Annotated in this window: 237 protein-coding genes, 7 tRNA genes, 3 rRNA genes, 1 pseudogene, 5 riboswitches and 1 other annotated feature (1 of these 254 only partly in view); of the genes and pseudogenes, 190 read left to right on the forward strand and 58 right to left on the reverse strand. The window is 51.6% G+C overall.

Features of this window, described 5'->3' with window-relative positions:
- The first annotated feature begins 77 nt into the window (after positions 1-77).
- From infA to BBI15_RS00885, 25 genes are all read left to right on the forward strand, one after another.
- Positions 78-296, forward strand: a complete 219-nt coding sequence (gene infA, locus BBI15_RS00770) for a translation initiation factor IF-1 (protein ID WP_006828950.1) — start codon at positions 78-80, stop codon at positions 294-296.
- Between the two features lie 37 nt (positions 297-333).
- Positions 334-447, forward strand: coding sequence for a 50S ribosomal protein L36 (gene rpmJ / locus BBI15_RS16220; RefSeq protein WP_006828951.1), 114 nt, complete (start codon positions 334-336; stop codon positions 445-447).
- A gap of 24 nt (positions 448-471) precedes the next feature.
- Positions 472-837, forward strand: a complete 366-nt coding sequence (gene rpsM / locus BBI15_RS00775) for a 30S ribosomal protein S13 (RefSeq protein WP_068871377.1) — start codon at positions 472-474, stop codon at positions 835-837.
- Between the two features lie 25 nt (positions 838-862).
- Positions 863-1,252, forward strand: coding sequence for a 30S ribosomal protein S11 (gene rpsK / locus BBI15_RS00780; protein WP_068871379.1), 390 nt, complete (start codon positions 863-865; stop codon positions 1,250-1,252).
- 127 nt (positions 1,253-1,379) lie between these two features.
- A complete protein-coding gene (locus tag BBI15_RS00785) occupies positions 1,380-2,324 on the forward strand; it encodes a DNA-directed RNA polymerase subunit alpha (protein ID WP_068871381.1) in 945 nt (314 codons plus the stop codon).
- A gap of 45 nt (positions 2,325-2,369) precedes the next feature.
- Complete coding sequence (gene rplQ, locus BBI15_RS00790; protein WP_058382141.1) at positions 2,370-2,744, forward strand: 50S ribosomal protein L17; 375 nt, start codon at positions 2,370-2,372, stop codon at positions 2,742-2,744.
- A gap of 339 nt (positions 2,745-3,083) precedes the next feature.
- A complete protein-coding gene (locus BBI15_RS00795; RefSeq protein WP_068871382.1) occupies positions 3,084-3,932 on the forward strand; it encodes an energy-coupling factor ABC transporter ATP-binding protein in 849 nt (282 codons plus the stop codon).
- Positions 3,908-4,780: an energy-coupling factor ABC transporter ATP-binding protein gene (locus tag BBI15_RS00800; RefSeq protein WP_068871384.1), complete on the forward strand. Its 873-nt coding sequence runs from the start codon at positions 3,908-3,910 to the stop codon at positions 4,778-4,780. Before BBI15_RS00795 ends, BBI15_RS00800 begins: the two co-directional genes overlap by 25 nt.
- Positions 4,777-5,574, forward strand: a complete 798-nt coding sequence (locus BBI15_RS00805) for an energy-coupling factor transporter transmembrane component T family protein (RefSeq protein WP_068871386.1) — start codon at positions 4,777-4,779, stop codon at positions 5,572-5,574. Before BBI15_RS00800 ends, BBI15_RS00805 begins: the two co-directional genes overlap by 4 nt.
- Before the next feature lie 60 nt (positions 5,575-5,634).
- Positions 5,635-6,372 carry a tRNA pseudouridine(38-40) synthase TruA gene (gene truA, locus BBI15_RS00810; protein WP_068871388.1) on the forward strand — a complete coding sequence of 246 codons (738 nt, stop codon included), beginning with the start codon at positions 5,635-5,637 and terminating at the stop codon, positions 6,370-6,372.
- A gap of 216 nt (positions 6,373-6,588) precedes the next feature.
- On the forward strand, positions 6,589-7,026 hold the full coding sequence (rplM, locus tag BBI15_RS00815) for a 50S ribosomal protein L13 (protein WP_068871390.1): 438 nt from the start codon (positions 6,589-6,591) through the stop codon (positions 7,024-7,026).
- A gap of 29 nt (positions 7,027-7,055) precedes the next feature.
- On the forward strand, positions 7,056-7,448 hold the full coding sequence (gene rpsI / locus BBI15_RS00820) for a 30S ribosomal protein S9 (protein WP_058382135.1): 393 nt from the start codon (positions 7,056-7,058) through the stop codon (positions 7,446-7,448).
- A gap of 90 nt (positions 7,449-7,538) precedes the next feature.
- Positions 7,539-7,979, forward strand: coding sequence for a VOC family protein (locus tag BBI15_RS00825; protein WP_068871392.1), 441 nt, complete (start codon positions 7,539-7,541; stop codon positions 7,977-7,979).
- Positions 7,980-8,079: 100 nt separating this feature from the next.
- A complete protein-coding gene (locus BBI15_RS00830; protein WP_068871394.1) occupies positions 8,080-9,153 on the forward strand; it encodes an Mrp/NBP35 family ATP-binding protein in 1,074 nt (357 codons plus the stop codon).
- A gap of 147 nt (positions 9,154-9,300) precedes the next feature.
- Entirely contained in the window at positions 9,301-9,981 is a 681-nt protein-coding gene (locus tag BBI15_RS00835; protein ID WP_068871396.1) for a KinB-signaling pathway activation protein, read from the forward strand.
- A gap of 452 nt (positions 9,982-10,433) precedes the next feature.
- Positions 10,434-11,984, forward strand: a 16S ribosomal RNA gene (locus tag BBI15_RS00840).
- Between the two features lie 186 nt (positions 11,985-12,170).
- Positions 12,171-15,103 (forward strand): 23S ribosomal RNA (locus BBI15_RS00845).
- Positions 15,104-15,169: 66 nt separating this feature from the next.
- Positions 15,170-15,285, forward strand: a 5S ribosomal RNA gene (gene rrf, locus BBI15_RS00850).
- Together the 16S, 23S and 5S rRNA genes with 7 tRNA genes alongside form the textbook arrangement of a ribosomal RNA operon.
- A gap of 43 nt (positions 15,286-15,328) precedes the next feature.
- Positions 15,329-15,401 (forward strand) — tRNA-Thr (locus BBI15_RS00855).
- Positions 15,402-15,458: 57 nt separating this feature from the next.
- Positions 15,459-15,533, forward strand: a tRNA-Glu gene (locus BBI15_RS00860).
- Between the two features lie 5 nt (positions 15,534-15,538).
- Positions 15,539-15,614 (forward strand) — tRNA-Val (locus tag BBI15_RS00865).
- A 30-nt stretch (positions 15,615-15,644) separates the two neighbouring features.
- Positions 15,645-15,728: transfer RNA gene (locus tag BBI15_RS00870), tRNA-Tyr, on the forward strand.
- A 16-nt stretch (positions 15,729-15,744) separates the two neighbouring features.
- Positions 15,745-15,819, forward strand: a tRNA-Gln gene (locus tag BBI15_RS00875).
- Positions 15,820-15,831: 12 nt separating this feature from the next.
- Positions 15,832-15,904 (forward strand) — tRNA-Lys (locus BBI15_RS00880).
- Between the two features lie 24 nt (positions 15,905-15,928).
- Positions 15,929-16,001: transfer RNA gene (locus BBI15_RS00885), tRNA-Ala, on the forward strand.
- Between the two features lie 62 nt (positions 16,002-16,063).
- Here the strand turns inward: BBI15_RS00885 and BBI15_RS00890 are convergent.
- On the reverse strand, positions 16,064-17,143 hold the full coding sequence (locus BBI15_RS00890) for a citrate synthase/methylcitrate synthase (protein WP_068871398.1): 1,080 nt from the start codon (positions 17,141-17,143) through the stop codon (positions 16,064-16,066).
- A gap of 102 nt (positions 17,144-17,245) precedes the next feature.
- Between BBI15_RS00890 and BBI15_RS16595 the strand changes: the two genes are divergently transcribed.
- From BBI15_RS16595 to BBI15_RS00970, 18 genes and pseudogenes are all read left to right on the forward strand, one after another.
- Complete coding sequence (locus BBI15_RS16595) at positions 17,246-17,524, forward strand: LysR family transcriptional regulator (protein WP_237150890.1); 279 nt, start codon at positions 17,246-17,248, stop codon at positions 17,522-17,524.
- Between the two features lie 9 nt (positions 17,525-17,533).
- On the forward strand, positions 17,534-18,127 hold the full coding sequence (locus BBI15_RS00895; RefSeq protein ID WP_257785649.1) for a substrate-binding domain-containing protein: 594 nt from the start codon (positions 17,534-17,536) through the stop codon (positions 18,125-18,127).
- Positions 18,128-18,197: 70 nt separating this feature from the next.
- Positions 18,198-18,764 (forward strand): GNAT family N-acetyltransferase, encoded by a 567-nt coding sequence (locus tag BBI15_RS00900; RefSeq protein ID WP_068871400.1) that lies wholly within the window; start codon positions 18,198-18,200, stop codon positions 18,762-18,764.
- A 67-nt stretch (positions 18,765-18,831) separates the two neighbouring features.
- The gene (gene rocF, locus BBI15_RS00905) at positions 18,832-19,740 is read left to right on the forward strand and encodes an arginase (RefSeq protein WP_068871402.1); all 909 of its coding nucleotides are present in this window, start codon (positions 18,832-18,834) and stop codon (positions 19,738-19,740) included.
- Positions 19,741-20,012: 272 nt separating this feature from the next.
- Positions 20,013-20,576 (forward strand): RNA polymerase sigma factor SigW, encoded by a 564-nt coding sequence (gene sigW / locus BBI15_RS00910; protein WP_068872649.1) that lies wholly within the window; start codon positions 20,013-20,015, stop codon positions 20,574-20,576.
- 12 nt (positions 20,577-20,588) lie between these two features.
- Positions 20,589-21,224, forward strand: coding sequence for an anti-sigma factor family protein (locus BBI15_RS00915; RefSeq protein ID WP_068871403.1), 636 nt, complete (start codon positions 20,589-20,591; stop codon positions 21,222-21,224).
- A gap of 356 nt (positions 21,225-21,580) precedes the next feature.
- Entirely contained in the window at positions 21,581-22,417 is an 837-nt protein-coding gene (gene cdaA, locus BBI15_RS00920; RefSeq protein WP_068872650.1) for a diadenylate cyclase CdaA, read from the forward strand.
- Positions 22,410-23,414, forward strand: coding sequence for a CdaR family protein (locus BBI15_RS00925; RefSeq protein ID WP_068871405.1), 1,005 nt, complete (start codon positions 22,410-22,412; stop codon positions 23,412-23,414). The genes cdaA and BBI15_RS00925 overlap by 8 nt, the downstream gene beginning before the upstream one ends.
- Positions 23,415-23,486: 72 nt before the next feature.
- Positions 23,487-24,836 carry a phosphoglucosamine mutase gene (gene glmM / locus BBI15_RS00930; protein WP_068871407.1) on the forward strand — a complete coding sequence of 450 codons (1,350 nt, stop codon included), beginning with the start codon at positions 23,487-23,489 and terminating at the stop codon, positions 24,834-24,836.
- 958 nt (positions 24,837-25,794) lie between these two features.
- Positions 25,795-25,962, forward strand: a complete 168-nt coding sequence (locus BBI15_RS16350; RefSeq protein ID WP_157101606.1) for a hypothetical protein — start codon at positions 25,795-25,797, stop codon at positions 25,960-25,962.
- A 387-nt stretch (positions 25,963-26,349) separates the two neighbouring features.
- A complete protein-coding gene (gene glmS / locus BBI15_RS00935) occupies positions 26,350-28,152 on the forward strand; it encodes a glutamine--fructose-6-phosphate transaminase (isomerizing) (RefSeq protein WP_068871409.1) in 1,803 nt (600 codons plus the stop codon).
- 141 nt (positions 28,153-28,293) lie between these two features.
- Complete coding sequence (locus BBI15_RS00940) at positions 28,294-29,169, forward strand: AraC family transcriptional regulator (protein WP_068871410.1); 876 nt, start codon at positions 28,294-28,296, stop codon at positions 29,167-29,169.
- A gap of 138 nt (positions 29,170-29,307) precedes the next feature.
- Complete coding sequence (locus BBI15_RS00945; protein ID WP_068871412.1) at positions 29,308-29,880, forward strand: NADPH-dependent FMN reductase; 573 nt, start codon at positions 29,308-29,310, stop codon at positions 29,878-29,880.
- Positions 29,881-30,091: 211 nt separating this feature from the next.
- Complete coding sequence (locus tag BBI15_RS00950) at positions 30,092-30,919, forward strand: YitT family protein (RefSeq protein WP_068872651.1); 828 nt, start codon at positions 30,092-30,094, stop codon at positions 30,917-30,919.
- A gap of 22 nt (positions 30,920-30,941) precedes the next feature.
- A complete protein-coding gene (locus tag BBI15_RS00955) occupies positions 30,942-31,301 on the forward strand; it encodes a VOC family protein (protein WP_068871414.1) in 360 nt (119 codons plus the stop codon).
- Between the two features lie 18 nt (positions 31,302-31,319).
- Positions 31,320-31,742: pseudogene (locus tag BBI15_RS00960) on the forward strand (GNAT family N-acetyltransferase).
- A gap of 149 nt (positions 31,743-31,891) precedes the next feature.
- Positions 31,892-32,221 (forward strand): PadR family transcriptional regulator, encoded by a 330-nt coding sequence (locus BBI15_RS00965; protein ID WP_068872652.1) that lies wholly within the window; start codon positions 31,892-31,894, stop codon positions 32,219-32,221.
- 1 nt (position 32,222) lies between these two features.
- Complete coding sequence (locus BBI15_RS00970) at positions 32,223-32,981, forward strand: DUF1129 family protein (protein ID WP_068871416.1); 759 nt, start codon at positions 32,223-32,225, stop codon at positions 32,979-32,981.
- A gap of 8 nt (positions 32,982-32,989) precedes the next feature.
- Here BBI15_RS00970 and BBI15_RS00975 read toward each other — a convergent pair whose 3' ends face one another.
- The 3 genes from BBI15_RS00975 to BBI15_RS00985 form a co-directional block, all read right to left on the reverse strand.
- Positions 32,990-34,039 carry a hemolysin family protein gene (locus tag BBI15_RS00975; RefSeq protein ID WP_068871418.1) on the reverse strand — a complete coding sequence of 350 codons (1,050 nt, stop codon included), beginning with the start codon at positions 34,037-34,039 and terminating at the stop codon, positions 32,990-32,992.
- A 441-nt stretch (positions 34,040-34,480) separates the two neighbouring features.
- A complete protein-coding gene (locus BBI15_RS00980; protein ID WP_068871419.1) occupies positions 34,481-35,536 on the reverse strand; it encodes a hemolysin family protein in 1,056 nt (351 codons plus the stop codon).
- A 34-nt stretch (positions 35,537-35,570) separates the two neighbouring features.
- Complete coding sequence (locus tag BBI15_RS00985) at positions 35,571-36,893, reverse strand: hemolysin family protein (RefSeq protein WP_068871421.1); 1,323 nt, start codon at positions 36,891-36,893, stop codon at positions 35,571-35,573.
- Between the two features lie 799 nt (positions 36,894-37,692).
- On the opposite strand from BBI15_RS00985, the gene BBI15_RS00990 reads away from it, so the two are divergent.
- The gene (locus tag BBI15_RS00990; RefSeq protein ID WP_068871423.1) at positions 37,693-38,454 is read left to right on the forward strand and encodes a TerC family protein; all 762 of its coding nucleotides are present in this window, start codon (positions 37,693-37,695) and stop codon (positions 38,452-38,454) included.
- Positions 38,455-38,729: 275 nt separating this feature from the next.
- Entirely contained in the window at positions 38,730-40,370 is a 1,641-nt protein-coding gene (abc-f, locus tag BBI15_RS00995) for a ribosomal protection-like ABC-F family protein (RefSeq protein WP_068871425.1), read from the forward strand.
- A gap of 498 nt (positions 40,371-40,868) precedes the next feature.
- On the opposite strand, the gene BBI15_RS01000 is transcribed toward abc-f, so the two are convergent.
- The 4 genes from BBI15_RS01000 to BBI15_RS01020 form a co-directional block, all read right to left on the reverse strand.
- Entirely contained in the window at positions 40,869-41,540 is a 672-nt protein-coding gene (locus tag BBI15_RS01000; RefSeq protein WP_068871427.1) for an ABC transporter ATP-binding protein, read from the reverse strand.
- A gap of 2 nt (positions 41,541-41,542) precedes the next feature.
- Entirely contained in the window at positions 41,543-42,577 is a 1,035-nt protein-coding gene (locus tag BBI15_RS01005) for an ABC transporter permease (protein ID WP_068871429.1), read from the reverse strand.
- A 265-nt stretch (positions 42,578-42,842) separates the two neighbouring features.
- Positions 42,843-44,246, reverse strand: coding sequence for a sensor histidine kinase (locus BBI15_RS01015; protein ID WP_068871435.1), 1,404 nt, complete (start codon positions 44,244-44,246; stop codon positions 42,843-42,845).
- On the reverse strand, positions 44,243-44,917 hold the full coding sequence (locus tag BBI15_RS01020; protein WP_084632685.1) for a response regulator transcription factor: 675 nt from the start codon (positions 44,915-44,917) through the stop codon (positions 44,243-44,245). Before BBI15_RS01020 ends, BBI15_RS01015 begins: the two co-directional genes overlap by 4 nt.
- A gap of 133 nt (positions 44,918-45,050) precedes the next feature.
- On the opposite strand from BBI15_RS01020, the gene BBI15_RS01025 reads away from it, so the two are divergent.
- Genes BBI15_RS01025 through BBI15_RS01035 form a run of 3 tightly spaced genes read left to right on the forward strand, consistent with a single transcriptional unit; the run spans position 45,051 to position 46,396 of the window.
- Positions 45,051-45,521, forward strand: a complete 471-nt coding sequence (locus tag BBI15_RS01025) for an HIT family protein (protein ID WP_068871437.1) — start codon at positions 45,051-45,053, stop codon at positions 45,519-45,521.
- Positions 45,522-45,548: 27 nt separating this feature from the next.
- The gene (locus tag BBI15_RS01030) at positions 45,549-45,995 is read left to right on the forward strand and encodes a PaaI family thioesterase (protein WP_068871439.1); all 447 of its coding nucleotides are present in this window, start codon (positions 45,549-45,551) and stop codon (positions 45,993-45,995) included.
- Between the two features lie 32 nt (positions 45,996-46,027).
- Positions 46,028-46,396, forward strand: coding sequence for an iron chaperone (locus BBI15_RS01035; RefSeq protein ID WP_068871441.1), 369 nt, complete (start codon positions 46,028-46,030; stop codon positions 46,394-46,396).
- 474 nt (positions 46,397-46,870) lie between these two features.
- On the opposite strand, the gene BBI15_RS01040 is transcribed toward BBI15_RS01035, so the two are convergent.
- The gene (locus BBI15_RS01040) at positions 46,871-47,872 is read right to left on the reverse strand and encodes an EAL domain-containing protein (protein ID WP_068871443.1); all 1,002 of its coding nucleotides are present in this window, start codon (positions 47,870-47,872) and stop codon (positions 46,871-46,873) included.
- 216 nt (positions 47,873-48,088) lie between these two features.
- On the opposite strand from BBI15_RS01040, the gene BBI15_RS01045 reads away from it, so the two are divergent.
- The 21 genes from BBI15_RS01045 to flgL all read left to right on the forward strand — a co-directional run bounded on the left by BBI15_RS01045 (position 48,089) and on the right by flgL (position 65,044).
- Positions 48,089-48,550 carry a DinB family protein gene (locus tag BBI15_RS01045; protein WP_068871445.1) on the forward strand — a complete coding sequence of 154 codons (462 nt, stop codon included), beginning with the start codon at positions 48,089-48,091 and terminating at the stop codon, positions 48,548-48,550.
- A gap of 144 nt (positions 48,551-48,694) precedes the next feature.
- Entirely contained in the window at positions 48,695-49,525 is an 831-nt protein-coding gene (locus BBI15_RS01050) for an STAS domain-containing protein (RefSeq protein ID WP_068871447.1), read from the forward strand.
- A 227-nt stretch (positions 49,526-49,752) separates the two neighbouring features.
- The gene (locus BBI15_RS01055) at positions 49,753-50,898 is read left to right on the forward strand and encodes a GAF and HD-GYP domain-containing protein (RefSeq protein ID WP_068871449.1); all 1,146 of its coding nucleotides are present in this window, start codon (positions 49,753-49,755) and stop codon (positions 50,896-50,898) included.
- A complete protein-coding gene (locus tag BBI15_RS01060; RefSeq protein ID WP_068871451.1) occupies positions 50,895-51,239 on the forward strand; it encodes a DUF3307 domain-containing protein in 345 nt (114 codons plus the stop codon). Before BBI15_RS01055 ends, BBI15_RS01060 begins: the two co-directional genes overlap by 4 nt.
- A 9-nt stretch (positions 51,240-51,248) precedes the next feature.
- A complete protein-coding gene (locus BBI15_RS01065) occupies positions 51,249-53,057 on the forward strand; it encodes an adenylate/guanylate cyclase domain-containing protein (protein ID WP_237150891.1) in 1,809 nt (602 codons plus the stop codon).
- A 32-nt stretch (positions 53,058-53,089) separates the two neighbouring features.
- Positions 53,090-53,536, forward strand: a complete 447-nt coding sequence (gene fliW, locus BBI15_RS01070) for a flagellar assembly protein FliW (RefSeq protein WP_068871455.1) — start codon at positions 53,090-53,092, stop codon at positions 53,534-53,536.
- A gap of 3 nt (positions 53,537-53,539) precedes the next feature.
- Entirely contained in the window at positions 53,540-53,761 is a 222-nt protein-coding gene (csrA, locus tag BBI15_RS01075; protein WP_058382099.1) for a carbon storage regulator CsrA, read from the forward strand.
- Positions 53,762-53,973: 212 nt separating this feature from the next.
- Entirely contained in the window at positions 53,974-54,897 is a 924-nt protein-coding gene (locus BBI15_RS01080) for a flagellin N-terminal helical domain-containing protein (RefSeq protein ID WP_068871457.1), read from the forward strand.
- A gap of 443 nt (positions 54,898-55,340) precedes the next feature.
- Positions 55,341-55,517: a YjfB family protein gene (locus tag BBI15_RS01085; protein WP_068871459.1), complete on the forward strand. Its 177-nt coding sequence runs from the start codon at positions 55,341-55,343 to the stop codon at positions 55,515-55,517.
- Positions 55,518-55,715: 198 nt separating this feature from the next.
- Positions 55,716-56,432, forward strand: coding sequence for a glucosaminidase domain-containing protein (locus BBI15_RS01090; protein WP_068871460.1), 717 nt, complete (start codon positions 55,716-55,718; stop codon positions 56,430-56,432).
- A gap of 459 nt (positions 56,433-56,891) precedes the next feature.
- Positions 56,892-58,382 carry a flagellar filament capping protein FliD gene (fliD, locus tag BBI15_RS01095; RefSeq protein WP_068871461.1) on the forward strand — a complete coding sequence of 497 codons (1,491 nt, stop codon included), beginning with the start codon at positions 56,892-56,894 and terminating at the stop codon, positions 58,380-58,382.
- Complete coding sequence (fliT, locus tag BBI15_RS01100; protein ID WP_068871463.1) at positions 58,382-58,762, forward strand: flagellar protein FliT; 381 nt, start codon at positions 58,382-58,384, stop codon at positions 58,760-58,762. The genes fliD and fliT overlap by 1 nt, the downstream gene beginning before the upstream one ends.
- Positions 58,763-58,777: 15 nt before the next feature.
- Positions 58,778-59,152 carry a flagellar export chaperone FliS gene (gene fliS, locus BBI15_RS01105; RefSeq protein WP_068871465.1) on the forward strand — a complete coding sequence of 125 codons (375 nt, stop codon included), beginning with the start codon at positions 58,778-58,780 and terminating at the stop codon, positions 59,150-59,152.
- 265 nt (positions 59,153-59,417) lie between these two features.
- Positions 59,418-60,215, forward strand: a complete 798-nt coding sequence (gene motA / locus BBI15_RS01110) for a flagellar motor stator protein MotA (protein WP_068871467.1) — start codon at positions 59,418-59,420, stop codon at positions 60,213-60,215.
- A complete protein-coding gene (gene motB, locus BBI15_RS01115) occupies positions 60,205-60,975 on the forward strand; it encodes a flagellar motor protein MotB (RefSeq protein ID WP_084633000.1) in 771 nt (256 codons plus the stop codon). The genes motA and motB overlap by 11 nt, the downstream gene beginning before the upstream one ends.
- Positions 60,976-60,985: 10 nt before the next feature.
- Complete coding sequence (locus BBI15_RS01120; protein WP_068871471.1) at positions 60,986-61,402, forward strand: flagellar basal body-associated FliL family protein; 417 nt, start codon at positions 60,986-60,988, stop codon at positions 61,400-61,402.
- Positions 61,403-61,684: 282 nt separating this feature from the next.
- Positions 61,685-62,104, forward strand: coding sequence for a flagellar protein (locus tag BBI15_RS01125; protein ID WP_157101607.1), 420 nt, complete (start codon positions 61,685-61,687; stop codon positions 62,102-62,104).
- A gap of 20 nt (positions 62,105-62,124) precedes the next feature.
- A complete protein-coding gene (flgM, locus tag BBI15_RS01130) occupies positions 62,125-62,397 on the forward strand; it encodes a flagellar biosynthesis anti-sigma factor FlgM (RefSeq protein ID WP_068871473.1) in 273 nt (90 codons plus the stop codon).
- 40 nt (positions 62,398-62,437) lie between these two features.
- A complete protein-coding gene (locus BBI15_RS01135; protein ID WP_237150927.1) occupies positions 62,438-62,914 on the forward strand; it encodes a flagellar protein FlgN in 477 nt (158 codons plus the stop codon).
- Between the two features lie 24 nt (positions 62,915-62,938).
- Positions 62,939-64,138 (forward strand): flagellar hook-associated protein FlgK, encoded by a 1,200-nt coding sequence (gene flgK, locus BBI15_RS01140; RefSeq protein ID WP_068871477.1) that lies wholly within the window; start codon positions 62,939-62,941, stop codon positions 64,136-64,138.
- 24 nt (positions 64,139-64,162) lie between these two features.
- On the forward strand, positions 64,163-65,044 hold the full coding sequence (gene flgL / locus BBI15_RS01145; protein WP_068871479.1) for a flagellar hook-associated protein FlgL: 882 nt from the start codon (positions 64,163-64,165) through the stop codon (positions 65,042-65,044).
- Between the two features lie 188 nt (positions 65,045-65,232).
- On the opposite strand, the gene BBI15_RS01150 is transcribed toward flgL, so the two are convergent.
- Entirely contained in the window at positions 65,233-66,045 is an 813-nt protein-coding gene (locus BBI15_RS01150) for a flagellar hook-basal body protein (RefSeq protein ID WP_068871481.1), read from the reverse strand.
- A 15-nt stretch (positions 66,046-66,060) separates the two neighbouring features.
- On the reverse strand, positions 66,061-66,864 hold the full coding sequence (locus BBI15_RS01155) for a flagellar hook-basal body protein (protein ID WP_068871483.1): 804 nt from the start codon (positions 66,862-66,864) through the stop codon (positions 66,061-66,063).
- Positions 66,865-67,079: 215 nt separating this feature from the next.
- Positions 67,080-67,166, forward strand: a riboswitch (cyclic di-GMP riboswitch).
- Positions 67,167-67,245: 79 nt separating this feature from the next.
- Between BBI15_RS01155 and flgB the strand changes: the two genes are divergently transcribed.
- From flgB to BBI15_RS01285, 26 genes are all read left to right on the forward strand, one after another.
- Complete coding sequence (gene flgB, locus BBI15_RS01160; protein WP_237150892.1) at positions 67,246-67,641, forward strand: flagellar basal body rod protein FlgB; 396 nt, start codon at positions 67,246-67,248, stop codon at positions 67,639-67,641.
- 5 nt (positions 67,642-67,646) lie between these two features.
- A complete protein-coding gene (gene flgC / locus BBI15_RS01165) occupies positions 67,647-68,099 on the forward strand; it encodes a flagellar basal body rod protein FlgC (protein WP_068871486.1) in 453 nt (150 codons plus the stop codon).
- A 25-nt stretch (positions 68,100-68,124) separates the two neighbouring features.
- Positions 68,125-68,421 carry a flagellar hook-basal body complex protein FliE gene (fliE, locus tag BBI15_RS01170; RefSeq protein ID WP_068871488.1) on the forward strand — a complete coding sequence of 99 codons (297 nt, stop codon included), beginning with the start codon at positions 68,125-68,127 and terminating at the stop codon, positions 68,419-68,421.
- A gap of 22 nt (positions 68,422-68,443) precedes the next feature.
- Complete coding sequence (gene fliF / locus BBI15_RS01175) at positions 68,444-70,084, forward strand: flagellar basal-body MS-ring/collar protein FliF (protein ID WP_068871493.1); 1,641 nt, start codon at positions 68,444-68,446, stop codon at positions 70,082-70,084.
- Positions 70,085-70,095: 11 nt separating this feature from the next.
- Positions 70,096-71,112, forward strand: coding sequence for a flagellar motor switch protein FliG (fliG, locus tag BBI15_RS01180; protein ID WP_068871494.1), 1,017 nt, complete (start codon positions 70,096-70,098; stop codon positions 71,110-71,112).
- Complete coding sequence (locus tag BBI15_RS01185) at positions 71,105-71,896, forward strand: FliH/SctL family protein (RefSeq protein ID WP_068871495.1); 792 nt, start codon at positions 71,105-71,107, stop codon at positions 71,894-71,896. Before fliG ends, BBI15_RS01185 begins: the two co-directional genes overlap by 8 nt.
- Positions 71,880-73,202 carry a flagellar protein export ATPase FliI gene (fliI, locus tag BBI15_RS01190; RefSeq protein ID WP_068872655.1) on the forward strand — a complete coding sequence of 441 codons (1,323 nt, stop codon included), beginning with the start codon at positions 71,880-71,882 and terminating at the stop codon, positions 73,200-73,202. Before BBI15_RS01185 ends, fliI begins: the two co-directional genes overlap by 17 nt.
- Positions 73,199-73,660 (forward strand): flagellar export protein FliJ, encoded by a 462-nt coding sequence (gene fliJ / locus BBI15_RS01195; RefSeq protein WP_068871496.1) that lies wholly within the window; start codon positions 73,199-73,201, stop codon positions 73,658-73,660. The genes fliI and fliJ overlap by 4 nt, the downstream gene beginning before the upstream one ends.
- Complete coding sequence (locus tag BBI15_RS01200) at positions 73,657-74,955, forward strand: flagellar hook-length control protein FliK (RefSeq protein WP_068871497.1); 1,299 nt, start codon at positions 73,657-73,659, stop codon at positions 74,953-74,955. Before fliJ ends, BBI15_RS01200 begins: the two co-directional genes overlap by 4 nt.
- A gap of 17 nt (positions 74,956-74,972) precedes the next feature.
- The gene (locus tag BBI15_RS01205; protein WP_068871498.1) at positions 74,973-75,431 is read left to right on the forward strand and encodes a flagellar hook capping FlgD N-terminal domain-containing protein; all 459 of its coding nucleotides are present in this window, start codon (positions 74,973-74,975) and stop codon (positions 75,429-75,431) included.
- A 31-nt stretch (positions 75,432-75,462) separates the two neighbouring features.
- Positions 75,463-76,221, forward strand: a complete 759-nt coding sequence (gene flgF / locus BBI15_RS01210) for a flagellar basal-body rod protein FlgF (RefSeq protein WP_068871499.1) — start codon at positions 75,463-75,465, stop codon at positions 76,219-76,221.
- A gap of 28 nt (positions 76,222-76,249) precedes the next feature.
- Positions 76,250-76,465 (forward strand): flagellar FlbD family protein, encoded by a 216-nt coding sequence (locus BBI15_RS01215; RefSeq protein WP_068871500.1) that lies wholly within the window; start codon positions 76,250-76,252, stop codon positions 76,463-76,465.
- A gap of 11 nt (positions 76,466-76,476) precedes the next feature.
- Positions 76,477-77,421 (forward strand): flagellar motor switch protein FliM, encoded by a 945-nt coding sequence (gene fliM / locus BBI15_RS01220; RefSeq protein WP_068871501.1) that lies wholly within the window; start codon positions 76,477-76,479, stop codon positions 77,419-77,421.
- The gene (gene fliN, locus BBI15_RS01225; RefSeq protein ID WP_068871502.1) at positions 77,411-78,457 is read left to right on the forward strand and encodes a flagellar motor switch protein FliN; all 1,047 of its coding nucleotides are present in this window, start codon (positions 77,411-77,413) and stop codon (positions 78,455-78,457) included. The genes fliM and fliN overlap by 11 nt, the downstream gene beginning before the upstream one ends.
- Before the next feature lie 25 nt (positions 78,458-78,482).
- Positions 78,483-79,088 (forward strand): flagellar biosynthetic protein FliO, encoded by a 606-nt coding sequence (locus BBI15_RS01230; RefSeq protein ID WP_068871504.1) that lies wholly within the window; start codon positions 78,483-78,485, stop codon positions 79,086-79,088.
- Positions 79,085-79,768, forward strand: coding sequence for a flagellar type III secretion system pore protein FliP (gene fliP, locus BBI15_RS01235; RefSeq protein WP_068871505.1), 684 nt, complete (start codon positions 79,085-79,087; stop codon positions 79,766-79,768). The genes BBI15_RS01230 and fliP overlap by 4 nt, the downstream gene beginning before the upstream one ends.
- 17 nt (positions 79,769-79,785) lie before the next feature.
- Positions 79,786-80,055, forward strand: coding sequence for a flagellar biosynthesis protein FliQ (fliQ, locus tag BBI15_RS01240; RefSeq protein ID WP_058382069.1), 270 nt, complete (start codon positions 79,786-79,788; stop codon positions 80,053-80,055).
- A 6-nt stretch (positions 80,056-80,061) separates the two neighbouring features.
- Positions 80,062-80,838, forward strand: coding sequence for a flagellar biosynthetic protein FliR (fliR, locus tag BBI15_RS01245; RefSeq protein ID WP_068871506.1), 777 nt, complete (start codon positions 80,062-80,064; stop codon positions 80,836-80,838).
- A gap of 1 nt (position 80,839) precedes the next feature.
- Positions 80,840-81,925 carry a flagellar biosynthesis protein FlhB gene (gene flhB, locus BBI15_RS01250; RefSeq protein ID WP_068871508.1) on the forward strand — a complete coding sequence of 362 codons (1,086 nt, stop codon included), beginning with the start codon at positions 80,840-80,842 and terminating at the stop codon, positions 81,923-81,925.
- 319 nt (positions 81,926-82,244) lie between these two features.
- Positions 82,245-84,284 carry a flagellar biosynthesis protein FlhA gene (gene flhA / locus BBI15_RS01255; protein WP_068871511.1) on the forward strand — a complete coding sequence of 680 codons (2,040 nt, stop codon included), beginning with the start codon at positions 82,245-82,247 and terminating at the stop codon, positions 84,282-84,284.
- Positions 84,285-84,310: 26 nt separating this feature from the next.
- Positions 84,311-85,381 carry a flagellar biosynthesis GTPase FlhF gene (flhF, locus tag BBI15_RS01260; protein WP_237150893.1) on the forward strand — a complete coding sequence of 357 codons (1,071 nt, stop codon included), beginning with the start codon at positions 84,311-84,313 and terminating at the stop codon, positions 85,379-85,381.
- Positions 85,374-86,231, forward strand: a complete 858-nt coding sequence (locus BBI15_RS01265; RefSeq protein WP_068871515.1) for a MinD/ParA family protein — start codon at positions 85,374-85,376, stop codon at positions 86,229-86,231. The genes flhF and BBI15_RS01265 overlap by 8 nt, the downstream gene beginning before the upstream one ends.
- A gap of 27 nt (positions 86,232-86,258) precedes the next feature.
- Entirely contained in the window at positions 86,259-87,017 is a 759-nt protein-coding gene (locus tag BBI15_RS01270) for a FliA/WhiG family RNA polymerase sigma factor (protein WP_068871517.1), read from the forward strand.
- Positions 87,018-87,038: 21 nt separating this feature from the next.
- The gene (locus BBI15_RS01275; protein WP_068871519.1) at positions 87,039-87,440 is read left to right on the forward strand and encodes a DUF6115 domain-containing protein; all 402 of its coding nucleotides are present in this window, start codon (positions 87,039-87,041) and stop codon (positions 87,438-87,440) included.
- A gap of 13 nt (positions 87,441-87,453) precedes the next feature.
- Complete coding sequence (locus tag BBI15_RS01280; RefSeq protein ID WP_068871521.1) at positions 87,454-87,888, forward strand: YaaR family protein; 435 nt, start codon at positions 87,454-87,456, stop codon at positions 87,886-87,888.
- 27 nt (positions 87,889-87,915) lie between these two features.
- Positions 87,916-88,266, forward strand: a complete 351-nt coding sequence (locus BBI15_RS01285) for a PilZ domain-containing protein (protein WP_068871523.1) — start codon at positions 87,916-87,918, stop codon at positions 88,264-88,266.
- Positions 88,267-88,383: 117 nt separating this feature from the next.
- Here the strand turns inward: BBI15_RS01285 and BBI15_RS01290 are convergent, their stop codons facing one another.
- Genes BBI15_RS01290 through BBI15_RS01305 form a run of 4 tightly spaced genes read right to left on the reverse strand, consistent with a single transcriptional unit; the run spans position 88,384 to position 91,435 of the window.
- Positions 88,384-88,917: a 1,2-dihydroxy-3-keto-5-methylthiopentene dioxygenase gene (locus tag BBI15_RS01290; RefSeq protein ID WP_068871525.1), complete on the reverse strand. Its 534-nt coding sequence runs from the start codon at positions 88,915-88,917 to the stop codon at positions 88,384-88,386.
- Positions 88,918-88,938: 21 nt separating this feature from the next.
- Complete coding sequence (locus BBI15_RS01295; RefSeq protein WP_068871526.1) at positions 88,939-89,553, reverse strand: methylthioribulose 1-phosphate dehydratase; 615 nt, start codon at positions 89,551-89,553, stop codon at positions 88,939-88,941.
- Entirely contained in the window at positions 89,550-90,215 is a 666-nt protein-coding gene (locus tag BBI15_RS01300; RefSeq protein ID WP_068871527.1) for a 2-hydroxy-3-keto-5-methylthiopentenyl-1-phosphate phosphatase, read from the reverse strand. Before BBI15_RS01300 ends, BBI15_RS01295 begins: the two co-directional genes overlap by 4 nt.
- Entirely contained in the window at positions 90,212-91,435 is a 1,224-nt protein-coding gene (locus tag BBI15_RS01305; protein ID WP_068871529.1) for a 2,3-diketo-5-methylthiopentyl-1-phosphate enolase, read from the reverse strand. Before BBI15_RS01305 ends, BBI15_RS01300 begins: the two co-directional genes overlap by 4 nt.
- Before the next feature lie 70 nt (positions 91,436-91,505).
- A riboswitch (SAM riboswitch) is annotated at positions 91,506-91,619 on the reverse strand.
- A gap of 314 nt (positions 91,620-91,933) precedes the next feature.
- Positions 91,934-92,086, forward strand: a riboswitch (SAM riboswitch).
- A gap of 77 nt (positions 92,087-92,163) precedes the next feature.
- Between BBI15_RS01305 and mtnK the strand changes: the two genes are divergently transcribed.
- The 8 genes from mtnK (at position 92,164) to BBI15_RS01345 (ending at position 100,010) form a co-directional block, all read left to right on the forward strand.
- Positions 92,164-93,354, forward strand: a complete 1,191-nt coding sequence (gene mtnK / locus BBI15_RS01310) for an S-methyl-5-thioribose kinase (RefSeq protein ID WP_068871531.1) — start codon at positions 92,164-92,166, stop codon at positions 93,352-93,354.
- Entirely contained in the window at positions 93,351-94,412 is a 1,062-nt protein-coding gene (gene mtnA, locus BBI15_RS01315; protein WP_068871532.1) for an S-methyl-5-thioribose-1-phosphate isomerase, read from the forward strand. The genes mtnK and mtnA overlap by 4 nt, the downstream gene beginning before the upstream one ends.
- Positions 94,409-95,491, forward strand: coding sequence for a sugar ABC transporter substrate-binding protein (locus BBI15_RS01320; RefSeq protein ID WP_068871534.1), 1,083 nt, complete (start codon positions 94,409-94,411; stop codon positions 95,489-95,491). Before mtnA ends, BBI15_RS01320 begins: the two co-directional genes overlap by 4 nt.
- A gap of 39 nt (positions 95,492-95,530) precedes the next feature.
- Positions 95,531-97,039, forward strand: a complete 1,509-nt coding sequence (locus BBI15_RS01325; RefSeq protein ID WP_068871536.1) for a sugar ABC transporter ATP-binding protein — start codon at positions 95,531-95,533, stop codon at positions 97,037-97,039.
- Positions 97,011-98,042 carry an ABC transporter permease gene (locus BBI15_RS01330; RefSeq protein WP_068871538.1) on the forward strand — a complete coding sequence of 344 codons (1,032 nt, stop codon included), beginning with the start codon at positions 97,011-97,013 and terminating at the stop codon, positions 98,040-98,042. The genes BBI15_RS01325 and BBI15_RS01330 overlap by 29 nt, the downstream gene beginning before the upstream one ends.
- Before the next feature lie 92 nt (positions 98,043-98,134).
- The gene (locus BBI15_RS01335; protein ID WP_068871540.1) at positions 98,135-98,893 is read left to right on the forward strand and encodes a hypothetical protein; all 759 of its coding nucleotides are present in this window, start codon (positions 98,135-98,137) and stop codon (positions 98,891-98,893) included.
- A gap of 27 nt (positions 98,894-98,920) precedes the next feature.
- Complete coding sequence (locus BBI15_RS01340) at positions 98,921-99,391, forward strand: GNAT family N-acetyltransferase (RefSeq protein ID WP_068871542.1); 471 nt, start codon at positions 98,921-98,923, stop codon at positions 99,389-99,391.
- Positions 99,381-100,010, forward strand: a complete 630-nt coding sequence (locus tag BBI15_RS01345; RefSeq protein WP_068871544.1) for an NUDIX hydrolase — start codon at positions 99,381-99,383, stop codon at positions 100,008-100,010. The genes BBI15_RS01340 and BBI15_RS01345 overlap by 11 nt, the downstream gene beginning before the upstream one ends.
- Positions 100,011-100,068: 58 nt before the next feature.
- Here the strand turns inward: BBI15_RS01345 and BBI15_RS01350 are convergent, their stop codons facing one another.
- The 6 genes from BBI15_RS01350 to BBI15_RS01375 form a co-directional block, all read right to left on the reverse strand.
- Entirely contained in the window at positions 100,069-100,857 is a 789-nt protein-coding gene (locus BBI15_RS01350; protein WP_068871546.1) for a putative hydro-lyase, read from the reverse strand.
- A 7-nt stretch (positions 100,858-100,864) separates the two neighbouring features.
- Complete coding sequence (locus BBI15_RS01355; protein WP_068871548.1) at positions 100,865-102,070, reverse strand: NRAMP family divalent metal transporter; 1,206 nt, start codon at positions 102,068-102,070, stop codon at positions 100,865-100,867.
- Between the two features lie 22 nt (positions 102,071-102,092).
- The gene (locus BBI15_RS01360; protein ID WP_068871550.1) at positions 102,093-102,863 is read right to left on the reverse strand and encodes a LamB/YcsF family protein; all 771 of its coding nucleotides are present in this window, start codon (positions 102,861-102,863) and stop codon (positions 102,093-102,095) included.
- On the reverse strand, positions 102,860-103,840 hold the full coding sequence (locus tag BBI15_RS01365; RefSeq protein WP_068871556.1) for a 5-oxoprolinase subunit C family protein: 981 nt from the start codon (positions 103,838-103,840) through the stop codon (positions 102,860-102,862). Before BBI15_RS01365 ends, BBI15_RS01360 begins: the two co-directional genes overlap by 4 nt.
- Positions 103,824-104,525, reverse strand: coding sequence for a 5-oxoprolinase subunit PxpB (gene pxpB / locus BBI15_RS01370; protein ID WP_068871558.1), 702 nt, complete (start codon positions 104,523-104,525; stop codon positions 103,824-103,826). The genes BBI15_RS01365 and pxpB overlap by 17 nt, the downstream gene beginning before the upstream one ends.
- Positions 104,526-104,799: 274 nt before the next feature.
- A complete protein-coding gene (locus BBI15_RS01375) occupies positions 104,800-105,645 on the reverse strand; it encodes a transporter substrate-binding domain-containing protein (RefSeq protein WP_068871559.1) in 846 nt (281 codons plus the stop codon).
- A 178-nt stretch (positions 105,646-105,823) separates the two neighbouring features.
- Here BBI15_RS01375 and BBI15_RS01380 point away from each other — a divergent pair, with 178 nt between their 5' ends.
- Genes BBI15_RS01380 through BBI15_RS01395 form a run of 4 tightly spaced genes read left to right on the forward strand, consistent with a single transcriptional unit; the run spans position 105,824 to position 109,368 of the window.
- The gene (locus tag BBI15_RS01380; protein ID WP_237150895.1) at positions 105,824-106,474 is read left to right on the forward strand and encodes a TetR/AcrR family transcriptional regulator; all 651 of its coding nucleotides are present in this window, start codon (positions 105,824-105,826) and stop codon (positions 106,472-106,474) included.
- Positions 106,471-107,376, forward strand: coding sequence for an ABC transporter ATP-binding protein (locus tag BBI15_RS01385; RefSeq protein WP_068871563.1), 906 nt, complete (start codon positions 106,471-106,473; stop codon positions 107,374-107,376). Before BBI15_RS01380 ends, BBI15_RS01385 begins: the two co-directional genes overlap by 4 nt.
- The gene (locus BBI15_RS01390) at positions 107,376-108,977 is read left to right on the forward strand and encodes an ABC transporter permease (RefSeq protein WP_068871565.1); all 1,602 of its coding nucleotides are present in this window, start codon (positions 107,376-107,378) and stop codon (positions 108,975-108,977) included. Before BBI15_RS01385 ends, BBI15_RS01390 begins: the two co-directional genes overlap by 1 nt.
- A gap of 13 nt (positions 108,978-108,990) precedes the next feature.
- Positions 108,991-109,368 (forward strand): VOC family protein, encoded by a 378-nt coding sequence (locus BBI15_RS01395; protein WP_068871567.1) that lies wholly within the window; start codon positions 108,991-108,993, stop codon positions 109,366-109,368.
- Positions 109,369-109,448: 80 nt separating this feature from the next.
- Here BBI15_RS01395 and BBI15_RS01400 read toward each other — a convergent pair whose 3' ends face one another.
- Both BBI15_RS01400 and BBI15_RS01405 read right to left on the reverse strand, forming a co-directional pair.
- Complete coding sequence (locus BBI15_RS01400) at positions 109,449-110,138, reverse strand: LrgB family protein (RefSeq protein ID WP_068871569.1); 690 nt, start codon at positions 110,136-110,138, stop codon at positions 109,449-109,451.
- Positions 110,139-110,140: 2 nt separating this feature from the next.
- Positions 110,141-110,515 (reverse strand): CidA/LrgA family holin-like protein, encoded by a 375-nt coding sequence (locus BBI15_RS01405; protein WP_068871571.1) that lies wholly within the window; start codon positions 110,513-110,515, stop codon positions 110,141-110,143.
- Positions 110,516-110,848: 333 nt separating this feature from the next.
- Between BBI15_RS01405 and brnQ the strand changes: the two genes are divergently transcribed.
- The gene (brnQ, locus tag BBI15_RS01410; protein WP_068871573.1) at positions 110,849-112,222 is read left to right on the forward strand and encodes a branched-chain amino acid transport system II carrier protein; all 1,374 of its coding nucleotides are present in this window, start codon (positions 110,849-110,851) and stop codon (positions 112,220-112,222) included.
- A 46-nt stretch (positions 112,223-112,268) separates the two neighbouring features.
- Here brnQ and BBI15_RS01415 read toward each other — a convergent pair whose 3' ends face one another.
- The gene (locus BBI15_RS01415; RefSeq protein ID WP_068871575.1) at positions 112,269-112,931 is read right to left on the reverse strand and encodes a GntR family transcriptional regulator; all 663 of its coding nucleotides are present in this window, start codon (positions 112,929-112,931) and stop codon (positions 112,269-112,271) included.
- A 163-nt stretch (positions 112,932-113,094) separates the two neighbouring features.
- Between BBI15_RS01415 and BBI15_RS01420 the strand changes: the two genes are divergently transcribed.
- Both BBI15_RS01420 and BBI15_RS01425 read left to right on the forward strand, forming a co-directional pair.
- A complete protein-coding gene (locus tag BBI15_RS01420) occupies positions 113,095-113,454 on the forward strand; it encodes a SpoIIAA family protein (RefSeq protein ID WP_068871577.1) in 360 nt (119 codons plus the stop codon).
- Positions 113,455-113,460: 6 nt separating this feature from the next.
- The gene (locus tag BBI15_RS01425) at positions 113,461-113,817 is read left to right on the forward strand and encodes a SpoIIAA family protein (RefSeq protein WP_068871579.1); all 357 of its coding nucleotides are present in this window, start codon (positions 113,461-113,463) and stop codon (positions 113,815-113,817) included.
- A 1,047-nt stretch (positions 113,818-114,864) separates the two neighbouring features.
- Here the strand turns inward: BBI15_RS01425 and BBI15_RS01430 are convergent.
- On the reverse strand, positions 114,865-115,068 hold the full coding sequence (locus BBI15_RS01430) for a hypothetical protein (RefSeq protein WP_068871580.1): 204 nt from the start codon (positions 115,066-115,068) through the stop codon (positions 114,865-114,867).
- A gap of 121 nt (positions 115,069-115,189) precedes the next feature.
- Between BBI15_RS01430 and BBI15_RS01435 the strand changes: the two genes are divergently transcribed.
- The 6 genes from BBI15_RS01435 to BBI15_RS01460 all read left to right on the forward strand — a co-directional run bounded on the left by BBI15_RS01435 (position 115,190) and on the right by BBI15_RS01460 (position 122,085).
- Positions 115,190-116,380 (forward strand): class I SAM-dependent rRNA methyltransferase, encoded by a 1,191-nt coding sequence (locus tag BBI15_RS01435; protein WP_068871581.1) that lies wholly within the window; start codon positions 115,190-115,192, stop codon positions 116,378-116,380.
- 119 nt (positions 116,381-116,499) lie between these two features.
- The gene (locus BBI15_RS01440) at positions 116,500-117,714 is read left to right on the forward strand and encodes an MFS transporter (protein WP_208599439.1); all 1,215 of its coding nucleotides are present in this window, start codon (positions 116,500-116,502) and stop codon (positions 117,712-117,714) included.
- A 32-nt stretch (positions 117,715-117,746) separates the two neighbouring features.
- Positions 117,747-119,486, forward strand: a complete 1,740-nt coding sequence (locus BBI15_RS01445; protein ID WP_068871582.1) for an ABC transporter ATP-binding protein — start codon at positions 117,747-117,749, stop codon at positions 119,484-119,486.
- A 61-nt stretch (positions 119,487-119,547) separates the two neighbouring features.
- A complete protein-coding gene (locus tag BBI15_RS01450) occupies positions 119,548-120,309 on the forward strand; it encodes a MerR family transcriptional regulator (protein ID WP_237150896.1) in 762 nt (253 codons plus the stop codon).
- Positions 120,310-120,405: 96 nt separating this feature from the next.
- Entirely contained in the window at positions 120,406-121,152 is a 747-nt protein-coding gene (locus tag BBI15_RS01455; protein ID WP_068871586.1) for an endonuclease/exonuclease/phosphatase family protein, read from the forward strand.
- Between the two features lie 96 nt (positions 121,153-121,248).
- Positions 121,249-122,085 carry an endonuclease/exonuclease/phosphatase family protein gene (locus BBI15_RS01460; RefSeq protein ID WP_068871588.1) on the forward strand — a complete coding sequence of 279 codons (837 nt, stop codon included), beginning with the start codon at positions 121,249-121,251 and terminating at the stop codon, positions 122,083-122,085.
- A 62-nt stretch (positions 122,086-122,147) separates the two neighbouring features.
- Here BBI15_RS01460 and BBI15_RS01465 read toward each other — a convergent pair whose 3' ends face one another.
- Positions 122,148-122,777, reverse strand: coding sequence for a queuosine precursor transporter (locus tag BBI15_RS01465; protein WP_068871590.1), 630 nt, complete (start codon positions 122,775-122,777; stop codon positions 122,148-122,150).
- Positions 122,778-122,789: 12 nt separating this feature from the next.
- Positions 122,790-123,284 (reverse strand): preQ(1) synthase, encoded by a 495-nt coding sequence (queF, locus tag BBI15_RS01470; protein ID WP_058382035.1) that lies wholly within the window; start codon positions 123,282-123,284, stop codon positions 122,790-122,792.
- A gap of 95 nt (positions 123,285-123,379) precedes the next feature.
- Positions 123,380-123,427, reverse strand: a riboswitch (PreQ1 riboswitch).
- Between the two features lie 536 nt (positions 123,428-123,963).
- Between queF and BBI15_RS01475 the strand changes: the two genes are divergently transcribed.
- Positions 123,964-124,473 carry an NUDIX domain-containing protein gene (locus BBI15_RS01475; protein ID WP_068871592.1) on the forward strand — a complete coding sequence of 170 codons (510 nt, stop codon included), beginning with the start codon at positions 123,964-123,966 and terminating at the stop codon, positions 124,471-124,473.
- A gap of 97 nt (positions 124,474-124,570) precedes the next feature.
- Here BBI15_RS01475 and BBI15_RS01480 read toward each other — a convergent pair whose 3' ends face one another.
- A complete protein-coding gene (locus BBI15_RS01480) occupies positions 124,571-125,899 on the reverse strand; it encodes a cytochrome P450 (protein WP_068871593.1) in 1,329 nt (442 codons plus the stop codon).
- 198 nt (positions 125,900-126,097) lie between these two features.
- Between BBI15_RS01480 and BBI15_RS01485 the strand changes: the two genes are divergently transcribed.
- The 4 genes from BBI15_RS01485 (at position 126,098) to BBI15_RS01500 (ending at position 128,525) form a co-directional block, all read left to right on the forward strand.
- Positions 126,098-127,027 (forward strand): phosphotransferase family protein, encoded by a 930-nt coding sequence (locus tag BBI15_RS01485; protein ID WP_068871595.1) that lies wholly within the window; start codon positions 126,098-126,100, stop codon positions 127,025-127,027.
- A gap of 76 nt (positions 127,028-127,103) precedes the next feature.
- Positions 127,104-127,655, forward strand: a complete 552-nt coding sequence (locus BBI15_RS01490; protein ID WP_068871597.1) for a TraR/DksA C4-type zinc finger protein — start codon at positions 127,104-127,106, stop codon at positions 127,653-127,655.
- A 61-nt stretch (positions 127,656-127,716) separates the two neighbouring features.
- Positions 127,717-128,082 carry a nuclear transport factor 2 family protein gene (locus tag BBI15_RS01495; protein WP_068871599.1) on the forward strand — a complete coding sequence of 122 codons (366 nt, stop codon included), beginning with the start codon at positions 127,717-127,719 and terminating at the stop codon, positions 128,080-128,082.
- 41 nt (positions 128,083-128,123) lie between these two features.
- Positions 128,124-128,525, forward strand: a complete 402-nt coding sequence (locus BBI15_RS01500; protein WP_068871601.1) for a thiol-disulfide oxidoreductase DCC family protein — start codon at positions 128,124-128,126, stop codon at positions 128,523-128,525.
- A gap of 347 nt (positions 128,526-128,872) precedes the next feature.
- Here BBI15_RS01500 and BBI15_RS01505 read toward each other — a convergent pair whose 3' ends face one another.
- On the reverse strand, positions 128,873-130,066 hold the full coding sequence (locus BBI15_RS01505) for a hypothetical protein (protein ID WP_068871603.1): 1,194 nt from the start codon (positions 130,064-130,066) through the stop codon (positions 128,873-128,875).
- Positions 130,067-130,250: 184 nt separating this feature from the next.
- Here BBI15_RS01505 and BBI15_RS01510 point away from each other — a divergent pair, with 184 nt between their 5' ends.
- Positions 130,251-131,102 carry an STAS domain-containing protein gene (locus BBI15_RS01510; RefSeq protein ID WP_068871605.1) on the forward strand — a complete coding sequence of 284 codons (852 nt, stop codon included), beginning with the start codon at positions 130,251-130,253 and terminating at the stop codon, positions 131,100-131,102.
- 82 nt (positions 131,103-131,184) lie between these two features.
- On the opposite strand, the gene BBI15_RS01515 is transcribed toward BBI15_RS01510, so the two are convergent.
- Complete coding sequence (locus BBI15_RS01515; protein ID WP_068871607.1) at positions 131,185-131,685, reverse strand: metallophosphoesterase family protein; 501 nt, start codon at positions 131,683-131,685, stop codon at positions 131,185-131,187.
- Between the two features lie 125 nt (positions 131,686-131,810).
- On the opposite strand from BBI15_RS01515, the gene BBI15_RS01520 reads away from it, so the two are divergent.
- The 3 genes from BBI15_RS01520 (at position 131,811) to BBI15_RS01530 (ending at position 133,533) form a co-directional block, all read left to right on the forward strand.
- Positions 131,811-132,086 carry a hypothetical protein gene (locus tag BBI15_RS01520; RefSeq protein ID WP_237150897.1) on the forward strand — a complete coding sequence of 92 codons (276 nt, stop codon included), beginning with the start codon at positions 131,811-131,813 and terminating at the stop codon, positions 132,084-132,086.
- A gap of 53 nt (positions 132,087-132,139) precedes the next feature.
- Positions 132,140-132,673, forward strand: a complete 534-nt coding sequence (locus BBI15_RS01525) for a dihydrofolate reductase family protein (protein ID WP_068871609.1) — start codon at positions 132,140-132,142, stop codon at positions 132,671-132,673.
- Positions 132,674-132,909: 236 nt separating this feature from the next.
- The gene (locus BBI15_RS01530) at positions 132,910-133,533 is read left to right on the forward strand and encodes a cell wall hydrolase (protein WP_068871611.1); all 624 of its coding nucleotides are present in this window, start codon (positions 132,910-132,912) and stop codon (positions 133,531-133,533) included.
- Between the two features lie 37 nt (positions 133,534-133,570).
- Here the strand turns inward: BBI15_RS01530 and BBI15_RS01535 are convergent, their stop codons facing one another.
- Genes BBI15_RS01535 through BBI15_RS01545 form a run of 3 tightly spaced genes read right to left on the reverse strand, consistent with a single transcriptional unit; the run spans position 133,571 to position 136,536 of the window.
- Positions 133,571-134,380 carry a carbohydrate ABC transporter permease gene (locus BBI15_RS01535; protein WP_068871613.1) on the reverse strand — a complete coding sequence of 270 codons (810 nt, stop codon included), beginning with the start codon at positions 134,378-134,380 and terminating at the stop codon, positions 133,571-133,573.
- A 16-nt stretch (positions 134,381-134,396) separates the two neighbouring features.
- The gene (locus BBI15_RS01540; protein WP_068871614.1) at positions 134,397-135,272 is read right to left on the reverse strand and encodes a carbohydrate ABC transporter permease; all 876 of its coding nucleotides are present in this window, start codon (positions 135,270-135,272) and stop codon (positions 134,397-134,399) included.
- Between the two features lie 7 nt (positions 135,273-135,279).
- On the reverse strand, positions 135,280-136,536 hold the full coding sequence (locus BBI15_RS01545; RefSeq protein WP_068871617.1) for an ABC transporter substrate-binding protein: 1,257 nt from the start codon (positions 136,534-136,536) through the stop codon (positions 135,280-135,282).
- A gap of 190 nt (positions 136,537-136,726) precedes the next feature.
- Positions 136,727-136,928 (forward strand) — a binding site (T-box leader).
- Between the two features lie 78 nt (positions 136,929-137,006).
- On the opposite strand from BBI15_RS01545, the gene trpE reads away from it, so the two are divergent.
- Complete coding sequence (trpE, locus tag BBI15_RS01550; RefSeq protein ID WP_068871619.1) at positions 137,007-138,359, forward strand: anthranilate synthase component I; 1,353 nt, start codon at positions 137,007-137,009, stop codon at positions 138,357-138,359.
- A complete protein-coding gene (locus BBI15_RS01555) occupies positions 138,356-138,970 on the forward strand; it encodes an anthranilate synthase component II (RefSeq protein ID WP_068871621.1) in 615 nt (204 codons plus the stop codon). The genes trpE and BBI15_RS01555 overlap by 4 nt, the downstream gene beginning before the upstream one ends.
- A gap of 45 nt (positions 138,971-139,015) precedes the next feature.
- Here the strand turns inward: BBI15_RS01555 and BBI15_RS01560 are convergent, their stop codons facing one another.
- The 3 genes from BBI15_RS01560 to BBI15_RS01570 all read right to left on the reverse strand — a co-directional run bounded on the left by BBI15_RS01560 (position 139,016) and on the right by BBI15_RS01570 (position 141,120).
- Positions 139,016-139,870 (reverse strand): dimethylarginine dimethylaminohydrolase family protein, encoded by an 855-nt coding sequence (locus BBI15_RS01560; protein WP_068871623.1) that lies wholly within the window; start codon positions 139,868-139,870, stop codon positions 139,016-139,018.
- A 154-nt stretch (positions 139,871-140,024) separates the two neighbouring features.
- Positions 140,025-140,402, reverse strand: a complete 378-nt coding sequence (locus BBI15_RS01565) for a nucleotide excision repair endonuclease (RefSeq protein WP_068871625.1) — start codon at positions 140,400-140,402, stop codon at positions 140,025-140,027.
- A gap of 70 nt (positions 140,403-140,472) precedes the next feature.
- A complete protein-coding gene (locus BBI15_RS01570; protein WP_068871627.1) occupies positions 140,473-141,120 on the reverse strand; it encodes an SDR family oxidoreductase in 648 nt (215 codons plus the stop codon).
- A gap of 127 nt (positions 141,121-141,247) precedes the next feature.
- Between BBI15_RS01570 and BBI15_RS01575 the strand changes: the two genes are divergently transcribed.
- Positions 141,248-141,535, forward strand: coding sequence for a DUF6509 family protein (locus BBI15_RS01575; RefSeq protein WP_335645696.1), 288 nt, complete (start codon positions 141,248-141,250; stop codon positions 141,533-141,535).
- A 57-nt stretch (positions 141,536-141,592) separates the two neighbouring features.
- Here BBI15_RS01575 and BBI15_RS01580 read toward each other — a convergent pair whose 3' ends face one another.
- A complete protein-coding gene (locus BBI15_RS01580; protein WP_068871631.1) occupies positions 141,593-142,336 on the reverse strand; it encodes a SurA N-terminal domain-containing protein in 744 nt (247 codons plus the stop codon).
- A 229-nt stretch (positions 142,337-142,565) separates the two neighbouring features.
- Between BBI15_RS01580 and hisC the strand changes: the two genes are divergently transcribed.
- The 7 genes from hisC (at position 142,566) to BBI15_RS01615 (ending at position 147,430) form a co-directional block, all read left to right on the forward strand.
- The gene (gene hisC / locus BBI15_RS01585; protein WP_068871633.1) at positions 142,566-143,669 is read left to right on the forward strand and encodes a histidinol-phosphate transaminase; all 1,104 of its coding nucleotides are present in this window, start codon (positions 142,566-142,568) and stop codon (positions 143,667-143,669) included.
- A gap of 141 nt (positions 143,670-143,810) precedes the next feature.
- Positions 143,811-144,719, forward strand: a complete 909-nt coding sequence (locus BBI15_RS01590; protein ID WP_068871635.1) for an NAD(P)/FAD-dependent oxidoreductase — start codon at positions 143,811-143,813, stop codon at positions 144,717-144,719.
- Between the two features lie 70 nt (positions 144,720-144,789).
- Positions 144,790-145,089, forward strand: a complete 300-nt coding sequence (locus tag BBI15_RS01595) for a hypothetical protein (RefSeq protein WP_068871637.1) — start codon at positions 144,790-144,792, stop codon at positions 145,087-145,089.
- Between the two features lie 62 nt (positions 145,090-145,151).
- The gene (locus tag BBI15_RS01600) at positions 145,152-145,334 is read left to right on the forward strand and encodes a hypothetical protein (RefSeq protein WP_068871639.1); all 183 of its coding nucleotides are present in this window, start codon (positions 145,152-145,154) and stop codon (positions 145,332-145,334) included.
- Positions 145,324-145,695: a nuclear transport factor 2 family protein gene (locus tag BBI15_RS01605; protein ID WP_084632697.1), complete on the forward strand. Its 372-nt coding sequence runs from the start codon at positions 145,324-145,326 to the stop codon at positions 145,693-145,695. Before BBI15_RS01600 ends, BBI15_RS01605 begins: the two co-directional genes overlap by 11 nt.
- Positions 145,696-145,952: 257 nt before the next feature.
- Complete coding sequence (locus BBI15_RS01610; protein ID WP_068871641.1) at positions 145,953-146,684, forward strand: ABC transporter ATP-binding protein; 732 nt, start codon at positions 145,953-145,955, stop codon at positions 146,682-146,684.
- Positions 146,681-147,430, forward strand: coding sequence for an ABC transporter permease (locus BBI15_RS01615; protein ID WP_068871643.1), 750 nt, complete (start codon positions 146,681-146,683; stop codon positions 147,428-147,430). Before BBI15_RS01610 ends, BBI15_RS01615 begins: the two co-directional genes overlap by 4 nt.
- Positions 147,431-147,461: 31 nt before the next feature.
- Here BBI15_RS01615 and BBI15_RS01620 read toward each other — a convergent pair whose 3' ends face one another.
- Positions 147,462-148,532: a saccharopine dehydrogenase family protein gene (locus BBI15_RS01620; protein ID WP_084632700.1), complete on the reverse strand. Its 1,071-nt coding sequence runs from the start codon at positions 148,530-148,532 to the stop codon at positions 147,462-147,464.
- A gap of 177 nt (positions 148,533-148,709) precedes the next feature.
- On the opposite strand from BBI15_RS01620, the gene BBI15_RS01625 reads away from it, so the two are divergent.
- Positions 148,710-149,699 carry a S8 family peptidase gene (locus BBI15_RS01625; RefSeq protein WP_068871647.1) on the forward strand — a complete coding sequence of 330 codons (990 nt, stop codon included), beginning with the start codon at positions 148,710-148,712 and terminating at the stop codon, positions 149,697-149,699.
- Between the two features lie 59 nt (positions 149,700-149,758).
- Here BBI15_RS01625 and BBI15_RS01630 read toward each other — a convergent pair whose 3' ends face one another.
- Positions 149,759-149,956, reverse strand: coding sequence for a hypothetical protein (locus tag BBI15_RS01630; RefSeq protein WP_068871649.1), 198 nt, complete (start codon positions 149,954-149,956; stop codon positions 149,759-149,761).
- A 252-nt stretch (positions 149,957-150,208) separates the two neighbouring features.
- On the opposite strand from BBI15_RS01630, the gene coaW reads away from it, so the two are divergent.
- Positions 150,209-151,012 (forward strand): type II pantothenate kinase, encoded by an 804-nt coding sequence (gene coaW, locus BBI15_RS01635; protein WP_068871651.1) that lies wholly within the window; start codon positions 150,209-150,211, stop codon positions 151,010-151,012.
- A 34-nt stretch (positions 151,013-151,046) separates the two neighbouring features.
- On the opposite strand, the gene BBI15_RS01640 is transcribed toward coaW, so the two are convergent.
- The gene (locus BBI15_RS01640) at positions 151,047-151,604 is read right to left on the reverse strand and encodes a nitroreductase family protein (RefSeq protein ID WP_068871653.1); all 558 of its coding nucleotides are present in this window, start codon (positions 151,602-151,604) and stop codon (positions 151,047-151,049) included.
- A gap of 207 nt (positions 151,605-151,811) precedes the next feature.
- Between BBI15_RS01640 and BBI15_RS01645 the strand changes: the two genes are divergently transcribed.
- A complete protein-coding gene (locus BBI15_RS01645; RefSeq protein WP_068871655.1) occupies positions 151,812-153,206 on the forward strand; it encodes a protoporphyrinogen oxidase in 1,395 nt (464 codons plus the stop codon).
- Positions 153,207-153,272: 66 nt separating this feature from the next.
- On the opposite strand, the gene BBI15_RS01650 is transcribed toward BBI15_RS01645, so the two are convergent.
- Positions 153,273-154,304: a C40 family peptidase gene (locus tag BBI15_RS01650; RefSeq protein WP_068871657.1), complete on the reverse strand. Its 1,032-nt coding sequence runs from the start codon at positions 154,302-154,304 to the stop codon at positions 153,273-153,275.
- A 299-nt stretch (positions 154,305-154,603) separates the two neighbouring features.
- Between BBI15_RS01650 and BBI15_RS01655 the strand changes: the two genes are divergently transcribed.
- From BBI15_RS01655 to BBI15_RS01710, 14 genes are all read left to right on the forward strand, one after another.
- Positions 154,604-156,160, forward strand: coding sequence for a fatty acid--CoA ligase (locus tag BBI15_RS01655; protein ID WP_068871659.1), 1,557 nt, complete (start codon positions 154,604-154,606; stop codon positions 156,158-156,160).
- A 27-nt stretch (positions 156,161-156,187) separates the two neighbouring features.
- Positions 156,188-156,589 (forward strand): hotdog fold thioesterase, encoded by a 402-nt coding sequence (locus BBI15_RS01660; RefSeq protein ID WP_208599440.1) that lies wholly within the window; start codon positions 156,188-156,190, stop codon positions 156,587-156,589.
- A gap of 121 nt (positions 156,590-156,710) precedes the next feature.
- Complete coding sequence (locus BBI15_RS01665) at positions 156,711-157,265, forward strand: TetR/AcrR family transcriptional regulator (RefSeq protein WP_084632702.1); 555 nt, start codon at positions 156,711-156,713, stop codon at positions 157,263-157,265.
- 171 nt (positions 157,266-157,436) lie between these two features.
- Entirely contained in the window at positions 157,437-157,580 is a 144-nt protein-coding gene (locus tag BBI15_RS16355) for a hypothetical protein (protein ID WP_157101608.1), read from the forward strand.
- 113 nt (positions 157,581-157,693) lie between these two features.
- Complete coding sequence (locus tag BBI15_RS01670) at positions 157,694-158,635, forward strand: hypothetical protein (protein WP_068871663.1); 942 nt, start codon at positions 157,694-157,696, stop codon at positions 158,633-158,635.
- A gap of 123 nt (positions 158,636-158,758) precedes the next feature.
- Positions 158,759-160,423, forward strand: a complete 1,665-nt coding sequence (locus BBI15_RS01675) for a formate--tetrahydrofolate ligase (RefSeq protein ID WP_068871665.1) — start codon at positions 158,759-158,761, stop codon at positions 160,421-160,423.
- Positions 160,423-160,644, forward strand: a complete 222-nt coding sequence (locus BBI15_RS01680; protein ID WP_068871667.1) for a hypothetical protein — start codon at positions 160,423-160,425, stop codon at positions 160,642-160,644. The genes BBI15_RS01675 and BBI15_RS01680 overlap by 1 nt, the downstream gene beginning before the upstream one ends.
- A gap of 130 nt (positions 160,645-160,774) precedes the next feature.
- Positions 160,775-162,067, forward strand: coding sequence for a DUF4139 domain-containing protein (locus BBI15_RS01685; RefSeq protein WP_068871669.1), 1,293 nt, complete (start codon positions 160,775-160,777; stop codon positions 162,065-162,067).
- An 18-nt stretch (positions 162,068-162,085) separates the two neighbouring features.
- Positions 162,086-162,478, forward strand: a complete 393-nt coding sequence (locus BBI15_RS01690) for a TspO/MBR family protein (protein ID WP_250637410.1) — start codon at positions 162,086-162,088, stop codon at positions 162,476-162,478.
- Positions 162,438-162,584 carry a tryptophan-rich sensory protein gene (locus tag BBI15_RS16730; RefSeq protein ID WP_250637411.1) on the forward strand — a complete coding sequence of 49 codons (147 nt, stop codon included), beginning with the start codon at positions 162,438-162,440 and terminating at the stop codon, positions 162,582-162,584. Before BBI15_RS01690 ends, BBI15_RS16730 begins: the two co-directional genes overlap by 41 nt.
- A 216-nt stretch (positions 162,585-162,800) precedes the next feature.
- Entirely contained in the window at positions 162,801-163,772 is a 972-nt protein-coding gene (locus tag BBI15_RS01695) for a proline dehydrogenase family protein (protein WP_068871671.1), read from the forward strand.
- 61 nt (positions 163,773-163,833) lie between these two features.
- Complete coding sequence (locus BBI15_RS01700; RefSeq protein ID WP_068871673.1) at positions 163,834-164,250, forward strand: acyl-CoA thioesterase; 417 nt, start codon at positions 163,834-163,836, stop codon at positions 164,248-164,250.
- Between the two features lie 56 nt (positions 164,251-164,306).
- Positions 164,307-164,408, forward strand: a riboswitch (purine riboswitch).
- Between the two features lie 141 nt (positions 164,409-164,549).
- The gene (locus BBI15_RS01705; RefSeq protein WP_068872660.1) at positions 164,550-165,137 is read left to right on the forward strand and encodes a xanthine phosphoribosyltransferase; all 588 of its coding nucleotides are present in this window, start codon (positions 164,550-164,552) and stop codon (positions 165,135-165,137) included.
- On the forward strand, positions 165,134-166,453 hold the full coding sequence (locus BBI15_RS01710; protein ID WP_068871678.1) for a nucleobase:cation symporter-2 family protein: 1,320 nt from the start codon (positions 165,134-165,136) through the stop codon (positions 166,451-166,453). The genes BBI15_RS01705 and BBI15_RS01710 overlap by 4 nt, the downstream gene beginning before the upstream one ends.
- 42 nt (positions 166,454-166,495) lie before the next feature.
- Here the strand turns inward: BBI15_RS01710 and BBI15_RS01715 are convergent, their stop codons facing one another.
- Positions 166,496-167,488 (reverse strand): alpha/beta hydrolase, encoded by a 993-nt coding sequence (locus BBI15_RS01715; RefSeq protein ID WP_237150898.1) that lies wholly within the window; start codon positions 167,486-167,488, stop codon positions 166,496-166,498.
- A 203-nt stretch (positions 167,489-167,691) separates the two neighbouring features.
- On the opposite strand from BBI15_RS01715, the gene BBI15_RS01720 reads away from it, so the two are divergent.
- The gene (locus BBI15_RS01720; protein WP_068871679.1) at positions 167,692-168,429 is read left to right on the forward strand and encodes a hypothetical protein; all 738 of its coding nucleotides are present in this window, start codon (positions 167,692-167,694) and stop codon (positions 168,427-168,429) included.
- A gap of 62 nt (positions 168,430-168,491) precedes the next feature.
- Positions 168,492-169,430, forward strand: a complete 939-nt coding sequence (locus tag BBI15_RS01725) for a ring-cleaving dioxygenase (protein WP_068871681.1) — start codon at positions 168,492-168,494, stop codon at positions 169,428-169,430.
- 320 nt (positions 169,431-169,750) lie between these two features.
- On the opposite strand, the gene BBI15_RS01730 is transcribed toward BBI15_RS01725, so the two are convergent.
- The gene (locus BBI15_RS01730) at positions 169,751-170,662 is read right to left on the reverse strand and encodes a proline dehydrogenase family protein (RefSeq protein ID WP_068871682.1); all 912 of its coding nucleotides are present in this window, start codon (positions 170,660-170,662) and stop codon (positions 169,751-169,753) included.
- Between the two features lie 383 nt (positions 170,663-171,045).
- On the opposite strand from BBI15_RS01730, the gene BBI15_RS01735 reads away from it, so the two are divergent.
- Complete coding sequence (locus BBI15_RS01735) at positions 171,046-172,461, forward strand: hypothetical protein (protein WP_068871684.1); 1,416 nt, start codon at positions 171,046-171,048, stop codon at positions 172,459-172,461.
- A 108-nt stretch (positions 172,462-172,569) separates the two neighbouring features.
- Complete coding sequence (locus tag BBI15_RS01740; RefSeq protein ID WP_068871686.1) at positions 172,570-173,871, forward strand: acetamidase/formamidase family protein; 1,302 nt, start codon at positions 172,570-172,572, stop codon at positions 173,869-173,871.
- 48 nt (positions 173,872-173,919) lie between these two features.
- Here the strand turns inward: BBI15_RS01740 and BBI15_RS01745 are convergent, their stop codons facing one another.
- Entirely contained in the window at positions 173,920-174,423 is a 504-nt protein-coding gene (locus tag BBI15_RS01745) for a shikimate kinase (RefSeq protein WP_068872662.1), read from the reverse strand.
- 215 nt (positions 174,424-174,638) lie between these two features.
- Here BBI15_RS01745 and BBI15_RS01750 point away from each other — a divergent pair, with 215 nt between their 5' ends.
- Complete coding sequence (locus tag BBI15_RS01750) at positions 174,639-175,673, forward strand: lactonase family protein (protein ID WP_068871688.1); 1,035 nt, start codon at positions 174,639-174,641, stop codon at positions 175,671-175,673.
- Between the two features lie 28 nt (positions 175,674-175,701).
- On the opposite strand, the gene BBI15_RS01755 is transcribed toward BBI15_RS01750, so the two are convergent.
- Positions 175,702-176,031 (reverse strand): hypothetical protein, encoded by a 330-nt coding sequence (locus BBI15_RS01755; RefSeq protein WP_068871690.1) that lies wholly within the window; start codon positions 176,029-176,031, stop codon positions 175,702-175,704.
- Positions 176,028-176,615, reverse strand: a complete 588-nt coding sequence (locus BBI15_RS01760; protein WP_068871691.1) for an SCO family protein — start codon at positions 176,613-176,615, stop codon at positions 176,028-176,030. Before BBI15_RS01760 ends, BBI15_RS01755 begins: the two co-directional genes overlap by 4 nt.
- 216 nt (positions 176,616-176,831) lie before the next feature.
- Between BBI15_RS01760 and glgB the strand changes: the two genes are divergently transcribed.
- From glgB to BBI15_RS01800, 8 genes are all read left to right on the forward strand, one after another.
- Positions 176,832-178,715 carry a 1,4-alpha-glucan branching protein GlgB gene (glgB, locus tag BBI15_RS01765; RefSeq protein WP_068871692.1) on the forward strand — a complete coding sequence of 628 codons (1,884 nt, stop codon included), beginning with the start codon at positions 176,832-176,834 and terminating at the stop codon, positions 178,713-178,715.
- A complete protein-coding gene (locus tag BBI15_RS01770) occupies positions 178,712-179,860 on the forward strand; it encodes a glucose-1-phosphate adenylyltransferase (RefSeq protein ID WP_084632706.1) in 1,149 nt (382 codons plus the stop codon). Before glgB ends, BBI15_RS01770 begins: the two co-directional genes overlap by 4 nt.
- Entirely contained in the window at positions 179,857-180,879 is a 1,023-nt protein-coding gene (locus BBI15_RS01775) for a GlgC family sugar phosphate nucleotidyltransferase (RefSeq protein WP_068871694.1), read from the forward strand. The genes BBI15_RS01770 and BBI15_RS01775 overlap by 4 nt, the downstream gene beginning before the upstream one ends.
- Positions 180,876-182,300, forward strand: coding sequence for a glycogen synthase GlgA (glgA, locus tag BBI15_RS01780; RefSeq protein ID WP_068871696.1), 1,425 nt, complete (start codon positions 180,876-180,878; stop codon positions 182,298-182,300). The genes BBI15_RS01775 and glgA overlap by 4 nt, the downstream gene beginning before the upstream one ends.
- Positions 182,301-182,314: 14 nt before the next feature.
- Positions 182,315-184,699, forward strand: a complete 2,385-nt coding sequence (glgP, locus tag BBI15_RS01785) for a glycogen/starch/alpha-glucan family phosphorylase (RefSeq protein WP_068871698.1) — start codon at positions 182,315-182,317, stop codon at positions 184,697-184,699.
- 20 nt (positions 184,700-184,719) lie between these two features.
- Positions 184,720-185,529, forward strand: coding sequence for an SDR family oxidoreductase (locus BBI15_RS01790; RefSeq protein ID WP_068871700.1), 810 nt, complete (start codon positions 184,720-184,722; stop codon positions 185,527-185,529).
- 85 nt (positions 185,530-185,614) lie between these two features.
- Complete coding sequence (locus BBI15_RS01795) at positions 185,615-186,709, forward strand: MBL fold metallo-hydrolase (protein ID WP_068871702.1); 1,095 nt, start codon at positions 185,615-185,617, stop codon at positions 186,707-186,709.
- Between the two features lie 4 nt (positions 186,710-186,713).
- Positions 186,714-186,977, forward strand: a complete 264-nt coding sequence (locus tag BBI15_RS01800) for a DUF3006 domain-containing protein (RefSeq protein ID WP_068871704.1) — start codon at positions 186,714-186,716, stop codon at positions 186,975-186,977.
- Between the two features lie 48 nt (positions 186,978-187,025).
- On the opposite strand, the gene BBI15_RS01805 is transcribed toward BBI15_RS01800, so the two are convergent.
- From BBI15_RS01805 to BBI15_RS01815, 3 genes are all read right to left on the reverse strand, one after another.
- The gene (locus tag BBI15_RS01805) at positions 187,026-187,316 is read right to left on the reverse strand and encodes a DUF3219 family protein (protein ID WP_068871706.1); all 291 of its coding nucleotides are present in this window, start codon (positions 187,314-187,316) and stop codon (positions 187,026-187,028) included.
- 338 nt (positions 187,317-187,654) lie between these two features.
- Positions 187,655-188,740, reverse strand: coding sequence for a YkvI family membrane protein (locus BBI15_RS01810; RefSeq protein ID WP_068871707.1), 1,086 nt, complete (start codon positions 188,738-188,740; stop codon positions 187,655-187,657).
- A gap of 232 nt (positions 188,741-188,972) precedes the next feature.
- Positions 188,973-189,302, reverse strand: coding sequence for a YflT domain-containing protein (locus tag BBI15_RS01815; RefSeq protein WP_068871709.1), 330 nt, complete (start codon positions 189,300-189,302; stop codon positions 188,973-188,975).
- Between the two features lie 115 nt (positions 189,303-189,417).
- Here BBI15_RS01815 and BBI15_RS01820 point away from each other — a divergent pair, with 115 nt between their 5' ends.
- From BBI15_RS01820 to BBI15_RS01835, 4 genes are all read left to right on the forward strand, one after another.
- On the forward strand, positions 189,418-190,152 hold the full coding sequence (locus BBI15_RS01820; protein WP_068871711.1) for an MBL fold metallo-hydrolase: 735 nt from the start codon (positions 189,418-189,420) through the stop codon (positions 190,150-190,152).
- A gap of 78 nt (positions 190,153-190,230) precedes the next feature.
- Positions 190,231-191,250, forward strand: a complete 1,020-nt coding sequence (locus BBI15_RS01825) for an LLM class flavin-dependent oxidoreductase (protein ID WP_068871713.1) — start codon at positions 190,231-190,233, stop codon at positions 191,248-191,250.
- 85 nt (positions 191,251-191,335) lie between these two features.
- Positions 191,336-191,614 carry a hypothetical protein gene (locus BBI15_RS01830; protein ID WP_068871715.1) on the forward strand — a complete coding sequence of 93 codons (279 nt, stop codon included), beginning with the start codon at positions 191,336-191,338 and terminating at the stop codon, positions 191,612-191,614.
- 71 nt (positions 191,615-191,685) lie between these two features.
- The gene (locus BBI15_RS01835) at positions 191,686-192,975 is read left to right on the forward strand and encodes a purine/pyrimidine permease (protein ID WP_068871717.1); all 1,290 of its coding nucleotides are present in this window, start codon (positions 191,686-191,688) and stop codon (positions 192,973-192,975) included.
- A 41-nt stretch (positions 192,976-193,016) separates the two neighbouring features.
- Here BBI15_RS01835 and pepF read toward each other — a convergent pair whose 3' ends face one another.
- Positions 193,017-194,831, reverse strand: a complete 1,815-nt coding sequence (gene pepF, locus BBI15_RS01840; protein ID WP_068871719.1) for an oligoendopeptidase F — start codon at positions 194,829-194,831, stop codon at positions 193,017-193,019.
- A gap of 641 nt (positions 194,832-195,472) precedes the next feature.
- Here pepF and BBI15_RS01845 point away from each other — a divergent pair.
- The 3 genes from BBI15_RS01845 to BBI15_RS01855 all read left to right on the forward strand — a co-directional run bounded on the left by BBI15_RS01845 (position 195,473) and on the right by BBI15_RS01855 (position 197,368).
- Positions 195,473-195,952: a PaaI family thioesterase gene (locus BBI15_RS01845; protein WP_068871721.1), complete on the forward strand. Its 480-nt coding sequence runs from the start codon at positions 195,473-195,475 to the stop codon at positions 195,950-195,952.
- Positions 195,953-196,076: 124 nt separating this feature from the next.
- The gene (locus BBI15_RS01850) at positions 196,077-197,030 is read left to right on the forward strand and encodes an ATP-grasp domain-containing protein (protein ID WP_068871723.1); all 954 of its coding nucleotides are present in this window, start codon (positions 196,077-196,079) and stop codon (positions 197,028-197,030) included.
- 137 nt (positions 197,031-197,167) lie between these two features.
- Positions 197,168-197,368: a hypothetical protein gene (locus BBI15_RS01855; protein WP_068871725.1), complete on the forward strand. Its 201-nt coding sequence runs from the start codon at positions 197,168-197,170 to the stop codon at positions 197,366-197,368.
- Between the two features lies 1 nt (position 197,369).
- Here BBI15_RS01855 and BBI15_RS01860 read toward each other — a convergent pair whose 3' ends face one another.
- Positions 197,370-197,669: a hypothetical protein gene (locus BBI15_RS01860; RefSeq protein WP_068871727.1), complete on the reverse strand. Its 300-nt coding sequence runs from the start codon at positions 197,667-197,669 to the stop codon at positions 197,370-197,372.
- 128 nt (positions 197,670-197,797) lie between these two features.
- Between BBI15_RS01860 and BBI15_RS01865 the strand changes: the two genes are divergently transcribed.
- Entirely contained in the window at positions 197,798-198,475 is a 678-nt protein-coding gene (locus BBI15_RS01865) for a hypothetical protein (protein WP_068871729.1), read from the forward strand.
- A 192-nt stretch (positions 198,476-198,667) separates the two neighbouring features.
- On the opposite strand, the gene BBI15_RS01870 is transcribed toward BBI15_RS01865, so the two are convergent.
- On the reverse strand, positions 198,668-198,937 hold the full coding sequence (locus BBI15_RS01870; protein WP_068871731.1) for a GNAT family N-acetyltransferase: 270 nt from the start codon (positions 198,935-198,937) through the stop codon (positions 198,668-198,670).
- A gap of 96 nt (positions 198,938-199,033) precedes the next feature.
- Here BBI15_RS01870 and BBI15_RS01875 point away from each other — a divergent pair, with 96 nt between their 5' ends.
- Positions 199,034-199,948, forward strand: coding sequence for a catalase (locus BBI15_RS01875; protein ID WP_068871733.1), 915 nt, complete (start codon positions 199,034-199,036; stop codon positions 199,946-199,948).
- Positions 199,949-200,029: 81 nt separating this feature from the next.
- On the opposite strand, the gene BBI15_RS01880 is transcribed toward BBI15_RS01875, so the two are convergent.
- The 3 genes from BBI15_RS01880 to BBI15_RS01890 form a co-directional block, all read right to left on the reverse strand.
- Positions 200,030-201,409: a Glu/Leu/Phe/Val family dehydrogenase gene (locus tag BBI15_RS01880; protein ID WP_068871735.1), complete on the reverse strand. Its 1,380-nt coding sequence runs from the start codon at positions 201,407-201,409 to the stop codon at positions 200,030-200,032.
- Between the two features lie 97 nt (positions 201,410-201,506).
- Positions 201,507-202,997, reverse strand: coding sequence for a glycine betaine uptake BCCT transporter (locus tag BBI15_RS01885; RefSeq protein ID WP_068871737.1), 1,491 nt, complete (start codon positions 202,995-202,997; stop codon positions 201,507-201,509).
- A gap of 180 nt (positions 202,998-203,177) precedes the next feature.
- Positions 203,178-203,741 carry an SLOG family protein gene (locus BBI15_RS01890; RefSeq protein WP_068871739.1) on the reverse strand — a complete coding sequence of 188 codons (564 nt, stop codon included), beginning with the start codon at positions 203,739-203,741 and terminating at the stop codon, positions 203,178-203,180.
- A gap of 148 nt (positions 203,742-203,889) precedes the next feature.
- On the opposite strand from BBI15_RS01890, the gene BBI15_RS01895 reads away from it, so the two are divergent.
- From BBI15_RS01895 to BBI15_RS01945, 11 genes are all read left to right on the forward strand, one after another.
- Positions 203,890-204,852 (forward strand): threonine/serine dehydratase family protein, encoded by a 963-nt coding sequence (locus BBI15_RS01895; protein WP_068871741.1) that lies wholly within the window; start codon positions 203,890-203,892, stop codon positions 204,850-204,852.
- A gap of 151 nt (positions 204,853-205,003) precedes the next feature.
- Positions 205,004-205,777: an SDR family oxidoreductase gene (locus BBI15_RS01900; RefSeq protein WP_068871743.1), complete on the forward strand. Its 774-nt coding sequence runs from the start codon at positions 205,004-205,006 to the stop codon at positions 205,775-205,777.
- Positions 205,778-205,822: 45 nt separating this feature from the next.
- Positions 205,823-207,586, forward strand: coding sequence for an acyl-CoA dehydrogenase family protein (locus BBI15_RS01905; protein WP_068871745.1), 1,764 nt, complete (start codon positions 205,823-205,825; stop codon positions 207,584-207,586).
- Between the two features lie 12 nt (positions 207,587-207,598).
- Positions 207,599-208,573, forward strand: a complete 975-nt coding sequence (locus tag BBI15_RS01910) for a quinone oxidoreductase family protein (protein ID WP_068871747.1) — start codon at positions 207,599-207,601, stop codon at positions 208,571-208,573.
- A complete protein-coding gene (locus tag BBI15_RS01915; RefSeq protein WP_084632709.1) occupies positions 208,570-209,544 on the forward strand; it encodes an MBL fold metallo-hydrolase in 975 nt (324 codons plus the stop codon). The genes BBI15_RS01910 and BBI15_RS01915 overlap by 4 nt, the downstream gene beginning before the upstream one ends.
- A 15-nt stretch (positions 209,545-209,559) precedes the next feature.
- Positions 209,560-210,486, forward strand: a complete 927-nt coding sequence (locus tag BBI15_RS01920; RefSeq protein WP_068871749.1) for a ketopantoate reductase family protein — start codon at positions 209,560-209,562, stop codon at positions 210,484-210,486.
- A gap of 91 nt (positions 210,487-210,577) precedes the next feature.
- Entirely contained in the window at positions 210,578-212,320 is a 1,743-nt protein-coding gene (locus BBI15_RS01925; protein WP_068871751.1) for a carbon starvation CstA family protein, read from the forward strand.
- Positions 212,321-212,444: 124 nt separating this feature from the next.
- Complete coding sequence (locus tag BBI15_RS01930) at positions 212,445-212,708, forward strand: cory-CC-star protein (RefSeq protein ID WP_068871753.1); 264 nt, start codon at positions 212,445-212,447, stop codon at positions 212,706-212,708.
- Positions 212,709-212,732: 24 nt separating this feature from the next.
- Entirely contained in the window at positions 212,733-213,674 is a 942-nt protein-coding gene (locus tag BBI15_RS01935) for an ArsA family ATPase (protein WP_068871755.1), read from the forward strand.
- Entirely contained in the window at positions 213,671-214,654 is a 984-nt protein-coding gene (locus BBI15_RS01940) for a zinc-binding dehydrogenase (protein ID WP_068871756.1), read from the forward strand. The genes BBI15_RS01935 and BBI15_RS01940 overlap by 4 nt, the downstream gene beginning before the upstream one ends.
- A gap of 70 nt (positions 214,655-214,724) precedes the next feature.
- Positions 214,725-215,045, forward strand: a complete 321-nt coding sequence (locus BBI15_RS01945; RefSeq protein WP_068871759.1) for a magnetosome magnetite crystal formation protein family — start codon at positions 214,725-214,727, stop codon at positions 215,043-215,045.
- A gap of 1,018 nt (positions 215,046-216,063) precedes the next feature.
- Here the strand turns inward: BBI15_RS01945 and BBI15_RS01955 are convergent.
- Entirely contained in the window at positions 216,064-216,504 is a 441-nt protein-coding gene (locus tag BBI15_RS01955; RefSeq protein ID WP_068488680.1) for a YtoQ family protein, read from the reverse strand.
- Positions 216,505-216,570: 66 nt separating this feature from the next.
- The gene (locus BBI15_RS01960) at positions 216,571-216,792 is read right to left on the reverse strand and encodes a transcriptional regulator (protein ID WP_068871764.1); all 222 of its coding nucleotides are present in this window, start codon (positions 216,790-216,792) and stop codon (positions 216,571-216,573) included.
- Positions 216,793-216,920: 128 nt separating this feature from the next.
- Here BBI15_RS01960 and BBI15_RS01965 point away from each other — a divergent pair, with 128 nt between their 5' ends.
- The 5 genes from BBI15_RS01965 to BBI15_RS01985 all read left to right on the forward strand — a co-directional run bounded on the left by BBI15_RS01965 (position 216,921) and on the right by BBI15_RS01985 (position 223,770).
- Entirely contained in the window at positions 216,921-218,084 is a 1,164-nt protein-coding gene (locus BBI15_RS01965) for an exonuclease SbcCD subunit D (RefSeq protein ID WP_068871766.1), read from the forward strand.
- Positions 218,081-221,170, forward strand: a complete 3,090-nt coding sequence (locus BBI15_RS01970; protein ID WP_068871768.1) for an SbcC/MukB-like Walker B domain-containing protein — start codon at positions 218,081-218,083, stop codon at positions 221,168-221,170. Before BBI15_RS01965 ends, BBI15_RS01970 begins: the two co-directional genes overlap by 4 nt.
- An 80-nt stretch (positions 221,171-221,250) precedes the next feature.
- Entirely contained in the window at positions 221,251-221,928 is a 678-nt protein-coding gene (locus BBI15_RS01975) for a phospholipid phosphatase (RefSeq protein ID WP_068871770.1), read from the forward strand.
- A complete protein-coding gene (locus BBI15_RS01980) occupies positions 221,921-222,136 on the forward strand; it encodes a hypothetical protein (protein WP_068871771.1) in 216 nt (71 codons plus the stop codon). Before BBI15_RS01975 ends, BBI15_RS01980 begins: the two co-directional genes overlap by 8 nt.
- Before the next feature lie 365 nt (positions 222,137-222,501).
- Positions 222,502-223,770, forward strand: a complete 1,269-nt coding sequence (locus BBI15_RS01985; protein WP_068871773.1) for an acetyl-CoA hydrolase/transferase family protein — start codon at positions 222,502-222,504, stop codon at positions 223,768-223,770.
- Between the two features lie 61 nt (positions 223,771-223,831).
- Here BBI15_RS01985 and BBI15_RS01990 read toward each other — a convergent pair whose 3' ends face one another.
- A protein-coding gene (locus BBI15_RS01990; protein WP_068871775.1) for a 2-keto-4-pentenoate hydratase crosses the window boundary here: on the reverse strand, positions 223,832-224,538 show its 3' portion. The gene runs 70 nt beyond the window's last position; only the last 707 of its 777 coding nucleotides appear in the window; its start codon lies off the right edge, out of view — the gene reads right to left on this strand; the stop codon is at positions 223,832-223,834.

Raw genomic sequence — 224,538 nt, forward strand, 5'->3', positions numbered from 1 at the left:
TGGATAAGAATCATTCAATCAGCAAATACTGTTTGAAGATGAGTACCTGATTTGTATACAGAAGGGAGACTGGGTCGATGGCGAAAGACGATGTAATTGAAATCGAAGGAACAGTCGTTGAGACTTTGCCTAACGCGATGTTTAAAGTGGAGCTTGAAAACGGCCATACGATTCTTGCGCACGTATCAGGCAAGATTCGCATGCATTTCATCCGCATTCTGCCAGGAGATAAAGTGACAGTGGAACTTTCTCCTTATGATTTAACACGCGGTCGCATCACATACCGTTTTAAATAATCTTTTGCACTCCGGACTACTAAGGAGGTTGGGTTAGATGAAAGTGAGACCATCTGTTAAACCGATCTGCGAAAAATGTAAAGTTATTCGCAGAAACGGTAAAGTAATGGTAATCTGTGAAAATCCGAAACACAAACAAAGACAAGGTTAATAAAGAAGGAGGTGCATCGCACACATGGCACGTATTTCTGGTGTTGACATTCCGCGCGATAAACGCGTTGTAATTTCATTGACTTATATCTACGGTGTTGGGAAAACGACTGCTCAGAAAGTCCTTTCTGATGCTGGCGTTTCTGAAGAGACTCGCGTCCGCGACCTTACAGAAGACGAATTGAACAATATCCGTGAACAACTAGACCAATACAAAATCGAAGGTGACCTTCGCCGTGAAGTTTCCATGAACATCAAACGTTTGATGGAAATCGCTAGCGTCCGTGGTATCCGCCACCGTCGCGGTCTTCCGGTCCGTGGTCAAAACACGAAGAACAACGCGCGTACGCGTAAAGGTCCTCGTAAAACTGTAGCTAACAAGAAAAAATAATCAGTAAAGGAGGTTGTTTCTTAACATGGCACGCAAACAACAAACTCGTAAGCGTCGTGTGAAAAAGAATATCGAATCCGGTATTGCTCACATCCGCTCAACATTCAATAACACAATTGTTACGATCACTGATACACAAGGTAACGCAGTATCATGGTCTTCGGCTGGTGCTCTAGGATTCCGTGGTTCACGTAAATCCACTCCATTCGCTGCCCAAATGGCTGCTGAAACTGCTGCAAAAGCTTCCATGGAACATGGTTTGAAAACTTTGGAAGTAACTGTTAAAGGTCCTGGTTCAGGTCGCGAAGCCGCTATCCGTGCGCTTCAAGCTGCTGGATTGGAAGTTACTGCAATCAGAGACGTAACTCCAGTTCCTCACAACGGCTGCCGCCCGCCAAAACGCCGTCGCGTATAATCGTTGGTCTGAATAGGATTTTTGAACATCACGACTTACTCAATGTGTTCTGAATCGTAGCGAAAGTCTGTGACTATCGAATTCTTATGCAACGAAAATACCGACGTTTTGAAGGAGGGTAAACTGAATGCTCGAAATAGAAAAACCAAAAATTGAAACGGTTGAGATCGACAGCAACGCCAAATACGGCAAATTCGTTGTCGAACCCCTTGAGCGTGGATATGGTACCACTTTAGGTAACTCCTTACGTCGAATCTTACTTTCATCTTTACCTGGCGCAGCTGTTACTTCGATCCAAATTGATGGCGTCTTGCATGAATTCTCCACTGTCGAAGGTGTAGAAGAAGATGTAGCCTCTATCATTTTGAACATCAAGAAGCTTGCGTTGAAAATTTACTCTGACGAAGAAAAAGTCATTGAAATTGACGTAAAAGGTGACGGAACGGTTACGGCTGCAGATATCACTCACGATAGTGACGTGGAAATTCTGAATCCGGATCTATATATTGCAACAATCGCGAAAAACGGCCACTTGCGCATGCGCATGTATGCTAACCGCGGCCGTGGATATGCCCGTGCAGATCAGAACAAACGTGAAGATCTTCCGATCGGCGTCATCCCGATTGACTCTATTTACACGCCAGTTTCACGCGTCAATTTCCAAGTGGAAAATACCCGTGTGGGCCAACTCGCTCATTTCGATAAATTAACCCTCGATGTCTGGACAGATGGAAGCATCGGTCCTAAAGAGGCAATTGCGCTTGGCGCGAAAATTTTCACTGAACATCTGAACATCTTCGTAGGATTGACGGATGAGGCCCAAACAGCTGAAATCATGGTTGAGAAAGAAGAAGACCAAAAAGAGAAAGTGCTTGAGATGACTATCGAAGAGCTTGATCTTTCGGTCCGTTCTTATAACTGCCTGAAACGTGCCGGCATTAACACCGTCCACGAATTGGCCAACAAGTCGGAAGACGACATGATGAAAGTTCGCAACCTCGGACGCAAATCACTTGAAGAAGTGAAAGTGAAGTTGGAAGATCTAGGCCTTGGCCTTCGTAAAGAAGACTGATTGCCCGACTCTTCCTGAACTATTCAACAAAGGAGGGAAACTTCAATGAGAAAACTTCAACGTACAAGTTCTCAACGTAAAGCGCTTTTGCGTGACCTTACGACTGACCTAATCGTCCACGAACGCATTCAGACAACTGAAGCGCGTGCAAAAGAAGTCCGTTCAACTGTAGAAAAAATGATTACGCTTGGTAAGCGCGGAGATATCCACGCACGCCGTAAAGCTGCAGCATACATTCGCCGTGAACTCGTGACTTCGACTGACGAAGAAGGCAACGAAAACACAATCTTTGCTTTGCAAAAATTGTTTGATGATGTTGCACCACGTTACGCTGACCGTCAAGGCGGCTACACACGCATCATGAAAATGGGGCCTCGTCGCGGAGATGGCGCACCAATCGTAATTATTGAATTGGTTTAATCAGTTGAAGAGGGTTCATAGCCCTCTTCTTTTAGCATCATGATTTATACGACAATATGAAAAGCTGAGTGTTATGATGAGCGAGCCTTCGGGCGGCGTCTCGTCTAGCTCTACGCACCTCATTCAACCGGCGGCTTAAGCACCCGCAGGAGCCATAGAGACAGAAAAGCGCATACTCTGAATGAGGTGCGCGCTTTTTTTATTTATTGATCCATTAATTTTCAGTGTTGATGTTCCACAGAGGGGGATATGAACAGTGCAAATTAAGCGTGGCTAGAGCGTTCCCGTTTTACAGCACATAAGAGCAGAGTAGAGAATGTTTAGAGGAGGCTTCAACATATGAAAGGAAGCATTTTGTCATTTGAACAAGTGACATTCACATACGTACCAGAAGACGAATCGATCAAGCCGGCTGTCTCGGATCTGTCGTTTTCGATCGGGGAAGGGGAATGGGTGGCGCTGGTCGGCCATAACGGTTCGGGCAAATCGACAATCGCCAAGCTGATGAACGGCTTATTATTCCCCCAGCAAGGAACAGTCAAAGCGATGGGATTGACAATGTCTGAAGAAAGCTTATGGGACATCCGTTCGCAGATGGGGATGGTATTCCAGAATCCGGACAATCAATTTGTCGGGGCGACGGTGCAGGATGATGTGGCGTTCGCTTTAGAGAACAACGGCGTTCCCCACGAAGAAATGGTCGTTCGTGTCCGGGAATCCTTACAGCAAGTGAAGATGGCGGATTATCTTGACCACGAACCGCATCACCTGTCCGGCGGGCAAAAGCAGCGTGTGGCGATTGCCGGGGCACTTGCTTTGCGGCCGCGCCTGCTCATTTTGGATGAAGCGACTTCGATGCTCGATCCGCAAGGGCGACGGGAAGTCATCGAGACGATCCGTGAGTTGCGTGAAGCAACAGGCCTCACTGTGCTGTCGATCACCCATGACCTCGAGGAAGCGGCGCTCGCTGACCGTGTATTGGTGATGAGTGCCGGGCAGAAACAAATGGAAGGTACGCCCGATGAGGTGTTTTCCGCTGGTGAAGAGCTGACGGAGATGGGGCTGGACTTGCCGTTTGCAATGCGGATGGCCGGTTTACTGAAACAAGCCGGTGTGCCGATGACCGGTGAATCTATGACAGAACATGAGCTGGTGGAGGAATTATGGACATATTACTCAAGCAAGTAGGATACAGCTACGCCAAAGATACCCCTTTTGAAAAACGGGCATTAACGGACGTGACCCTGCACATACCGTCCGGCTCTTACACAGCGATCATCGGGCATACAGGTTCGGGGAAATCGACCGTACTCCAGCATTTGAATGCCTTATTGCAGCCGACTGAAGGCAGTGTGCTGATCGGCGAACGGAAAATCGAGGCAGGGACGAAAGCGAAAAACTTGCGCGATGTGCGGAAAAAAGTCGGCATCGTCTTCCAGTTTCCGGAACAACAGCTATTTGATGAAACGGTCCTGAAAGATATCATGTTCGGCCCGCTGAACTTCGGCGTGCCGGAAGAAGAAGCACGCAGACGGGCCATTGCTTTGGTCGATCAGCTCGGGCTTCCGGATAACGTGCTCGAGAAATCGCCGTTTGACTTATCCGGCGGACAGATGCGCCGCGTCGCCATTGCAGGAGTCTTGGCGATGGAGCCGGATGTACTCGTGCTGGATGAACCTACGGCCGGGCTCGACCCGCGCGGACGCCGGGAAATCATGGACTTGTTTTATCGGCTCCATCAAGAAAAGGGCTTAACGACTGTACTTGTGACACATAGCATGGAAGATGCGGCGCGGTATGCGGATACAGTGGCGATCATGCACAGCGGAAAATGCGTCGCGACCGGAGAGGTGCGTGAAGTCTTTGCCAATGAAGAACAGCTCGGCGATTACCGGCTGGAGCCGCCGCGCACCGTGCGCATGCAGCGGGAGTTTGAAGAAAAAACCGGCTTAACGCTCGATGAACTTGCGCTGACCGAAGAAGCGCTTGCGCAATCCATTGCGCAAGCACTCCAGGAAGGGCGTGAGCCGAAATGATGGAAAAAATGATTTTCGGGCGTTTTATTCCAGGAGATTCACCCGTCCACAGGCTGGACCCAAGAGCCAAGATCCTGTTTGTCTTCTTGTTTATCGCGATCGTTTTTATCGCGAATAACGCCATTACCTACGCAATTTTGCTTGGATTCACCTTATTATCGGTGTTTTTATCGAAAATCCGGCTGTATTTCCTGATCAATGGCTTAAAACCCGTCTTTATCTTGATGGCGTTTACGTTTTTCCTGCATTTATTCTTTACAGAAGGCGGAGCCTTACTGTTTAGCATCGGTTTTGTAGACGTCTATGAAGAGGGGCTGCGGCAAGGGATCTTCATCTCGATCCGCTTCCTTGTGCTAGTCTTCATGACGAGCATCCTGACCTTGACGACTTCCCCGATTTCGATTACGGATGGCATCGAGGTGCTGCTCGGGCCATTCAAACGCTTCAAACTGCCGGTCCACGAGCTGGCATTGATGATGTCCATTTCACTGCGGTTCATCCCGACTTTGATGGACGAAACCGGGAAGATCCTGAAAGCGCAAATGGCACGTGGATCGGATATCGGCTCAGGCCCCATCAAAGAACGCATCAAAGCGGTCGTGCCGCTACTTATTCCATTATTTGTCAGCGCCTTCAAGCGGGCGGAAGATTTAGCGACCGCCATGGAAGTGAGAGGGTACCGCGGGGGAGAAGGGCGCACGCGTTACCGCCAGCTCAACTGGCGCTTTATGGATACGCTGAGCCTGTTGCTGCTCGCAGGATTTGCCGGGCTGCTTTGGTATTTCCGCAGTTAACCGAACGAGACGCCGAGTGGCTGAAATCTAGATTATGAAAGCTTTAAAAGGAGAGACCCCATGAAACGAATGAAAGCGACGATCGCCTATGACGGCAGCGGATTTGCAGGCTATCAAATCCAGCTGAAGACCCGCACTGTCCAACTGGAGCTGTTGCGCGCATTGAAAGAATTGCATAAAGGCGAACCGGTCGAAGTGGTGGCAAGCGGACGGACGGATTCGGGTGTGCATGCCACCGGCCAGGTGATCCATTTCGATACGCCGTTTTCCATGCCGAAAGAGTCCTGGATGCGTGCGCTCAATGTCCGCTTGCCACAAGACATCCAGGTCTACGATATCGAAGAAGCGGATGCCGATTTTCATGCCCGCTATCATGCCAAGGGCAAGATTTACCGGTATAAATGGAGCCGCAGCAAACTCATCAATCCATTCCACCGTAATCATCTCGTCCACGTGCCGCAGAAAATCGATGTGGGGCGCATGGAAAAAGCGGCTGAAGCCTTTATCGGCACACATGATTTTTCGAGCTTTTGTGCAGCTAATACCAATGTGGTCGATAAAGTAAGGAGCATTTGGCGGATTGATTTCGAAGAGCATGGCGAAGAATTGCATATGGTGATCGAAGGATCGGGTTTTCTCTATAACATGGTCCGCATCATTGCAGGCACCTTGCTGGAAGTCGGGTTGAATAGAAGGGAACCGGAAGAACTGGCTGAAATCATCGCTGCTTGTGATCGCGACGCTGCAGGGAAAACAGCGGCAGCGCACGGGTTGTACTTGGAAAAAGTGCATTATTGAAAATGAAGCAACTTTTCCAGGTGTTTTTCCTGAATTCCCTTGACTTAAAGTGCAATCCGTTATATGATGATGTATGGTATTTTCATTACCCCCACGATATGCCCCGGAAGGTTATTTGTGTTAAGGGATAACGAAAACACGGAACAACGGAACCAACACGGAACACTTGGAACTGAATTCTAAAAAAAGAGACGATTCATTAGGAGGACAATATACATGCGTACAACATTCATGGCTAAAGGTCACGAAGTAGAGCGTAAATGGTTGGTTGTCGATGCAGAAGGGCAAACTCTTGGACGTTTGGCTTCTGAAGTCGCTTCAATCCTACGCGGGAAATACAAACCAACATTCACACCGAACGTCGACACTGGCGATCATGTCATCATCATCAATGCTGACAAAATCCACTTGACAGGTAAGAAACTTACCGACAAAATCTACTACCGCCACACGCAATATTCAGGCGGGCTTAAGCAGCGCACAGCTCTTGAAATGCGCACGAAATACCCAACAAAAATGCTTGAACTAGCAATCAAAGGCATGCTTCCAAAGAACTCTTTGGGCCGTCAAATGTTCAAGAAACTTCACGTATACGCTGGACCAGAGCATAACCACCAAGCACAACAGCCGGAAGCTTACACGCTTCGCGGATAATAATCAGTAAATAAGAGGAGGATACACCTTTGGCACAAGTTCAATATATCGGTACAGGTCGCCGTAAAAACTCAACAGCTCGCGTACGTTTGGTACCAGGAGACGGTACAATCACAATCAACAACCGTGACGTATCTGACTACGTTCCATACGAAACGCTTGAGCAAATCATCAAACAACCACTAGTAACTACTGAAACTCTTGGTAGCTACGATGTATTGGTTAACGTAAAAGGCGGCGGATTCACTGGACAAGCCGGCGCAATCCGTCACGGAATCGCACGCGCTCTACTTACAGTAGACCCAGAATTCCGCGGAGCACTTAAATCTGCCGGATTCCTAACACGTGACCCACGTATGAAAGAACGTAAAAAATACGGTCTTAAAGCGGCACGTCGCGCACCACAATTCTCAAAACGTTAATTTTACCTTTCAAAAGCACTTTCCGGTTTTCCGGAAGGTGCTTTTTGTGTTTTGGCGAATTCCATAGCAAACCGAAAAGGAGTGGATGGAATGAACCGCATTAATTTGATCTGCCTAGGCGTCCAGGATATGGAAAGGTCTGTGAAGTTTTACCGGGATGGACTGGGCTTCCAGACGGATGAAATGAGCGATAAACCGGACATCATTTTCTTCAATACTTCAGGCACGAAATTGGAGTTATATCCTTTAGAGGAATTGGCAAAAGACATCGACGCAGAGCATCCACCGGTGAAAAGCGGTTTCTCAGGCATTACCTTGGCCTATAATGCCAAATCCCGCGATGAAGTGGACCAGGTCATGAACCTGGCGAGAAAAGCGGGGGCGGTGATCGTGAAACAACCGGTCGACGTCTTTTGGGGAGGGTATTCGGGTTATTTCCAAGACCCGGACGGCTACCACTGGGAAGTCGCATATGGCCCCGGTTTTACATTTGACGCACAAGATATGCTCGACTTCAATCGTACCGAATAGCAATTGCAAGATGCCGCGCAGCGAAAAGCCGGAATGGATTTAAAAACGCTTTCACTATGTTATACTGAACTGTAGCAAAAGTGATAAGGAGTGTAGTGGAATGTTGAGTGAAGCACAAGTACGAGAAGCAGTCGGAGCTCTAGAAGATCCGTTTTTACATAGAACGCTTGCCGAAACGAACGGTATCGTGGCGGTAAAAATCAAGGAAGAGAAAAAATACGTCAGTGTGAAATTGGCGATTGCCAAGACGAATACACCGGAACAAATGCAACTTCAGATGAAAGTGGTCGATGCCATCAAAGGAGTCGGCGCTGATTCTGTCGGCATCCGTTTCGAAGAGCTCCCACCGGAAGCGTTGGCACAGTTCCGCGGAACCGCAAATGAATCCGAAGCGCAGGATTTATTGTCTCCATTAAACAAAGTCGAATTCATCTCCATCGCCAGCGGAAAAGGCGGCGTCGGGAAGTCGACGGTCTCCGTGAACTTGGCAATCGCGCTTGCGCGTGCAGGGAAAAAAGTCGGCCTTGTGGATGCAGACATCTACGGCTTCAGCGTGCCGGACATGATGGGCATCGATAAAGCGCCGGTCGTGCGCGGCGATACGATCATCCCGGTGGAGCGCTTCGGCGTCAAAGTGATTTCCATGGGCTTCTTCGTCGAAGACAATATGCCTGTCGTCTGGCGCGGCCCGATGCTCGGGAAAGTCCTGGATCAGTTCTTCCGCGACGTGGAGTGGGGCGATCTTGACTATCTCCTATTGGACTTGCCGCCAGGAACAGGTGATGTCGCACTCGATATCCACCAGATGCTTCCGGCCTCTAAAGAAATCGTCGTCACGACACCGCATCCAACAGCGGCATTCGTGGCTGCACGCGCAGGAGCAATGGCATTGCAGACAGACCACGAAGTGCTCGGTGTGATCGAGAATATGTCTTGGTTTGAAAGCCAAGCATCCGGCAAAAAGGAATACGTCTTCGGTAAAGGCGGCGGCCCAAAACTTGCGGAAGAATTGCAAGTACCGTTGCTCGGCCAGATCCCGCTCGGCCAGCCGGACTGGAACGAAGAAGACTTTGCCCCATCTGTCTATGCAGAAGATCATCCTACCGGAAAGATATATGGAGAGATTGCACAACAAGTCCTCCAGCAATTCAAGGAAAAGCAAAACAAACAGTAAATCATATAATCCGGAGACCGGCTTTCGGTTTCCGGATTTTTTAATAGGCGATAAAAGACTTTCAAGGTTTGTTCACAACTCCTCCTGCAAAGGGGATGGTTTGTTGATACAATCGAAAGGAACTTTAATTTAACGGAGGCAATATACGTGACTATACGAAATTGGGTTAAGTTTGCATTAACTGCATTATTGATAGGCGGAGGAATTACCGGGCTTCTCGGCATTTTCATCCGCTGGAACGATGTTTTCGCCGAAGCTGCGCAAAACGGGCAATGGGGAGAATTCATTGCGGGCTTTGTGTGGATGATCGTCGTCGGTCTCACGATGAGCTTGATTGCGCAGATGGGTTTCTTCGCCTATTTGACGATTCATCAGTTCGGCCATAATATGTTCCGTTCGCTGCGGCTATGGAATTGGGTACAGCTATTGATCATCGGCATCGTCATCTTCGACTTGATTGCGTTCCGTTTCCTGCCGAACGTCGAAACGGGCGGGCAAGGGTTCCTATATGGAACACTGCTATTTATTTTATTGGCAGTTTCGTTTGCAACGGCGTATTTCAAAGCCAAATGGACAACGAAATCGGCCTTCATTTCAGCGCTGTTCTTCATGATTGTCGTGACGACCTTGGAATGGCTGCCGGCGTTGATGGTAAGAGCGGGCAATGTGGATAGCTGGGTAACCTTGTTATTGTTCCCGTTGCTGGCAGTGAACGCTTACCAACTTCTCGTCTTGCCGAAATACAATGAGAAGTCTGAGGAAGACCGTTTGAAACTAGAAGCGCGCCGTGCTGCACGTAAAGCACAAACAGCTGAAGGGAAGAAATGATTTTTCAGAAAAGTTCCGCTTTCTGCCTTCAAGGCAGAAGGCGGATTTTTTTGTTCGGCAATGCGTTTTATTGAATCATCAGAAACGCTGTGCCTATAAGGTTTAAGCCTGCTCGCCAAGTGATTTGAAGGAACCCGAAAGTTCTTTTGAAAAAAGTTCGCTAAATGCGTTGACATATATTTAAACATGCTTTAATATAATAAAAGTCGTCAGGAACGACAGCAAACATGAACCTTGAAAACTGAACAGCAAAACGTCAACGAAAGACGTCACAAGCGCCTTGGCGCGCGAACGGCTTTTGCGATGGTCGCCCTTGGGCGATCGGAGCAAGCAGCCATTCCAAGCTTTGGTGTTTGTGACTTAACTACTGATCAGCGTATGCAGATCAAGCGAATCGCGCGTCTTTCGAGACGGCGATGCGCCAGCAACTATTGAGCAATCAATACTACTCTATAATGGAGAGTTTGATCCTGGCTCAGGACGAACGCTGGCGGCGTGCCTAATACATGCAAGTCGAGCGGAACCATTGGAGCTTGCTCCTTTGGTTTAGCGGCGGACGGGTGAGTAACACGTGGGCAACCTGCCCTGCAGATCGGGATAACTCCGGGAAACCGGTGCTAATACCGAATAGTTTGTGGCCTCTCATGAGGCTGCACGGAAAGACGGTTTCGGCTGTCACTGCAGGATGGGCCCGCGGCGCATTAGCTAGTTGGTGGGGTAACGGCCCACCAAGGCGACGATGCGTAGCCGACCTGAGAGGGTGATCGGCCACACTGGGACTGAGACACGGCCCAGACTCCTACGGGAGGCAGCAGTAGGGAATCTTCCGCAATGGACGAAAGTCTGACGGAGCAACGCCGCGTGAGTGAAGAAGGTTTTCGGATCGTAAAACTCTGTTGTGAGGGAAGAACAAGTACCAACTAACTACTGGTACCTTGACGGTACCTCACCAGAAAGCCACGGCTAACTACGTGCCAGCAGCCGCGGTAATACGTAGGTGGCAAGCGTTGTCCGGAATTATTGGGCGTAAAGCGCGCGCAGGCGGTCCTTTAAGTCTGATGTGAAAGCCCACGGCTCAACCGTGGAGGGTCATTGGAAACTGGGGGACTTGAGTGCAGAAGAGGAAAGTGGAATTCCACGTGTAGCGGTGAAATGCGTAGAGATGTGGAGGAACACCAGTGGCGAAGGCGACTTTCTGGTCTGTAACTGACGCTGAGGCGCGAAAGCGTGGGGAGCAAACAGGATTAGATACCCTGGTAGTCCACGCCGTAAACGATGAGTGCTAAGTGTTAGGGGGTTTCCGCCCCTTAGTGCTGCAGCTAACGCATTAAGCACTCCGCCTGGGGAGTACGGCCGCAAGGCTGAAACTCAAAGGAATTGACGGGGGCCCGCACAAGCGGTGGAGCATGTGGTTTAATTCGAAGCAACGCGAAGAACCTTACCAGGTCTTGACATCCCGCTGACCGCCTTGGAGACAAGGCTTTCCCTTCGGGGACAGCGGTGACAGGTGGTGCATGGTTGTCGTCAGCTCGTGTCGTGAGATGTTGGGTTAAGTCCCGCAACGAGCGCAACCCTTGATCTTAGTTGCCAGCATTCAGTTGGGCACTCTAAGGTGACTGCCGGTGACAAACCGGAGGAAGGTGGGGATGACGTCAAATCATCATGCCCCTTATGACCTGGGCTACACACGTGCTACAATGGACGGTACAAAGGGTCGCAAACCCGCGAGGGGGAGCCAATCCCAGAAAACCGTTCTCAGTTCGGATTGCAGGCTGCAACTCGCCTGCATGAAGCCGGAATCGCTAGTAATCGCGGATCAGCATGCCGCGGTGAATACGTTCCCGGGCCTTGTACACACCGCCCGTCACACCACGAGAGTTTGTAACACCCGAAGTCGGTGGGGTAACCCTTATGGGAGCCAGCCGCCGAAGGTGGGACAGATGATTGGGGTGAAGTCGTAACAAGGTAGCCGTATCGGAAGGTGCGGCTGGATCACCTCCTTTCTAAGGATAATATCGGAACCGAACTTCGTTCGGGTTGACGTTTTGCGTTCAGTTTTGAAGGTTCACTCCGCAAGGATTGGCTTTCAGACTTGTTCTTTGAAAACTGGATAGATCGACATTGATTAAGAAACAAGCATCAAGTAGCGTGATCGCCTCAAGCGATCGACTTATTGTTTGACCTTCAGTGGTTAAGTTAATAAGGGCGCACGGTGGATGCCTTGGCACTAGGAGCCGAAGAAGGACGGCACTAACACCGATATGCCTCGGGGAGCTGTAAGTGAGCTGTGATCCGGGGATTTCCGAATGGGGAAACCCACTGTTCGTAATGGAGCAGTATCCATGTGTGAATTCATAGCACATGAGAAGGCAGACTCAGGGAACTGAAACATCTAAGTACCTGAAGGAAGAGAAAGCAAATGCGATTCCCCAAGTAGCGGCGAGCGAAACGGGAACAGCCCAAACCAGAAGGCTTGCCTTCTGGGGTTGTAGGACACTCTATACGGAGTTACAAAGGAATGGATTAGGCGAAGCGACCTGGAACGGTCCGCGAGACAGGGTAAGAGCCCCGTAGCTGAAAGTGCATTCCCTCCAGAGTGGATCCTGAGTACGGCGGAACACGTGAAATTCCGTCGGAATCCGGGAGGACCATCTCCCAAGGCTAAATACTCCCTAGTGACCGATAGTGAACCAGTACCGTGAGGGAAAGGTGAAAAGCACCCCGGAAGGGGAGTGAAAGAGATCCTGAAACCGTGTGCCTACAAGTAGTTAGAGCCCGTTAATGGGTGATAGCGTGCCTTTTGTAGAATGAACCGGCGAGTTACGATTGCATGCAAGGTTAAGGTGAGAAGCCGGAGCCGCAGCGAAAGCGAGTCTGAACAGGGCGAATGAGTATGCAGTTGTAGACCCGAAACCAGGTGATCTACCCATGTCCAGGGTGAAGGTAAGGTAACACTTACTGGAGGCCCGAACCCACGCACGTTGAAAAGTGCGGGGATGAGGTGTGGGTAGCGGAGAAATTCCAATCGAACCTGGAGATAGCTGGTTCTCTCCGAAATAGCTTTAGGGCTAGCCTCAAGATAGAGAATCCTGGAGGTAGAGCACTGTTTGGACTAGGGGCCCATCCCGGGTTACCGAATTCAGACAAACTCCGAATGCCAGTGATTTATGCTTGGGAGTCAGACTGCGAGTGATAAGATCCGTAGTCAAGAGGGAAACAGCCCAGACCACCAGCTAAGGTCCCCAAATATCCGTTAAGTGGAAAAGGATGTGGCGTTGCTTAGACAACCAGGATGTTGGCTTAGAAGCAGCCATCATTTAAAGAGTGCGTAATAGCTCACTGGTCGAGTGACACTGCGCCGAAAATGTACCGGGGCTAAACGGATTACCGAAGCTGTGGATGGACATCTGAGATGTCCGTGGTAGGAGAGCGTTCTAAGGGCGGTGAAGTCAGACCGGAAGGACTGGTGGAGCGCTTAGAAGTGAGAATGCCGGTATGAGTAACGAAAGACGGGTGAGAATCCCGTCCACCGAATGCCTAAGGTTTCCTGAGGAAGGCTCGTCCGCTCAGGGTTAGTCGGGACCTAAGTCGAGGCCGATAGGCGTAGACGATGGACAACAGGTTGATATTCCTGTACCACCTCCCCGCCGTTTGAGTAATGGGGGGACGCAGAAGGATAGGGTGAGCGTGCCGTTGGTTGTGCACGTCCAAGTTGTGAGATGAGAAACGAGGCAAATCCCGTTTCTGTATACATCAAGCAGTGATGGCAAGAGGTTTGACCTCAGAGTCCCTGATTTCACACTGCCAAGAAAAGCCTCTAGCGAGGCGGGAGGTGCCCGTACCGCAAACCGACACAGGTAGGCGAGAAGAGAATTCTAAGGTGAGCGAGTGAACTCTCGTTAAGGAACTCGGCAAAATGACCCCGTAACTTCGGGAGAAGGGGTGCTCTGGTAGGGTGAATAGCCCGAGAGAGCCGCAGTGAATAGGCCCAGGCGACTGTTTAGCAAAAACACAGGTCTCTGCAAAACCGTAAGGTGACGTATAGGGGCTGACGCCTGCCCGGTGCTGGAAGGTTAAGGGGAGTGCTTAGCGCAAGCGAAGGTGCGAACCGAAGCCCCAGTAAACGGCGGCCGTAACTATAACGGTCCTAAGGTAGCGAAATTCCTTGTCGGGTAAGTTCCGACCCGCACGAAAGGCGTAACGATCTGGGCACTGTCTCAACGAGAGACTCGGTGAAATTATAGTACCTGTGAAGATGCAGGTTACCCGCGACAGGACGGAAAGACCCCGTGGAGCTTTACTGTAGCCTGATATTGAATTTTGGTGCAACTTGTACAGGATAGGTAGGAGCCAGAGAACCCGGAGCGCCAGCTTCGGGGGAGGCGTCGGTGGGATACTACCCTGGTTGTATTGAACTTCTAACCCACAAGCCTAAGCGGCTTGGGAGACAGTGTCAGGCGGGCAGTTTGACTGGGGCGGTCGCCTCCTAAAGAGTAACGGAGGCGCTCAAAGGTTCCCTCAGAATGGTTGGAAATCATTCGCAGAGTGTAAAGGCACAAGGGAGCTTGACTGCGAGACGGACAGGTCGAGCAGGGTCGAAAGACGGACTTAGTGATCCGGTGGTTCCGCATGGAAGGGCCATCGCTCAACGGATAAAAGCTACCCCGGGGATAACAGGCTTATCTCCCCCAAGAGTCCACATCGACGGGGAGGTTTGGCACCTCGATGTCGGCTCATCGCATCCTGGGGCTGTAGTCGGTCCCAAGGGTTGGGCTGTTCGCCCATTAAAGCGGTACGCGAGCTGGGTTCAGAACGTCGTGAGACAGTTCGGTCCCTATCCGTCGCGGGCGCAGGAAATTTGAGAGGAGCTGTCCTTAGTACGAGAGGACCGGGATGGACACACCGCTGGTGTACCAGTTGTTCTGCCAAGAGCATCGCTGGGTAGCTATGTGTGGCCGGGATAAGTGCTGAAAGCATCTAAGCACGAAGCCCCCCTCAAGATGAGATTTCCCATTGCGCAAGCAAGTAAGATCCCTCAAAGACGATGAGGTAGATAGGTTCGGGGTGGAAGCGTGGCGACACGTGCAGCTGACGAATACTAATCGATCGAGGACTTAACCAACCAACTGAAACGCACGTTTCCCCCAATGTCGATTTATCCAGTTTTGAGCGAACAAGCTCAAAAAAGTCCAGTGATGATGGCAAAGAGGCCACACCCGTTCCCATCCCGAACACGGAAGTTAAGCTCTTTTGCGCCGATGGTAGTTGGGGGTCTCCCCCTGTGAGAGTAGGACGTCGCTGGGCAATTTTCTTTTTTTTACTTTGTACCGAGATTTCCTTTTACCTTGCTTCCATAGCTCAGTAGGTAGAGTGCTTCCATGGTAAGGAAGAGGTCACCGGTTCGAGCCCGGTTGGAAGCTTTTGATTCTTTAAAGTTTCTTTACATCGGAAACTATTTTCTTTATAATTTTTTGTACGGCCCCTTGGTCAAGCGGTTAAGACACCGCCCTTTCACGGCGGTAACACGGGTTCGAATCCCGTAGGGGTCACCATTCATGGAGGATTAGCTCAGCTGGGAGAGCATCTGCCTTACAAGCAGAGGGTCGGCGGTTCGATCCCGTCATCCTCCACCATGTGTCCATTTCGGATGTTAATCGAATAAAGGTGGGGTAGCGAAGTGGCTAAACGCGGCGGACTGTAAATCCGCTCCTTCGGGTTCGGCAGTTCGAATCTGCCCCCCACCACCAGTTTTTTATCTTGTTTTGGGGTATAGCCAAGCGGTAAGGCAACGGGTTTTGATCCCGTCATGCCCTGGTTCGAATCCAGGTACCCCAGCCATTTTTTTATTTTGAGCCATTAGCTCAGTTGGTAGAGCATCTGACTTTTAATCAGAGGGTCGAAGGTTCGAATCCTTCATGGCTCATTTATCTTTGCGCATTTTTCGCGCGGGGCCTTAGCTCAGCTGGGAGAGCGCGACGCTGGCAGCGTCGAGGTCAGGGGTTCGAGCCCCCTAGGCTCCATTGTTCCATGTGCAATCCATGTGTAAAAACCCCGTATCCATTCAATTGGATACGGGGTTTTTTTAGTTTCCGATATATTCGGATTGCGGCCGGAAAATTACGTTATCTTGCTGTTGCTCAATGGCATGGGCAGTCCAGCCAACGATACGTGCGATGCTGAAGGTGGGCGTGAATAGTTCGGGCGGCATTTGGATAGAGCGCATGATAGCGGCTGCATAGAATTCTACATTTGTGTGAAGGGCCCGGCCCGGTTTTCGTTCATTCAATAACTGGGTGATTTCATTTTCCGCTATGACTGCAAGATTCAGCCAGGGACCATCTTGTTGCAACTGCCGACACTTCTCACGGAGCAAAATAGAGCGTGGATCTTCTGTCCGGTATACGCGGTGGCCAAACCCCATGATTTTTTCGCCTCGCGCGAGTTTTCGCTCCACCACAGGTTTTATCTTTTCAGGAGATTGTATTTCATCAAGCAATTCAAGCACACCGGATGGGGCGCCACCATGCAAGGGGCCTTTCATGGTGCCAAGAGCGGAAACAATGGCAGCGCTTAAATCGGATTCGGTGGAAATGGTGACGCGGCTGGCGAAAGTGGATGCATTCATGCCATGTTCCATCGTTAAGTTCAAGTAGGTTTCCAGAGCTTCAGTTTGTGCATGTGTCGGTACTTGCCCATTGATCATCCATAGATAGTTTGCGGTATGGCCAAGGTCGCTTCTTGGCGCGACGAATTCCTGTCCGGTGTTCAGCCTGTATAGAAGAGCAGTCATTACCGGAAGGGCAGCAGTCAGTGCAATGGCTTGTTGTTGAATCGCCAATTCTTTGAATTCGGCATGCTGGTATGCCGAGATGAGTGTGCGAATCCCATCCATTAATGAAGTCTCTTTAGGCAGGGTACGGGCGATGGCCATGAGGTAATCCGACAACTGCCGATAGGCGTTTAATCGTTCAGTCAAACTTGCGAGTTCTTCCTTGGAAGCATAGTGGCCATGCCATAGGAAGTAAGCGGCTTGTTCGAAACTTTTGCCTTCGATTACTTCACTGACTAATATCCCGCGGTAACGGAGTTCGCCTTTCTCCCCTTCGACTGATGAAATGGATGTTTGAACGGCGACAATGCCTTTGAGGCCTTTTTGAAACATGTGAATTCCTCCTTTTTCCATAGTATAAATTGCTTCTTTAATTATGAAAATTAAATATTTATAATTAAAATAATTAAAAAAACTAATTGAAGGAAGATGAATATGGAAATGCAATGGCTGCGGACTTTTGCCGATGCGGCGGAAACCTTGAATTTCCGTAAAACCTCCGAGCGCTTAATGTTGTCACAACCAAGCGTGACGGTGCATATTCGGCAATTGGAAGAGTATTTAGGGATTCGCTTGTTTGATCGCGTCAAGAACCGTGTGGTGTTGACCGAGGAAGGGCACCATTTTAAATACCAGGCAGGCACATTGGTAAAGAAGTTCGATTCGACAGTGGATGAGCTCCACTCATTTGCCCAAGGCTACCGGCGACAATGAACCATCGCAATCTCCCCGTTGATGGCGGAGACAGTGCTGCCGTATATCCTGAATTCGTTTACGAAAGCGCATCCGGACCTTGAGCTGGTGATTCGCGTGGAAGAATCGAAAGCGATTGAGGACTTGGTGGAAAGCGGAGAAGTATCTGCGGGCATTTCCGCTTTGCTGCCGGTAAGCCGAGTGATCCACCATGAAGTGGTCTATGAAGATCCTTTGCTGCTCATTGTGCAAAGGGATGCTTATGATGATGAGCGGGGGCCGCTCGTTTCAGCGGAAGACATATTGGAGCGGCATTTTATCTTTACGCATCATCATCCCGTTTTTTGGGAAGAACTGCTGGTGAAATTGCGCGTACAGCTTCCTGGCATGCGCACAATGACGGTAACGCAGGCCCATATTGCGAAACGGTTCATCCAGGAAGGGCTCGGGGTTTCATTTTTGCCGAGGTCGATGGTGCGACGTGAGTTGATCGAAGGGCGCTTGATGGAAGTCCACTTCGATATGTTCCCGTTGCCCAGCGTTGCGACATATTTTTTGTCGCGTAACAGGGGCGAGCTTGAGGAAGATTTCCTAAGGCGTGTCCGATCGGTGTATTTCCAGTAAGGAACGAAGCGGCACTATATAGAGAGAATAGCGGATTTGCTGGTATACTGCAGATAAGGAGGGGATGGATATGTATATTGAACAGCGCAATATTCGGCTTCGTTTATTGAAACGTGAGGATTTTGAAGCGTTATGGGCGCTTTATACACCCGATATCTTCGAATACATGCTGACAAAGGTGGAACGTTTCGAAGATCTGGAGTCGTGGCTATCGGCGGGAATGAACCAATCCAATGTGCTGGTATTTGCCGTGGAACTTCCGGAAAGCGGCGAAATCGTCGGCACGACCCGCATTTATTCGATTGACGATACGAACAAAAGCTGTGAAATCGGGGCGACTTTCTATAGCGAAAAAGCACAGCGCACGCATGTCAATACGGCCGTCAAACATGCGCTGCTAGGCTATTGCTTCGAAGAGCGGGATATGATCCGCGTCCAGTTCAAAACCGATGCTGAAAATATCCGTTCCCAAAAATCGATCGAACGGATCGGGGCAGTGAAAGAAGGGCATTTGCGCAATGAACGGATCCGCTCGACGGGTGAACCGAGGGATGCGATTGTCTATTCCATCATCGACCGCGAATGGCCGGAAGTGAAAAAAACATTGGAAGATAAAATGAATAAATATTCGGAATAATGTAAGGTTGAGCCAAGAGAAGCTCAGGAGGTACAATGAATGTATCTTACTGAGGGGGTATAAAATAATGAATAAATTAAATGTTTCTATTATAGGTGTACCAATGGACCATGGGCAAATGCGCCGCGGTGTCGATATGGGGCCAAGTGCCATCCGTTATGCGGGGGTTGTGGACCGTATTGAAAACCTTGGGCACGAAGTAAAAGATGAAGGCGATATCCAAATCCGCAAAGCGGATGGCAAAGTGGATGAAAACACCAATTTGCGTAATATGGACGTCATTACGGAAGCGACTGAAGCTTTAGGCGAAACGGTTTCCGGAGTTGCGAAATCCGGCAATTTCCCATTGGTGCTGGGCGGCGACCATAGCATCGCAATCGGTACGCTTGCCGGCATTTCAGAGCATTACGAGAATTTGGGCGTCATCTGGTATGATGCGCATGCAGATATGAACACGAGCGAAACTTCGCCTTCAGGCAATATCCACGGCATGCCGCTTGCCGCGAGCTTTGGGCATGGCCATGAGAAATTGACGAACATCCGCGGCTATTCGCCGAAAGTGAAGCCGGAGAACATCGTCATCATCGGCGCGCGTTCTGTCGACCCAGGGGAACGCGAACTGATCAAAGAACGCGGCATCAAAGTGTTCAGCATGCATGAAATCGATAAATTGGGAATGGATCATGTCATGCAGGAATCGATCCGCTATTTGCGCGAAGAACGCAAAACGGATGGGGTGCATTTGTCGCTTGACCTTGATGGCATCGACCCGATGTATACGCCAGGTGTCGGAACGCCAGTCCCAGGCGGCATCAGCTACCGGGAAAGCCATTTGGCGATGGAAATGCTGTTCGACGCAGGGCTCATCACTTCGGCAGAATTTGTCGAAGTCAACCCGATCCTTGATGAAAAGAACCGCACGGCAGATGTGGCGGTCGCATTGATCGGTTCATTGCTTGGCGAAAAATTGGTATAAGAATGAAAGAGCTGTCCGGAATTTCCGGGCAGCTTTTTCTATTGCATGGGATGTATAAGGGATTAGGGATAAGGGTGTAGGACTGTCAGGTTGTACATTGCATGATTTTTAACAGCGAAATAATAAACTGATGAATTCATTCAAAGAACTGGAAATTGGCTGGTTTTTTCTGGACACGGTTTGATAGGATAGAGGAAGAGAGAAAAAAATGAAACTTTTTCAGAACTGGGCCGTATATAAAAGACAGCCGCATGGCGGAGGGAAATGAGATCATGGATGCGTTAGTGAATAAACGAATAAAACGAGTCATGAAGGGCGACCAGGATGCATTTGCCGAAATCGTGGAGCTGTATCAACATCAACTGTTCCAGATTTGCTACCGCATGCTTGGCAACCGGCATGAAGCGGAAGATATTGCACAGGAAGCATTTACGCGGGCCTACGTGAACATACACACTTTTGACCAGAAGCGTAAATTTTCGACGTGGCTTTACCGCATCGCCACCAATCTGTGCATTGACCGGATCCGCAAGAAAAAGCCGGATTACCATTTGGATGCGGAAGTCAAAGGTACGGAAGGCTTGAATATGTATTCGAAGATTGCCAATGATGATGAGCTTCCGGAAGAGGAATTGATGCGGATGGAAGTCCAGGAGCGGGTGCAATACGAAATAAGCCGCTTGCCGGATAAGTACCGGGCAGCGATTGTGTTAAAATATATCGAGGAATTGCCGCTGGCCGAAATCAGCGAAATCCTGGATTTGCCGCTGGGTACGGTGAAAACGCGGATCCACCGCGGGCGCGAAGCACTTCGCAAGCAATTGAGCAATTTGTAGGAGGCGAGCATGATGAATGCGTGTCCGGAAAAAGTCATTCGCATGATGGACGATTACCTGGACGGGGAAATCAGCCCATCAGAGGAAAAAGAGCTGAAAAGTTACTTGCAGAGCTGCAGCGACTGCAGAAAAATATATCAGGAACTGACCAAGACCATCGCCTTTGTCCAAAGTGCATCACATGTCCAGGCACCGCCGGATTTTGTGCAAAAGACGATGGCCGGCTTGCCAAAAGAATCGCAGCGTGTCGGCATTAAACGCTTTATGCGCCATCACCCGTTAATGATTGCGGCGGCACTTTTCGTCTTGTTGATGAGTGCAGCGATGCTGTCGAGCTTCAGCGACGACCAGCAATTTGCCTTTACCAAACAGGAGAACCTGGTGGTCGAAGGGCAGACGGTCGTGGTGCCCGAAGGCCAAACGGTAGTCGGGGATATAACGATCCGCAACGGCGATCTGCGCGTCGATGGCGAACTTGAAGGCGACGTAACGATCGTCAACGGCCAGTACATGGCATCGAGTGGCGTCATCAATGGTGAAATTGAGGAAATCGACCAAGCCTTCGAGTGGCTTTGGTATACGATCAAAGGGACATTCCAGGATGCCGTCAGCTTTTTTGGCGGCAATGACCAATCAATAGACGAGTAAAGCCCATCCATTCATTGGATGGGCTTTTTCAGTACAATCCGCTATGAATTATAAATTGGAATACCTTTTCAACATTTAGAATCAATGACCTATCTCAGTATTTGGAGAAGCGTTCGCTCGACTCCTGCGGGAAAAGCGGGTTTGAGAGACCCCGCAGACCGCGGTAGCGGATGAGGAGACTCGATTCCCGCCCGCGGAAAGTGAGTGATAAGCTTCGGAAAATACGATCTCTTGCCTTTCAGGACAATCTGGTAAAGCCCATCCATTCAATGGATGGGCTTTTTGCATGGGGGCAGATGTCTCGGGATATGGTATACTAAAAACTATATGTACATGGAGAAAAGCGAGGGTTGCAGATGCCTTTTTTGGAAAACTTCAATGACCAGACGCCGCTTCAGATGATCGTCAATGTGATCGACATCTTATTGGTCTGGTTCGTTATCTACAAACTTATCACTGTCATCAAGGGAACGAAGGCTGTCCAATTATTGAAAGGAATCTTCTTTATTATCATAGCGCGTCTTGTGACCCAGGCGCTCAACCTGGAAACGCTCGGCTGGATCATGCAGCAAGTGCTCGAATGGGGTTTTCTTGCGATCATCATCATCTTCCAGCCAGAGCTGAGACGCGCACTCGAGCAGCTTGGGCGCGGGAAATTATTCTCGAGCAGCACGCTCAATGAAGAGTCCGAGCGCAACCGCTTAATCGAAGCGATGAGCAAATCGGTCAGCTATATGGCGAAGCGCCGCATCGGGGCACTCATTTCAATCGAGCGTGAAACGGGGCTCAGCGAATACATAGAGACGGGCATTCCGATGAATTCGGACATCACTTCCGAATTGATGATCAATCTATTCATTCCGAATACGCCGCTGCATGACGGTGCGGTCATCGTCCAGAAGAACCGCATCGCTGCGGCCGCTTGTTATTTGCCGTTGTCCGAGAGCCCATTCATCTCAAAAGAATTGGGGACGCGCCACCGAGCCGCACTCGGCATCAGTGAAGTGACGGATGCGATCACCATCGTCGTATCGGAAGAGACCGGTGCGATCAGTTTGACGGCAAATGGCGACCTGCACCGCAATTTGTCGCTCGAGGACTTCGAAGTGAAGCTCCGCCGCATCTGGTTCGGTGCTGAACAACAGCAGGCGGCGACTTCCTGGTGGAATTGGAGGGGGAAAAAGAATGGATAAGATGATGGACAATCCGTGGTTTCTCCGGATCATGGCATTATTCCTGGCCTTTCTGCTCTTCTTTTCCGTCCAGACGGAAAACAACACGACCACGACCGAAACCGGAAGAGTGTCGGAAATGATTGAAGACGTGGAACTGCAAGTGTATTATGATGAAAGCTTGATGGTGAGCGGCGTGCCGGAAACAGTCGACCTGTATCTAAGCGGCCCCGCAAGCATCATCCAGACGACGCGACAGCTCGATGATTACACCTTGTTCATCGATTTGCGCAGCTTGCCGCTAGGGGAGCATCAAGTGCCGATCCAGACAGAAAACCTGTCGGAGCAACTAAGTGCCCGTGTGGATCCTGCATTCGTTAACGTCGTGCTCGAGGAGCGGGTGTCCCAGGAATTCAGTATTGACGCTGAAATGAACGAGCGCTTGCTGGCGGAAGGTTTTGTCCTGGACGGCTTGACCGTTGAACCGGATAAAGTCACTGTGACCGGCCCGCAAAGCGTCATCAACGCCATCAGCTTTGTCAAGGCGACGGTGACCGGTGAACCGGATATCAAGGAATCCTTCACTGCGGAAGCGCGTGTCCGCGTACTGGCAGAGGATTTGACGAAACTCGACAATGTCACGATCGAGCCGGAATCCGTGGCGGTCGATGTGACGGTAGAGGAATATAGCCGCGAACTGCCGGTGCGCATCGAGTCGACCGGTGATCCGCAGACGGGCATCACCATCAATTCCTGGACGCCTTCAAGCGAACAGGTGCGGGTTTTCGGGCCGCGCAGCGTAGTGGATGCGATGGAGGAATATGTCATCGAAGTGGAAGCGAACAGCGTCACGGCTACCGATACGACGCTGGATGTCGAATTGCCGATTCCCTCAGGTGCTTCGGGAGTATCTCCAGGCGAGATGCAAGTAGAAGCGGATACTTCAGTGGATGAATCTTTGATCGTCCCGGAAGAGTTGGAGAATCCGGAAATAGCCGATGGCAACGACGAGGAATGAAAATAGCTAAAAATGTAAAATTAGGTTAATATAAACAAATCATAATACAGAGTGATTGAAGGAGCGAAAAGCATGGGAAAATATTTTGGGACCGATGGTGTACGAGGGGTAGCCAATAGTGAATTGACGCCGGAACTGGCATTTAAACTTGGGCGTTTTGGCGGCTATGTCTTAACGAAAAGCTCAAAGGAAAAACCGAAAGTGCTCGTCGGGCGCGATACACGGATTTCCGGGGAAATGCTTGAAAATGCATTGGCGGCAGGGCTTCTGTCCGTCGGTGCGGAAGTCATGCGCCTCGGCGTCATCAGCACTCCAGGGGTTTCTTACCTGACACGCGTCATGAGCGCGGAAGCCGGAGTTATGATTTCTGCTTCCCATAACCCGGTCGCAGACAATGGCATCAAATTTTTCGGCTCGGACGGCTTCAAATTGTCGGACGACCAGGAAGCGGAAATCGAAGCTTTGCTCGATGCAGAGACGGACGATCTGCCGCGCCCAACAGGTGGGGACCTCGGAAGCATCACCGAATATTTCGAGGGCGGCCAAAAATACATCCAGTATTTGAAGCAGACAGTGGATGAGGAATTCGACGGCATCCACGTGGCGCTCGATTGCGCGCATGGTGCGACATCGACCTTGGCAACGCATGTATTTGCGGACTTGGATGCGGACATCAGCTCGATGGGCGCTTCACCGAACGGCTTGAACATCAACGAAGGCGTCGGGTCGACGCATCCTGAAGCGCTGGCGAAGCTGGTCGTGGAAAAAGGCGCCGATGTGGGCCTTGCCTTTGACGGCGACGGCGACCGTTTGATCGCGGTGGATGAAAAAGGAACGATCGTCGACGGCGACCAGATCATGTACATTTGCGCGAAGCATTTGAAATCAGAAGGCCGCTTGAAACAGGATACCGTCGTGTCGACGATCATGAGCAATATGGGCTTCTACAAAGCGCTTGAAGAAAACGGCATGAAGAGCGTCAAGACGGCTGTCGGCGACCGTTACGTAGTGGAAGAAATGAAGAAGAATGAATACAATTTGGGCGGCGAACAGTCGGGCCATATCATTTTCCTTGATTACAACACGACAGGCGATGGATTGCTCTCAGGCCTTCAATTGGTCAACATCATGAAGATCACGGGCAAGAAATTGTCTGAGCTGGCGAATGAAATGACGATTTTCCCGCAAAAATTGGTGAACATCCGCGTGACGGACAAACACGGCGTGACGGATAACGCGCTTGTGGCCGAGAAGATTGCGGAAGTGGAACGCGACATGGACGGCGATGGCCGTGTGCTCGTGCGCCCTTCCGGAACTGAGCCATTGGTGCGCGTCATGGTCGAAGCGCCGTCTGCAGAAGCGTGCGAAGAGTACGTGGAGCGGATTGCGGCGGTTGTACGCGAAGAAATGGGCATGAAATAAATAAGCTAGAGGCCGGAGCGGCTGCTCTGGCCTTTTTTTTGTGGGCAAAGTGATATGAAGCTGAGTTTAGAATTAGGAGGGGGATAGAGATAGAGATTACGCTCCAAGGGGACGCTTTAGGCCCGCAGGATGCGGGTCATGCAGCTGATGCGACAGGACGTCACGTTTTCAGCTGCCCGGAGTCGCCATCCTTCGCTCCACCTCTAGGTGTAGAGTGGAAATGAAATCGAGATGAGATATAGTAAATGCTCGTGCTAGAGATTGCGCTGCAAGGGGCACGCTTGCCGAGGGGCGGGTGTTGAGCCAACGTGCAATCGCACGTTTGTCTCGCCAGCCCGCGCGATCCCTCCGGCGTCGGCCCCTTTGCGCTCCATCTCTAGTTTTAGAGAAGAAATCAATTTCATCACGCATAGAATTAAGCATGAATAGTTTCAGACAGTTTTGTAATCGCATAAAAAATAGCTAGTGAACCATCTTTTCTAATATCAACTCTAGCTAGGCGTCTTCACCAGCGGATGCATTCAATTAATAGTGAGGCTTTCTCGCCTGCAACATCCAACGAAATCTAAAAGCCGAACCGCGCAAAAGGGCGAGCCGAAGCCATGAGACAAGTGTTTTTCTTTGCTCACGGCGGGAGGCCAGCCCAAAGCGGGAGGCGGCTACTTCATGAAGAAAAGATCAATGCAGCATGCACCTCACTTAAATGCCTAATTAAGCGTCTTCACCAGCGGATGAAGACAATTAACAGTGATACTTCTTCACAAATAACATCCAATAAAATCTAAAAGCCAAACCTCGCACATGGGTGATCTGGAACAATGAGGCAAGTGTTCTTGTACGCTTATTACGGAAGGCATGCCCAAAGCGGGGGGCGGCTGACGATGAAAGGGTCAATGATAGCTTCTTCTCATTCGCTTGTCCGACTCACTCCACAAGATTTTCATTAGCAGAAACCTTTATGGCTATTTATCGTCATTTCAAGGGGCTGCACCGTCAAAAGTTTACCAAGGAATTCAAAAAGATAGGTTTTGGGATTTTTGGCACAGATACGCAATGGAAAGCTAGCATGCTTGCTCTCACGGCTTTTCGTTCGGCCTGTCAGTTGTTTGGAGCTGAAAATAGTTAGAAAACATGAGGAGCTATGAACCAGCCGCTGGAAGATGACTGTGCGGATTGTCCTAAGTAAAGTTGTGCGTTGATTGACGGAAGGGTGCACAGCGGTTATGATAAGGAGGTCGGTTTAACGCCGATGCAAAAGGGGGATAGAGGTAAGTGCGAAGGAAACCAATTATAGCGCCTGTACTGAAGAACTCGGACGGACCAGTCAGTCTTCAGTAGACGAGGAGGAGGAGTATCGAGATTTCGGCGGATACCTCCCGGCCGCGAAGCCCGGTCGTTATGTGCATGCTTAAAACAGTCGAGTGATCGATTGGACAACCAGCTTGCACGGGCTCACAACGAAGCGTTTCTGAACGCTTATTTTGACATTTAGAAAATTGGAGGAATATAAATTATGTGTGGAATTGTCGGGTATATTGGAGAACAGGATTCAAAAGAGATTTTACTGAAAGGATTGGAGCGCCTGGAGTACCGTGGATATGATTCAGCGGGGATTGCAGTGCGCAACGGCGAAGGCATCAAAGTATTCAAGGAAAAAGGCCGCATTGCGGATCTGCGCGGAGTCGTGGAAGACGATGTGACTGGAAACACAGGCATCGGGCACACACGCTGGGCAACGCACGGCAAGCCGAGCAAAGTCAACGCCCACCCGCACCAGAACGCATCAGACCGCTTTACACTTGTTCACAACGGCGTCATCGAGAACTATCACCATATCCAGCGCGATTATTTGGACGGCGTGGAAATGGAGTCGGATACGGATACGGAAATCATCGTGCAATTGATCGGTAAATTCGTCGAAGAAGGCATGACGACGAAAGAAGCGTTCAGCAAAGCCTTGAAATTGATGAAAGGGTCGTACGCAATTGCCTTGCTTGATGCAGAGGAAGAGCAGACGATCTATGTAGCGAAAAATAAGAGCCCGCTTCTTGTTGGACTTGGCGAAAACTTCAACGTCATCGCATCTGATGCCATGGCGATGCTGCAAGTGACGGACCAGTTCGTTGAATTGATGGACAAAGAAGTCGTCATCGTGAAAAAAGAAAGCGTACAAATCTTGACGCTCGACGGCGAAGAAGTAGCGCGTGACCCGTTCACGGCAGAAATCGACATGAGCGATATCGATAAAGGCACATACCCTCATTACATGCTGAAAGAAATCGATGAGCAGCCTGCGGTTATGCGTAAAATCATCCAAGCTTACCAAGATGAGAACGATCAATTGACGATCGACTCCGGAATTTTGGATGCTTTGGAATCAGCAGACCGCCTGTACATCATTGCTGCAGGCACGAGCTACCATGCAGGTTTGATCGGTAAGGAATACTTGGAGAAAATGGCGGGCATTCCGGTAGAAGTGCACGTTGCGAGCGAATTCGGTTACAACATGCCGCTTCTTTCTGAAAACCCGTTGTTCATCTTCATTTCCCAGTCCGGCGAAACAGCGGACAGCCGCCAAGTATTGGTGCGCATCAAGGAGTTGGGCCATCCATCACTGACGGTGACAAACGTGGCAGGCTCTACGCTTTCGCGTGAAGCGGACCATACTTTATTGTTGCATGCAGGCCCTGAAATTGCGGTAGCGTCGACAAAAGCGTATACAGCGCAGTTAGCTGTACTTTCAATCCTTGCAGCAGTGACGGCAGAGCGCCGCGGCCGTGATATCGGTTTCGATTTGGTCCAGGAAATGGGTATCGTGGCAAACGCTGTGCAAGCACAAGTCGATATGAAAGAAGAGCTTGAACAGATTGCGACAGATTACCTTTCGACGACACGCAATTGCTTCTTCATCGGGCGTTTGATGGATTATTTCGTCGGCCTTGAAGGCGCATTGAAATTGAAAGAAATCTCTTACATTCAAGCAGAAGGCTTTGCTGGTGGGGAACTCAAGCACGGCACGATCGCATTGATCGAAGAAGGCACGCCGGTCATCGCGCTTGCGACGCAGGAGTCCGTGAACTTGAACATCCGCGGTAACGTTAAGGAAGTGGCGGCACGCGGCGCAAACACGTGCATCATCTCCATGGAAGGCTTGAACGAAGAAGGCGACAGCCACGTCTTGCCGAAAGTCCATGAATTGTTGACGCCGCTCGTATCGGTCATCCCGCTTCAGTTGATCAGCTATTATGCTGCGCTTCACCGCGATTGTGACGTCGATAAGCCGCGCAACTTGGCAAAATCCGTAACAGTTGAATAAGCAATGAGTGAACTCCCGCATCCGTGCGGGGGTTTTTTATTTCCTGGGGAATATCGCAGAATCCGCCAAAAGCCGCACCGTTTTTGTCGGGTGTGGGAAACATCGGACATCTATAATGAAAGCAGGAAGGGGGCAGGGGATATGCTGAAACAAATGAACGAAGCGCTTGCCTATATTGAAGCGCATTTGGAAGAGGAAATCGACGAACGTGAGCTGGAGCGCATAGCTGGCACGTCCATTTACCATTTTCGGCGAATGTTCTCTTTCTTGTCAGGCTTCACATTGGGCGAGTATATGAGAAAGCGGCGGCTGTCGAACGCCGCAGCGGACTTGCACGCTGGCATGAGTGTGACGGAAGCAGCGTTCAAATATAGCTATGATTCAGCCGATGGATTCTCGCGTGCTTTCAAGGAATGGGCAGGGATCAATCCTTCAACGGTCCAAAAGAGCGGCATGTTGAAGTCGTTCCCAAAACTGACCTTCCAGTTAACTATAAAAGGAGGAGTAGAAATGGAATACCGCATCGAAGAAAAACAGGCGTTCACTATTATTGGCGTGAAGAAACGAGTAGCGATCCAATTCGAAGGGGAAAATGAAGAAATTATGACGCTTGCCAAAAGCATCTCAGCGGAACAACGTGAGGAAATGCGCAGTTGTGCAGATATGGAACCGCATCAAGTGATCAATGCATCATTCAATTTTGACGAAGGGCGCATGGATGAACAAGGCAGTTTGGATCACATGATCGGCTTTTTGACGGCGAAAAATATCGAGCCTGGTAACGGACTTGATCGAGTCGAAGTGCCTGCACTTACGTGGGCGGTGTTTACAGCAGAAGGGGAATTTCCACGTGTGATGCAAGAGTCTTGGGGAAAAATCGTCTCCGAATGGCTGCCATCGTCCGGTTATGAACTGGCCGAAGCACCGGAAATTTCATTTACGGGTGATTTGTCGGATCCCGCCCATGTAAAAAGTGAGATTTGGATGGCAGTTCGTAAAACGACTCTGACAAAATGATGGCATTAAATTGATATGAATAGAAGAAAGAATATTCACTCTTTTAATTGAAAAAAGTTGTTTTTTCTCCTATGATGAAAGGGCATCGAGATCTGCATACATGCGGCACGAGAGGTTCATCATAAAGGAGGCGGAGTTATGACGAAAATAGGCATCATTACTGGAAGCACACGTCCAGGGCGCAATAGCCTGCAAGTGGCAGAATGGGTGAAAGGCATCGCGGATCAGCGCGGCGATGCTGATTATGAACTCGTGGATTTGGCTGAATACAATCTGCCGATGTATGCAGAGCCGGTTTCTGCGGCGTATAGCCAGGACTATCAGACGCCTGAAGCCATTCCTTGGGCGAAAAAGATTGCAGAGTTGGACGGTTATGTATTCATTTGCCCGGAGTACAACCATGGCGTTACGTCAGCGTTAAAGAATGCCATCGATTATTTGTACATCGAATGGAATAATAAGGCGGCAGGCATTGTCAGCTACGGATCAGCAGGCGGCGTCCGGGCAGCGGAATCCTTGCGCATCATCATGGCGGAACTGCAAGTGGCCACGGTGAGGGCCCATCCTGCCATGTCCTTGTTTACAGATTTCGTGAAAATGAGCGAATTTAAGCCGGCAGCAGTCCACGAAAAATCGGTCAATGCCATGCTTGACCAAGTGAACGCTTGGACAAACGCGCTGGAGCCTTTGCGCAAAGGATCAAGTGAATAACAATTTACATTCTATCCTGGATGAGAGACGCGAATAATGGCGTCTTTCATCCAGGGTTTTATTTTTGTTAAGAATGAAAGCTGCGATATCATTTTAACCGGTATGGAAGAAAGTGTATTATGAAAAGAGACAACAAAGAGTTTGCAGGAAAAGAGGAATTTGAGTGGGAAAAATAACAGACAATAAAGCAAGCAAGCGTGTGAAGAAAATAATGCGGGCACTTGCCGTCATCATCGGCGGATTCATCACCGCGTATGGGCTGGAAGCGGTGTTGATCCCGAATAATGTATCCGATGGGGGCGTGACAGGGCTCAGCATCGTCGGCTCGCAATTGACGGGCGTGCAGCTCGGGATCTTGATTGCCTTGCTGAACATTCCGTTCGTCTATCTCGGGTACAAGCAGATCGGCAAAAGTTTTGCGATCTATTCGGTCATCGGCATTGCCGCATTGGCATATGGGACGACCATTATGCACCATGTCCCGCAGATTGTTGAAGGCGATTCGCTGCTCGTCACTGTAGTCGGGGGCATCATCATCGGTTTCGGCATGGGGCTTGCTTTGCGCAACGGCGGCGCGTTGGATGGCATCGATATGCTCGCGGTATTGCTGTCGCGGAAATTGCCGTTTGGCACGAGTGATTTGATTTTATTCCTGAACTTATTCGTCTTTATCGTCGTGTCGACGGTTTTCGGGTTGCAGGGCGCGTTCTTGTCGGGCATCGCTTATTTCATCGCTTCCAAAGTGATCCATATGGTGGAGGAAGGCTTGAGCGGTTCGAAGACGTACAAGATCATCACTAGCGAACCCGAGAATATGGTCGAGACGATCCGCGACCGCTTGGGGCGCAGTGCGACATACAATTTGGTGAAAGGGGCGTATACCAATGAAGACTATAAGGAAATCACGTGCATCATCAACCGCCTTGAAGACAGCAAGATGAAGGAAATCATTTACGAAATCGACCCGCAGGCCTTTGTGGCGGTGTACGATGTCGCTGAAGTGAAAGGCGGCAATTTCAAGAAACGTGATATCCATTGATGGAAAACGAGGGGGAAATCGTATGATTATCGGATTGCATCATGCACAAATCACCATCCCAAAAGGGGCGGAAGCAGAAGGAAAAGCATTTTATTGTGAGCTATTGGGTTTGCCGGAAATCGACAAGCCGGAAGCTTTGCAAGGGCGCGGCGGCTTTTGGCTTTCAGTCGGCCGACAGGAAGTGCATGTCGGGACGGAAGACGGTTTTGACCGTTTGGCGACAAAAGCGCATCTCGCCTATCAAGTGGAAGACATCCGCTATTGGCGCGAGCGGCTGGAAGCGAGCGGTGTGGAGATTCTGGAAGCGGTGCCCATTCCGGGATATGACCGTTTCGAATTTCGTGACCCGTTCGGCAACCGTGTGGAAATGATTTCAACCTGAAGGGGCGTGAGGAAGCCGATGAAAGTGATAATTGGATCGGATCAACAAGACAGCGAATTCATCAGAAAGAAAGTGATCGAACACAATATGAAAAACTTGCCTGACGAAGTGAAGACGCCGGTCGAGCATTTGAACTTTTTATTGAAAGACAATGACGGGACCATTGTGGCTGGGCTCACTGCAATCATGTTCTGGCATCATTTGCATGTCGATTTCCTGTGAGTGGATGACAGCCTGAGAGGGCAAGGCCAAGGAAGCGCATTGCTTGAGAACATGGAGCAGGCAGCGAAGGAAAAAGGCTGCCGCCTGATTACGCTCGATACCTTCAGCTTCCAGGCGCCTGACTTTTACAAACGAAACGGCTACGAAGTATTTGGCAAACTAGAGGATCACCCGAAAGGCTTCAGCCAGTATTTTCTGCAAAAACGACTAGAGAATTAAAGAACAGGGCCGGCCTGAATGCAGGCTGGTTTTTTTGTGGAAAAAAATCCATTCACTAACTTGTAATGCAAGGGTTTATCGTTTATGATGAATTTATAACACTTGCATTGCAAGGTAATGATAGGTCAAGGGAAGGGCTGATGCGCAAAGTGGCGGATTCTACACAAATGCTCAAAGGAATATTGGATGGCTGCATCTTGTCGATTATCGAAGAAGGCGAGATCTACGGTTACGAACTGGCTGAAAAGCTGCAGAGCTACGGATTTCAATCATTCAGTGAAGGCAGCATCTATCCGCTATTATTGCGGATGCAAAAAGAAGGGCTCGTGTCGAGCGTGCAGCGCAAATCGACAGCGGGGCCGAAGCGGAAATATTATTCATTGACGGAAGCGGGACAAACGGAACTGGAACAATTCATCGGGCGCTGGGCCGAGTTGAAGCAATCGGTTGATGCGGTCATCACTAAAGGGGGGCAATGAGATGTTATCTGCAAAATCCGAACAATTTTTGATCGAACTGCGCATGTATTTGATGCAGCGGGGAAAAAGCGATGAAGACATCAATGAAGTCGTCGAGGAGCTGGAAAGCCATTTAATCGAATCGGAGAAACACGGAAAAAGCGTCGAAAGCATCGTCGGAAAAAATCCGAAACAGTATATGAAGAGCATCGGGGAGCCGTTGCCGGTTGCGGCGAAAGAATTGATGGTCCTCATTCCGGCGACAGTGCTGGTGATTCTCGCGTATTTGGCGTATGTGCCCGCCTTGTCGGGAGATTTTAAATTATCGCAAACGGTGCTTTGGGGCATCATTCCGGTCGTCTTGAGCCTTGCGATCTACAGTTCCTTGATTTTCAAGGTGTTTCCGAAGTTCCACGATCAGCCGGTGAAGCTCGGCGTGATCGCAGTGGCAGTTTCCACTTTGGTCATCGGCTTTTGGGTGGCATTTTATCTGTGGATGGTTCCCGAGGCTCCATCAGCTTATTTCACGGCAACGGCTGAACAGAATTACGTGATCCTCGCCGTCTGCCTTGTCGCGTTTATCGCCTATGCGCTGTATACAAAATCCTGGATTACGATTATCGTGGCGGCGTTGATGAGTGCGGGGCCGCTTGCGGAAAAATGGATCCCTCAGGACGTAAATGAAGATCCGGTATACATCGCCATGACTATTGGGATTTTCGCCTTGATCGGCATTGCCTTCATTTGGTTGTTGATGCGAAAACGGCAAAAGACGGCTTGAGTCATCGGTTAAACAGAAGGCTTGTCTTCACTCTGGATGTCGCCGACCAATTCTTCGAGCAAATCTTCCAAGGTGATCAGGCCAGCGGTGCCGCCGTATTCATCGAGCACGATGGCTAAATGGTTATGGCTTTTCTGCATTTCCAGGAACACTTCATCAATTTCACGCTTTTCAAATACAAAGTGGGGGGCACGCATAAGTTGTCGGACATCAAAGGGTGGCTGGGGCGGATTTTCCCGATAGCGGAATAGATCCTTGAGGTAAACGGTTCCGATCATCCGGTCGGCGTCTCCTTGGTAGACCGGGAACTTGGTGTAAGGATGGAGCGTGACGAGGCGCACGATGTCTTCGAGCGAATCGTCGGCAGAGATGGCGATGATATCTGTCCGGTGAACCATGATGTCTTCCACAGCTTTATCGTTAAATTCAAATGCGCGCGTGATGATGAATTGCTCCATGTCTTCGATGGTGCCTTTTTCCTTGCCGGCTTCGAGCATCAGGCGGATTTCTTCTTCTGTTTCTTCTGCCACAGGTTGATGGGGGTCGATGCCAAACAAACGAATCACCGCATTGGTCGACCAGGAGAGAATGGTGACGAACGGGCTGGTGAGCACGGCGAGCACACGGAGCGGATAGATCAGTGCCATCGCAATGGGCTCTGGTTTTTGCAGGGCGAGGCGTTTAGGCACCAATTCGCCGAAGACGAGCGTGAAATAAGACAGCAGCAAAGTGATGAAGATCAGGGACGTGATTTGCACGACACCGGGGGAGAGGGGAAGGTTGGTGCCTTGGACATAGAGTGACAACTCATCTGCAAAACTGTCCGCGGCGAAAGCGCTCGCCAAAAAGCCCGCGAGCGTAATGCCGATCTGGATCGTTGCGAGAAACTGGCTCGGCTGCGACAGCATGCTGTCGATCAGCCGGGCTTTTTTATTGCCGGATTCGGCCATCTTCTTGATCTTATAGTCGTTCAAGGAAATCAAGGCGATTTCAGACGCTGCAAACAAGGCGTTGGCAAAAATCAACGCAATCAATACCCCAAGTGCCCATCCCATCATGGAAGCCCCCTTGTGAAATCGGTAGTCGAGCCGTCTGAACCTGAAGCAGCCTGGCGAAGCGGAAAGTTATGATGGTGCTGATTAGCTCCAGTTTAGCTGAAAAATTTCAGGAAACCAATATGCAATAAAAAAGAAGAGCTGCCAGTGCAGCTCTTCTTTCTAGAGTGTTGAATAAGTCTATGAACAGCTATAAATTGGAGTGAAAATTGTTTTTCTACATTTTGTCAATCAAAGGTCTATCTAAGTATTTGGAGAAGCGTTTGATCGACTCCTGCGGGAATAACGGGTTTGAGAGACCCCACAGGCCGCTGTAGCAGCCGAGGAGGCTCGATTCCCGCCCGCGGAAAGCGATCAATAAGCTTCGGAAAATACGATTTCATAACTTTCTCGACAAGCTGAAAAGAAGAGCCGCCGCGGCAGCTCTTCTTTCTTATGAATCAATTAAACCGTGCCGGCTTCGAAGGATTCGTCGCTGATTTCGCCGACGATTTCTTCGAGAATGTCTTCCATTGTCACAAGGCCTGCGATGCGTCCGTCTTTTCCGGTAATGACGGCCATATGTGTCCGGCTTTGCTGCATGCTCGAGAGCACTTTTTGGATCGGCGTGTTTTCCGGGAAGCTCGGCATCGGATGCAGGAACGATTCCGGCGCTTGAGTTCTGCCGGCCGCCATGCTCGTCAACAATTCTTTCGTGTTGATGAAGCCGAGCAGGCGGTCGGGATCTCCACCTTCTGCCACGGGGTAGCGTGTATATTCATGGCCATCGAGCACTTTGAAAAGTTGTTCATGTGTCAAAGAACTTTCGACCGAGACGATTTTCTCTTTCGGGATCATGATGTGCTTGACGATGCGCTCATCGAAATCGAAAATATTTTTCAAATACGTCAGCTCAGTCTGGTTGATCTCACCGCTTTGGTAACTTTCAGCCATGATCAATTTTAATTCCTCTTCGGAATGGGCTTCCGTATGGCCGCTCGGTTCGACTTTGAACAAGCGCAAAAACAAGCGAGCAGAGCCGTTCAATAGCCAGATGAAAGGGCTCATCAACTTACCGAACCAGTACAGGGGCGGGGCAAGCAATAAAGTCATGCGCTCTGCGTATTGGATTGCCAAAGTTTTCGGGGCCAGTTCGCCGATGACGACGTGCAAAAAGGTCACGATGCTGAGGGCGATGACATAGGATAAAATGGTCGCGATGGCAGGGGACAAATTGAATTCCTCAAATAGCGGATGCAATAAGCGTTCAACGGTCGGTTCCCCGAGCGCCCCGAGAATCAATGCCGTAATCGTGATGCCCAGCTGGCAGGCAGACAGGTAATAATCGAGTTTGTCTGCCACTTCTTTGGCGCGCACGGCTTTTTTATTGCCTTCCGAAATCAATTGGTCGATCCGCGACATCCGCACTTTCAAAATGGCGAATTCGGCGCCGACAAAAAAGGCAGTTGCCAAAATCATTAAAGCTACGAGCAATAAGTTAATTATTATTTGTCCATCCAAGTTGGATCCCCCTGAATCGGGGGCTCACCTCCAGTTAGTCGATTTGGTCTTGTGATTTTTTCGGTTTTTGCGTAAACAGAACTTGCTTGATCTGCTGGTGGTCCATATCGGTGACGGTCCATTCCGTATTTTTATACGTCAATGGCTCGCCGATTTCGATTTCTCCGGTCGTGCGGTAATGGATCCAGCCGCCGATCGTGTCGATGTCCTGGCTGTTGTCGAAGTCTACACCGAAACGCTCTTCGAGTTCTTTCAGGAGCACGCGGCCATTCAATACGTACTGATGGTCTGCGATCTTCTTGATTTCCGGCTCTTCGTCTTCATCGAATTCGTCGCGGATTTCGCCGACGATCTCTTCGAGGATGTCTTCCAACGTCAGCATGCCGGCGGTCCCGCCGTATTCATCCGCGACAATCGCTAGATGGACGCGGGCATTCTGCATGCGCAGCAAAGCGCCTTGCAAATCCGTCATCTCGAACACAGTCGGCACTTCACGGACGAAATCGTGGAGCTTCCAATCACGTCCCGCAACGATCTGCGGCAGCATTTTCTTAGCGCTGACAAAACCGATGATCCGGTCCTTGTCGCCGTCTTCCGTTACCGGGTAGCGCGTGTAATTATGTTCATCCAGCACATCGATGATTTTTTGAGACGGCATGTCGAGGTCGAGCGTCACGAGCTCAGTCCGCGGCACCATGATGTCTTTTGCCGATCGCTCATCGAATGTGAAGACATTTTCCATATAAGACAATTCGTATTTATTGATGGCGCCGCCTTCATAGCTTTGCGCCATGACGATTCTCAGCTCATCTTCCGAATACGCTTGCTCATGGCCTGGCTGGACTCCGAAAATTCTGAGCAATAGGCGGGCAGCTCCGTTCAGCGCCCAAATGAAAGGTTTCATGATTTGGCCGAACCAATACAGCGGAGGGGCCAATAGCAGCGACATTTTTTCTGCGTACTCGATCGCAAGCGTTTTCGGTGCCATTTCCCCGAGGACGACGTGCAGATACGTCACCAATAGGAAAGCGATAGCATAGGAAGCGGCGGATGCGACCGAATCCGACACTTGGAAAAAGTCGAAGATCGGATACATGAGCCGTTCGACGGTCGGCTTCCCGAGCGCCCCGAGTCCAAGTGCTGTCACAGTGATGCCGAGCTGGCAGGCAGATAGGTAATAATCCAAATTGCTCGCGACTTCTTTGGCGCGCACGGCTTTTTTATTGCCTTCTGCAATGAGCTGGTCCAGGCGCGACATACGGATTTTGACGACGGCAAATTCGGAGCCGACGAAAAAGGCGGTCAAAACGAGCAACAGTACAAGCAAAGCTAGATTCAATAATGTAATTATGTCCACGTAAGATTCCCTAAAAAGGGATTCACCTCCATAAGTAATTCAGCCAGGCGGGGACGTAACAAAATCCCGGTAGCCTGCTGAGTGTTTCGAACTCTGCCAGTCGAGAGCAGAAATCTGCCGTTTGCCGAAGAGAGGAACCAATCAGGCGATGAGTTTGTGAACCTTGATCTCTTGGCACTTGCGGCAGCCTGCCACGCAGCTGGCTAAACAAATGTAAGACTCTACTTCAAGATCAAAATGCGCTAATCCCTTCCCAATGGGTTCCCCTCCTTTTATGATTAAGAAGTATAATACCATATATACTGGTAGATAGTAGAAATTCCATGCGCAATTATTCGAAAATTCAGCAGTGAATTTGGCGAGATTATGTAGTAGCTAAGTTGAACAAAAGAATTATCAGCGAACTGTTAATTTTTCTCTAATTATAAGATATGGAGCAAAACCACGGAGACTCCCGCGGGAAAGCGAGACAGTCGAGACCCCGCAGGAAGCGTAGCTTCCGAGGAGGCTTGGCGCTCGCCCGCAGGAAAGCGCAGGGGTTTTGCGGAATATCAAAAGGTAAAATTTATTAGTTTAACTTATGTAGCTTTTTTCGTTTTCTGTGTTATACTTTTTTTAACAACTCAATAGACCTTGACATCACGTCAAAGGGGAGTAGCTATGGGGAAACCTATTTCACAGTCGTCATTACATGGACCCGTTCCATCGGTTGTGATAGCAAAATCATTTTGCTTAGCAAGACCTTTGCCTTCTATAGGCAGGGGTCTTTTTTGTTGTCAAAATCAAGGAGGTTTTTCAGTTGGAAGCAATTTTATTGGAGTATGCATGGGTGCTGCTCGTGTTAGTGGCACTTGAAGGTTTGCTTGCTGCGGACAATGCCGTCGTCATGGCGGTCATGGTCAAGCACTTGCCGAAAGCACAACAGAAGAAAGCATTGTTCTACGGCTTACTCGGGGCATTCGTGTTCCGTTTCGCGGCATTGTTCATGATCACCTTGCTCGTCGATGTGTGGCAGATCCAGGCACTCGGGGCAGCGTATCTCTTGTTCATCGCGTTCAAGCATATTTACGATCAACGAAAAGGCAAGGAACACACCATCGAGCCGGAAAAAACGAAAGGTTCCGGCTTCTGGATGACGGTATTGAAAGTGGAACTGGCGGACATCGCGTTTGCGGTCGACTCGATGCTCGCAGCGGTAGCGCTCGCGATCACCTTGCCGCATCTCGGCTCAATGGAAATCGGCGGAATCAACGGCGGCCAGTTCGCCGTCATGCTTGCGGGTGGCTTGATCGGGCTTGTCATCATGCGTTTTGCGGCACATAAATTCGTTAAATTGCTGTCGAATTACCCGCAGCTTGAAACGACTGCGTTCGTCATCGTCGGCTGGGTCGGCGTGAAATTGACCGTTTTGACGCTCGGTCACGAAGGCGTCGGCATCTTGCCGTACGATTTCGCCCACTCGACAGAATGGAAATTGATCTTCTGGGGCGTCTTGCTTGCGATCGTGGCAGTCGGCGCACTGATCAGCGTCAAGAAAAACCGCGAACAAAGCGCTGCGTAATGGGCTCATTTGCCAGCGGGCTTGCTGCGTGATAAAATCAACTCAATTCTGAAATGAAACGAGTTGATGGGTGGACGATGGATAACTAACCTATATTTTCAGTCATTTGAAATAGTCATTTTTCGAAGGCGAAAACATAGGATTAGTCTGCCCATTTCATCCAACAGGCGTGGCTGTTTTTCGGCGCACCCAAAATGTACGGGCTAATCCTTCCAAATGTAGATTTGGGAGGATTTTTTTAATTCTCCCTGTCCAAAAAGAAGGGGTGGTTCTGCATGACAGAACTTATGAAATTACTGGATGTATCGGTGGAAATCGAGCAACAACCATTATTTGAGAACGTAACGGCGAACATCATAAGCGGCGACCGCGTCGGCATCATCGGGAAAAACGGCGCCGGCAAGACGACGCTGTTGCGGCTGCTCGCCGGGGACATCGAACCGGCCGGTGGACAGCTCATTCAAGGCGCACCGGGCGTGAGCGTACGGGCAGTCGAACAGGAACTGCCGGAATACGTTTTTGAAGACGTAACGAAAGCGGAACAAGCGCTATTGAATAGATGGAAAGTGCCGCATCGTGACTTCGCCCACTTGAGCGGGGGTGAAAAATTGAAAGCGCGGCTCGCGAAAGGCTTGGCACAACCAGCGGATCTCTTATTATTGGATGAGCCGACCAATCACCTGGACGCACAAGGCACAGCGCATCTGCTGAATGAATTGAACGCTTATCCCGGGGCCATCGCGATCGTCTCGCACGACCGTTACTTCCTCGACCACATCGCGACAAAGATCTGGTCGATCGAAAACGGCAAGGTCCACAGCCATAACGGCAATTACAGCGACTATATGGAGTTTCGCGAACGCAAGCGCAAAAGCCAACAACATGCCTATGACACGCAGCAAAAACGTATCGGGCGAATCGAGGACCAGATGAAGCAGCTTTCCTCGTGGTCCGAATCGGCGCATGCCCAATCCACCAAGCAGGACGGCTTTAAGGAATACTACCGCGTCAAAGCGAAACGTATGGACGCCCAGGTGAAATCGAAGCAAAAGCGGCTGGAGAAGGAATTGGCGAATGCCGCGGTCGATGCGGTCGAGCCGGAATACGAAGTGGACTTCGCTTTCCGTGCCAACCCGAAAGCGGGCAAGCGCTTTTTGGAAGTGAAGCAGCTGGGGAAATCGTTTGGCGACACACAGTTATTCAAAAACGCTTCGTTCACGGTTCAGCACGGCGAGAAAATCGCGGTCGTCGGCGCAAACGGCAGCGGCAAGACGACGTTTTTGAAGGTCCTTGCAGGCGAAGAGGCGATAAGCGAGGGGGAGTTGTGGTTATCGCCTTCCGCGTCCATCGGCTATTTGACGCAAGACGTCTTTGATTTGCCGCTTGACCGGACGCCTGCGGAATTATTCGAGCAGTTCACGTTCAAAGAGCGGGGGCGTGTGCAAAACTTATTGAAGCACTTGGGCTTCCAAAAAGAGCAGTGGCTGGAGCCGATCCGGGAGATGAGCATGGGCGAGCGGGTCAAATGCAAATTGATGAAATTCATTTTGGAGGATAAAGATGCTTTATTGCTCGATGAACCGACCAATCATCTGGATTTGCCGTCGCGCGAACAATTGGAAGCGACCTTGGCGGATTACCGCGGCACGCTTCTCGTCGTGTCGCATGACCGCTATTTGCTCGACAAGGCGACGTCTTCCAAACTGGTGTTTGAAGGCGGGACGATCCGCAAACAGCTCGGGGAGACGCCTCAAAAAGAAATGCTTGGCAGTACCGGTGAACTTCGGCTGAAACTCGAGACGGAGCGCCAAGCCGTACTTGGCAAACTGAGCTTTCTGCAGCCGAAAGACAAGGGCTATGCAGAACTCGACCGGCGTTTCGTGGAATTGACGAAGCAATTGAAAGAACTGGAGTAGAGCGCGATAACGAAAAAGAGACGGCCGCGGCCGTCTCTTTTCTCAGTTTGTCAAGAAAGTTATGAAATCGTATTTTCCAAAGCTTATTGATCGCTTTCCGCGGGCGGGAATCGAGCCTCCTCGGCCGCTACCGAAAACCCTTGTGCTCAACTCTCACTACGTTCGAGCATCGCAGAAAACCCGCTTGCTCCCACATCTGCCAGCAGATGCGTCGCAAATGAATAGGCTCAGCATAGCTTCGCTCATTCATTGCCTGCGGGGTCTCTCAAACCCGCTATTCCCGCAGGAAAGATAAGATCGACCTACGGGAGACCTTATCTTTGCGAAGTACTGCGTAGCATTATTGAGCAGAATGTTTTCCGATCAAACGCTTCTCCAAATACTTAGATAGACCGTTGATTTATAAAATGTAGAAAAGCAATCTTCGCTCTAATTTATAGCTGTTCATAGATTTCTTCAACGCTCTGGAAAAAGAGACGGCTCAGGCCGTCTCTTTTTTTATGCCAAACGACCGTCTTTCATGGTGATGACACGGTCCGCGTAGGCGAGCATGTCTTCTTCGTGGGTGACCATCAAAGTGGCGATGTTCAATGTTTTCGTCAGTTTTTGCAGCAATTCCATCACTTCGTGCGATTTGGTGGAGTCCAAACTGGCGGTCGGCTCATCCGCGAACAACAGCTTCGGCTGATGGACGATGGCGCGTGCGATGGCGATGCGCTGTTTTTCGCCGCCGGACATCGAGGCGGGATAGGCGGTTTTCCGGTGGCCCATGCCGACCCAGCCGAGGATGTTTTCGGCTTCTTCGCGGCGTTGTTTTTTCGTAAGCGGGGAGCCGGCTGTCTCGAGCATGAGCAGCAATTGCTCTTCGGCGGTGAGAAACGGAACGAGGTGAGCCGATTGAAAGACGAAGCCGAACGATTGCGCGCGGATTTTGCGGATCTGTTCCTGGTTCATGGCGGACATTTCCTCGCCGTCAAACTGGATCTCTCCGCCGGAAGCCGGTTGAAGCCCCGCCGCGATCGTCAGCAGCGTGCTTTTACCTGAGCCAGATGACCCGACAAGGGCCGTGATTTCACCTTCGGCAAGCGACAAATCGACGCCTTTTAAAATCTCCTCCGAGACTTCACCGGTCGTGAAGCTCTTTTTGATATTGCTCGTTGAAAAAATCATGCTTATCCTTCTCCTTGTTGAATGGCTTGAAGCGGCTGGGCCTTGCGGATTTGAAAGCCTGAAAGTGTCGCTCCCGCAAACCCGATGGCAAAGAACACCGCTGATAATTGAAGTGTGATGCCGATCGGCAAGTAGAACGGCATGTCGCCGGGTGCCAGTGTCGCGAATAATTGGCTGAAGGCGATCGATAAGAAGAGCGCGACTGCGGTAATGGCGAGCATTTGCGCCCAGATCATGCGGAACAAGGTGCCGGTCTTCACGCCAATTGCTTTTAGGATGCCGTAAAGCCCGAGCTTCTGGATGTTCATCATGTAGAAGAAAATCGCAAACAGCATGCCGCTGATGACCACCAAAAACCAGACGATCATCGACAGCGATAATTGCTCGGCGCTATAGCTCGGCAAAGTGTCCAGGAATTCTTCAATGGAGAAGCTTTGCAGGCCGGGGATTGCTCCGGGCTCTGCCAGATCCGGGGCGAACAGCATTTGCTGCTCTTCCGTGCGGTACATGTCCGCAAAGTCGTCCGGATGGACAAAAGCGACAGCGGCGTGGCTGTATTTCGCGCCGTCGGTAAAGCCCGCGACGGTAAATTCGCCATTCGACTGGCTGTTGGTGAAGCGCTCGCCTTGCTGGATGCCGTCTTCTTCAAGCGAGCGATCGAGGACGATCTCGCCTTTTGAAACATCCGGGAAAGGGGCGGAACCGGTCGACGTAGCAAAGGCGACGCTTTGCTGTTCGTCTTGTTCATTCAATAAAAAGCCCATCTGGATGGAGAAGGCAAACGCGCCGTCGTTTTCCGACAAGGCAGATTGCTGGGTTGCTATGTCGATTGCGGACAAGGCGTGGGTTTCTTCCGCGGCCGTTTCCATATAGATCTCGCCGTCCGGCAAGTTCTTGATCAAGGCGGCGTTGTCTTGTGACAAACCGTTCGCAAGCCCTGAGATGATGAAGGTCAATAAGCTGATCAAAAAGACGATCGATCCGAGAATCACAAACTTCGTTTTGCTTTTCTTCATTTCTTTCCATGCTAAGTTCACGTTGTTCGCCTCCGTTGTGGTGTACTTTCAGTCTATAGAGGCAAGATGAATGGAAGGTGAACGGGCGTTGACAGTTTGGAATAAAAAAAGCCCTCCGGTTATGGAGGGCTTTGCAAGAAATATTGAGGAACGTGTTTTCCGAAGCTTACCGCTCGCTTTCCTCTGGGCGGGAATCGAGCCTCCTCGTCACTTCGTTCCTGCGGGGTCTCTCAAACCCGCTGATCCCGTAGGAGTCGAGCGAACACTTCTCCAAACACTGAGACAGTTAATTTGATTTTTCGACAATAACTGGATCGTTCTGTGCAGCCAGCAAGGTGACCGTTACGGTGGTGCCGGCGCCCGGCGCGCTGTCCAGTTCGATCCGGCCGCCGTGGAGCTCGATGATTTCCTTGGCGATCGATAGGCCAAGCCCGGAGCCTTTTTGGCCGCGGGTGCGGGCCTGGTCAGCGCGGTAGAAGCGCTCGAAAGCCTGCATCATTTCGTCCTCTGTCATGCCGATGCCGTAATCGCGCACCGTGACACGGACGGTACTTTCGCTTTGCGCAAGGGAGACGTCGACCGAGCCGCCCTGTTCGCTGTATTTCACCGCATTGGTCAACAGGTTTTCCCAGACCGTTTGCAAAAGCGCCGCGTTGCCGAGCGTATAGGCCGGGGCGAGCTGTGCAGAAAGCGCCAAGTCCTTCTCGTCAAAGGCATAGCGCAAATGGCTGAGCGTCGTGCGCCATTGTTCATGGAGCGCGACGGTCCCGAGCGCTTCCAGCGTTTCCTTGTCGACCGATGCCAAGGTCAACAGCTGCGTCGTCAACAGCGACAGCCGGGCCGTCTCTTCGCGGATGATCCCGGCGTAGCGCTGCTTGTCGGAATCGGAATTTCCCGGCTTTTCGAGTAAGCCGAGATAGCTTTGGATCGTATGGAGCGGCGATTGGATGTCGTGGGAGACGTTATGGACAAATTCCTTGCGCTTGACGGTCGATTGTTCAATGCGCGAACGCATCAAGCGGAACTGGTCGGCAAGGCGTCCGATTTCGTCTTTCCGGTCGATCGCGAGCGGCACGTCGAACGTTTCCGTCGCCATCTTCTCGGTCGCTTCGGTCAATTTCGTGATCGGCTGGATCAATAAGCGTGCAACGAGCAGCATGCCGAGAAAGCTCAACAACACAATCCCGACAGCCAAACCGCCGAATAGAAGATGCAGTTCCTGGAACAATAATTCGATGTCGGGACGCAGGAACAAGGCAAAGGATTCGCCGCCGAGCGTCACCGGGACGCCGATGGAATTTTGCAGTTCATTGGCGAAAAAGCCGGTGACGAACGTCTGGCGCGGGAAATCGCGGATGCCGTTAAACAGCTCTCCGCCCAGTACGCGCTGAACGTCTTCTTCAGCGATCGTTTCATCGCGGAACTCGCCGCCGAAGCGCGAGACGTCGCGGCCGTCCGTTAAATACAATTGATAGCCGGCGTCCCCGAGCACATTGAGCGTATCTTCCACTTGTCCAGGGGGCAGGCTACTCAAATGCTCGGCAAACGATTCGGCAATCGCCAAGTTTTTGTCGTTATTGTCTTCTTTCAGGAATTGGTGATACAGCGTGTTCATCGCGAAAAACGAGATGGCGCTGCTGATGAGCATCGTCAGGAACGTGAACCAGATGAATTTGACGTACAAGCTCATGAATCGGCCTCGAGTTTATAGCCGACGCCGCGCACCGTGACGATTTTGACGTCCGGCGCAAAATCCTCCAGACGCGTGCGCAGCCGTTTGATGTGGACATTGATGGTCTGTTCGTCGCCTTGGAAATCGATTCCCCAAACGCTTTCGATGATGGCGTCTCGCGTAAATACGTGGCGCGGCTTGGAAGCGAGCAAGGCGAGCAGTTCGAATTCCTTCAACGGGATGAACGACAAGCCGTTCGGCGAGCGCAGTTCGTAGCTTTTCAAGTCAATCGTCAACGACCCTGTCGTAAGGGTATTGTTTTCGGGATGATCGTAGCGGCGCAAAATCGCTTTGACGCGAAACAGCAATTCCCTGGACTCGAACGGTTTGACCAAATAATCATCGGATCCGGCGAGAAAGCCGCGTTCCTTGTCTTCGATGTGGTGGCGCGCCGTTAAGAGGATGACCGGGAGATCGTAGTCTGCGCGCAGGCGCTCGGTCAATTCGAACCCGTCGATACCGGGCATCATGACATCGACAATCGCGAGGTCCACCGCCTGCTGCCCGAGAAGCGCGAGTGCCTGTTCACCGGTTTCGGCAGATAGCACTTCGTAGCCATTTTGGCGGAGCTCCCCGGCGACAAAGCGGAGCATATGTAAATCGTCATCCACTGCGAGTATGCGGATCATGTAATCGCCTCCTTGCCTAACATTATAGGGCACTGTGCGAAAAGGCGTTAGATTTTCCTTTTGTGGATGTATAATGGAAAGAAAACAACTGCAGCATCACCAATTGTGCTGCGTGGGAATAAGGGGTGCAGGGATGAGCGGAATTTCACGTCATACAGAACAAAATTGCTTAGGCTGCAGGCTGGCAAACGGCGAGCTCCCGGTGCACATGGTATACGAAAACGAATGGATTGCGTGTTTTTTGGACCACGATCCGTTTAATGAAGGGCATGTGCTCATCTTGCCGAAAGCCCATTACCGGTTTATCGACGATATGGACAGCGAGACGGCACTCGCCATGTTAAATGCATCACAAGTAATGAGCCGGACCATCCGGGAACTTTACGCACCGTTCGGCATTACGCAGACGCAAAATGGCGGGGGGCCCGATGAATTGACGCATTTTCATTTGCATATCGTGCCAAGAGAGAAAGGCCAGCCGTTCTTGAGTTTTTATACAGGGGACGAGTGGGACAATGAAGCCTTGAAAAGCCGGCTGGCCGACACGCGCATTCGATTGGCAGAGGCTATCGAAAAGCAGCTGTCCGCTTTACGGGGAAACTAAAACGCAGCGAGGATGAAGGAGGTTTCTATGCCAAAGCGAATCGATGAACAAGCGCTCCATCAACGACATTACACGGAAATCCGCGATAAAGTGGCAAACGACCCGTATGCCCGTTCGCTCGGCATCCGTTTGACGAAATTCGAGGAAACGATGGCCGAAGCGGAGCTGGTCGTGCAAGATCACATGGTCAATGCTTACGGAACGGCGCACGGTGCGGTCATTTATGCACTTGCCGACCACGTCATGTCCGTCGCAAGCAATGCACACGGAAAAGCATCGGTCGGCTTGTCGACCAATAACCAGTTTATCCAGGCCGCACAAGTTGGAGACCTGTTGACGGCGCGCGCTGTCGAGACGAAACGCAATTTCCGCGTCGGCTTCTACCGCGTCGATGTGTTGCGGGGAGACGAGATCATCGCGACGGTGGACGGCGTCGCGTACAGGAAAGATCAATATTTCGTGGAAACGGAGTAACAAAAAGTTTTATTCCAAAGGAGGCAGGGAACATGAACGAATTTCTAGAGTACTTGGCAACCATCGATGACCCAGACCACCGCGAGCGGGTGGAAGACGTATTGAGATGGGTGCTGGACACCTACCCGGAGCTCTCCCCGCGAGTCGCGTGGAACCAACCGATGTTCACCGACCACGGGACGTTTATCATCGCGTTCAGCACCGCGAAAAAGCATATGGCAGTGGCACCTGAAAAAGCGGCGATTGACCGTTTCCAGGAGGAGATTGACGCAGCCGGCCACTCGAGCACGAAGCAGTTGATCCGCATGAGCTGGGACCGCCCCGTCGATTACGCGCTGCTTGGCAAGCTGATCGAATTCAATATCGAAGACAAAGCGGGTTATGATAAGTTTTGGCGCTAATCAACTATTACGTAACGAGGTAGTTTGGTTTCCTGTCATAGTGCAGGCAATGTAAAAAGGAAGAGGCCGTTGCCTCTTCCTTTTTCAGGCTGTCGAGAAAGGTGAGAAATTGTATTTTCCGAAGCTTATCGCTCGCTTTCCGTGGGCTCGCGCCCAAGCCTCCTCAGTCGCTTTAAAACCCTTGTGATCAACTCTCACTGCGTTCGAGCATCGCAGAAAAACCGCTTGCTCCCACATCTGCGTGGCAGATGCGTCGCAAATGAATGCGCTCAGCACAGCTTCGCTCATTCATTCCTTGCGGGGTCTCGGTCGTCTCGCTGATCCACAGGAGTCGAGCGAACGCTTCTCCAAATACTTAGAAATATCATTGTAATTTTGAATGTAAAAAAAACGATCCCATTCTCATTGGTAATGGATCAATAGACTTCTTCAACACTCTGTAAAAAAGAAGAGGCCGGGGCCTCTTCCTTTTTATTATGAAGCTGTCTTGGTCGCAAGCGGTGCCGCTGCGGGCTTGCCGAAATAATAGCCTTGGAATAGTTCATAGCCTTGTGCTTTCAGCCAAAGGAAATCCTCCTCGCTTTCGATGCCTTCTGCGAGCGGTGTCGAGCCGACTGCTTGGGCTTTTTCAAGAAAGCTTGTTGCCACTGCCTGTTTCGCAGTGTCGCCCGCCACGCCGTCGACGTATTTCATATCGAGTTTCATGAAATGCGGCTTTAGTTCGCCGAGCACTTCGGCAGTGCTATAGCCTTCACCGACATCATCGAGTGCGTACTGGAAGCCTCTCGATTTGTAATAGCCGAGAATATGTTTCAAATGCTCGAGGTCATCAACTTTTTCGGATTCAACAACTTCGAACACCAATTGGTTCGGGTCGACGCCGGTTTGATGGGCGAGGTCGATTGTCGAGCGCAGGCAAAATTCAGGCGAGTAGATGGAAGTCGGGATGAAATTGATGAACGCTTTCTCACCGGATAATCGGCTGGCCGCACGCACTGCGGTCATCCGGCAGACACGGTCAAGCGCATACAAGCGCCCGCGGCTTTTCGCGGCGGGGAAAATCGCATTCGGGTAGATGACTTGCCCATCCGCGTCATGGAAACGCGCCAGCATCTCATAGGCAAAGATGTTCCGATCTTGATCGACGATCGGCTGGAAATGGGACACGATGCGCTCGTTTTGGATGACTTCGTCGATCCATTCCATATCGAATACATGGCGCATGCCGGCAATCGGCTGGTAGCGCTCCTGGTTGATGCGGAATTCCGCCGCCTCCATTTCAAGCAAGTCTTCGCAAAAACTCAGGAATTCACGTGCGCCGAACTCGCACATACGGATGCGGCTGTCTTTCAGCGTAACCTCCAGGCCTTGGCGCTCTAAATGATCTATGGCAATGGGGATGATGGATTGGTTTAATTCACCGCTGAGGCGGATATCGAATGTCAATGTCTGGACAGAACAATTATTGCAGTTCAAACATGCCCCTCCTTAATTTGTGGTAATTAAAGTATATCGGATGTGACTTAATTCACAAGAAAAATTTACAAATAGAGATTTAAGACTGAAATAAGTAAATTATCTACCAAATAATGGGTAGCTTTTTGAGCTTCCGAAAAGCGCAAGCCGGAAACTTTGCCTAGCCGGATGCAAAAACGCTAAAATGGGCGTATCCATAATTGGGGAGGCGATAGGATGAATGAAGAAATAATGTTTCGGCAATGGAAAACCTGGCGCGGCATGATCATCAAGCTGCTGGATAAAGTGAGTGAAGAGGAAGCGGACCAAATGCCCGCGCCGTTCCGCAACTCGATCCGCTGGAATGCCGGCCACCTCGCGACAGGGATCGATAGCTTCGTAGCGAAATCGCTCGATACAAAACCGTTCCTGCCGGAGCACTATCAGGCACTGTTCGCCAGCGGCACATCGCCTGAGAACTGGGAAGGGCAAGTGCCATCATTGGAAGAGCTCAAGCAAGTATTGCGCGACCAGCCTGACCAGATCGAACACGTAACGGCCGGCAAGCTCGACAGCAAATTGCTCGAACCGTTTCTCGGCATGGAGACACTCGGTGAAGTGCTGGCGTTCATGATTTCACACGATGCCCTTCATCTCGGCACGATGAGCGCCATCCGCAATACGATCAAAGTCCAATAAGCACATGAAAGCCCCGCCAGAAAAAATCAGGCGGGGCTTTATTACAGAAGTATGTCATTGTCATTTCCGTGGTCATATCGGCGTGCCTAGCCTTATACAAAGTGGTATACTGAAAGCAATTCATTGGAAAAGGTGGCAGGCGGAATGTCTTCATTTACGGAGTTTTGCAGATATATCACAGCGAGCCCCCGGACGCTCGCTGAACAAGTCGTGGACCGGGTGCTAGCGAAAATCGACCAGGACATCCCGGCAGATGAGCGCTTGCGTGCGGTGGACATGTACGAGGAATTGCTTGGCTATCTTGGCGAGACCATGGGCAATGAGGCCGACCTGGAAGTGCCGGATGCGCTCATCGAGTGGAGCAAGCAGAATGCGGAGATGCAAGTGTCTTCCGGCGGCAAGATTTCGGAGATCGTCGTGCGTTATCCGCCGACGCGCGTCGTCATGGCGGAATTGTTCACGGAACTGAGCATCAAATCGGGGCTCAGCCTGGAAGAGAATGCGCTGGTCATCAAGCGCATCAACACTTTGCTCGATGTCAGCCTGAACGAAACCTTCTTTGCGTTCGAACGGCTCCAGGAAAAATACGAAGCGGAAATGCAAAGCGAGATGATTGCGCTGTCGGCGCCGGTCGTTCCGGTTGCGGATGATGTCGTCGTATTGCCGTTGATCGGCTATCTCGACAGCTACCGCGTCAACCACATCTTGACGAATGTCATCCCGCGCGTTGCGGAAATGGACGTCAATCACGTCATCACCGATTTCTCCGGTGTCTTGACGATCGATGACCAGACCGCAGAAGCGATCCACCATATCGGCAGCACGCTCAGCTTGATGGGCATCCATGTGGTCGTGGCGGGGCTGCGCCCGGACTTGGTGCAGACCATCGTCCAGTCGGGCATCCAGTTAGCATCCACAGATGCCTATGCAACCGTTAAGCAAGCGCTGGAAAGCTTGGAGAAAATCGAATCGTGATGTTTAAAACCGGGCCGGTTACAGGCCCGGTTTTTGTGTGTTCTTCGGTAAAGATTCCGAGGAACGTGCCGATAATAAAAGGGATGGCGAGTGAAGTAGGGGAGGAACTGTAAATTTTTTCTTCTAAACTTTCAAAGCGTATTGTATGCAAAGGAATAATAAGCTATCGTTTGAAATAAATGCTTCATCTTGATATCAAAGTAAAAACTTATAGCGGAGGCCACTTCATGAACGAAACCCAGCAATTGAAGCAGCGCATCCAAGAGCTGATGGCGTTATGGGATGCATCGAAAGAGCTCAATTCCCATCTTGAGCAGGATAAAGTGTTCGATAATATTTTGCAGCAGATGATGCACGTCATTGGTGCGGAAGCGGGGACGCTATGGATTGCGGATACAGACGGGCAAAATTTGCAGGCCGTGTCGGCATTCGGTGCGGCAGCCGAAGAAATTCTCGATGTGAAAGTGCCGAGAGGGCAAGGCGTCGTATGGAAAGTGCTCGAAACCGGCCAGGCCGAGCGCATTGAAGACGTCACGCGGCATGCCGATTGGAATGAACGGATCGACCAGAAGAGCGGATTCATCACGAGTTCTCTTTTGACGGTGCCGTTGATCGTTAAAAGCCAATTGCTCGGCTCTTTGCAATTGCTCAACAAGCGCGACGGTGAATTTTTTACTGAACAAGACCTGCGCCTAGCAGAAGCGTTGGCGCATCAATCCGCACTCGCGCTGCATAATAGCCAAATGTACGATGAGCTCAACCGCATGCTCATCAGCATGATCCGCACGCTCGCCACGCTGCTCGATGCGCGCGACCCATATACGGCGGGACATTCGGGGCGCGTCGCGAATTACGCCTTATGGATTGCGCAGAAAATCGGCATGGCACCTTCCGAATGCGAAGAGCTGTATAAAGCGGCGCTCTTGCACGACATCGGGAAAATCGGCATCCGCGATGAATTGCTCCAAAAACCGGGCCGCTTAACGAAAGACGAATTCCACGCCATCCAACAGCATACGGTGATTGGTGCGGGAATTCTCGCGAACATGGAGCCGCAACATGCCATGGAGCAAGCGGTGGAAACGGCGAAATTCCATCATGAGCGCCTGAACGGCAGCGGCTATCCGGAAGGGCTGAAAGGCGATGCGATCCCGCTGTTCGCACGCATTGTTGGCGTCGCGGATACCTTCGATGCAATGACCACCGTCCGTCCTTATAGCAAAGGGTTCACTCTGCAAGAAAGCGCAGAAGAATTGCTGCGCTGCCGAGGCGAGTTGTTCGAAACGGAATTGGTCGATGCGATGATTTCGATTTTAAAAGAATGCGATTACGACTTAAGTACGTATAAAACAGAGCGGAGATACCGAATATGAGCATGTTTGATTATTTACTGCTGGGCCACTTGGTCGGCGATTTTTTGTTGCAGACTTCGTGGATGGCGAAACACAAAGCGACCCAGTGGCTGCCGCTGCTGGCGCATGTGTCGGTGTACACGGCGGTCATCGCGTTGTTTGGTTTATTTGCAGGCGGCTTGTCGCTTCCGGCGATTACGCTCGTCTTCATAAGCCACATTGCGCTCGACCGGCGGCGCTTTGTCCAATTTTGGGTCAAGCGCATCCAAATGACCGCAGGATCCGAAAGCAGATGGCTCACGATTGTCGCGGACCAAATTTTCCACCTATTGTTTCTGGCTTTGGCGATTGCATTGACATAGGAGTGAACGATGATGAAATTAAAACCGAAAGTCTACATACTGGAACAGGAATTTCCAATTGACCGTGAAATGGCGTGGCAACTGCTCGCCGACAATAACCGGATGAATGACGCAATCGGCTTGTTCCCTGTATCGTTCGGGCAGGCGAAAACGGAGACAGGCGGCGTGTTTTACCGGGAAGCGGCAGCGAAAGTGATGGGGCTTGTGCCGATGAAATGGCAGGAGTTTCCGTTCGAATGGCAGGAACAGGAGTATTACACGGTTGAGCGGCGATATTTGTCGGGCCCGCTGCTGTACTACAAATTGAAAGTCGAGTTGTCCGAGGCAGTAAATGGTGGCATGCAAACGAAAATCCGCTTAACCGCCGAGTTCGCGCCGCGCAATGCACTCGCCTATCCGGCCATCCAGACGACTGGGCTGCCGGCGGTCAAAAAGATCATGCTGTATTTGGAGAACGCCCAACTGGATGCACAGTCATCCAGACTAGCGAAACCGGCCGCACCGAAAGTGAACCATGCCGAGCTCGAACGGCTTTCAAATGCGTTGCGCGCTTATCCAGTCGCAGAAGAATTTATTACGCAGCTAAAAGCGCATCTCACTGAAAGCAGCGACCAAGACGCGGCGCAATTGGTGCCAAGCCAGCTCGCGAAGCGTTGGGGAATGGACAGTGAGCAAGTGTTGAGGGGCTTGTTGTACGCAACGAAAACCGGACTCTCGGACATGAGCTGGCACGTCATTTGCCCAAATTGCCGCGTGTCCAAAGATGACCACCGCAGCTTGTCCGAACTCGAGCAGCAATTCCATTGCGACCTGTGCGGCGTCTTGTACGATGTGAACTTCGACCAATCCGTCGAGCTGCAATTCGCGGTGCATCCGAACGTCCGCCAAGCCTATGCAGAAGTGTATTGCGTCGGCGGCCCGGTGATCACGCCGCATGTCAAAGCCCAGCGCATTCTGCATCCGGGAGATCATGCGGAATTTTTGCTAGCGGATCAGGCGTCAATGCGCTTGAGGGTGCTGCAAAAAAATGATCAAGTGCCAGTCGGGCAGAAGGGTTCGTTCCGTTATACGAAAGCGGGATGGATAGAGGAAGCTCGGGAAGCATCGAACATTTCCGTCATCAACGACAGCGAAAAAGACATTGTCGTCGCGCTGGAAAATGCCGATTGGAGCAAAGACACGGTGACGGCGGCGAAAGTGACCGCCATGCAGGAATTCCGCGATTTGTTTTCGTCGGAAGTGCTGGCGCCGGGGCAGAAAATCGCCATCGGCCAAGTGACGATCCTCTTCACGGATCTGAAGGGCTCGACTGCATTGTACGAAGAAGCGGGAGACGCCAATGCCTACGGGCGCGTGCGCGGCCATTTCGACTTTTTAACCGAACACATCAAGCAAAATTCCGGCAGCGTCGTCAAGACGATTGGAGACGCGGTCATGGCGGTGTTCTCGAAACCCGCGGACGGCGTGAGGGCGGCGCTCGCGATCCAGGAAAAACTGGGCGCCTTTAACGAACAAACAAATGATACATTGCTGTTAAGGCTCGGCCTGTTCAGCGGTCCGGCGATTGCCGTCAATTCGAACGACCGGCTTGATTATTTCGGCCGCACGGTCAATCTAGCAGCGCGCGTGCAAGGCCAAGGCGATGCGTGCGAAGTGATCATCAGCCAATCACTTGTTGAGCAACCGGACGTGGCAGCTTTGCTCGCCTCTCCATTACTGTCGATTGAACCGTTCAGCGCAGAATTAAAAGGCATCGAGGGCGAACAAGCTTTGGTGCGGTTGCGCTTGCGGGAACTCGCCCAAACAGAAGCAGGCTAATCAGAAGTTTTTATAGAGAAAGGAAGTCAGCTATGAAAATCCAGACAGAACAATTCGGTGAGCTCGAACTTGAAGACAATCGTTTACTGACATTCGAGCGCGGCATCCCGGGATTCGAAGAGGAAACAAAATTCGTCTTGCTTCCGGCAGACCCATCAGGCGACTCGCCGTTCTTTTTCCTTCAGTCAACGGAACACGCGGCAATCAGCTTCTTCATGGCGGACCCGTTCGTCTTTTTGCCGGATTACGAAGTGAAGCTGGATGACGCGTTAACCGGGCAATTGAAACTGGAAGACCCATCCGATGCGATCGTCTTGGTGACCGTCACGCCGAACAAACAAATTGGTGAGGCGACGGCGAACTTGAAAGCGCCGGTCGTCATCAACAACCAGCAGCAACTCGGCAAGCAGATCGTCCTGAACAACCCGAACTACCAAGTGAAACATCCGCTGTTCCAACAAGCGGCAAGGCAGGTGTAAGGGATGCTCGTACTCGGACGCAAAGTCGGCGAATCGATCGTCATCGACGACAACATCGAAATCACGGTCACTTCCATCGAAGGCGACCTCATCAAGCTGGGCATTTCCGCACCGAAGGAAATTCCGATCCACCGGAAAGAGATTTATCTGGAGATTCAGGAAGAGAACAAGAACGCGGTTTCGAATGTTATTGATATTAGTGATTTTTTGAAAATGAAAAAATAAAACCTGAAGCGGGCAACTAGCCTACTTCAGGTTTTTTTAGTTGGTTCATAAAATTTACATAATAAGATAAAAAAATTCAAAAGTTTTTTAGAATTTTTTTCGAAAAAGCTAAACATTTCAAAAAGCAGACCGATAAAAAGAATGTAAGGCAGTCCAAACGGATTTGGGCGCTTGCAAAAAAACAAAAAAACATTACACGGAGGTAATACACAATGATTATCAATCACAACATCGCAGCACTTAACACGCACCGTCAAATGGGCTCAGCTCAAAGCGCGCAAATGAACAGCATGGAGAAACTGTCTTCTGGTCTTCGCATCAACAGTGCAAAAGACGATGCAGCTGGACTTTCAATCTCTGAAAAAATGCGCGGACAGATTCGCGGCTTGGAGCAAGCTGGACGCAACGCACAAGATACTATTTCTCTGATGCAAACTGCAGAAGGTGCTTTGAACGAAACGCATGACATTCTTCAACGTATGCGTGAAGTAGCTGTACAATCTTCGAACGATACAAATACTGCAGATGACAGAGCAGCTCTTCAAAACGAAGTCGATGAATTAGCAAAAGAAATTACAAGAATCGCTAACCAGACAGAATTTAACGGAACAAAATTGCTTGACGGACAAGGTGCGAAAAGTCTTAAATTCCAAATTGGTTCTAATAAAGATCAAATGCTTGATTTCTCAATCGGTGCGATGGACGCTGCAACACTTAAAGTATCAGCGACAACTGCAACAGTTGAAGAGAATGCGGCAGCAACAGTAGCAGGTGGCGACGCGGCAGTAACAGGAGGAATTAATATTTCTGCATCCTCTGGAGTAGTCGCAAATGGAGATTATAAATCAGCAGCTGAAAATGCAAGTGCTGCTATCGAAACTATCGATGCAGCAATCAAAACAGTTTCAGCTGAACGTTCTAAGATCGGTGCTAACCAAAACCGTCTAGACCATACGATTAATAACCTTGGAACATCAGCTGAAAACCTAACAGCTGCGGAATCACGTATCCGCGATGTTGATATGGCGAAAGAAATGATGGAACAAACGAGAAATTCGATTCTTGCACAAGCATCACAAGCAATGTTGGCTCAATCCAATCAAATGCCTCAGCAGGTGTTACAACTGTTGAGATAATTGGTTTTAGGGCGTCTAACCGGGTAACGGGTTAGAGTATGACTGGGTGAATTGCTGGAACTTCCTAAAGCCCCATCAACCACAACGTAACTGGAAACGGTCAACGTGAAGGTTTGAAAATGACGGGGATGCACCAATGGATAATCAGCAGCCAAGCTCCTATGAGGAAACTCTGGAGAAGGTTCAACGACTAGGATAGACCGTCTAAGGCGAAGGCTATGACGATGAAATCCGTAGGGCGGCAAGCGCCGTTCGAAGTGCCCAGCCCCTCTAAATAGAGGGTGAAGATATAGTCTATTCTATGATCGAAAGACATAGCGGCAAAGCAAGCCAACCAAGCACCACAGCAAGTTCTTCAATTGCTGCGTTAATTTTAACAGTATAAAAAGGAGCCTGATTCTAGGCTCCTTTTTTTATAAGCAAGTTCATGAGGAGGAATTCAGGTGGATATCGCAGCGTTATCAATGGCACTCAGCCAAATGAACGTCCGGCAAGAAGCGAGTGTTTTAGTGACTAAGAAAGCGATGGATCAGGCTGAGATAAACAGCGCTAGTGTTGTTAAAATGCTTGAACAAACGGTTCAGCCTCATATTGGTGGAACTTTGGATTTGAAAGGCTAAGCCAGCTGAGAATTTGTTTCCAAAAAAAGAAGTTTCTATCGTGAAGCTTCTTTTTCATTTGGAAAGCGGTAAAAAGTCACAGTCTATATTCCAAACAAAATAATCCTAACTTCTGCTTACCCCCAATCCGCCTATTCTTTTTTCCAAAAGATTCTTGTAAACTAAACGAGCAAATGGAAATGGAAGGTGTGAAGCATTATGATGGGGCCGATTAATTCAAATTGGCTGTTTCAGTCGGCGATGAGTTCGCTTCAGCAGTCGACGCCGATGAATGGAAGTGGAGCTGCGAACAACCAGATGTCGGGCATGTCAGGGCCTGGTTCGTTTTTGATGTTATTGATGGCGGCGATGATGGAGAATGCCCAGCAGACGCAAATGCAGTCACAGCAGCAAGCGCCAGTTGCGAATGCCCTGTCCTTCATGGCACCAGGAAATTCCTATAATCCGGCTGTCGCGAATTTGACGATGGAGCATAAAGACGTGGCAACAAGTGCTGCGGATAAAAGCGATTTGAAATTCCGTCCGGTCCAGTTCTTGAAACTTGATGAGCAGCTCGCCGGGAAACTGAGTGGAGCGGCTGTACATTTCATCGAAGCCGGAAAGAAATACGATATCGACCCGAAACTCTTGTCTGCGATTGCAGTGCATGAAACCGGAAATGGCACGTCGCGTGCGGCGAATGAGAAAAACAATATCGCCGGCATGATGGGCAAGAATGGCCTCCGCAGCTACGAAACAGTGGCAGATAGCATCTATGATATGGCGCGCAATTTGCGGCAGAATTACTTGAACCAAGGCAAAGAAAGCATCGCGCAAATCGGGGCGAAATATGCTCCAGTTGGTGCGGCGAACGATCCGACTGGCCTCAACAACCACTGGACCACAGGCGTTCAACGCTTTTACAATACTTTATAATCTTCAAAAGTCGATTCCCACGTGGGGTCGGCTTTTTTTAATCGCATAACCATAAATAAAGAATTTTTATAATGGCTTTTATTTAAAACAGTTCAGGTACACCGATTCACATATCTAAGAAAAGCTATAATTTCTCTCTGACTTTTAATGGTGATATTTTCTAATTGAAGTGGCTTGCAGATGGTAATGGAAGCGGCGACTCCAGCGGGAACAGCGCGAGCTGAAGACCCTGGACTGAGCACAGCGAGGGAAGCGGCTGAAGCCGTGCCCGCGGAAAGCGTCCGCTGAAATGGACATCTGCTTAATACCACTTGTTATAGAAATAATATCTTTCGCTTAATTCATCATTCCGCCATAAATTTAAATAAAAAAAGCGGCTATCTATTAAAATTCCTAAACTCCTGCCGATATAAAGGGTAACGGCTCAAAACGAACGATTATGGAAATGGAGTGGACAATATGCGCGTAGGCGGCTTGGCTTCTGGGATGGATACCGACTCCATCGTTAAACAAATGATGCAAATACAGAAAATGCCTTTAGATAAATTGATGCAGCAAAAAGTATGGACCGAGTGGCAGCAAGAAGCGATCCGTGAACAGAATTTGGCGTTCTCGAATCTGCGCACAAGCGCGAGCAGTTTGCGGCTTCAGTCGACATTCAATGCCTATAGCGCAGAGACGGCGGGATCCGGCAGCGCGAAAATCACGACAACCGCCCAGGCGATGAGCGGTAATTATGACGTGAAAGTCAATTCGCTGGCAACTCCTGCGAAACTAACCTCCGGGCAGATTTTAAAAGCAGACGGCAGCGCGGCAAAATCGACCGATGCGATCGGCGTCGCCGGGAAAATCACCGTACAAGGCACAACGGACATCACCATCGATGTCACCGCGACGATGACGTATGCGGATGTCGCGAAACAGCTGCAGGAAGCAACTGCTGGAACTGAACCGGCGCTCCGCGTCAATTTCGATAATACGACTTCGCGCTTTTTCATTTCTTCGAAAGAACTCGGCGAAGCGCAGAATTTTTCACTGGCGTTCACGAATGCGGACGGCACGGATAATCCGGATCTCGGCAAGCAGATCACCGGAACGGCTCAAGCGTCGGTCGCTTCGACTGCTGCAACGAACGGTTCGGTGACGATTGACGGCATCACCGTCGACGGTTTGACCAGCAACAAAACAACTATCAACGGCCTCACAATTGAAATGCTCAAAGTTGACGCGCCCGGTAGTTCATCAACCGTCAGCGTGAAAGCCGATCCCGAAAAGCCGATGCAGCAAATCAAGGATTTCGTGGAATCGTACAACAAAACGATTGAAGAGCTGCAAAAACAAATCGTCGAAAAGCGCTATCCGGACTTCCAGCCGCTGTCTGACGAACAGAAAAAAGACATGAGCGAAAATGAAATCGAATTATGGGAAGAAAAAGCGCGCAGCGGGCTTTTGCGCAACGACCCGGTCATGAAATCGGCATTGCAGGACCTGCGCCGAGCATTCATGGATAAAGTCGGCGGCATCGGGGACGGCAGCATCAATTTATTGTCCCAGATCGGCATCAACACAGGCGATTACCGCGAAGGCGGCAAGCTCTTCATCGATGAAGCAAAACTAAGCGCCGCACTCACCGAAAAGCCGGATGAAGTGATGAACTTGTTCACTGTCCGCAGCGCAGATGGCGACGGTGTCGGTGCCCGCGTCTACGACAAGCTCAACGATATCGTAAAGAATTTGAGCACGCAGGCGGGCAGCCCGGCAAGCTCAGTCGATAACAGCACAATGACCAAAAAGCTGCGCCGCATGGAATCGGAAATCACGCGCTGGCAGGACCGGCTGACGAATATCGAAGACCGCTACTGGCGGCAGTTCACGGCCATGGAGAAAGCGCTGAGCCAAATGAATTCGCAAAGCGCCTGGATGCAGCAGAATATATTCGGAGGCATGTAATGGAAAAGAAACGTGACCAGCTCAACGGTTTTTTATCGCAGACACAAGCGATTTACACGCACGCCCAATTGCTTGATTCAGACATGGACAAAAACGAGGAAGGGCAATTGGAACGGCTCCAGGAGCTGTTCGGCCAGCGCCAAGAGACAATCGAAGCACTGGCAGATGATTTCACGGGCGAATGGTCTGAAGAGGAACAAGCGATCATCGCCGAGATCCAGCAGACGGAAATTAAGCTGCAGCCGCTCATGACGAAACTGCACGAACAGTTTTCGCAGCAGATGAACCGGCTGAACCAAACGCGCCAGGCATCCGGCAAATACGCCGGCGCTTACCGCCAGTCGAACGCGGGCGGCTCATTCATCGACCAACGCAAGTAAGAGAGGGGAAACGAAATGGCTACCATCAATCCGTACCAGGCGTACCAGCAAAACTCGGTCATGACCGCATCACCCGAGGAATTGATCTTGATGTTATACAACGGCTGTTTAAAATTCATCAAGCTCGCGAAAAAAGCGATGCAGGACAAGCAATTCGAAGAAAAGAACAAGAACTTGCTGAAAGCGCAGGCCATCATCCAGGAGCTGCGCAGCACATTGAACCCGGACATCGCGTTATCTAAAGAGCTTGAACGATTATATGAATATCAATACAGCCAGTTGGTTGAAGCGAATATGAAAAATGACGAAGCGATACTCGACGCAGTTCTCGCAGATGTCGCCGAACTGCGCAACACATGGAAACAAGCCATGGCGCTTGCAAAACAATAATCAGTATAAGTTGGATTGAATAATTGGAAATATAAAGACGCCGATAAAATCGCTCCAGGCGGACGCTTTCCGCGGGCACGGCCTCAGCCGCTTCGTCGCTGACGCTCCTGCAGGGTCTTCGGCTCGCGCTATTCCCGCAGGAGTCGCCGCCTTCCGCTTTTTCATCTGGGTTTCCAATGCATTTTGCGGAATATCGGTTGCGGTGGAATCTCACATAAACGATTATTTAATTCAAGCTATATCAAAAGTGAAATGAGGTATGGACGTGGATAAGACATCTTGGTTAGGCATCATCATCGGCATGCTTGTGCTCGTCGGGGGCATGGCACTCAAAGGCTCAAGCCCGGTCGCCTTGTTCAACCCGGCGGCGCTGGTCATCATCTTCCTCGGGACGGCGGCGTGTATCTTGATCGCGTTCCCGGCAGAAGAAGTGAAGCGCATCCCCGGGCTTTTTAAAGTATTGTTCGGCGAACAGAAAACGATGCCGATCAAGGAAATGATTCCGATGTTCACCGGCTGGGCAATGGTCGCAAGAAAAGAAGGCTTGCTGGCGCTCGAAGAACGCGCAGAAGAAGTGGAAGATCCGTTTTTGCAGCGCGGCTTGAAGATGGTCGTTGACGGCCAATCGCTTGAACACATCCGCGAGTTGATGGAAGAAGACATCGCTGCGATGGAAGACCGCCACGAACTTGGGGCGAAAATCTTTACGCAGGCAGGCACGTACGCGCCGACGCTTGGTGTTCTCGGTGCGGTCATCGGGCTCGTCGCGGCACTCAGCCATTTGGACGACGTGGCGCTTCTCGGGAAATCGATCTCGGCGGCATTTATCGCGACGCTGTTCGGGATTTTCACAGGCTATGTCCTGTGGCATCCGTTCGCCAATAAACTGAAGCGCAAATCCGAACAGGAAGCGCGCATGAAACAGATTATGCTCGAAGGCTTGCTCGCGGTGCAAGAAGGCTTGCCTGCCCGTACGGTCGAAGAAAAACTCCTGACGTATCTGCCGGCGAAAGACCGTGTATTGGAAGACGAACAAGAGAGTGGTGTTGGCGTTGAAGCGTAAAAAAAAGCACGAAGACCATGTCGATGAATCCTGGCTCATCCCCTATGCGGATATTTTGACGCTGTTATTGGCTTTGTTTATCGTGCTGTTCGCGGCAAGTGAAGTGGACGCGCAGAAATTCAAAGCCATTTCGGAATCGTTCAACATCGAATTGCAGGGCGGCACGGGCATACTCGATGAGTCGGCCCCGGTCGAACTGGATAATTCGGAAATACACGAGGAATTAGCGCAAGAACCCGTGAGCGAAGAGCTGCTCGAAGAAGTACGGGCTGCGCGCGACCGCAAGGAACTGGGCGAATTCCAGGAAAAGCTGGAATCGTATATCGCGGACAAAGGCCTGTCGCCAAGGCTGCAGACGGAGCTGACGGACAAAGGGCTGATGCTGACGATCAATGAAGGCGTCCTGTATCAATCCGGAAGCGCCGATATCGATGACCAGGCGCGCACCATCGCAAGCGAATTATCGGAGCTGTTGTTCAGCGACCCGCCGCGCATGATTTATATCGAAGGCCATACCGATAATGTGCCGGCTGAAGGCGGCGAATTCGAATCCAACTGGGAACTGAGCGCAGCGCGTGCCATCAATTTCATGAAGATCCTGTTGGAAAATGAAGACTTGGATCCGCAGAAATTCAGCGCGACCGGCTATAGCGAATACCAGCCGATTGCACCGAACGATACGGCTGAAGGGCGTGCGCAAAACCGCCGCGTCGAAGTGCTGATCTCTCCTTATCAAAATGAGGAAGAAACCGAAGAGTAAGAGGTGGACCATGAAGAAAGTATTGCTTGTTTTAGTGATCGCTGCGCTGGCGGGTGCCGGCGGGGCATTTTATTTCATCCAGAAAGAAGCGAAAGCAGAGACGGATGCACCGCTTACCGCGGACGAAATCGTGGAACTGAGCATCGACACCGAAGCCATCACGACCAACCTCGCAACACCGTCATCGTACGCAGTCGTACAGTTCAACATCCTGCTCGGCGATAAGAAAATCAAAGAAGAGATGGAAAAGCGCCATCCGGAAATCCGCGCAGCGGCGATCGCCACGGTCGCCGGCATGGAAAAAGATGAATTGATCGGCGCTGAAGGCATCACCTTGCTGCAGGACGAAATGACCGCACAGCTCCAGGAACTCGTCGGCAAAGGCAAAGTCGAACGCGTCCTCGTCACCGAATTTAAAGTGCAATAATCGAAAAAAACGCTAAACAAAACCCAAAAGCAGCCGATAATAGAGGTATAGGAAATAAAAAAATAGCAGAACATGTTTTATTGGCTTAGGGATTGGAATAATCTTAAAGATTGCATAGAGATAGAGGTACGTAGAAAACTGCGGAGACTCCCGCGGGAAAGCGAGACAGCCGAGACCCCGCAAGGCGCAAAGCGACTGAGGAGGCTTGGCGCTCGCCCGCAGGAAAGCGCAGCAGTTTTCGGAGTATCGAGAGCCATATATTGAAAGAAACAGGTGATCAACTTGAACAACCCACAACTGGACAATTGCCCCAGCTGCGGGGCGTTGTATTTACGGGACCAAATCGACTGCTGCCTCAATTGCTACCAGGCAAACGAAGCCGCGTTTAAAAAAGTGGATGTATTTTTGAAAAACCCGGACTATCGCAATGCGTCGATCGAAGACGTCCACGCATTCACCGATGTCTCCATCAATAAAATCGCCGAGTTCCTAAGAGGCGGCCGCATCATCGCCTCGGATTACCCGAACCTCGGCTATCCGTGCGCGCATTGCGGAGAACTCATCAACCGGCAAATGCTTTGTGAAGCATGCCACCGTGCATTCAAACATGAAGTGGGCGTAATCATGAGTGATGCGGAAAGCGCAGAAACAGTGGACAAACAAAGAGCTGTCAGCGCACAATATTGGAAGATGAAGAAATAACCAAAAGAGGCGGTGAAGGAATGAATATCGACAAAACGAATAGTTCTTCCTTTATACAATCCTATCAAAAGCAAATGCAGGTAACGCCGGCCACCAAAGCGCGTCCGTTGCAAAAAGAGGACCACCTGCAGATTTCAAGTGAGGCGAAGGCGATGTTCGAGAAGAATACGGAAGCGGATATCGCCCGTCAGGAAAAAATCCAATTGCTGAAGACGCAGGTGGCTTCCGGCGAATACCAGGTCGACCAGGACAAGGTAGCTGAAAAAATCCACCAGTACTGGTTCGATAAATGATCGTTGAGCGATGGAAAGAGAGGGAAGTCCGGTGCTGAAAATGATGACCGCGACACTTGATGAGCTGATTGCCATCCAGCATCAATTGATCCGCTACGCCGAGCGCAAGCAGACGGTGCTGATCGAGCATAAAGTCGATGAGCTGACAGAACTCGTCAAAGAAGAGACACGGCTCATCCGCAGGCTCGGGCAACTGGAAGACGAGCGAGAGCGTTTAGTAACGGAAGTGCTCGAAGAACATCCAGGGCTCAGCTTCAGCCAGTTTGCCGAGCAATTGACGGACGAATCGGCTAAACAAGCGCTCGAGGAGCAATTGAAGACGTTGCAGCAGCTGCTCACGGAATTGCAGTTGAAAAACCGCCACAACGAAAAGCTGGTGATTGATTCGATGGGCTTTGTAAAAGAAATGATCGAACACGTCACGGCACCGAAAAAACAGCCGTATAATTATCAGCCACAATCCGGCGTAAAAAAACCACAAACAGACAATCGGGGCTTTTTCGATACGAAAGCGTAAGCCCACAGGGAAGCAGGGGATCACGTGTCAACTTTTCACACTTTGGAAACCGGCCGGCGGGGCTTATCTGCAGGCCAGGCAAGCATCTCGACAACCGGCCATAATATCGCGAATGCCAACACGAAAGGCTATTCGCGCCAACAAGTGAATACGAGTTCCTCTCCATCCCTGGAAGTGTGGACGAGCCAAGGCGCTGGCAGCGGACAAGTCGGCACGGGCGTCTCGATCGATTCGGTCATGCGCGTACGGGACCGTTTCCTGGATCAGCAGCACCGCGGGCATTCAGCGGAGCTTGCGGAGTGGCAGGCGAAAAGCGAAGCGCTCGGAAACGTGGAAACGATTCTCGGTGAACCGGGCGATGCCGGTCTTAACGCGTCGATGGACCGATTGTGGAGTGCTTGGCAAGACCTGTCAGGCGATCCATCAAACCAGGCGATGCAGGCAGTCGTGAAAGAACGGGCGCAAGCTTTTGCGGACGTCGCGAAAACGATCGACCGGTCTTTGGGCGAGTTGACGGCCGAATTGAAAGAGCGCACCACAGCAGCTGAAAATGAAGCGCAGACTTTAATCTCGCGCATCGATGAGTTGAACAAAAGCATCGTCCGCACAGGCCCCCAAGCAAACGATTTGCGCGATGAGCGCGACGCAGCAGTCGGGGAATTGTCGAAACTGATGGATATTAAAGTCACTGAAAAAGCAGACGGCAGTTATGCAATCGCTTTGGCAGCGGACAAACAGCCGGTGAAAGCCCGCGAACCGATCGACGCAGAAGCGGCGGGTGGCAAGCTCGGAGGACTCGTGCAAGCGCTGGAAACAGTCGAGAATTACCAACAAAAAATCGCAGCGACTGTGACAGGTTTCGCCGAAGCGAACGGCAAGGTCTTCGGGAAATCGGCGCCAGCGGGCGAATTGACTGTGGCAACAGACGCCCAGCTCGAGCTGCCGAAAGGCCTTGATGAAGACGTGAAAAAAACGCAAGCGGATTTCCGGGCCTTGGTCAGCGCCCTTGGCACGGAAGCGCAAAGCGCCGGATACGCCGTCAAGACCCAGGAGCAGATGCTCATCTCGACGGAAAACCGCCGCCAATCCGTCACGGGTGTTTCGCTCGATGAGGAGATGGCGAGCTTGGTGAAATTCCAGCATGCGTATAATGCGGCTGCCCGACTCGTGTCGACGACCGACCAAATGCTTGATACGATCATTAACCGAATGGCTGCGCGTTAAAGCCTGAAAACGGAGGACAGCGTAATGAGAGTGACACAACAAATGATGCATCAAAATTCTGTACACCATATGCAACAGAATCTGGGACGCTTCGAGAAAACCAATCTCCAGGCGTCGAGCGGTAAAATGCTGCACAAGCCTTCTGACGATCCGCAAGGGATTTCCAAAGCGATGCGCCTGAAAAGCGCTTTGTCGGCGAGCGGACAATTCGAACGCAATGCTGGCGAAGCGAAGTTATGGCTTGATGAAACCGACCGCTCCGTCCAGTCGATGATCAGCGTGACGCAACGCGTGAGGGAACTTGGCGTGCAGGGGGCGAACGGCTCGCTGTCGCCGGAAGACCGCAAGTCGATCGCGAGCGAAGTGGAAGTTCTGGGGGAGCAATTGCGCCAATTCGCCAATTCGAAAGTCGATGGCCATTACCTGTTCAGTGGATCAGAGACAAAAACCAAACCATTCCCGGCAGTTGCTTCTTTTGATGGCCCAACTTTCAACGCTGCAGCGAAGACGGTAAAGCTAGGGGACGGCCTTCAATTGGAAGTAGGCATCTTACCTGAATCCTTAATCGGCGCTGCGGGTGATGAAAATAATTTATTCCGGGTTGTCGGAGAGTTGGCTAACAGCCTGAAAACGGACGGGGAAATCGACCTCGACGGAATCGACCAGGCGATGGAACGGTTGCTGACGGCAGCGGCAGAAAACGGCGCACGCCAGAATCGTGTAGAAGCGACTGAAAACCGCTTGCTGGACGCGAAGCTTTCATTAGGTTCAGCATTATCTTCAATCGAAGATGTAGATTATGCTGAAATATTGATCAAATTGAAAAGTGAAGAAAGCATTTACCAGGCAAGCCTGTCATCATCCGCGAAGATGATGCAGCCGAGCCTGATGGACTTTCTTCGATAAACAGCGGATGCGAAGGTGCATCCGCTGTTTTTAATTGGAAGGAGAGGGGGAACCTTAAAAGGGGAGTAAAGAAGAAATGGCTGCTGGTCGATTTATGAATAGAGATCAGCATACAAATAAAGCCGGGTTTCCAACTGGTAACTGGAAATCCGGCTTTATTTTTTATTATATCAAGAAAGGTATTCCGGTCAGGATTTCATCGTATTGACGAGACCCATCATGTCATCCGCAAAGGAAATCGCGCGGCCTTGTGATTGGAACAGGCGCTGCGTGGCGATCAATTCGGTCATTTCGCTCGCCATGTCGACGTTCGAAGTTTCCAGCACCGCTTGTGAAATGGCGGAAGTGCCGAGTTCCAAGGCGCCGGATGCAATTTGTTCGGCTTCCGTGCCCGGCAAGCGGTAGCGATTGTCGCCTGCTTTTTCCAGCAGGGCGGTCCGGTTGATTTGAGCGGTGCCGAATTGGAACGTTTCAGCCGCTTGGCCGGCATAAGTTGCCGTCACAACACCGTTTGACCCGATGCTCAGTTCATCGTATCCCGCTGCAATCGTAATTGGCGCGCCGTCAGCACCGAGGACCGAATCGCCGGAAGCGGTGACAAGTGCCAATCGGCCGCTGCCCAGAATCGGTTCGGCTTGGAACGATCCGTTTCGTGTGTAATAGATACCATCTTCATTGGAAGCGCGGAAATAGCCATTCGGCGAATCGATCGCGAAATCCAGTTCGCGGCCCGTTTGCTGCATCTGGCCGAGCGAATGGCGGGTGATGGCGTCGGATAACAGCATCCCACCGCCGATGCGCAGCCCGTCCGGCGTGCTTCGGCCGATTTCGTTGGCAGGGCCGGCTTGCTTATTGACGCTATGGAGCAGTGCGTCCGCAAAATTGGCTTCTTGTTTTTTATAGCCGGCCGTATTGACGTTGGCGACATTATTGGCAATCATATCGATTTTTTTCTGCAGTTCGCGCATCGAGCTGCTCGCCGCGTTCATTTGGATGTTCATGTGCTTGGCTCCTTATCAGACCCGGCCGATTTCGTTGACCGCTTTTTCCATGCTGCGGTCATAGGCCTGGATCACTTTTTGGTTGGATTCGAATCCGCGGTAAGCGGTCATCATGTCGGTCATCGTGCGGGTCAAGTCGACATTCGATTGTTCGATGAAGCCTTGCTTGACGAAACGCTCGGCCTCTTCAGCCAGTGCCGGGGCATCTGCATCGTCTCCTGCCCAGGCAAGCAAGTTATGCCCTTGCTTGATCAATTGTTCCGGTTCATCCGTGGCACCGATCCAGATACTTCCGGCACCTGCGCCATCGGAACGCGTAACTTCGCCGTTCGTTTGGACAGAAAACCCGCCATCGCCGACTTGAATCGGCTGGAGGTTGTCACCAAGCACACGCTGGCCGAAGCTGGTCGCAAGAAATCCTTCCGCGTCGACCGTGAATTGCCCGTTGCGCGTATAGCGGATATCGCCTTCTGCTGTTTCAACCGCAAACAATAATGTGCCGCGGTCGCCGGTGTCCGCATCGAGCGGCAAATTGTCATTGACCAAGGCGAAATCGGTCGCATTCCCTGTTTCGCGGATCGGGCCTTGGGAAAATGAAGGAATCGCTTCCTGTACATAAACACCAGTGGAAAGCCGGCCGATTGGCGCAGGCTGATGGGCATTCTGCGCTTTGATTAACTGCTGTGGAAAGGAGCGAATCGCTGCTTCATCTGTCTTGAATCCCGGAGTATTGGAATTTGATAGATTATTTGTCAATATTTGTTGTGTTCTGTTTTGGGACATCATTCCCGAAGTTGCCGTATACAATCCGCGAAACATATTACCTATACACTTCCTTTATTATAGTCTAATGGACTACTGTTAGCTTTCTCTACCATCATTTTAACAGAAAATCGCAGATTAAATGGAAAAAATAGTAGAATTTTTTTATAAAATAAAATAGCCAAATTAAAAAAAGCATGATACTATACCGGAGTAGTAAAGACTCAAAATGATTCTAAAAGACGAGTTTAAAGAAAAATATACCCATATCATGACGAAAATAGCAAACTTCTACGAAAGTGAAGGACGCAAAGCCACGGGTCTAACTGTCTAAGACACAAGATCGCCGGGTTGCCGAAAGATGGTAGATTTGACTCAAATCCGCCTTTTTCAAAGCGGATTTTTTTATTTGGGCAAATTCAGATGTAAGGGGCTGAAATGATGAATATCTTTCCATCAAGCATTCAAAAAATGGAGCAGGCCTTGTCGACTTCGACATTGAAACAGCGTGTCCATGCCGGCAATATCGCCAATGTGGATACAGCGAATTACAAAAGCAAGCAAGTGGATTTCCGACAGGCAATGGAACAGGCGAGCGCTTCGCGGATGAAAAGTTACCGCACCGATGCGCGCCATCTCGAATTCCAGAGCGGCCAGGCGGCAACACCAGTGACAATCAACCGCAATACGAAAATGACGCCGAACGGCAATAACGTCGATATGGATTTTGAAATGGCGGAACTCGCGAAAAACCAATTATGGTATAACGCCGTCACCGAACGGGTCAACGGCAAGTTCTCGAGCTTGCGTTCGGTCATCAACGAAGGGAGATAACGCATATGTCTTTATTTAGTGGTCTGAATATTAGCGCATCCGGATTGACTGCCAACCGTTTGCGGATGGATGTCGTGTCGTCGAATATTGCCAATGCCAATACGAACCGCGCGGAACTCGTCAACGGGGAATGGGTGCCGTACCGCCGCAAAACCGTGGAACTGTCGACCGCCGGCGCATCGCCATTCGCCAAGCATTTGACGGCTGCCATGGAAAACAAAGGAGCCGGCGCGGGCGTAAAAGCTAGCGCCATCCGGGAAGATGCCACCCCGTTTCCGGTGACCTACGATCCGGAGCATCCGGACGCAGACGCCGAAGGGTATGTACGCACCTCGAATGTGGACCCGATTAAGGAAATGGTCGATTTGATGTCGGCGACGCGTTCTTATGAAGCGAACGTCACGGCGATGAATGCCTCGAAAAGCATGTTCATGAAGGCGCTCGAAATCGGGAAATAAGAAAGTTTAGTTGAGGAGGGGCAGCATGGAGAAAATTGCACAGCTGCAGACACCGTTTCTGCAAAATCAATTCCTGGAAAAGATGCAGCCGAAACCGGAAGCGACAGGATTCGGCGATGTCTTCAAGAATGCGCTGAAAGAAGTGAGCGAAGCACAGAACGTATCCGATAAAAAGACCGACCAATTGCTGACGGGCGAAGTGAAAGACGTCCACGAAGTGATGATCGCGTCGCAAAAAGCGAGCCTGTCGCTGCAGATGACGATGCAAGTGCGCAATAAAGTGGTGGAAGCGTACCAAGAAGTGATGAGAATGCAAGTATGAAAACGAATAAGGTGTGCATTCGATGAAAGAGAAGTTCGAAACCTATAAAACCAAAACAAAAGACTCCTGGGGCAGTTTATCGAAAGCGACCAAATGGCTGATGGCCGCGTCCTTTTTCATCACTTTGCTTGCCATAGGGCTTTTTGTTTTCTTCAATAGCCAATCCAATATGTCGCCTTTGTATGCCAATCTGGACCCTGCAGAAGCGGGTGAAATCAAGGCGGCCATCGAAAGCCAAGGCATCCCGGTCGAAGTATCGACCGATGGGACGACGATCTCCGTTCCCGAAGAGCAAGTCGCCGGCTTGAAAGTGAGCCTGGCGGCAGAAGGCTTGCCGAAAAACGGCAATGTCACGTACGGCATATTCAGTGAGAACATGGGGCTGGGGATGACCGACCGCCATTTTGATGTGGTTGAACGCGACGCGATGCAAAACGAACTCGCGTATTTGGTGAAACAAATCGCGGGTGTGACCGATGCCAACGTCATGATCACCTTGCCGAAAGAAAACGTCTGGCTGACCGATGAAGAGCAAGTGTCGACGGCATCGATCGTCATCCAAGGCGATGGCAGCTTGAATTTGGACCAAAAACAAATCAACGGCCTGTACCATTTGGTCAGCAAATCGGTACCTAAATTGCCGATGGAGCAAATCGTCATCATGGACCAGAACGGCCAAGTGTTCGAATTGCAGGATACTGGCGCGCCGGACACCAACTTGACGGTGTATCAGCAAAACCGCGAAATCCAGCAAGGCATCGAAAAAGATATCCAGCGTGAATTGCAGCAGATGCTCGGGCTATTGCTCGGGCAGGACAAAGTCGTCGTTTCCGTTATGGCAAACATCGACTTCACGAAGGAAAAACGCGAAGAGCAATTGGTGGAGCCGGTCGATCCCGAAACGGGCGAAGGCATCGACATCAGCGTCGAGCGGATCGTCGAAACTTACGCAAGTGAAGGTGCCGCCCTGGCAGATGACGCCGGAACTGGGGAATCGGAGATCGCCAATTACCCTGCAGCAGACGGCACCGGAACGAGCGAATCGGAACGGACCGAAGAACGCATCAACCGCGAAGTCAATCGCATCAACCGTCAGATCGAGATGAGCCCGTATGTCATCGACGACATTACGATCAATGTCGGTGTGGAACCGCCAGTGCCCGACAATCCAGCTACCTTAACCCAGCAGCACATGGATGATATCCGCAATTTGTTGGCAAATACAGTCAGTACTTCGCTCAGCATGAACGAATTCCAGCCGACACCGGCCGAACTCGATGACCGCATTTCGATCTTTGCGACAGAATTCCAAGGGCGCCCGGAACTGGCTGAAGAAGAGCCGGTGACGACGTTCTGGACAGGCATTCCGCTTCTTTGGTACGTCATCGCCGGTGTGGCCGTGATTTTATTGACGGGCATCATCTTGTTCGTGGCCAAACGGCGCAAGAAGCAACAGGAAGAATTGGCAGCTGAGCTGGAAATGGATTATTTCGCACGTGCCGCTGCGAAAATGCAGCCCGCCGGAAATGCGGAAGAAGAGGAAGTCGATTTGTCGGAATTCAACAACCGGGCAAATCCGAAGCGCAAGACAATCGAGAAGCTCGCCAAAGGGCGTCCTGATGATTTTACAAATCTGTTGAGGTCGTGGATGGCGGATGATTAGGGGAGAACTGAATGGTGGAACGGATAAGGGAATTAACGGGGATCCAAAAAGTCGCCGTATTATTGGTCGGGATGGGGCCGGATGTTTCGGTGGAAGTGTTCAAGCGCCTGTCTGAAAAGGAAATCGACCAATTGACGATGGAAATCTCCAATGTGCGCCAATTGAAGAACAGCCAGACCGAACAAGTGATCAATGAATTTTACGAAATGGTCCTGGCGCAGGACTATATGAACGAAGGCGGGCTTGGCTACGCACGCGATATTCTTGAAAAAGCGCTCGGCAAAGAAAAAGCGCTCGATACGATCGGCCGCCTGTCGAACCGTCTGCAGGTCAAGCCCTTCAATTTCGCAAGGCGTTTGGATCCTGCGCGCATTGCCACGGTGCTGCAACATGAACAGGCACAGACCATCGCATTGGTGCTGTCATATCTCGATCCGAAGCAATCCTCACAAATCCTGTCGCAACTTCCGGCAGAACAGCAGGCGGAAGTCGCGAAGCGCATCGCGTTGATGGAAAGTACATCACCGGATGTCATCCAGCAAGTCGAACAGATCCTGGAACGTAAATTGTCTTCGGCGAACGGGGTGCAGGATTATACAGCGACCGGTGGAGTGGAAGCGATCGTCCGCGTGCTCAATCAAGTCGATCGCGGCACAGAAAAAGCGATCCTTTCCGAACTCGAAAGCGGAAGCCCGGAGCTGGTCGCAGAAATCAAGAAACGCATGTTTGTCTTTGAAGACATCGTCAAACTGGATGTTCGTTCGATTCAGCGCATTGTCCGCGAAGTGAACGACCAGGACATGAGCTTTGCCTTGAAAGCGGCAAGCGAAGACGTGAAGGAAAGCATTTTCAATAATATGTCCACACGCCGTTCGGAATTGATCCGGGAGGAGATGGATGTCATGGGCCCTGTCAAACTGAAAGAAGTGGAAACTGCCCAGACGGAAATCGTGGCGCTGATCCGCAAGCTCGAAGAGGATGGGGAAATCACGGTTTCACGTGATGAAGGAGATGAAATGATTGTCTAGGATCATCCGCAGCAGCACCGGGGAAAACGGCACGAAAATTATCGGCTTGCGTGAAGTGAAAACCCGCCGGCCGTTCGAAGCGCAAGCGGAGCCAGGGATCGAACAGTACGGGGAACGGTTGAGAGGTGAAATCAGCGGGTTGGAGCAGCAATTGGACACGTTGAGAAAACAACTGGCCGAAGAGCAACAACAAGCACATATGGAACTGGCCGAATGGCGAAAAACCCAACAACAGCAAGCGCTAGCAGAAGCGGAACAACAAGCGCAAGCTGCGGCGGAAGCCGGGTTCCAGGAAGGCTTCAATCAAGGGCTCGCCCAAGCCGAAGCGGATTTTCTCGAAAAGCGCGAGTTGATGGAAAGCTTGATCGCTGCGGCTTATGAAGAGCAGCGCCGCATCATCCGTGAATCGGAACCGTTTTTATTGTCGCTCAGCACCGAAATCGCACGGAAAATCATCCGCAATGAATTGATGCAAGACGACGTGCAGCTGTTGTCGATCGTCCGCCACGCCCTCCGGCAAGTGGACGATTCGGAAGAAGTCGCCATTCACGTGGCGCTTGAAGATTACCCGGCGATGCTGCCGTTTGAAGACGAGCTGAAAAGCTATATCCGGGCAGGCGCCGAACTCAAACTCATGCCAGTCGCGGGGCAAGCGCCTTCCGGCTGCACGATTCATACGAAAAGCGGCTCGTTCGATGCGACACTGGATAGCCAGTTGAACGAAATCAAAAAGCAATTGCTCGTTTATTGTGAGGAGAAATCCAATGATGAAGCTGATAGATAACGAGTATTTGACGCTGCTGGAAGAAATCGAGCCGGTGAGAAAACACGGGAAAGTCGTCCAAGTGATCGGCTTGACGATCGAAGCCCAAGGCCCGAACGCCAAGCTCGGCGAGTTGTGCCTGTTGTATCCGAGCCGCTTTGACCCGCCGATCGAGGCGGAAGTCGTCGGCTTCAAGGAAAACAAAATCATGCTCATGCCCCTGCGGGATCTGGCGCAAGTCGGGCCAGGCTGCCTCGTCGTCGCGACAGGTGTGCCCCTGCAGATCCGCGTCGGCCCGGCCATTCTCGGAAAAATCCTCGACGGCACCGGAAAGCCGTTGGATGACAATAAATTGCCGAAAGGCTTGAAGAAATATTCCACGACGAACACACCGCCGAACCCGCTCAAGCGGCCGCGCATCGACAAGCCTTTGGAAGTCGGCGTGCGTGCGATCGACGGTTTGCTGACGGTCGGGCAAGGCCAGCGCATCGGCGTATTCGCCGGAAGCGGCGTCGGAAAAAGCACGCTCATGGGCATGATCGCCCGCAACACCGAAGCCGACGTCAACGTCATCGCGCTGATCGGCGAGCGTGGACGGGAAGTGCGCGATTTCATCGAGCGCGATCTTGGGCCAGAAGGCTTGAAAAATTCAGTCGTGGTCGCTGCGACGTCTGACCAGACGCCGATGCAACGCATCAAAGGGGCGCTGACGGCAACTGCGATTGCGGAATATTTTCGCGACCAAGGGAAAAACGTCATGTTGATGATGGATTCCGTAACGCGTTTTGCGATGGCGCAGCGCGAAGTGGGTCTGGCGGTCGGCGAACCGCCGACCAGTAAAGGCTACACGCCGAGCGTTTTCGCGTTATTGCCGCGTTTGCTCGAGCGCTCCGGCACGTCGTCGAAGGGATCGATTACCGCCTTCTATACGGTACTGGTCGATGGGGACGATATGAACGAACCGATTGCCGATGCGGTGCGCGGCATCCTGGACGGCCATATCGTCCTGGACCGCAAACTCGCGCAAAAAGGGCAATTCCCGGCGATCAATATCATGGCGAGCGTGAGCCGCATCATGAATGAAGTGACGACGCGAGAGCATAAACAAGCCGCGGCCGAATTGAAACGATTGCTCGCAGCCCACGATTCGGCGGAAGACTTGATCAATATCGGGGCCTATAAAAGCGGCGCCAATAAAGAAATCGATGAAGCGATCCGTGCGTATCCGTTGATTCGCGATTATCTGCAACAAGATATTTACGAGAAGGCCGAATTGGCGGAAAGCGTCGACCGGCTCGCACAACAATTTGGAGGTGCTGAAACGTGACACGATTCAATTTCCGATTCCAGAAAATTCTCGAACTGAAAGAAAACGAAACGCAGCTGGCGCAAGTGGAGATGGCCGAAGCGTTGAAAAAAGAGCAGGCCGTCCGCGAACAAAGCGAAGCGCTGCACAGCAAGATTACGCAGGCGGAAGAAATGAAAAAAGCTAAAGAGCAAAAAGGCCTTCCGATCTCCGAGCTGCGCATGCTCGAAGAATACATCCATCAGCTCTATGAGCAGTCGTCCATGGCGAGCCGTGAAGTCGCGGCCCTTGAACGCAAAGTTTCAAGAAGCCAGGATGCCTTGAAAGAAAAAGCCCGCGAAGAAAAAACCTGGGGCAATCTGAAAGAACAGAACTACGCCGCCCACCAGAAAGAACATCAAGCGGCAGAGCAGAACTTTTTCGATGACCTGGCCGGCAGCCGCTATTACCGCCTCGGCAGGACCGGTGACGTACAGTGAACGCGTTGGTGTCTGCATTAATCGGCCGGCCCGCTGCACCCGCAGCTGCTGTGAAAACGCAAGGGAGCAATGAGCCGGCTGGACAGTTCGGGCAATTGCTGATGGCGCTGTCGGCAGATCCGGCACAGCTGCAAGCAAAGCCTGAAACGGCCTCAGCCGCGTTGCCGATGAAAGAACTCGTTGCTCTCCTCGAGCAATTGTCGGACATGCCTGCAGAGCAATTGACCGAAGAACAGCAAGCCATGCAATACGCGGTGTTCCAATTGCTTGCCGATGCGAACGGGGAGCAATTGGAGCAAGCCGTTGAAGTCTTCAGTTCCGATGAAGAGGTTCAGGGTGAACTGGCTGCACTGGTAAAGCAGATAAAATCCTTATTGCTGACTGCTAAAGAATTCGTACAGCCTACGGGATTTCCGGGGGTCGCGGAAAAAGAAATTACTCCGGATGAAACGGCACCGGAAGAAGCGCTGCGCCCGCTTATCGAATTGGCTGCGCAACTGAAAGAAGAAACGCTTCCTTCAGAAAAACTGCTGTTATTGAAAGAACTCGCGCCTATCAAAGCGGAAGCGCGCCTGCCATTTGCACAGACGCCTGCCGCCTGGCTGCACGCGCTGTCGAAGGACAGCAACAGCACTCAAGCTAATAATGCGGTTGAACAGCAAGCGCCTGACACGCAGGCTGCGAAAGCGGTGCCTGCAGAGGGCGAAACGATTCTAAAAGCGGAAGCGGTTCAAGCTGCAGCTCCTGTAAAAACAGAAGCGCAAGTGCAGGCCGCTGTGCTTCCGGTTGCTCTTGCTGATCAAAAGCAAGTGGACGTGCCGGTTCGGCAAGTTCCGGTTCAGAAGCTGTCGGAAACACTCGCGGAATGGATCAGTTCACCGGCCCGCTTAACTGCAGGCGGAAATGAAACGCGCTTGCGTATCAATATTTTCCCTGAGCATCTCGGCCACCTGGAGATTTTGGTGAGCGCGGCAGGCGGTAAAGTGAGTGCGCAAATCATCGCGAGCCATGGTGCCGCGAAAGAAGCGGTTGAATTCCAGTTGAATCAACTGCGCCTGTCGCTGTCTCAGCAAGGCGTGGAGATCGACAGCTTGGAAGTTCGGGAAGAGCACAGTTCACCGGAATTCCAACAGCACGGACGGCAGCGGGAATCGCCTTTCGCGGATGCCTCTGGAAATAGCGCTGGCCGGGGTGGCGGAAGCGGCGGAGAATCCGTTTCGGATGATGCTGATATACCGCAGAGGCGCCAGCGTGAAACTGTTTCAGACAATGGCCAATTGAATTATACCGTTTAACTAAGGGGACTGATTGGATGAATATCACTACAGCGACGACGGCAGCGAACCAGCCGACGGCAGCCACAGAAAAAACAAAGCCGGATGCGCTCGGGCAGGACGCTTTCCTGAAAATCCTGATCGCCCAGCTGAAATACCAGGATCCGATGGAACCGCAAAAAGATGCGGAATTCATCGGACAGATGGCCCAGTTCAGCAGCCTCGAGCAATTGACGCAATTGAACAAGACGATGACGGGCTACGCCGGAGAAGGCGGAAGCGCATCTCTTGCGGGTTCCGCCCACTTGCTCGGCACCGAAGTCAGCTGGTCAGCCAATGAACAAGCTGGCACCGGCATTGTCAAAGCAGTCACGATGAAGAACGGCGAGATCATGGTCGAGCTGGAAGGCGAAGAAACGAAAATTCCATTGTCGGCCATTGAACGAATCGAACAGCAAGGCGAAACCAAAAACGAACAGGCGGCCGAGCAAGCCTAAACTTGCAGCCAGCTGAAAGGGGAAATGACAAATGTTGCGTTCTATGTACTCCGGGGTGTCCGGCATGAAAAACTTCCAGGTGAAATTGGATGTCATCGGTAATAATATTTCCAACGTCAATACAATCGGATTCAAGAAAAGTTCGATTCAGTTTCAGGATTTGCTGAGCCAAACGGTATCGACAAGCGGGGCGAACCCGATGCAAGTCGGACTTGGTTCCGGCACCGCCTCTTTGAACGTCAACCATAACCCGGGCTCAGCGATCTCAACGGGAGTTGCAACAGACTTGACGATCATGGGCGATGGATTCTTTGTCGTTGAATCAGAAGCGAGTGGCGAACGTTACTTGACGCGCGCCGGCAGCTTCACTTTGGACTCAGAAGGGTTCATGACGACAGCACAAGGATACAACGTGTTGGATACACAAGGAAACCCTGTCCAAATAACTCCTCCAGGCAGCGATTTCAGCATTGACCGACTCGGCAATATCGTCCAGGAGAATGGGCCCGATCCTGCAATCCAAATCGGTATGTTTGCAGTAGACAATCCGACAAGTCTCCGGAAAGTCGGCGGATCGATGTATGAGCTGTCGAATGAAGAAGAAATTGTCATCAGTGATGCCAACGCCATTCGTTCCCAAATCGGCTCAGGCCTTCTTGAAATGTCCAACGTTGACCTAACGGAAGAGTTTACGGAAATGATCATCGCGCAGCGTGGTTTCCAGGCGAACTCGCGCACCATCACCACTTCCGATGAAGTTTTGCAGGAAGTCGTGAACTTGAAACGATGATAATGGCGGCTGAACGGAGTGATGCGCAATGATTCGCTTAACAAGGTTGAACCGGTCTGAAATCATCTTGAATGCGGTGTACATCGAACGTATTGAAGCGATGCCGGATACGGTAATCACGCTCACGACCGGAAAAAAAGTGCATGTGTTGGAGCCGGTGTCCGCAGTGATCGACCAAGTGACGGCTTATTATCGGGACATCAACATCCTGCCACGACTGCACGATGCACCTATGGAAGAATAAGGGGAGTCAGCATGGAAACGAATTTTTCAGACAGAGGCGAAGCGGCCTTGAACCAAAAAAAGATCCATACCTACGATTTCAAGAAGGCTTTGCGGTTTTCGCAAGACCAAATCCGTACATTGTCCCGCATCCATGAGAATTTTGCGCGTCTGTTGACTTCCTATTTTTCGACGCAGCTGCGTACCTATGTGCAGATTAATGCCGAAAAAGTGGAACAGGTGTCGTATACGGATTTTCTTCAGCAGGTCGAGAGGAAATCGATTCTTGGTGTGTTCGAAGCCCGCCCACTCAGCGGCAGCATGGTGATGAAATTTTCACCCGAAGTGGCATACGTCATGTTCGATCGCCTGCTTGGCGGCCAGGGCAATGTGTTGCAAAAAACGAGCGATTTGACGGAAATCGAAATCAGCGTCATCGACCGCATTTTCAGCAACTCCTTGAACTGTTTCGAGGAGGCTTGGTCATCGGTCATCGCCTTATCGCCGGAACTCAAGGAAATCGAAGTAAACCCGCAATTTTTAACGATGGCGGCCCCAAATGAAACCGTCATCGTTGTTAGCTTGCACACAAAGATCGGCGAAGTGGAAGGCGAGATCCAGATCTGCCTCCCGCACCTCGTACTCGAGCAAGTCTTGCCGAAATTATCGGCCCGCCACTGGCTCGCCAACCAAAAGAAAGCAGTTGAAGATCACGAAGTGGAAGCACTTGAAAAACGCCTTCAGACGACAAAGATGGATGTTGCAGCAGTATTAGGTGAAGCGACTGTCGACATCAAGGATTTCCTGGACCTGAAAAAAGGCGATATCCTGCGCTTGGACGATGCGATCGATGCACCGATAAAACTGTATATCGACCAGAAACAGAAATTCCTTGCACAGCCGGGAATTTCAAAAGGCCGCTTGGCGGTACAAATTACAGGCTTGTGTACGGAAGGGGAAGTTTGTGATGAAGGATGAGCGCCTATCGCCTGAAGAGATGAAAGGGCTGCTGAATAAGGTAGACAGCCCAGCCCCAGAGCAAGCTTTGGGCAGCCATGAGCTCGGCGTATTAAAAGAGTTGTTCTGCACAGCGTTCGGTGGCACCGCTGCCCTTCGCGACCCGCTGTTTCCAGAAACCGCAGCCATCAAAGGGCCGGTGTGGACGGTGAAGAGCAAGGACGAACTGTTCGCGGAAACGAAGGCACCAGTCTACGTCGCGCTCGGTGAATACAGCGGCTTGTTAAAAATGCCGCAGATCGTCACGCTCGGCCAAGCACAGGCGGATGCGATGGCTTCGGAGCTGTCGAATGAAACAGACAGCGATAAACTGTTCGCGGCAGTGCAGGATATGCTTGTGCGCCTATTTGGGTCATCAGCGGCTGCGTTGTCGATGGTGAGCGGACAGGAAATTGGCTATTCCTTATCGGGCATGGACATTCTGGAGGCGGGGCAGAAATTTCCGTTCACTCATTTCACCAAAGAACAATGGTTTGCTGAAGCACTGTTTACGCTGACTGTCGGCAACCGACAAAATGTAGCGTTCCGTATGTATTTGCCGGCCGGGCCGTGCCGAGAATTGGCCGAAGAGCTGGCAGGATGCGGGCAAGCGCAAGAAGCGAAGGAGACACAGGATATGTCATCAAACGAACAGCAACAACCCGAAAAAACTTCACAGCCGGCGGATTCCAGCGGGCCAAGCGTCCAGTCCGTTCAATTTTCGAGCTTCGACGAAATCGCCGCTGAACAATCTGCGCCGAACAACCTCGACATGCTCCTGGACATTCCGCTGCAAGTGACGGTGGAACTGGGACGCACGAAGCGGATGGTCAAGGAAATCCTTGAGATGTCGCAAGGGTCGATCGTCGAACTCGATAAACTGGCAGGAGAGCCGGTGGATATCCTCATCAACAACAAACTGATCGCTGTCGGAGAAGTGGTCGTCATCGACGAAAACTTCGGCGTGCGGGTCACCGATATTTTAAGTACGGCAGAGCGCATTTCCAAATTGCGTTGATGCAAGGCGAAGGAGTACGGCAAGTGTGAATTACAGACATTGGATTTTACTACTCATAGCGCTCGCTGCCCTTTGGCTTGCCGCGCCGGCAATGGCGTCTGCGGATACGGGAAATGTGACCGATTGGCTGAAAGAAGCTCCTGGCGACGCCGAACCGGCAGAAGCGGAAGCGGTGCCGGAGATCGAAGAGAAAAGTTTTGCTGCGATCATCGGGCAGTTGATTTTCTATACGCTGCTGATCGCGGGATTGATCTACGGGCTCATCAAATTTTTGGCGATGCGCCAAAAAGGCGTGCAGTCGCAGCGTGCGGTCCAGCTGATGGGCGGCTCGCCGCTCGGCCAGAACAAATCGCTGCAGCTGGTCAAAGTCGGCGGCCAATTCTATTTGATTGGCGTGGGTAACGAAGTAACGCTCATCAAGGAGTTTTCGGGGGAAGCGGAAATCGCGGCTTTGGAACAAGACCTAGAGCAACAGCGTCCAGCAGCATCCGCCTTATTCGGAAACGGTGGCAAATCGAAAGAGTCTTTTACGAACTTCGAGCAATACTTCGCCCGCAGTTTGGACAAGCAAAAAGAACGGCGCTTGTCTTTCGGCAAGAAACGCACAGATGACGGGGAGGACCAGCGATGATCCCAGAATTATTATTGGCCATTCCCGGCATCTCACTCGATAATACCAACCCGGGAGATGTCTCGACGACGTTGCAATTATTATTGATGCTGACAGTATTGTCGCTCGCGCCAGGCATCCTGATCATGATGACGAGCTTCACGCGCATCATCATCGTCCTGAGTTTCGTGCGGACAGGGCTTGGGACGCAATCGATGCCCCCGAACCAGGTGCTGGTCGGATTGGCGTTATTTTTAACCTTTTTCATCATGGCACCGGTCGCGACGGAAATGAATGATACCGCGCTCCAGCCGTATTTGGACGAAGAACTGAACCAGGAAGAAGCGCTCGATGCCGCCATCTTGCCGATCAAGGAATTCATGGCGCAGCATACGCGTGAAAAAGATTTGGCGTTGTTCTTCAAATACGCTGAACTGGAAAAGCCGGACAGCATCGAAGGCATCCCGTTGACTTCGCTGATCCCGGCATTCGCACTGAGCGAATTGAAGACCGCTTTCCAGATCGGCTTCGTCATTTTCATCCCGTTCTTGATCATCGATATGGTCGTCGCGTCGACTTTGATGGCGATGGGGATGATGATGCTGCCGCCGGTCATGATTTCACTACCTTTTAAAATCTTATTGTTCGTCCTGGTGGATGGATGGTATTTAATCATCGAATCGCTGCTTGTCAGCTTTTAGCGAGAGGAAGAATTACTTTGACGCCGGATATGGTCATCAAACTAGCAGAACAATCCATTTACCTCATCATTCTCATATCAGCTCCGTTATTGCTCATCGCACTGGGAGTGGGGCTATTGGTCAGCGTGTTCCAGGCCATGACCCAAATCCAGGAGCAAACTCTGGCATTCATCCCGAAAATACTGGCGGTTTTCCTGTCGCTTGTCATTTTCGGCCCCTGGATGCTGACAATGCTCCTGGATTATACGCGCGATTTGTTCGAGCAGCTTCCGCGGTTTATCGGATAAGCGCCGATGAATGAGGTTCTGAATCTGCTGCCGTTCTTCCTGCTCGTGCTTATCCGCCTTACCGCTTTTTTCCTGATTGCGCCGCTGTTTGCGATGAAGGGCGTGCCCAATCAATTCAAGATCGGCATCGCTGCTTTTCTCGCGCTGACAGCGACGACCGCTTGGGCTCCGGAAACCGCATTGGTGCTCGATGGCAGCTACACTTTACTGATCTTCAAGGAGCTGGCGGTCGGCTTGGCGCTTGGCTTTACGGCCGCGCTTTTGCTTTATGCGGTGCAGATCGCCGGAGCGTTCATCGATTTCCAGATGGGTTTTGCCATCGCCAATGTCTTGGATCCGCAGACGGGCGCCCAAGTGCCGATCATCGGGCAATTCAAATACACGCTCGCGCTGTTGTTCCTATTGACCGTCAACGGCCATCATATGATGCTTGACGGCGTGATGCAGAGTTTGCGCGCCCTCCCGGCGGAAGAGTTTTTATCGGTTGGTGCGGAGTCCATTGCACGTTTTATGACCGATTTGTTTATTGAAATGTTCATCATCGCTTTTCAGATTTCCCTGCCGATCGTCGCGTCCTTGTTTTTGATCGACGTGGCACTGGGCATCCTGACGAAAGCCGTGCCGCAATTGAATATCTTTGCGGTCGGCTTGCCGCTGAAGATTTTTGTCGGCTTTGTGCTGCTGCTGTTGACGATGGGCGTGTTCTTTTATTTGCTGCAGATTCTTTTCGAAAAAATGATGGGCAGTATGGGCAAATTAATCAGCTTATTGGGAGGCGGATAGGATGAAACGCTATCCATTGGACCTGCAGTTTTTTGCCGGCGAAAAGACCGAAAAAGCGACGCCCCAAAAGCGCCAGGAATCGCGCAAGAAAGGCCAAGTCGCCAAAAGCCAGGAAGTCGCGGCCGCACTCATCATGCTCGGCGGCATCCTCGTCCTGAGCTTTCTCGGGGAATGGATGCTTGACCAATTGCTGGCCATTTACCGCATCAATTACATCCAGTACATCAGTTGGGACATCACGCCAGACACGATCCGGCTCATGTTCGAACAATTGGCCATGGATGCATTCTTGGTCATTGTGCCGATTATGCTGGTCGGCGTGGTCTTCGGGTTTCTCGGAAATTACATGCAAGTGGGGCCGCTGTTTACGGCAGAACCGTTGAAAGCGAAGCTCGAGCGGCTCGATCCGATCAAAGGCGCAAAACGGATTTTCTCGGTTCGCGCACTGGTGGAGCTGGCGAAGTCCTTGATGAAGATTGCGATTGTCGGGGGCGCCGCGTTTGGCGTCTTATGGTTCGGACAGGAAGAGATTTTCTCGCTGTCTAGGCAAAGCTTGCGCGATTCCCTGAGTCTTGTTGGCGGCCTTGTCCTCCAGATGGGCATGGTCGCGGCGCTGATTTTGCTGTCTTTATCAACGCTCGACTATATGTACCAGAAATACGAGTTTGAAAAAGGCATCCGGATGTCCAAGCAAGACATTAAAGATGAATATAAAAAGGCGGAAGGCGATCCGTTAATCAAACAAAAGATCAAGGAAAAGCAACGCCAAATGAGCATGAACCGCATGATTCAGGATTTGCCTAATGCTGACGTCGTCATCACCAACCCGACGCATTATGCGATTGCGATTCAATACGACGCCGAAACGATGGAAGCGCCGAAAGTCATTGCAATGGGCAAAGATTTCACGGCGCTCAAGATCAAGGAAAAAGCGAAAGAGCTCGGCATCGTGACAATGGAAAACAAGCCGCTCGCCCGCTCGCTCTACGCACAAGTATCCATCGGCGATTCCGTACCCGAAGAACTGTTCCTAGCCGTCGCCGAAGTCCTGGCTTATATCTACGCTTTGAAGGGTAAGCTTTCGTAATGTATAGATAAACTGAACTGAATGAAGTAAGAGCGAATCAAGAGTATTGAATAAATTTATACGCTATAGAGTTTTAAGAAGAACTTTTCAATCCGCCAACTATCAGTGAAATGTCTGAGTGTTTGGAGAAGCGTCTGCTCGACTCCTGTGGACTAGCGAGACGACCGAGACCCCACAGTGAACGTAGTGAGCGAGGAGGCTTGGGCGCGAGCCCACGGAAAGCGAGCAGTAAGCTTCGGAAAACACGCTTTCCCAGGAATATCCTAAGCCTAACTTCAAGATACATAGCAAACCGCAACACGACAGAGGAGGAAGCAGTTTGAAATTCAGAGATTATGCGATATTGGTATCGGTGATCATGATTGTCATCATGATGGTCATCCCGCTGCCGCCGCTGTTATTGGATATTCTAATCATGATCAATATCAGCTTGGCGCTGACCATCATCCTGGTGGCGATGAACACGCAAGAACCGTTGCAGTTCTCGATCTTTCCGACGCTCCTCCTGCTGACGACCTTGTTCCGCCTCGGCTTGAACGTCTCGACGACACGTTCGATCCTGACCAATCAAACCGGCGGGCAAGTCATCGAAACATTCGGTTCGTTCGTGGTCGGGGGCAGTGCCATCATCGGGATTTTGGTGTTCTTGATTTTGGTCATCATCCAATTCCTCGTCATCACCAAAGGTTCGGAACGCGTGGCGGAAGTCGCTGCCCGATTTACGCTCGATTCAATGCCCGGCAAACAGATGAGCATCGATGCCGATTTAGGTGCAGGAATGATCTCTGACCGCGAAGCGAAAACGCGCCGCGAAAAAGTCGGCCAGGAAGCCGATTTCTACGGCGCGATGGACGGCGCCAGTAAATTCGTTAAAGGCGATGCCATCGCCGGCATTATCATCACCATCATCAATATCATCGGCGGCTTGATGATCGGCGTCGTCGTCCACGGCTTGCCGATCGGCGAAGCGGCGCAATTGTTCACTTTGCTGTCGATCGGCGATGGGCTCGTCAGCCAAATCCCGGCGCTGTTGATTTCGACGGCGATGGGGATTGTCGTCACCCGTGCCGTATCGGACGGCAACCTCGGCTCAGATGTCACGCGCCAATTGTTCGCTTACCCGAAAATGCTCTACGTCGTCGCCGGCACGCTGATGATGCTCGCAGTTTTCACCCCCATCAGTCCGCTTTTGATTATGCCGGTCGCGGCTGTCGTTGCCTTCAGCGCTTTCAGGATGCAAAAGACGCTCAACGCTGAGGAAGCGTCCGAAAAAGACAGCGACCCGGGCGAAAAAGAAGCGGCCGGCCTGAAGAGTCCGGAAAGCGTCAACGACTTGCTGCATGTCGATGCCATCGAATTCGAGTTCGGCTACGGTTTGATCCCGATCGCTGATAAAAACCAAGGCGGGGACCTATTGGACCGGGTCATCATGATCCGCCGGCAATGCGCGATGGAACTGGGCATCGTCGTTCCGGTCATCCGCATCCGCGACAATATCCAATTACAGCCGAATGAATACGTCATCAAGATCAAAGGCAACCGGGTGGCGCGCGGCGACATCATGCTCGACCATTACCTCGCAATGAGCCCTGGCGTCGATGATGAAAACGTCTATGGCATCGAAACTGTCGAGCCTGCGTTTGGCATGCCGGCGCTGTGGGTCGATGAAGACATGAAAGAAGAGGCGGAGATGGCGGGCTACGCCATCGTCGATCCGCCATCCGTCGTCTCGACGCATTTGACGGAAATCATCAAGCGCCATGCGCACGAACTCGTCGGCCGCCAGGAAGTGAAGTCACTGATTGAAAACATCCGTGATTCCTCTCCGGCTGTCGTTGAAGAATTGATCCCGAACTTGATGAGCATCGGCGAAGTCCAAAAAGTGCTCATGAAGTTATTGAAGGAAAAAGTGTCGATCCGCAATTTGCTGGTCGTCTTGGAAACCTTGGCCGATTATGCGCCGCAAACAAAAGACGTCGATTTGCTGACGGAATATGTGCGCCAGGCGCTCGCGAGACAAATCACCCGCCAGTACGCGCCGGACAATGAAGCATTGAAAGTCATTACGGCAGGAGCGAGCCTAGAGAAGAAATTCGCCGATTCGGTCCACCGCACAGAACAAGGAAACTACCTATCGATCGACCCGGAATCGTCCCAGACGATTTTCCAGAAAATCACCGAACAGGCCGGCCAGCTGCAGCAAAACGGCGTCCAGCCGATCCTGCTCACGTCACCTGCCATCCGCATCTATATGCGCCAGTTCGTGGAACGCTTTGCGCCGGATCTGCCGGTATTGTCCTATAACGAATTGGAGCCTGAAATTGAAATCCAAAGTGTTGGAGTCGTGAATATCCCATGAGATTAAAAACTTACCGAGTCACTACAATGCCCGAAGCCATGGCGCTCATCAAAAGGGATCTAGGCGATGATGCCCTTATCCTCAACACGAAAAAAGTGAAGACCGGCGGCTTGTTCGGCTTGTTCCGAAAAGACTGCCTGGAAGTGACCGCAGCGGCCGAAACAGCGGAACAGTCGGCTCTTAAAGCAGTGGCACCAGCCAAAGCGCAAGCGACAGTTGCTGAGGTGCCGGAGGCAAAAGAGCAGGAAAACGATGCGCTGATGGAAGAGCTGCAAAGTTTGAAGCGGCTCATGATGCACGAAGGGCCGGAAGACCGCTTGCCTGAACCGTTGCGCCCACTGCGTAGCTTACTGGAAAAGCAAGGCGTGGAACAAACGGTGCAGACAGAGCTGCTTTCCAAATTGCTGAAGGCATCAGAAAACGAAGCGCCGGTGCAGGAGGCGTTCCATGCGGAGCTCATCCGCTTTATTGAACAGCATCAACAGGCCATCAAAAATGAATCGCCTTCGATCGCCTGCTTTATCGGGCCGACGGGCGTCGGCAAAACGACAACGATCGCGAAAGTGGCGGCTGAGCAATTGCTCGAACATAAACGCACCGTCGGGTTGATCACCGCCGATACGTACCGCATTGCAGCCGTTGCGCAATTGAAAACTTACGGCGAGATTCTGGATGTGCCGGTCGAAGTGGTCGAATCGCGTGAACAACTGGCAGGGGCACTCGATGCTTTGAAAGACTGTGACGTCATCTTGATCGATACGGCGGGGCGCAATTACCAGCAGGCCGAGTACATCCAGGATTTGCAGCGGTTGCTGCCGGAAACGCAGCATATCTATACGACCTTGGTGTTGAGCTTGACGGCGAAATACGAGGACATGGTCCAGATCATCGGAAACTTCGAAGCGCTGTCGATCGATGAATTGCTGCTCACGAAAAAAGATGAAACGGCTTCTGCCGGCGTCATCCTCAATTTATTGCACCGCTACCGGATTCCGCTTCGCCGCATCGCGACCGGCCAAAACGTGCCGGATGATTTGGTTGCGGCAACGCCTGGGCGCATCGCCGATTACATCGCAGGGGAGCTGCGCCATGCGTGACCAGGCCGTTCAATTAAGGGAGAAGATGTCGCGCAAGAATACGAATCCGAGCATACGCAATACGCGCGTCCTGGCCGTGACGAGCGGCAAAGGCGGCGTCGGTAAATCGAATTTCACCTTAAATTTCGCGCTTGCGCTGATCGAACAAGGGAAATCGGTGCTGGTCATCGATGTCGATTTGGGATTCGCCAATATCGATATTTTGTTCGGCCATGCGCCGCGCGAAACGATCATCGGCATGCTGGACAAACAATTGGCGATCGAAGATGTGATCGAGCGCGGCCCGCTCGGCTTGCAATTGATTGCCGGAGGGCAAGGGCTGTCGGGGTTGTTTGAACTGGACGCCGAAAAGATGAAGCGTTTTATGGAACAGCTCGGCAGCCTGCAAGGAAAAGTGGACTTCGTGCTGCTCGATACGGGAGCGGGGTTGTCGGAGAACAATATGCGCTTTCTGCTCGCAGCGGATGAAGTGCTATTGGTCACGACGCCTGAACCGACATCGGTCACCGATGCCTATTCGGTCGTCAAGATGATGCATGCAAAAGACCCGGACTTGGCGATCCGCCTCGTGGTCAATCAATGCACTGACGGCAAAGAAGGCCATCAGACAGCCGAGAACTTTGCGGAAGTCGCAGGGCGCTTTTTGGATAAAGACATCCGGACGCTCGGCATTGTGCCATCGGACCTCCATGTGCCGCAAGCGGTCAAAAAGCAGGAGCCGTTCTTGCTTTCGCATCCGAGCAGTGCGGCGAGCAAAGCGGTGCGCTCGCTCGCAGCGGTGTATCTGGAGTTGCCGTCGCCGTTCAAGATCGGGCTTCGTGGATTCGTCATGAAATTATTCTTCAAATAAAGGCATAGCGGAAGTGGGGTGGACAGCTTGGTAAATCAGAAATTGTCGAATGCAGAACTGGCGCAATGGGGCAACTGGCAGCAGAACAGGGACCAGGATGCCGGCGATTATTTAGTCGCGAAGTATTTGCCCCTGGTGGATTATGTGATTCAACGCTTTCTTATCAGCCTGCCGAAAACTGTCGACAAAGACGAAGTCCGAAGCTACGCCTATGAAGGCTTGCTGGACGCACTCGATAAATTCAAGCCGGAAAAAGACTGGAAATTCGAAACTTATGCCGGGTGGCGGATCAAAGGGGCAATCATCGACGGCCTCCGGAAAAGCGATTGGCTGCCCCGTTCATTGCGGGACAAAGTGAAGAAAATCGAAAAAGCGTACGCCGAATTGGAGCAGCAGAAAGGCGAAAGTGCCAGTGACCAGGAAGTGAGCGAATACTTGGGGATGACCCCGGCAGAATTGAACCGCGCCGTCTCGGAAGCGGCCCTATCGGCAATGCTGTCGATGGATGACGACCAGGCGAACCTGGAAGAACGCATGCCACGCGCCACTATTGGTTCGCCGGAACGCGAGCTGTCCGGGCAGATGACCAAAGAGGCGTTAGCGAAAGCCATTGCCACATTGCCGGAAAAAGAGAAATTGACGGTTTCGTTATGTTATTTTGAAGAGATGAAGCTGACCGAAATCGCGGAGATTCTCGGTCTCAGCGTGTCGAGGGTGTCGCAGCTGCATTCGAAAGCGATGCTGCGGCTGCACGCAGCGATGCTATCGGTCCATGAACATTATTAATTGAAGGAAAGCAGGGAGCAGATGGTAGCACTGTTGGTAGTGGTCAGCACTTTATTGTTATTGCTGAACGTCAAACTGATGATGTCGAGAAAGCTGATGGTCGAACAGGAATCCGAACGGCTCGAAGCGGCCATGGCGGAATTCATCACAGCCGTCGAACAGGAAAACGATGCCTTATACGATAAATTGATGGACCGGTTGGAGCAGACGGAAGCGAAAATGGCGCAGTGGGAAAATGCGGTATCTCCAGCAGAAGAGACGAAAATTGCCAATCAGCCTCCAGTGGAAACAAGCCGCCGTGAGAAAGTGCGGCAGCTCACGAAACAAGGCTTCTCGGCTGCCCATATCGCGAAGCTCCTGGAATTGCCGATCGGCGAAGCGGAAGTCGCCGTTCAACTAGAGAAGAAAAGACAGACTCGATAGGTGGGACATGGAGATGCGCATTGATGCAGCAAGGCCCAGGCCTTCAGAACAACCCAATACGATAATGGCCAAACCGCCAGGCGGCGCATTTGCAGAAGCGATGAAGCAGTCGCGGACTGAGCTGAGACGGGATGCGCTCACGCCGCTACTTACGAATGTCGAACAGCACGGCAAACGGCTTGCGGAACACCGGACTCTGCAGAATTTGGTTGCGTATAAACAATCCATCAAGCAATTTCTTGGGGAATCGCTTCGCCACGGGATCGGGCTGAGCGAACAAGCTGCGTCCGGTTTCGGGGAAGGGGCGCAGCCTCATCAGATCGTGAAGTTCATCGACGAAAAAGTGATTGCGCTGCAGGATCAATTATTGGATAATGAAGTGGAATATATTGGCATACTGGAAACGGTAGGGGAAATAAAAGGCTTGCTGCTCAATTTGTATATGTAACAAGCCCGTGGGAAAGGGAGAAACAATGTGAGCGATAACCGCAGGGAGTTTTTTCGGGTGTCTTTTGTCCGCGCCATCAGTGGAAAAGTGGCCATTCCGGAAAAAGAGGAAGTATTCGTCGATATCGTTAATTTGAGTGCCGGAGGGTTGGTCTTTACAGCGAGTCTCGACTTTGCGCTCCATGAAAAAGTTTTTTGCAATTTCGTGTTATTGGATGAAGAGTTTTTGCTCGAAGGACGCATTGTCCGGAAATTGGAGAAAGACCCGTATTTTGAATACGGTGTGCAATTTGTCATCGACCAATCGACTTCGTCCAAGCTGTTCCAGCAATTGAATACATATCAGATCCGCAAACGCAGAAGCATGTTGAATGATTGAATAGAAAGCTTCTTTTTTACAACAAACCTTACTCTTCGCAAGATCAACCAAATGACAAGAACCAGCAAAAAAAAGACATGCCCCCTTTAACATGGGCATGTCTTTTTCGTTTCTTTTTTAATTGTTGACGGTTTCGTCTTCGTAGACCGGAACCCAACCTTCCGTAGTGACGAAGATGCGCACGGCGACGACTTTGCGGTCTTCAGCGAGCGTGAAATAATGTGTAATGTTTTCAGGCACCGAAATCAAATCGCCCGGAGTCAGGTGGACTTCGAAAAAGCGTTCGTCTTGGCCTTGGATGATGAAGACGCCGTGGCCGCTGACGATGTAGCGCACTTCGTCGTCTGTATGGATATGCTTGCGCTGGAAGTTTTTCAGCAGTTCATCGAGTTTCGGGTTCGAATCGGACAGGGAGATGACGTCTGCTGCCTTGTAGCCGCGACGTGCCGAGATGTCATCGATTTCCGAACGGAACGCTTCGAGGATCTGTTCTTTTTCCTCGTCGCTCAAATCGAATTTCTCACGCAATGGCTCCGGCAATTTATGGATATCCCAATGCTCGTAGACGACTTCCTGGCTTTCGAGAAATGCGGCAACCTCTTGTTGGGATTCGATTGTTTCGTCTGTTCCTTGAATTTTAATGATGGCCATGATGGATCTTCCTCTCTTGTTTTAGGATTGGAATTGGCGGAGCGCCAATCGGTATTGGAATAAAAATTCGCTCGCTTCGAGCAGCTTTTTCGCTTCAAAAGCATCTTTCCCCCACACGGTGATGCCGTGGTTGCGGATGAGTACGGCGCCTTTATCGGCGTTGACGAAGCTTCTGAACTCATCTGCGAGCTTTGGAATGTCGGCATGGTTCGGGATGATCGGAATCGACAGCTTGGCGTCTTGTTCCCATAAGCCGAACGCTTTGATCAGTTCCTGTCCTTGAAATTCAATAACCCCCTCATCTCCATAGAGCTCGGAGATGACATTGTTCGCGACCGTATGGACGTGCAAACTGCAGCCGGCTGAGGTTTCGGAATAAACGGCCTGGTGCAGCAAGGTTTCGGCTGAAGGCTTGAGCGCGCCAGCTTGTACGGGCTGCCCATTTTTGTCGACGAGCAGAAAGTCTTCCGCTGTTTCTTTGTATTTGTCTTTGCCGCTGGCGGTGACGAGAAATTCGAGCGGCTCATCCGATACTTTGATCGCCAAATTGCCGCTTGTTCCCATAAACCAGTCGCGCGCAGCAAGCGCCCGTTTCACTTCGGCGAGTTCTTGCCAGCGGGTTTCGTAAGCGCTCATGAAATCACTCCTAGCTTGGCGTCAAGAATATCCGTCACGTCGTGGAAGCTTTCGAAAGCTTCATAGGCAATGCCGAGCTCCTCGCATTTGTCGACCAGGAAATCCCTGGCGATGACGAGATCCGCTTGTTTGGCGGCTTGCAAGTCGGTGATGGAATCGCCGATGACGATGCTCGTCGATTGCTCCGACATGATGCGGCGCATGACGGACGGTTTGCAGCAGCCGCAGCCTTGGCTGTCGCACTGTTCGTCGCAGCCGTGCGGGAAGCGGATATGGATCTTGTCATTCGAAAAATCCGCTTCGTTGCAATAGATGCCGGCGAATGGACCGTATGGCTCGAGCAATGGGTAGACGAAAAAGTCGATGCCTCCGCTGACGATATAGAGCGGGATGTCATGGCGTTTTGTGTAGGCGACGAAATCGGCGAAGCCTTCGCGGATTTCCGCTTGGTCGAGCGCATAGTTGATGATCTGTTGCTTGGCGGAAGATGGCAGCAAGGCAAACATTTGCTGGACGCCTTCGCATATGGAAATGCGCTGATCGAGAATTTGATCTTTTATCGGCGACCAACCCGGCGGATCGAACTCTTTCATGATGGCGATCAAATTATCGCGGGAAGTCACCGTCCCGTCGAAGTCGCAAAATATGACCGGCTTGCTCATACGGTTTCCCCCCATAATGCTAACGCTTTTTGTAATTCGTCCTGTTGTTTGGCGGCTTCCGTTAAAGCCTGTCCTTGCAGTGCGGCGTCGATCGCTTGGCGGAACGCTTTGCCGCCAGCAGCAGCGCCGTCTGGATGGCCATGGACGCCGCCTCCGGCATTGATGATGCTGTCAACGCCGTAGTCTTCTAACAATAGCGGCACGAGGGCGGGGTGGATGCCAGCGGATGGCACCGGGAAGCTTTGCTTCAAAGGGCCTTCGCTGACCAGTTCCTGACCGAGCTGCAACGCCGTTTCTTTCTCGAGGGCGACGCTGCCGTAAGGGGACGGGAACAAGCTGAAGTCAGCTCCTGCCAGTCGTGTCAGTTTGCCAAGTGCAAGCGCCGTGGACACGCCGTAAAAATCGGATGACGTATACGCGCCGCTGAACGCAGGATGCGCCATAAGCGGGAGTGCCACTTCTTCGTCTTCTGCCAGTTCCTGCAAGACGTCGAATCCGTAGGCATGGACATTGAACAACAAAGCGTCCGCCCCGAGTTCACGTGCCCGCCGCGCCTTGTCGCGCAAGCTTGATGTCCGTCCGGATAAATTGACGGCATACAGCGTGCGATGGCCGGTTTCTTCGTACACTTCGTCTAACACATGACACGCTGCGGTAACGCGCTTGTCAAACGGCGTCAGTGGATTGTCGAATAAAATCTCATCGTCTTTCACCAAGTCGACGCCGCCGAGTGCCTGTTGGCGAAGTTGATCTGATAGATAATCGAGATCGCGGCCGATGACGCCCTTGAAAATACTCATGGCGAGCGGGCGCCCGTTGACACCGAGCGTTTCGCGAATGCCGTCGATCCCAAAACGCGGGCCCGGAAACTGGCGGAGCAGTGATTCTTCAAAATCCAAATCGATCAATTTGATCTCGCCGTCGAGAGACAGCTTGCCAAAGACGGTCGTCAGGATGGCGGGCAAATCCGCTGAGAAGTTGGCCGCCGGGTAATGGATTTTCAGGCGTGCTTGGATGACGCCTTGACGTGCGGGGTGGGTGACATGCGGGAATTCTTCGACCGACACGACGCGCCCTTTATGTTGTTGCAATTGCTGCTGCTCGAGCAATGGCAGATCGGTCCACGAACCGACCGTCAAACCGAGTGCAATGGCTTCTGCTTTTTTTTCGAATGAACCGGCTTTGCCGAATAATTGATATGTCGCGATAACACCGCTCATGAATAACCCTCCTGCTTAGTGGACATAAAAAAACCTCTTCGCAAATAAGAAGAGGTTAATGATTAACGCCTTCTTATTTCCCAGCCAATCGATTGCGTTGGCTGCAAGAATTAGCACCGTGTCCATGATCGGACCGGTTGCCGGGCTTCGTAGGGCTTGTCCCTCCACCTGCTCTGAATAAGAATAGATTATGAAATTATGGCTGTTGCAAAGTAATTCTGATTATTTCATGACAGACAGTATCTGTCAACGGAGAAAATCAAAAATGTCTGAAAAATGTCAGCTGATCACTTCAGGGTGCGTTCTCTAGAAAAAGGCATGCCCAACCGGCTGCGGGTATTTATGAAGAGTGCAGCAAGTAATCGATGAACTAGGAAACCCGAGTATGAAACTCGCCTTTAGCGGAAAGGTTTTCGTTTTTTCAAAATATTTTATTGACAATGAATTCTGAATCGTGCTAGCATTCGTTTCAGAACTTCATAAATGTTGCATAGCAAACTCTTATCAAGAGCAGGCAGAGGGAAATGGCCCGATGACGCCCAGCAACCGACCGTAATACCGTTGTGAGACGGGGCGCTTTGGCGCCGGGATTCGATCCCTTAAGGCACGGTGCTAATTCCATCAGAAATGTACATTTCTGAAAGATAAGAGGCATGGATCTCTTATTCTGCGCCTCTTTCTTTCGGGAAAGAGGCTTTTTATTATTCCACAGAAAAGAGGCAATCAATATGACACTTACAGCACCGTCTACATACAAAGCATTGACTGAACAAGAAGCGATTCGGCTGGCACAGAGTTTGGACGTTTTTGCGTCGTCCGCAACATTGCAATGTGAAGAGATCGGCGACGGCAACTTGAATTACGTATTCCGCATCACCGACTCCGCCACTGGGCATGGGCTCATCATCAAACAAGCCTTGCCGTATGCGAAAGTCGTCGGCGAAAGCTGGCCGCTGACACTGCACCGGGCGACCATTGAAGCAAATGCCTTGAAGCTGCACGGCAGCCTCGCGAAAGGCCGCGTGCCCGAAGTGTATGCGACGGACGCTGCGCTTGCTGTCACCGTCATGGAAGACTTGTCGCAGTTGACGATTTTGCGCAACGGCCTGATCGACGGCAAGCATTACCCGAAGCTTGCGGAACATATCGGCAGTTATTTAGCGCACACCTTGTTCCATACCTCGGATTTCGGTTTGCATCCATTCGAGAAAAAGCGGCTTGCGGCTGAGTTTTCCAATCCGGAACTGTGCAAGATCACCGAAGACCTCATTTTCACCGATCCGTTTTTCGACCATGATACCAATGATTTTGAAGAGCCGCTGCGCGAAGCGGCACAGGCGATTTGGGATAATGAGCCGCTGAAATTCGAAGTGGCCAAACTAAAGCGCAGCTTTTTGACAGAAGCGGAAGCACTTTTACATGGCGATTTGCATACCGGCAGCATTTTCGTCGACGAAGACGATACGAAGGTCATCGATCCGGAGTTCGCCTTCTACGGGCCGATCGGTTTTGATATCGGATTGTTTCTCGCCAACTTGATCGTCCAGGCAATTACGCGCAGCGGCGAAGAGCGCGAGCTGATCGTGCAAGACATCACCCAAACGTGGCAGGTGTTCGAACAGCAATTTTCAGGTTTATGGGAAAGTGACGGAATCGAGACCTATAAAACGACAACCGGCTACCGCGAATACGCCATCGAAAAAATCTTCCACGATGCGATCGGCTTTGCTGGATGTGAATTGATCCGCCGGACGATCGGATTGGCACATGTTCGCGACTTGGATGACATCGCTGACGAGTCGACCCGAATCGACCGCAAGCGGCAAACTTTGAAAGCCGGGGAAACATTGATTCAAACGCGCCGGGAGTATCAGTCCATCAAGCAACTCGAAACGGCGATCAAGGAGCTGAGCAAATGACCATCCCGATATCGGTCATCTGGAAAGATGAACAACTAACCATTTTGGATCAGCGGCTGCTTCCGCAGACCGTCCACTATGAAACGCTTGAGACTTTGGAACAAGTGCATGAAGCGATTTTTCAGTTGAAAGTGCGCGGAGCACCGGCGATCGGCATCGCAGCAGCTTATGGATTGGCACTTGCGGCAAAACGCCACGACACGGCAGATGTCGGGTTGTTCCGCCATCGTGTAAAAAAAGATGCTGATTACCTCGTGGCATCGCGCCCGACAGCGGTCAATCTGGCCTGGGCGATCGCACGGTTAGTCAACCGGATCGAACAGGCAAAAACGGTCACGCAAGCAAAAGCGCAGCTGATCGAAGAAGCCCAACTCATCCGCGACGAGGACGAAGCGGCATGCCGCAATATCGGCGAACTTGCACTTGAGTTGCTCGCAGACAAAGAAAAAGTCATGACGATCTGCAATGCCGGGTCGATCGCGACAGCCAAATACGGCACTGCACTCGCACCGTTTCATCTCGGCCAAGAGCGTGGCCGTGAGTTTGAAGTGTACGCATGCGAAACGCGTCCGCTATTCCAGGGGGCGCGCTTGACCGTTTGGGAGTTGCAGCAGGCAGGAGTCGATGTCACGCTCATCACCGATAGCATGGCAGCGCACACGATCGGCGCAAAAGGAATCGAAGCGATCATTGTCGGGGCGGACCGCATTACGGCCAACGGCGACACGGCCAATAAAATCGGCACGCTCAACTTAGCGATTTTGGCGCATGCATACGGCATCCCTTTTTATGTAGCGGCGCCGGTGTCGACATTCGACTTATCGCTTGAAACAGGGAGCGCCATCCCAATCGAAGAACGGGCAGCGGAAGAAGTGGCTGCGATCGGCACGCAACAAATCGCGCCGGCCGGAACGAAAGTGTTCAATCCGGCTTTTGATGTCACACCGGCCAACTACATTACGGCGATCATCACCGAACGCGGCGTCATCCGCCCGAATGATAGACAAATAATCGAGGCCCAGCTTTATGCGGAGCCGCTAAAAGGAGAAACGATATGAAAAACAAATCAGCATGGTTCATTTTATTCGGATTCGTATTCGCCATCTTGCTCTCAGGATGCCAACCAAAAGGAGAAGCGACAGCGGAAGAAAGCACTCCGGACGATCAGCAAGCGGCAGTGGACCATCCGCTTTCAGACAAGAAAATCGCACTCATCATGCAGCAAAATCTTGGGACTTTTTCTGCACAGTACATTGCAGGCGTAGAAGAGCAAGTGGAAAAATTCGGAGGCAGCGTGACAGTGTTTACTTCAGATGGCGACCTCGCGAAAATGGCGTCCAATCTGGATGCCTCGATCAACCAAGGATTTGACGCGATATTGATCGACCACGGAACAAAAGAAGCATTGAATCAAGGCGTTGAACGCGCAGTGGAACAAGATATTCCGGTCGTCGCTTTTGATGCAGGCGTTGATGTCGATGGCGTGGTATCGCTCGAGCAGGGCGATCAGTTGATGGCAGAGTTGACGCTTGAAAAGTTAGCTGCAGATCACGGCGGGGAAGCCAATATCGTCAAAATCTGGACAGCCGGTTTCGCGCCGATGGAACGGCGCCAAGTGGCATACGAACAGTTTCTCGCTGACAATCCAGGCATCCAGGAAGTGACGGCATTCGGTGCCGCGACACAAAACACGGCGCTCGATACGCAAGCGCAGATGGAAGCAGTGTTGAAGCAATACCCTGAAGAAGGCGAAATTACAGCAGTTTGGGCGGCATGGGACGAATTTGCCAAAGGTGCAGTCCGGGCCATTGAACAAGCAGGGCGCGACGATATCAAGGTATACAGCATCGATATGAGCGATGAAGACTTGCAGATGATCCAAAAAGACGGCAGCCCGTGGGTCGCATCGGCTGCGGTTGATCCACAGGATATCGGGCGCATCCAAGTGCGTTATGCGTACCAATTGATCGGCGGGGAGACACCGGAAGAACAAGTGACGCTTGAACCGATCTTCATCGATGCGGACAAATTGCCGGAGACGGCCGTGACCACAGAAGAATTGGGCGAATACATCGAAGGCTGGGGTGCGAGTGAACAAGGTTACAGCGCAGCATTGGAAGACCTAGAAGGGCGCTAAAGAAAAGCGCTGCTGATTTTCGGGAGGGGAGGCAAGCGAATGGGCGGCCAGTTATTGGAGATGCAAGCGATCACAAAGGGTTTCGGGCCTGTCAAAGCCCTGGACGGCGCGGCGTTTACGCTGGAGCGCGGTGAAATTCATGCCTTGCTTGGCGTCAACGGCGCCGGCAAAAGCACATTGATCAAAGTATTATCGGGCGTTTATCCACAAGACGCCGGAAGCATCCGGCTAGATGGGACAGAACTCGCACTCAATTCACCAAAAGCGGCGAAGAAGAACGGCATTTATTGTGTGTACCAAGAAGTCGATACGGCGCTCATTGCGGATTTGAGCGTCGCTGAGAATATCTTGCTCGACAGCTTTGCAGCAGCGGGACCCTTGTTCGTCTCCAAGCGAAAAATAAGAAGTCGAGCGCGGGAAGTGCTGTCGCGCCTCCAATCCGAACACATCGATGTGGAGCAGAAAGTGTCGCAATTGAGCTTAGCGGACAAGCAATTGGTGCTCATCGCCCGTGCGCTGGTCCATTCAGCGAAAGTCATTATATTTGATGAACCGACGGCTCCGCTGTCGGTCCATGAAGCGGACAAGCTGTTCTCGGTCATCCGTTCGCTCAGTGCACAAGGCGTCGGCTGCATTTTCATCTCGCACCGCTTGCCGGAAGTGTTCGAGCTGTGCAGCCGGATTACCGTCATGCGCGACGGCCGTCATGTCGCTGGGTTCCTTACAGCGCAAGCCGAACAGCAGGAAGTCGTCGAAGCGATGCTCGGGCGCGCGCTGAGCCGTGAGTTGCAGCACGTAGAACATGCCGTACGAGATACGTTGCTGACAGTGAAAAACTTGTCTGACACAAGGAAATTAAAAGAAATCTCATTCACGGCAGCATCCGGTGAAGTGGTCGGGATCGTCGGGCTGGTAGGAGCGGGAAAAAGCGAACTTGCTAAAGCGCTGTTCGGCGCTGCAGAACAGGTGAGCGGCAAAATTTCGCTCGGCGGCCAACCGCTGCGCTTGAAGCATCCAGCTGACGCGATCAAATCCGGCATCGCGCTCATCCCCGAAGAACGGCGCAAAGAAGGGTTATTCGTGCATGAATCGCTTGAAGCGAATGCCAGTTTCCCGAATTTGCGCAAGTTCTCCGGGCGTTTGTTTATGAACAAAGTAGAGGAACAGCGATTTGCCCATTCAATTATTGACAAACTGAACGTCAAAACTTCCGATACGACAACACCACTCACCCATTTGAGCGGAGGCAACCAACAAAAAGTGGCAATCGGCAAATGGATGTCTTTGGATTCGCGTTTGTATCTGTTTGACGAACCGACAAAAGGCGTCGACATCGGAGCGAAGGTGGACATTTTCCATTTGATCCGCGAGTTGGCGGAAAGCGGAAAATCCTGCTTGTACTTTACGAGCGAAATACAAGAAGCGCTTGGCATCTCCGACCGCATTCTCGTTATGTGCGACGGCCGCATCGTCAAGGAATTAACAAGGGAACAAGCGACCCAGGAAAGGATTTTGTTATATGCAAGCGGTGGAGAAGAAGCTGTCTAAACAGCATACGACACAAGAGAAAGTCATCGGGTTTCTGTATAAATACGGGGCGATCGGTTTACTCGCCATCATCATTTTATATTTCAGCTCCATCAGCAGCGCCTTTTTCAGCTATGGCAACTTCACGGATATCCTGCGGTCGATTTCCATCGTCACTTTGTTGGCGCTCGGGGTCACGTTCACATTGGTGGTGGATGGCTTCGATCTCTCTGTCGGTTCAACGATGTCTCTGTCGACGGTATTCACGGCATCATTGATGGTGTGGTACGATCTGCCGCTGTGGCTTGTTCTTTTGTTGCCGCTAGTGATCGGTGTGCTCGTCGGTTTGTTCAATAGTTTCCTGATCGTTATCATCGGCATTCCGGATTTGCTGGCGACGCTCAGCATGATGTACATTGTCGCCGGGCTGCACCGGACCTATACGGAAGGCTACTCGATTTACAATTATATGCCGCTGACATCTGGAGGCACGGCACCGGGGGAGATGTCTTCTGCATTTTTATGGATCGGACAAGGGCATCTACTCAGCTTGCCGGTACCGGTGTGGATCATGCTCGCTGTCGTTTCGGTCGCCTATGTCGTGCTCCAGCATACAAGGTGGGGGCGCGTCTTTTATATGACTGGAGGCAACCCGGAAGCGGCGACTTTATCGGGAGTCAATGTCAAAAAGGTGAAAACGATCGCCTATATCGTCTCCGGTGCGCTGGCCTCGATGGCGGGTATTTTGTTTACAGCGCGTGTCGGCTCGGGTCAGATTGATGCGGGCGCGCCGCTGCTGATGGAAGCAGTGGCCGCGGTCTTCGTCGGATACGCGGTGCTCGGAGCCGGCAGGCCGAATGTGCTGGGCACGTTTTTCGGTGCAGCGGTCATCGGGATCTTGCTCAACGGGCTGACGATTCAAAACTTGCCTTATTATGCATTCGACATCATTAAAGGCGGCGTACTCGTCGCTGCATTGGCGGTGACGTACGTATACGCAAAAAGGCGATTCGCCAAGACTTGAAAAGAAGGCCTGGGCCTTCTTTTTTTCATGCAGGAAAATGGATGTCTCGAATCGAAAGTAAGGGAAGATGGATGAGGAGAGGGGATCGGGCAATGCGGGCGGGTGAACATCTTCTGGAGGTATGGCGGCGCTTTGACGGGCTGCCGATGGATAATGTGGTGAAAGCCTGGAATTACGAACGGGCTGGATTGAAAAAGCAGCGCAGCGTGGAGCAAATGCGGGAGCATCGTGAGGCTTACGGGCTTGGGGGGAATTGCTTCGATTTGGCGCTTTGGCTGATAGCGGAATTTCGGGAAGCGGGAATCGAGGCCTATGCAGTCGGTTCGGAACTCAGCACGGAAGAGGCACACGCAGCGGTATTGGCGCTCGATGAACAAGGCAGGCGTTTTCTATGTGATCTTGGGGACCAGTGGATACAGCCGATTTTAGTGGACACGAAAGATCCGGCGTTCTCGGATGCTCCGCAAGCAGGGTTCTTCCCGGGAGCGGACGTGCAGTTATCGGCAGAGCCTGATGGCATGACAATTATTTACCGACGGCCAGGCGGGAAATTGTCGGTGCAGAAATATTCATTGGATCCGGTCGGCGAAGAGGCATTTTGGCAGGCGGCGGAATATTCACAGCACCAGCTCGGCAAAACGCCGCTCATCGAAGTCCGTATCCCGTTCGAAGGCGAAGTGGCCCATTGGGAGTTCAACGATTGGCAAAGCGAGCTCAGCACGAGCAAGGGCTTGTTCCTGGAAGAGCCGGCCGTATCCTTTGACGCATGGGTGGAGCGCATCCATGAACGGTCAGGATATGACCGCGATATAATAGAAGCAGCACTCGCATTCTACAAAAGCATGAACTGAGCAAAGCGGGGCAAGGAGGCAAAACGCATGAACACCAATTCATTACCGAAAGAAATCCAGACGGAGCGGCTCAAGTTGGTGCCGATTACCGAAGAGCTGTACCGTAATTTATACGGGAGTTATGAAATGGGCGCGCATATCAGTTTGCATTTGGATGATTTGAAACACGACCAGCGACTTTACGGCTGGGGCGCATGGATCGCTTTCGATCAATCGGGCGCGCCGGTTGGCGATATGGGGTTTAAAGGCCGCCCGGATAAAGCCGGCAAAGTGGAGATCGGCTATGGTGTCCAAGAGCCTTATCAAGGCAATGGTTATGCGACTGAAGGGGTGCAAGGCTTGATTGATTGGGCGTTTTCCTTTCCGGAAGTGCGTGAAGTGACGGCGGAATGCTACGAAGACAACGTGGCTTCAATCCGTGTGCTTGAAAAACTCGGATTTGAACGCACCGCCCAGACGAAGGAATTGGTGTTTTGGAGATTGCGCGATGGCTATTGAAAAACTCGCCTGCGTCACCGAAGGGGGTGCATTGACAGGCGTCGCGAATCGTGATGAAGTCCATCGGCGAGGTTTGTGGCACGAGACCTTTCATTGCTGGATTGTGTCGCGTGAATTGGGCCGCACCATGGTTCATCTGCAGCTGAGGAGCGAGGGTAAAGCGGATTTCCCGGGGCTTTTTGACATCACGGCAGCGGGCCATATCGCATCGCACGAATCGATGAGGGACGGCGTGCGGGAAATCGAGGAGGAACTCGGCCTCGTGCTGGCGTTTGAGCAATTGACGCCGCTCGGTGTAGTGAATGATGAGATTTCACTCCCCGGATTCACGGATCGGGAGCGGGCGTATATTCATCTATACGAAGGCACGCAACTCGATTTGGCGGACTACCGCTTGCAGCCGGAAGAAGTGGCGGGCATGGCGGCTGTCAACTTCCAGGCGTTCTTTGAATTGTGCATGGATCGAACAGAAAAGGTCGACGCCTCTGGGTTTATCGAAAGGCCAGAGGGGCGGGAGCCATTTCATGGGAAAATCGGCTTGCCCGATTTCGTGCCCCACCAACCGGAGTATTGGAAGCAAGTGGCGATCCGCATCCGCCGGCAATTGATGGATAGTTAAGCGGAAAAACAAAAAGCGCTTGTATGGAAAAATTCCATACAAGCGCTTTTTTAGTGGGTCAGAATACGCTGAAGTCTTCTGATTTCAAGTCAGTGATGAACATATGCCCCGGTGCATGGGTGATCATCAAGGAAGGCTTGCTCTCCATGGCGACCGCTTGCGGTGTGACGCCGCAAGCCCAGAAGACCGGTACTTCACCGGGCTTGATGTCCACTGCGTCACCGAAATCGGGCTTCGCGATATCTTGGATGCCGATCGATCCGGGATTGCCGATATGGACGGGCGCACCGTGGACATTCGGGAAGCGGCTCGTCACTTGGACCGCGCGGACGATGTCTTGTTCTTTAATCGGGCGCATGCTGACGACGGTCGGGCCTTGGAAGCGGCCGGCTGGGACAGCGGGGATCGATGTCTTGTACATCGGCACGTTGCAGCCTTGCTCCTGATGGCGCATCGGGATGCCGTTTTGCGTCAGCGCTTCTTCGAATGTGAAGCTGCAGCCAAGCAGGAAGGCGACCATGTCGTCTGCCCATAAGGCTTGGATATCCGTCGTTTCTTCCGTCAACACGCCATCCCGGTAGACGCGGTATTTGGGGATATCGGTGCGTAAATCAGCAGTCGGCGCGGACAATGCCGGGACGAACGAGCCGGGTTCTGTGACATCGATGACCGGGCAGGACTTCGGATTGCGCTGACAGAACAGCAGGAATTCAAACGCCAGTTCTTTCGGCAAGATGGCCAGATTCGTTTGGATGAATCCGGGGGCGAAGCCGGAAGTCGGGGCTTGGAATCCGCCTTGCCGGATGGCGCTGCGCAGCTCTTCTGGAGATGTGAATTGCATGTTCATTCACTCCTTATTTAAATAATTGCGGGATGCCGTTCAATAATGTGTAGCCGCCCATCCAGGACATGGCGATGACGATGACGACACCGAAAATGGTCATCCACAGCGGGTGTTTGTAGTCGCCGACGATTTTCTTCTTGTGTGCGGCGATCAGCATGACACCGAGTGCGATCGGCAAGATCAAGCCGTTGAGTGAACCGACAAGCACGAGAATGAGGACCGGTCGCCCGATGGAAATGAAGACGATGGTCGAGATGACGATAAAGCCGATGGTCAAGTAGCGGTGATATTTCTCGAGCACCGGGCTGAACGAACGGATGAACGACACGGATGTGTAAGCGGCGCCGACGACTGAAGTGACAGCAGCCGCCCACATGACAACGCCGAAGATTTTATAGCCGATATTGCCGGCAGCGAGTTGGAATACAGATGCCGGCGGGTTGTCCGGGTCGAGCGAAAGCCCTTGCGAGACGACACCGAGCACGGCAAGGAACAGGATGACGCGCATGATCGAAGCGACGCCGATTGCGTAAATGGAACTTCGCGTCACTTGCGGCAAATGCCTTTGGCCGGTCATGCCGGCGTCGATCAAGCGGTGGCCGCCGGCGAATGTGATATAGCCGCCGACCGTTCCGCCGACAAGCGTAACGATGGCGAAGATGTCGATCGTGTCAGGGACAAAAGTCTTCGCGACGGCTTCACCGACAGGCGGCTGTGCCGTGAGCATCACGTAGACCGTCAAGGCGATCATGACAAAACCGAGAAGCTGGGCGAAACGGTCCATAGCGCGGCCGGCTTCTTTGACCATGAAGATCCCGACTGCAAGCAAGCCGCTGAGCCCGGCGCCGAGTTCCGGGGAAATGCCGAACAGCACATTCGTACCGAGTCCGGCACCGGCGATGTTCCCGATATTGAAGGCGAGGCCGCCGATGACGACGAGAAACGCCAGGAAGTAGCCGAGTCCTGGCAGCACGTCATTGGCGATATCTTGCGCGCGCTTGCCGGAAATGGCAATGATGCGCCAGATATTCGTCTGTGCACCGATATCGATGATGATGGAAATGAGGATGACAAAGCCGAATGAAGCCAATAGAGTTTCGGTGAAAACGGTCGTCTGGGTCAAGAACCCTGGCCCGATAGCGGAAGTTGCCATCAGAAAGGCGGCGCCGAGCAAGACGCTGCGGTTGGTGTTTTTCATCTTTTTGACTTGGTTCATGGAAGTTCCCCCTTAGGCGGTGTTAAACGATTTTATGGATGTGTTGGATATCGATTCCCGCCTCTTTCAAGGAGCTGGAAATATGCATCGCAAATTCTTTCGCGGTTTTGCCGTCGCCATGTATGCAGATGGTGTCGGCTTTCAAGGAAGCGTCGGTGCCATGTGTCGTGGCGACTTTGTTTTCCTTGACCATGCGGATGACCTGCCGGATCGCGGCATCCGGGTCGGTGATGAGCGCGTTGTCCTGGCTGCGCGGGGTGAGTGTGCCGTCTGGTTGATATGTGCGGTCGGAGAATACCTCGTTGGCGGTGCGCAGGCCGATCTTGTCGCCGGCACTGACGATTTCGCTGCCCGACAGGCCGAACAGCACCAGTTCCGGGTCGATCTTATAGACCGCTTCCGCGATCGCTTCGGACAGCTTGGCATCGCCTGCCGCCATATTGTACATCGCGCCATGTGCTTTGACGTGCTGCAACTTCCCGCCTTCTGCCTTGACGAAGCCATAGAGCGCGCCGATTTGGTAAATGACGAGATCGTATACTTCCCGTGGCGTGACGGCCATGGGGCGGCGGCCGAAGCCGGCGAGGTCCTGAAGTCCAGGGTGGGCGCCGATGCCGACATTTTTCTCGAGTGCGAGCTTAACGGTTTCGCGCATCGTCGCTGGGTCGCCGGCGTGGAAGCCGCACGCGATATTGGCGGAAGTGACGTAATCAAGAATTACTTGGTCGTTTCCGAGCGAATATGTGCCGAAGCTTTCGCCCATGTCGCAGTTCAAATCTACTTTGTGGTTCATGTCCATTCCTCCCGTTTCATTTGGATGGCGATTTTCAATTGGCGGATCTGCTGTTCTTGTTCGATATAAAGCTGTTGTGCATCATCTGCGGATATGTGGCGGAATTTCAGCGATTCGCCGGGTTTCAATTGGCTGATAAGCGGCAAGTCGACCGAAGCCACTTGTCCGATCTTCGGATAGCCGCCGGTCGTCTGGCGGTCGGCGAGCAAGACGATCGGGTTGCCATCCGCCGGCACTTGCACAGAACCGAACGCGACCGCTTCCGAAATCAATTCTTCCTGTTTTTCGAGCGCCAGTCCCGGCCCTTCCAGGCGATAGCCCATTCGGTCCGAATTGGCAGAGACGGTGAAGGGCTCCTCGAATATGCGCGCGCGGCTCGCTTCATCAAAGAGCTCGTATTGCCGTCCTGGCATCATCCGGACAATCGGCTGCTCGTGGTAGCGCGCAGGGGGGATGAGCCAGTCGGGCGTTTGGCCATTCTGGTTTTTCAAGGCTTCCATGCGCGCAGCCTCAACAGGGAGTGTCGTCAGGCTGTCGCCATTTTTCAATGCGCGCCCCTTGAAGCCGCCGATGCCCGCCCGCAAATAGGTGGAATGGCTGTCCATGACCGGCTCAAGGTCAAAACCGCCCGCGACTGCCAAATAACTGCGGGCGCCCCGTTTCGGTTCGCCGAACGACAGGACACTGCCTTTCGGGACGAAATGGCCGCGCCACATGGCGAGTGGCTTACCGTCGAGCGAAGGGGACAAATCGCCTCCGCAAACGGCGATGAAATGATCGGCTTCGAACTCGATGACCGGGCCGGACAAAGCGATCTCCAAAGTCGGGGAGTTTTCCGCGTTGCCGGCGAGCAAATTGGCGATGCGGTGGGCAAACGGGTCCATGACGCCGCTTGCGATGACGCCATAGCGCTGGAAGCCGATACGGCCAAGGTCCTGGACCGCTGTCTGCAAGCCGCTTTTACGGATGTTCAGCATCTATCTTCGCCTCCTGTTCACGGTATTCGGCTTCATCGATTTGCGTGAAGCGGATTTCATCGCCTGCGCGCAGCAAGCTCGGTATGTCCTGTTCCGGAACGAAGAGCCGAAGCGGTGTCCGGCCGATCAGTTGCCAGCCGCCCGGCGTTTCGATCGGGTAGACGCCGGTTTGCATGCCGGCGATCCCGACGGTGCGTTCCGGGATGCGCAGGCGCGGCGATTTCCTTCTGGGGGCGGCAATTTTTTCGGACATGCCGCCGATGAACGGAAACCCAGGGGCAAAGCCGATCATATGCACGCTATAGGTGCCGGAAGTGTGGATTTTGATGACTTCTTCCGGTGTCAGGCCGTTATGCTCTGCGACAAAGCTGAGGTCAGGGCCGAAATCGCCGCCATAGCAGACCGGGATTTCGATTTGGCGCGGGGTGGGTGCTTCAACCTCATCCACCTGTGCGCCCAACAGCCGCAACTCTTCTTCGACTTCCGCTTGCCTGATTTGGCACGGGTCATAGAACACCGTCACGGTCGTGAACGCGGGGATGAACTCGGTGAGCCAATCCGGTGCTTGCTTTTCCAATAGCGCCGACAATTTGCGCACCGCCTGTTCCGACTGTTTATTGATGATGGTGCCGGTTTCGATGACCAGCGCTTGTTCGCTGAGCGGGGAAAATGTGAATCCCAACATAGTTCACCTCATCTGCAGATTATTCTAAATACTTTAACAGTATAATGCTTTTCACTAGTGAATGAAAGTGGAGAATAGTTGGAATTTGCCGGGCAACTATAACAATAAATCGCTCAAACCATCGAAAGGAATCAATAATTTGGCCCAGTGAACAGGGGTATTGTGGAAATAAAAAAGGAAGCGCTTTCGAAATAGGAGAAATGAATGTTATTAAAGTAATAGCATTTTATAAAAAACCCGATGGCCGCAGAAGTGGGCATCGGATCAGTGGAACTTATTCTTCAATGTCGATTGGCTGTGTTACATCGGCTCCGTCAAAGAACTCAGCGGAAATTTCAGCGATGGTGCCGTCTTCTAGCATTTCATCGATTGCCTTGTTGACGTTTTCGACCAGTTCATCATTGCCTTTGTTCATGACCATGCCGCCTTCGGAAGGGCGGTATTTGATCGTCGGGTGGATCACGATGTCAAGTTCCGGGAACGCTTCGATGGCGAGCGTCTGCAAATAATAATCGTTGAGGATGACATCGGTGCGGCCGATTGCCACATCGCGCAAATAAGTTTCGTTTGTCGCATTGTCGTACGTCACTTCTTCAGCGCCGTAAGAGCGGGCCGTTTCCATGTATACGGATGTCGAAGCGCCGGCTGCTTTTTTGCCTTCGAGGTCTTCAAGCGTTTCAATGCCGGAAAGGTCGTCAGCGCGGACGATGGCCGTGCCATATGAATATTTAAACGGCGTGGAGAACACGAATTTCTCCTTGCGGTCTTCGTTGATCTCGATATCGTTCGCGGCAATGTCGACTTGGCCCGTCTGGACGGATGTCATCATCTCGTCAAAGCCCATTTCGGAGAACTCAACTTCAAGTTCGAGCCGCTCCGCCATTTCGCGGACCACTTCGACTTCAAAACCGGTCAATTCATCGGTGCCTTCCTCGCGGTACGAAGTCGGGTAAAGCGTACCGGATGTCGCAACGGTCAATGTGCCTTGTTCCTGAATCTCGTCCCAAGCGCTTGCGGTGTCTGCGGTTTCTTCACTATCGCTGCCGCAGGCGGACAAGGTAAGTGCTGCAGCGGCAGTGAGTGCGGCGACAGAAAACTTAGGTGTCATGATTTTATTCAAAAGAAGCTCCTCCTGTCTTGTCATACTTATGTAAAACATAGCATGACAAGCGCTTTCAGGGAAGCTGGAATGCTCTTGAAAATGAAGTTTCAATTGTCTGATTTTTAGGTTGACCGGTGTGGTCGAATGTCGTATATTAAAGTCGACCAGGGTGGTCTAGATGTGTGTAAAAGAGGAGGTGGACATTATCATTGCACGATTTGAAAGTTTGGAAGAAAGCAAGCAACACACGATCCGCCAAGCGGCACTCGAGGAATTTGCGGCGCATGGCTACGACAAGGCCTCGACGAACCGCATCGTCAAGGCGGCAGGGATCGGCAAAGGCATGCTGTTTTATTATTTCACGAGCAAGCAGGAGCTGTATGAGTATTTGGTGAAGTATAGCCTTGAATTCATCCAAATCCAGTATTTGGATAAAGTGGACGCCGGGGAACCGGATTTGATCGAACGGCTCACGCAGCTGGCCCGCCTGAAAATGGAAGCCCAAGCGGAAAATGAAGAAGTGTTCAAGTTCTCGGCTGTTTTTTTGCAAGAAGGTGAGACGCATTTGCCAAAAGAGCTGGCAGCGAATATAGAGAACATGAAACAAGCGGGCTATCAGCTCATGTATGAAGGAATCGACCGAAGCCGCTTCCGCAAAGATGCAGATCCCGATAAAGTGTTCCATTTAATCCGCTGGTCGATCGATGGCTACCAGCAGGAACTGCTCGCCAGGCTGTCGGGAAAAAAACTGGCCGAGATCGATTTCGCACCATATTGGCAAGAATTCTATGGTTATTTGGCCATTTTGAAAAAGAGCTTTTACGAAACGGAGGAGGAATCAAGATGACGGTCGTCAAAACACAAGGGCTCAGTAAGACTTTCGGGGAATTCAAAGCGCTGGATGGTGTCGATATCGAAGTGAAGGAAGGGGAAGTGTTCGGTTTTATCGGGCCGAACGGTGCAGGAAAGTCAACGACCTTGCGCGTCCTGCTCGGCATTTTGAAAGCATCCGAGGGCAGCGCCGAGATTTTCGGCAAAGATGTCTGGAAAGATGCAGTCGATATCCATAAACGCGTGGCATATGTGCCGGGGGACGTCAATTTATGGCCGAACCTGACCGGCGGCGAAGTGATCGACTTGTTCGGAAGATTGAGAGGCGGATACGATAAGGCTCGGCGCGATGAGCTGATCAGCCGTTTCGGGCTCGACACGGGCAAGAAATGCCGTACCTATTCAAAAGGGAACCGCCAGAAAGTGGCGCTCATCGCCGCCTTTTCCGCAGATGCGGATCTCTATATCTTCGATGAGCCGACTTCAGGGCTCGACCCGCTCATGGAGCGCGTGTTTTCGGAATACGTCCAGGAAGCGAAAACGCAAGGCAAGAGCATCCTGTTGTCGAGCCATATCCTGTCGGAAGTGGAAAAGTTATGCGACCGGGTGGCGATCATCCGTAAAGGGCGCATCATCGAAACGGGAACACTCAAGGAAATGCGCCATTTGACCGGTTCCTTGATGTTCATCGAAACCGCTGAGCCGATACCGGATTTGGCGGAGCTTCAGGGCGTCCACCGCGTGCAGGCGTTCGACGGCGGCTGGTCGTTTCAAGTGGATGCCGATGAACTCGATGCGGTTGTCCGTCATTTAAGTGCATTCGGCATCAAGCGGATGGAAAGCCGTCCGCCGACGCTGGAAGACTTGTTCATCCGCCATTACGAGGAAACGGAGACGGGAGCGGGAGGTGGTGTGTGATGAACCAGCTGTTTGACCATACAGTGAGTTTGATGCGCTTCATCCTGAGGCGCGACCGCGTCCGCTTGCCGATCTGGATTTTGTCGTTCGTGTTCGTATCGGCAGGCATCGTCCTCGTCTTCGACAATCTATACGGGGATGATGTCGAGCGCCAGGCCATTGCGGAAACGATGGAAAATCCGGCGATGGTGGCGATGGTCGGGCCCAATTACGGCGGGGCGGACTATACGACCGGTGCCATGACGGCACATGAAATGCTGGTCATGACTGCAGCGGTTGTCGCTTTGATGAACATCCTGCTCGTGAGCCGCCATACGCGCGGCGATGAGGAGGAAGGGCGGCTGGAACTCGTCCGTGCGCTTCCGGTCGGGAGGCTGTCCAGTTTAACGGCGGTGTTGCTGGTGCTCACTGCTGTCAACACAGTGCTTGCGGTATTGACCGGCGTGTCGATGGCTGCGCTGCAAATCGAAAGCGTCGATCTTCATAGTTCGTTACTGTTCGGGGCGGCGCTCGGTGCGACCGGTTTGTTCTTTGCCGCATTAACGGCTGTGTTTGCCCAGCTTACGCAAAATGCCCGCGCGACGACCGGCTTGTCGATTGCCGCTTTGCTAGTGTTTTATATGATTCGCGCGATTGGCGACGTCATGAGCGAGGCCTTGTCGCTTACTTCGCCGCTCGGCTGGATCCTGCGCGCCAAGCCATTTGTCGAAAACGTCTGGTGGCCGGTACTGCTGTCGGTCGGTATGGCGATTGCGCTGTCTATCTTTGCGCTGTATCTGAACAGCATCCGCGACCACGACTCCGGCTTTTTGCCGACGCGCGCTGGCCGCACGCAAGCACCGGCGACGCTTCGCGGTCCATTCGGCTTGGCTTGGCGGCTTCAGCGCACCGGCTTGATCGCCTGGGCAGCCGCTTTGTTTATCCTCGGCATTTCGTATGGATCGGTACTCGGGGAAATCGAACGTTTTTTTGAAGACATCGATTTGTTCCAGCAATTGATCGTCGAGCAGGAAGGCTTTAGTCTGATTGAGTTGTTCATCCCGGTGCTGTCTTCGGTCATGGCGATTCTCGCATCGATTCCGGCGATCATGGCGATGCTGAAAGTGAAGACAGAAGAAAAGAACGGGCGCATGGAACATGTCATCGGCCGCTCGGTTTCCCGTTGGCGCGTGGCGTTCAGCTATTGGCTGCTTGCAGCGTTGACGGCGGTTGTGATGCTGTTCTTGACCGGGAGTGGGCTCGGGATCGCTGGCAATGCCGTACTCGATGAAGATCTGCCGCTTGGCACATACATCGGCGCTTCGCTCGTGTATTTGCCGGCTGTGCTGATGATGATTGGTGTGGCGCTTATGTTCATCGGCTTTTTGCCAAGTCTTGCGAGCGTCATCTGGCTTTACTTAGGCCTGTCGTTTTTCGTTGTTTATTTGGGCGAGCTGCTGCAGCTGCCGGACTGGGTGGAAAAGCTGACGCCTTACGGGCATATCCCAGGCATTCCATTGGATGAAGTCAATTACGGCGTGCTCGCGGTGATGATTGCAATCGCTGTTATCTTGGCCGTGGCTGGTGCATATGGTTTCCGCCGGCGTGACTTGAAAACTTAAGGAGGTTGATCACATGACTCAAACGATTACGACATTTTTATTGTTCCAAGGGCAGGCAGAAGAGGCGATGAAACTGTACACCTCCATTTTCGACAATTCCCAAATCGATTCAGTGACGCATCGGGACGATGGCAAAGTAGAGCAGGCGAGCTTTACATTGGCAGGCACCGAATACATGTGCATCGATAGCCCGATTCCGCATGAATTCACTTTTACGCCAGCTGTCTCGCTATTTGTCCAAGTGGACGATGAAGAGCAATTCGATAGAGTTTATAATGCTTTGAGCGAAGGCGGGAAAGCGCTGATGGAACCTGGCGATTACGGCTTCAGCCGGAAATTTGGCTGGTGCAATGACCGCTTCGGCGTGTCCTGGCAAGTGGCTGTAAAATAGAGAATCCCCGGTGCATCGGTGCACCGGGGATTTTTTTGAGTGATTGAATTGCAATGATGGTATTTGCGCCTGAAAGCAGTCTAAAGCAAGAGCCAAGCAGCAAGCGGGCTGAGCAATGCGCCCAGAACGGCGGCCAAGGTCATCGCCACTGAACTCATCGAAGCATCTTCCGGGCCGTATTCGAATGCTTTCGCGGTGCCAAGCCCATGGGCAGAAGCGCCGAGGCCGATGCCGCGGCCGATAGGGGAATCAAGCTTCAATATTTGCAATAAATACGGGCCGAGCAGAATCCCCGTGAACCCGGCAACCATGACGAACACGGCAGCCAGCGACGGGATGCCGCCGATGGTCGTCGCGACTTGCATGGCGACAGGCGTAGTCAATGATTTCGGCAAGACTGTCAAAATCAATTCTTCCGTGAAGCCGAGCCAGCGCGTAAAAAGCGTACCGCTGACGAGCCCTGCAATGACGCCGGCGATAATCCCGGCAGCGATCGGAACCAGGTTTTTCTGGAGCAATTCCCGATGTTTGTAAAGTGGGACGGCAAGCGCGACGACAGCCGGGCCGAGAAAGGCTGCGACCCATTCGCCGCCTTCCATATACGTTTCATACGGAATATCGAACAGGATCAAAATGGCTACGAGCGCTACCGTCGCGGTGAGGACGGGATTCAAAGGCGTTTTGCGAAAGCGCAGGTACAGGAAATTGGCGACGACATAAGTCGCTACAGTCAGCATGGAAAATATGAGAGCTGCAGGAGTGAATGCCATGATTACGATTCCTCCTTATGCGCTGCGATGCGAGTGGCGATGTGCTGGCTTGCGAGCCCGGCAGCCCCCATCGTGATGAGTGTGCTGATGACCACGATCGGCAGCAACAACACGCCTTTTCCGGAAAATAAGGGGCCGTAGTCAACCACGCCGACCGTCGCCGGAATGAAATATAAGGAAAGAAAGCTCAATAGAAAAGTGGCGCCGGCGTCTATCCACTCGAGTGGGTAGATTTTCAGCAATAACGCGCTGAACAACAGCAAAAAGCCGATGATGCTTCCTGGCATCGGCAAATTGAATAAGGCCTGAATGGCTTCGCCGATCAGTAAAAAGCCGTAAAGGACAAGCAATTGCAAGACAATGCGTATGATTTTCATTGGATACCTCCGCCTCCCGGTAAGTTTGGAAAACGATGGACGTCTTCATATATGTAGATATTTTACAGCAATAGGATGGAAAAGCGAGCCCGGATTTTCAGGGGAAGAGGCGGAAGAACTGTAAGGAAAGGAAGAAAATGTTATAGCGCGAAAGCTCTCTGTAAAAAGGTTTTACCGTAATGATGAAATTTTCCGAAAATAAGAATTTAATACTTGCATTTTATAGAGGATGTTGTAGTATTACCTTATGCAATATATCGCATACAATTATTTGTTGATAGTATTTCAGGATAAAAAAGAATGAATATTCAAAAAGTAAAGGAGTTAATATGTATGGACAGCAAATTATCGATGAAGGCGTATCTTATCATCGGCACCATGCTTTTCGCATTATTCTTTGGGGCAGGGAATTTAATCTTCCCGGCACAACTCGGCCAATATGCAGGTGAAAATGTGTGGATGGCGATGGCCGGTTTCTTGACCACAGGCGTCGGCTTGCCGCTTCTCGGCATCTTGGCCATCGGCTTCTCGAAAAGCCGGGACTTGCAAGATCTTTCGAGCCGCGTGCATCCGGTTTACGGCTTATTGTTCACGGCAGCGCTTTATTTGACAATTGGGCCATTCTTCGCGTTGCCACGAACGGCAGCCGTTTCTTATGAAGTGGGAATCGTGCCATTCCTCGGCGAAGTGTCGATGACGGCTGGATTGATCGTGTTTTCAATCATCTTTTTTGCCGTATCTTTATTGTTGTCGTTGAATCCGACACAAATGGTCGAAAGTATCGGTAAATTTTTGGCGCCAGCCATCTTGGTGGTACTCGGCATTCTTCTGGTTGCGGCGTTCTTCTCTCCGATGGGCGAGGCTGGCCCTGCCCAGGAAGGATACGCAAGCGGTGCCTTCTTGACCGGGTTTACGGAAGGTTACAATACGATGGACGCGCTCGCTTCCCTCGTGTTCGGCATCATCGTCATTTCTGCCGTGCGGAAAATGGGCGTCACTTCTCCCAAAGGCATCTTGAAAGCTACACTTCGCAGTGGCGTTGTCGCGGCCGCCTTGTTGGCGGTCGTGTACTCAGGCATCGCATTCCTTGGTGCCACAAGCACATCCCAGCTCGGCCTCTTGGAAACAGGGGGATCCGTGCTGAGCGGAGCTTCGAGCCATTACTTCGGCACATTCGGCGCTTTGCTGCTCGCTGTGATCATCACCTTGGCGTGCCTTACCACAGCAGTCGGCTTGACTGTCGCCAATGCGGAATTTTTCCATAAGCTGACCCCTGGCATCAGCTATCGCACCTATGTCTTTATCTTCACCGTGTTTTCATTGGTCGTCACCAATGCGGGCTTGTCGAACATCATCACGTATTCGATTCCGGTATTGATGTTCTTGTATCCACTCGCGATCGTCCTAATCATGCTAGCTTTCTTGTCGCCTCTTTTCAACCACAGCCGCATCGTCTACGTATCGGCGATTGGCGTGACGTTCTTCATCGCCATCGTCGATGGGTTGAAGACCTTGACAGGATCGCTTGGCGTGGCCAACCCAACTTGGCTGCAGAGCGTCATCGATTTCTATTCGGAAGTCCTGCCGCTATACGCTGATGGGCTTGGCTGGCTGGTACCGGCTTTGGCCGCTATCCTCATTTCAGGCGTGGCGGTCCGCTTGAGAAGCCGCGGGGAAGCGAAATCCCCGGCTTTTACAAACCGATAAAAAAAGCTGTTCCCTAACGTGCCGGACACGTTGTGGAACAGCTTTTTTAAATGCCTTTGGAAGCGGTCAGGTCTTCGATGGTGCGGACCCAGTTGGATTTCATCAGATGTGAAATCTTCTCGCCGTCCCCAGCTTTCAATGTTTCGATGATTTCGATGTGCTCGTCATGGGAACGCATCGTCAATACGAGTGAATGGTGGAAAAATTGTCTGCGGACGTGTGATTGAAGCTGGCCGAGCATGGAATCTATATAGGGATTTCCGGCCGCGTCCACGATGATCTGATGGAATTCTTCATCGATCTTCAAAGCAGAGAAGGAATCGTTGTTGCGGATGGCACGCGCAAATTTCCGGTTGGTTTCTTCCAACAAGCCAAAAAGCTCAGGCGTCAAATTAGGGATGGCCAGTTCACCGGCAAGCGCTTGGAGCGCGGCAAGAGGGGGCAGGAGGTGTTTGATGTCTTCGATATGGATATCCGTCACGCGTGTCGCTTTGCCGGGAAACATTTCGATGAACCCTTGGACTTCAAGAAGTTGCAGGGCTTCACGAATCGGCGTCCGGCTTAAATTGAGCGCTTCAGCAAGTTCGGTGTCGACCAGTTTCTCGCCCGGCTGCAGGGTGCCATCGATAATCCATTGCTGCAATTGCAGATGGGCACTTTCTTTAGCAGAAACGCGTACCGGTTTTGCATGGTCTACAGGAATCGGCATAGTAAATCTCCTTTCGAAATTATCTGATTCCATTATACACTAATCTGCAGTCCATTAAAATGCAGAATGCGATATATCCAAAACCGTGATTTGCGAATGTCAGTTTGATGCGTGGTCTAAAGGGAATAACAGCATTATCAGGAAACTTTAAGGAGGAGCCGCCATGTTATCATTCTTCACCAGCAAAGACGAACAAACTTTGGCCATTGAAGTGGAAGGCAAAGTGACGAAAGGGGATTTGGAGAAATTCGACAATGTCGTGTTCGACAAATTCCGCAATGATGAGAAATTCAATGTCTATGCCGTGATCAACGAAATTGATGCCCCGACAGCAGGCGCCATGTTCGAAGAGTTGGCCGTCGATGCCAAGCGCTGGAGCCAGTACAATAAACTTGCGGTCGTCAGTGAAACAAACTGGATGGATAAGGCATCGGGCGTAATCGATAAACTCCCGGGCGTACAAGCTGAACATTTTCCGATGGACCAGATGGACCAGGCCTGGGATTGGATAAAGGAGAGGTGAACAGACATGTTATCCATCGTACCGAGCAAAGACATCGAAACAATCGCGATTGAAGTGGAAGGGCGTGCGAGCAAAGCCGACGTCGAGAAACTGGATCACGTCATCCGCGAGAAAGTGGGCGAAAAAGGGCATTTCAACATGTACGCAATCATCTACAAAGTGGAAGATTCCACCTTATTCGATGCGGCAGACAGTGCGGACATCGACCGTGAAAGCTGGAGCCAGGCACGCAAGTTCGCGGTCATCAGCGAAAAGGACTGGACTTCGGCAGCGAACGGCTGGCAAGGCTTTGCAGACGGCTTGGAAACGCGCCATTTCAAGCTCGACGAAATGAACGATGCCTGGGAATGGGTGCAAGAATAACCAATGGCTACAAAGCGTTCCGCATTGCGCGGAGCGCTTTTTTCTGTCGAGAGAGCTATTGAAGCCAGAAATTAGAATACTTGGAATGGAAAGGAGTGATTGGAGAAGTTTGCGCTTTTCGACTGCGTTGCAGGGGGCTGCTTGGGGCTCGCAGGATGCGAGTCATGCAGCTGATGCGACAGGACGTCGCGCTTTCAGCTGCCCGGAGATGGGGCGGGTGCCCGGCCAATGTGCCGAATTTCTCTGTGTTTGAGCATCGCTTGATACGCGTTGCTCAATTCTCACTGCGTTCGAACATCGCAGTAGAACCGTTGCTCCCACATCTGCTCAACCCTCACTATGTTCGGGCATCGCAAAAAAATATTTGCTACGCAGATGCGTCGCAAATGAATGGACTCGCCATCCATTCACCCCTTCCACTCCGTCTCTAGTTTTAGAGTGAGCGATCGTTTCTTCAGTTCATTTAAAGAGAAGCGTGGAAATGCATCATGTTTTGTAGCTCATATCGTTTGGATCAAAGAGAGTATGATTTTCAATTCAAGCACCTATTTGTCAGATGGCGCATCTCAAGAAGCGATTTCCACACTAGCCGGCAACTGGGTATAGAAGCAGATCTACCTAAACACACTCTACTTAATGAGATCACCAAGCCGCCGAGCGTAAAAGGATGAGCCGACGCCGTAAGACAGGTGCTCTTCCTGGCTTATGGCAGGAGGCCAACCCAAAGCATGGCGGCAGATAACAAGATGAAGCACAAATAGAATGCTGAGACACTTCAACACGTAAACTCTCACTAGCTGCTTCAAACATATCTCGGGAAGCGATTCCCCCGCTAGCCGGTAACTGACTAAAGAAGTCGATCTAAATAAACGTATGGAGATAAATGGAATATTTTAGCCGCCGAGCGCCGAGGGTGAGCCAACGCCGTAAGACAAGTGTTCTTCCTGGCTTATGGCAAGAGGCCAACCCAAAGCCCGGTGGCGACTACTAACCTGAAGCTCCTATAACAGCAAACACATTTCCGCAATCACACTCCAAATATCTTCATTAAGCTTCCTCAATACGCACAAGCTCCGCCCGCACGATGTGGAACAGATTCAAGACAAGCGTCTTGCCCGCTGCATCTTCGACCGGAAGCAGGCTGACGGCGATGCCGATGAAATGGTCTTCAAGCGCACCTTCAATGCGGATGCCTTCTAGCATGTCCCCGTTTGTCAGCAGGATGTTGTAGACGTAGAACTTCTTTTTCACGACGGCTCCTCCTTTCCGTATCCAATTCATTGAAAAAGGCGTTTGAAAGTGGGCAGGGCGATAGATTTCCTTTACACTGATTATAATGCAAAATGCAACGGCATAGATAGGATGAGGAATTGTGAGAAACGAATTGACGGCAACAGTGAAGGACAGTTTGAGAAATGAATTGGCGAAAGGCTCTCCGCTCATCACGAAAGATGGATTGATGAGCGAAATCGATGCACCGGAAGGCACTTTGCTGCGACTGGTCGATAAAGACGGGGAATATCTCGGGACGGGCTATTACGGCGAGCAGAACAAAGGCGCCGGCTGGGTCTTGACGAGAAATCAGGACGAAGCGGTCGGCCAGGCCTTTATCGAGCGCAAGCTGGAATTGGCATTCAGCCGCCGCGAGAAATTCTTCCACAATCCGGAGACGACCGCGTTCCGCGTCTTTAACGGCGAAGGGGACGGGTTCGGCGGATTGACGATCGATTATTACGCAGGATTCTATTTGCTGTCCTGGTATAGTGAAGGCGTCTATTCATTCCGTGAAGACCTCGTGGCCGCTTTGGAGAATGTAGCGGACTGCACCGGAATCTACGAGAAGAAACGTTTCGATACGAAAGGCCAATACATCGAAGACGATGATTTCGTATCCGGAGAGCGCGGCGAATTCCCATTGATAGTCCAAGAGAACAGCATGAACTTCGCGGTGTACTTGAACGACGGGGCGATGACCGGCATCTTCCTAGACCAGCGCGATGTGCGACAGGCGATCCGGACGAAATATGCGGAAGGCAAGACCGTGCTGAATACCTTCTCCTATACCGGAGCCTTTTCTGTAGCAGCGGCGCTCGGCGGGGCGGACAAGACGACGAGCGTGGATCTCGCGAAGCGCAGCTCGGCGAAAACGATCGAGCAGTTCAGCATCAACGGCATCGATTTTGACGAGCAGGACATTCTGGTCATGGACGTCTTCAATTATTTCAAATACGCGAAGCGCAAGAACTTGAGCTTTGATGTAGTGGTCCTCGATCCGCCAAGCTTTGCGCGCTCAAAAAAGCATGTCTTCAGCGCAGCGAAAGACTACACCAATTTGATGAAAGAAACGATCGATATCACGGCAGCGGGCGGCTTGATTGTCGCTTCGACCAACAGCGCTTCATTCAATATGAAGAAGTTCACCCAAATGATCGATAAAGCATTCAAGGATCGAAACCAAAAATACAAAGTGGTGGAGACGTATAGCCTGCCGGCGGATTTCCACGTCGACAGAAGATTCCCGGAAGGCGATTACCTGAAAGTATTGTTCCTGCGTTTACTGTAAGGCGGGCTCATAGGCAGAAACAAAGAGCGCAGATGGGCATTCCAAGTTGAATGTGCATCTGCGCTTTTTATTGGTTTATAATGGAAAATAATATGGTTAGCAAATTTGGAGGGAGCATTATGGCAAAAGCAATTTCCTCATCTTCGCTCGCGGGCAATCCGGTGTATCCGGTGATGTTCGCGATTGGCGGTGTGCATTTACTGAACGATTCCTTGCAGGCAGTGATTCCGGCAATGTTCCCGATTTTGGAGAAGGATTTGGGCCTGACTTTCACCCAGCTCGGGCTAATCGCGTTTGCGCTCAATATGGTGGCGTCTGTCCTGCAGCCGGTGATTGGGTTTGCGAGCGATAAAAAGCCGATGCCTTACGCGTTGCCGCTCGGCATGGTGTTCTCGTTTATCGGGATCGCAGGCCTGGCCTTTGCGCCGGAGTATTGGCTCATCCTGTTATCGGTCATTTTCCTTGGTTTCGGTTCTGCGGTGTTCCATCCGGAAGGCTCGCGCGTGTCGTATATGGCAGCGGGTTCGAGACGCGGCTTGTCGCAATCGATTTACCAAGTCGGCGGCAACTCCGGGCAAGCATTGGCGCCTTTGATCAGTGCCTTTATCCTTGTGCCGCTCGGGCAGCGGGGCGCGGCGCTGTTTCTCTTCGTTGCGGCAATCGGCATTTTCGTGCTATCCAAAATTTCCGCCTGGTACAAGGCGCAATTGGAACGCGATAAATTGGAGAAAGTGACAAAAGCGGTGCTGTCTTCCTTGCCGCCTTTGACCAAAAAGCAAGTGGGCACCGCCTTGACCTTGCTGTTGTTGATCATTTTCGCGCGCACGTTTTACATAACGACGATCACGAGTTTTTATATATTCCATTTAATGGATAATTATGGCGTGACAATCCAACAAGGTCAAATGTTCATTTTCCTATTTCTCGGAATCGGGGCATTCGGGACCTTTTTCGGCGGCCCGCTCGCCGACCGCATCGGCCGCAAGCGTGTAATCGTGCTGTCATTGCTTGTGCCGATCCCGCTGGCGCTTGTGCTGCCATATGTCGCCTTGCCGATCGTCGCTCTCATTCTTGCCGTATTGGGCTTTTTCCTCATGTTGAGCTTTTCCGTCATGGTCGTCTACGCCCAGGAACTCGTCCCGAGCAGGATCGGCACGATGTCCGGGCTGACGGTCGGTTTGGCATTCGGCATGGGCGCCATCGGATCTGTCGCGATCGGGGTGTTGATGGATTCGATTGGCGTCTACGAAACGATGATCATCATTTCCTTATTGCCGATTCTCGGGCTGGTCGGCCTCGCTTTGCCGAAAGACCGGAAAATTGCCGCTTCGTAAATCGTCCGACTGGATAGATAGGAGATGGAGTTATGGAACCAAGTCAGAAAAAACAAGGCATCAAGCCGTTTTTCACGCTTCTCACGTCGATTAAGATCCCGAAATGGGCGCTCGTTTTCGGATTGGCGACCAGTTTAATCACAACCATCGTCGGCTTGTTGGTCCCGTTGTTGACAAGGGAATTGGTGGACGGCTTTTCAGTGGAAACGTTAAGCGCAGGTTTGATTGCGGCACTTGCCGCTGCCTTCATCGTGCAGGCAGTCATCAACTGCGTATCGATTTATTTATTGAGCATGGTCGGGCAGCGCATCGTGGCCGGGTTGCGCGAGCGCATGTGGCTTCATTTACTGCGGTTGCGTGTCGGCTATTTCGACCAGCACGCAAGCGGCCAGACGGTGAGCCGCGTCGTCAACGATACCGGCATCGTCCGGAATCTCATCACTGACCATTTCCCGAATTTTGTCACCGGCATCATTACGATCATCGGGGCTGTGGTGATTCTCCTGGTGCTCGATTGGAAAATGACCTTGATCATGATGCTCGCCGTACCGCTGACAATCGCCATCATGATTCCGCTAGGCCGCAAGATGGCGAAGATTTCCCGCAGCTTGCAGGACGAGACGGCCGTGTTCACGGGCGACGTCCAGCAGACGCTTGGGGAAATCCGCCTGATGAAATCGTCGACTGCGGAACCGGTGGAAGAACAGCGCGGGTTGTCGGGCATCCAGAAATTATACGGGCTTGGCATGAGGGAAGCGAAAGTCTATGCCTTGATCGGCCCGCTCATGTATTTGGTTGTCATGGTCGTCATCGTGATGATCATCGGCTACGGCGGCATCCGTGTATCGCAAGGGTCGATGTCGACCGGATCCTTGGTCGCTTTTCTTCTCTATCTATTCCAGATTATCGTGCCACTCGCGACATTTGCGCGTTTCTTTACGGAATTGCAGAAAGCAAAAGGGGCGACGGAACGCATCATCGATATTTTGGAGTTGCCGCGAGAAGAACAAGAACAGGGCATGGAGATGGACATCAGCGGCAAAACGCTGCGACTAGAAAACGTCAGCTTTGCCTATGAAAACGGCGAGCCGGTGCTGCAGGATGTTTCGTTTGAAGCGCATCCGGGCCAAAAGATTGCGTTTGCGGGGCCAAGCGGCGGGGGCAAGACGACCATTTTCGGCTTGATCGAGCGCTTTTATGAACCGACTGCAGGCGTGATTACCATCGGCGAGGTACCGATCAGCGACGTGGCCATCGCTTCCTGGCGCGACCAGATCGGCTATGTATCCCAGGAAAGCGCCATGATGGGCGGGACGATCCGTGCGAACCTGACTTACGGCCTGCCGGATGCCGGCCGCTATAAGGATGAAGAATTGTGGCGGGTGTCCCGCATGGCCTATGCTGAGGAGTTCATCGCTTCGTTCCCCGACGGATTGGACACACAAGTCGGGGAGCGCGGCGTGAAATTGTCCGGCGGTCAACGGCAGCGCATTGCCATCGCCCGCGCATTTTTGCGCGACCCCAAATTATTGATGATGGACGAGGCGACCGCAAGCCTCGACAGCCAGTCCGAAGGCATCGTCGGGCAGGCGCTTGGCCGCTTGATGGAAGGGCGGACGACTTTGGTCATTGCGCACCGCCTGTCGACGATCGTCGATGCCGATCAAATCATCTTCATTGAAAAGGGCCGGGTCACGGGCATCGGCAACCACCGGGAGTTAACCGGGAAGCATGCGCTGTATCGCGAATTCGCCGAGCAGCAATTGACCTAATGTTTTTCTTGACCTTGACGCTGCGTCAAGGTTTAAGATGAAGTCATCAGGAGGTGGCGGCATGTACACAGTGCAGAAATTGGCTTCGCTTGCCGGCGTGAGCGCGCGGACCTTGCGCTATTACGATTCGATCGGTTTATTGACGCCGCAAAAAAATGAGTCCGGTTACCGGATGTACGGGCGTCCGGAAATCGACCGGCTCCAGCTCATCTTGTTCTACCGCGAACTCGGATTCGGGCTTCACGACATCGCGAAGCTATTGGATGATCCGGATTTTGATGAAATCGGGGCATTGCTCGGGCAGCGGGAACAATTGCTTGAACAACGCAGCCGCCTGGACCTTTTGATTAGCAATGTGGAGAAAACCATTTCCGCAAAAAAAGGGGAGAGCCAAATGGCAGACCATGAAAAGTTCGAAGGATTCAAGAAGCAGCTGGTTGAGGACAATGAAGCGGCTTACGGAAAAGAGATCCGCGAGAAATATGGCGATGCGGAAGTCGACCGGTCAAACGCCAAAATGCTCGGCATGAACCAAGAGCAATACGAAGCGTTCAAGCGTCTCGAGCAGGAGGTCCTGGAGAAGCTGGGGGAAGCGCTGAAAGGCGGCGAACCGGAAGGGAATGCTGGGCAGGAAGTGGCCGATTTGCACCGGCAGTGGCTCGGGTATACCTGGGGCAGCTACAATCCGAAAGCGCACGCAGGACTCGCGGAAATGTATGTCGCGGATGAACGCTTCGCGGCCTATTATGAAAAAGCAGGCGAAGGGGCAGCGCAATATTTGCGGGATGCGATCATTGCCTATACGGATAAATTGAATGGATGAACAGGGGCCCGCTTGCTTGCGGGCTTTTTTTGGTTTTATCCAGCTGGGCTGGGGAATGGAAGTAAACGGGAACAAGCGAACGAGGAGGTGGGGAAGATGCTGGCAGTGATGAGCTTTAATATCGCCTCAGGCAAACGGATCGATGGAGAGCTGGACCTTGAACTGACGGCAACAGCGATTGAGCAGGGAAAAGTGGATATTGCCGGTTTACAGGAAGTGGACCGCAATTTTTCCTCGCGCAGCGGGTTTTTGGATCAGGCGAAATGGCTGTCGAAGCGGCTCGGCATGCACATGGCATACGGGCCGAACTTAATCGACAGGGGAGCGGGCGGTGCACGGCCGAAGCGTGAATACGGCAACGCCATTTTAAGCCGTTATCCGATCGTGTCGTCCCAAAACCATGATTTAAGCGCTGTCGAAGTGCACCCGGAGGAATTCGAGCCGCGCGGAATGCTCGAAGCGGTCATCGAAGTGGAAGGGCGGCGATTCTCGTTCTATAATACGCACCTGTCGTTGATTGACGAGGAAGTGGATCGCAGCTTGACGGAAATCATCGCTATAACGTCCGACAACCCCTTGCCTCAATTGCTGGTGGGGGATTTCAATGCCGCGCCTTCAACCAGCCACATCCAGCGATTCTCGAAGCATTTCTACAATGCGTTCGGTTCTGGCCCTTACCCGGATACGTATAAGAAACAAGGCGACCATGGCCAAAAAATCGATTATATTTTCCATGATGCCCATTTCGAGGCGATAGAGGCCTGGACAATTGCCAGCGAAGCCTCAGATCATGTACCAATTGTGGCGAAACTCAAAAATTTACAAAACCATAACATTTTTTAACCTAGATTTAACTTGCAAAAGCGCCATCCTTGCTATAATTAAGGGGACAATCGCAGCTGCCACTGATTCGTTTCAACCAGAAAAGGAGATGGTCTCATGCACGGCGATGCCAGCAGGACCCCAACAGTGAAAGTGATGTCGTTCAATATTGCCCATGGAATGGGAATGGATGGCGAAGTGGATTTAGAGAGAACCGCACAGGTAATCGAAGCGTCGGGAGCCACCATCGTGGCGCTCCAGGAAGTCGACCGCCATTTTTCCAACCGCAGTTCTTATATGGACCAAGTCGAATGGCTGGCCGAGCGGCTCGGGATGTATGCGGCATTTGGCGCTAATTTGAATCAAGCGCCCGATGACCCGGAACGCCCGAACCGCCAGTACGGAAATGCCACATTAAGCCTTTATCCAATCAAATATGCAGAAAACCATTTTTTGACGCAAGTCGTCACCGACATCTACAATAACGAACAGCGGGGTGTCCTCGAGACCGTCATTGAAGTCGGCGGTACGTATCTTAAGGTCTTGAATGCGCATTTGGCATTGAAGGATGAGGAGTTGGAATTGAGTGTCGCGGAAATAATGGAAATCGCGGGCAAAACCCATTTCCCGAAAATCATCGCGGGCGATTTCAATGCACCGCCAACACATCGCCACTTAGCCCATCTCCACTGTACGATGACGGATGTTTTCCTGAAAGCCAAACGCGGCGACGCCTATACGTATCCGTCCCCTTATGAAAATCACGAAACCGGTGAATCGTTCAAGCCGATGACACGCATCGATTATATTTTCGCCGACCGCGGCTTTGACGTGCGGGATGCAGAAAGAATCGAAACGGCTGCCTCTGACCATTTGCCGATTACCGCAGAGCTCGTCTGGACACAGCATAGTGACTCGGCTGCTATCATCGTCCCTGCAGCCCAGCCATCCTGAAAAAAATAAACAGCAAAAGCCGCCGGCACTCAACACGTGCCGGCGGCTTTTTTATGATTCGATTAAGCGAAACTCTTTTGAGCGGCTGTCTTGGAGCGGCGAGCGAGTTTGACGAGCAGGTAGACAAGCGGCGTGTCCGCTGCTGCGACGACCCATTTGAACGCATACTGCGTCAAGATCATGGCGCCCAACGCCGATAGCGGCATCGTCCCGTAAAAAGCGATGGTGATGAAAATCGTCGTATCGGCCAATTGGCTGACCATCGTCGAGGCATTGTTGCGCAGCCACAATTTCGATTCACCATTGCGTGCTTTTAATTTATGGAAAATCGTGACGTCCAGGTTTTGGCTGATGAAATACGATACCAAACTTGCGAGCGTCACCCGGAAGCCGGCCGAGAAAATCGACTCGAACGCTGCCTGGTCTGCAAAAAACGGCGCAGACGGCAAATGGATGGCCGCAAAGATGAACGCCAGCGCCGCGAGCTGCGTGATGAATCCGGCCATGACCGTTTGGCGAGCCGCTTCTTTGCCGTATACTTCCGCGATCGTGTCGGTGATCGGGAACGTAAAGACATAGACGATGACTGCAGCCGGCAGCACCGCCCATTCGCTGATGGAGAACAGTTTCACTGCCAGGATATTGGATAAGATGAGCAGGCCGACAAAAGCGCCATTCAAATAAAGTAACATGGACGATGCTCCTTATCGGTTGGTGATCGTTTCCGGATTCATGTCGTGGTTCATCATCCGGTACGTCGCCATTTCTTCGTATTTCGTGCCAGGCTTGCCGTAATTCGTATACGGGTCGATCGACAAGCCGCCGCGCGGGGTGAACTTGCCCCATACTTCGATATAGCGCGGGTCGAGCAGCTCGATCAAGTCGTTCATGATGATGTTGACGACATCTTCATGGAAATCGCCGTGGTTGCGGAAGCTGAACAAATAGAGCTTCAAGGCTTTGCTTTCGACGAGCTTCTTGTCTGGGATGAAGCTCAAATAGATCGTCGCGAAATCCGGCTGGCCGGTTTGCGGGCATAGCGAAGTGAATTCAGGGCAATTGAATTTGACGAAGTAATCGCGCGTGTGGAGATTGTCGATCGCTTCTAGAATGCCGGGGTCGTATTCAAATTTGTAGCGTGTGTTCTGGTTGCCGAGCAAGGACAAATGCTCGAGTGTTTCTTCGTTTCTTCCTGCCATGTGTGTGGCCTCCTTATATTGGGCCGGCGGGGGAGAGCTATAAAAAAATCGGACAAACGAAAAGCCGAATCGCATGTGGATTCGGCTTGATTTCAAAATCCATAGTTTTTTATAGAGGGTGGAATGCTATGAACCTCTCCCGTTGCCGGGTTATTTAATTTCCTGCCTTATCGTATAAGATGAGGGCGGTTCTGTCAATTGTTGGTTTGTTAGGGCTTTGAGTCTTTGAGTTGCGGGTCATACATTTAGCTACAGAGTGAGTAGAAAAGCTTCCGCTTTTCGACTGCGTTTCAGGGGGGCTGCTTTCCGAGGGGCGGGTGTTGAGCCAATGTACGGCAAAGAGCGCCGTACATTTGTCTCGCCAGCTCGCGCGGTCCCTCAGGAGTCAGCCCCCCTTCCACTCCGTCTCTGGTTTTAAAGTGGTAGATAATTTCTTCAATCCATTAAATATTGAAAGGAGAAAAGCATCTTACTTTGTAGCTCAAGTCATCTGGGCGGTGAATGGTAAGATGAAGCACCCATAGAATTACGGAACAATGGGGAAGCAGGCCCTCGCTACCTTCAGTCCTATGCCGCGATGAAACTAGTTTCACTTTAACTATTACAAATAGAAAATGGAATTTTAAGGTATACTATTTACAACTTTATAGCTGAATTCAAACAGAAAAGTGGTGGAAAGATGGAGTTTCATAAAATACTGGAAGAAAAAGGGCTTAAGAAGATTAATAAGATATTTGAAAGAAAGGCAGTTAGGGCGGTTATTATGTCCGGGCATAACATTCTTCTGGTCCAATCAAACAGGGGAGATTACAAATTCCCAGGTGGTGGTGTAGAAGAAAATGAAAGTGATACAGAAGGACTCGTCCGTGAAATTAGGGAAGAAACTGGCTATATCAATTGTGAAGTCAAAGAATGGGTCGGCACAGTGATTGAACGTCGATCTGATGAATATGAGATGGATGTCGTATTTGAAATGACTTCGCATTATTATATAGCAGAATTGAAAAATGAAGAAAAGCTTCCGTTGCAATTGGATGATTACGAAAGTGTCCTTGATTTTACTCCAGAGTGGGTGGCGTTAGAAGAAGCAATTTTGCAAAATGAGCGTTTAATTCAACAGGTTGAACGGAACAGCTGGTTGAAACGGGAAACATTCGTTTTGAAACAATTAAGAACATACATAAGCTAATGGATGAAAGAGATGTCTGCAATGAAACTGAAGCATAAGAAAAAGGCTGACGAAAACACACCTTTCGCCAGCCTTTTATTATTAGAAAGCTTTTTTATCAATGGAACGGACAACCTGATTGCACAGTCGTGTTCTTCTGTTCGTGATAGAACACATTGTCTGGCCGGTTTTTCAGTTTTTGGACGTCTTTTAAGATCAAGCGGCTTTTTGGCATGGTGGGCATGCGTGACATATCGTAGGACAAGTCCTGTTCAGGCACGCTGTATTTCAGGTTCTCTGCGAAATACTTGAAGAATGATTGCATGACCATGACCGTCATCCACTCGCCGGCGCAGCGGTGTCCGGTGTGATGGTCGCCGCCGCCTTGTGGCACGAAATTGAAGGGGCTGCCGTTCCATGTACTGAAACGTTCCGGGATGAATTCCTCGGGATTGTCCCAGGAATCGGGGTGGTGGTTCGTGCCATACAGATCCAGGATGACGCGCATGTCTTTTTTGAAGTGCACGCCATTCCAGTTGAAATCCTTCTTGGCGATCGCTGCCATGACTGGCGCGAATGGATAATAACGGCGAACTTCCTGGGCGAAATTATGGCTGTAGTTGTTTTTGTCTGCCTGGAGTTTGCCGAGCGTGACCGGGTTTTCGTGCATCGCCATGACGCCGAAGACGATAAAGTACGCGGTTGCGATCATCGGGCGGTAGGCGTTATTCAAGTCGACAGCTGCCGTCTCGAGGTCGAGCAGCTTGCCGTTCGGTGTCCGGTGATGGGCGACGATGTACGCAGCTGTATAGGCTGGCGGATTGTATTCGCCTTTACGGATTTGCTTGATGATTTTTTTCAGCCAGTCTTCGTGCGCATTGCGCGCTTTCATGCCTTCACGGTAGCGCCCTTCGGTGAGTCCGAACGAATCGACCATCGTCACGAGCTCCCATGTGCGCTGCTTGACTTCGCTTTCTTTCATCGGAAGCCCTGCCCAATGGATCATGGAGCGTGTGAAGATTTCCTCGATTTCATCCAAGAGGACGACTTCATCCATGTGTTGCCATTGTTCCGCTTTGGCGTCGAGTTCCTGAATGGCCATGCGTTTGGCATCTTCCAAACGTTCGGGTGTCATCATCGACAGGAACATGCGCTTTTGCTGGTGATGGTCTTCGCCGTCGCGGCCATGGACCGCACCGCGCCCGAAAAGCGTCTGTTCAAGCGGAAGCGGCGCTGCGCCGCTGCGTTTGAAGTACTCGTTATTATAGAACAGTTCAGCTGCTTCTTCGCCGGCCATGCAGATAACCTTTTTTCCGAGCAGGCGGGTCTCGAAAATATCCGAACCCAGCTCTTTGCGGCGGCCAGGCAGGAAATCAAACCCTTCCCCGAGAAGGGATAGGGTATTGTCCAATTCTTTTGCTTTCGGGATCGGGTGCTTCACTTTCATGTAACGTCAGCTCCTTCAGTATGGTCAATGCAGGCGATTCGCCTGTTTAAGTTGAAAAGTCATTGTAGGAAAACCATACCCTTCTGGCGCCGCGATAAACGCTTCCCGAATTTCGGGTGGGCGCATAGCAAAAAGCTGGAGTAGGCGTTTTTTCATGGTACACTAAAAGCAAAAGATAGGCTGAAAGGAGCGGCAAGAATGACTAATGGATTCGGCGGCTTATCCCGCCAGGCACTCGACTGGGTCGAGGCGAAATGGCAAGGAGCTGCATTGGTAGAAGCTGTCCCCTTGGAAGGTGGGACTTCTTCACTGCTTTATGAAATTCGGGCGAACAAGGACGGAGAGCAACAGAGCGTGGTGCTGCGGCTTCACCATAAAGGGGAGTGGCTCGACCAGGAACCGGATTTGGCGAGGCATGAAGCGATGAGCCTGGAGCTTGCCGGAAAAGCGGGCATTTCCGCACCGCGCGTTCTGGCGTTTGATGAAAATGGCGAGGCGTGCGGTATGCCCGCCGTATTGATGACGAAAGTTCCTGGGGCGGTCATTTTCCCGCCTGCCTACGATGCGGGGTGGCTTGATGGGCTGGCGCAAACCTTAGTGGAGATCCACCGCCACAAAGCGGAAGGGTTTCCTTACGAATATTTTGCCTATAACGATGCACGGCGCCTCGAGCGTCCGAAGTGGTCACGCGTGGAAGGCGACTGGATGCGCGCGTTCTACATCGTAGCCGCTGGAGGGCCGCCCGTCGAATACAGTTTGATCCACCGCGATTATCACCCGGGAAATATTCTCTGGGAATCCGGGCAGGTGAGCGGGGTTGTCGATTGGGTCAATGCGTGCCGCGGGCCTGCGGGTGTCGATGTCGGGCATTGCCGTGTCAATCTGGCCCAGCTTTACGGCACACGGGTGGCCAACGAATTTTTGGCGGCTTATGAACGCTGTGCCGGCGAGTCATTCACCTATGACCCGTATTGGGACCTGTTGTCGTTGATCGATATATTGGACGGAAGCCCAGCCGTTTACCCGGGATGGAAGGCGTTCGGTTTGTCCGGGCTGTCCGATGAATTGGTCCGTTACCGCTTGGATGAGTATTTGATGAGCTTGATGGACCGCTTCGATGATTTCTGAGCTGCAGCCTGAGGTTTGATTTCTCCGATAAAGGCAATATATATAGCACAAGCGAGTATTTGGAGGAGGAGTCAACATGACGGACGAACAGCTGAAAAACTTGAAGCAGGAACTCGAAGCGCAATTGAAGTCGCTCGAGGAACGAATGGAGCATACAGAGGAGTTCGAAACAAGCGAACTATCCAATTATGATAATCACCCAGGCGATAACGCGACTGACCTATACGACCAGGAACGGGGCATGGCGCTCGAGCAATTTAAGGAAGAAGAGCATGAAGATGTGCTCGCGGCGCTAAAAGCCATTGAAGATGGAACTTATGGGACATGCGCAGTATGCGGAAAAGACATTCCCTATGAGCGGCTGGAAGCGATACCGACTGCGTTGACGTGCATCGACCATGCCGACCATAGCCTGGACATGGAAAGCCGGCCTTCGGAAGAAGATGTCATCGGCTCATCGACGGACCGCCCGGCGAGAACGGAAGACGGCAGAATCCGCGATTACGGGAACAGCTTCGAGGATGTCGAGAATTTCGGGTCATCGGATGGCCCTCAAGACCAACCCGGTGAAGACCAGGAAGATTTCTACAAAGACGATGAAGCAGAAGAAGACGAGCAATTTAAATGATCCGGTCCCGGCAATTGTCGGGGCTTTTTTTCTTCGACAAAACGACAGGGGGGGAATGTGAATGGAGAGCTTACATGAACAGTTTCTGGCATTGGAGAACAGCCATTTGGCACCGGCTGCCAGAGAGTCGAACTTTCGGATGGCGGAAATACTAGATGATGAGTTTTGGGAGTTCGGAAGTTCCGGCGGGATTTGCCGGCGTTCCGATTTCGATTCAGGCTATGCCTTGCAGGAAGACGACTTCCGTATTTCCCGCTTTGAAGCAAAAGAGCTCGGCCCTGAAGCGGTGCTGACGATGTACACATTGGAGAACCGGACAACAGGGGCATGGAGCCATCGCAGTTCGGTATGGAAAAAGCGCAGCGACGGCTGGAAATTATTCTTTCATCAGGGGACGAAGACAGATGGTTTCAAGAAATGGGAATAGGGAAAATGAAAGGCAGGCATTAGTTTAAAGGAGGATCATTTATGGAGCATGCGATTGTTTTATTTGACGGAGATTGCAACTTTTGCGATTCCAGTGTGCAATTCATCATCAATCATGACCCGGCCGGTTATTTCCAATTCGCGTCCCTGCAAAGCGAGATCGGGCAGGAACTTTCGAAAAAGCACAATGTCCCGGATGACGTCGACAGCCTGGTATTGATTGAAGATGGCGAAGCGTACGTGAAATCGGAAGGCGCACTCAAGATTTCACATCATTTGACTGGCCTATGGAAACTGGCGTATCATCTCCAGCCATTCCCGCGCGCCTTACGTGACGGGGCATATGACCTCATCGCAAAAAACCGCTATAAAGTATTCGGCAAGCTCGACAGCTGCATGCTGCCGCCTCCGCATATCCGCAAGCGATTTTTGGACCAGTATTAAGGACGGAAAAGGGCAGTTCCAGAAAACCTGGAACTGCCCTTTTCCAGACTGTCGAGAAAGTTAAAAAGTCGTATTTTCCGAAGCTTATCGCTCGCTTTCCATGGGGCGGGAATCGAGCCTCCTCACCCGCTATCGCGGTCTGCGGGGTCTCTCAAACCCGCTAGTCCCATAGGAGTCGAGCAAACGCTTCTCCAAATACTTGAATAAGTCATTAATTTTTGAATGTCGAAAAGATCGTCAGCTTTCAATTTAATATCTGTCTATCAGAGTTCTTCAACAAGCTGAAAAGGGCAGTTCCAGAAAACCTGGAACTGCCCTTTCGTATGGAAATATCGTTTGATGAGCCATTAAAGGAAATTGGAAAAGCGCCAATAATGGGCAGCGATCGGATCGGCCATCCAGGCCAGCCCTTCGCTTTCGGTCTGGTGAAGCGGTTGCCAGCTCCCGTGATCCCCGAGCTTCAGGTAAATTTCATGATTCGGCGATTGATCATGGACGCCGATGAAATCATACACGCCGTTCCGGTAAAATGTCGCGGATACTTCATAGTCGATGTTCGGTGATGTCGTCAGCGGATTCCCGACGCTGTGGGTGAGCAGGATCTCGGTTTTTTGGGGTGTTTCTTCCGATATCCTTGCGTCGACGCCTTCGCTCGAGGCGACATCCGCCTTGCGGAATTTCCGCCGCCAATTATAGGCGATACTGGTGCCGATGTCTTTATCGAAGTCGAATGTGCCCTGCTGTTTGCTTAGGTCGATGATGCAATTGGTGAGGGAGCGGTAATGTTTGGATTCCGGGTCGAATGTCCGGTCGTCCCCTTGAAAATAGGGGTTCGGGGAGGCCAGGTTAGGGTTTTTTAACACATCGTCCGGCAAAAAGGTCAGGTAGCGCAGATGCCATTTCAGTTCAGGCGCCTTGCCCTGCTTCTCCCCCAGCAATTGATTGAGCGGCGCGATCTTTTTCGACAGCCAGAACTTCTCCACCGCCGCCTGTTCCGGTGATGAAGCCACATTCAAGGCCCCGAATATATTGGCTGCGAGTGATTTGATTTTGCGCAATGGGCTTTCGGTCCGTTCGACGGGGCGTCTCGCGCGTATCCAATAAGTTACTTCGCGGTCTTGCGGCACCTCCCGGTCGGTGAATTGGGTCTTGCGGGTGGTTGCGACTTGCTTTCCGTCGCGGTAGATGTCATATTCACCGATGCCATCGAGCGCTCCCCAAGCGAGTGAGACCCGCTTGTGAGAGACGATAGTCGATAGGACGATCTGTTCGAGTTGGTTGATGCAATCGGGGTCGCGTTTTTCAGTGCCGGTCAACAACTTCACGGCCGGCATCCAATTGCCTTGTTCCGATTGGCGTTCAATGGTGTAACAAAACAATTCGCCGGGGCTCAGGCCTTCGTCCCGGAAAGATGCCTGCGTTCCTGTATAGACGATGACTCCGTCTTTTTTTATTTGGGAAATTTCATCTGTCGGGGTCCACGTGAAATAAATCATGCGATCGGTCTGTTCCAGTAATTCGATGTCCCATTCCTTGCCCATTGATGAGCCTCCTTTCACTTGTGATAAGGTATACCCGATATTTGGAAAGAATGAACATATTAAAAAAACTTATTTTGTTACACAATTTAAACATTTCAGATAATAAAGAGCGTTATAATGTAGATAGATAAAAGAACTGGCGGAATTTCCGGATGAAAATATGTTGGGAAGGGGAGATGGGTGGATGGTGAGGAGGAATCTGGAAAAGATAAGGGATTTCAATGATTTCGATGAAGCGGCTTCGTATATTCTCCAAATTCTCAGCAAGCAAGCAGGGATGAACAGCTTTTATATTTCCAAGCAAGAGGGCGGCGTCCAGAAAATCATCAAGGTACATAACACGAAACAGCATCTGATCGAAGAGGGCGAGGCACCGCCCTTGCCGTGTACACTGTCGGCGTTGAGCGTCGAGCATGGGGCGGAGACCTTGATCATCGAACGGATCGGGGAACACGAATTGACTCGTTCTTTAGGGATGACGGATGGGTTCGAAGCAGGGTGTTTTATCGGCGTTCCGATTTTTTATGAAGACGGCACACCCTATGGCACTGTCTGCGGGCTTGACGATGGCCCGTGCGAGCTGCCGGCGGATTTGCCATTCATCTTTGAAACGCTCGCGACTTTATTGACCTATGTCCTGGAGCTGGAACGGGCATACGGGGAAATTGAATCGCTGGCAGCGCCGATGGTTCCGATTGTCGGGAAAGTGGCGATTTTGCCGATCATCGGCGAAGTGAGGGCTGAAAGGGCCAGAGCGATCATCGATCATGTGATGCATGACTGTGCGGAAAAAGGCATCGAGGTGCTGGTGATCGATGTCTCGGGCGTCTCGCAGATCAACTCGGAGGTGGGCGAGTATTTATTGAAGCTTGTGAAGGTCTTGGGGGTGATCGGCGTACAGCCGGTCGTGACGGGCATCCAGCCTTATATGGCGCTGAAAGTCCCCCATTTTGCAGAAGCCTTGAAAGGGACGATGATTGAAGCGAATCTCGAGACAGCGCTCAAGCGGCTCGGTTTCAGCTTCCAAAAACATTGAAGCAAGCCGGTGGTCCAATGCCCTTCCATTGGCCGCTTATCGAAAAGGGCCATTTCCTTTGCGTCAGGAAATGGCCCTTCTGTTAATCTTCCTTATCGAAAAAGACATGCTTGAGTTGCCAAGTATCGTCAATTTCAAGCAGCCCGAATGAATATTGCGGTTCGCGGCGTTTATCGGTAGGCGAACCGGGATTGAACAATGTCAGCCCATCCGTTTCACGCATGAGAGGCTGATGGGAATGGCCGAAAACGATGATATCGACATCTTCCCCTGAAAAACTTTCGAGCGCGCGCTGTTCGGTCGTTTTTCGTATGCCGTCTCCATGGACGACGCCGATTTTCAAATCGCCGAATGTGAAAATTTTCTTCCGTCCGAAACGATCGACGATGTCCCAAGGATCGACATTGCCTGCCACGCCGTCCGTTTCAGCGTAAGCCGACAATTCATGGTAGACATCGAGTATCTGCCAATCGCCGGCGTGGATGATGAAATCGGCTCCATCACAAGCCTCGACCAGTGGCTGAGGGAGTTTTTTCGCCCGGTTCGGGATATGCGTGTCAGATACGATGACTATTTTTTTCATCAAATCGCCTCCAGGATCGTTTAGTTCCACTTTACCAAACTCTGGTCCAGACGTCTAAATATGCAAAGGTTAAGGCCGGTGAAAAAGGGGAAGACAAGTACAAAGAACAAAATGGAGGGATCAGTATGGGCATCGATATGAAAAAGTTCGTTGCATCAGGCGCAGCACTTGGCGCAGGATTGATTTTATTGAAGGCTTATAATGATAAGAAGCGCAAGGTTTGGATATATGAAGACAGCGATATGCGCAATAGCTACGAGATCGACCATGAGGAAAGCGTCAATGCCCCTTACGACCATGCAGAGGAAGGCTTGACCCAATTGGATTCTGCCTATCGTGCTGAATGGCAGGCAAATGCGTTTCCGCAAACGAAAAAGCAATTGGAAGAGCTGGAATCCTAAGAGGAACAGTTCAGCGAGCAGCAGCAATGAGCGGCTGAAGGAGGCAGTTTTCGATGGGTGAACGGAAAGTTGTTTGTTATATTGCGCAAAGTTTGGACGGGTATATTGCCGATAAAGAGGAGACTTTGGATTGGCTATTGGACGTGGAAATGGAGGGAGATGCCGGATATGGGGAATTCATCGACACGGTCGATACGGTCCTGCTCGGCAGGCGCACCTATGAATGGGTGATCGCCCATGAAGGCGGGAAGTTCCCTTATGCCGACCAGCGCTCCTATGTATTCACCAGCCGCCCGAAAGAAGATGAAGGCCAGATTGCATTCACTTCGGAAGATCCGGCGAGTGTCGTGAAAAAACTGAAGCAGCAACCCGGCGGAACCATCTGGCCGGTGGGCGGAAGCTTGCTGCTGGAAAGTCTCCTGCAGGAAGATCTGATCGATGAATTCATCATCTCGATCGCTCCAGTAACGCTTGGGGATGGCATCCCGCTTTTCCAGAAAGCGCAGCGCCGTCTAGACTTCACATTGGAAAGCGTTGGGCAGGATGGCCAAATCGCGCAAGTGCATTATGTGAGACAACGAAATTGACTCCGGGTGGATCTACGGAAAGGCGGGCTATAGGCTCGCCTTTTTTTGAGTTCCGCGGCAATCGGACCGGGATTTATAGGCCTAAAGAATACAGAAGCAATAGAAAGGCCTAGGGAGTTGATAGAAAAATTAGAAAACAAAGTAACTCCGTCATGTTGTTTTTAGTATTTACCAAAGATATACTTTAAAAAGGAATCAATTGTCGATTCTTGTCAAATAGGAAAAGGAGAGGAAGCATGAAAACAATTAAAGTGCTCTTATTCAGTTTAGCAACGATTTTCTTTCTAACATTTTCACATTCAGCGGTTTCCGCTCATGCGCCTGATCTGCACGAAGGCGTTTCCGGCAGCGAAGTGACAGAACTTCAAACCAAACTTCAAAAACTTGGCTATTTCCACGTAGCCCCGACCGGTTATTACGGCTCGATCACGAAAGACGCGGTCGTCCAATTCCAACGCGATTTTGGCGTCAAAGCGACCGGTTTTACAGGGCCATTGACGCGCGAAAAGATGAAGCAAGTCGATATGATGGCCCGTACCGTACACGGTGAAGCCCGTGGCGAGCTATTCGAAGGAAAAGTCGCGGTCGCGGCGGTCATCATGAACCGCGTACAATCCCGCGCTTTCCCGAGCAGTACATATGGCGTCATTTTCCAGCGCAACGCTTTTACGGCAGTGAATGATGGGCAATATTGGCTGACGCCGAACGCTTCGGCTTACCGTGCTGTACGGGAAGCGGCAAGAGGATGGGATCCATCTTCCGGCGCGACATACTATTACAATCCGGTCACGGCAACTGACCAGTGGATCTTCACCCGTTCGACCATCAAGAAAATCGGCAAGCATGTCTTTGCCAAATAATGAGAAAAGCCTCCGGAAAAATTCCGGAGGCTTTTTGTTATCCTTTGACCGCGCCGGCCGTGATGCCTGCGACGAAGTAGCGCTGCAGGAAAACGTAGGCAATGACCATGGGCGCTGAGGCGATGATGACGCCGGTGAACAGCATCGGATAATTGGTGGAATATTGCCCTTGGAACTCGAGCAGCGCGAGCGGCAAGGTTTTATAGGCATTGTCCGTGATGAACAGGAGCGGGTACAGAAGGTCGTTCCAGTGCATGACGAACAGGAAAATCGCTGTTGCCGAGAGAGAAGGCAAGGATAATGGAATCGCCACTTTCGTGAACATTTTCCAGTTGCCTGCCCCGTCGATCGTCGACGCTTCAAACAATTCCTTCGGTAAAGTTTTCATGAAACCGGTGAGGATGAAGACGGCAATCGGCAAAGTCGAGGAGATGTTGACGAGAATCAACCCGACAAGGCTGTTGGTCAGCCCCAAATCCAGCATGAGTGAATACAGCGGAACCATGATGACTTGCGCCGGTACCATCATGCCGAGGGTGAACAAGGCGAACAGTACATTGCCGATCCAATTATTCATGCGCGTGATGCCGAATGCCACCATCGCGGCGAGCAGCAGCGTAAATGAAACCGAGAACAAGGTGACGATGGTGCTGTTGAGAAAATAGCCGGCCATCGTTTGTTCCTGGAAAATGGCGACATAATTATCGAATTTAAAGCCACCGTCCGGCAAGCCGAGCGGATCGCGGAAGGTTTCCTGAAGTGTTTTGACGGACGTCAACAGGACGACCACCAACGGGATCAGGATCAGCAGCGCATAGATGAGCAGTGAGAATTTCCTGAACAGCAAAGTTGCCGCCCCCTTTCTAGTAAGATACGCGGTCTGAGCGCAAAGCCTTGAACTGCAGGTAGGTGATCAATGCGATGATGACCATGAAAATGATGGAAATCGCGGAAGCGTAACCGAATTGATAACTCTTGAACGCGACATCGTAAATATAGGTCGCGATGATTTCAGTGGAATTATTCGGCCCGCCGCCGGTCATCGCGAACACCAAATCGAAGGCTTTGAACGACTGGATCGTCGTATAGGCGACAACGATGGTGGCGGAAGGCGCAAGAAGCGGCCAAGTGACGCTTTTGAACGTCTGCCACTTGCTGGCGCCTTCGATTTTCGCCACTTCGTACAAATCCTCTGGAATGGCTTGGAGCCCGGCGACAAAGATGATCAACATCTGGCCGGCATGGAACCACACTTGGGTGATGGCAAGCGAATAGATGGCGATATTGGCATTGCCGAGCCAATTCTGTGCCAGGAAGTCCAATCCGAGCAAGCCGAGGAGTTGATTCAGGATGCCCATCGAGGGGTCGTAGATGAACGCCCAGATGAACGCGACCGATACCGACGAAAGAATGGTCGGGAAAAAGTATAGTGCCCGCAGGAATACGTTCGTCTTCGTATTCTTGATGACGATCAGCGCGAAAGCGAGCGCAACGAGCGTCTGGAACACGACAACGGTCAGCATGAACTTCAAGTTATTGCCGATCGTTTTCTGGAAAATCGAATCCCCGGTGAAGGCGCGGGTGTAATTGTCGATGCCGACGAACTGGAATGCGGCGCTTAAGCCGTCCCAGTCGGTAAAGGAATAGAACAGGGCACTGATGGTCGGGTACAGAAAGAACAAGCTGTAAAGGGCAAGCCCCGGAAGAAAGAACAGGTAGATGGATTTGGAGATTCTCATGGACCTGTTATTCCCTGTTTTCCTCTACGATTTGCTGGGCCGCTTCAGCCGCCGCCATTGGATCTTCGCCCCCAAGAACGTTTTCAATTGAGCTGAGGACCGCATCTTCAATTTGGGCGTTGGTGATCAAAAAGCGCGGCTGGAAGCGCGTCTTGCGCTCGTCGATCCAATACGAAGTGTTCTGCAAGGCTTCGGACTCGTATTCGACGCCGTTGACCGTCAAATGCTGCCCGGTTTCATTGGCGTATTTGGAAGCCACTTCCGGCTGGCTCAAATAGTCGATGAACGCTTTTGCCTGGTCTTTCTTATCGGAATTGCTGTTGACGGCAAGCATGAACGTGGCCGTATTGATGCCTTCATAAGTGGCTTCGCTTTCTTCCACAGTAATCGGCGCCAGCAAATCAAGTTCGAGGTCCGGGTTCAAGTCGAGCAGGGAATTCATGTGGTAAGAACCGGTCGCAAGCATGGCCGCTTCCTCATTCGCTACCATCGCCATGGCGGAATCCTGGTTGGTGCCAAGTGCATCGTCCTGGATATAGCCTTTATCGGCAAGGAGTTTAAAGTCTTCGAGCGTCTTGACCCACCATTCATTCGTCAAGGACTCTTCGCCGTTCTGGAGTTTTTCGAAAACGTCTTCATCCGGCGCATTGTTCATCATCATGCTGTTCATGAATTGGTTCGGCCCGATATCAGCGCCCGGGAAAGCGATCGGCGTGATGTCGTTTTCGAGCAAGGTATCGGCCATTTCCTGGAATTCCGTCCAGCTTTTCGGCACTTCGAGGCCGAGTTCATCGAACATGCCTTTGTTGTAGACCGGCATATTGAATACCAATTGATACGGCAAAGCATATTGGGTGCCGTCTTTCTGGCCGACAGAGATCAGGTTTTCGTCAAAATTCGAGACGAATTCCTCTCCGCCCAAATCTTCAAAAAAGCCGGCGCTTTGGATGGATTCGAATTGCGCGCCGGGGAAGGAAGTGAAGACATCGCCTGTCGAACCTTCCTGCAGCATGCGCTGTGCCGTCGCCTGGTATTGGTCGGACGGGTAGATGTTCTGTTCTACGCGGATGTCAGGATTCTCTTCTTCGAAATCGGCAATGATTTCATCGAGTACATCTTTGTCTTCCCCGCGCCAATGCATGAAGCTGATCTGCGTCGCATCGCCGCTTTCAGAAGAAGAATCGCCGCCGCTTTCACCTGCGCAAGCGCCAAGGATGAGGCCGATTCCTACCGTTCCGGTCGCAAGCCAAAGTCTGTTTTTCATGTTCCGATACCCCCTTCAATTTTAGAAACATTCTTCTACTATTATTTATAACGTAAATCTCCTTGAAAATACAGAATTATCTAAATTGGCTTCTTCCTTTCAGTTGACAGGAGGCCGTGAATTCCATAAGATGGTCACAAGCTTTTAATTGCGCGGCAACCTTATAGGGCTGCGGAAACAAAGCGCCACATTTAAATCGTTGATTAAGAAAAGTAGCGCATGGATAGCTTCTGACAGAGAGCCGGGACCGCTGGAAACCGGTGTGGCACATGCGTGAATGGACTTATGAGTGGCCATCTGAAAAGAAGGCCCGTCTGCCCCGCGTTATAGGGGTTCAAGTGGAAGCTGAGAGCTTCAAGATGAGGTGGCACCGCGGTCGATCCGTCCTCTGTACGAAATGATCTTATTTCGTGCAGGGGGCTTTTTGTATTGAACCGGCGGCGCACAGAAGAAAGAGGAGTTGAGCCGAGATGAGAAGAGATGTGCAGATCAAGAAAGTAGAAGGAGATAGCTTGACGCCGATCATGGTGTTTAACCGGTTGCAAGGGCCATACAAATGCCTGCTGGAGAGCTCGTTGAAAACGAGCGCGAGCGGCCGCTATTCGTTTATCGCGGCAGATCCGTCAAAAGCGTTCATCGGATTGAAAGATCAATTGGAAGTGATTGATTACCGGAGCGGCGAGCGGACAGTGGAAGCAGGTCGCCCGCTCGAACGGATCAAGGAATTGATGCCGACAGACGACCGGGATATCGATGGCTTGCCGTTTACCGGCGGGGCGATCGGCTATATCGGCTATGATGCCATTGCGGCGTATGAGCCGGTCGAGAGCGCCCGTAAAGACAGCCTGGATATGCCGGACATCCACCTGCAGCTATACGAAACGATCGTCGTGTTCGACCACGTCCGCCATGATGTGACGGTGATCTCGTTTGAAGGGCGTGCAGGTGAAATCGTGATACAGCTTGAGCAGGCAATGGAACAAGAACCAGCCGACCGCCCGGAGACATTAAGTTTCCATTCCCAAACGACGGCTGAACGGTTCCGCGAACAAGTGAAACTCGCCAAGGAGGAAATCCGCAAAGGGGAAGTGTTCCAATTGGTCTTGTCGCAACGTTTATCTGCGGATTATCAAGGCGATGCTTTCACGTTATATCGAAAACTCCGCAAGCAAAATCCGTCGCCCTATCAGTTTTACATCGACTTCGGCGACTACGCCGTCGTCGGGGCGTCGCCTGAAAGCTTATTGACGATCCGCGGCGGGGAGATGGTCACCAATCCGATTGCCGGCACGAGAAAGCGCGGCAAGACGGAAGCGGAAGACTTGGCGCTTGAGAAGGAATTGCTGGGGGATGAAAAAGAGCGCGCGGAGCATCAAATGCTTGTCGACCTGAGCCGCAATGACGTCGGCCGCGTCGCGAAAGTCGGCACGGTCGCCATCCCGAAATACATGGTCATCGAAAAATACCAGCACGTCATGCACATCGTCTCGGAAGTGACCGGTGAATTGGAAGGTGCGATGCATCCGCTAGATGCACTCGTCTCCTGCCTGCCGGCTGGCACGGTATCCGGTGCCCCGAAAGTGCGCGCCTTGCAGCTCATCCAGCAATTTGAGGAAGAGCGGCGCGGCGTCTACGGCGGCGCTGTCGGTTACCTCGGCTTCAACGGCAACCTCGATGTGGCGCTTGCCATCCGGACATTCGTGGTCAAAGATGGCGCTGTCCACGTCCAAGCGGGAGCGGGCATCGTCTTCGATTCCGAGCCGCAAGCCGAATACGAGGAAACGCTCCATAAAGCGCGTTCGTTGATGGAGGTGTTCGGATGATTCTCTTGATCGATCATTATGATTCATTTACCTATAATATCTATCAAGCGGTCGCAGGTCTCGGGGAAAAGGTGGAAGTCGTGCGCTATGGCCAATTGAGCCTGGAGGAAATTCGGGCGAAAAATCCCGGGTCGATCATCTTGTCCCCAGGCCCAGGCCATCCAAGAGATGTGCCCGAGTCGCTCGAATTGATCCGTGCGCTCCACCGCGATGTGCCGATCCTTGGCATCTGCCTCGGCCAGCAATTGCTCGGGGAAGCATTCGGGGGGAACGTCACGGAAGCACCGGTCATCCGCCACGGAAAAGTATCTGAAATGTCCCATTCCGGCACGGATTTGTTCTCGGGAATGAAAGCGCGCGTGCCGGTCATGCGCTACCATTCCTTGGCCATCGAAAAAGCTTCCATGCCGGAGTGCTTTGATGTGCAGGCGGAAGCGCTGGATGATGGCACCGTCATGGCGATCAAGCATAAAGAGTATCCGGTCTATGGGCTGCAATTCCATCCGGAATCGATCGGCACGCCGGAAGGCACCGATATGATGGCGAGATTTGTGGAACTTGCGCGTGAACGCCGCCTGCATACGCAGCAAGCCGATCGTGAATACAGATGAGGACATAATAAAAGCTGCCCGCTGATGGGGGCAGCTTTTTCTGTTTCATCCTCTGGCGACAGGCATCGTGCAGCAGCGGAAAGCGCCGCCGGATTTGATGATTTCCGAGAAGTCGGTTTCTATGACGCGGAATCCGTGTTCGCGAAGCTGTTTATTGACCTTGGCGTTTTGCGGCTGGCTGAAGACGCGGCGGCCGCCGATCGACAGCACATTCGTACCGAGCTTGAATTGTTCGTCAGCTTCAACGGGGATGAGCGTGTAGCGGTCGCTCAGCATTTCGATTGCCGTTTGTTCCAATGCTTCCGGGAAGATGAGCGCTTCGGTCGGCGATAAAATATTGAAGACGCAATCGAGATGCAGGTATTTCTCGTTGAGGTGGATAGGGACCACATGGAAATCCGGCATGTGGCGCTGCAATTCCTCAATCGCTTCTTTGGAAGTGCGGCTGCTGATGCCGACGAACACCGTCTCCTGGTCGACCAGGACGTCGCCGCCTTCGATGCGGTGTCCAGGCAGATGCTTGAAGCGGACGCCGTTTTCAGCGAGCCAATTCTGTAGAACCTGTTCTTCGCCTTGCCGGACTTTCGCGGCCATTTCACTGACGAAGACGGTGTCGCCGATCGTGAATCCGATGTCGCGTGTGAACACTTGTTCAGGGTAGTCTTCGGAGGCTTCCAGGAAGGCCGTATCGACGCCTTCCGTAGCGAGTGCCTTGACAAAGGCGCCATGCTGGCGCAACGCTTCCGTTACGTCGATGTTCTCTTCTTGATATCGTTTCTGCACATCATTGATGACATCCTTGATTTCCATAAAGCGCGGTGGGCATAGGAGCACATGGCGCAATGTTTCGTATTCGCTGCGGCAATCGGCCGCTGGGACGGGCTTGGCGTGTGTGGACATAATGAGTTCCTCCAAAGAGCATGATTTTACAGTACTATTCCTTTTTCAGAGTCTCATAAAACCTGGAAAAACCTTTATTTGGATTTGATTGAATGCAGCTTGGGGGGGAATGAGATAGAAAAAACGGGCGCTCTCTCGGGAGCGCCCGTTTGTCTCAGTCGCGGAAAAATACTTTATCCACGTTATATTTCGCTTTTCCTGTATTGATCAGGTAAGTCTCATAAATTTCGCGTTCCATCGGGTCTTCCACGATGGAAACCGCAATGCGATGGACTTCATCGCGATGGTTTTTCAATGGCGAGACATTGTCTTCGAAATGCTTTTTCACACGCTGACGCAGTTTGCGGGCCTTGCCGACAAACAATAGCTCGCCGCTGTGGTTGAAGAACTGGATGATGCCGCCTTTGTCGCGCGGGATTTCATGCAAATCGATAAACCCGTATAGCGGTTTGATGACTGCTTCATCGCCTTTGATTTCTTGTTTGCGCTGAGTGATGGTGATGTCAGCTTTCGGTGCTTGAATATTAATCATGTTATCACGTCCTCTATTATCGTAACGCTAGTCTACCATAGAAATGCCATGAACGCCATCCGCCCAGAGCTTACAGGCGGTCGAGTTCCTGTGCGATTTCAGCTTCACCCTGCAGGATCTCGAAGACTTTTCCGTAGGTGTTTTTACGGTCGACCACTTCAGCAAGCGTGCGAGCTACGTCTGCACGCGGAATCGAACGGTCTTCAAAGGAAGTGAAGCCTTCTGAAGAAGCTTCGATATGGCCAGTTTTGTCTTCATTCGATAAGGGGCCGGGGCGGACAATCGTATAATCGAGGCCGCTCTGTTTAAGAAGGTCGTCCGCTGTGCGCTTCGCCACCAAGTAGGGCTTCATTTCCTCGCCGCCGGCATCCGGGTCATCCGATCCGACCGAGCCGAGCTGGACGAACCGTTTGACGCCTTTTTGCTTCGCGTAATCCGCTGCCTTGACAGAGCCCCATAGATCGATGGTCAAAGTCTTGTCCGCGCCTGTTTTCGGGCCAGAGCCTGCCGCGAAAATAACTGCGTCCACATCGTCGAATGCATGGCTGAAGTCTTTTTCCAAATCGCCAAGGACGATTTTCTTCGCCCCGCGTTTTTCCATTTCCGCGCGTTGCTCTTCCTTGCGGATCATCGCTACCGCATCATGGCCTTTTTCTGTAAGTTCTTCTACAATATTGCGGCCCACTTGGCCGTTTGCTCCGATAACCAATACGTTCATCGAAATCCACTCCTAATTTTTATGTCTGCTTGATGTTTTCCCGTATCTGTTATGCTTAAACGCCCAAGCATTAGGTGGCGCTATTCAAATGGGGGGAGGAAAGTTAAAATAGAGCAATGGAGGTGCAATGATGGAAATCATTAATTACGAAGTGGAAAAATTGCAAGACCCGACTGGCATCCTGGCAGGCGAACGCTATGAGTATATAATGGCGGTTAAAGTGGACGAAGAAGACGAACTGTACCGACCGGGCGGACTCGACCTGCGCGTGATCCTGGCGGTGGAAGACGGCAATGTGCGCATCGCCGATTATCATTTTATCGAAAGCAACAGCGAGAAGCCGCTCGATTTTGCATTGGATGAAGAAGAAGAACAAGAGGTTTTGGCGTTTTGCAAAGAGCGCCTAGCTGAATAGATAACGGCTATAAGACCGAAAAACCCCTACCGATTGCGGTAGGGGTTTTTAAAAAAATTAAAGTTTTACTTCGATTTCAGCTGCTTCACGCAATTCCTCGACGCGCGCGAAAGTAGCTTCCTGGTCTTTTTGCTCTTGCAGTGACTGGCGGATGGTCGGTTCCATTTCTTCAAAAGCCGGGGCTTCTTCTTCCGAGCTTTCGGCGAATTGGTCATAAGCTGCCTGGACTTCTTCATCCGTCACTTCAGGTGAATCGATTTCTTCTTCCATATAGCTTTCGTAGACGAGCTGTTCGCGCAATTGCTCTTCCATTTCTTCCATGGTGAAGCCTGTTTCAGCAAGGGCCTCGTTCATGGCGTCTTCGTCCTCGAAGTTGGCTTTCAATTCTTCCATGCGTTCTTCAACGACGGCGTCATCCGCTTCGTGGCCTTTTTCCTTGGCATCCTGCAAGAGAACGGCGTTGCCGATGACGACGGACATCGCTTCATCTTGGATCAATTGAAGGTTCTCTTCAGTCGAAGGGTCCTGTCCTTGTGAAGCGAGTGTCGATTCGAATTGGCGGGCGACGCTGTTATATACTTTGCCTTGGATTTCTTCACCGTTGACGACTGCTACGACCGCGTCTTCTTCAGGAAGTTCGAGCGCCGATTCTGCAGGTGCTGCTTCTTCAGTTCCTTCGGCTTGCTCAGTCTCTGGAGACGTTGCTTCTTCGTTTGCGGTGGGTTCTTCATTATCAGAACACGCGCCGAGCACTAAGGCGAGGGCGAATGGGGCAAAAATGAATGTCATTTTTTTAATCATGTGAAAACTCCTCTTTCGTCAGTCTCGTTAAAGTAAACCACATTTAGGTGAGGGTTTCAAATTGTAGGCCGTGCCCCTTTCGGGAAACGGATTTTTCTGTAATAATAGAGACTATTATTTTGCTTTAACTAAGGTGGATATGCAGGGAATCCTCCTTTAATGGTATCATTATCGATGGTAGTACATATTCATTCAATCATATTAAAAATAGATGACGGAGGCGTACATAATGGCGAATTTGGAGAATATCAAAGCACGCAAGACCTTGGATCAAATCCAGCCTTACTCACCAGGCAAGCCGATTTGGGAAGTACAGGAAGAACTGGGCCTGGAGCGCGTCATTAAACTGGCGTCCAATGAAAATCCGCTCGGCCCGTCGAAGAAGGCTGTTGCGGCCATCGAACAAGGCGTACTCGGCTTGAACCGTTACCCGGACGCTGATGCAAGTGACTTGAAGATGGCGATTGCCAAAGAGCATGGCGTCGAAAAAAACCAAGTCATCCCGACGAACGGCGCGGACGAATTGATCACGCTCATTTCGGAAGCATTCCTGGAACAGGGCGATGAAATTGTCGTGCCGGACCCATCATTCAGCGAATACGATTTCGGCGCGCACATCATGGGCGCAAAAGTCGTGAAAGTGCCGTTTGCACAGGACTTCGCCTTCGACGTTGACGCCATGATCGCGGCAGTGACCGATAAGACGAAAATCATCTACATCTGCTCCCCGAACAACCCGACTGGCACCTATATGAAAAAACAGGATGTCCAAAAATTATTGGACGCTGTCGGAGATACGTTGGTGGTCTTTGATGCTGCGTATAGCCATTATGCGGATGCGGAAGATTACACGGATGGTAGCGAGTTCATCCGCCAGGGCTACCCGTTGTTGACCTTGAAGACTTTCTCGAAAATCTACGGCATCGCCGGGGTACGCGTCGGTTTCGGCATTGCGGCGGATTCGATCATTACATCGATCCTGAAAGTGAAAGAGCCGTTCAACGTCAATACGCTCGCGCAGCTCGCAGCGACAGCGGCTGTGACAGATCATGAACACGTAACGCAGTCGCGCAAAGCGAATAGCGAAGGGCGCGAGTACCTCTATAGAGCTTTCGAGGAACTGGGCCTTCCGTATACGAAAAGCATGGCCAACTTCGTCTTGGTCAAACTGGGCGAGAACGGCGAGACGCTTTATCAGGACCTGATGAAAAAAGGCGTCATCGTCCGGTATGGCAAAGGCTGGGGCCTTCCCGAATACGTGAGGGTCTCCGTCGGCACTGAGGAAGAAAACGAATTCTTCGTCCAGGCCTTGCGTGAATTGATCCAAAAATAAAGCAGGCGGGACGAACCCCGCATTGAAGAACCGATGGCCCAGAAGATCCCGGGCCATCGGTTTTTTCATGGTCAGCCCTGTTTAGCACAGGCGCGAAGGGGGAAGAGGGGAGAAAATCGGAACTAGAAAAGGATGAACGCTATGCTATACGAGTGTGCCATAATCGGCGGGGGCCCTGCAGGCTTGAATGCCGCACTGGTCCTTGGCCGGTCCAGAAGGAATGCCGTATTGTTCGATGATGACAACGGCCGCAATCTGGTGACCCGTGAAGCCCATGGGTTCATTACAAGGGACGGCATTTGCCCGGAAGAATTCAAACAGCTCGGGCATGAGGAAATCCGCAAATACGGAAGCATCAAGACAGAAAACGAGCGCGTTATCAACATCGACAGGATTTCTGAAACGCATTATGAATTGACGACCGAAAGCGGAAAGGTTTTCCATAGCATCAAGATCATCATCGCGGCCGGATTAAAAGAAGAGCTGCCGAATGTGCCGGATATCGAAAAATTTTACGGGACGTCGCTGTTCAGTTGCCCGTATTGCGATGGTTGGGAAATGCGCGATCAGCCGCTCGCGGTCATCGCCGATAAAAAAGTATTCACGCTAGCGAAGGAAGTGTATACGTGGAGCCGGGACTTGGCGGTCTTCACGAACGGGGAAGGACGCCTGGAAGAAGAGCAAAAGCAGAAGCTGCTCGCCAAAGGCATCAAAGTTTATGAAGATGTAATTTCCGGTTTGGAAGGCGAAGACGGGAAGCTGAAAAGCGTAAGGCTGGAAGATGGGACCTTGATCGACCGCAGTGCCGGGTTCGTTACGCCTTTGTGGAGCCATGCGACCAATTTCGCCAAGGAGCTCGGGTGCAAGCAAACCGAACATGGCGGAATCTTGACGGATGATTACGGGCGCACGAATGTGTGGAACGTCTACGCGGCAGGGGATGCTTCGCTGATTGTCCCATCACAGCTCGTCATTGCAGCGGGCGAAGGCAGTGCTGCAGCCATCGGGGTATGCGGGGACTTGATAAACGAATACTTCGACGAGATGTAGGCTGCGTATCAGTTGCAGAGACGCGCGTGCGTGCAGTAGACTTTAGGAAAACAGCCGGGAGGCGAACCGAATGGATCCGAAAAGTTTGCTGTCTTCCATTACATATGTGGACACGGAACGCTCGATCGTAGCCGGCCAGATGAAAATCATCCATACCGAATACGAAATCCACTTGTACGAAGATAAATTGACTGCTTCGACAAATGAATTCAATTTGACGCATGTTTGGGATATTTCCTATAAGACCTTTTCCGATGATGCCAACCTATTGTACCTGCATACGCATCGCGGTGTCTTGACTTATAAAGTGCCAAGAGACCCTGACCCGTTCGTCAAGACTTTCAAAAAACTGAAAAACGCTAATTACTGAGAAGCCGGAATTTTTCCGGCTTCTTTTTTTTCGAGTAAAATGGAAGAAAAGGGGGAATGGATATGGGAAATGAATACGCAGTCGGGTGGGGAACGCTTGCGCTGATCAATGCCGGAATCGCCCAAGGCAAGAACCGGAGCGGACTTATGTGGTTCCTGGCATCGCTTCTGTTAGGCCCCATCGCGACATTGGTACTGGTGATACTCGAAAAATTACCGGAAGAAGGGAGCGGGGATGATGATTGAACCGATCAAGCTCGCGGAACGCTTTACCGATTATGTCAATGCCCAGGATGTTGACGGGGTACTTTCCGTCACGGACCATAATGTCGAATTGATCAGTCCCGGAAAATCCGCTGCAGGCCATGAAACCCTTGCTGAATGGGTAAAGGAATCAGGCATGCAATTGGAGACAGTCAACAAATACGCCAAAGGCAATCGGGTCATTTTCGAACAGCTCGCCAAAAAACGGGGGCAGTCCGGGGAATCCCATATCTTCAATTATTTTGAGATGGACGACAAGAAAATCCACCGCATCGGGCGCTTTGATGAACTGGATGAAGCATTCGGGGAAAGTGGATTGAGCGAGAGCGATCAAGTGGAGTGAGTGGCACAACTCCTGTTACCTGAGAAGCATAGCCACGCCTTTCCGCAAATTCTAACCGGAATATGCGGAAGGGCGTTATTTAATGTCTTAATGATAACAATTATCGTTTAAAAATAGGTTAAAAACGAATCAATTGATATTTATTCTCAATTATAAATACTTATTCTCAATTACTTGGTCCGACCGTAAAGTTGTGCTATGATACCTACATTAGAATAATTATAAATAAGAAACTTGAGAATTCAGGAGGTGTGGGCATGAGCACCCAGTACAAACCGGCGATCCACTTTCAGCACGTGGACTACCGCATTGGAGACATCGAAATCTTAAAGAATATTACCGGTTCATTTCCACAAGGCCGCATCACGACTTTGGTAGGTCCTTCCGGCGCCGGGAAATCGACTTTGCTTAAACTTTGTAATGGCCTGATCTCCCCGGAAAACGGGGAGATTTTCGTAAAAGGCAAGGCGATCAGTGAATACGATCCGGTGGAATTGCGCCGGATGGTCGGGATGGCGTTGCAGAGCGCCCCGATGATCAGCGGCACTGTTTACGAAAACCTGAATCTGCCCTTGGAATTGCAAGGGCAGCAATTGGCGAAAGAAGAGGCGCTTGAACTGCTCGAAGATGTCGGCTTGAAAGGCGATTTGCTCGACCGCAAAGTGAAAGAGCTGTCAGGCGGGCAGCGACAGAAAGTCTCTATCGCGAGAACGCTCGTCAACAAGCCGGAGATTCTTTTGATGGACGAGATCACTTCTTCGCTCGACCGTGCTTCCAAGCTTGAGGTCGAAGAGTTGATCAGCAAGATCAACCGGAAATACAACACGACGATCATTTGGATCACCCATAATCTCCAGCAGGCGCTCGACATCGGTGATTACACCTGGGTCATGATGGACGGCCAAGTGGTGGAAACCGGCGAGAGTTCGCTGCTTGAAGATCCGCAGAATGACCGCGTCAATGAATTTGTGAAAGGGGTGGTGTCATGAGTTATTGGGCTTTATCGCTGACACTCATTTTCGTCCTCATCCCGCTGTTATTGTCGAAAATATTGAATTTGGGGCTCGGCCGCGATATGACGGTTGCAACCATCCGGTCGATCATCCAGCTGCTCGCTGTCGGGTACGTCCTGAAATTCGTCTTCGACTCGGAAAGCTTGGTTTACATCTTCCTGATGGTTGCGCTGATGATCGTTGCGGCCACCCACAATGCGCAAAAAAAAGGCGCTGCCATCCAAGGTATCACCTGGAAGATTGCCGTCACGCTAATATTTGTGGAAGTGTTGACCCAAGGGATTTTGATCGGTTTCAATATCACGCCGGCCACGGCACAATACATCATCCCGATCAGCGGCATGGTCATCGGGAACTCGATGGTGCTGTCGATCCTGTTCCTGAACCGTTTCACGGCGGAAGTCGAAGACCACCAGGACCAGACGGAACTGATCTTGTCGCTTGGCGGGACGCCGAAGCAGGCCATTCATCGCCAGTTGATCAATTCGATCAAAGCGAGCATGATCCCGACCATCGAAAGCCAGAAGACGGTCGGGCTCGTCCAGCTGCCCGGCATGATGAGCGGGCAGATCATCGCCGGGGCAGACCCGATCCAGGCGGTGCAATTCCAATTGCTCATCATGTTCCTGTTATTGACGACAGCCGCTGTAACGAGCGTATTCCTCGGATACTTGTCTTATCCGACCTTGTTCAATAAACGCATGCAATTATTAAAAGGCTGACGCTATGTCAGCCTTTATGTTTTGCACAGATCTAGTTGGCGGTTCCTGGATAAAAGCTGTCGATTTCAAAACGTCCTGAGCCAGGCAAGCTTTCGAGCAAATCCGGGCCGAACAATGCGGCGGGGGTCCAGCTGCCGCCTGGGTAGCCGCCTGACAATAAGCGTTGTGTCACTTCAAGGGCGCCGTAGACGGTCAGGTCATAGACGTTCGCGGTATCGATCCGGCACGTCTTGACGACGCCGTCCGCGTTTTTGGCTTGTCCCCAAATATAAGCAGCGCTTCCGGCGCGTTCTTCCTCGTCCGGGCCTTTGACGCGTCGCTCGATCCATTTCATCAAGGGCCGCTTCACTTTTCCGGAAGACAGCAAGGGGCTCGCCACATTCATAAACCGTGCCGCCTTGACAGCGGCTTTCGGTGTCGGGATCCACGCCGTGATATTGGGGATTCCGGTCGTGTAATAAGCGGTCGCCACATCACCCCAAGGAATCGCCATGGCGGATTTCGGGCCGCGCCCGAAATCGATCATCCGCTGATGCTTGCCGATCGCCACAGCAGCCAGCTGTCCGTCTTTACGGATCATATTGCCTCCGCCGAGCCCTTCGACCATCGTCTTCATCGTGCCGGGCGAGATGCCGGAATCCGAATCGAAACCAAGGGCGAGCTCGATGGCATCGGGCAAAGCTTGTTTCAGCTTCAAAGCAGTGCAGTCAGTCGGGATGACGTCAAAGCCCACTCCGGAACATAAGACGATATTTTTCTTTTCCGCTTCTTCATGTAAAGAATGGGTATATTCGAAAACGCCGATTTCCCCAGTGATGTCGAGATAATGGGCGCCGGCTTCCAGACAGGCGTGGATCATCGGCTTGCTGGTCTTCTCGAAAGGCCCCGCACAATGCAAGACGAGATCGATCCCCTCCAAATGGGCAGCTGTTCGATTATTCAATTCGAAAATGCGGAATTCCAAGCCGAGCTGTTCGGCGAGCGGCTGCACTTTTTCCTTGTTGCGCCCAGCTAACACCGGCCGCAATCCGCGTTCGGCTGCTTCTTGCACGATCAATTTTCCTGTATAGCCTGTCGCTCCGTACAATAGCCATGTAGTCATTGGTTTTCGTCTCCTCATGATTTGGCATCTTTCTTGTGTTCTTCAATAAGCAGGAAATTCCTGTCTCTTTCTTGAAACTAATAAGAACAACTTTCCAAATAAAATACGAACAAATGTTTGATTTCAGCTGTAGCCGTCAGGTAGAATGAAGGAAACGATCTGAAGGAGGAATTCTCGATGAAAAATATTCATTTGATTCCATATCGCGTCGAACAAGTGACGGCCGCACCGCCGCGCATCCCCGAAGGCGTTCGGATGATCCAGGCTCCTGAAGCGTGGGAAAGTGCCGAACACGGAAAAGGCAATGTCGTGGCTGTACTGGATACAGGCTGCCAGACCGACCACCCGGATCTGGAGGCGCGGATAGTCGGCGGCCGGAACTTTACCCATGATGACGGCGGCGACCCTGAACGATTCGAGGACTACAACGGACACGGCACCCATGTCGCCGGGACCATCGCAGCCTCGCTGAGAGATGAGGAAGGCGTAGTTGGCGTAGCGCCGCTTGCTGATCTGCTCGTCGTCAAAGTGCTCGACAAAGAAGGCAGCGGCAGTTATGAAGGCATCATTGCCGGCATCCATTACGCCATCGATTGGCGCGGCCCGGAAGGGGAAAAGACGACGGTCATTTCGATGTCGCTCGGCGGCCCTGAAGATCATCCTGAATTGTATGAAGCCGTGAAACGGGCCGTTGATGCCGGGATACCGGTCATCTGTGCAGCCGGCAATGAAGGAGACGACGCGCATGATACCGATGAATTCGCTTATCCGGGAGCTTACGGAGAAGTCATTCAAATCGGCGCTGTCGATTTCGACCGGCGCATCGCCCCGTTCAGCAATACCAATAACGAAATCGATCTTGTAGCGCCAGGCATCAATATTTACTCGACCTACTTGGAGGGGAAATATGCCAGCTTGTCCGGCACTTCGATGGCAACGCCGCATGTGTCAGGAGCCTTGGCATTGATCCGCAACATTTCCGAGCGTGAGTTCGACCGCAAGCTGACAGAAGCGGAGTTATATGCGCAGCTTGTCCGGCGCACAATTCCTCTCGGCTATCCGAAAACCGCCGAAGGCAACGGGTTGCTTGCGCTCGACATCCTGAATAAATTCGAGCAATTGTTCAAGATCCTCAGCAATTCCTATGCCAATGGATTGGACCGATAGCTAGAATCATTCAAAAACCCCCAGACGCATGGTCCGGGGGTTTTCTTGCATTCAATCCATTATTGTTTATCCGTTTTCCGCTGCTCTTCGATCCACCACTCAATATGGTCTTCGTCGAACAGGATCATGTCGCCATAAGGCCGGGCATGCGGAATAGTTCGTTCTGACAGGAGCTGCTCAATCTGCTCTTCTGTCATGGGGCAACTTCGCTGCTCCAGATATTCGAGCAATTTCGGTATTCCCTGGATTTTCCCCATTTAATCACCTCCCACAAAACCTTCCTTGCAGAAGCAAAGAAAGTTCAGCCCGAGTTATTAAACAGGTTGCTGAAGATTCTATTCCCATATTTTCGATTGTTCAATCCTTAAAACGGAAAATCTTTTTAACGTGCAAAGCAGAACGGGGCAAACTCCTCCCGCTCGGTGCGCGAATATGTTAGAATTTCCCCATATGTTAAAAAACTATGCAAGGCAGTAAAAGTGCTGTTAAGAAGAGAAGGTGCAGAATAGATGAAAGTCGGAATAGATGCGGGCGGGACGCTGATCAAAGTGGCCTATACCGATGGGGGCCCGATTCATTTCGCCAAATATCCGATTGCTGAAATCGGTTTGGTAGCGGAATGGATCAACGGGCTTACGGCTAGTGAAATATGCGTGACAGGAGGCAAATCAGGTGTTCTTGCATCTTTGCTGGAAAAGTCCGTCCATGAAATGGTGGAATTCGAAGCGACCCATTTGGGTGTCCAAGTGCTCCTCGAACGCATGGGGCTCCAGGAAGAAGCCTATTTGGTCACCAATGTCGGGACGGGCACGTCGATCCATTGCGTACAGGACAATACACAGGAACGACTCGGCGGCACGGGCATCGGCGGCGGCACGCTTATCGGCCTTAGCCACTTATTGACGGGCATCACCAGTTTTGATGAGATCATCGAACATGCCAAGCGCGGATCGCGTGAACGCATCGATTTGAAAGTGAAGCATATCTATGAAGGCAAGGAACCACCCATTTCGGGTGAATTGACTGCCAGTAATTTCGGCCAAGACCTGTTTTCCATTTCGCATGAGTTGTCGAAAGAGGAACTGCTTGCGACTGTCATCGGCTTGGTCGGTGAAACAGTCAGCACGGTCAGTGTGCAAGCAGCAAGGCAATGCCGCAGCTCGACAATCGTCTATATCGGCTCGTCTTTCAGCGACAACGCGCTTTTGAGAGAAGTTGTCACAAGCTATACCATCCTGCGCGGCTCGACGCCCCTGTTTCCGGATAACGGCGAATATTCCGGCGCAGTCGGTGCTTTATCCGTGTTGAAATAAAAAAGAGCATCAGCGCTGATGCTCTTTTTCTTCGTTATTGATCGATGATCTCGAGTTTTTCACGGATATCGGTGCGTGCTTGTTTTTCCGGCACGTGGGCAGGGTAGCCCATCATCATGGTTGCGACGATTTTCTCGCCCGGTTCGACACCAATCGCATCACGGAAGACAGGATTATAAATCCAGTCGTTCGAGCGCCAGATCATGCCGATGCCGCGCTGCCAGGCAGCCAATTGGAAATTCTGCAGCATCGAACTGAGTGCCCCATAATCTTCGTCAAAGCGTCGCTGGCGTGGATCCACCGGCATGATCGCCACGAGATGGAGCGGGATATCCCGGAAATATTGGGCTTTGTTGAGCGCTTTTTGCGGGATCTCCCCGTCCGGCGTTTTCATCGAATCGAGGAATGCCTGGACGAACTTTTCCTTGCCGGCGCCTGCATAAAGCTGGAATCGCCAAGGTTCATTCACTTTATGGTTGGGCGCCCATTTGGCGATGTTCAATAATTCAATGATTTCTTCGACATCGACAGCGTCTGGCTTGAATTTTTTGATCGATCTTCTTTCCATGATCAATTGGTCAATCGGATTCATCAATTAGAACCTCTCCTATCCTTTAAATGCCTTCGGTTAAATCCTACCATGAATGGCGAAAATCGTGTTGAAAATGACATATAGTAAAGAGAGGGATTGGCTGGTCTCTTGGTATGATATAGGGAGAGCAACGGATTGATTAAAGTCATGCAAAACTATTTCCATTATAAACAGTAGAGAATGATATATAAGCAAGGAGTGATTCGGATGAAGAAAGCCGTGGTCATCGGCGGGGGGATTACAGGCCTTTCCGCCATGCATTATCTGGAGCGGATGAAGAAGCAGTACGGGCTCGAGCTGGAACTGGAGCTTATTGAACAAGAGGATGGGCTTGGGGGGAAGATCCGTACGGTGAAAAAAGAAGGGTTTGCGATGGAAGTCGGCGCGGATTCCATCGTCGCCCGTCATGCCAGCGTATTGCCGCTCGTCGAAGAGCTGGGGCTAGAAGAACAGATGGTCTACAACGGGACCGGCATTTCCTATCTGTATACGGATAATCAATTGCACGCGATCCCAAAAGATACCGTCTTCGGCATCCCGATGGACCGTGAAGCGCTGTTTAGTTCGACGCTTGTGTCGGAACAGGGGAAAGAGCGGGCGATGCAAGACTTCGAAACAGTGAACGACCGCTTTACGAAAGACAGTTCAATCGGGGAATTCCTGGAAGAGTTCCTCGGCAAGGAGTTGGTGGAACGCCAGATAGCGCCAGTCTTATCCGGCGTGTATTCAGGTTCGTTGCGTGAACTGACCTTGGCTTCCACCTTGCCGTATTTGATCGATTATAAAAATGACTATGGCAGCATCATCAAAGGCTTTGAAGCACACAAGGAAACGTTCCAAGGCGCGGCGAATAAAAAATTCATCTCGTTCAAGGCGGGGATGGCGGCTTTGATCGACGGCCTCGAAGAACAGCTGGAAACAGCGCTTGTCCGAAAAGGCGTCGCGACGAATTCCTTGGAAAAACAAGACGGGCGCTATAAGCTCGGCTTTGCGGATGGGACTTCAAGCGAGGCGGATTTTGTGGTGCTGGCGATCCCGCACCAGCAAGCCCAAGCATTGGTGAAGGATGACGCGCTTGATGAGGGGTTTGGCCAATTGATTAACTCGTCGCTGATCAGCGTGTATCTGGGATACGACTTGCCGGATGAACAGTTGCCGGCGGATGGCACCGGTTTTATCGTATCGGAAGGCAGCGACCTGGCGTGCAATGCCTGCACCTGGACGAGCCGCAAATGGCCGCACACCTCGCCACAGCAAAAACTGTTGGTGCGTTTGTTCTATAAGAGCACGAACCCGGTATTCGCTGAGCTGCACAACAGCCCCGATGAACAGATTGCGGCTATAGCGAAAGCGGATATCCAGAAAAGCCTGGGCATCGAACAACAGCCCGCTGTCGTTGAAATCACGCCATGGAACGGGCTCATGCCGAATTACCATATGGGCCATAAAACGGCGGTGCTGTCGCTTGAAGCGCGGTTGAAAAATGCTTATCCGGGCGTCTATCTAGCCGGCTCTTCCTATTACGGGGTCGGCATCGGCGCCTGTATCCAAAACGGCAAAGACCTGGCGCAGAAAATCGCACAAGCGATGGGCGCACGATAGAAAAATACTTTCATCAACATGCAAAAAAGCTCCGGAAAAAATTCCGGAGCTTTTTTGTATACGGTATTATCTCATGGCGTTGAGCCGTTTGTAGCTGTCGAAATGCTTGCCCCAATAGCTGTCGTTGAGGCTGGTGATTTGGACGCGGTCTCCGCCGGCATGGATGAAGCTATTGTTGCCGACATAGATGCCGACGTGGGAAATGCCCGGACGGTACGTGTTTTTGAAGAATACCAAATCTCCGGGTTGCGGAGAGGCGACCGTAAAGGAACTTGCGTAATAACCGATCGTGTTCGTGCGGGGAATCGTGATGCCTGCGCGGTTATAGACATAGTACAGGTAGCCGCTGCAGTCAAATCCGCTTGACGTCGTGCCGCCCCATGCGTAAGGCACTCCCAGTTGCGTACGCGCGATAGAGAGCACTTGCCCTGCTTTCGAAGACGCAGCCGGATTGGAAACTTGGACAGGCGAAGGGGCAGGAGCTGTGCCTCCCTGGATTTTCAGCACTTGGCCGACTCGGATATTGCTTGTGCTCAAATTATTCCAGCTCATCAATTGTGCAACGGACACTTTATGGCTTCTGGAAATCTTGCTGAGTGTGTCGCCTGAGACGACACGGTATGTAGTGGCGTTCACTTGCGCTGGCGGCGCGGCCGGGGCAGGCGATGCGACGGCTGTTGACGCCGTGCCGCTGACTTTCAGCTTCTGGCCGACACGGATGACGGGGCCGTTCAAATTGTTCAATTGCTGGATTTTTGCAACGGATGTAGCGTGTGCGTTGGCGATTTTATAAAGGGTATCGCCTGATTTGACCGTATAGACACTGGCCTTTTCAGCAGTGGCTGCAGCCGGGGCGGATGGCGCCGGAGTGCTTGCTGCGGATGGTGAAGTCAAACGCAATACTTGGTTCGGATAAATGGCATCTGTGCTCAAGCTGTTCCATGTTTTCAAATTGGCGACAGAAACCTTATTGCTTGAAGCGACTTTCCATAAAGTATCACCTGGCTGGATTGTGTACGAACTTGCTTCCGTATCTGCAGCCCCTATTGCCAAAGATAGAACCCCTGCCGTGATAGCCATGCCGATCAGCTTCTTCATGTTCATTCCCCTTTGTTTTCAGCGGCGCCACTCGCGCGCGCAATTTTCTTTAAGTGTATTCAGTTTCACGAATATAGGCAATAAGTTTTATATTACATTTATGTTACAAAAATCAAAAGTCTTAATTTAGAGTTTTATTTTGACTATAAAAATAATAATGGTAAAAATTTCTTCTGGTCTATTAGATGCGAATCAAAACCAATGAATTCCTGAAACAATTGTTGAAATATTTGTTCTAATCTGACATCATGAAAGTAGTTTATCGATGAATCATCATTCAGTAGAGGGAGGATAAAATAATGTATGCGACGCTCGCAAGTATTTTTGACCATACGGTTTCCTTGCACCCGGAACGTGAAGCGTTTGTCGATTTGAGAAGAAATAAGCGCTGGACGTACGCGCAATGGCGGGACGATGTGCACCGCTTGGCGAATGCGCTGACGGCAGCGGGTGTCACGAAAGGGGACCGCGTTTCCACTTATCTTTTCAACAATCAGGAGTTGGCCACTGCATTATTTGCCTGCGCCAAAATCGGCGCGATTTTCAACCCGATCAATTTCCGCCTGAAAGCGGAAGAACTGGCATTCATCATTGAAGATGCGAAACCGGAAGTGGTGCTGTTCGAGGAAGTGCTCGAAGGCGTCGTCCAGACGATTGCGCCCCAATTCCCGGCGGTCCAATTCTGGACGATCGATGACAAGACGCCATCGTTTGCAAAGAATTACCATGAACAGGTCGATGGGGCATCGAAGGAAGACCCGGGAGTCGAAGTGGATGAATCGGATACATACGCCATCATGTATACGAGCGGAACGACAGGGCGGCCAAAAGGCGTCATCCATCGCCACCGGAGCATGGCCGAACAAAGCATGATGTGCATCGCGATGCTCAAGACGACAAAGAATGACGTCGGCCTGGTCGCAGCGCCGATGTTCCATTGCGCTGAACTTCACTGCAATATCATCCCGCGCGTCCAGGCAGGGGCGTCGAGCATTATCATGCATCAATTCGACCCCTTCTTGGCGCTGGATACAATCGAAAAAGAACGAGTGACGGTGATGTTCGCGGTGCCAACGATGTGGAGCATGATTTCCGAAATCGACGGTGCGCAGCAAAAAGTGACGAGCCTGACGCGCGGGCTATACGGCGCAGCCCCGATGGCACCGGTGCTCGTGAAACGCGTCAAGGAGGTGCTCGGCATCGATTTGATCCAGGCTTACGGGCAGACGGAAATGGGCCCGGCGATCACGTTTTTATCGGAAGAAGACCAGTTGACGAAAGCCGGCTCCGCCGGGCAGCCGGCGTATAATCACGAAATCCGCGTCGTCCGGCCGAATGAAGACGGCCCGTCGGAACCGGAAGATGTGCTTGCGCCATTTGAAGTCGGGGAAATTATCGTGCGGGGGCCGAGCATGATGGCGGGGTATTTCCAGCGCGAGGACGCGACGGAAAAAGCGTTGTATAAGGGCTGGTACCATTCAAGTGATCTCGGTTATATGGATAAGCAAGGATATCTATACGTTGCCGACCGCGTCGATGACATGATCATCAGCGGCGGGGAGAATATCTACCCGCGCGAAGTGGAAGATGCGCTCCATGGCCATGACAAAGTACAGGACGTGGCAGTGCTTGGCGTGCCGGACGAGAAATGGGGCGAATCGGTACTGGCATTCGTCGTCTCGAAAGACCCGTCGCTGACAGAACAAGAGTTGGAAGAATACTGCGTGAATCACGAGAATTTGGCACGCTACAAGCGTCCGCGCTCGTACCGCTTTGTCGATGAGCTTCCGCGCAATGCCAGCGGGAAAATCCAGAAATTCCTGCTGCGTGAGCAATACAGAGAATTATCGTCTTAAACGGGCGATCGGAAAAGAGGGTCGGACATGGTGAAGATGAAGCCAGTGGAAGAGACGATCATGGGGGTGCTCGGCATCGAGCTGACAGAACAGTCCGCTGAACGGATTGTCGCGACGATGCCCGTACATGCAGCGACGCATCAGCCGTTCGGTTTATTGCACGGTGGGGCGTCGGTGGTGCTGGCGGAGACGGTGGCGAGTTTCGGGACATGGCATGCGATTGACCAGCAGAATGAAATCGCGGTCGGCCTGGAAATCAACGCCAACCATATCCGCGGGAAAAAAGACGGCATCGTGACAGCTATTGGCACGCCGCTCCATAAAGGGCGCACAACGATGATTTGGGATATTAAAATCATGGACGAAGAAGAGCGGCTCATCTGCGTGTCGCGCTGTACGGTGGCGATTATCCAAAAACCAACTGAATGATTGCGGAAGGCCGGACCTCGCGATGGGGCCCGGCCTTTTTGCCGGGTTCGGCCATGTTATAATGATCAGACAAGGAATCGGTGGTCCGGAAAGGCAGTGACAGATCTTGAAAAGGGAAATTATGCAACAAAGCATTGCGCTGTTTGTCGACAAAGGCTATAGTGCTACATCGATACAGGATATAGTAGATGCGCTTGGCGTGACGAAAGGTTCTTTCTACTATCATTACAAGAGCAAGGAAGCGTTGCTGATGGATATCCATCGGCAATACATCGACGAATTGCTCGTGAGGCAGCAATCGATCCTGCGGGGCGCGGAACCGGCAAAAGAAAAGCTGGCGGAGATCGTCCGTTTATTGATCGGTGATATAGAAAAGCAAGGGGCGATTGCGAACGTCTATTTCCGCGAACTCAGGCATTTGAAAGAAGAGAACGCGAAAGCGATCCGTGCGAAACGAGCGGAATTCCGCGAACAGATCGAATCGGTCCTCATAGCGGGCATCGAAAGCGGCGAATTCCGCAGGGAGTTGAACCCGAAGATGACCGCTTTCGCCGTCCTCGGCGTAACCAATTGGAGCTATCAATGGTTCCAGCCGGGAGGTGAGCTGTCCGCTGGTGAACTCGCTGGAATTTACACGGATTTCATCCTCCATGGCATCATGCCGCGACAAACTTGAAAACCGTTATCCGTTCAACGGGATAACGGTTTTTCAGCGGGGTGACTGCGTTTGCTTTCTTTATGGCTAACTTCAGCATACGCCGGGGGAATCATTTTTCAACAAGCAGATTTCCTGTTTGAGCTTATGGAGAACGGGAATACGAGGGATAAGACATAAGGAGGGATCTACATGGCAAGAGACAAGAACAAAGAAAGACTGGAAGAAGAACGCCGCGAACAGGAGTTGCGTGAAGAACAACAGGCTTTTCAGGACAGTGCCAGAAACCTCGACGAACAGAACCGGATGAACGATACGGAAAACCAGCAGAAATAGAAAGCATGGCCAAGCCAGCCCGCGCACCGCACATCCGGTGGGCGGGCTTTTTTCACTATGTGTGCAGGCGTGGTAGTATGGTACATAATACTTTTTAGGAAAGAGTGGTTTTCATGTTTGATACCCTAGAACAATTGATGGAAGAAAAAGGATTAAACAGCAAGCGTTCGGTCGCCTGGAAAAAAATCAGCGAAGAAGAACGGTTATCGGAGAAGTTCCTGGCTGACAACGCGCGCAATATCCACTGGCAGCTAGTTTCCAGGCATCAACCGCTGTCTGAAGAGTTCATCCGCCAATACAGCGGCTTTCTTTACTGGGATGAAATCATCCGCCACCAGCATTTATCGGAACTTTTTTTGGAAGAGTTTTCGGATGCTGAAAAATGGCAACCTCAAGAAAGCCAGTTATCCGCAAAGCAATTAAAAGCGTTGGAAGTGCATGGAAAGCCATTTGATGAGCGGGAATATTGGGCGCTTGTCTCCGCAAAGCGCTTATCGCCGATGTTCATAGAGAAACACCAGGACCGGCTCGATTGGCAAGTGCTCAGCGAACAGCAGCACTTGCCGATGAGCTTGATCGGCCGACATGCGGATAAAGTCGATTGGCTCGCCGTGACACGCAGTCAAAAGTTGACGGAGCGGTTTATCGAGAAACACAAAGGCCAAGTGGAATGGGAGACGCTGTCGTTCCACCAGGAATTGTCGGAGCGGTTCATCAACCGGCACAGCGACAAGATGGCGGCAATCTCCGCAGAACAGCCACGCTCTGAAGCCTTCCTTTATATGCATCTCGATAAGATGGATCCGGATACAATTGTTGCTTGCCAGGAAATTGGCGAAGCTGCGGAATTCGAATCCTTTAAAGTATTCAGCATCTCCCGCAACAGCCGGAAAAAATACATTGTGGAATTCCATCATTATGACGAGCCGGACTCCCCGCGTTTCCTGAAACTCGATGACGAAGGATTTTACGATTTGCTGGAAGAGTACGATTTACTGGACCAAATCGAAGCGGATTTCCCGGAACTTCAGTTCATCGAAGAGATGCGCTTCTGACACGACGCACCCCATTTCGGGTGCGTTTTTTCAGTTTCCGGTCAATTTACGGGACGCTGGCGGGCTTGTGTTTTCCGGCATCCCGTTTATAATGGGAAGAAAAATTGAAAGTTGGGACTATGCATGGCGATGACCGATTTGACGATTGCTAAAGAAGCGGCTATCCGGCCGATCCAGGAAATTGCACAGCAAGCCGGGATCCCGGAAGACGCTTTGGAATTATACGGAAAACACAAAGCGAAAATCGATGTGAACCAATTGCCGGAAGCTACGAAGGACGGAAAAGTCGTACTTGTGACGGCGATCAGCCCGACCCCTGCAGGCGAAGGGAAGTCGACGGTGACCGTCGGTTTGGCGGATGCATTGAAACAAAGCGGCGAGTCGGTCATGGTGGCGCTTCGCGAACCTTCTCTCGGGCCGGTCATGGGCGTCAAAGGCGGCGCAACAGGCGGCGGCTTTGCGCAAGTGTTGCCGATGGAAGACATCAACCTCCATTTCACGGGCGACATCCATGCCATCACGACGGCAAACAATGCACTCGCCGCCTTGATCGATAACCATTTGCACCAGGGCAATGCACTTCGCATCGACCCGCGGCGCATCACCTGGAAACGCGCATTGGATATGAACGACCGGGCGCTGCGCCACGTGACGATCGGCCTTGGAGGCCCTGCGCAAGGCGTGCCGCGTGAAGACGGCTTCGATATCACGGTCGCATCGGAAATCATGGCGGTGCTGTGCCTTGCCACGTCTCGCGAAGACTTGAAAGAACGCCTCGCGCGCATGGTCATCGGCTATACGTATGACCGTGAGCCGGTGACGGTAAGGGATCTGGAAGCACAAGGCGCTTTGGCGCTTCTTTTAAAAGAAGCATTCAAGCCGAATTTGGTGCAGACGATCGAAGGGACGCCAGCGATCATTCACGGCGGCCCGTTCGCGAACATCGCCCATGGCTGCAACTCCCTGATGGCGACGAACACTGCGAGAAGATTGGCAGATATCGTGGTCACGGAGGCGGGATTCGGGGCGGACCTTGGCGCCGAGAAATTCATGCACATCAAATCGCGCAAAGGCGGCTTCCATCCGGATGCAGTCGTCATCGTCGCGACGGTGCGTGCGCTGAAAATGCACGGTGGTGTCGATAAAAAAGAGCTCGGCGCAGAAGACGCGGACGCGGTGCGCCGCGGCATCGTCAATTTGGCGAAGCACGTGGAAACGATCCGGGAGTTTGGCATCGAGCCGATCGTAGCGCTCAACCGTTTCACGGGCGATAGCGATGCGGAATTATCGCACGTGATGGACTGGGCGGAAGCGGAAGAAGTCGCGATTGCCCTGACGGAAGTGTGGGGCAAAGGCGGCGCTGGCGGCCTCGAACTGGCAAAGCTCGTCAAACGCCAACTCGGCAACGGTGCTGATTTTGGCTATTTGTATGGAGAAGAGGACGCAGTCGAAGAAAAACTGCGGACAATCGTACAGAAAGTCTACGGCGGTACGGATGTCCAGTTGACGGATAAAGCGCAGAAACAATTGGCCGAACTGAAGAAATACGGCTGGGACGCGCTGCCGATCTGCATGGCGAAAACGCAATATTCCTTGTCTGACCAGCCGAAACTGCTCGGGCGCCCGGAAGGCTTCACGGTGACGATCCGCGAATTGATCCCGAAACTCGGTGCAGGCTTCATTGTCTGCCTGACCGGGGATATCATGACCATGCCAGGCTTGCCGAAATCCCCTGCTGCGCTCAATATGGACGTGGCGGAAGACGGCCAAGCGCTCGGGTTGTTCTGATGAAAACAGGCGTGCAAATCGTGGATTATGTCGAACAGGGGCGATCCCTCTACATTCAACTGAAAGTGGTCGATGCAGAAACCGGGACGACAGTTGAAGGAGAGGTCCGTTTTCTTGGGGAACTGCTTTACGGGGAATTGGTCCACGAAAAGAAGTCGCCACTGACAGACACGGCGCGCATCGAAACCATTGCATATTTGAAAGCCCACTTCGGAAGGTGATTTCCGGAGTGGTTTTTTGGTCTTTGTTGACTGAATATTCAATTATTTATGGTTGTTTCCTTGCTGGATGTGCTAAGGTGGAAGAAATGGATTGCCTGGATGAATAATCGATTCAAAAGGAGCGGTGGCCATGAAAATGCAGTCTACGCGAAGCCAGCAGAACTATTTATCGGTGGCGGCGTATAACGGGGGATTTGCGCTTGTGCGGGAGGTGCGTTATTTGAAGTCGGACGGCCCAGTAGAAGAAGTGCAATTCCTGGACGTCGCTGAACGGGTGGAGACAGATTCGGTCATTGTCAAAGGACTCGATGTCCTGGAGCAGAATTATGATTATGATCTCGTCGGCAAAGGAAAATTATTGGAACGCTACATCAACCGCCACGTCCATGTGCGCAACAACGAAACCGGGGAAGAACTGGAAATGCGCCTGCTCAGTGTGTCGGGATGCATCATCGGCGAACGGGCCGATACGAAAGAAATCGTCATCGACCCGGCCGGTGAATTGATTCTTCCATCCTTGCCCGAAGGTTTATTGCTGAAGCCGGCACTGGTGTGGAAAATAGCGCCGGCAGCGGTGGATCAGGAAATCACCGTGTCGTATTTGACGAAAAGCCTGGAATGGCATGCCCATTACACCTTGGAGATTCAAGGCGATGGGTTTCAATTTGATGGCTGGGTGAAAATCCTGAACCATAGCGGCGCGCATTACGAAAAGGCAGAGCTTGTTTTGGTGGCCGGGGATGTCCACCGGGAACAGGAAATGAATAATGGCGATTCACCGATTTTGTATTCGCGCATGCAAGAGTCCTTGATTACAGCGGAAACATTGCCGGACCGTCTTGTCTACCGGATCAACCGGCCGGTCACCGTCATGAACGAACAGCTTAAGCAATTATCGCTATTCTCGGCACATGGCGCACAATTCAAACGGGCTTATCAAGTGAGTCCGGGCGATATACATGCAGATATCCAGCTCGAATTTCCCAACACAAGCGAAAACGGGCTCGGCATGCCGCTTCCGGAAGGTGTGGTGAAAGTATACGAATCCGGGGATTCAGGAGAAGTGTTTTTCACTGGCGAAGATCAGATCGAACACACAGCGCCTGGGAAAAACCTGCGCGTCCATATCGGGAAAGCGACGGACATCACAAGCGACAGCCATGAAAAATTGCGTGAAAAGCATGGCGTCCATGAATACATCACTTATGTGTACAAGCTTGGGAATGAAAAGACGGAAAGCATCCGTTTGCTGGTCGAACACGTGATTTTTGAGCCCGTCTGGGAAATGGAGTCGTCCAGCCATGATTATGAACGGAAAAGCAATTCGAAAGTGGAATTCGTCGTCCGGATCCAGCCCAAGACGACCGTGGAATTGGAGTTCACGTACAAAGCCGATAACCGGCGGGAAGGGCAAAATTATTAACAAAAGGAGGACAATGCCATGGAAGTTGCATCAGTCAATGGCCGCATTCATGGAAAGAACCTCGCGGCAAGCATACTCGTTCCGGTTGTCGGCGGGGCGCTTGTCGGAGCGCTTGCGAATAGAGGCACCCGCGAGCAATACGAAAGGCTAACGAACCCTTCATTTGCGCCGCCGGGCTGGGTGTTCCCGGTCGTTTGGACGGCGCTCTACAAAATGATGGGTGTCGCCAAATACCGCGCGCAAGAAGCGGCCAAACCGCTCGGGCGGGAGCGGCAAGTGCTGGCGCCGTATGAGCTACAGCTCGGCTTGAATTTCCTATGGTCGTTCTTGTTCTTTAAATGGGGGCTGCGGGGGGACGGCGCTCGTCGAAATGGCGGCGCTTCTCGGTACAGTGATTTGGGCGGCGTATGAATTCTATCGAGTGGATCAGCTGGCTGGCAGTTTGCTGGTGCCGTATATCGCATGGGTGGCGTTCGCGCTCGGCTTGAATTATTCATTCTGGCAATTGAATAAATGAACGCCCGTTATGCCGGAATCCTAAGGGGTTCTGGCATTTTTGTCCATTTTTTGACCTTGCTTTAAAAAAGTATTGCAAACACTGCAAACTGTTAAAAAATTATGATGCATAGCGGCAAAAAAACGACTACAATGAAGGAAGTTGACAACGTTCGGGGCATGGCCTTTTTGGGACTGTTGGAATCAACGCAGTTGAATGGTATCAGGAGGGAAATCAATGTTAAAAGATGTGTTTATCGGCTTGTCTCAAAACCGTCTCCTTACGGCTGCGGCCAAAAAGTACGGATTGAAATTGGGGGCCCAAACCGTAGTGGCGGGGACCAATATCGAAGAGACCATTAAAAGTATCCGCAGTTTAAATGCGCAAGGAATCAGCGCAACGGTCGACAACCTGGGTGAATTCGTGTTCGAAAGGGAAGCGGCGCTCGAAGCGAAAAAGAACATTATGGACATGATCGAAGCGATCCATAAGAACGGTGTCGATGCCCATATTTCCTTGAAGCCGACCCAGCTCGGCTTGGATATCGATTATGATTTCTGCCTGGAAAACTTGAGGGACATTGTCGCGCTTGCCCATAAGTATGACATGCATATCAACATCGACATGGAAGATTACGGGCATGTCCAGCCGTCATACGATCTTTTGAATACGCTTACGAAAGACTACGATAATGTCGGAACCGTCATCCAGGCGTATTTCTTCCGTGCCATGGACGATTTGCAGGAACACAAAGACTTCCGCCTGCGCATCGTCAAAGGCGCTTATAAAGAGCCGGCGGATGTGGCTTACCAGACACGTGAAGAAATCGACGAAAACTTCATCAAACTGATCGAGTACCATTTGCTGAACGGAAAGTTCACGTCGATCGCGACACACGACCATCACATCATCAATCATGTCGAGGCGTTCATCAAAGAACATGATATTTCATACGATAAATTCGAATTCCAGATGCTTTACGGGTTCCGCAAAGAATTGCAGCGCGAGCTCGCGAATAAAGGCTATAATTTCTGCACATACGTGCCATTCGGCGATGACTGGTACGCGTATTTCATGCGCCGCCTGGCAGAGCGCCCGCAAAACCTGAACCTGGTATTCAAGCAAGTGTTCACGAAAAAGAACAATATCGCCATCGGGGCGCTAGCCGGAGCATTCGTGCTCGGCCGCGCCACGAAAAAGCGCAAGTAAATAAAGGCGTCTCTTCAAGAGGCGCTTTTTTCAATTCCTGAAACTTGGAGGAGGTGGAGGCATGTACAAAACGACTCTCACGCCGCGCGTATCCGAGACCGATGCGGTTGGGCATATCAACAACACAACTTTGCCGGTATGGTTCGAAGCGGGCCGCAATCCGCTCTTTGAATTATTCACGCCGGACCATGATTTCGCCAAGTGGAAAATGGTCATCGTCAAAACGACCCTTGAATTCACCGGGCAAGTATATTTCGGAAAAGACGCCGAAGTCCATACCTGGGTCGAACGCATCGGCAACAGCAGCCTAGAACTCTACGAGGAGCTGTATCAGGAAGGCCGCCTATGCGCCAAAAACCGTGCAGTCTACGTCAACTTCAATCTGGCACAGCAAAAGAGCGAGCCGATTCCGGACGAAATCCGTGCGGAGTTGAACAGGCATTTGCGTGTGGCCGGTGATGGCGACGAGAGATTCTGAATAGTTTTTTAATTAATGCGGCTCTTGAAAGGCCATTTGGACATGCTATAATAAGTCCATTCAAAAGAATATTCACTCATATAATAGCGGGGATATGGCCCGCAAGTTTCTACCGGTCCGCCGTAAACGGACTGACTATGGGAAGCAATGGAACGAAAAGAACCCGCCTATTTTTAGAGCGGCTTCCTTTTGCGTTTCCTTTCGGGAAAGCCCGGAGGATCTTGCTCCACTCATGGTTATGAATGGATGCGCGTCCTCCGGGCTTTTTTGCGGGGGATGCGGGAAAAGGAGCGAAAAACATGAAGCAGTTGGAAGAGAAAATCAAAGCGGACGGGCAGGTTTTGTCCGAAGCCGTGCTGAAAGTCGATTCATTTTTAAACCATCAGATCGACCCCGCCTTGATGCAGGCCATCGGGGAAGAGTTCGCTGAACGTTTCAAGGGAGCGGGAATCACAAAGATTTTGACGATCGAATCATCGGGCATTGCCCCTGCAGTCATGGCCGGGCTTACCCTTGGCGTGCCGGTCGTCTTCGCCAGAAAGCGCAAATCGCTCACTTTGACAGAAGGCTTGTATACAGCGGCTGTCCATTCGTTCACAAAAAACGAGACGAACGAAATTTCGGTCTCCCGTGATTTTCTCGGGAACGATGACGTCGTGATGATCCTGGACGATTTCCTCGCGAACGGGCAGGCCGCGCTCGGATTGCTCGATATTGTCGAGCAGGCCGGGGCGGAATGCGCAGGCATTGGCATCGTCATCGAGAAAGGCTTCCAGCCAGGCGGGAAATTGCTGCGCGATAAAGGCATCCGCGTGGAGACCTTGGCGAACATCAGATGGATGGAGCCAGGACATGTCGAGTTTTACGGGGAGGTGCCGAACCGATGAAAAAAGCATTCGGAGAAGCGGCGCTCGGCCTTCAGCACGTACTGGCGATGTATGCCGGGGCGATTCTCGTTCCCTTGATCGTCGGGGCTGCGCTTGGCTTGAATTCTGAACAATTGACGTATCTCGTATCGATCGATATTTTACTGTGCGGTGTTGCTACATTGCTGCAAGTCTTCAATTCACGCTTTTTCGGCATCGGTTTGCCGGTGGTCCTTGGCTGTACGTTCACGGCAGTCGGGCCGATGATTGCCATTGGCGGCGAATACGGAATCTCCGCCATTTACGGCTCCATTCTGGTTTCGGGTTTGTTTGTCATCTTGGTCTCGGGGTTTTTCGGAAGCCTCGTGCGCTTTTTTCCGCCAGTCGTCACCGGATCAGTGGTCACCATCATCGGGATTACGCTCATCCCTGTTGCCATCAACAATATGGGCGGCGGCCAGGGTGCTGCGGATTTCGGTTCGCTGTCCAATATCGCCTTGGCTTTCGGGACATTGGCCTTTATCATTTTCCTCTATAAATTCTCGCGCGGCTTTATGCGCGCCGTTTCGATTTTGGCCGGTTTGATCGTGGGAACGGTCGTAGCCGGATTCATGGGCAAGGTCGATTTCACGCCAATTGCCGAAGCTTCGTATTTCCACATGGTGGAGCCGTTCTACTTCGGGATGCCGACATTCGAATGGTCCGCGATCCTTACGATGATCCTCGTGGCGCTCGTGTCACTCGTCGAATCGACAGGCGTTTATTTCGCGCTCAGTGACATCACGAAAAAGGAAATCAAAGAGAAAGACCTGGCGAAAGGCTACCGCTCGGAGGGCTTGGCAATTTTCCTCGGCGGGATTTTCAACGCCTTCCCGTATACGGCTTACTCGCAAAACGTCGGCTTGATCCAAATGTCGGGCGTGAAATCGCGCAAGATCATCTTCATCGCGGCAATCATGTTGATCGTTCTTGGGTTCGTTCCGAAAATCGGCGCCATGACAACGATCATCCCGACACCGGTCCTTGGCGGCGCGATGATTGCGATGTTCGGCATGGTCATCGCACAAGGCATTAAAATGCTCAGCGGCGTCATCATGCAATCGCAGGAAAACTCCATGATCGTCGCTTGTTCCGTCGGCATCGGGCTCGGCGTGACAGTCGTCCCTGAATTGTTCGCGCTATTGCCTGCAGGCGTCCAGATCTTGACAAGCAACGGCATCGTTGCCGGAAGCTTGACAGCGATCGGCTTGAATATTGTTTTCCATATGCTGCCGTCCCGCAAGCGGAAACGCGAAGCGCAGGCCGTGCAATCCAATCAAGCAGTCACACCCCATTAATGAATAGAAGAAAGCTGTCCTTCGCCAAAGCGGGGACAGCTTTTATTTTTGCGCCTGGCTTTTCTCAAGCAGGAAATCCAAGGTCTTCTGGAGGGTTTCCTGGCCGTCATTCGTATCCAGTGCATATTGATATTCATGTTTCAGGTTCTTATCGGTACCGCGGAAGAAGACATCGGTGACATCGACGCCTTTGATGCGCAGGCTATCGGCCAGCGCGACCGATTGGGGTTCCAGCGGGTCGGCATCGCCCGCCGATATGAAGACGTCCGGATAAGCTGGCGTCACGTGCTGGATGGTCGACATCTCATGGATGTTGCCGAAAGCCTCGAAACGTTCAGCGCCCGTGTAGGCGTTCAAAAAGAAATCGATATTCGGGAATCCGGACTCGCGGACAGTTTCCATGTCGTACAACCCGCAGAACAGCAATGCCCCGCGCATTTGTTGGGAAGAAACGGCTGGCGCCAGATTCATCGTCTCGGCAAGGGAAGGATTTGTCTGCAAGGCCGCGACTTGGCTGGCAATCTGCGCCCCGGCTGAATCCCCGCCGACAAAGATCCGTCCCATATCGCCTCCGTACTGGGCTGCGGAGTTGCCCAGGAACTTCAAGGCTTCGTTCGCCTGGATGACAGGGCCGGGATACAATTGGCCCGGCGCCAGTGCATAGTCGATGTTGGCGACGAGATAGCCGGCGTTCGCCAGGGTCATCCCATAATCCTGCCGGCTGTCTTTGGAGCCGCCGATAAACCCGCCGCCATGGATCCACAAAATGACAGGCAAGGGGCCAGTAGCATCCTTTGGATAATAGAAATCCATGAAGGCGTTATCGGATTCATGATAGCGGATGTCTTTTACGACCTCGACATGGGAAGCGACTTCAGCAAAGTTCGGAGGGGGGCTATAGATCGCTGACCCGATAATCGGCGCAGCGGGTTGTTCTTCTGTCAAATGGCTGGCCAGCACGAATCCTGCAGAAGCCAGGAACACCACTGCAACAAGTGCGAGTATTTTCTTGGAAATGGGGCGTTTGCGTTTCATGGTTTCCATCCTCTGCGCGGCAAATACACCGAAATTTCAAACGGGCTTATTGCCATCCTATCACGTGACCATGTGCCGCTCAAAAGATTAACTGTCACGAAAATGAAACGGAACTGTAAGGTGCCGGAGGTTCGCATTCCGTAGGAGCGGGTATTTAAAGGAGAGGCCAATGGGCCATTTTCAGGAAATGGAGGAGGGGTTTCATGTTCGGACTGAGCGATTTGATAGCGCTGGTCATATCTGCATTCATCATTTTACCGGTCGTTGTCTTTATCCGGGAAGCGGGTTATTTAATCGTCAGCTTTTTACTCGGCGCAAAGAATCCGCGGCTGACAATCGGTTCAGGCCCCCGAGTCTTCAAGATCGGCATGTTTGACGTGAGGAAATATTATCACTTATATAGTTGGTTTGCCTATGATGATTTGAAAAGGCAAAGCAAATTCGCATATATAATGCTTTATGCCGGCCCGATCTTGGCGAACGTAATCGTCGCATTCGTGATCAACGCACTGGTCGCCAACGGGGTATTGGACCAATACGAGACTTTCTGGAACCGTTTCGTCTTCTACGGTTTCTATTTTGTGCTGTTTGACGCTGTCCCGATGAAAACGGCGAACGGCATGCCGAACAACGGCATGATCATCTATGAGATGCTGCGTTACGGGAAACGCACGGATTACAATGACGAGCCGTTCTTGCCTTCGACGACAGAAGTGGAAGAGCAATACGAAGAGGAAATGGAGAAAGTGGAAGAAATGAAGGGAAACCAGAAGGACATTGTCGAAGGTGACGAAGATTATTCTGCAGAACAGCAGGAAAAAGAGCGCCGCGAGAAAGAAGATATCGAAGAAAGCAAAGAGCAGGATATCGAAGATTTGAAAGAAGCCGAGAAACTGGCCAAAAAACAGCATAGGGAACGGAAGGACCAGATGCCGGATTGAACTTGAAAGCGTGAACCTCCGATTGATATGATAGTCAAGACGGAAAAAAGGAGAGAATACACATGGGTGAGAGAACACAAGGCATTCATCATATTACAGCGATAGTCGGCGAAGCACAGGAAAATACTGATTTTTACGCCGGGGTGCTCGGCATGCGCCTCGTCAAGAAAACGGTGAACTTCGACGATCCCGGTACCTACCATTTGTATTTCGGGAACGAGGAGGGGGCACCCGGCACCATCATGACTTTTTTCCCTTGGGGCAAGGCGTATCAAGGGAAAGTGGGGGATGGGCAAGTCGGAGTTACGGCTTTCGCTGTTCCCGAAGGCGCCTTTGCCTTTTGGCGCAAGCGCCTGGAGGCCCATAATGTTTCGGTTGAAGAGCAAACGCGCTTTGGCGAATCGTATTTGCGTTTTCAAGACCCGCACGGCCTTCAGCTGGAATTGGTCGAACGCGCATCAGGCGAAGCAAGCGGATGGACAGGGGATGGCATTACAAGGGACACTGCCATCAAAGGATTTGCCGGCGCTGTGTTGTTTACGGCCAATGCCGCCAAAACCGCGGAGCTATTAGAGGAAGTGATCGGCTTCGCCCGCACAGAAGAGGACGGCGATTATGTCCGCTTTGTGGCGGACGGCACACTCGGAAACATATTGGATATCAAGCAGACGCGTGTCGGTACCGGACAGATGGGTGTCGGGACGGTCCACCATATCGCATTCCGGGCAGATGATGACGTCGATCAACTGGAATGGAAAAACCGCATCGAAGCCTATGGGCTGGGCGTTACGCCAGTCCAGGACCGCAATTACTTCCGGTCGATTTATTTCCGTGAATACGGCGACCTGCTGTTTGAAATTGCGACCGACCCGCCAGGCTTCACGATTGATGAAAGCCCGGACGCACTCGGGGAGCAGCTGAAATTGCCGAAGCAGTACGAGCAGTACCGGAAACGTTTACTGGCGGAGTTGCCGCCAGTGTATGCGCGACCGCTTGAATAGCACATAAAAAAGCAGCCCGGTTCTTATTCCGGGCTGCTTTTCCAGGCTGTCGAGAAAGGTGAGAAATTGTATTTTCCGAAGCTTATCGCTCGCTTTCCGTGGGCTCGCGCCCAAGCCTCCTCAGTCGCTTTGCGCCTTGCGGGGTCTCGGTCGTCTCGCTGATCCACAGGAGTCGAGCAAACGCTTCTCCAAATACTTAGAAATATCATTGTATTTTTGAATGTAAAAAAACGATCCCATTCTTATTCGTAATGGATCAATAGACTTCTTCAACACTCTGAAAAAGCAGCCCGGTTCTTATTCCGGGCTGCTTTTCGGTTTCAAGAGGATTTGGAGAGTGCGCCTTTTAAGACCAGCTGGATGTTCTGTGGCCTTTCGGCAAGCCGCCTCATGAAATAACCGTACCAGTCTTTGCCAAACGGCACATAAGACGTCACCTGGTATTCTTTGGACAGCTCTTTCAGTAAATCGGTGCGGAAGCCGTAGAGCATTTGAAACTCAAAACGGTCTTTTGGGATGCCCTGCTCTTTTACATAATCGATGGTGGCGTTGATTATATGATGGTCATGCGTGGCAATCGACGTGAATACCGGCTGGTCGAGCCGCAATTTGATAAGCTTCATGAAATTGGCGTCGACTTCTTCAGCGGATTGGTATGCCACTTGCTCACTTTCCTGATAAGCCCCTTTCACCAGGCGCAGCCTGACGTTGCGGAGGGCATCCAAGTCTTTTTCCGAACGGAATAAATAAGCCTGGATGACGGTTCCGACGCTGTCGAATTCCTTTTTTAAAGTATGCAATATATCGAGAGTGGGTTGGAGATGCTCATAATTTTCCATGTCCAGGTTGATATAGATGCCACGCCGCTCCGCTTCAGCCGCAATTTCGCGAATGTTTTCCAAGCAGAATTGGCTGTCGATATCGAGACCGATCTGGGTCAATTTGACGGATAGATGGGCATCGACCCCAGCTTCCGTGATCGCTTCAGCCGTCTGGATGATTTCTTCTTTTGCCTGTACGGCTTCATCACGGCTGGTAACGAATTCACCGAGCCGGTCGATGGTGGCTGAAATGCCGTCTTCGTTCAATGTACGGACCGACGCCATCATGTTCGGAATATCGGTTCCGGCCACGACTTTTGCGGCACCAAGCTGAAAGCCCCATTTCTTTGCTCCGCTGTTCAATAACCGGTTATTGGATAATGCGATAAAAAAACTCCTTGTGATTCCCATTACTAGCCCTCCAGTAGAATAAAATATCGATGGCGATCCGCTCTTCTAAATAGCGCATCTAAGCGTGAATCAACCCAGCAGTACCAGCGGAAGCTGGAAGCCTGCAACGGGGGGCGTTCTCCGTGTGGCTAGAGCATATCATACAAATGACTGAAAATAAAAATAATTATTGAAATAATTTTATTGCTGAATTGTTCTTATTGTCTACCTTCCACTTATTGGGTTTCCGTAAACAAATTATTCAAAAAAGTTTTTCTAGAAAATGAAAATCATGTATTTTCACCGAAAAGAAAGCCTTCATAGAACTAGTTGAAAGCCAAAACGTGTAAAATAGTCGATATGTGTTTAAGGCTATTTGCCAACAACGGAAGGAGGGCTTACAGATGAAGGCATTAGCCAAAAAAGGATTTACTTTCTCCGTCCTTATTTATGCCGTTCTTCATTTCATCCATTATTTTCACGCCAATCCATCGATGGAGGCGCTGCTTCCGGTTGCCGGGTTTTTCAGCCTGGCGTTTGCTTTCGGCGTCTTGCCGCTCCGCAAGCTGCAGCTGCAGACCTTTCTGGCCATTACAGCAATCGGCGTGCTAGCGGCGACGAGCCAGGATTTCTGGCAGGATCTCGCAATGGCGCTCGTACAGATGAAGAGCCTGATTGCCTTATTGTTGATCGTTCCGATGATCAGCTGGGTACTCAGGGAAGAGCCTTATATAGATGAAATCATGAGCTTCGGGAATAAATGGCTGAACAAAAGCCAGACTTTTTACGCCGGGCTGATGGGGATGACGCAAATCATCTCCCACTTCCTGCTGTTCGGGGTCGTGCCAATGATGTACAGGTTCATCGATTCATTCCTTAAAGAGCATAAAGACGAAGCATGGGAAAATTACAAAGGGACGGCGATCCTTCGCGGTTTTGCCTTGTCGACGATGTGGGTCATCAGCATCCCGAGCTTCATCTTCGCTGTCGGCGCGATGGATGCGGTTTTGTGGAAGTCGATGCTGCTCGGGCTCGGCGCAGCGATCGCAGGGACGGCCCTGTCAGTGGCGTTTGCGACGAAGGATGAGAAACGCTACGGCAATGATTTCTCGGCCGTGCTGACGAACGAGATCGACAAAGCGGTAGCGAATTCCCGGAATGCGGGCAGCTGGAATAAAGACGTCGCCGAATTCGCTTTCCTGTTCATCTCGCTGTTCGGCACGATTTTCATCCTCCATGAATGGACAGGCGTGGATTTTCTTATCGTCATCCCGCTGGTCATTCTCGTCTGGACTTTGCTCTATTTCCTGCTCAAGAGACGGGCAGGAAACTATGCACGGGAAGCAGCTGTCTATTACAGGGAAGGTGTATCGAAACAAGCCCAGCAGTTCAGCATCCTGCTGTCGGCAGGCTTGCTCATCTATGCGCTCAATCAATCGGCTGTCGGCGATTATGTCATCAGCGGGATGAATTACTTGACCGGCCATGTGCCGTTCTTGAATTTATTGTTCCTGATCCCGTTCATCGTCATCTTCCTGGGCTTTATCGGTCTCGGGCCGCTGCCGGTCATCGTCCTGGTGACGGGCGTATTGGAATCCGCAGTGCTGCCGTTCCCGCCTGAATTGATTGTCCTGGCGGTGACATCGGGAAGCGTCATCTCCATCATCCTGTCGCCGTTCGTCATGCCGGTGATCATCTTGAGCAGCGTCAACGGCTTGAGCGGCATCCGCAACGGCTTGCGCTTCAACTTGAAGTTCGCCATTGCGTTCTATCTCATGATCCAAGCATTCGTCCAGACCTTATTGTATTTCTGGAATTGAAAAAACGCCCGAAGAGCCAAGTGGTTCTTCGGGCGTTTTTGGGTCGTCATTGAAAACGGAGTCCTTTTGTCATATAATTTAGAAAATATAGAAAAGGGAGGCTGTTCAATGCCGGATAATGCTGTCGATACCCTATTGGTCAACCGTTATGTCAATGGAGTGCTTGACCCAGATAAGGAAATGCTCGGTCCCGTGAAAGACGGGGGCCATATTATTGCACACACGGCCCCGGGGTGCTGGGGACCGATGATCACGCCATGTATCCGGGGCGGCCACGAAGTGACACAGCCAGTCTATGTCGAGGGCGCGGAACCGGGGGATGCCATCGTCATCCGCATCAAATCGGTGGAAGTGACCTCGCTTGCGACTGCATCCGGAAACGACAAGCCGATTGAAGGGCGTTTCTTGGGCGATCCGTTCGTCGCCGTGAAATGTCCGGGCTGCGGCACCTTGTATCCTGAAACGGTCATCCAAGGGGTCGGCAGCGGCGCGATCCGCTGCGCCAATTGCGGAGAAGACGTCAGCCCGTTCGAATTCACGCATGGCTATACGATGGCCTTCAGCGACAAGGGCGATGTGGGGATTACGGTGACGGAACAAGCGGCAGAAACCATCGCAAAAGACGGCAAGGAGTATATGAAGACACCGGAGCATTCCGTGCAAAACCCCGTGGTCACATTCGCGCCGCATGATTTGGTCGGCACCATCGCACGCATGCGCCCGTTTCTCGGGCAGCTTGGCACGACGCCGTCCCGCCCGACGCCCGATTCACATAATGCAGGGGATTTCGGCTCGTTTCTCGTCGGGGCGCCGCATGAATACACGAGCACACAGGAAGAGCTCGAAACGCACCGGACAGATGGCCATATGGACATCAGCCGTGTACGTGCCGGCGCGGTGCTCGTATGCCCGGTCAAAGTGAAGGGCGGCGGCGTCTATTTGGGGGATATGCACGCCATGCAAGGCGACGGTGAAATTGCCGGGCACACGTCCGATGTCTCGGGCATCAGCCACCTCCAAGTGCATGTATTGAAAGGCCTCGGGAACGCCGGGCCGATCCTGTTCCCGAACGTCGAGGATCTGCCTCATACCGCCAAGCCGTTCACCGAAGCTGAAAAAGCATCCGCCCAAAAGCTGGCCGAGCGTTTCGGCGTCGATACGCTGGAAGAATCATTGCCGGTCTCATTCGTTGGGTCCGGCCCGACTTTGAACGATGCAACGGAAAACGGCATGCAGCGGGCCGCGGATTTGTTCGGCGTCACGGTGCCGGAAATCATGAACCGCGCCACGGTCACCGGGTCTATTGAGATCGGCCGCCATCCGGGCGTAGTCACCGTGACGTTTTTGGCGCCGGAAAGCTATTTGAAAAAAGCGGGCTTATTCGACCTTGCGAAAGCGCAGTATGGATAATAGGAAACCCGCCGTTCAAGTGCTGAATGGCGGGTTTTTGTGCATCTATTAAGTTTGTGGCGCGTGGATGTCCCAGGACAATTTCAATGATTCGGCCAGGTAATCGGCGGCTTCGATCGCTTCGTAGCGGTCGACTTGGAACTTGGAGTGGTTGGCTGAGTAAATCGATTGGCGCTCACGGAAGAGCTGTTCCATCTCTTCGAGCGATTTCCCTTTGAGTAAAGGACGCGTTTCCGTCAGGACGTGGATGCGTTCTTTCCAGGAATCCCAGGATATATCGAAAAACAGGACCGTGCAGTTGGACAGGCAATGATTCCGGTTTTCTTCCTGGAGAAAAGCGCCGCCGCCGACAGAGATGACCAGCAGGGGCTGGCTGCTATAGGATTTGATCAATTCCTGCTCTTTCTGGCGGAACGCTTTCTCGCCATGGGTTTTGAAGATTACCGGAATCGGCAAGCCGAACGCTTTTTCGATTTCCTCATCGATATCGACAAAATCGCGGTAAAGCCGGCGTGCCAATAATTTGCCGACGGTTGTTTTGCCGGCTCCCATGAAACCGGTACAGACGATGCTTTTTTCGCGGACGGACAACGGAAATTTCAACGCAACCACTCTCTTTCTATGGATTGAATAACACTTCACTTCCTCACTTTACCGCACTGCATCGGTGAATTGGAAGGGGGAAGTGAAAAATATAGAGAAATTTTACCCGGCAGCTTAATGGCTTATGGATAAGGAATAGAGCAAAGAAAAAAAGGAGGGGTCGGATGAGCAGTACATACATATTAAGCGGGTCCTATGCGGCTGCTGATCAAGCGGGCATCACGCTCTGGGCGCTGGATCTTGCGACAGGGAAGTTGGCGAAACAAGCAGAGGTTTCGGGAGTGGAACGCCCTTCATTCCTGGCGGTCCATCCAAACGGCACCAGTTTTGTAGCTGTCAGTGAAACAGGCGACGGGGAAGTGGCCGCCTATTGGCTAAACCCCCAGAAAGGCCTGATCCAGGAACTGAACCGCCAAAAAACGGGCGGCGGACATCCCGCCCATATCACGATCGATGAAGATGGCCAGTGGGCGATTTCTGTCACGTATTCCGGTGCGCATGTCACGGTCCATTCGCTCTCTGCGGATGGATCCATCGGCGAGATGGCCGACTCCAAACGCCATAAGGGAAGCGGGGCGGACCCGGAACGGCAAGACGCGGCCCATCCGCATTCGGCCTTTCAATTGCCCGGGACCAATCGCTTTTTCGTTTCCGATCTCGGCATGGATGCGCTTGTCCGTTACCGTCTCGACCTCCATGCAGGCACGCTTGAACAGGAAGCCGTCACCAAGACGGCACCGGGTGCAGGGCCAAGGCATCTTGCGTTTCATCCGTTCGAAGCTTTCGCTTACGGGGTGAATGAACTCGATTCGACCGTGTCCGTTTACGCGATACACGACAAGGGATTGAAAGAGGTGCAAAAGGTCTCAACCTTGCCGGAACATTTCACGGGCACCAATACGCCCGCTGAAATTGCCGTATCGCGGGACGGCCGCTTTGTCTATGCGTCAAACCGCGGCCATGACAGCATCGCGGTGTTCCGTGTCAAGAAGGGTTTATTGGAACCGGTCGGGCATGCGGATGCCGGGGGAGCGGGCCCACGCCATTTTACATTGGTCCCTGGAAGTCCATGGATCGTCATCGCACATGAAGAATCGGGGACGATCGCCGTCAAACGCATCGGGGGCGACGGAATGCCAGGCGAGACTGCGGACGTGGCCGAGACGGTCGCTCCCGTCTGCGTACGCTTGCTGAAATAGCAAAAGACAGAGCCGAAGCCCTGCCTGGTCACCAATCGGTTTGTGTTTTTTCCATCAGTCCGAGTTCTTTCAACAGCCGGACGGCCGGGCTGTCATTATTGCTTTCGAACGCCTTTTCCGTGCATTCGGAATGCGGCGGGTAATTCAATTCCCGTGCATGGCCGAGCGTCGATTCTTCCAGGAAATTCGTCGGGTCGGATTCTTCGAAGCAGGACGGGGCGATAAATGTGCGATGGGTATGTTCAAGGACGATCCGGCTTTGCGCGGAAGGCTCATTTTCCTGTGGCATGAAGAACCAAACTGCCGCTGCAGCAATGAGCAAGAATCCGGCAGTGATGATTAGCGGTTTACGCTTCATCCTTCCGCCTCCTCGACGAGGATTTCCGCATCGCGCACGATATCTTCCACCGGCGGATTCAGGCCATCGTAATCTTTCATGATGACGCCTTCGTGGTTGATCAAATAAAACGAAGTGCCGTGGATGACTTGGTCGTCATCTTGTGGCTTCTGGGCAATCGCCTTGAAGTTCTCGAGCGCAAAATCGGCAATCTCTTCCTGAGAATAGCCCGTCAGCAAATGCCAGCTGGTCAAATCGGCATCATAGCTTTCCGCATATGATTTCAAGGTTTCCGGCGTATCGACGGTCGGGTCTACGCTGAATGAGACGATCTCCACATCCAGCCCTTGCGCCTGAAGTTCTTCCTGGACGCCTTTCATATTCGCCATCATCGGCAGGCAGACGGTCGTGCAATTGGTGAAGACGAAATCAGCCAGCCAGACTTTTCCTTCAAGGTCGCTGGATCCGAAATCTTCATTATTATGGTCAGTGAATGTGAATTCTTCCGTTTCCCAATTCAATGGGTCGTCAATGCCTTGGCCGCAGGCAGCCAAAAACAGGGTGCCAATCAGCAAGAAGCTCAATAAATAAGTTTGGGCTCGCAAAAATTTCGCGTCCTTTCTATGTTGAAACTGGTCTTTCTTTAGCCTATTCCAAACTGTGCCTTACGACAAGCCGTTAGATTAGGAAAAATATGAAGACATTGCGACATCCTGTTTGTTTGTGGGATTTCTTGGGAGCAATCGGCATCTTAACAAGGAGTTTACATTTTATATGTAGAATAGAAACTAAACTTGGTTTTGGCCAAAAGGAGGCGCTGCATGGAATTTTTGTTGGATACCTGGACGGAAGAACGGCTGCAGGCTTTTCATGAAGGGCGCTTGGTGGACGGCTATTTGTATTTCGGCGCGCATGCAGCCGGGGACGAAACGACTTTCTCGGTGTGGGCTCCGGAAATCGAGGGAGTCGATGTGGTCTGTGTGGACCCGGATACGGAAGACACCTCCACATATGCCTTGGCGCAGCACCCGCACGATGCCAGCATATGGGGCTTGAGCATTCCCGAAAATCTGGCGGGCCGGCTTTATGAATATGCGCTTCGGACGCCAAAAGGCGAAGTGTTGTGGAAATCGGACCCGTATGCACGGCAAAGCGAGAAACGGCCGTTTACCAAATCGATCGTCTCTGGTCCCGGGGAGTACGCTTGGCCGCTGGAGGTACTGAAACGCAAGCAAACGATCAACGACAAGCATCTGGAACGCGCGATGGCCATTTACGAAGTGCATCTCGGCACATGGAAGCGCAAGGAAAACGGTGAGTTCTATACGTACCGCGAGATCGCGGATGAGTTGATTCCGTACGTTATCGACATGGGCTTCACCCATATCGAGATCCTGCCGATTACGGAGCATCCGCTAGACGAGTCATGGGGCTATCAGACGACGGGGTTTTTCTCGCCGACAGGGCGCTATGGCACGGCCGATGACTTGAAGTATTTTGTCGCGGCTTGCACGGAACATGGCTTGGGATTGATCTTGGACTGGGTCCCCGGACATTTTTGCGTCGACCAGCACGGATTGGCGAATTTCAACGGCCAATTGCTTTACGAAGAACAGCGTGAAGCGCGGCGCATGAACCCGGACTGGGGCACGTTGAATTTCGATATCAACAAAGGCGAGGTGGTGAGCTTCATCTTGTCGAGCGCCCATTATTGGCTGGAGGAATTCAAGTTCGACGGCTACCGCATGGATGCACTTGTTAACCTGTTATTCATCCCGAACATCAAGGAGCGGCCGCATAATGGGGAAGGAGCGGATTTCCTCAGGAAACTGACAAGCAGCTTGAAGCTCCATTACCCGGAAAAGTTGTTGATTGCCGAAGATGCTTGGCATTATCCGAAAGTGACGCACCCCGTCGAATCGGGCGGTGTCGGCTTCGATTACAAATGGAATTTCGGCTGGATGCACGACACGCTCGAATACATGAAGACGCCACCGGCCGAGCGGTCGAAAGCCCATGGAAAAATGAATTTTTCGATGGTCTATCAGTACGAAGAGCGCTACCAGGTCATTTTTTCCCACGATACCGTGGCAGATGGGCGAAAATCCTTGCTCAACAAGCTGCCGGGCACTAGGGAAGAGCGTTTTCTTCAATTGCGTTTGCTGTTCGGCTTCTGGATGGCGCATCCCGGCAAGAAATTATTGTTCATGGGGCAGGAATTCGGCCATTTCGAGGAGTGGGAATTCCAGCCGGAACTGGATTGGGCGTCGCTGGAAGATCCACAACACAAAGGAATCTCGGATTTCATGAAGGAATTGCTGGCGTTTTACCGAAGCGAAAAAGCGTTTTTCGAGCTCGATGATGAACGTGACGGCTTCATGTGGCTTGATGCCGATAATCATGAACAAAGCGTAGCGACCTTTGTCAGAAGGGGCTTTTTGCCGGAAGACGAATGTCTCGTATTGTGCAATTTCTCCGATCGGCATTATGGAAGCTTTCAGGTGGGGGCCCCTCGAAAAGGTAGCTATGAAGAAATATTCTCCACCAATTCAGCACAGTTCGGCGGGGCGGCTGATAGCTTGCCGCCGGCAACGGAAACGCTCGATGTTCCGTGCGACAATCAGCCTTTTTCACTGACGCTCGATTTGCCGCCGTTCACGATGAGCATCTGGAAAAAAAGAAAAGACGGGAGTGACTGGTTGTGAAGGAAAAAGTAGTTGCCATGCTTCTCGCAGGCGGACAAGGAAGCCGATTGAAATCATTGACCTACGATATTGCAAAACCCGCCATTCCTTACGGCGGAAAATACCGGATCATCGATTTTCCCCTGTCGAATTGCACCAATTCGGGCATCACGACGGTCGGCGTGCTGACGCAGTATCAGCCGCATGCGCTCCATCGCTACATCGGGCTCGGCACGCCCTGGGACTTGGACCGCCATCAAGGCGGGGTGACCATGCTGCCGCCTTATGCTGAAATCGACGGCATCAAATGGTATGCCGGTACAGCCAGTGCGATCTATCAGAACATCAGCTTCTTGGCCGGTTGTAAACCCGATTATGTCCTGATTTTGTCAGGTGACCATATTTACAAGATGGATTATGAAAAGCTTGTGGAGTATCACAAGGAAAAACAGGCGGATGTCACCGTTTCTGTCCTGGAAGTGCCGTGGGAAGATGCGAGCCGCTTCGGCATCGTCAACACCGATCAAGACATGAACATCGTGGAGTTCGACGAAAAACCCGAAAAGCCGAAAAGCAACCTCGCTTCCATGGGCGTTTACGTTTTCGACTGGAAAACACTTGAGCGTTATCTGGAAGAAGATAATGCGATGGTGGAATCGACACACGATTTCGGAAAAGACATCTTGCCGAAAATGTTGGCGGACCAACAAAAAATGGTGGCGTATCCGTTCAAGGGATATTGGAAAGATGTGGGCACAGTCGACAGCCTGTGGGAAGCGAATATGGACTTGCTTGATCCATCGGCAGGCCTCGTATTGCACGACCCCGCTTGGCGGATTTATTCATCGAATCCCCAATTGCCGCCCCAAGTCGTTACGGAAACAGGGCGTGTGCAAGGGTCGATGGTCAATGAAGGTTGTGTCATCAAGGGAACCGTCAGCCATTCGGTCATTTTCCAGAACGTCCTGGTCGAAAAAGGAGCTGTCGTTGAAGACAGTGTGGTCATGAGCGGCACGGAAATCGGGCGCGGGGCCCATCTGAATCGTGTCATCGTGCCACCGGGCATCACGGTTCCGGAAAATTACCGGTTGCTTGAACCGTCAGAAGGCATCACGCTGTTGACGCAAGACTTAATCGATTCATGGAAGGAGAGTGGGCAGCAATGACTTTGATGGCCGCAGTGGACGCTTCTGTAAAAGTAGCAGGACTCCAGGACCTGACCATCCATCGGTCGGTCTCCTCGATTCCATTCGCAGGAAGATACCGCTTGATCGATTTCGCTTTATCGAATTTAGTGAACGCGGATATCAACTCGGTCGGCATTTTCGCCTCGCCACCATTCGGTTCGCTGATCGACCATATCGGCGTCGGGAAAAGCTGGGATTTGGACCGCCGCAAAGAAGGCTTGTTCTTCCTGCCGACCACCCATCAAAACGGGGGGATCGCTACAGTCGGTTCTTTCCATGATTTTGAGGAGCATCTCCAGTTTTTTGAAAAAAGCCGCCACACACATATTGTGGTAACGAGCAGCTTTGTCGCTGGGCAATTGGATTATAAGGAAATGCTCGATCATCACCTGGCATCCGGAAAAGACATCACCGAAGCGGTCGGGACGGGCGGTTCCTTGAAATCGTATATCCTGTCGCGCAGGTTGATGTTGGAATTGATCCATTCCTACAGGCAAAAGCGCATTCTCAGTGTCGAAGACCTAGTGAATTTGAAGAAAGCGCCTTATTCGTACGGTGTTTATGAATACAAAGGGTATTTTGCCATCATCGACTCGATTCAGCAGTATTTTAAAGAGTCACTCGGACTATTGGACGAGAACAATCGCCGCTTGCTGTTTTTGCCGCAAGCACCGATTTATACGAAAGTGAAAGACGAACCGCCAACACGTTATCTGGATGGGTCGAGTGTATCGAACTCCATGATGGCAAACGGCAGCACGGTGTTAGGAAACGTCAAGAACAGTATCATCAGCCGTGCGGTCACCATTGGCATCAATGCGAACCTGGATCATTGCATCATCATGCAGAAATGTACGATCGAAGAAAATTGCGAGCTCGCGTATGTCATTGCTGACAAAGATGTCTATATCGAAAAAGGCGTGAGGTTGACCGGTACAGCTGACCGGCCGATCGTCCTCCGAAAAGGCGAGCGGGTCACGAAGGAGGATTCACAATGAAGATTGTCATGGCCGCTGCAGAATGCGCCCCGTTCGCCAAGGCGGGGGGCCTGGCGGATGTGATTGGTGCTTTGCCTCAGGAATTGGCGCGCCTTGGACACGAGGTACAGGTCATCATCCCCAAATACAGTTTGATTCACGACCGTTATCAGCAGCAATTCTTTAAAATGGGAGAATATTCCTTTAAATTTAAAGATAAAGAGAAGAATTATGCAATTCATCGATTTGAAGCGAACGATGTTCAGTTCCTGTTTTTGGAAAATGATTCTTATTTTGAACGCGACAGCATTTACGGACCGGATGATGCCGAGCGGTACGCTTTTTTCAGCCGGGCCGTCCTGGATTTCCTGGCGCATTCCGACACGGCTCCAGACATCCTGCACGTCCACGATTGGCACACAGGCGTCTTGCCGTTTCTATTGGAAGAAGATCCGCAATACCGGCAATTGGCTGCTGGTGTGAAAACGGTGCTGACGATCCATAATATCCAGTTCCAAGGCGTTTTTCCGAAAGAAGTGTTTGTCGAGCAATACCGGATGGATGAAAAGTTTTACGACAACGGCAAAGTCGCATGGCTCGGAAACTTCAATTCTTTGAAAACCGGTATTCTCTATGCCGATAAATTGACGACTGTCAGCCCGAACTACCGCGATGAAATCTTGACGGAAGCTTACGGGGAACATTTGGAAACTCTGCTCGCCAAGCGGCGGGGGGATTTACAGGGCATCTTGAACGGCATCGATACCGAAGCCTATAATCCGAAAACCGATGACCATATTGCCGAGACTTTCAGCGCTGAAGATATGCAAGGAAAACAGGCCAATAAGCGTGCCATCCAAAAACGCTGCGGCTTGCCGGAACAGCCGGATATCCCTTTATTGACGATGGTCTCGCGGCTTTCAGGACAGAAAGGGATCGATGTGCTCGAACAAAGCTTGCCGGAGTTCTTGGAAGGCGAGGTGCAGTTTGTGCTGCTCGGTTCAGGGGAAGCTCAATATGAGGAATTTTTCCAACGGCTTGAAGTGGATTATGCCGGAAAAGTTTCCGTCCATCTCGGCTTTGACGAAGCATTTGCGCATCAATTATATGCTGGCGCGGATATCTTCCTGATGCCCTCGCATTTTGAACCGTGCGGCTTGAGCCAATTGATATCCATGCGTTATGGCACGGTTCCGGTGGCGAACCGGACGGGCGGCTTACGGGATACGGTGGAGGAATATGATGAAAAGGACAAGGCGGGAACGGGCTTTTTGAGCGATTTCAAGGCTGGCATCCATTTTGATGAAGCCTTATCGCGCGCGCTGTCCTTCTATTATAAGCCGGACCACTGGCATGCATTGATCCAAAACGGCATGGCGAGAGACTCCACGTGGTCGCGCTCGGCGAAAGAATACGAGAAATTATACATGAGCATAAACTGAAGGGTGTGTTGAGGATGTTTTACTCCAAGGAGCAATTCAAAGAAGAATTCAGCCGGCGATTAGCATTGGAAAATGGGGATAAAACAGAAGGCACAGCCTATGACGTGTTAGGGAAGATGGTTTGCGAAGAAGTCATGCTGGAATGGGATAAACAGCAAGCTGCCAAACGCGAGAGCGGCGATAAACAATTGTATTATTTGTCGATCGAATTCTTGCTGGGCCGTTTGCTCGGGCAAAACCTGCATAATCTCGGCGCTTACGATTTGGTGGAAGAAGCGCTCGGCGAACTCGGCTTTAAATTATCCGAAATCGAGGAATTGGAACAGGAGCCAGGGCTTGGCAACGGCGGGCTCGGGCGTTTGGCGGCGTGTTTCCTGGATTCACTCGCTTCGCTCGGCTTGCCCGGGCATGGCTGCGGGATCCGCTATCGTGGCGGATTGTTCACGCAACATTTCATTAAAGGATTCCAAGTGGAATTGCCGACCGATTGGATCAAGGAAGGCCAGAGCCTCGAAGTGCGCCGTGAGGACCTCGCGCTCGATATTCCATTTTACGGGGAAACGAGTGTGACCGTCGAAGAACATGGCGTGCGAACGGAACTGGAAAATGCGGTGTGGGTCAAAGCCGTACCCTACGACATGCCGATTGTCGGAGCGAAAGGCGGCACGATCAACACGCTCAGGCTTTGGCAGGCGGAAACATCCGACCGGCCGCTTCCTTATGGGCTTGGGTATTTGGTTAATGAACTCGAGACGGCTAAAATATCCGACCGTCTTTACCCGGATGATGCGCTCGATAGCGGAAAACTGCTGCGTCTCAAACAACAATATTTTTTATGCAGCGCCTCCATCCGCACGATCCTTTCGACGCGTAACTTCGACATCGAGGAATTGCCTGAAAAAGTGGCGATACAGATCAACGATACACATCCGGCTTTGTCGGTTCCGGAGTTGATGCGGATATTGCTGGATGACTATGGGCTGGATTGGGATAAAGCGTGGTCGCTGACGACGCGGACCATTTCCTACACGAATCATACGATTTTGGAGGAAGCGATGGAGAAATGGGAAAGCCGCCTGTTGTGCCAGCTATTGCCTCGTGTCTATCAAATCATCGAAGAGATCGACCGGCGTTTCCGGGCCGAATGGGAATCGAAGGAACTGGATGAACAGGCTCGGCACAAATTATCGATCATCGATGACGGTGTCGTGAAAATGGCGGTCTTGGCAGTGGTGGGAAGCTATAAAGTGAACGGTGTGGCCAAGCTCCACACAGAGATCCTGAAGAAACGCGAAATGAAAGAACTCAATGAATACTTTCCGGATAAATTCCATAACAAAACAAACGGCATTACCCACCGGCGTTGGCTTCTCGGGGCCAATCCGGAGTTGTCCTCACTCATTACCGAACATATCGGCCCGGGGTGGATCCAAAGGCCCGAAGAATTAAGGGAACTTGGCTATCTGGCTGAAAGCCGGCCGTTCCTGGAGTCCTTCCAAGCTATCAAAAGGCTGAAAAAAGGACATTTGATCCATCACCTCGAAAGAGAGCATAATACTATCGTTGACCCCGATTCGATCTTTGATATCCACATCAAACGGATCCACGGTTATAAGCGCCAGCTGATGAATATTTTACACGTTCAGCAATTATACAAGCGCATCAAAAGCGATTCCAATTACCGACCGTATCCCCGTACTTTCCTATTCGGGGGGAAATCCGCCCCAAGCTATCATTTCGCCAAACAAGTCATCAAGCTGATCAATACGGTCGCGGACCGAGTCAATAGCGACCCGGTCGCAAGGCGCCATCTGCACGTTGTCTTTGTGGAGGACTATAACGTCAGCCATGCGGAATTCCTGATTCCGGCAGCCGATATCAGCGAACAAATCTCTACCGCTTCGAAAGAAGCATCAGGAACGGGGAACATGAAATTCATGATGAATGGCGCACTGACCATCGGGACATATGACGGCGCGAACGTCGAAATCTTCGATGCCGTCGGCGAAGAAAATGCCTTTGTCTTTGGCATGAGTTCAGAACAAGTCATGCGTTTTGAGCATGACGGGAGCTATGACCCGAAAGACATCATCGCCAAGGATCCGTTTATCCGCGAAACAATTGAAGAACTGGCACGGGGCAAGTGGTCGGACGGGCCGCATAATTCCGACTTTATCGTGCGCCAATTGACTGAAGACGGAGACCCGTTCTTCGTCCTGAAAGACTTGGGCGACTATGCCCGGACGCATGACCGCGTACTCGATGCATACGCACATCCTGTCGAATGGGCGCGCATGTGCGTGAGGAATATCGCCGCTTCCGGTGTTTTCTCAAGCGACCGGACGATCCAGCAGTATTCCGAAGAAGTATGGGGGCTGTCGAAAGTTCCGACTAATTGACACCGGAAGGAGAGCGGGCAATGGCACAATCAAGTTTCGATAACACCGATCTGGCCGATTACAAAGCGAGCGGCGCTTTGGAAGGGAAAGTGGCGATTGTCACCGGTGCCAGCAGCGGCATCGGGCAGGCGGTTGCGATCGCTTATGCAAAGGAAGGGGCGCGCGTGGTCATCGGTTATCTCGATGACGACGCAGGCGCCGGAAAAACCTTGGACATCATCCGATCATACGGAGGCGAAGCGCGTGCTTTGGGAGGAGACCTTGGGAAATCCGAAAATTGCGAGGCGCTCGTGCACTTTACGCTCGAAGAGTTCGGTGCTGTAGATATCGTCGTCAATAACGCAGGATTCCAATACCCGCAAACATCACCGCTCGATATCAGCGATGAGCAAATGCTGAAAACCTTCGAGATCAAGGCGTTTGCGATGTTTTATTTGGTGCGCGCGGCATTGCCCCATTTGAAGAGAGGAGCGCGTATCATCAATACCGCTTCGATCAATGCCTACCGGGGCCATTCGGATCTCATCGATTATTCCGGCGCGAACGGCGCGATGGTCGCCATGACACGCTCCTTGGCAAGGCGGCTCGTCCGCGAGGAGATCGCGGTCAACGGCATCGCGCCGGGCCCGATTTGGACGCCGCTCATTACAAAAACTTTCGGGGATTTGAATCCGGACGTCGCAGACGATTTCGGAGAAGACGTGCCGGCGGGGCGCCCGGGCCAACCGTATGAACTTGTGAAAGCGTATGTGTTCTTGGCAGATCCGCAAAATTCCTATATGACCGGGCAATTTTTGCATATGAACGGCGGCGACTATATGTCGACATGAAAGCACGGGGGAACCCGTGCTTCTTTATATGGAATGTCCGTGTTTTCCCCGGGCTATGGTAAAATTCGGGTAAGAGGTGGGAAACATGAAAAAGATATTATGGCTCGCCGTGTCCCTGCTGGGGTTGGCGGGCTGCGTACCGCTCGGTGAACCGGCGCAACCGAAACCGGCAGAACCTGGAAAGCCGCAGCGAAACACGGCAGAAGAACAGCCGGGATGGCTCGCGGTCCATTACATCGACGTCGGCCAAGGATCTGCTGCTTATCTGGAATGGGATGGCTATTCGATGCTGATCGATGCAGGAGACTGGAACGCGAGTGATGTATTGGCTTACTTGGACGAACTGGAAGCCGAAAAGATCGATATTGCGGTCGGGACCCATCCGGATGCCGATCATATCGGGCAGTTGTCGCGCGTCATCGAAACTTATGAGGTCGGGGAAGTGTGGATGTCAGGAAACCCGAGTTCGTCCAATACGTTTATCCGGACACTCGAAGCGATCGATGAAGGGGGGATTCCCTACGAAGAACCGCGGCGCGGGGATGTTTATGACGTCGGGGACTTAACGATTGAAGTGCTCCATCCCGAAGAATTGAGCGGCGACACAAATGGCGATTCGCTATCGTTCCGCATCCGTTACGGGGAGACAGCGTTCATCTTCACTGGCGATGCCGATATCCAGGCAGAGCGTGAAATGGTCGCGAGCGGCTTGTCACTTGAAGCGGATATCTTGCTGATGGGCCATCATGGATCCAATACATCCACCAGCCGGGAATTCTTGCAGGCTATCAAGCCCGATGTGGCGATTTACAGCGCCGGCCTTGATAATCCTTATGGCCATCCTTACGCGGAGGTGCTGGCATCGGCGGAAAACGAAGGGGCGGAAGTATATGGCACTGACGTCAATGGCACCATCATCGTCGAGACGGACGGTCAGGAATACAGTGTTGAAACTGACCGTGAAGGTGTTGCCAAAGAAGGCAGCAACCGCTGTGTGGACATCAACGGTGCTTCCACTGCGGAATTGACGGAACTCGCTGGGATCGGGGAATCCTTGGCAAAAGCGATTATCGAAGAACGCCCGTTTGAAACGCTTGATGACTTGACGCGTGTCAGTGGCATCGGCGAAGGGAAATTAGCCGGATTGAAAGAACAGGGATTAGCTTGTGTAGGGGAGTGAGGAGATGAGAGGGGTATTGGATCGTTTTGAAGATGGAGGCATGGCTGTCATCATCGCAGAGCAAGCCGGGCGCGAATTCCATGTGCCGTTGCGTTATTTGCCGGAAGGCAGCAGGGCAGGCATGTGGTTCACGCTGAGTCTCGAATCGGGGCGTGTCGTGGATATCGAAGCGGATCTCACGCAGACGAATGAACACGCAGATAAAGCTGAAGAGTTGCTGGCGCGTTTGCGCAGCAAAAACACCGGCAGCCGCTTTAAGCGGAAATAGAAAAGCGTATGAAGACTTTTCTCCATACGCTTTTCTTGCGTTTGTTTTTCAATTTGATGCCAATTCGGTCAGTTCCAGATGATAATCCGCTACTTCATTGCCTTTATAAAGGTTGGTCGTATCGGTGTAATAATTGGAAATGGCAGCGTCGAATTCCTGGCCTTTCGCCGGCAAAGCGACGCGGAAATCCATTTCATATAAAAGCACGGCAATGTCATGGTAGGCATCGCTTGTCACTTTGAAATCGCAAGAAATCTGTCTGCGGCCATCCGCCAATTGATGAAGTTCAAGCTGGTCTGTTTCGATCGGGCGGCCGTTCAATTGAATGATTTCGCTCATCGTCTATTCCTCCGTTCCATTTGCTGAAAAGCCTTATAGTAACGGTACCATGAAAAAAACACCAAAGCACATGATTGTGCTTTGGTGTTAGCTTTTTAATAAAGATAAGAAATAGTATTTACCGAAGCTTATCGCACGACTCCGTGGGCTCGCGTCCAAGCCTCCTCAGTCGCGGTGCGCCTTGCGGGGTCTCGGCCGTCTCGCTGATCCACAGGAGTCGAGCGAACGCTTCTCCAAATACTTAGAAAGATTATTGAGTATTGAATGTGGAGAAATGATCTATGTTTTAAGTTGCAGCGGTCATAGACTTCTTCAACACACTGAATGTTAAAGCACAATCATGTGCTTTGGTGTCTGATTTTTTCTGCGCGCGTTTCTTGTGGTTTCGGTTTCTTGATGTCGGCATAGATCAATGCGCCGACGAGGAACAATCCGAGGTAACCGACAATCGGATAGAACATGCTGACGAGTTTCGTGAACCCGACAAAGCTTAGGATATAAGCGACGACTCCAACGACGATGACGAAGATGCGGAACTTTGCAGTGCCCATCTCGACAAAACGTGCGGAGAACGAGAACAGCATGCTGACGCCGGTGTTGTAGATCATGCCGAACAGAATGACCGACATGAAGACGCCAAGTGCAGGCGACAAGTCATCTGCAATCTGCAGCATCGGCATTTCTGCCGTGCCGACAACGTCGATTTGCGAGAAAATCGCCAAATGGCTCAAGATGATCAGGATCCCGAGGCCAAGGCCGCCGATGAATCCTCCGCGTGCTGCGATTTTCGGGTCTTTTTCTGTACCGCCCATGACGATGGCCATCGAAGCGCCGACCGCAATGTTGAAGGAAACATAGTTGATGGCAGAGAGCCACCAGCTGCTGACAGCTGATTCCTGTTCCTTGGCAATGGATTCAAGCCCCGAAAATGAACCATCCATCGTCATCAAGCTATATATGGCGAGCGCAATGACCGAAAGAATCAGGAATGGCGTGATGCTCCCGATGATATTGATGACTTTTTGGACGTTCATCATAATCGTCAAGATGATCAAAACCGCCATGACAGTGCTGCCGAGAGCGGCTGACCAGCCAAACTGCTGCGAAAAAATTGAACCTGCCCCGGCGATCATGACCACCCCTACGCCGAACAAGGTCAAAATGATGATGTAATCGACAATCGTACCGACTAACCGGCCGCTGATCCCGAAAATGGCCTCTTTATGGGAAGTGGTGCGCATGCGGCTGCCGAGGCGCGTCAAGCTCATCCCGAGGTAAGCGAAAAGTGCAGTGGCGATAACGGCTGCCACTGTCCCCATGACGCCAAAACTGGTGAAATATTGCAGGATTTCCTGCCCCGAAGCGAAACCGGCACCGACAATGATCCCGATAAAGGCGCTTCCCATTTTAATACTTTTAAACATCTTGCTCCCCCTCGTTAAGCGTGCGAATTCACTTGTTTGAAAATTAACCTTTTTCAAATATAGCAAAATTAAAACGTTTTCACAAACTTAATCAGGAAAACAAGAGTATTTTACTAGTCGTTTATAAAGGGCTATATAGCTAAAAAATACTTTCGATATAGCATTTTTTAGAGGGATTTAATGGGCGCATCATAAAACCCCGCATGGCGGAGAGCCTTGCGGGGTCTTGTGGTTATGAATGGTCTTTATTCGCTACGATCACCAGTTTGCCGGTGTCGAGCACTTCCTCGTATTCCTCTGCCTCTTCTTTCGTCAGTCCGGCAGCTTCCAGCTTCGCGCGCAATTCATCGCCGCGGGAAGAAGTCATGTTTTTCATGCTATCAAGGAAGCCTTGTTCTTTCATGCCGACAGATTCTGTATCGAGCGCTTTCGAGATGTCTTTCGTGCGTTTCGGGTCGTGGGCGAAAATGTAGATGTCGTCATGTGTAAATCCCTGCGTCTCAAGCTTCTCGATTTCTGCTTTTGCTTGTACTGCGTTTTCGACTGATAGTTTGATTACCAAAACGAATCCCTCCAATATTTTCTTCTTACTGCCTATATACCACCAGCAAATACTCTTAAACTATGCGCCGTGTGCTGAAATGATATACTGGGGAAAAACTGGGGGAGTGGTCACTATGAAAATTACGCCAATCGGGATCTGGGGCGGATATCCGAATAAAAACGAAGCGACCTGCGCTTATTTGATCGAACAGGACGGCTATCGCTGCCTGCTCGACTGCGGCAGCGGGGTCGTCGCGGCGGTGCAGAATTATACGGAACTGAAAGACATCGATGCGGTCATCATCAGCCATTACCATGCGGACCATGTGGCGGATATCGGCGTCTTGCAGCATGCGGCGATGGTCGGCATGCAATTGAAGGAATGGGATGTGCCATTACCGATTTATGCGCACGACAAAGACGAAGAAGGATTCGCTGCGTTGTCCTATAAAGGCGTGACGGAAGGACGGGCGATCGGGGCAGGCGATACGCTTGAACTCGGTCCATTCCAAGTGACCTTCTGTGAGACGGACCATCCTGTCTATTGCCTGGCGATGCGCTTTACGAACGGGGAGCGGACAGCGGTCTTCACAGCCGATACGGCATGGAAAGATGAACTCGTGCCGTTTGCGGAATCTGCCGACCTGCTCGTTGCAGAATCCAATCTATACGAAAAGTATCTCGGCATTATCCAGGGCCATATGAGCGGCAGCCAAGCAGGGAAACTTGCCTCACAAGCTTCGGCCAAACAGCTGCTGCTGACCCATTTGCCGCAATACGGGGAGTTATCCGAAATCCTTACGGAAGCGAAGAAAACTTACAGCGGAGATGTAGCGTTCGCTGAAATCGGCAAGAGCTATCAGTTGTAGACAGAGCAAATAGTTTGAACTTGAAGGAATTTCCTCCTATCCTTATATCATCCGAATGGAATGAAAGGAAGTTGACGCATGACACAACAAACAAAAGAGCTTGCCGTATCCATCTTGGACCTGGTGCCAGTGCGCCAAGGTTTTCCAATGGTGCAAGCGTTTGAAGATATGAAAAATCTCGCACGCCATGCCGAACAGCTCGGCTATAAACGGTTCTGGCTGTCCGAACATCACAATACACCGACGCTCGCGAGTTCTGCGACGTCAATCCTTATCTCGAAAGTGCTCGAAGCGACTGACACGATCGAAGTCGGCTCTGGGGGCATCATGCTGCCGAACCATACGCCGCTTGTGGTTGCCGAACAATTCGGCACGCTTGAGACGATGCATCCAGGGCGCGTGAATCTCGGCCTTGGCCGCGCACCGGGGACAGACATGCAAACAGCCCGCGCGCTTCGCCGGACGACCCAGGAAACCGCCTTCCAATTTCCTGAAGATGTCGAAGAACTGCAGCGTTATCTGGGCCCGCTTGAGGCGCAGGAATCCGTAAAAGCGTATCCAGGCGTTGAGACGGAAGTGCCGCTGTTCATCCTCGGCTCGAGCACATCGAGCGCGGTGCTCGCAGCGAAACTCGGTTTGCCGTATGCGTTTGCCGCCCATTTCGCCCCGCAGCAGCTGGAATCGGCAATCGCCATCTACCGCAGCCGTTTCGAGCCTTCCGATACTCTGGCAGAGCCGTACGTCATCGCCTGCGTCAACGTAGTCGGTGCCGATAGTGCGGAGGAAGCGGAACAGCTTTCGACATCGAGCGACCAGTTTTACTTGAATGTCGTCCGCGGAACGAAAAACCCATTGATGCCGCCTGTCGAGACGATGGAAGGCCGTTGGAGCTACGCGGAAGAAGCGATGGTCAAATCGATGGCACGCTATACATTCAAAGGGAATGCCGAGCAACTGGGAGAACAAATCGGCCGTTTTGCCGGTGAATTGCCAATCGATGAATTGATGGCCGTTTCCTATATTTATGACCAGGAAAAGCGCGCGCGTTCTTACGAAATCCTCAAGCAAGCGGTAACGCATGCTGTCGGATTGCCATGAAATGTTCACCTGGCCGGCACCAGCAACCGTCCAGCTTCATGTATAATACTAGGGAAACTTGAAGTTTAAAGGTGGTAATAATGTTATGGACTTTCTCTATTTTCCTGAAGATAAATCAGAATATATTCCGGGAATCATCTCGGTCGTCATCATTTTCATCCTATCGATCCTGATCGTCCGTCTTTTGACGAAAGCATCGCGAAAGCAAGTCAAAAAATTGAACGAGCAAGGCTACCCGGTCATTTACGACCGCGGTGAGATGCAACATGATTCTGATGGACAAACGCAATCGGAACGACAAGCAACTCCGAATACACCGGAAGAGCCGAAGGATACAAACGGCCCACCGACGAAAAAGCCCTGACGCTTCAGGGCTTTTTCTAGTTAGTGGAAGGTGTATACTGAAACAATACTTTAAAGAAAAGAGTTGCCATCATGACAAAAAATTTAGCGGGCGGCTTGCAATGGGCGATTTTCCTCATCGCTTCCTCCATTGCCGCCCCCATTGCCATCGCAAGCATTTTCGGTATGGACACTGCCGAGACCGCGCTGTTCTTGCAGCGCACCATTTTCGTCCTTGGCATCGCCTGCCTGATCCAAGCCTTTATCGGCCACCGTTTGCCGATCAACGAAGGGCCGGCTGGTTTATGGTGGGGCGTGTTTATCGTCTACGCCGGCCTTGTCGGCGTCTTATACTCCACGGCCGAGGAATCCTTGCAAGTGCTGCAAAGCGGACTGTTCTATAGCGGTATTTTATTCATGGTATTTGCCGTGACGGGAGTGGTCGATAAGCTGAAGCGGTTTTTCACTCCAACGGTCACTTTTGTCTATTTGCTATTGCTCGTATTGCAGATCAGCGAATCGATCATGAAAGGCCTGTTCGGCATTGCGGCGGAAGGAGGTTTATTGGATGTGCGGGTACTGGTGGCAGCGGTTGCGGTCATCCTGGCCACCTTTTATTTCATGGCCCATCGGTCGGCGTTCATCAGCCGTTACTCTGTTCTCCTGTCCATCGCTTTTGGGTGGTTGCTGTTTTGGGCGATCGGCAAAGCGCCGAACATCCCCGAAACCGGCGGGTCATGGATGGCCTTTCCGGACATGCTGGTCTTTGGCCCGCTCGTCTTTGACGGGGGAATGCTGGTCACGACTTTGTTTTTGACCATCTTGCTCATCGCGAATATGATGGCCTCTGTCCGTGTCATGGAGAGCTTGTTGAAAAACGCTTTTTCTATCCAAGCGGAAGACCGCATGAAGCAAGCCTCGATCGCATCTGGGCTCAACCATCTGCTTGCGGGGCTATTTTCTTCTGTGGGCCCTGTGCCGATTTCGGGTGCGGCGGGATTTGTCAGCGCGACAAGGACGCCGGGACTCCGCCCGTTTATCGTCGGGGGCGTGATTGTCGCAGGCATCAGCTTATTCCCGCAATTGATGGCTGTGCTCGCTTCTTTGCCGGCTCCGGTCGCATATGCTGTCATTTTTGCGATTTTCTCCAAAATGGTGGAGATGGCTTTCAACGAGCTAGAACTGGAACCCAACCGCAAGCAAGCCTATAAAGTGGCGGCGTTCGGCTTGATGGCGGGCGTGGGCTTGATGTTCATCCCGACCGAAAGCATGGCTGGGCTGCCTTCAGCTGTTGCAGCCATTCTATCCAACGGTTTGATTTCAGGGACCCTTATCGCTATCTTCATCGAACAGGTGATGGTCCGCTTCGTGCGGCCAAAATAAAAACAGGCGGCATGGGGAGTCCCCCTTGCCGCCTATTTAGTTTAATTGTGCTGTTCGATTTCCTCGGTCAAGCGTTCGAGCTCGTCTACCAATTCGCCGATGTAGGCGATCGTGTCGCGCAGCGGCTGTTCGGTCGTGATGTCGACACCGGCCATTTTGGACAATTCGACAGGGGTTTTCGTGCCGCCTGCATTCAATACGCCAATCCATTCATCGACGGCTGGCTGCCCTTCCGACAAGATGCGCTTCGACATTTGTGTGGAAATGGTCAGCCCCGCGCTGTAGGTATACGGGTAAAGCCCCATATAGTAATGCGGCTGGCGCATCCAGGTCAATTCCGCGCCTTCCGTGACTTCCACATCGTCTCCCCAGAATTCCTCGAGCACGCCGCGTTTCAGCGCATTAAGGGTACCGGCATTGACGTTTTCGCCAGCATCGACCTTTTTATACACTTCCCGCTGATAGGCCGCTTCGAGCAAATGGGTAACGAAGTTGTGGTAATAGGTTCTCGCCACGATCGACGAAATGACCCAGCGCTTGAATTTCGGGTCTTCGGAATTCTTCAATAGATGATTGGCCATGAGCATTTCGTTCATCGTCGACGGCGCTTCGATAAAGTACAGCGAAGGGCGTGCATTGAATAGGTTCTGTTCGCGGTTCGCGTGATAAAAATGGCCGGCATGCCCAAGTTCGTGTGCAAGGACGAATACTTCGTTCATGCGCCCGGTCCAGGAAATGAGGATATACGGGTGGTCACCATACGGGCTCGCACAGAACGCGCCTGTCGATTTGCCTTTGTTCTGCGCAAAATCGATCCAGCGTTCATCGTATGACCGTTCAACCATATCCAGATAATCGGTCCCCATGATGCCGAGCGCATCGTTGATATACTGTTTCGATTCCTCGACCGTGATTTCCGGGTCGTATTCGGGGTCCAGGGAAATCTTCAAATCGGCAAAGGTCATTTTATCCAACCCATGCGCTTTTTGCAGCAAGCGCGCGTATTTGCGCATGTGCGGGGCGAGTTCTGCCTGGATCAGGTCGATTTGGCGGTCATAAAGCGTGCGGTCGACTTCCTGGTTAAACAGCAGGTATTCGAAAATATCCCCGTATCCGCGTAAATCAGCCGTCGTTTTTTCGGTCTGCAATTGCATATCGTACGTTTTGGCCGTCGTATGCTGATAATCGCGCAGCTTATCGGAAAACGCCTTGAATGCAGCGCGCCGAAGTTCGGTGTCGGTTTCCGCTTCCCAGTCGCCTTCGAACGATACATAGCTGAGCGGGTGGGAAGTGCCGCCTGCTTCAAAATCCGGAAAGTCCATGTCGACCATTTTCGTCGTATTGTACAGCTCGTAAGGCGCTTGAAAGACGGAAGCGTACGAGGCCAACGCTTTTTCGGCAGCCGGATGCAATTGATGCGGTTTTTTGCGCAGCAGTTTCCTCAAATAGCCCTCAAACTCCTTGGACTCCGACATCGCCTGCTTCAGCGTTTCTTCGGGCAATTCCAGCAGTTCACTTGTCACAAAAGCGAGACGGCTGCCGATTTTTGCAGAAAAGGCGCTGTATTTTCCGGCGCGCATCTGGGCTTTCGTATCGGTCTGGTCTGTGCTGTAGGAGAGGCTCGCATAAGTGCCGGGGGCTACCAATTTTTCGGCAATTGCCAGATACGACTCGAGTGCTTTAAGAGCCGATTCGGCATCGGTGATCTGGCCTTGGAACTTCCCGGCATAGGCCGCTGTTTCCTGGTCGATTTCCTCCAAGGCAGCATCAAACGCCTCGGGGCTAGCCATCAGGCTTTCTAAATTCCATGTTTCTTCTATAGATACTTCTGAACGTGGCGGTAAACTTTTAACCAATGATTTTCTCTCCCTTGTATTCCGGATTTCGAACTAATCCTAAGTATAATATTCAAATTAGGAAAAGTAAAAAAGTTTTAAAATTAATAAGAAAATTATGAAAAATAGGTTTAAGCGATAAATAGGCGGGTATAGAACAGTACAAGGCGGAATGACCGTCAGAAGACACGAGCGGTCTTTACCGGAATCGCCTTCTGATGAGAATATGCACAGCCTTGGCGGAAAATTTGCTTTACTGGCGATATAGCTCTTGTCGGGAACCAGATGAAAATGGTTCAGCCTAAGAAGTTTCAACAGTAACAGGTAGGTTTTTTGTGTAAGTGCAACTGAACGCCTGGCTGCAAAGTCTATTGATCACTGAGAGGTATATGTGAGAAATCCAAAGACGGCCAGCGCCATTAAACTGCATAGGCGGGAGTTTTACATCGCCAACATGTACGTTTGTAGAAGAATTGAATAGAATTTTCCGCGTGCGAAAATCCTCCACGGATGATTTGGAGGATCAGGTAAGGAAGAGCGTGATCCGAATTTATCGGGTCACGCTTTTTCTATGTCTTTTAAAATCGCGTGTTGAGGCAGGCATCGGGCAAAGCCGTGTGGAATAGAGCTGAGGATGACTTTTACAAAAGGAGTGGAATGGTTTGAGTAAAACGGTAGAACATGCAATTCAAGACGAGTATGGGAATGATTTCTCCTGGTGCTACGGATGCGGGCGCTTGAACGAAGACGGGCTCCATCTCCGGACAGGATGGGATGGCGAAGAGACGGTGACTTTCTATGAACCGCGGAAAGAACATACGGCGATTCCCGGGTTTGTTTACGGTGGATTATTGGCATCGCTTGTGGATTGCCACGGCACGGGATCGGCGTCGCTAGCGCTTCACCGCAAAAACGGCCATGAACCTGGCAGCGGGGAAGAACCGCCGCGTTTCGTGACAGGTTCCTTGCATGTCGATTTCCTGAAACCGACACCGCAAGGCAAGACCTTAAAAGCGGTGGGGAAAGTCGAAGAGATTCATCCGAAAAAATTCAAAGTGAATGTGGAAGTGTTTGCAGGGGAAGTAAAAGTCGCAAACGGCGAAGTAGTTGCCGTCTTGATGCCCTCGACGTTCACTTCTTGAAACGGGCGCCGGGGCATCCGGCGTTTTTTGTGGTTTACTCTTTAAAGTCTATAAGACTTGTAGGGATTTAACGGATGCTGTATGCTCAATGTATTCAAAGCTCTATTTCTGAGGAGGAAACCGCATGACGGAGAAAGTTTATGTCATTCATGAAAACGAAGAATGGACGATCCATTTATTCCGGCGTTTGGAAGAACTTGGGGTTCCTTATGAAGATTGGTTTACAGATACGGGATCCATCGATTTGTCGGAAGAGCCGCCGAAAGGGGTGTTCTATAACCGTATGAGCGCTTCATCGCATACGAGAGGGCACCGGTTCGCGCCTGAAATGGCCGAAGCGAAAATCGCCTGGCTTGAACGCCATAACCGGCGCGTCGTCAATGGCAGCCGGGCATTGCGTCTTGAAGTGAGCAAAGTGAACCAGTATATGGCGCTTGATGCAAACGGCATACGGACGCCGAAAACGGTTGCGGTGAGCGGTAAGGAACAGCTTCTTGCTGCGGCGTCCGCTTTTGGAGGGGAATCGTTCATCACCAAGCATAACCGTGCAGGAAAAGGGCTCGGCGTCCGGTTGTTCCATTCAGTAGAGGCGTTGGAAGAATATGTAGGCGGTGGTGAATTCGACGAATCCGTGGATGGGATCACGTTGCTGCAACAATACATTCAATCGCCCGAGCCGTTCATTACGCGCTGCGAATTCGTCGGTGGCAAATTCCTCTATGCCGTGCGCGTGGATACATCGGAAGGCTTCGAGTTATGCCCAGCCGATGCCTGCCGCCTCGAAGACATTTCCTGCCCTGCGGACGGCGCATCGGAAACGCGCCCGAAATTCCAGGTCATCGAAGGCTTTGATGATCCGATCATCGCCAAATACGAACGCTTCCTGAAAGAAAACGGCATCGAAGTGGCGGGAATCGAATTTATCCGGAATGGCGAGGGTGAATTGTTCACTTACGACGTCAACACGAATACGAATTATAACGCCGATGCAGAGGTCGTAGCCGGCACATACGGCATGCTGGAGTTGGCGAAGTATCTGGAATATCAGCGGCAAACCCTTACGACTTTCGCGAAATGAGGATCAATGGAAAAAGAACAGCCGGATGGCAAATCCGGCTGTTCTTTTTTCGGGCCTGGGGGCTGGACGTTTACTGTCGGCGATTCAAGGGAACGGTTGAAAAAAGGGATTTGTTTGCGGAAAGGGGTGAACTCGCGATGGACAAGGAAACCAAGGAAGTGGAAGAGCGGACGCCTTCAGAACCGGAAGACGTGGCGGACGTGGAAAGCAAGGAATTAAAAACGGCGTCGAAATTCGACGGCATCTATAGCCGTGTCTCTTCGAACCGCCTGGAAAACTTGCGCACGACCCATATCGAAAACAAGGCGAAAGAATTGGCGCGCAAGGGAAACCGCTAAGTTATTCCTTGCGCGGCAATTTCTCCATCGCATTTGCGACTTCGAACGCCAAGTCATCGTTGCCGAATGACTGGAGCACTTCGACAAGGACATCGCCGCCGATCTCGTATTCGAAAGCTTCGGTTTCTTCCATCGCGGTTTTCAACAGCTGGTTTTCAGCCTGTCCGGGGTATGCCGCCGTGTAAAGCGCGAGCGGGTCGATTTTATGGTTGACGCACCATTGGACAAATACGCGGACCATCGTTTCTTCGTCCTGCTGGTATTTCTTGATGATGAACTCTTCGCGGCTTTCGTATTCCATGCGCTTCACTCCTTTTACAGAATCTTGGGATGTTTTCACAATAGCAGATAAATCGTTTGACTGCATGGACTTCCTGTATTATTTACTCTAAAATGTTCCATAGCACTGATAGTATCGGAGGGGAAAGAATGAAATTACTTCAAGTTAGAAAAGGCCAATTCGTCTATTACAAAAATGAATTGCACAAAGTTTATTCCGTCAAGCCGCTCGCTAAAAAATCGGTTTTGATGTTCCGTGTCAAGGACATGGAGCAAGTGGCAAGCCGTGCTGACGAAGTGTCGCTCTATAAGCCGAAACACATGGATTCGTTCCTGTTCTTCGGGGAGCGCTACACCTTGCGCGAAGACGTATCAGCAGAAGAAGGCGGCTACATCCTGATCGCCAAGCCGGATCCGGATTATATGGACCATTATTCCTTGAACGAGTTCGAGAAAATCGAGTCGGTCGAAGGCAAGAATGTCATCACGACAAGACAGAATACGGTCAAGTCGAAAGAATTCTTCGTGATGGTCCCGGGAGAAGAACCGGGCAGCAACGACATTGCCTATTTCGATGAAGGGAAAGTGTCAGAAGAGCAGAAACGGCATGACGCACAGCTTGCAGAAGACTTGCGTGACAGAAGTTCCATCCGCCCGTCAATCGGCGATGTCTATTTGAACCTGGATAACGCAGGTACGGCCATGGTCGTCGCCATCATGGGCGAAGAAGTGACACTTGGCACAGGCGACAAGCTGACATTCCACGATTTGCACAAAGCGGACAACTGGAGCTACCTCTACAACGTAGCGGACGGAGATTTCCGTTAATTTCCAGTAATGAAAAAAGGAAGCGAATGAATGAACGAAGCATTTACTAGGTTCGCTCATTTGCGACGCATCGGCCGCGCAGATGTGGGAGCACAGTTGTTATGGGAAGCTTGAGTGAAATGAAAGATGAATATTTGAAGTTTCTCGATACTAAAAAAAGGAAGCCGCAGCGGCTTCCTTTTTTTCTATCCTTTATTCCACCAGCACGTCCTGGAATTCTTCGGTACGTTCAATCACTTTTTTTGCATAGGGGCATTGGGGATCCACTGATTTGCCTTCATTTCTTGCGTGTTCGACCATTTTGCCGACCAGTTTTTGGCCCATGCCCTGGCCGCTGAGTTGTGGCGCTACTTCCGTATGGTCAATGGTCAGTACGTCCCCGTTTTCGATATAGCTGACAAAGCCGACTTCCTCCGAACCATCGAACATGGCGATCCGGTTGTCTTGGTGTTGAAAATCCATTCCAATTCCTCCTTTAGTAAATCACTCTATTAAAAGGTATTCCCGTTCTTTTTAATTATAAGCATAGCGGGTATGAAAGAACAAAGGAGTGGTGGCATGGAATTTAACCAAAAGGAGCAGCAGGCAATCAGCCAAATCGAAGGAATTTTCGGCGAGCATAAAGGCTACCGGCGTGCGCATGCCAGGGGCGCGGGTTATAAAGGAATATTCGAAGGAAGCGGGGAGGCCGCCGAGTTGACCGATGCTGCACATTTTCAACAAGCGAAGGTGCCAGTGCTGTTGCGCTTTTCCCATTTCTCGCCGGACCCCACGTGGGCGGATGCCATGTCGCCGGTAAAAGGGATGGCGATCCAATTCAAGATCGGGTTTGAAGAGGTGACGAATATCGTTTCAGTGACTTCGCCGGTGTTCTTCGCCCGTTCGCCGGAGCGTTTCATGGAGATGCTTGAAGTATCCAGGTCTTTCAAAAAGGGGCGGCCGAAATTAATGGAATTGGCAGAGCTACTGACCGATTTTCCTGAAGTGAGGGCGATGTTCTCAAGCGTGAAAAAAATGACGGTGCCGGAAAGTTTTGCGACGGGCATCTACCATTCCATTCACGCGTTCCATTTCGAAAAAGGCGGAAGCAGACAAGCGATCAAATACTTGTTTGAGCCGGATGCAGGTGAAAACAAGCGATCTTTAAAGGATATGAAGGACTTGCCTTTCGGTTATTACGAACAGGAATTGGCAGAGCGAACCGCACGCAGCCCCGTGTCCTTCAAGTTGTATGCGATCATCGGTGAAGCGGATGATCCGACAGACGATCCGACGCGCGATTGGCCGAAAGACCGTGAACGCATCTTTCTTGGGCGATTGGTGATCGAAGCGCCCGATGATGAAGCTGAACAAGCGCTGTATGACCCGACTGTAATGACTACAGGCATCAGCTGTTCGGACGATCCGATCCTGAAGTTCCGCCGGGGCGCATATCGCCATTCTTACGAAAAACGCATAGCAGAAAATGGCTGAGCGGAAAGCGATCCGAAAAGCTGCTGGACATGTGATGATAAAGTAAAAGACAACCTGCTGCCTATCAGCGGGTTGTCTTTTTCAATAGAGCTTGCCTTGTTTGTGCAGCACAGTCGATAAACGCTGTACGGCATGGATAAAACAATTTTCGCGAAGTGGATACGGGTCCCCGAAATATTGGGGAAGGATCGTGTCCATTGTCTCCTGCATTTTCTCCAATAGCAGACGGAACACTTCCGACTCTTCATGATATTGGGTTTCGCGGCCCTGCAGCCATTCAAGGTACGAGACAATGACACCGCCAGCATTGGCTAAAATGTCCGGGATGATGATGACCCCTTGATTGTCTAAATACTCATCGGCAACCCGTGTCGTCGGTGCGTTTGCGCCTTCTACGATGATCTTGGCCTGGATATGTTCCATATTGCCTTGGTGGATCTGGTCTTCAAGCGCCGCCAAAAAGAGCACATCGACGGGCAAGGTCAATAATTCATCGCGCCCGCGGATTTCTGCCTGGATGCCGGATTTGCCAAGTTCCGCATCATCCTTCGGTAAATCGCCCCGATTGCTTGACGTGAAAGCGACCAAGCTTGGGATATCGAGGCCATTTTCGTTAAACAGGGTGACGTTGCGGTCGCTGACGGCGATGACGTGATTGTTCAAGGAACGGCATTGATAAGCTTCGAGCGCAGCGACAGAGCCGACGTTCCCGAATCCCTGGACCGCCATCTTCAACGGGCGCTCGGCATGCTCCAATGCGGTTTTTGAAAAGGGGTTTACGGAATTTTCCAGTTGTTCCTTGTGCGCCAAGACATAATCATGGATCATATAACGGAAAGTGAAATAAACGCCTTTTCCTGTCGCTTCCCGGCGGCCGAGCGATCCGCCGTTGACGACGCTTTTGCCGGTAAAGCTGCCGAGATAAGGCTTGCCATGGTGGATCTTTTTATACTCTGCCATCATCCAGTCCATCTCGCGTTCGCCAGACCCCATATCGGGTGCGGGAATGTCTTTATCGGGGCCCAAGACATCGGCGAAATAACGGACATATTTACGCGATACGATATTCAATTCCTTTTCACTGTAATTGCGGGGGTTGATGACGATGCCGCCCTTGCCGCCGCCAAATGGTACTTGATGCAGGGCGTTTTTCAAGGTCATCAAAAAGGCCAAATTGACGACTTCTTCCTCGTTGACTCCTTCATAAAAGCGAATGCCGCCTTTATAGGGCCCTAAACTATCGTTATGCTGTACGCGATAAGCGGGAATCCGTTCGATCGTGCCGTCTTCCCTGGGGACCCGCAAGAACGATTTGTGGATATTGTTCGGAGTGGAAATGATCGCGCTTAATGAATTGAACGCCTGTGTGCGGACGCCGCCGGTCAAATCAGGGAGGAATTCCTTTTTTTCATACAAGGCATCAAGTGAATCCTGGATGATTTTCTTCGTTTCTTCTTCCAATGCAAGCACCTCCAAAATATCATTACTGTCCTATACCCTTTCGATGCAGCGATAAGCTATAGAAAAAACCCGCCATCGGGTAATGGCGGGCGGGAAACTATTTTTTGCGCTGCATCAACTGGTGCTCGGTGTTCAAAGCCTTGAACAGCGCGATGACCATCAGGATCATGACGAATGAAAACGGCAAAGCGGCGATGATGATGGTGTTTTGGACAGCGGTCAAGCCGCCGACAGAGAGCAGGATTGCAGCGACAAGCGACTGGGCGATGCCCCAGAGGATCTTGATCTGGTTGCTTGGGAGCAGCGAGCCTTTTGTCGATTGCATCCCGAGGACGAAAGTCGCCGAGTCAGCGGATGTGATGAAGAAAGTGCTGACGAGCAAGATCGCGATAATCGACATGATGATCCCGAACGGCAATTGGCTGAATGTCGCAAACAAAGTTTGTTCGGTCGGGAACGCGGTCAAGTCGATGCCGCTTTTCTGGATATCGATCGCCGTAGTCCCGAATGCGCCGAACCAGAGCGAGCCGAAAAGGGTCGGCGCAAGGACAACGCCGATCAAAAACTCACGGATCGTGCGGCCTTTGGAAACGCGGGCGATGAACATGCTGACGAATGGCGCCCAGGAGATCCACCATGCCCAGTAGAAAATTGTCCAGCCATCAAGCCAGCTGCGGTTTTCCGCATCCAGCGGCGCAGACTGGAAACTCAGGCTGATCAAATTCTGCGCGTAAGCCCCAAACGTTTCCGTAAACAAATTAAGGATTAAAATCGTTGGCCCGAGGATGAGGATCAAGACAAGCAGTGCGATGGCGAGCACCATATTGGTATTCGACAAATACTTGATCCCTTTGTTCAGCCCCGACCAAGCCGAAATGATGAACAGTAAAGTGACGACGCCGATGATGACCATCTGCACCCAATATTCCTGTGGGGCGCCGAATAGATACGCAATCCCGCCGTTGATCTGCGCAGCCCCGAAGCCGAGCGATGTGGCAACACCGAAAACGGTGGCGAATACAGCCAAGACATCGACCAAAGTGCCGAGCGGGCCGTTCATGCGCTCGCCGAATAATGGCTTCAAGGTGGTTGAGATCAGGGCCGGCTCCCCTTTGCGGAATTGGAAGAATGCAAGGGATAGTGCGACCATTCCGTACATGGCCCAGACGTGGATGCCCCAATGGTAATAAGTGCGCTGCAAAGCTTCCTTAAAAGCTTCGTCCGTGCCGGGTTCAGCCGTCGCTGGCTGGATGGCGAAATGGGACAATGGTTCAGAAGCGCCGTAAAAGACGAGGCCGATGCCCATGCCAGCCGAGAACAGCATGGCCAGCCAACTGAAAGTGGAGAATTCAGGCCGGTCCGAATCACGGCCGAGACGGATTTTGCCGTAAGGGCTGATGACGATCACAATGACGAAAATCAGGAGAAGCGCCATGATCATCAAGTAATACCAGCCGAAAGCTGTATTGATATAAGTTCGGATCGTGCCTGTCGCCTGTTCGAAAACTTCCGGCGCGATGACCCCGAAACCGACAGTCAAAATGACGAGTGCGAATGCAATATAGAAAACTTTAGTTGCTTTGTTCATGTTTCCTCCTATGATGTTTTTTTAACATAACTATTAAGGTTATAGGAATCAAGATGAATAGTCAAATGCTTCATCAGGAAGCGCGGAATTGATTTAGTCGCATATTGAATGCAGTAATAAGGAAGCTGGATAGACTGGCCAGCTGAAAAGCGCCCTGCACAAGAAGTGCAGGGCGTCCGTTCACCAGCCATTCCATTCGTTTTGCTGTTCTTCTTCTGCGACGAGGCGGAGGTCGTCGGCAGAGATGATGAGGATTTCGTACTCGTTCTTCTCGGCATAGCGTTCGGCTTCCTGCTTGATGAATTTCGGCGAGCCTTCTGTCTCCTCATCATAGATCAGCAGGATGCCGTCGGAATTCCGGAGGAAGAATTTATTTTTCTCGATAAATTGCCAGGGCGCTTCATAGGGTTTGTTCGTCAGGCTGCGATGGAAATCAGCTTGGGATAACAGGAATTCGTATTTTTCCTGTTTCGCTTCGTTCCAATTTTTCTCTTGCTCCTCAAAAGGCGTAAGGATCGCAAAATGCAATTGCGGAAATTCCTCCTGCAACTCGATCACCACTTCAGCGGCCCAGGTTTCGACGCCGAGCTGGCCGCTCAGGATCACCCATTCGAGCCCTTCATCTATTAATGTGCGCAGGCGGTTGTCGAGCGCTTTCTTGATAAAGCGGACGCCTTCGTGCTTATCGTCGAATATGCCAAGTTCGTGCGGCTTATAGCCGGTGATGACTAAGCGTTTAAGCATAATGTCTCCTCCTTTAAAACAACTCGGTGCTATCAGTTTAACGCATTTTCTTTCCTTATGAAGAATGCACGGCTCTGTCGCATTGTCCGCCTTCAGGTAACTGAATATTCACTCTTATGTTAAGCTAAACAGAAAAGGGGCGAGGCCATTGACTAAAATTGAAGAGGTAGAACAAGCAAAAAGCTGCATTCAGCACATCATCCATAAAACGCCGATCATTCATTCACGGTCGCTCCAGGAAAAATGGGGACGCCGGGTGTTCTTCAAGGCGGAGCATTTGCAGAAGACGGGTTCGTTCAAGATCCGCGGGGCGGCGAACGCCGTGACCAACGCCGTATCAGCAGGGGCGACGCTCGTAACGGCCGCTTCTTCCGGCAATCACGGGCAAGCTGTCGCTTATGTGGCCAGCGAGCTCGGCATCGCCTCTGTCATCGTTGTGCCGACCGATGCAAGCGCTGCAAAAGTCGCAGCGATCAAAGCGTATGGCGGGCAAGTGGAATATTGCGGCACGACTTCCGCGGAGCGGATTCCGCACGCCAAATCACTCGCACACCAACAAGGTGGCGTCTACATCCCTCCATATGATCATGACGATATCATCGCCGGGCAAGGAACAGCCGGTTTGGAAATCATTGAACAAATGCCCGAGACGGATATCATCGTCGTGCCTGTCGGAGGCGGAGGGTTGATTTCGGGCATCTTGACAGCCGTAAAAGCAAAGCGGCCGGATGTACTGGTAATCGGCGCAGAACCGGCGCTTGCAAATGACACGGCCGTATCTTTGAAACGGGGGGAGATTACAGCAATCGGCCCGACCGAAACGATTGCCGATGGTTTGCGGACTTCGCAGCCAGGAGACCTGACATTCCCGGTTGTGAGCGGATTGCTCGATGGGTTGGTGTTGGTGGAAGAGCATGAAATCATCGAAGCGATGCACGATATCGCCGTCCGCACGAAGCAAGTGGTGGAGCCTTCAGGTGCTGTTGCCGCAGCTGCCGTGATGGCGGGCAAGGCCGGTGCACCGGGAAGAACCATCGTCGCGGTGATCTCGGGAGGCAATGTCGGCCTTGCGCGGTTCGCGGAATTGATGAGCACTATGGAAACCGGGTAAATAAAGCTTCCTTGAGCCGAACCCCTGACCGTAGGGGGCGGCTTTTCGGTGCGCTCCGGCGATTGCATATTCTTCATGAAAACGGTAACATAAAGTTCAAGTATTCTGAACATACCGACTAGTCGGTATTTATATTGAAGGAGGAAATGAGATGCCAGTGATGAATTTATTCGATTTAACAGGCAAGACAGCAATCGTGACGGGAGGCGGCCGGGGCCTTGGCGCCCAAATTGCGGAAGGGTTTGCGGAAGCCGGTGCCAATGTAGTGCTATGTTCGCGCAAAGTGGAAGCATGCGAGGAAGTCGCCAAGCAGCTTGAGGCGAAAGGTGTGAAAACCCTAGCGCTTGCATGTGACGTGACCGATCCGCAAGACGTTAGAGCTGTGGTGGAGAAAACGGTTGAAGCTTTCGGGACGATCGATATTCTCGTGAATAATTCGGGGGCGTCCTGGGGCGCGCCGGTATCCGAGATGCCGCTTGAAGCTTGGGACAAAGTGATGGCAGTCAATGTGACCGGGACGTTCCTCATGAGCCAGGCTGTCGGGGAAGTGATGATCCCGCAAAACGGCGGCAAGATCATCAACATCGCTTCGGTTGCGGGACTCGGGGGGATTGACCCGAAGCTGATGGATGCAATCGGCTACAATACGAGCAAAGGGGCAGTCATCACGTTCACGAAAGACTTGGCAGCGAAATGGGGGCGCCATAACATCAACGTCAACGCCATTGCACCAGGGTTCTTCCCGACGAAAATGTCGAAAGAAGTAATGAAGCATGGCGAGGAAGGCTTGCTTGCAAGAACGCCATTGGGCCGCTTCGGGACGGATGAAGACTTGAAAGGCGCGGCTTTATTCCTGGCGGCGAAAGCATCGGACTATGTCACTGGCGATGTCGTGATGGTTGACGGCGGCATGCACGCCATGTAATGGAAGCAAAGCGGTACATATTCGAACGAAAAGGGGACGGAGACGATGAAAGCTGAGGCGAATGTATACCGGGGCGCTGATTTCCTCATGAAGGCCGCGGGACCGATCTTTACACCTGAACAGTTTACCGATGAACATAAGATGATTGCGAAAACAGCGAAGCAGTTTCTCGAGAAAGAAGTGCGTCCTCATAATGAGCGGCTGGAAGGGCAGGATTTCGAACTCGTCCAGGAGCTCTTCCGCAAAGCAGGCGAACTGGGGCTTCTCGCACACAGCATTCCAGAAGCTTACGGCGGGCTCGGGCTCGATAAAATCAGCAAAGGGCTGGTCGGCGAATCACTTGGCCCGGCAGGCGGGTACGGCGTGGCGCATTCCAACCATACATGCATCGCGACCTTGCCGATCACCTATTTCGGCACGCCTGCACAGAAAGAATATTATTTGCCGAAACTCGCGAGCGGTGAATTCATCGGGGCATATTGCCTGACGGAGCCGGAAGCGGGCTCGGACGCCCTCTCTGCCCAGACCACAGCGGTGCTGAACGAACAAGGAACGCATTATATATTGAACGGCACCAAAATGTACATCACCAATGCCGCGTTTTCCGACACTTTCATCACCTATGCGAAAGTGGGCGGCAAAGCGTTCACGGCATTTATCGTTGAAAAGAAGCATCCTGGATTATCGCTCGGGCCGGAAGAGAAGAAAATGGGCATCAAAGGGTCATCGACGCGACCGGTCATTTTCGAAGAGTGTGAAGTGCCGGTGGAAAACGTCCTTGGGGAAGTCGGGAAAGGCCATCTTGTGGCTTTGAACGTTTTGAATCTGGGCCGTTTTAATTTAGGGTCGGCTTGCATGGGCGCTGCCAAATTCAGTTTGTCGCTGGCACTTGGCTACACGCAGGAGCGCAAGCAGTTTAATCGCGCCATTTCGGAATTCCCGGCGACACAAGAAAAAGTGGCGAATATGGCGGTGCGCATATTCGCTTTGGAATCGCTGCAATACCGGACCGCCGGCTATCTCGAAGAAGCGCTCGGCGGATTGTATGAATCGCAGGACCACGGATTGATCGCCAAACGGATGATGGAATATGCCGCCGAATGCGCTATCTGCAAAGTATATGGCTCTGAGACATTGGATTTTGTCGCGGATGAGAGCCTGCAGCTATTCGGCGGCTACGGCTATATCCAAGAATATAAAATCGAGCAAGTGTATAGGGATTCGCGCATCAACCGCATTTTCGAAGGCACGAATGAAGTGAACCGGCTGCTCGTTCCGGGCAATGCATTAAAAGCTGCCGCAAAAGGCGCGTTCGACCTGGAAGCAGCAGCGACGCAAGCTTTTGAGGAAATGCAGGCGCCGGAAGTTCCGTATATCGGGACGCTTGCCCGCGAGACGGAAGCCGTAAGGGCGATGCGGCGCGTCTTCCTCAGTACGCTCGGGCTTGCTGCGAAATCATACGGCAATGGGATCGGCGAACAGCAGGAAGCGCTGTTGAAACTCGCGGACCTTGCGATTGCCTTGTATGCCGCTGAATCGGCGGTCGCGCGGACGGTGCAAGCGCTCGAACAGAATGAGGAAAAAGCACAACACAAAGTGGGGATGGCCCAGGTGTTCATCGATGATGCCTTGCTCGAAACCGAGATGACGGCGCGCCACATAATCCAAGGCATCACAGAAGGAGAAGAACTGGCGCGCTATACGGCAATGGCGACCGCCGAACTCAGCCGACTGCAGCGCGGCGGGACAGCTGAAGCGAAACGTGAATTGGCTCAAACGATTTATCAGGCAGGGCAGTATATCAGCTAAGGGGGAAAAGACATGAAAGTGGTGAAGTTCAAACAATACGGTGGTCCGGAAGTGCTTCAATATATCGATTCGGAACAGCCGAAGCCGAAAGATCATGAAGTGCTCATTGAAGTGAAAGCGGCGGGCGTCAATTATGCGGATACGGCAAGGCGTGAAGGGAAATATGTCGTGCCGACCGAATTGCCTTATATCCCAGGTTCTGAAGTAGCGGGGGTGGTCGTTGAAACAGGATCGGGCGTCACGCGCTTTAAACCGGGCGACCGGGTCGTCGCTTTGATCGAATCATCGGGCTACGCTGAATATGCGGCGATCCCGGAACAGGTATTGACGCCGGTTCCGGAAGGGGTCAGTTTCGAAGAAGCGGTCGCATTACCGCTTCAAGGCTTGAGCGCTTACCATATCTTGAAAACCATGGGCCGTCTCGAGCCGGGAGAAACAGTGTTGATCCATGCTGCTGCAGGGGGCGTCGGGACGATCGCCGTACAACTCGCCAAACTTTTCGGTGCCGGAAAAATCATCGCCACGGCGAGTACGGAAGAAAAACTGTTTCATGCGGAGAAAATGGGCGCCACGCATTTGGTGAATTACAGCGAAGAAGGTTGGGTAGGGCGCATCAAAGAAATGACTGAAGGAAAAGGCGTGGATGTCGCACTTGAAATGGTTGGGGGCAGCGTCTTCAACGATACGCTGAAAACTTTGGCGCCATTCGGGCGATTGGTCATTTTCGGAGCAGCGAGCGGGGAACAGGCGACGTTTGCGCCCGGGCAATTGATGAAACGCAATCAATCGGTCGTCGGCTTTTTCCTTCCACAAATCATGCGCAAACCGGATTTGTTCCAAAGCAGCTTTCAGGAACTGCTCGAATATATGAATAGTGGAAAGTTGAAACTGACGATCGGCGGCACCTATCCGCTTGAACAAGCAGCTGATGTACATGAATTATTGCAAAGCAGAAAAACGATCGGCAAGCTGGTGCTGAAGCCATGAACGATGTCCAACAAGCCGAATCCCAGGAACTGCTCGCCAAACTTGGATTGAAGCTCGTGAGGCATCCGTTGCCGTTCAGGCTGAACCACGTCAATTGCTTCATGGCGGAAGGAGAAGAAGGCTGGACGATTATCGATGCCGGATTGAACAATGACGTATCAAGAGAGTTGTGGAAAAAAGAAATCGGCGATAAAAAGGTAGGGCAGATTTTCCTGACCCATTACCATCCCGACCATTTCGGCTATGCGGGGGGCTTGCAAGAAAAGACCAGTGCGCGTGTCTCCATGAGCAAAATCGATGCGGGCGCAGGGATGAAATCCTGGAATGAGGATTTCTTGGATGCGTTGCCCGGCTATTACAGAGCGGCGGGCATCCCGCAGGAAGCGGCGCAGGAAATGGCAGACAATACGAGAGCCTTTCAACCCCTTATTTCCCCGCTTCCGGATGTAAATCACTACTTCGAAGAAGGGGAGAAAATCCGCATCGGCCGCTTGGAATACGAAGTGCTGTTCGTGCCCGGGCATTCGGATGGCATGGTGTGTTTCTATCAACGCGAATATAATGTGCTATTGGCAGCTGACCATATCTTGCCGCGCATCACGCCGAATATTTCCTATTGGTTCCATGGCGACCCGAATCCGCTTCTGACGTATATGAGTTCTTTGGGGAAAATCCGCAAACTGGATGTGGAGTGGGTCATCCCATCGCATGGCCAGCCGTTCCAAGGCGCAAACAAACGAATCGATGAATTGCTTGCCCATCACGAAGAACGTTTGGAGGCGACGTGGCAGATGCTTGAACAGCCGCTAACGATTTTTGAAGTGCGCGAGCGCCTGTTCGACCGGCCGTTGACCGTCCACGAAATGCGTTTTGCGGTCGGGGAAACATTGGCCCATCTTGAATATTTGCGCGCTGAGGGCAGATGCGAACGGGTCATGGAAGCGGAGCGCTGGATCTATAAACAAAATTAAAAAGGATGTGTCACGATGAGAATGTTGATGGTAGGTGCAGGCGGCATCGGAGGATACTTCGGTGCGCGTTTGCTGGAAAAAGGCGAAGACGTAACATTTCTAGTCAGGGAAGGGCGCAAAAAAAAGGTTGAAGAAGAAGGCTTGCGCGTCAATAGCCGGCACGGAGATCTTCATCTCCAGCCGGCTCTTTTGACGAAAACGATGGAAGCCGAGCCGTTCGATATCGTTCTCCTATCGACAAAAGCTTACCAATTGGAGCAAGCCATCGAAGATATCCGCCCATTTGTCGGTGAACAGACGATGATTTTGCCGCTGCTGAATGGCATCGCGCACATCGAGCAGCTGGTATCGGCTTTTGGGGAGCGAGCGGTGATCGGCGGCTTATGCTTTATCGAGACAACCATCGGAGAAGACGGGTCGATCGTCCAGACGAGCCCGATCCATCAATTGGTTTACGGGGAGCGGGGCGGCGAGCGGACAGACCGCATCCAAAAATTGAAATCGCATTTTGAGGGGACAAAGGCGGAATTCGTTTTGAGTGAGGATATCGACCAGGATATGTGGCATAAATATATGTTCATCACAGCAATGTCCGGCATCACTTCACTCATGGAATCGCCCATCGGCCCCATCCGCAAGCTGCCATCCGGCCAATCCGCCATCCGATCGCTGCTCGATGAACTTGAAGCGGTGATGACGGAAATCGATGCGCCGATCAAAAAAGGGATCGCAGCGATCCAGCTCGATAAGGTGAACAGCATGGACGATAGTATGAAATCGTCCATGCAGCGCGACATGGAAAAAGGCCAGGGCATCGAAGCCGATCACCTGCAAGGCCATCTTATCGAAAAAGCGAAGCAAACGGATATCCCGGTCCCGGTGCTGGAAACCGTTTATACAAAACTGAAATTATATGAAGAAAGCCATAAGGCGAAAAAATAAAAAACAGAACATTTACAATATTAAATTACTCCTCTATGATTAAAAAAGGTATGCAGAAATTTCAAAAAAAGACAAAAGGGAGTTGGGGAATGTGAATGCAATCGCTTTAGCTGCTATTGGACTGTTTATATTCGTTCTCGGATACCGGTTTTATTCCAAGTTCGTAGCAGAAAAGATTTTCAGGCTTGACCCGAATTATGTAACACCGGCCCACCGTTATAAAGACGGCGTCGACTTTGTCCCGACCAATAAGTTCGTCCTGTGGGGACACCATTTTACATCCGTCGCAGGGGCAGCGCCGATTCTTGGGCCGGCCATCGCCGTTTATTGGGGTTGGCTGCCAGCGGTCCTTTGGGTCGTTTTGGGGACGGTCTTTGCAGCAGGCGTCCACGACTTCGGGACACTTGCGCTTTCGGTCCGCAATAAAGGGCAATCCGTCGGGACGCTCGCCCACCGTTTGATCGGCCAGCGAGGAAAGGTCCTGTTCCTATTCATCATCCTGATTCTCGTGCTCATGGTCAATGCGGTATTCGCCTGGGTCATCGCGAACCTGTTCATCTCGTATCCGGCAAGCGTCATCCCGGTTTTCATCCAGATTCCGCTTGCTGTTTGGATCGGGTATGCCGCGTATAAGAAGAACATGAAGATGCTTGTGCCATCCTTGGTCGCATTGGCCGTCATGTACGGTGTAGCGATCATTTCCAGCCAAGTGGAATTCCTGCAAATCGACCTTGTCCGCTATATGGGCGGGGAAGAAGGCGCCGGATTGTTCGGGCTTGGCGCGATTTCCAGCGCTTTCTTCATCTGGATCGTCGTATTGATGGTTTATGTCTATATCGCATCTACCCTGCCGGTCTGGAAACTTCTCCAGCCGCGTGATTTCATCAATTCCCACCAATTGGTGGTCGGCCTCGGGATCCTGTATCTTGGGCTATTGTTCACGAACCCTGAAATCACAGCTCCGGCAACCAATCCGGGAGCGGACGTTTCCTGGTTCCCATTGCTCTTTATCACCATTGCATGTGGCGCGATTTCCGGTTTCCACGGGCTCGTTTCGTCAGGTACTTCATCGAAGCAGCTGGACAAAGAAACCGATGCCCGGTTTGTCGGCTATCTAGGGGCAGTCGGTGAAGGTGTACTCGCGCTCATTTCAATCATCGCGGTCATTACGCTTTTCCCGAACCGGGAAGAGTTCAGCGCTTCCTACAGCAGCTTTGCGGCAGCAAGCGGCGGCGGCCTTGGGAACTTCATCGAAGGGGCGACAATCCTTGCTTCCGGATTGATGATTCCAGCTTCAGTCGCTTCGACAATCGTTTCCATCATCGTCGTTTCGTTCGCTGCAACGACACTCGATACCTCTGTCCGCCTGATGCGCTATATCATCTCTGAGCTTGGCGTCGAATACAAAGTGCCGCAGCTGGAGAAAAAGCACGTGGCGACTTCGATCGCGGTGCTTTCGAGTGCGGCGCTTGTCATCTTGCCGGAAGGGCCAAACGGATTCGGTTCCGGCGGTTACTTGCTATGGCCGTTGTTCGGTACATCCAACCAGCTGCTTGCCGGCATCAGCTTATTGTTGATTTCGATCTGGCTGCGCAAGCTCGGCAGAAATTACTTGATTACCATTATTCCGATGGTGTTCTTGATGTTCATGACATTATGGGCGATGTTCCAGCAAGTGTTCCTGCAATGGGCTTGGTATAATGAAGGATCGAATACCTTATTGTTCATCTTCGGCGCCATCATTTTCGTCTTCACCTTATGGATCATCTTGACTGCTGCACAAGCACTCATGAGCAAATCAAATCCTGGATTTTCGGATGAAGATTTGAAATAATAGCCGTAACGAATGGAACGGAAAGTGGAACTGCTACCAGAAAGCTGTTCATTATCATAGGAAGAAACGCCAAGGGATCATATTCATGTGATCCCTTGTGCTTTTTTCAGGAAGAGGTGCCGTTATGCCGATCAGCGACAAGCTGAAGAAACTAATCGACTGGTATGAGGCTGTCTTGGAACACCCGCACCGAACGGAAATCGCCCGGGAGCTCCAGAGTGAAGACGACTTGTTCCTGTTGATGCTGTATTCGGAAATGCTGGGCATCCCGAATCCGGTCTATTACTACACGCTCGAACTTTACCCGTACATGATCGAGGAATTTCATGACTGGCATTTGCGCATGGGCATGGAAAAATCGCCGCTGTCTGGAATCCGTTGCTGCTGATATTTAATGAAACGAGGGAATGTCATGGACGTATTATCGAAAAGCATCATTTTTGTCGGGGGCAAAGGCGGTGTCGGCAAATCGACATCCGCAGCAGCCATCGCCTGGCAATCCGCAAAAGCGGGATACCGGACGCTGCTTGTCTCCACAGATCCGGCGCATAATGTCGGGGATATCTTCAATGAACAAATCGGCGGCCGTACAAAGGAAATTGCGGATAATCTATACGCGCTTGAGATCGATCCCGAGATCGAGACGGAGAATTATATCAAAGGCGTCAAAAACAATATCCGCGGAACGGTCCATACGAGCATGATGGAAGAAGTGAACCGCCAGCTCGACACCGCCAAAGCTTCTCCTGGCGCGGATGAAGCCGCGCTTTTTGACAAACTGATCCACATCATCCTCGAGGAACGCCAGCATTTCGACAAGATCGTGTTCGATACGGCGCCGACCGGGCACACGATCCGGCTGCTGTCGCTTCCTGAATTGATGGGCGTGTGGATTGAAGGCTTGCTTGAGAAACGCCGCAAGACCAATGAGAACTATACGGCTTTATTGAATGATGGCGAACCGCGTGAAGACCCGATTTACGATGTCTTGCGCGAACGCCAGGAACGCTTCTCAAAAGCGCGCGATATTTTACTCGACGCTAAGCAAACCGGTTTCGTTTTCGTCTTGAACCCGGAGCGCCTGCCGATTCTGGAGACGAAAAAAGCATTGGAGTTATTGGATAAATACCATCTCCACGTGAAAACCCTGATCATCAATAAAGTGCTTCCCGAAACGGTGGAAGGCTCGTTTTTCCAGGAACGCAAAAAGCACGAGACGAAGTATATGGACCTCATCAAGGAAACATTCCCGAAGCAACAATTATTGTATATCCCGCTGTTTTCGCAGGACATCATCAGCAAGCAACAGCTAGAGGAATTCAGCCAACACTTTCAGGAGGGTGATGCAGTTTGAAAGCATTCGTGATGGAAGCAGGGCAATATAAATTGAAAGATATGCCGGAACCGACCGCAAAACCAGGAGAAGTGGTCGTGAAAATCCGCGACGCGGGCATCAACCGCCGCGATCTTGGCCTATTGAAGCGCTACGGCGACAATCCGGAAGCATTGATCATCGGGTCGGACGGGGCGGGCATTGTCGAATCGCTCGGGGAAGGCGTGACTGATTTTGAAGTGGGCGATGAAGTCATCATCAATCCAGGGCTGCGCTGGGAGCGAAACAGCGATGCACCGCCGGAAGGATTTGATATTCTCGGCATGCCGGACCATGGGACGTTCGCGGAGAAAATCGCCATTTCCGCACAGCAGCTTGAGAAAAAGCCGGGCCATCTATCATGGGAAGAAGCAGGCGGGCTGGCGCTTCCTGCATTGACGGGTTTCCGTGCCTTGTTCACGAAAGGGCAATTGAAAAAAGGCGATACTTTGTTCATCCCGGGCGCAGGCAGCGGCGTCGCGACCTTTTTGATCCAATTTGCGAAAAACGCCGGTGCGACGGTGATCGTTACATCCAGAAGTGAAGAAAAATTGGCCCAAGCGAAAGAAATCGGCGCGGATATCGCCATCCCGACCGATAGCGATTGGGTGAAGGAACTCGAAGGGCAGAAGATCGACCTTGTCATCGACAGCGTCGGAGGTGCCACATTCAACCGTTCACTTGAGGTGTTGAAAAAAGGCGGGCGCATTGTCATTTTCGGCGCGACCACTGCCGATAACGTCGATTTCAATTTGCGCAGCTTCTTTTACGGGCAGTATCAATTATTCGGCTCGACGATGGGCAGCCGCGAGGAATTACGCGACATGCTCCGGCATATCGAGGAGCACGGCACACACCCTGTCATCGACCGCGTCTTTAGCTTGGATGAAGCGCAGGAAGCATTCGATTATTTGGTGGAAGGCAAGCAATTCGGCAAAGTGGTTTTGCGCGCTTCCGAATAAAAAAATGAAACTTTTTTGATCGCCGGCCGTATATAAGGGTAAGAAAGCAATTTGACTGGAGGTCTTTTTAATGGAGAAAACTGGGTTAAAGATACTCGTCCACGCCAGTGCATTTTTTGCTCCGTTCCTTGTCCCGGTGATCGTCTTTTTCGTTGCCATGTTCGTTACGGACGACCATGAATTGAAGAAACTATCGATTCAAGCGTTATTGTTCCAATTGCTCATGGGCGCATTGATCTTTGTATCGAGCATGCTGACGGTCGTCTTGATCGGATTCCCGCTCCTGGTGGTGTTCGGCGCCATCGGCATTATCGTGCCGATCATCGCGATCATCAAAGCCTTGAACAACGAGCCTTACGATTATCCGGTCGTCGGTTCGTGGTACCAATAATGGAATGAAATCAGCTTTGCAAAACCCGCCGAGAATATTTTTCGGCGGGTTTTTGTATGGAATCAAGTATGTGAAGTACAAGAGAGGGAAGTAGTAATTTTTATATGGGGGATTGCGCTCCAATCGAACACTCCATATAGCTCGGACTACGTGGAGAGTATAGTATAGGAAAGTGAGTAGAAAAGCTTCCGCTTTTCGACTGCGTTACAGGGGGCTGCTTGGGGCCTGCAGGATGCAGGTCATGCAGCTGATGCGACAGGACGTCGCGTTTTCAGCTGCCCGGGGATGGGGCGGGTGCCCGGCCAATGTGCCAAATCTCTCTGTGTTCGAGCATCTCTTGATACGCGTTGCTCAATTCTCACTGCGTTCGAACATCGCAGTAGAACCGTTGCTCCCACATCTGCTCAACCCTCACTATGTTCGGGCATCGCAAAAAAATATTTGCTACGCAGATGCGTCGCAAATGAATGGTCTCGGCTTCCCCTCGCCATCCATTCACCCCTTCCACTCCGTCTCTAGCTTTAAAGGGAAAAATCATTTCTTCAGCTCCTTTAAAATGAAATGTAGAAACTCAGCTTATTATATAGCTTGCTTCAGGCAGGTCGAAGAATGAAGTATCACATGTCTCCATCCACTAAAAATACTAACAAATTTGATCTGTTCAAACAGCGGCTTGTCAGACGCACCATTTCAGGAAGCGATTCCCCCGCTAGCCGGCAACTGAATACAGAAGCAGATCTGACTAAATATTCTTCACATAAAGGAATCTCCAAGCTGCCGAGCGTCAAGGATGAGCCGACGCAATAAGACAGGCGCTCTTCCTGGCTTATTGCCAAAGGCCAACCCAAAGCCGGGCGGCGAATACCAATATGGAGCTCCATTCAATATTTAGCAACCTTGTTACAAGAAAACTTTCGCTATCAAGTCCAGCTAAGCGCGACCGCCAAGCGACTTTGATTTTCCATCATTCAAATTCACCAATAAAAAAGTGCAACGGCCTGAGCCGCTGCACTTTCTGTTATTCAAAAATATAAGACAAAGCTTTGATCGCCTGGTCGCAGGTTTCGACGGTGGCGTTCGCTTTTTGGGAAAGTTCTTTCAGCGGATGGTGCAATTTTTCAGGACGGATGACAATGAGCGGCTTGTGGCTTGCCAGAGCAGCGCTCGCGTCCATCGCGGTGTTCCACTGCTTGTATTGCTCGCCGAACAAGGCGATGACAAGGTCCGATTTCTCCATCAACACGCTCGTGCGCAAATTATTGAAGCTCGATGCCGCAGCGTCCTTGAAGATGGCGCTCGGCTGTTCGCCAAGGATTTCTTCACCGATATTGTCGGAGCGGTCGTGGTCTTCCATCGGGCCGACGAAATCGACCGGCAAATTCAGCGCCAAGGATTTCTTCTTGATTTCTTCGCGCCAGGAGCTATGGATTTCGCCTGCCAGGTAAACGGTTAGTCTCATCATTCTCATCCTCCATTTTCCATTTCCTCTTAGTGTAGCATAAAGAAGGAGGAACGGGGGAAGGATTCAGACGATTTGGCGTTCTCTCGTTTGGACGGGCATGCATGAAAGCACATGGCTGATTTTGAAATGGCGCTTCTCGCGGCGCAAAAAACAATAAGCCTGGAACGAATCCCCACTGACTTTCAGGATTTTAACCCGGCGCTTGCTAATGGTGCCGTCATTCGCGATGTACATCATGTCGATCAATTGCCGGTATTTGAATGCTTTCAGAAGTTGCGCTTTCATGGTAACCCTCCCCAGATAAGAACGTTTGTTCTCATTATATACCGGCCGGGGGAATGAAACAAGTGAAATGAATCGTGTATAATGGAACGAACGTATATTCTTTTATATAGAAGAAAGGGGAGCTTTTTATGAAATTCATCCATACCGCTGACTGGCATCTCGGGAAATTGGTGCAAGGCGTACATATGACAGAAGACCAGCGATTTGTGCTCGATCAATTGATCGAAGCGATCGAACAGGAGCGTCCCGATGCACTGGTGATTGCGGGCGATTTATATGACCGCGCGGTGCCGCCGACAGAAGCGGTGCGTTTGCTGGATGACACGCTCGCGAAAATCGTGCTGGATCTACAAGTGCCGGTGATCGCTGTGGCAGGCAACCATGACAGTCCTGGCCGCTTGGATTTCGGGAGCCGAGCGTTGAAAAGCAACGGCCTCCATATCGCGGGGCCGATCCGTCCTGAATTCGAACCTGTCGTTTTGAGCGACGAAGCGGGTGAAGTGCATTTCCATCTGGTTCCGTATACCGATCCGTCGATGGTGCGCCACGTCTTTGAAGATCCGGACATCAAAACCCATGATGATGCGATGAAAGCGATCACCGAACGTATTTCCGGGGAAATGAAAGCGGAGGCACGCCATGTATTCGTCGGGCACGCATTCGTGACGCCGCGAGGGGAACAGGAAGACAACACGAGCGATTCCGAACGGCCGCTTGCGATCGGCGGTGCGGAACACGTCAGCGCGCAGCATTTCCAGCCGTTCCATTACACAGCGCTCGGCCATTTGCATAAAGCGCATTATGTATTGGATGAGACGATCCGTTATTCGGGATCGCCTTTGAAATATTCGATATCGGAAGAGCATCATCGAAAAGGCTTCCATATCGTCGACTTGGCAGCGGACGGTTCAGTCTCGGTAGAAAAGCGTTTGTTCGAAGCGGAGCGCGATATGCGTTCGGTCGAAGGGACCATCGCAGAAATCATGGGCCATGAGAGAAGCGAGGATTATGTTTTCGTCACTTTGCTCGATGAGACGCCTGTTTTGTCCCCGATGGAAAAAGTGCGTTCGGTCTATCCGAATGCGATGCATGTGCAGCGCAAGACTTTCGCCAAAGAAGCCGGGGAATCAACTCTCGGCTCACGCCGGAAAATGGACCCGGTGCAATTGTTCCACGCTTTTTATGAAGAAGTAAAAGGCGATGTGCCGTCTGCAGAGACGGCCGAATTGTTCGGCGAAGTGCTGCAGGAATTCCTGCAGGCGGATTCTGAACGGGAAGAGGTGAAATCATGAAACCAGTCAAATTGAAATTGACGGCATTCGGCCCGTACCGCGACAGCGAGGAAATCGATTTTGAAGACTTGGAAGGCAACCGCCTGTTTGTCATCTCGGGCAGCACCGGTTCCGGCAAGACGAGTATTTTCGACGGCATTTGTTTTGCGCTTTACGGCTCGGCAAGCGGTTCGGACCGCAGCGAACCGAAAAACCTGCGCAGCGACTTCGCCAAGGACACGGTCCACACTTCGGCTGAATTGACCTTTGAAGTGCATGGCAAGACGTACCGCATCCTGCGGCAGATGAGCCATGTGAAAAAAGGCAATAAAAGCGCGACGGGTGAACGCTATGAATTTTTCGAGCTGACCGATAAGGGGGAAAAGCCGTGCGTCGAGCGGCAAATCGTCTCGGAACTCAATCGCCGCATCGAAGAAATCTTGGGGCTCACTTTCTCCCAATTCAACCAGATCGTCATGCTGCCGCAAGGGGAATTCCGCAAGCTGTTGACGTCCGAAACCGATAATAAGGAAACGATTTTGCGGAAGATTTTCCGCACCGAACCGTACCGCTTGGTTGCTGAGCGGCTCAAACAGAAAAAAGACGAGGCGCAGGACCGTTTCAAAGCACAGCAGATGCTTTATAAAGAACAAGTGCAGGCGATTGCGGGTTCTTTGCCGCAGCGTGAATCAGCTCTTTTTGAAGTGTTCGCGCAAGGTGATTTCCAGCGCAACCAATTACTTAAAGGGCTTGAAGGGGAAATCCGCCATTACGAATCGGAAAGCATCGGCCTGCAGGAGCGCTATCAAAGATCCTATGATTTCCACAATAAAAAAATGGCTGAGTTCCATGAAGCGAAAGGCTGGAACGAGCGCTTCGATGAATTGGAAGCGAAACAACGCCGTTTGCAGGAACTTGAACAACAACTTCCTTCCGTCAAAGAATGGGAGCAGCAAGTCACAGCAGCCGATCAAGCGGGAATGATCACCGGCTTGGAAGAGCAGGTGCTGGAACTTGTGGCTAATGAACGCCAAAAACGCGAAGAATTGCTTCGTAGCGAGACGGCTGAACAGAAAGCCCAGGAAATGAAGCGGCAGGCGCAGCAAGTGAAGGACGAAGAAGAAAGCCGCCATGGACAGCGTCAAGCCGCACAGCAAGCGCTGATTCGTTTGCAAGATATGGAAGCAGGCGTAAAGGAACTGGAACAACAGCGTACAGCTGTCCAGCAATTGGAGAAAGCAGCTATTCACGCCAGAACGTCATTACAAAGGACGGATGAACAAACATCAAGCGCCGAGCAACAGCTGGCACAAACAAAATCATTGATTCAACAGCTGGAAGAAAGACTGGAGCATTTCGACGATAAGCGGGACCGCCAGAACCGGTTGGCGGAACAACAACGCGCCTTGGCGGAATATCTGCGCTTGGAGCAAAAGCTTGAAGGTTTGGCCGAACAATCAGCGGAAGACAAGGCGGAGTTTGATCAAGCGCAAAAAGCCTATCAATCGATGGAGCATGATTGGTTTGCCAACCAGGCCGCGCTACTCGCATCGAATCTGCACGACGGGGAAGCATGTCCCGTTTGCGGGAGCCTCGACCATCCAGCAAAACAGCCAGGCAGTGCTTCAGCAGTAAACCAGCAAGCGATGGAACAGGCCAAGCAAGTATTGGCACAAAGCGAGCAAAAATCCCGTAAAACGGAAGCGGAAGAAGCGGCGGTCCGTGAACAGGCCGCAGTGAAACGCCGGGAACTGGACGTAATGTCGATAGTTGCGGAACAAGCTGGAGCGCAATTGGAGACGATACAGGCTGAGCAGCATTCGTTAACTGGAGAGCTCGAACAATTGCAATCCGATAAGGAGCAGCTGCGAAAGCGCAAGTTGGCATTCGCAGAGATGGAAGACCAGTTATCAAACTTAAAGAACCAACAGGCGGAAGCCCAGCACAGTGCACAAGAAAAACGTTCCGCCTATGAATCGGCACAAGCAGTATTGGAAAGCAAGCTGACATCGATTCCGCAAGCGCTCCGTGATCTTGGATCGCTTCGAACAGAGACCGCAAAAGCGCAGGAAACGAAAGACCGCTTAGAAGAGGCTTGGCAACGAGCGCAGGACGCCATGCAAAAAACCGAGCGCCAACTGTCGGAGGCGGCGGTGTCGCTTCGTCATAGCAAGCAGTCCGTGGAAGAAGTGCAAGAAAAGCTCGGCCATGCCGAAAGCCGTTTCGAGGAAGCGCTCGTGAAATCCGCTTTCGCCTCGAAAGAAGCTTATCATGAGGCCAAACTGGAAGCATCCCGCTACGAAGAATTGAAAATGCAAATTGAGCGGTACAAGCAAGACCGCCACACGACAGAGCGGCAAACGGTGGAACTGGAAAGTGCACTTGATGGCCGTGACCGTGTTGACGTGTCGGATGCGGAACAAGCGCTTGCCGAATTGAAAGCCGATTATGAACAGGCGCTTTCTGAATTGAACACAGCCAAGGAATACCGGAAAAAAGCCCAGGCATTCTTTGACGAAGTTTCCGAAGCCTCTGCAAAAGAAGCGGAGGCAGAAGCGGAATTAGCGCGCATCGTCGACCTTTACGATACGATCCGCGGCCAGAATGATGTAAAGCTGTCCTTCGAAAGGTATTTGCAGATCGAGTATTTGGAGCAGATCTTAGAAGCGGCCAATGAACGTCTGAAACATTTGTCGAATGGGCAATTCCAGTTGATGAGAAGCGACCGTCAGGAAGCGCGCGGCAAGCAAAGCGGCCTTGGCCTTGATGTGTATGACGCCTATACGGGCCAGACACGCGACGTCAAAACGATGTCCGGCGGGGAGAAGTTCAATGCTTCCTTGTGCCTCGCGCTCGGCATGGCCGATGTCATCCAGAGCTTTGAAGGCAATGTATCGATCGAAACGATGTTCATCGATGAAGGGTTCGGGTCATTGGATGAAGAATCGCTGAACAAGGCGATCGAGACGTTGGTCGATTTGCAGCGGTCGGGACGGATGATCGGCGTCATTTCCCACGTGCAGGAATTGAAAGCGGCGATTCCGGCGATTTTGGAAGTGGAAAAGATGAAAGAAGGCATCAGCAAAACGAGCTTCCACATTAAATAAGCTGTTTCTCCGTAAAACGTTTAAAACCCGGACGGAAGGTGAATTTACTAACTAACAGGTAAATTCCGGAAGGTGATTGAATGGACTTGATTTTGTTCCTGCTGCTCACGGCAGCTTATATCGGGCTGCTCGTATGGGCGGCAGCCAGCCAAAAAGAATGGACCTTGATGGCATTTGCCTATTTCGTAGTGCTCGGGCTCGTTTACGATAACGGGATCATCGCGCTTGGGAAATTTATCGGCGAAGGTGCGCTATTGGAGAACCTTAACGCGCTGCGTTTCTGGATACATGCCTTCTTTACGCCGGCCTTGGCATTGTATTCACTCGGTGCTGTGCGGCAGGCGGGCGTGAAATGGGCTAATAAATCGTGGGCTTTATATGCCGCGTGGGCTTTCTTCGTCCTTCTCGTCATTATTGAGATTTGGCAAGTGACCTGGGGCACGGAGCTTGAGCCTGTCAGGGAATATGGCGTTCTGAAATACACGTCGGCTGAAGAAGCTTCAGGCCCGCCGTGGATGATCGTGCTGGTATCGGCGGCGCTGCTGGCGGCAGGCGCCATTGTCTGGAAGAAGGCGAGCTGGGCATGGATGTTTGTCGGTGCAGTGATTATGGGCATTGGCAGCAGCGTGACGATTCCGGTTGACAGCGCTGCCGTGACGAATATTTTCGAGCTCATCCTGCTGACTTCCCTCGTATGGACGAAAATTCATTTGGAGAAAAAGCAAACCGAAAAGAAAAGGGGCCGTAACGATGAATAAATTCAGTTATAAATCCAGATTGCTGTATTTCGGCTTGCTTGGTTTTTTCAGTCTCGGATTTTTTCTTCTGCAGCTATACTCTGTCATGAACAGCGACTCGGGAATCGGTTCATACGTGTTGCTCGTTCTGTGGGCGCTGATGATAGCGTTTGGCGTTGGCGGCTTATTTTTCACAATGAAAACAAACAAAGAAAGACGCGGAAAATAATCTGCGTCTTTTTTGTTTTCCCAGACTCCAGCGCCCAGCCCTTCGGGTCATAAGTCAACCCGGCTGCGCGGCCAAGTACGCTTCGCCAGTCTGTCTTATGCCTGTCAGGGCTAAGCGGGCGCTTGCGCTTTTCATTGTTGTCCAGACTTCAGCGCCCAGCCCCTCGAGTCGCTTCGGTCATGCCGGCAATGGCGAAGAGCGCCATTGCGGACATGCCCTCCAGCGCTTGTCGGGACTAGACGGGCGCTTGGGCTTTTCATTGTTGCCAGAAAAGAGTGAATTTCGCGGAAAGTTTGCAAATATGGGGCGCGCCCTGATGTGTGATAAAATATTTACCGGTAATAAAGGGAGCGGGAGTGAAGAGTATGACGAAGAGATTGAATTCTGAAGAAGTAGTGAATTTGATTGAAGCCGGCGCGGATATCATCGTGCCGATCGCCAATGGTGAACCGATCAAATTATTGGATATATTGGAAGAACGGGCGGATCAATTGCAGGGTGTGAAAATCCATCAGATGCTTGCTTTGCGTGAACGCAGCTATATCAAAGGCGAGTTGGAACAGCTGAAGCATGTTTCTTATTTTCTGAGCGGCGCGACCCGTAAAGTGTACCAGCAAGCGAAAATGGACCTGGTGCCGAATAATTTCCACGAGATGCCGCGCCTATTGCAAAAAGCGACGAAGATGTCGATGATCATGACAGTCGCTTCGCCGATGGACGAACACGGTTATTTCACCTTCGGCACGCAAGCCGATTATGTCGCTGAATTCGTCGGAAAAGTGCCGTTTATTCTGGAAGTGAATGAACATATGCCGCGCACTTTCGGCCGCAACCAGATCCACATCAGCCAAATTGCAGGGTATGTGGAGCACCACGCACCGCTTGCAGAAGAGAAGGTCAGTGAAATCAGCGAGATTGACATGCAGATCGCCTCGTCGATCATCGGCGATATTGAAGATGGCGATACGCTTCAGATCGGCATCGGTTCGGTGCCGAATGCGGTCATCAGCATGCTGAAAGACCATCGCCACTTGGGAATCCATACAGAAATGCTGCCGGATGGGGTAGCGGATTTGGTCAATTCCGGCGCCATTGACGGCACGCGGAAATTTACGAACCCCGGAAAGATCGTCGCGACGTTCGCTTACGGTTCGAAAAATCTGTATGATTTCATCGACGGCAACCCAGCAGTAGAGATGCTTCCGGTAAGCGTCGTCAACGATCCGCGGGAAATCGCCAAAGAGAAGAATATCGTCTCGATCAATGCCACGACAGAAGTCGATTTGTACGGCCAGTGCGCTTCTGAAACGGTCGGCGGTAAATACTATTCCTCCAGCGGCGGGCAAGTCGATTTTGCGAGGGGCGTACGTTTCGCTGAGAATGGCAAAGGCTATATCTGCATGCCGTCCACTGCAAAAAGCGGGAGCTTATCACGCATCAAGCTGAATCTGGCACCGCAATCGGTCGTGACGACAGGCAAAAACGATGTCGACAACATCGTCACGGAGTACGGCATCGCGCGCTTGCACGGCGTCTCCCTTGCGGAGCGGGCGAAGCGCCTCATCAATGTCGCCCACCCGAAATTCCGCGAAGAGCTGATGTTCGATGCGAAAAAGAACGGCTTCTTGCTGTAAATGAATGTGTTGTTTTAGGTGAACATCAAAATCCCCGGCTGCAAAAGCAGCCGGGGATTTTTTAGCGGACAGTCAGTTCGACACTGCCGATTCCTTCGTATTTCGCTTCGTAACGCCCTTTTTCAAGCGGCTTCGGCAAGATGAACGTTCCGGATGACACGGTCAGGCCGCGCTTTAGTTTCAAGCCATGCGCTTCAAGTTCTGTAGCCAGCCATTTGATGGCGTTCACTGGATGCCCCAACACTTCAGACGAGCTTCCGGAAGCAACCGGTTCGCCGTCGAGGAATAATTCGCCGCGGACTTGGTCGAGTTGATCGTAGGAGCGGCTTTTTGCCGGTTTGCCGACCACGATGCGGCCAGCGACAGCGCTGTCTGCGATGACTTGCCCGAGTGTGATGTTCGGGAACCACTCGGTGAACCTTGAGTCTGGAACTTCGATGCCCGGGGCCACCAAGGTTTTTTCAAGGATCGCCGTTGTTGAATCATCGGCATTGATATCTTCCTGGATGAGGAACATCAATTCGATTTCGATCAACGGCGACAGCATGCTTGAGAGCTCAATGGCATCACCGGAAATAGCGGGAGCGGTCAATGCCCCATATAGCGGTTTGCCGGAGTTGAACAATTGCTGCGTTTCAGGGCTCGTCAAACTGATTTTATAACCCGCCAGTGGCTCCCCCTGCTGTTCTTTCCTTGCCAGTACTGCCTGCTGTATCTCATAACCCAGGCGGGGATTTAGCGATTCGGGAACCTGTTCTTTCCCGACAG

Origin of the sequence: Planococcus plakortidis (assembly GCF_001687605.2) — a bacterium.
GTDB classification, from domain to species: domain Bacteria; phylum Bacillota; class Bacilli; order Bacillales_A; family Planococcaceae; genus Planococcus; species Planococcus plakortidis.

Excerpts from the sequence above, each read along its gene's own strand:
- BBI15_RS01295 (WP_068871526.1), bottom strand. The coding sequence starts at position 89,553 with ATGAGCGCTTACGAAACCCGCTGGCAAGAACTCGCCGAAGTGAAACGG.
- BBI15_RS01690 (WP_250637410.1), top strand. The coding sequence starts at position 162,086 with ATGGAAGTTGCATCAGTCAATGGCCGCATTCATGGAAAGAACCTCGCG.
- csrA (WP_058382099.1), top strand. The coding sequence starts at position 53,540 with ATGCTCGTACTCGGACGCAAAGTCGGCGAATCGATCGTCATCGACGAC.
- BBI15_RS01825 (WP_068871713.1), top strand. The coding sequence starts at position 190,231 with ATGACACAACAAACAAAAGAGCTTGCCGTATCCATCTTGGACCTGGTG.
- BBI15_RS01055 (WP_068871449.1), top strand. The coding sequence starts at position 49,753 with ATGAACGAAACCCAGCAATTGAAGCAGCGCATCCAAGAGCTGATGGCG.
- BBI15_RS01705 (WP_068872660.1), top strand. The coding sequence starts at position 164,550 with ATGAAGCAGTTGGAAGAGAAAATCAAAGCGGACGGGCAGGTTTTGTCC.
- flgM (WP_068871473.1), top strand. The coding sequence starts at position 62,125 with ATGAATATCGACAAAACGAATAGTTCTTCCTTTATACAATCCTATCAA.
- BBI15_RS01905 (WP_068871745.1), top strand. The coding sequence starts at position 205,823 with ATGAAAGCTGAGGCGAATGTATACCGGGGCGCTGATTTCCTCATGAAG.
- BBI15_RS01980 (WP_068871771.1), top strand. The coding sequence starts at position 221,921 with ATGAATAAATTCAGTTATAAATCCAGATTGCTGTATTTCGGCTTGCTT.
- BBI15_RS01280 (WP_068871521.1), top strand. The coding sequence starts at position 87,454 with ATGCGCATTGATGCAGCAAGGCCCAGGCCTTCAGAACAACCCAATACG.
- BBI15_RS01405 (WP_068871571.1), bottom strand. The coding sequence starts at position 110,515 with ATGAAAATCATACGCATTGTCTTGCAATTGCTTGTCCTTTACGGCTTT.
- BBI15_RS01050 (WP_068871447.1), top strand. The coding sequence starts at position 48,695 with ATGTCTTCATTTACGGAGTTTTGCAGATATATCACAGCGAGCCCCCGG.
- BBI15_RS01935 (WP_068871755.1), top strand. The coding sequence starts at position 212,733 with ATGGACGTATTATCGAAAAGCATCATTTTTGTCGGGGGCAAAGGCGGT.
- BBI15_RS01565 (WP_068871625.1), bottom strand. The coding sequence starts at position 140,402 with ATGATTAATATTCAAGCACCGAAAGCTGACATCACCATCACTCAGCGC.
- BBI15_RS01445 (WP_068871582.1), top strand. The coding sequence starts at position 117,747 with ATGGAACCAAGTCAGAAAAAACAAGGCATCAAGCCGTTTTTCACGCTT.
- BBI15_RS00970 (WP_068871416.1), top strand. The coding sequence starts at position 32,223 with ATGTTATCTGCAAAATCCGAACAATTTTTGATCGAACTGCGCATGTAT.
- BBI15_RS01600 (WP_068871639.1), top strand. The coding sequence starts at position 145,152 with ATGGGAAATGAATACGCAGTCGGGTGGGGAACGCTTGCGCTGATCAAT.
- BBI15_RS01615 (WP_068871643.1), top strand. The coding sequence starts at position 146,681 with ATGAGTTATTGGGCTTTATCGCTGACACTCATTTTCGTCCTCATCCCG.
- BBI15_RS01450 (WP_237150896.1), top strand. The coding sequence starts at position 119,548 with ATGTACACAGTGCAGAAATTGGCTTCGCTTGCCGGCGTGAGCGCGCGG.
- BBI15_RS01060 (WP_068871451.1), top strand. The coding sequence starts at position 50,895 with ATGAGCATGTTTGATTATTTACTGCTGGGCCACTTGGTCGGCGATTTT.
- BBI15_RS01350 (WP_068871546.1), bottom strand. The coding sequence starts at position 100,857 with ATGAACATGCAATTCACATCTCCAGAAGAGCTGCGCAGCGCCATCCGG.
- fliW (WP_068871455.1), top strand. The coding sequence starts at position 53,090 with ATGAAAATCCAGACAGAACAATTCGGTGAGCTCGAACTTGAAGACAAT.
- fliR (WP_068871506.1), top strand. The coding sequence starts at position 80,062 with ATGAATGAGGTTCTGAATCTGCTGCCGTTCTTCCTGCTCGTGCTTATC.
- BBI15_RS01575 (WP_335645696.1), top strand. The coding sequence starts at position 141,248 with ATGATGGAAATCATTAATTACGAAGTGGAAAAATTGCAAGACCCGACT.
- BBI15_RS01420 (WP_068871577.1), top strand. The coding sequence starts at position 113,095 with ATGTTATCATTCTTCACCAGCAAAGACGAACAAACTTTGGCCATTGAA.
- flgC (WP_068871486.1), top strand. The coding sequence starts at position 67,647 with ATGTCTTTATTTAGTGGTCTGAATATTAGCGCATCCGGATTGACTGCC.
- flhB (WP_068871508.1), top strand. The coding sequence starts at position 80,840 with ATGAAACGCTATCCATTGGACCTGCAGTTTTTTGCCGGCGAAAAGACC.
- mtnA (WP_068871532.1), top strand. The coding sequence starts at position 93,351 with ATGACCATCCCGATATCGGTCATCTGGAAAGATGAACAACTAACCATT.
- BBI15_RS01645 (WP_068871655.1), top strand. The coding sequence starts at position 151,812 with ATGAAGAAAGCCGTGGTCATCGGCGGGGGGATTACAGGCCTTTCCGCC.
- BBI15_RS01710 (WP_068871678.1), top strand. The coding sequence starts at position 165,134 with ATGAAAAAAGCATTCGGAGAAGCGGCGCTCGGCCTTCAGCACGTACTG.
- BBI15_RS00795 (WP_068871382.1), top strand. The coding sequence starts at position 3,084 with ATGAAAGGAAGCATTTTGTCATTTGAACAAGTGACATTCACATACGTA.
- BBI15_RS01970 (WP_068871768.1), top strand. The coding sequence starts at position 218,081 with ATGAAACCAGTCAAATTGAAATTGACGGCATTCGGCCCGTACCGCGAC.
- BBI15_RS01860 (WP_068871727.1), bottom strand. The coding sequence starts at position 197,669 with ATGGAATACGAAAGCCGCGAAGAGTTCATCATCAAGAAATACCAGCAG.
- BBI15_RS01945 (WP_068871759.1), top strand. The coding sequence starts at position 214,725 with ATGGAGAAAACTGGGTTAAAGATACTCGTCCACGCCAGTGCATTTTTT.
- glgB (WP_068871692.1), top strand. The coding sequence starts at position 176,832 with ATGGAATTTTTGTTGGATACCTGGACGGAAGAACGGCTGCAGGCTTTT.
- BBI15_RS01890 (WP_068871739.1), bottom strand. The coding sequence starts at position 203,741 with ATGCTTAAACGCTTAGTCATCACCGGCTATAAGCCGCACGAACTTGGC.
- BBI15_RS01685 (WP_068871669.1), top strand. The coding sequence starts at position 160,775 with ATGAAAATGCAGTCTACGCGAAGCCAGCAGAACTATTTATCGGTGGCG.
- BBI15_RS01625 (WP_068871647.1), top strand. The coding sequence starts at position 148,710 with ATGAAAAATATTCATTTGATTCCATATCGCGTCGAACAAGTGACGGCC.
- rpsM (WP_068871377.1), top strand. The coding sequence starts at position 472 with ATGGCACGTATTTCTGGTGTTGACATTCCGCGCGATAAACGCGTTGTA.
- queF (WP_058382035.1), bottom strand. The coding sequence starts at position 123,284 with ATGGCAGGAAGAAACGAAGAAACACTCGAGCATTTGTCCTTGCTCGGC.
- BBI15_RS01275 (WP_068871519.1), top strand. The coding sequence starts at position 87,039 with ATGGTAGCACTGTTGGTAGTGGTCAGCACTTTATTGTTATTGCTGAAC.
- BBI15_RS01555 (WP_068871621.1), top strand. The coding sequence starts at position 138,356 with ATGATTCTCTTGATCGATCATTATGATTCATTTACCTATAATATCTAT.
- BBI15_RS01955 (WP_068488680.1), bottom strand. The coding sequence starts at position 216,504 with ATGAGACTAACCGTTTACCTGGCAGGCGAAATCCATAGCTCCTGGCGC.
- fliP (WP_068871505.1), top strand. The coding sequence starts at position 79,085 with ATGATCCCAGAATTATTATTGGCCATTCCCGGCATCTCACTCGATAAT.
- BBI15_RS01355 (WP_068871548.1), bottom strand. The coding sequence starts at position 102,070 with ATGAACCAAGTCAAAAAGATGAAAAACACCAACCGCAGCGTCTTGCTC.
- BBI15_RS01835 (WP_068871717.1), top strand. The coding sequence starts at position 191,686 with ATGACAAAAAATTTAGCGGGCGGCTTGCAATGGGCGATTTTCCTCATC.
- BBI15_RS01620 (WP_084632700.1), bottom strand. The coding sequence starts at position 148,532 with ATGACTACATGGCTATTGTACGGAGCGACAGGCTATACAGGAAAATTG.
- BBI15_RS01790 (WP_068871700.1), top strand. The coding sequence starts at position 184,720 with ATGGCACAATCAAGTTTCGATAACACCGATCTGGCCGATTACAAAGCG.
- BBI15_RS01975 (WP_068871770.1), top strand. The coding sequence starts at position 221,251 with ATGGACTTGATTTTGTTCCTGCTGCTCACGGCAGCTTATATCGGGCTG.
- brnQ (WP_068871573.1), top strand. The coding sequence starts at position 110,849 with ATGGACAGCAAATTATCGATGAAGGCGTATCTTATCATCGGCACCATG.
- BBI15_RS01570 (WP_068871627.1), bottom strand. The coding sequence starts at position 141,120 with ATGAACGTATTGGTTATCGGAGCAAACGGCCAAGTGGGCCGCAATATT.
- coaW (WP_068871651.1), top strand. The coding sequence starts at position 150,209 with ATGAAAGTCGGAATAGATGCGGGCGGGACGCTGATCAAAGTGGCCTAT.
- BBI15_RS01775 (WP_068871694.1), top strand. The coding sequence starts at position 179,857 with ATGACTTTGATGGCCGCAGTGGACGCTTCTGTAAAAGTAGCAGGACTC.
- BBI15_RS00825 (WP_068871392.1), top strand. The coding sequence starts at position 7,539 with ATGAACCGCATTAATTTGATCTGCCTAGGCGTCCAGGATATGGAAAGG.
- BBI15_RS01665 (WP_084632702.1), top strand. The coding sequence starts at position 156,711 with ATGCAACAAAGCATTGCGCTGTTTGTCGACAAAGGCTATAGTGCTACA.
- BBI15_RS16350 (WP_157101606.1), top strand. The coding sequence starts at position 25,795 with ATGGCTATTTATCGTCATTTCAAGGGGCTGCACCGTCAAAAGTTTACC.
- BBI15_RS01120 (WP_068871471.1), top strand. The coding sequence starts at position 60,986 with ATGAAGAAAGTATTGCTTGTTTTAGTGATCGCTGCGCTGGCGGGTGCC.
- fliD (WP_068871461.1), top strand. The coding sequence starts at position 56,892 with ATGCGCGTAGGCGGCTTGGCTTCTGGGATGGATACCGACTCCATCGTT.
- BBI15_RS01460 (WP_068871588.1), top strand. The coding sequence starts at position 121,249 with ATGCACGGCGATGCCAGCAGGACCCCAACAGTGAAAGTGATGTCGTTC.
- BBI15_RS01065 (WP_237150891.1), top strand. The coding sequence starts at position 51,249 with ATGATGAAATTAAAACCGAAAGTCTACATACTGGAACAGGAATTTCCA.
- BBI15_RS01300 (WP_068871527.1), bottom strand. The coding sequence starts at position 90,215 with ATGAGCAAGCCGGTCATATTTTGCGACTTCGACGGGACGGTGACTTCC.
- BBI15_RS01700 (WP_068871673.1), top strand. The coding sequence starts at position 163,834 with ATGTACAAAACGACTCTCACGCCGCGCGTATCCGAGACCGATGCGGTT.
- BBI15_RS01795 (WP_068871702.1), top strand. The coding sequence starts at position 185,615 with ATGAAAAAGATATTATGGCTCGCCGTGTCCCTGCTGGGGTTGGCGGGC.
- BBI15_RS01525 (WP_068871609.1), top strand. The coding sequence starts at position 132,140 with ATGGGTGAACGGAAAGTTGTTTGTTATATTGCGCAAAGTTTGGACGGG.
- pxpB (WP_068871558.1), bottom strand. The coding sequence starts at position 104,525 with ATGTTGGGATTCACATTTTCCCCGCTCAGCGAACAAGCGCTGGTCATC.
- fliE (WP_068871488.1), top strand. The coding sequence starts at position 68,125 with ATGGAGAAAATTGCACAGCTGCAGACACCGTTTCTGCAAAATCAATTC.
- BBI15_RS01810 (WP_068871707.1), bottom strand. The coding sequence starts at position 188,740 with ATGTTTAAAAGTATTAAAATGGGAAGCGCCTTTATCGGGATCATTGTC.
- BBI15_RS01500 (WP_068871601.1), top strand. The coding sequence starts at position 128,124 with ATGGAGCATGCGATTGTTTTATTTGACGGAGATTGCAACTTTTGCGAT.
- BBI15_RS00805 (WP_068871386.1), top strand. The coding sequence starts at position 4,777 with ATGATGGAAAAAATGATTTTCGGGCGTTTTATTCCAGGAGATTCACCC.
- BBI15_RS01830 (WP_068871715.1), top strand. The coding sequence starts at position 191,336 with ATGGACTTTCTCTATTTTCCTGAAGATAAATCAGAATATATTCCGGGA.
- BBI15_RS16595 (WP_237150890.1), top strand. The coding sequence starts at position 17,246 with ATGGAAATGCAATGGCTGCGGACTTTTGCCGATGCGGCGGAAACCTTG.
- BBI15_RS01865 (WP_068871729.1), top strand. The coding sequence starts at position 197,798 with ATGAAATTACTTCAAGTTAGAAAAGGCCAATTCGTCTATTACAAAAAT.
- BBI15_RS01545 (WP_068871617.1), bottom strand. The coding sequence starts at position 136,536 with ATGAAAAACAGACTTTGGCTTGCGACCGGAACGGTAGGAATCGGCCTC.
- BBI15_RS01025 (WP_068871437.1), top strand. The coding sequence starts at position 45,051 with ATGAGCGGAATTTCACGTCATACAGAACAAAATTGCTTAGGCTGCAGG.
- rplQ (WP_058382141.1), top strand. The coding sequence starts at position 2,370 with ATGAGAAAACTTCAACGTACAAGTTCTCAACGTAAAGCGCTTTTGCGT.
- BBI15_RS01365 (WP_068871556.1), bottom strand. The coding sequence starts at position 103,840 with ATGCTGAACATCCGTAAAAGCGGCTTGCAGACAGCGGTCCAGGACCTT.
- BBI15_RS01630 (WP_068871649.1), bottom strand. The coding sequence starts at position 149,956 with ATGGGGAAAATCCAGGGAATACCGAAATTGCTCGAATATCTGGAGCAG.
- BBI15_RS01390 (WP_068871565.1), top strand. The coding sequence starts at position 107,376 with ATGAACCAGCTGTTTGACCATACAGTGAGTTTGATGCGCTTCATCCTG.
- BBI15_RS01395 (WP_068871567.1), top strand. The coding sequence starts at position 108,991 with ATGACTCAAACGATTACGACATTTTTATTGTTCCAAGGGCAGGCAGAA.
- flgF (WP_068871499.1), top strand. The coding sequence starts at position 75,463 with ATGTTGCGTTCTATGTACTCCGGGGTGTCCGGCATGAAAAACTTCCAG.
- BBI15_RS01480 (WP_068871593.1), bottom strand. The coding sequence starts at position 125,899 with ATGAAAGTGAAGCACCCGATCCCGAAAGCAAAAGAATTGGACAATACC.
- BBI15_RS01080 (WP_068871457.1), top strand. The coding sequence starts at position 53,974 with ATGATTATCAATCACAACATCGCAGCACTTAACACGCACCGTCAAATG.
- flgB (WP_237150892.1), top strand. The coding sequence starts at position 67,246 with ATGATGAATATCTTTCCATCAAGCATTCAAAAAATGGAGCAGGCCTTG.
- BBI15_RS01505 (WP_068871603.1), bottom strand. The coding sequence starts at position 130,066 with ATGGGCAAGGAATGGGACATCGAATTACTGGAACAGACCGATCGCATG.
- BBI15_RS01655 (WP_068871659.1), top strand. The coding sequence starts at position 154,604 with ATGTATGCGACGCTCGCAAGTATTTTTGACCATACGGTTTCCTTGCAC.
- BBI15_RS01215 (WP_068871500.1), top strand. The coding sequence starts at position 76,250 with ATGATTCGCTTAACAAGGTTGAACCGGTCTGAAATCATCTTGAATGCG.
- BBI15_RS01320 (WP_068871534.1), top strand. The coding sequence starts at position 94,409 with ATGAAAAACAAATCAGCATGGTTCATTTTATTCGGATTCGTATTCGCC.
- BBI15_RS01885 (WP_068871737.1), bottom strand. The coding sequence starts at position 202,997 with ATGAACAAAGCAACTAAAGTTTTCTATATTGCATTCGCACTCGTCATT.
- fliG (WP_068871494.1), top strand. The coding sequence starts at position 70,096 with ATGGTGGAACGGATAAGGGAATTAACGGGGATCCAAAAAGTCGCCGTA.
- BBI15_RS00940 (WP_068871410.1), top strand. The coding sequence starts at position 28,294 with ATGCTGAAACAAATGAACGAAGCGCTTGCCTATATTGAAGCGCATTTG.
- BBI15_RS01755 (WP_068871690.1), bottom strand. The coding sequence starts at position 176,031 with ATGAAGCGTAAACCGCTAATCATCACTGCCGGATTCTTGCTCATTGCT.
- BBI15_RS01015 (WP_068871435.1), bottom strand. The coding sequence starts at position 44,246 with ATGAGCTTGTACGTCAAATTCATCTGGTTCACGTTCCTGACGATGCTC.
- BBI15_RS01730 (WP_068871682.1), bottom strand. The coding sequence starts at position 170,662 with ATGGGAATCACAAGGAGTTTTTTTATCGCATTATCCAATAACCGGTTA.
- cdaA (WP_068872650.1), top strand. The coding sequence starts at position 21,581 with ATGCCTTTTTTGGAAAACTTCAATGACCAGACGCCGCTTCAGATGATC.
- BBI15_RS01455 (WP_068871586.1), top strand. The coding sequence starts at position 120,406 with ATGCTGGCAGTGATGAGCTTTAATATCGCCTCAGGCAAACGGATCGAT.
- BBI15_RS01855 (WP_068871725.1), top strand. The coding sequence starts at position 197,168 with ATGGACAAGGAAACCAAGGAAGTGGAAGAGCGGACGCCTTCAGAACCG.
- sigW (WP_068872649.1), top strand. The coding sequence starts at position 20,013 with ATGGATGCGTTAGTGAATAAACGAATAAAACGAGTCATGAAGGGCGAC.
- truA (WP_068871388.1), top strand. The coding sequence starts at position 5,635 with ATGAAACGAATGAAAGCGACGATCGCCTATGACGGCAGCGGATTTGCA.
- BBI15_RS01305 (WP_068871529.1), bottom strand. The coding sequence starts at position 91,435 with ATGAGCGGTGTTATCGCGACATATCAATTATTCGGCAAAGCCGGTTCA.
- BBI15_RS01695 (WP_068871671.1), top strand. The coding sequence starts at position 162,801 with ATGTTAAAAGATGTGTTTATCGGCTTGTCTCAAAACCGTCTCCTTACG.
- fliF (WP_068871493.1), top strand. The coding sequence starts at position 68,444 with ATGAAAGAGAAGTTCGAAACCTATAAAACCAAAACAAAAGACTCCTGG.
- flgL (WP_068871479.1), top strand. The coding sequence starts at position 64,163 with ATGAGAGTGACACAACAAATGATGCATCAAAATTCTGTACACCATATG.
- mtnK (WP_068871531.1), top strand. The coding sequence starts at position 92,164 with ATGACACTTACAGCACCGTCTACATACAAAGCATTGACTGAACAAGAA.
- BBI15_RS01915 (WP_084632709.1), top strand. The coding sequence starts at position 208,570 with ATGAACGATGTCCAACAAGCCGAATCCCAGGAACTGCTCGCCAAACTT.
- BBI15_RS01875 (WP_068871733.1), top strand. The coding sequence starts at position 199,034 with ATGGAATTTAACCAAAAGGAGCAGCAGGCAATCAGCCAAATCGAAGGA.
- BBI15_RS01745 (WP_068872662.1), bottom strand. The coding sequence starts at position 174,423 with ATGGGAGCCGGCAAAACAACCGTCGGCAAATTATTGGCACGCCGGCTT.
- glgP (WP_068871698.1), top strand. The coding sequence starts at position 182,315 with ATGTTTTACTCCAAGGAGCAATTCAAAGAAGAATTCAGCCGGCGATTA.
- BBI15_RS00925 (WP_068871405.1), top strand. The coding sequence starts at position 22,410 with ATGGATAAGATGATGGACAATCCGTGGTTTCTCCGGATCATGGCATTA.
- BBI15_RS01670 (WP_068871663.1), top strand. The coding sequence starts at position 157,694 with ATGTTTGATACCCTAGAACAATTGATGGAAGAAAAAGGATTAAACAGC.
- BBI15_RS01800 (WP_068871704.1), top strand. The coding sequence starts at position 186,714 with ATGAGAGGGGTATTGGATCGTTTTGAAGATGGAGGCATGGCTGTCATC.
- BBI15_RS16355 (WP_157101608.1), top strand. The coding sequence starts at position 157,437 with ATGGCAAGAGACAAGAACAAAGAAAGACTGGAAGAAGAACGCCGCGAA.
- BBI15_RS01135 (WP_237150927.1), top strand. The coding sequence starts at position 62,438 with ATGATGACCGCGACACTTGATGAGCTGATTGCCATCCAGCATCAATTG.
- BBI15_RS01590 (WP_068871635.1), top strand. The coding sequence starts at position 143,811 with ATGCTATACGAGTGTGCCATAATCGGCGGGGGCCCTGCAGGCTTGAAT.
- BBI15_RS01440 (WP_208599439.1), top strand. The coding sequence starts at position 116,500 with ATGGCAAAAGCAATTTCCTCATCTTCGCTCGCGGGCAATCCGGTGTAT.
- BBI15_RS01495 (WP_068871599.1), top strand. The coding sequence starts at position 127,717 with ATGGAGAGCTTACATGAACAGTTTCTGGCATTGGAGAACAGCCATTTG.
- BBI15_RS00830 (WP_068871394.1), top strand. The coding sequence starts at position 8,080 with ATGTTGAGTGAAGCACAAGTACGAGAAGCAGTCGGAGCTCTAGAAGAT.
- BBI15_RS01425 (WP_068871579.1), top strand. The coding sequence starts at position 113,461 with ATGTTATCCATCGTACCGAGCAAAGACATCGAAACAATCGCGATTGAA.
- BBI15_RS01515 (WP_068871607.1), bottom strand. The coding sequence starts at position 131,685 with ATGAAAAAAATAGTCATCGTATCTGACACGCATATCCCGAACCGGGCG.
- BBI15_RS01205 (WP_068871498.1), top strand. The coding sequence starts at position 74,973 with ATGAATATCACTACAGCGACGACGGCAGCGAACCAGCCGACGGCAGCC.
- BBI15_RS01415 (WP_068871575.1), bottom strand. The coding sequence starts at position 112,931 with ATGCCGATTCCTGTAGACCATGCAAAACCGGTACGCGTTTCTGCTAAA.
- rpmJ (WP_006828951.1), top strand. The coding sequence starts at position 334 with ATGAAAGTGAGACCATCTGTTAAACCGATCTGCGAAAAATGTAAAGTT.
- BBI15_RS01290 (WP_068871525.1), bottom strand. The coding sequence starts at position 88,917 with ATGGCCATCATTAAAATTCAAGGAACAGACGAAACAATCGAATCCCAA.
- BBI15_RS01385 (WP_068871563.1), top strand. The coding sequence starts at position 106,471 with ATGACGGTCGTCAAAACACAAGGGCTCAGTAAGACTTTCGGGGAATTC.
- BBI15_RS01335 (WP_068871540.1), top strand. The coding sequence starts at position 98,135 with ATGCGGGCGGGTGAACATCTTCTGGAGGTATGGCGGCGCTTTGACGGG.
- BBI15_RS01090 (WP_068871460.1), top strand. The coding sequence starts at position 55,716 with ATGATGGGGCCGATTAATTCAAATTGGCTGTTTCAGTCGGCGATGAGT.
- BBI15_RS01035 (WP_068871441.1), top strand. The coding sequence starts at position 46,028 with ATGAACGAATTTCTAGAGTACTTGGCAACCATCGATGACCCAGACCAC.
- flhF (WP_237150893.1), top strand. The coding sequence starts at position 84,311 with ATGCCCGAAGCCATGGCGCTCATCAAAAGGGATCTAGGCGATGATGCC.
- BBI15_RS01920 (WP_068871749.1), top strand. The coding sequence starts at position 209,560 with ATGAGAATGTTGATGGTAGGTGCAGGCGGCATCGGAGGATACTTCGGT.
- BBI15_RS01985 (WP_068871773.1), top strand. The coding sequence starts at position 222,502 with ATGACGAAGAGATTGAATTCTGAAGAAGTAGTGAATTTGATTGAAGCC.
- fliS (WP_068871465.1), top strand. The coding sequence starts at position 58,778 with ATGGCTACCATCAATCCGTACCAGGCGTACCAGCAAAACTCGGTCATG.
- fliM (WP_068871501.1), top strand. The coding sequence starts at position 76,477 with ATGGAAACGAATTTTTCAGACAGAGGCGAAGCGGCCTTGAACCAAAAA.
- BBI15_RS01560 (WP_068871623.1), bottom strand. The coding sequence starts at position 139,870 with ATGTCCACACACGCCAAGCCCGTCCCAGCGGCCGATTGCCGCAGCGAA.
- BBI15_RS00890 (WP_068871398.1), bottom strand. The coding sequence starts at position 17,143 with ATGTTTCAAAAAGGCCTCAAAGGCATTGTCGCCGTTCAAACATCCATT.
- rocF (WP_068871402.1), top strand. The coding sequence starts at position 18,832 with ATGAATAAATTAAATGTTTCTATTATAGGTGTACCAATGGACCATGGG.
- BBI15_RS01960 (WP_068871764.1), bottom strand. The coding sequence starts at position 216,792 with ATGAAAGCGCAACTTCTGAAAGCATTCAAATACCGGCAATTGATCGAC.
- BBI15_RS01820 (WP_068871711.1), top strand. The coding sequence starts at position 189,418 with ATGAAAATTACGCCAATCGGGATCTGGGGCGGATATCCGAATAAAAAC.
- BBI15_RS01030 (WP_068871439.1), top strand. The coding sequence starts at position 45,549 with ATGCCAAAGCGAATCGATGAACAAGCGCTCCATCAACGACATTACACG.
- BBI15_RS01740 (WP_068871686.1), top strand. The coding sequence starts at position 172,570 with ATGCCGGATAATGCTGTCGATACCCTATTGGTCAACCGTTATGTCAAT.
- BBI15_RS01540 (WP_068871614.1), bottom strand. The coding sequence starts at position 135,272 with ATGAGAATCTCCAAATCCATCTACCTGTTCTTTCTTCCGGGGCTTGCC.
- BBI15_RS01340 (WP_068871542.1), top strand. The coding sequence starts at position 98,921 with ATGAACACCAATTCATTACCGAAAGAAATCCAGACGGAGCGGCTCAAG.
- BBI15_RS01000 (WP_068871427.1), bottom strand. The coding sequence starts at position 41,540 with ATGATTTTTTCAACGAGCAATATCAAAAAGAGCTTCACGACCGGTGAA.
- BBI15_RS01725 (WP_068871681.1), top strand. The coding sequence starts at position 168,492 with ATGGGTGAGAGAACACAAGGCATTCATCATATTACAGCGATAGTCGGC.
- BBI15_RS01640 (WP_068871653.1), bottom strand. The coding sequence starts at position 151,604 with ATGAATCCGATTGACCAATTGATCATGGAAAGAAGATCGATCAAAAAA.
- BBI15_RS01660 (WP_208599440.1), top strand. The coding sequence starts at position 156,188 with ATGGTGAAGATGAAGCCAGTGGAAGAGACGATCATGGGGGTGCTCGGC.
- BBI15_RS01510 (WP_068871605.1), top strand. The coding sequence starts at position 130,251 with ATGGTGAGGAGGAATCTGGAAAAGATAAGGGATTTCAATGATTTCGAT.
- BBI15_RS01870 (WP_068871731.1), bottom strand. The coding sequence starts at position 198,937 with ATGGATTTTCAACACCAAGACAACCGGATCGCCATGTTCGATGGTTCG.
- BBI15_RS01330 (WP_068871538.1), top strand. The coding sequence starts at position 97,011 with ATGCAAGCGGTGGAGAAGAAGCTGTCTAAACAGCATACGACACAAGAG.
- BBI15_RS01465 (WP_068871590.1), bottom strand. The coding sequence starts at position 122,777 with ATGTTACTTTATTTGAATGGCGCTTTTGTCGGCCTGCTCATCTTATCC.
- rplM (WP_068871390.1), top strand. The coding sequence starts at position 6,589 with ATGCGTACAACATTCATGGCTAAAGGTCACGAAGTAGAGCGTAAATGG.
- glgA (WP_068871696.1), top strand. The coding sequence starts at position 180,876 with ATGAAGATTGTCATGGCCGCTGCAGAATGCGCCCCGTTCGCCAAGGCG.
- BBI15_RS01650 (WP_068871657.1), bottom strand. The coding sequence starts at position 154,304 with ATGAAGAAGCTGATCGGCATGGCTATCACGGCAGGGGTTCTATCTTTG.
- BBI15_RS01850 (WP_068871723.1), top strand. The coding sequence starts at position 196,077 with ATGACGGAGAAAGTTTATGTCATTCATGAAAACGAAGAATGGACGATC.
- BBI15_RS01610 (WP_068871641.1), top strand. The coding sequence starts at position 145,953 with ATGAGCACCCAGTACAAACCGGCGATCCACTTTCAGCACGTGGACTAC.
- fliT (WP_068871463.1), top strand. The coding sequence starts at position 58,382 with ATGGAAAAGAAACGTGACCAGCTCAACGGTTTTTTATCGCAGACACAA.
- BBI15_RS00800 (WP_068871384.1), top strand. The coding sequence starts at position 3,908 with ATGGACATATTACTCAAGCAAGTAGGATACAGCTACGCCAAAGATACC.
- BBI15_RS01605 (WP_084632697.1), top strand. The coding sequence starts at position 145,324 with ATGATGATTGAACCGATCAAGCTCGCGGAACGCTTTACCGATTATGTC.
- BBI15_RS01530 (WP_068871611.1), top strand. The coding sequence starts at position 132,910 with ATGAAAACAATTAAAGTGCTCTTATTCAGTTTAGCAACGATTTTCTTT.
- BBI15_RS01715 (WP_237150898.1), bottom strand. The coding sequence starts at position 167,488 with ATGAAACGCAAACGCCCCATTTCCAAGAAAATACTCGCACTTGTTGCA.
- BBI15_RS01265 (WP_068871515.1), top strand. The coding sequence starts at position 85,374 with ATGCGTGACCAGGCCGTTCAATTAAGGGAGAAGATGTCGCGCAAGAAT.
- fliN (WP_068871502.1), top strand. The coding sequence starts at position 77,411 with ATGAAGGATGAGCGCCTATCGCCTGAAGAGATGAAAGGGCTGCTGAAT.
- BBI15_RS00975 (WP_068871418.1), bottom strand. The coding sequence starts at position 34,039 with ATGATGGGATGGGCACTTGGGGTATTGATTGCGTTGATTTTTGCCAAC.
- BBI15_RS01360 (WP_068871550.1), bottom strand. The coding sequence starts at position 102,863 with ATGAACCACAAAGTAGATTTGAACTGCGACATGGGCGAAAGCTTCGGC.
- BBI15_RS01675 (WP_068871665.1), top strand. The coding sequence starts at position 158,759 with ATGGCGATGACCGATTTGACGATTGCTAAAGAAGCGGCTATCCGGCCG.
- hisC (WP_068871633.1), top strand. The coding sequence starts at position 142,566 with ATGGCGAATTTGGAGAATATCAAAGCACGCAAGACCTTGGATCAAATC.
- glmS (WP_068871409.1), top strand. The coding sequence starts at position 26,350 with ATGTGTGGAATTGTCGGGTATATTGGAGAACAGGATTCAAAAGAGATT.
- BBI15_RS01965 (WP_068871766.1), top strand. The coding sequence starts at position 216,921 with ATGAAATTCATCCATACCGCTGACTGGCATCTCGGGAAATTGGTGCAA.
- BBI15_RS01805 (WP_068871706.1), bottom strand. The coding sequence starts at position 187,316 with ATGAGCGAAATCATTCAATTGAACGGCCGCCCGATCGAAACAGACCAG.
- fliI (WP_068872655.1), top strand. The coding sequence starts at position 71,880 with ATGAAGCTGATAGATAACGAGTATTTGACGCTGCTGGAAGAAATCGAG.
- BBI15_RS16730 (WP_250637411.1), top strand. The coding sequence starts at position 162,438 with ATGGCGGCGCTTCTCGGTACAGTGATTTGGGCGGCGTATGAATTCTAT.
- glmM (WP_068871407.1), top strand. The coding sequence starts at position 23,487 with ATGGGAAAATATTTTGGGACCGATGGTGTACGAGGGGTAGCCAATAGT.
- BBI15_RS01910 (WP_068871747.1), top strand. The coding sequence starts at position 207,599 with ATGAAAGTGGTGAAGTTCAAACAATACGGTGGTCCGGAAGTGCTTCAA.
- BBI15_RS00915 (WP_068871403.1), top strand. The coding sequence starts at position 20,589 with ATGAATGCGTGTCCGGAAAAAGTCATTCGCATGATGGACGATTACCTG.
- abc-f (WP_068871425.1), top strand. The coding sequence starts at position 38,730 with ATGACAGAACTTATGAAATTACTGGATGTATCGGTGGAAATCGAGCAA.
- BBI15_RS01155 (WP_068871483.1), bottom strand. The coding sequence starts at position 66,864 with ATGTTTCGCGGATTGTATACGGCAACTTCGGGAATGATGTCCCAAAAC.
- BBI15_RS01400 (WP_068871569.1), bottom strand. The coding sequence starts at position 110,138 with ATGGCATTCACTCCTGCAGCTCTCATATTTTCCATGCTGACTGTAGCG.
- BBI15_RS01520 (WP_237150897.1), top strand. The coding sequence starts at position 131,811 with ATGGGCATCGATATGAAAAAGTTCGTTGCATCAGGCGCAGCACTTGGC.
- BBI15_RS01735 (WP_068871684.1), top strand. The coding sequence starts at position 171,046 with ATGAAGGCATTAGCCAAAAAAGGATTTACTTTCTCCGTCCTTATTTAT.
- BBI15_RS01345 (WP_068871544.1), top strand. The coding sequence starts at position 99,381 with ATGGCTATTGAAAAACTCGCCTGCGTCACCGAAGGGGGTGCATTGACA.
- BBI15_RS01930 (WP_068871753.1), top strand. The coding sequence starts at position 212,445 with ATGCCGATCAGCGACAAGCTGAAGAAACTAATCGACTGGTATGAGGCT.
- BBI15_RS01490 (WP_068871597.1), top strand. The coding sequence starts at position 127,104 with ATGACGGACGAACAGCTGAAAAACTTGAAGCAGGAACTCGAAGCGCAA.
- BBI15_RS01325 (WP_068871536.1), top strand. The coding sequence starts at position 95,531 with ATGGGCGGCCAGTTATTGGAGATGCAAGCGATCACAAAGGGTTTCGGG.
- BBI15_RS00945 (WP_068871412.1), top strand. The coding sequence starts at position 29,308 with ATGACGAAAATAGGCATCATTACTGGAAGCACACGTCCAGGGCGCAAT.
- trpE (WP_068871619.1), top strand. The coding sequence starts at position 137,007 with ATGAGAAGAGATGTGCAGATCAAGAAAGTAGAAGGAGATAGCTTGACG.
- BBI15_RS01150 (WP_068871481.1), bottom strand. The coding sequence starts at position 66,045 with ATGAACATCCAAATGAACGCGGCGAGCAGCTCGATGCGCGAACTGCAG.
- BBI15_RS01580 (WP_068871631.1), bottom strand. The coding sequence starts at position 142,336 with ATGATTAAAAAAATGACATTCATTTTTGCCCCATTCGCCCTCGCCTTA.
- infA (WP_006828950.1), top strand. The coding sequence starts at position 78 with ATGGCGAAAGACGATGTAATTGAAATCGAAGGAACAGTCGTTGAGACT.
- BBI15_RS01595 (WP_068871637.1), top strand. The coding sequence starts at position 144,790 with ATGGATCCGAAAAGTTTGCTGTCTTCCATTACATATGTGGACACGGAA.
- BBI15_RS01750 (WP_068871688.1), top strand. The coding sequence starts at position 174,639 with ATGAGCAGTACATACATATTAAGCGGGTCCTATGCGGCTGCTGATCAA.
- BBI15_RS01045 (WP_068871445.1), top strand. The coding sequence starts at position 48,089 with ATGAATGAAGAAATAATGTTTCGGCAATGGAAAACCTGGCGCGGCATG.
- rpsK (WP_068871379.1), top strand. The coding sequence starts at position 863 with ATGGCACGCAAACAACAAACTCGTAAGCGTCGTGTGAAAAAGAATATC.
- BBI15_RS00950 (WP_068872651.1), top strand. The coding sequence starts at position 30,092 with ATGCGGGCACTTGCCGTCATCATCGGCGGATTCATCACCGCGTATGGG.
- BBI15_RS01720 (WP_068871679.1), top strand. The coding sequence starts at position 167,692 with ATGTTCGGACTGAGCGATTTGATAGCGCTGGTCATATCTGCATTCATC.
- BBI15_RS01475 (WP_068871592.1), top strand. The coding sequence starts at position 123,964 with ATGGAGTTTCATAAAATACTGGAAGAAAAAGGGCTTAAGAAGATTAAT.
- BBI15_RS01020 (WP_084632685.1), bottom strand. The coding sequence starts at position 44,917 with ATGATCCGCATACTCGCAGTGGATGACGATTTACATATGCTCCGCTTT.
- BBI15_RS01680 (WP_068871667.1), top strand. The coding sequence starts at position 160,423 with ATGAAAACAGGCGTGCAAATCGTGGATTATGTCGAACAGGGGCGATCC.
- BBI15_RS00785 (WP_068871381.1), top strand. The coding sequence starts at position 1,380 with ATGCTCGAAATAGAAAAACCAAAAATTGAAACGGTTGAGATCGACAGC.
- BBI15_RS00900 (WP_068871400.1), top strand. The coding sequence starts at position 18,198 with ATGTATATTGAACAGCGCAATATTCGGCTTCGTTTATTGAAACGTGAG.
- BBI15_RS01485 (WP_068871595.1), top strand. The coding sequence starts at position 126,098 with ATGACTAATGGATTCGGCGGCTTATCCCGCCAGGCACTCGACTGGGTC.
- BBI15_RS00955 (WP_068871414.1), top strand. The coding sequence starts at position 30,942 with ATGATTATCGGATTGCATCATGCACAAATCACCATCCCAAAAGGGGCG.
- BBI15_RS01900 (WP_068871743.1), top strand. The coding sequence starts at position 205,004 with ATGCCAGTGATGAATTTATTCGATTTAACAGGCAAGACAGCAATCGTG.